This window comes from Spirosoma fluviale (genome assembly GCF_900230225.1).
Lineage (GTDB): Bacteria > Bacteroidota > Bacteroidia > Cytophagales > Spirosomataceae > Spirosoma > Spirosoma fluviale.
In genome coordinates, this window is record NZ_OCNH01000003.1 from 634,384 (window position 1) to 865,069 (window position 230,686).

The following is a 230,686-nucleotide window of genomic DNA, read 5'->3' on the forward strand; positions in this document are numbered from 1 at the left end:
CTACCAATGCTCCGTTTCAGATTGTAGTTGTCACCGACCCACATTGTGCACCCTGTCAAACGACACATCAATTTTTGGAGGAATTACAGACCCAGTATGCAGATAGTATTCGGCTGTCGTGCATTCTCCATACGCGGCATAAAAACCTGTTGGATGAACGAAATCAGGTAGCTATTTCGATTCTTGGTTTGCCCAGGACTTACGCCATGATGCCTTGGTCGGGGTAACAGAACCAGCCCAATTAGGAGAATTGGCTATTTGCAATAGTTCAGGGGCGATACCAGGCTGTAATTCGGGTTTTCTCTGAAGAGTTCCTGCAGCACGCCAACATGCGGTTGCCCAAAGATCAACAGCAGTTTTTTGCCCTGGTACTGACGCTGGCTGATCAGGGCGTTGCTGTAAATTTTCAGGTTTCGATTGTAGAACAGACTGATAAATTCGGCACCGATGTAGCGTTTATCAATATGGCTGACATTCATGGTGTTCGTTGCTGTTTTGGAAAACTCCCCATCAACTACCAGGGCCGGTAAGTTGTAAAACAGGCGATGCGTAAGCGTGATCATGTCTGGTTGATTGAGCTTACGGATGTACTCGTACACCGATAAGCTGTCTTGTTGAACCTGCTTTTTTAGCGGACGGGCAAGGCCCTGAAACTGTTGCAGCGCCTGCTTGTAAAGATCAATATTGGTTCCTTCGGTCAATAGCGACTGAGATGTTGCCTCGTAATGATCCACGCAATAAATACGTTTATGCTTCAGGCGTTTGGCCAGCGCAAAGCCAATCTGATAGGTCTCGCTACGTCCCGAAGGCAGGTCGTTTAGCGTCAATTTTCCCGCTAAATAAAGAGCATATAAACTGTCGATTTGCGGCTGTTCGCTGGGGTCGACTTCAACCATAATCATATCGGGGGCATACGACTGAAAACAGGTAGTAAGCTGGTTGATCTCCGCTTGTTTTTTTGCACTGTACACATCGGATTTGGGCTGTTGATTGTACAGTTGGCTAAGATGATCGAAGCCCACGAGCATGACCTGTACCGAAGGTCGGTTTTGGGAGTTTCCATTGATAACCAGCAAGCTAGATAGGATAAAGAGGAGAAACTTAGGGTACAAATGAGTCATATAGTGAGTAAGGTGCTAAGTCTGAGGAGAGGTCAACAGCGTACCTGGTCAGGTGGTAAGGCGAGTGATAATTGGTTATTAATGACTGTTTGGGCAGGAAAAGGGCGTCAAAAAAGAAACCCGAGTTTTATGCTCACATTGTCGGAGTGTTCCGACCGATCGTATCGGTCACCATTATAAACCGCCTGATTCAGTACGTACTGTGATAAATAACCAACGCTGAACACAAGTGCTGATTTTTCGGCAACGTAGGTACGAATGCCGATTGCCGGGTTTATGTATAAGTCTCCTTTATTACCGATGCGCTTATCAAGCAATAGTCCGTAGCCAATATCGCCCACCAGCATCAGGGCTGTTCGTCCACCGATGTAAGTTCGTAAGTCAGCGAAAATTGGCAGGAAATTAACAATATCAGTCGGGCCATTACTGAATCGTGTATACGAAACGCCCAGGCCTGCTGAGAAGTGATCGTTTGGTTTATAGCCATTGATCGTTGAGACAGTAATGGCTCCGGCACGTCCGTCAATGCTGGGTGCATAGCCAAATTCGCTGATGTTGACGTAGCCGGATGTTCGCCTGCCCGTGCTGAAGAAATTCTGGCCGCTGGTGTTAAGCGTCACAGCCAGGAAGAAAAGGAATAAGTAAGTTGTTTTCATAACGTTTTTCAACTGAACGACGAATGTAATCCGTTAGGCTAACACAAGAAGCCATAGTTACCCAATGGTCTCAAAAATACTTCCTGGCCATTGGAGCTATCATCTGATGCTACAAAATAAAAACGGGGTGCTACAAGTCTATACTGTAGCACCCCGCTTTTATCAAGACGGACTATCTCTATTTATAATACCGTAGCGGCTGCTTTAAGCCCCCGTCGCGCTTAAGATCCATTTCCATGGAGCCGACAAAAAAGTCGACCTCTACCTTAATGGGCACTTTATTGGCATCGTCCGAAACGAAGATACGGATGGATTCCTCTTCCTTAATAAGTTTATTCTGTGGTAGAACCGGATTCAGCTTAATGACATTGATCTTTCCCTGCTTCGTCTTGACAACGTCTTTGCCCCGGTAGCGTACCTTCATGTTGTAGATGGTATCGTCGTAGAAGGCGGGTACTTCAATAACCTGTCCACTACTCAGTTTACTAAAATCAATGGTGCGAAGGAAATAGTACCCGCTGATGAGGTCATGTACATTATCGGGTACTTTAAAAACGTCTTTCTCGGTGCGTTCTTCGGCTTTCACCGTGTTCGCTTCGTGGTTGAACGTGATGTTTTCTTCCTTCCGATAGCTGTTTTCCTGTAAGTTGGTATAGAATTTCTGTGGCAGAATGGCCGAGGTGTCGATGTACGACCGCCAGGTGTCGCGTATGCGCGTCACGAGGTCGAAGGCACCCAGTGTTCGGGCATCTACATTGACGCGGTAACAGGGGCGTTCGTTGACTTTGTAAAGCGTTGGGCTAACGTCCACCACGGCCTCCGCTGCGTTGATGAACCCATAGTGTACCCGATACTCCAGGTGTTCGCCCGGACCAAAACTGGTATTGTGTACGCGACGATAGGCATTCATAGCCACAAAGCCCGCGCTTAGAGCAGATAAAATACCGATGCTGATTACTAACTTCTTCATGCGAACAACCGCCCAACTGCCGGGCTTTGTTTATGATTATAACGATGGATAGGTTTGTTTCAGGTAAGCTAGATACCGTTTGAAATCCCCGCCAAACCGACTCTCAAATTCCTGCCGAAACCGATTCTGCTGTTTTCGATAGGTCAGATAACCAATGAAATACGCATTATTCGGTAAGTTTAGTTTTTCGGATGCCTGCTTTTTTACTGAGCGTACCCGTTTTTCCGTCCGTTGATCGCTGATCGTGTCCGACGAGACAACGATTTGCCGGATGGTTTGCCACTTCAACGAATCTTTGACTATCGTTGGCGTGGTTGGTTTAAAGGTTCTGTACAAACTGTCGAGCATTCGGGTGCCGTGCAATATATGTTCATCGTACTTGTCGTAAAACATTTTTGTGGCTAAATAGTCCCGGTAGGGTACAGAATTTACACCGTATTTCTGCCCCAGAAACCGCAACGCGCCGTATTCACCCACAAAATCAGCCAGGTTTTCGTTGTATTCAAGGCTGTTTTTGATAAATAAGGTGCCGTGTGTCAGTTCATGTATAATCAATTCGGCCAGGCTCCCAACGGGCCTATTCAGAAAGCTGGACAGGATCGGGTCATTTAAAAATCCTAATGTCGACCAGGCCGATACTTCACCGATACGCGTATCGAACCCCGCCCGTTGCAACTCCACTTTAACCGAATCAGCCCGGTCTTTCTCGAAAAAACCTTTGTACGAAAACGTACCGATTATGGGAAAATGCCACTGTTTTGCAATGAGTTGGTACGGTTCTGCAGCTGTAACTACCCACAGGATCGGCTTCCCCTTCTGATCGTAAAACGATTCGTAACTGCCCGATTTATCCAGCCCGAGCGAGTCGATGGCAAAACGCTTGATTTCTCGGATTAGTTTTATTTTTTGTTTTGTCGAATCAGGGTAAGCCGGGTCTGCTAGTACATCGGCTACGGGTTTGGTATTCCATAAAAGTTGCACCTGTCCCTTCGCCTGCATCCAGCCGTAGCTAACCAGCTCCCATTGCCAGACAACTACCACAAGCAGAACCCCTACAAAGACAAGAGCAATTTTTTTGATCATGGGTTGGAATAATTCAATACAAAAGTATAAAAAATGAGCCCATGCCATATAAAAAAACCTATAAGGTCTTTGAGACCTTATAGGTTTGACAGTTCACATGACTTTGAACAATAAGGTGTATTTAAGCAGAATAACCCCGTGTTTCGACTTCCTGAACCGTCTCTCCTGTCAGTTCGTCCAGAAACTGCGTGTGCGTCATGGGTTTTGAGAACATCGGGAAGTTTTTGGCGCAGGCAAAGGCCTGTTCCTCTTCGCTGAGGGTGGCCGTACAGTCGGTTAGGGTAATCACCTCGAACCCTTTCTCATAACCGGACCGCATGGTCGACTCCACGCAGCAGTTGGTCAGGAAGCCGCTCAGCGCGATGGTTTCAATGCCTTTACTGCGAAGGATAAAGTCGAGGTTCGTACTGGCGAAGGCGTCCAAACCGCGTTTGCCTTCCAGGATGATATCGCCGGGTTGAGGGGCCAGCGAGTCGATAATCTCAACACCCCATGAGCCTTTCCGAAACGATTGGCTATCGACTACGCCCTTTAAAATGCCGTACGGATGCTTCGTAATCTCGAAATAACCTTCCTGAAAGCTAATGGGCGAGTGGATAATGACCGCTCCGGCCTCGCGGGCTTTGGCAACCAGATCGAGGGTATTGTTCAGCATGTTCGATGAGTCCATAACTCCTTTCACGGCATCGTGCAGACTACCGCCCGGTGAGGTGAAATCGTTCTGATATTCAATCAGAACAACGGCTGTTTTTTGCGGATTCATAGCGTTTTTGGTTTAAGTTGATTACGTCCAAAAGCTCGGTAAGCCTGCCGTTTACTCCACTTACGTACCCACGGGCTTCAGCCCGTGTTTGTATTGAAGTAAAACACGGGCTGAAGCCCGTGGGTACGTAGATACGCTTTTACCAATTCCACACTACCACAATCCAAGTTTCGCCAAGGGCTGAATCGTGAAACTCGTGGATGTTCTCAAAGCCAACCCGGCTATGAGCTTTTAACGAACGGGCATTATTCGCCGAAATGTCCGTGATCAGCAGCCGGAAACGGTCGACGTACACATCCCGGTGATGCTGGTACATCCGGTCGAACACCCGCTGCCCCCGGTAGCCGTCGGCCACGCAAATCTGCCCCATGACGTAATATGGATATTCACTCAGGGGTTTGTGCTGATACGTGAGCGAGTTGATGAGGGCGAAAAGGGGGAGCAGTTCCGGAATGTCGCTGCCAAACTCGGGAAGCATCGTCAGGGCGTAACCGACGACCTTATCGCCGTCTTTGGCAATGATGCTGGGGGCCGCCTGATTCATGCGGGTCAGTACGGCCGGGTCATGCTCAACCGTGACAAATCCCTGATCGAGTTGCACGTCGATGGGTACATTTTTTCGAAGATTGGCCTGTTGCAGATCGAGGATACCCTGCACATCGGTGGCCGACTGAACGGTGGTGATGGTCAGCATGAAAGCGTCAGGAAATGGTTTTGCACGGTAATTTTGCCAGAAAAGCGGAGTCTATTTCGGCTCCGATTCCCGGCGCGTCGGGCAGTTCGATCTGGTAGCCGTTGTACGTGATACCGCCGTATACCGGATCGTCGGCATGTTCAAAACAGGCATCCAGGTCGTAGAAACGAATATTTTGGCGGGCCGTGGCAAAATGGGCGTTGGCCGTCAGCGCCAGCCTCGACTCCGACATACACCCAATCATACACGGAATTCCGGCGGCTTCGCCAATGGCGTTTATCTTGAGCGCGTCGAAAATGCCGCCACTTTTGGAGAGCTTGATATTGAAATAATCGACCGCTTCCTCCCGCACCAACCGGATGGCATCGACCGAGTCGAACAGGCTTTCGTCGGCCATGATGGGTACGGTCGTTTTCTGCCGAATCTGCCGCAATCCGGCAATGTCGTGCCGTTTGATGGGCTGCTCGCAATACTGCACGTTCCAGTCGCCGATGGCGCGTAACACGCCGGTCGCCGTTACCACATCCCAGCCCTGGTTGGCATCGGTACGGATGGGTATGGCATCGCCAATGGCGTCGCGGATGGCTTTTATACGGGCAATGTCGTCGCGGAGGTTGGTGCCCAATTTAACTTTAATGGCTTCCGCTCCCTTCTCCTGAATCCGTAGCGCATCTTCCACCATACGTTCCGGCGTGTTGATGTAGATGGTTTCGTCGGTTACGAGCGTCTTCCTGGAGCCCCCCAGAAACTGGTAGAGCGGCATCCGGGCCGTTTTGGCGGCAAGGTCATACAACGCCATGTCGAAGGCCGAGCGGGTGGTGGGGTGACCGGGCAGGTAGCGGGTAATGGCCGTCAGGCAACCCTCAATATCGAGCGGGTCACGCCCGATCAGGAGCCTGGCCATATCATCGGCAGCGGCCAGTGAAGACGCCTGCGTTTCGCCAACGATCATCCAGAAGGGAGAGCCTTCGCCCCAGCCCGTAATGCTTTCGTCGGTCTGTATCTCGACCAGAATATTCCGGGCGTTCTCGATGGTGCCGAGCGAGATGGCAATGGGTGCTTTAAGCGGAATGTCGTACTGGTAAAGGGAAATTTGGGTGATTTTCATTTAATGTCTGGGCCAAGCTCCAGCTTGGCCATATGAATTTTTATCATGGGCCAAGCTGGAGCTTGGCCCAGACATTATTTTGGAAACTGGCTCTTGTCCAGACCTGGCACGATCCGAAGCGCGTTTTTGTAATACACTTTTTTCAGGATTTCGTCCGGCAATCCCATGCCGTACATCCGCCAGAAAGCGTGGTACTTTTTGTGGTAGGGGAAATACTCGTCATCGCTTTCAAGAACGCGGAAATAGGTGGCGTATTCGGACGGTACCCAGCTGTCTTTCCCGAACAGAATCCGGTCCTGGTATTTCTCGAAGAATTTCCGGCTGGCGCGTGGCTGGCGGCCCAGTTCGGCAATGACGGCCCCAATCTCAACGTTCATATTCGGGAAAACCGTCATCAGGCTGTCGAGTTTGTTCAGGTCGTTAGGGTACCAGCCCATGTGAGCGGCAATAAAGGTGGTTTTGGGATGCTTCCGAAAGACATTATGCTGCTCGGCAATGAGCTGTTCCCAGGGGACGGGGTCGTTGGGTGACCGTCGACGACCGCCGTGTAATTTGAGTTCGAGCCAGCGTTCGTTGTAGCGGTCCATCGGGTCCCAGAACGACTTGGGGTCGGCGGTATGAATCAGCACGGGAACGCCCAGTTCGCCACATTTGGCCCAGATCGGGTCAAGTCGCGGATCATCGACTCGCACGCGTTGCCCTGATTCATCTTTGTTGTTGAGGCCCAGGTTCTTGAAGATCTTGAGGCCACGGGCACCTTTTTTTACGTCTTCTTCGAGTAATTTAACGGCATCTTCCGTCCAGCCTTTCCGGCCAATCTCGTCGAAGTTAAGGTTGGTGAACATCGCCAGTCGTTTGGGGGCCGCTTTGGCCGCATTCGCCATCGCATTATCGAAAAACTGCGTTCCCTGCGCCACGCTGCCCCAGCCCCGACCGCTGAGGTTGATCATGATGCCCATGTTGAGGCTGTCCATTTGGACCAGGAGTGGCTTCAGGTTCGCCTTGTCCATATCCCACTGGTGATTGTGGACATCGATAAACGGGTATTTCGAGCGGGTCAACTTATGCTCTGGCACTTTCAGGGTCGAAACGGGGTCATATTCTTCGAAGCCCAGCGGCAGGTCGGGTTGAGCTGGTTTGGACTGCCCATAGGCAACTAAGCCAGCCAACAGAAAGGCGGGAAGGTAAATCAATGACTTCATAGACGAATTGTCGTTGACAGGTTGTGATTAAAACTAATCCTTAAAGATAAGCGCCACACAATGAGCCGCAATACCTTCGCCCCGGCCAACAAAGCCAATGTGTTCGGAGGTGGTGGCTTTGATCGAAATATCTTCTTCGGGAATGGCCATTACCACCGCCAGGCAGGCTTTCATGGCGGGGATGTGTGGATTGAGCTTCGGCTCCTGCAACACCACTGTCACATCGACGTTGGAAATTTCGTAGCCTGCTTCCCGCACCATCCGCAGTACTTCGGCCAGCAGGAGTTTACTGTCGACGCCTTTCCAGCGCGGGTCTTTATCCGAAAAATGGTAGCCGATGTTTCGCATGTTGGCAGCACCCAGCAGGGCATCGCAGAGCACGTGGCATACCACATCGGCGTCGGAATGGCCCACCGGGCCGAATGTACTTGGAATCTGGATGCCACCCAGCCAAAAGACGCGGCCCTCTTCCAGCCGGTGTACGTCGTATCCCTGTCCTACTCGTATTTTCATGAAGTAAATCCGTTTTCGCGGAGGTAAGCTTCGACTTGAAGCAGAAATTCGGAAGCTATGTCAATAGCTTTGCGAGTATATTTTTCGAAATATCTTCATCTGGATCATACTCACCTGTTTGGCGTAACTCAAATAATTCGTTTAGGAATGTTGAGTCTTGTTTAACAAATGGGCCTTCCTTTACGAAGTGGGCGCTGAATAGCCCACGTGCGGCAGCATGCGATTTAGTTATGATACCTTTTGTGGCTAGTAAGGCGCGAACCGCATCAAAGTAAGCATAGTAAGCTCTGCCACAAGTACCCCGAAATTTCTCATTTTGGTAAAGAATAATTGCTTCTTCCGAACAATCTTGTGCAATCAGAATATAACTCCCAACTGTGCTCATATCGTTTTACCTTCCCGACGTACGTTATGATAGAAAAGCAGATCTGATGAGAGGTACTTTCTTATTGACGTCGGTTTGAAAGAAACAAATACATTGAATTTGTCTGTCAGATCGCTGGCCGTTCCTCCAAAAAACCAAATCTCCCTCCCCGCTTTCACCTCTTCGTCAGTCAGCACCACCATATAATCGACATCCGACTCGGGCTGGAAATCACCCCTGGAATATGACCCGAACAAAATCACCTGGGCAAGCCGCTCGCCGTACAGCTCGGTAAGTGCCTGCTTTACTTCCTGCGATAACGCCTGAAGCTCATCGGGAGAAAGTGCTTTGGGTTGATAGGTCGTTTCCATGATGATTTTTCGGCTTGATCAGGCTTCTGCCTGCCGGTAATAGAGTGTCGAACAGTTGTCTTTCCGGAGTACCTGACGGGCCATTTTCTGAATCGAATCCGGCGTGACGGCCTGAATCTGTTCGGCTTCCTGATTCACAAAATCCGGATCGCCCGCGTTGGCTGCGTAGGCGAGATTCATGGCGCGGTTCAGCAACTCAACTTCCGAGAAGGCGAGCGTCGCTTCAGCCTGATTTTTTACCTTCGCCAGTTCATCTGCCGGTACGGCCTGATCGATGAACTCCTGTACCACCGATTCCACGGCGGCATCGGCTTCTTCCAGCGAAACGCCTTTGTTAAGATTACCCTGAATAACCAGCAGGCCGGGGTCGACGGAAGCGGTAATATAAGCGTTGATGCTGCTGAATAGCGGATTCGTCCGGAGTAATTGCTGATACAGACGCGACGATTTGCTGCGGCCCAGAATATCGCCCATCAGATCGGCCGAATAGAAATCGGTGTCGAATCGGCCCGGCATGTGGTAGGCTTTATACAGGCCGTTCAGCGGTACTTTGGCCGATGTTTCCAGCTTGCGGGCCTCTGTTTGGGTTGGCTCTGCCGGAAGTTGACGAACATACGGATCACCAGCCTCAATAGAAGCGAACCACTTGGCGCACAACTGCTTCACCTGCTCAACGGTAACGTTGCCGGCTACGACCAGAATGGCGTTGTTGGGCAGATAATATTTGAAGAAAAATGATTTCACATCGTCCAGCGTAGCGTTTTCGATGTGACTGATATCCTTGCCAATGGTTGCCCAGCGGTAAGGGTGTTGCTGGTAGGCCAGCGGCCGGAGTTTCAGCCAGACATCGCCGTAGGGCTGGTTCAGATACCGCTGCTTGAACTCTTCGATGACCACTTTCTGCTGAACGTCCAACACCTGCGGGTCGAAGGAAAGGCCCAGCATCCGGTCCGATTCTAGCCAGAAGGCCGTTTCCAGATTAGCCGCCGGAAGGGTAATGTAATAGTTGGTAATGTCGGGGCTGGTGAACGCATTATTTTCGCCCCCCACTTTTTGCAGGGGTTCGTCGTAGCTGGGAATGTGCCGCGACCCACCAAACATCAGGTGTTCGAAGAGGTGCGCAAAGCCTGTTTTGGCTGGGTCTTCATCGCGGGAGCCTACATTATACAATATATTAACGGCCGCCATAGGGGTCGATTCGTCTTCATGAACGAATACCTGAAGGCCATTATCTAATACAAATTTTTCGTAATGAATCATCGAAAAGCGGTTCCTTGTAGTCTTATCTACGTACTACGTATTGAACAAAAGTAAGGTTCTGGGCGTATAGAATCAAACGACGTAATTTCATCAAACACTTTGTCCATTCTAAAAAATACGCTTCTCCTTTTAAGCAGTCTGGTCCTTTCCCTTACGGCTCCGGCGCAGGTGCTGACCGATCCGGCCATTCAGCAAACGGTTCAGAAAACGCTCGACAACATTTATAATCTCGATTTTGCCGAAGCGGATGTGCAGATCCGGCAACTCCAGAGTCGTTTTCCGCAGCACCCGATCGGGCCTATTTTGCGGGCTACCGAACTGGAGTTACGCTACCTGCCGATTTATGAAAACAAGGCGGCTTCGGCCCAGTTTACGCAGGCCGTCGATCAGGGGCTGGCGCTGGCAAAAAAAATGCTTGAGAAAGACGAGAACGACCCAGAAGGTGTGTTTTTCGCTCTGACGGCGCACAGCTACATGGCTTCACTTTATCACAATAAAAACGAATTGCTGAAAGCCGTCGGCGAGTCGAAAAAGGCGTATAACTACCTTCGGGATGGGTTTGTACTGATGAATAAGAATCCTGATTTCTACTTCACAACCGGGCTTTATAACTACTACATAGAACGCTACCCGATGGATCATTCCATTGTAAAGCCGTTTCTGGTTTTCTTTGAGTCCGGCGATATGGCGAAAGGATTACAACAGATGGATGTAGCTGCTAAAAAAGCGGTGTTCATGCGTCCGGTAGCCAATTACTATTTGGCGCATGTTTTATTGAAACATGAGATGAGCCCCGGTCGGGCGGTGGGTTATGCCAAATTCCTGGCCGATAAATACCCGAACAATCCCTTGTTTGGGATGCTTGGGGCCGAATCACTCCTGCTGGTGGGCCGATACGCCGAAGCTCGCCCGTATGTGCAGCGGTTAAAGCATTCACCAAATAAGCTGGTTCCCATGGCTGTCCATACCTTCACTGGAATGCTGGCTGAGTATGCGGATAAAAACGATAAAGAAGCGGCTGAAGCCTACGAAATGGCCCTTCGGCTGCCGTTCAACGAGCCGTACACCAAAGAGTACCATGCCTTTGCCTATGCCGGTCTGGCACGGATTGCCGCCCGCAGCAACGATAAGAACCGGGCTAGGATCTACTACCGGAAAGCACTTACCATAGCCCAGTACAAAGCCCTGATCCGCGAAGCGAAAGCGTACAAAGGATAGATTCAGGAGTTCATATCTGTACGGATTAAACCGGAAATCAAGCGATATAACATTACCGTAATGTAGCAGGTCCATCAGCTCAACAAAGTCTGGTGGACCTGTTCTTGTAATATGGGTATCGTATAGGGAGTTTCCTGCCTAAAAGTGCGTTTTCTGCTCATTAAGCGCCTTTTATGGGACGTATGTACTCAATAAAGGTATAAGTGTGACGATAGGTGAGTATTTTAAATTTTTTTTATGCTTATCCCCTAAGTTGAAAAAATTAATTAATAGAAGGATTTTTGCGCTCACATATTAACTACCAACACTATGACATTTTTTTACCCCTCTTCACCGCCCTCAACTACCAGATGGCGGTTTCTGTTGTGTTGTGTGCTGGCATTCAGCTCATTGATGACGTATGCCGAACGGCCTGCTCTGGCTATAAATGCCGGATTTTATGGTATAGATGAAAAACCGACGGCCGATATAACGATCAGCGGCCGAGTTACCGATGCCACTACCAACGAAGCCCTCGCGGGTTGTAATGTTGTGCTGAAAGGTACGCAGAAGGGCACAACCACAGATGCCAGCGGGAACTACAAAATCGTGGTGCCCGATGGTAATTCTATACTGGTATTCGGGTTTATCGGCTTCATTTCGCAGGATGTGCCGGTTGGTAATCAAACGGTTATCAATGTGTCGTTGAAAGCATCGGCTTCGGAGCTGTCGCAGGTTGTTGTTATCGGGTACGGTACCACCACCAAGAAAGACGTGACCGGATCGCTCAAAACAATTAAAAGTGCTGACTTTAACCGGGGCATCATCAACTCCCCCGAACAGCTTTTGCAGGGCAAAGTAGCCGGTGTAAACGTTACTTCGGCCAGTGGTGAGCCGGGTGGCGTGCAAAATATTACGGTACGTGGGCCGGGTGGCGTTCGGACAGGTAGTACCCCGCTCTTCGTACTGGACGGTATTGCTCTCGACAACTCAAGTACGGGTGGCGCTACAAATCCGCTTAACTTTCTGAATCCGCAGGACATCGAATCCATCGACGTGCTGAAAGATGCCTCTGCCACGGCTATCTACGGGGCGCGGGGTGCTAACGGTGTGATCCTGATCACCACCAAGAAAGGCAAAGCGGGTGCTACAAACCTCACTCTTTCGTCAAATATAGGCATCTCGAACATGGCCCGTCCTCTTCCGCTGTTCTCCGCTGATGAGTACAAAAAGCAGGTGGCGAGTATAGGGGGGGTGGTCGATGATCAGAAAGCCTCGACAGACTGGCAGCGCGAAATCAGCCGGACGGCTATTACGCAAAATCACAATTTATCGTTTGGCGGTGGCGCCGATCGACTGACGTATTATGGTTCGATTGGGGTGCAGGACCAGCAGGGTATCCTGAAGAACAGCAGCCTCAAACGGTATACCGCCCGTTTCAACGCGTCGCAGAAGTTTCTGGAAGACCGGCTGGTGCTGGATGTGAACATGACAGCCTCGCAAACGATCAACGAGCGCCCACCCATCGAGGGTATCATCGGAGCGGCCCTGTCGGCCAATCCAACGTATCCGTCTCGCGATGCCAACGGGAATCCGGCTCGCTATCAAGCGTTCACCAACCCATTGCTGGCGCTGGACCTGAATAAGGATGTAACAACCATCAACCGGGTTGTGGCTTCGGTATCGCCATCGTATAAGATCACCAAAGAGCTGGTGTACAAGCTGAATTTGGGTGTCGATAACTCCAGCTCCACCCGCGATCAGCAGTTGTAGGCCAGTACGGTACCCCAGCAGGATGGCCGTCTGGACGCTACCTATCTGAATAACCGGAACGTGCTGATCGAAAACTACTTTACGTTCACCAAAAACTGGACCGATCATAGCCTAACCGCTTTGCTGGGGCATTCGTATCAGAAATTTACGCTACAGGGCCGCAACTGGAGTATCAACAAATTCCCAATATCGCCTATTGAGCCCGCCAATAACCCCGGCCTGGGGCAAGACCTGACGCTGCAGAACAACCGGCCCGGCGGCTATGCAATTATCAATGAATTGCAGTCGTTCTTCTCGCGGGTCAATTACGCCTACAAAGATCGCTATCTGTTCACGGCTACGGTGCGGGCCGACGGTTCGAGTAAATTCGGTGCAAACAACAAATATGGTGTCTTCCCCTCGTTCTCGGGTGGATGGCGGCTGTCTGAGGAAGGGTTCCTCAAATCGGGGCCATTCTCTGATCTGAAACTGCGGGCAGGCTGGGGACAAACGGGTAATCAGGAAATCCCGTCGAAGATCACACAGGCCCTGTTTACGTCGAACGTATCGGCGTCAACCAGTTATCCGCTCGATGCGTCGACCAACTATCCGGCGGGTACCACCTACACTCGTCTGGCCAATCCGGACATTCAGTGGGAGGTGTCGACTCAAACCGATTTAGGGCTGGACTTTGGTTTGTTCCGGGGGGCGCTGACGGGTTCCGTCGATTACTTCCGCAAAGTATCCGGCAAGATTCTACTCGAAGTAATTCCATCCGATCCGATTCAGCCCGCTGCTACTTACTGGACCAACGTGCCGAATATGAGCATTACCAACCAGGGTCTTGAACTTGACCTGAACTACCGGTATACGGCCAACAGCGGGTTCCGGTTCGATATTGGAGGGAACATCACGTTCATTAAAAACGTGGTGAATAATTCGCCTTACACCGTCATCACGTCAGGATCAGCATCGGGACCTGGCTTAACATCGGCCACGGTAAACGGCTACGTGAACGGACAACCCATCGGAACATTCTTCCTGCGTGAGTATCAGGGTGTCGACGACAAAGGGGTGAACCGCTTCAGTGATATCGATGGTGATGGGATTGGCGGGACAGATAAAGACCGGATTGCGGCCGGAAGTGCCTTGCCAACCCGACAGTTTAACCTCAATTTCAGCACGGCTTACAAAGGGTTCGATCTGACGGCCAACTTTAACGGGGTATCGGGCAACAAACTCTACGACAACACGGCCAACGCTTTCTTCTATAAAGCACGGCTGGTAAAAGGGCTGAACGGCCCGGTCGAGGCAGTTGGTGAATCGAATGAGTCGATCAATAACCCGGCTCCCGTGTCAACACGCTTCCTGACCGACGGTGCTTTCTTCCGACTCAATAACCTGTCGTTGGGGTATAACCTGAGCCCCCGTACTATTGGAATGAACCGCTGGATCTCTAATATCCGGCTGTCGGTAACGGGTCAGAACCTGTTTGTTATCACGAAGTACAAGGGGTATGACCCCGAAGTAAACATCGACCGGACGGTTAATGGGATCTCGTCGTACGGGATCGACTACCTCAGCTATCCCAAGGCGCGTTCGTTTGTGTTTGGCTTAAATCTCACCTTTTAACATGTATCATTGATCAGTAGACGTCAGTAAGCTCTCTGATAAACAATGCATTATACTATGAAAAAGATATTTCTCAGCACGCTGGCCATCCTCAGCCTGCTTTTTCTGGATAGCTGTACGAACTTGGTCGAGCAGGTGCTGGACGAGTCGTCGGTTACCGGCCAGACCGACAAGCAACTTGCAGATGGTAACATTGCTCCGGTATATGCCCGTCTGGTTGACATTTTTAACCATACGAACTATTTTACCATTCAGGAAATTTCTACCGACGAAGCCATCCTGCCCTATCGGGGTGGTACTGACTGGGGCGATAACGGTATTTATACCGCCATGCACCAGCATACGCATACCAGCACAGATCCTAACCTGCGCAGTACCTGGTTGTTATTGACGCAGGAGGTATCAAGGGCGGTTTCGGCTATGAGTGCGCTGCCCACCGTGAATGACCCGAATGCCAAAACCTACCTGGCCGAAGCGCGGGGTATGCGGGCGTACTACAACATGGTACTGCTGGATTTGTTTGGCGTGGTATTCGTAAAAGAGGACCCACAGGGTATTTCGCAAGTGCTCAGGGGCGAACCGGCTTACGAGTATGTGAAAAACGAGTTTCTGGCCGTTGAACCCAATCTGCTGACTACGGTTGGCCCCGGACGCCTGACCAAAGGAGCTGTATGGGGTCTGCTGGCGCGGCTGTATCTGAATGCCGCGGTGTATCGCGACCGGTACGCAGCCAGCTTTAGCTTCAAATCAGAAGATATGGACAAGGTAGTCGAGTATACAGATAAGATCATTGCGTCAGGTCAGTACCAGTTGTCGAACGATTATTTCTCGATTTTTAACTCCGACAACCATGATAACAAAGAGTTGATTTTTGCGGTTGACCAACGCGCCGAACTGAACGGACACAACCGTCTGGCGTACTTCTCCCTGTCTGGCGACCAGTTTCCGCTGCCAGCATTCCCCGCTGCCAATGGTACCGATGGGCCAGCCATCACCCCTGATTTTTACCGCAGCTGGACATCGGCCTACGCTCCACTTGACCCGGCTGGTACAGACCCCCGCTTTTTCAAACAGAACTGGACTATTCCGGCCGATTCGTGCATCAGCGACGCTAATTTCAATTTCAATCGGGGTATTTTACGCGGACAACAGTATGGTTTGTTGCGGGTTAATGGTGCTTTCGTGCGTTGTGGTAGCAATTACAAAGTGGGTAAGCTCTTTAGCGTGACCCGTAACCGGCCCACGCTAGCCGTTGACTTTAGCGAGCAGGTTGATTTCTCGGTGGCGGGTAGTAATTACAACACCGGTTACCGGGTATTGAAGTACGAATTCAGCAAAAAATCGCAGTCGGGTAGGAATCTGGGCGATGCCGATATTTCCATTGTGCGTTTAGCCGATGTATATCTGATGCGGGCGGAGGCCAAACTTCGCAAAAGTAATGATGTCGCCAGTGCGCTGGCTGACGTAAATCTGGTGCGGGCATCGCGCAAATCCTCAACGCCTGCCCCCGCCCTGACGGCCATGAACCTCGATCTGCTGTTGCGTGAACGGGGCTTCGAGCTGTACTGGGAAATGGTGCGCCGGACCGATATGATCCGTTTCGGTAAATATGAAGGTAGCTGGACAGAAAAGACCAATACCGATAAGTTTAAGCGGGTGTTCCCCATTCCGCAAACCGCTATCGACGGAGCGTCTAACCTGCCCGGCTATCTAAAGCAGAACGAGAGCTATTAAGTATGAACCGCATGGATTTCCATGATCTGTGCAAAGGTTAGAGCCTTGCCGGCAATCCGGTTGAGTCAAGCGCAAGTAAAACAGGGTGGGTTACCCCAGAGGCCGCACAGAGCTGGAACGCTGCGACCCCTGGGGTAGCCCACCCTGTTCACTGAATGGCAAGCTACCAAATTAAGTTACGGTACTTGTTTCCTTTCTGGCCGTTGATCGTATCACCTCATCCATTCGCTTTAAGGCCACCGATTGGCCAATATATATGTGCCAAATAAAAACCAGATCGAATAACAGAGCTGTCAACCACCAGACATACAGGAAACCTGCGGCAGTTATGAGTAAAGGCCATATAACAGACTCGTCGTCAATAGACTCGTACGATTCAATATGCCCGTAAATCATTCCTACAATGGTTAATGTACCTAATACAATGAGAGGAATTACGCCGGTTGATGGCCATTTCTTGCTCACATAATAAACGATAGTAACCATTGTAGTAATGGCTATGACATGCACACTGCCCGTAGGAGTAATAAAGCCTAATGCATTATCAAGTATGTATTTAAGTTTCTTCTGTGGAAGGTCATCTTCAGGTACAACAAAAAGGAAAAGCATAGCACAAAAGAAATAAATACCCAATGCGCCTACTCGCCACATATTGATCCGCGTTAATCGGGGAATTCGGCTGGTAACAGTAACTCCGTATAGTAATAACGTGGCACCTAATACATTGTAAAAAATAAATCGTTCACCTCTACTGCCATAATGTGTTCGCTTGGGATCTATGTATTCAAACACTGCCCTGATGAGAAAATAGTCGACAGTAAACAAGATGAGTCCGATTCCCAAATAAGGCAGGATTCGACTCAACCATTTTGTCCATTTGATATCCTTTGGTGGCTTTGAAAATTTGGACAGAATGCCGTCGGATGTATTGCTACTCTTAGACGCATCCGGTTTATTAATTACGGATTCGATGAAATGTCCAAAAACAGCATTGTCGTCCCAGTAGTCAACGTGGGCTTTTCCTGGAAACGGATAACGTATGAAGCCAAAATCGTGTTCTTCTTTAAAATTAAATAGATGCTCAAACCCACGATGGTTGAGCCAATCACGGGTATCGTTAAGTTCAAATCCAATCGGGTCACCGCGGTCATAATAATTTCGCCATTCTATCTTCTTACTCAGGGTGATCTTCGGTGCAGGCATTTTTGACTCAAACAGTTCCGGCCAGAGAATCATGTGTTTATCTAATGGTGAACCTAAAGTCATAAAGCCACGAACATTATTGATCCAAGGTGATGAAGTAGGCTCGCGCAATGCTTGTAGCAACCCTAAAAAAGCGATAACGGTGCCTTCGCTATGGGCCACCAGATGAATATCCGATTTGGGGTAAGTCTCGTGAACACTTTTCATTACAGAAGAAAAAGTATCTAGAATTTTTTGCCGTTGTATGCTGAATTCAGCGACAAGCTGTACATCCCCCAGGTAATCATTAAGTAATTTTCCCAAGTCAAACGTAAATAGGCCGGCCTTTTCAGCTAAGAAACAAAGTCTTTCCAGCACAGCAATCGTTTGAATCATTTCACGAAAGATCAGTTTCAACAACGTAAAATCAGCTTCGTTGCAATGGGTCTTACAATCTTTTCCTGAATCTTTATCCTTCTCCTGTTTCCATCGCAACCGTAGTCGTTCCACGATGGTGTTCGCCCACCGCTTGGCTTCTTCCAGCGTGTATTGATCGGTAACAACATCTCGTGGTACTTTTGCCCCATAGACCTCAGCAAAAGCCATATGTTCAAACCGCTTGGCTGGATAAGGTGGCTGTACAGAAAAAGTTGAATGACCGGTGTGGAAACTTCCTAGAGGAATGGCTGTTGTTTCGCCAAAGACCTGACAAAACTGATTAACTACTGACTGAAGAGTGGCGAACGTGTGTTGATCACCGACACCATGAATGGTGACAATAACCTGTTTTACTTTATCATCCGGAACCGAAGTCCGGATAATTGTTCCGTCAGTCTGCACATCTACATGTTTAGGTGCATCTGCTCCTATCATCTGTATAGATTCATAATTGAACACGTCATCCATAGTCATTCTGACCGAAGGTTAGGTAAAGCCTTCGGCCTCTCGTCGAAACTAGTGGACATAATACTCTGCCGCAACGGGGATTTTCACGTATTTTTTAGCTGAAATACCTGATCTATAGATGATACGTGATTGTTGCGGTGATACTAATGCGTAGCTTCCTGGATGTTGGGCGGCTGGATGCTTTAGTAACCAACTTTCAAAACCTATCCAACAGTGCCCGCCCCCGTGTTTGGTGGCACTGGGTGAACGGTAACGTAACGAAAGACGGTATTTCATCAACCCCAGGCAACGTGAATCCGCTGAAATAAAGGCTCGTGCATACTGTAAATACAGTATTTTATGAGATTACTTAGTGAAACATCCCCTGATCCTGTTAAAATACCGTACACTTATGAAAAGACAGCCAATCAATTCTTTTTCAACTATGTTTTAACTTTTTTAAAAATTCTTTGAAAAAAATGAATTAAAAGAAGGGCTTTTTGACACTGGGAACTAGTAAAACGTAAAACCCGCGTTCAGGCTTCCCGACATTCGGGTAACTCATCAGGGCAGAACCATCCGGCAAAAAGTGACATTGAAAACAAAAGGAGCCAACCTGGTCATCAAATTCGACTAAGCCATTACCCTTACCGCAATGAACGTCTTCAAACAAACCAAACCATTGATGTCATTGCCCGATGCCGAACGCTGGGCCAATGATGCACAGGTATGGCAGGCCTTCAAGCAGGGAAACCGCGAAGCGTTTGAGTTTTTGTACCAGCAAAATATCCAGCATCTGATTCAGTACGGGTCTAAAATCACCAGCGACAGAAGCCTGATTCAGGATTGTATTCAGGATCTTTTTGTCGAGTTGTGGGACAGCCGGGAAAACGCCAGTCAGGTGGCGTCTGCCAAGCACTACTTACTAAAATCACTCCGCTACAAACTTATTCGGTATCTTCAGTACACGCCAACGGAGACACTGGAAGAAACCAAGTTTGTGACTGATTATGAAAATGGCGAAAGCCAGTTGCTTCAGCAGGAAACAGTACGCAGCCAGGGCCATCTGTTGGCCGCAGCCCTTAAACTGTTACCCAAACGACAGCAGGAAGCCATTCATTTGCGGTATTTTGAGGAACTCAGCAACGAAGAAGTGGCCCAGGTTATGGGCGTCAATTATCAGTCGGCCTGTAAGTTTATTTATACGGGACTTAAAACGTTACGCCATACCCTCCAATTGATTAGCTTGTTGCCACCTGTATGGAGCATTTATCAGTTTTTTAAAATTCTTTGAAAAAAATGGATTAAAAGAGGAGGTATTTAACACTGGGTAGCAGACAACACGCTCAACCATGTTAAGGGACTTCTCAAGCTACGAAATCGAGGACTTTGCCTTTGATGAAACGTTTCAGCACTGGGTGCTGGAGCCCGATTCGCCACATCGCGAATTCTGGGAAAAATACATTGCCAGCCATCCTCAGCAAACCGATAAACTGCTGGCTGCCAGGGCGCTGGTTGTTGAATTGAAAAACAACCCAGCTTCGGCTACCGACAACGACCTGGCTCCCGTTATCTGGCGAAACATTCAGGCTCGTATTATCCCCGTCCGACGAATAGGCTGGCAACCCTGGGGCCGTTGGCAAGTGGCGGCTTCGGTTAGCTTGTTGCTGTTGCTGGGTGCGGGCCTGTGGTGGCAATTCAATCAATCGACGACAAATCCATCCCTGGTTTTGTCAAAGTTTAGCACCAATGAACGGCTGCTCGAAGAAGTAAACCGCACAGAAAATACGATCCGGATTCATTTACACGATGGCACGGTGGTAAGCCTGGCCAAAGACAGCCGCCTGACCTACCCCCGAACGTTCGATGGTCGACAGCGGGTCGTTTATCTGAGTGGAGAAGCCTTTTTCGAGGTAACCAAAAACCCTGACCAGCCTTTTTTGGTGTATGCCAACGAAACGGTAACGAAGGTACTGGGAACAAGTTTTCGGATAAAAGCCTACGCCAATGCCCCTAAAGTGGTTGTTGCGGTTCGTACAGGTCGTGTTTCGGTATTTGCCCGGAACGATTTTGAATCCAGTCCGGCAACAACACAGCCCAACGGTGTCGTGCTTACCCCCAATCAGCAGGCCGTTTTCTCGCGGCAGGAAGCGCAGCTCCAGAAAACCCTGGTCGAACAACCCGTATTGCTTGCCACGCCCGCCGAACAACCGTCCTTCAACTTCGACAACACACCCATCGGTGCGGTGTTTGCCGTGCTGGAAAAAGCCTACGGGGTGGATATCGTCTATGATGAAACCCTGTTCGCCAGTCGAACCCTGACGGTGAGCCTGGAGGACGAGTCGTTGTACGAAAAACTGGATGTGATTTGTAAAACAGTGGGCGTTTCGTACCAGATCATTGATACACAGGTGATTATCGAACGCAAAAACAACGGTAATCCATAATTTTCAATGAACCCTATTACCCGGTAACCGCCAAAATAAAGGGTCGGCAATGTGTCCAGCATTACCGACCCCAACTTGACTTCCCAACGCATCCGTGAAAGCATGCAGGGAATTGTTTCGCTGATCCATTTTCCAATTAAACCCACAAAACGATTAAAAGTATGAAAAAACTTCGACCCCTGGTTCAGGTTACATTAATGACGATCAAATTCTCCTGCTTTCACCTATTCCTGGTCATGCTGACCGTCGGGATCAGCGACGCAAAAGAGAGCTATGCCCAGGAGTTGCTCAGTCGACCGGTATCGGTAGTGCTGCAAAACCAGGCTATCCAAACAGTACTGGGCCGGATTGAAAAAGCGGCTCGCGTTAAATTCAGCTACGAGCCCTCGCTCATGAACAGCAAAGAGAAAGTAACCCTCATTACCCATAATGAGCCGCTTTCTACGGTGCTGGACCGACTGCTGAAGCCACTCCAACTGAGCTACGATGTCTCGGGCAAATACATTATTCTGACCCCGACGCCCCGGTCGTATGAAGGTGGGGCCGAAAAAAAAACCGCCCCTGCCATTGATCTAACCGTGACGGGTAAGGTGTCCGACGAAAACGGCGCGGCTCTGCCAGGGGTTAGCGTGCTGGTAAAAGGGACACAAAAAGGAACGACTACCAACGCCGATGGGGCATTTTCGATTGCGGTGGCCGATGCGTCGTCGGTGTTAGTGTTTTCGTACGTGGGCTATCTGTCGCAGGAGGTAGCCGTTCGAACTGGCAGCGGCCAGGCGCGGTCGGTGGTCGATGTGCAACTTGTCTCGTCGGATAAATCACTGGAGGAAGTGGTGGTAATTGGCTACGGTTCGGTTAAAAAATCGGATATAACCGGGTCGGTGAGTAGTATCAAAACGGCCGATCTCAAAGGCGTTCAGCTTACGTCGATTGATCAGGCACTACAGGGCCGGGCCGCCGGTGTGCAGGTTACCAACGGTGATGCTACGCCAGGAGCCAGACCCAACATTCGCATTCGTGGAACTAACTCACTGGGAACCAGTAGCGAGCCGCTGTTTGTGGTCGATGGTTACCCCAGCAACGAAGACATCGCGTCGATCAACCCCAACGACGTGGAGTCTATCGAAGTATTGAAAGACGCATCGGCCACCGCCATTTATGGATCGCGGGGGGCCAACGGGGTTATCCTGATTACAACTAAACGCGGGAAAGCCGGTAAACTGTCGGTCGGCCTGGAGGTCTATCGGGGAGTTGCCTCCGTTACCAAAACGCTGGATGTGATGGACGCCCGTCAGTATGCCGAATACCGCAACGACGTGATCAAAAACGTGGGCGCACCAACGGCCAAACCCTTCGCTTCGCCCGCCACGCTGGACTATCTTTCCAACAACACCACCGATTGGCAGAAGGCCATGTTCCGGGAGGCCCCGGTCTCCAGTCTTCAACTCAACATGAGCGGGGGCGACGACAAAACTCGTTTTCTGCTAAGTGGGGAGTATTTCAAGCAGGAAGGCATAATCCCGAACACGGGCTTTAGCCGGGCAAACCTGCGTTTTAACTTTGACCGCCAGATTTCGACCAAATTGAAGTTTGGGCTGACTACCGTGCTGGGCCGTACCCTCGCCAACAACACCCGCGTAAACACCAATGGCGGTACGGCGGGGGGCGTGTTGCTGAACCTGCTCCGGTTCAACCCGGCGGTACCGGTGTATGATGCCAATGGGAATTATTCGTACAGCAACAACCTCATTAAAGATGCCAATTCCGACCCTGGCGCAGATGTCGATCAGTTGGGCAACCCAATTGCGTATGCCCAACGGGTGGTTGATGCTAACTACCTGAACCGGGGTCAGATCAGTATGTTTGGCGAGTACGACATTAGGCCGAACCTGAAACTCAAGCTCCTGTTAGGGGGCGAATACCTGAACAACTGGCAGAATTATTACGCGCCTTATGACCTGTTCGAGCAGGCGCAGAACATTGGTACGGCCTCGCGATTTAACCGGGTTCGCACCAACTGGCTCAACGAAAATACCCTGACCTATACCCAAGAGTTCGGTTCAAAGTTCTCGATAGCGGCCCTGGTTGGGTTTTCGTTTCAGCAATTCAATGATGAATCCAATACGGCTACAGCCACCAATTTTTTCACCAATGCCTTCACCTTCAATAACCTCGGCGCTGGCGGGGCGGCTACCGTAACCGCTACGGCGAGTCAGAATCAGTTGAACTCGTACTATACCCGCGTCAATGCCCGGCTTTTCGATAATCTGCTGGTAACAGGTACATTACGGGCCGATGGTTCCAGCAAATTCGGCGCAAACTACAAATACGGCTATTTCCCATCCGGGGCTGTTGCCTATAAACTGGCGGATCTGGCGTTTCTGAAGAACTCAAAAGTTATCAATGACTTAAAGATACGGGTTGGCTATGGCGTTACGGGGAACCAGGAAATCGACCCGTATTTATCGGTCTTTGGCTATGATCTCGCGGGTGCATTTAGTCCGGGCGTTCAGCCGGGGGGGCTGGTGTTTGGCACAACCCGGCAGGTAAGCGTAGCCGCCAGCCGCCCGGCCAACCCCGACCTCCGTTGGGAACAAACGGCCTCGGCCAATGCCGGGATCGACGTGGGTTTATGGGCGAACCGGTTAACCGTCACGCTTGATTATTACAAAAAACAAACCAAAGATCTGTTGTGGAGCGTGGCGCTACCCGCCACCACGGGGTTTAGTAATGCCTTCAAAAACCTGGGGTCAATCGAGAATGAAGGGATCGAACTGAGTTTGTCGGGTACACCAATTACTACCGGTGCGTTTCGGTGGAACTCAACACTGACGCTGGCTAAAAACAAGAACAACGTATTAAGCCTGGGAACAGAGCCGCAGCGATTGCTCGGCTCCGCGCTGTTTGAAGCCCTCATCACGCGTGACAACTTCATTATCCTAAAACCCGGCTATGAAATTGGGAAGTTTTATCTCTACGATTTTCAGGGTATCTGGCAGTCACAAAGCGAAATAGATGCGAGTACGCTTAGCACGGTCTATAAAAACAGCCTCAAGCCGGGCTATGCCAAATATCGCGATGTGAACGGCGACGGGACCATCAACGCCAACGATAAAACCATAACCGACGGGTCGGCATACCCCAAAATTGTGTTTGGTTTTTCCAATACATTCTCCTACAAAGGCTTCGAGCTAAATGCCTTTTTGCAGGGGCAGCAGGGTAATAAAATTCTGAACCTCAATAAATACTGGCTCGAATACCCCGTCACGTCCAATAAAAGCATCGAGGTGCTGAACCGCTGGAAAGGCGAAGGCACGAGCAATTCCCTTCCGGCCGCCGGGTTTGAAACCAGCCGGTTGCTGGCCCAGGACTTTCTGGAAGACGGGAGTTTTGTTCGCCTGAAATCGCTCTCACTATCCTATCAGCTGTCGGGCGGCAGCAAGCTGCTCCAGGGGCTTAAACTTAGCTCGGTACGGCTATACGTGACGGGAACCAACCTGTTTACACTGACTAACTACACGGGTTATGACCCGGAGGTGAATTCGTACCGGGGTAACCTGTTTGTGCAGGGGATAGACCAGGGCGCATACGCAGTGGCGAAGTCGTTTATTGTTGGGCTAAAAGTCGGGTTTTAATCTCTTCCACGCGAAAAAAAACGAAACTATGAAAGCGATTATAAAATTAATAGTTGTTGCCGTCGGCCTGTTTACGCTGGCTGGTTGTAAAGAGTTTTTAGTTGAAAAAACCTTTACCAATCTTAACCAGAATATCTACCCCAAATCGGAAGGCGATTTGCGGGTATTGTGTAACGGGCTGTACAACATGTTTGCCGTGAATGAGCATTATGGCCGGAGCTACCTGATTCTGTCCGATGTTTATTCGGACGAACTGACGACCATTGCGCTCAGCGGCCCGCGCTATGAAATACAAAACACGCTGATAACCCCGGCCAACACGGAACTGGCCATGGTATGGTCACGGAATTTTACCATTATTTCGAGGGCCAACGTAGTGGTGCAGCAGGCCCCGACGGCCCCACTGCCCGAGGCTAAAATTCAGCCGTTTGTGGCCGAAGCGCGGTTTATTCGGGCTCTTTGCTACTTTGAACTGGTCAAGTTTTTTGGCGACGTACCCCTGATCCAAAGTCAGCCAACCAACCTCGATTCATTGCTGGCGTTGAAACCGGTTAGGTCCCCCCAGAAAGATATTTACAAACTCATGGTGGACGATCTGAAATTTGCCGAAACGTACCTGCCCAAAGAAAGTGCCATTCCGGCCACCTATAAAGGATTAGCCAGCACTGGAGCAGCTTCGGCCCTACTGGCCAAAGTTTATTTGACCAGAGCGTACCTGCCGTTTGCAGAAGCAGCTGACTTTCAGGATGCGGCTGCCGCCTGTGCCAAAGTGATTAATTCGGGTTCCTACGACCTGTTTGCCAATTATGCCGATGTGTTCGACGTAACTAAAAAGAACGGCATTGAGCATATATTCTCTATTCAGTACGATCAGGCCCCAAACCGGTCGGGAGCGATGACGGCTTTTTTAACTCCCGTCCAGGTATATCCCCGGTCGTTTGGCGTATTCCCTGCCGAGCGGAAGTTTTATAATGACTTTCCGGCGACTGATGTGATTCGTAAAAAGTTTGTTTTTTATGACCAGGGCGTGGGCATTGGCGGGGCAAGCTACAATTTTCTCACCACGCCAACGTCTACCCCATTTTGCGCCAAGTACCGCGACGATGTATTAGCGGCTGCCTCCACCAACGACCGGTGTAATTACTTGATAGTGAGATTTGCCGATGTGCTGCTGATGCACTCCGAAGCCCTCAACCGCGTGAATGCGGCTGAGGCCAATAAGTACACAGGTATCAATCGGGTTCGGGCACGGGTAAAACTTCCTCCCCTTTCCGGGCTTGATCAGGCGGCTTTTGAAAACGCGGTGCTGGATGAACGCCATTGGGAGTTGTGTTTTGAAGGTAAACGCCGGGACGACATTATCCGAATGGGCAAATTTGTTTCGATCCTGACTGCTGCGGGCAATACCAATGTCAAGGAGTTTAACCGCTATTACCCCGTGCCACAGTCAGAAATTGACATCAACACCAACCTGAAGCAGAATACGGGGTATTGATCGACTCACGATTGCCTGGTAACCACCAGTTGATAGCAAGGTTTGGCTACCAGGCAATCGTGAATTAAGCTACTGGTATTAGTTGGTTCTAGCCGATCCTCAATACGTACAATTTAACACGCAACACCCCGAATCGCACAGCGGCTGTGATTCGGAAAGCACCTTACATCATCGTAATGAAAAGACAATTGATCGTCAGTATTAAGGCCGTTGCCGCTTTGTTTTTTATCTCTTTTTCCACGGTTTTTGGGCAATCCGTTCCTGAGCCCACGATCCGCTACCTGAACGAATTTACGTTCGGCGATACAGCTCGGCTAAAACTTACAGGTCCGGCACGGGTCATTAATGTGGAGGGCCGGAGGGGCTTGAATACGACGAGCATTCATAGCGTGTTGACCCTGAAAGCGCACAATATGAACCAAAAACGGGGCACGGTATCCATGTGGGTTATGTCGCTGGAAGAGTTGGGGACTTCGGGCTTAAAACCGACGATGGCTAAAAGTAACCCGTACTGGCAGATGTACCCGTTGCTTTCCGATAGTCCTGACCCGCAGGATGTTGTAAGGGCTAATTTTAAGCTGGTCTGGATGAATGCCTGGCATCCAAATCTAATCGCCCTTTTCGGGAAGGATAAACTATACGAAAATGCGTTCGACTTACCCCATAAAGCCCTGGTTGAGGTAAGCCATTTTGCCTTTAAAAAACACAAATGGTACAATTTTTCCCTTACCTGGGATTACGACAAAGATGAATATCGCCTGTATGTCAATGGCATTTCAATTGGTAAAGAAGATCAGTTTAAAAGGCAAAAATTTCATCGGGACTCGATCAACACATCCCTGTACCTGGGAAACCCGACGTTGTGTTATTCTGACATCAAGTTTTATTCGACAAGTCTCAACGAAAAAGAAGTATACGGCTTATTCAGAAAAGAAGTGACCCGCTTTGACGGGCCGCTGGAAGAGGAATTGCGGCACACGTACGCTGGAAAAAACAGCAAGCCCTTTCAGTGGAAACTAGACGCTAGCTGGAAGCCAAAACTAAGTTTAAGCCTTACCAAACCGGCTGATCTGGATAGTTTGCATGTGCAGGGAAAACCGGTTCAGGTGGCGATTACGAAGGAAGGTTTACTGATTGAAACCGTTGATCGGGAGATGAATGCGGCTGTACTCGATTCGCAGATGTACGTCTGGACTAAAAAACCTTTTGAAGGCAATCTGTACGTAGAATACGAGTATAAGACCCTCCGCTCCGGTGGCTTAAGTCTGCTCCTGACCCAGGCTTCGGGTATGAATCGGGAAGACTTTATGACCGATTATCCCTTACGAACGAGCGGGCGCATGACCATGATTTATGGCGAAGATGTGCGTAGTTACCACTGGGAATATTACCGGGAAATGGCCGATATGCGAAATGACCTGGACAACTCGGCCTTGATAAAACAACCGTGGAATTACCCGCTGGCGTTTGCCACCCGAAACGCTCCCGTCGCTAAAAACACCTGGCACAAACTGCAATTCCTACAGATCGGTAACAAACTGGTTGGCGCCATCGACGGGATCATCCTATTTGACTGTACCGACGACAGTTTCACGAACAATGGTCCCGTTTTGGACTTTGGTCGAATTGCGATTCGCTGCATGTTGCGCTCAAAAATGGTTTTCAGAAACCTGAACGTTTATACGAAAGAACGAATACAGACAGAACGACTACTGGAGGGTGAACGGATAAGAAAAACCAAAGACGGAGTACGGTTTAACCTAAACTGAGCAATCGCTTACGCCATCATTCAGACGTAAAAAAAGTAATGACCCAACGCCAATACATTCGCTTTCTCCAGCCCTCTTTTACCCTGTTAGTCAGTCTCCTGTATGCCTTGAGCCTGAGGGCTCAGCAAGCCCCGGTTCGCTACTGGAATCAGGATACGCAGCTGATTCCCTGGCGGATGCCGCTGCCCACAGATGCGAAACGAGTAAAACGGGTCGATCTGGACAAAGACGGCGACCCTGATCTGATTTACAGCTTTGTACGGGATAACGTACCCATCGTTTGGATTGACGACGACGATGACATGAAATCGACCGATCCGGAAGGCGATGCCGACAGCGATTGCCTCCTGATTGATCGAAATAAAGACGGCCTGTATGCCGGGCCCGGCGACTTTTCGATTGACTGGTGCGATGAAAATAAAGATGGCGTGGCGGATATTCAGGTCATCGTCAATAATGGCCGTGCTTCTGTCCGCAACTTCTTCGACTGGTCGGCCGAGATCATGTACATCATGGACGACGACAAAGACAACATCATGCACTTTGTGGATTGGAACACCATTTCCATGCTGGCCTGGGAACATAACGGACACGCCAATTTTTACGAAGACTACCACGGCAATACTTCGTTTATCAAAATGCACGCGTCTTCGTTTCGCATAAACGACTTGCGGTATAGCTGGGAGAACCCTTTCCTGTTTTACGACTCCGACGGGGATAACCTTTCTGAAATGGCGATCCGGTTTGTAAATACGCCGACGTTCCGAAGTAAAGGCAATACAAATCCGGCCTTTGCCAATATCGACACGGCCTACGATGTGCATTTCAACGGTAAAATGGATTACGTGGGCTTAACCTGGGATCTGGACAATGACAATTCGCCGGGAAATGAATTCGACTTCGATATGAGTATCTTGCTGAAAGGGGGAGGTTTTGATTATTTCAGTCAAAAACACCGGTTCAGCAGCCTCAAAGGATTGGGTAAACAAGCTGAATTCTTGTTTTATGACAAACGCTGGCGGCAGTTGGACGAACTGATTTATCCCGACCGGAAGCAAGCCTGGCCGTTGACGTTTGATAAGGGAAAGTGGACCGAATGCAGCCTCGTTTTTGACGAGGACGATGATTGCAACCGCTGGGAACGGGTCGAGTTTTACGAACCCAAAGACCTCTATAAGTTGGGGAGTGGCAATGGTGGTCTGGATAACAACGCGCAGGCCGATGCCGTGGGCGACCGGGGCGAATTTGATACTGATTTTTCGGGCAAAGGCCAGTTATACATCGGTGCATTTGATGGTAAAATTCATCTCGTCGGGGCCGAATGGGGCGCGTGGCGCATCGACCAAACGGCCTTCTCGTTTCAGGGCTACGGGGGCATTTACGACCGCTGGCGGGGCAAAGGCCGGATGCAAACCGAGCCCAAACAATTTGCCCTCATCAGCTATGCCGATACCGATCAGAATGGATTTGTCGACAAAATTCGGTACGATCTGGACGGGGATAAAGTATTTGAGGATAGTGTTTCGCTGAAAGAAATCGGGGTGAACGATGTGCAGGCTACCTTTTCTAGCAAGTCACAAACGATTCTAAAATCCCAGGAGCAGTTTAAAAAAATGGTCGACGCCAACTGGCTACGGGCAAAGCAAGCCATACAACTGGCCGAAAAAATAGGACTGCCTACGCATTGGTACAATTTTTACAAAAAGCCTGCTTCTCTGCATCAAAAATATGACTACGGCTTTTGGCTAAACTTCTACCTCTACCACGATTTGAGGGATCACTACAAATCCCAAAACAACGCAGCGCAGTTGAAAAAACTTGACAAAGCCTATTACTCCGGTAACTGGAGCCTGATGAATTGATGGAGCCATTTTGCCTTATTAACTACAAGTATTTGCCGGAAAGTTTATGAATATTTACGTTCTAAACCCCTCCAATCCGTGATTATCAAGTACGCGATTGTCGTTGTCTGTTCGCCGGGACGAAACTTCGTTACCCTGCTGCTTTATACCGAAGATATCTGGCAATATGCCTACCGGAGTTCCTACCGTCGACGCGGCCCGGTAAGCATGGCGGCTATCGGCGCTGTCGATTTGGAGCTTGGTTTGTTGTTCAGTCCCAGCCCGGATAGTAGTTTTCGGCACTCGGATAAAGACGAACAGGGGCTGGTTGACCTCTTCAAAGAGAACGGCATTCGTACATTTAAAATTGACCTCGTCCAGATTCCCGACAAAACCGCTGAAACCAACTTTCGCAAGTTTCACGATGCGGTCATGGCGGGTACCAACCATCAGGTAATTTTCAACATGGACGTATTCGCCACTACCATGATGGCTCAGCCACTGGCCAGCCTGCCTGCCGAAACGTTCCGGACAAATACCCTCATCCAGACCTCCCGGACGGTTCAGCAGCCACTCCACAGCGGTCAGATTGTCCCCATTGGCGACGAACCGAGCGGTAAAGGCTGGACGGGTTTTCAGTCGATCAGCACCAATACCGACAGCTTTTTGCTGGTGTTTCGGAAGGATTCACCGATTGGTGTGCAGGCCGTTCGCACCAGGTTACCGGCTGGCAAACGCATTAGGCTGCAACCCGTGGCCGGTGCCGGAAAAGCGACGGAGGTCGTCACCTGGGAGAATGGCAGCATAACGCTGCCATTGTCGACGCCAAACAGTTTTGGTCTCTTTAAATACAAAGTATTGCCCCAAACCCGATAAACGTCATGAAAACCATCAACCTGTTCTCGTGGTCCGTGCTGCTTGCCTGTCTGCTAACTGGCATCTCATTGATGTCGTGTTCAGATTCGGCAGAGGTGCCGCAGGAAATTCAGGCGCTGGCCGATAAGCTACCTGAATCGGTCGATTATAACCTGCACGTCAAGCCCATCATTTCGGATCGCTGTTTCAAATGCCACGGCCCCGACAAGAGCAAAATTGAAGCGGGGCTGCAACTGGCTAATTATGAGGGGGCTACCAAAACCCTGAAAAGCGGGGTGGCGGCTATCGTACCGGGAAATATTGGCAAAAGTGAGCTGATCAAACGCATTCTGAGCCACGACCCGGAAGACGTAATGCCCACGCCCAAATCGAACCTGACGCTCACCGACGAAGAAAAAGCGATCCTCGTGAAGTGGGTGCAGCAGGGTGCCGAGTACAAAGAACACTGGTCGCTGATGGCTATCAACAAGCCGGATGTGCCCCGCGTGGGCGCGAGCCTCTGGGCACGTTGGGGACTGGCCAGCGACGAACAGACGCGCTGGGTCAGGAACGATATTGACCGGTTTACGCTCGACAAAATGAACCAGCGCGGTCTGAAACCCTCGCCCGAAGCCGACAGAACGACGTTGCTCCGGCGGGTGTATATGGATTTGACCGGCCTGCCGCCCACGCCCGCCGAGGTCGAAACGTTTCGGAGCGATACCCGGCCCGATGCCTACGAACGAGTGGTCGACAAACTGCTGGCTTCGCCCCATTTTGGCGAACAACAGGCCGTTAGCTGGCTCGATCTGGCCCGTTTTGCCGATTCGCAGGGCTACCAGGACGATCCCATGCGCAATGCTTATCCGTACCGCGACTGGGTGATTCGGGCGTTCAACCAGAACAAGCCCTTCAACGAATTTGTGACCGAGCAACTGGCGGGTGATCTGCTGTCCGGCCCCGTTTCGCCCGCCGTTCATCGCGACCAGCTGGTGGCTACGTCGTTTAACCGGCAACACGCCCAAAGTGGCGAAAATGGTATTGTGCCCGAAGAGTACCGCATTGAATACGTTGCCGACCGCACGAATACCTTCGGCAAGGCTATGCTCGGCCTGACGTTTGAATGCGCCCGCTGCCACGACCACAAATACGACCCCATTCTGGCGAAGGATTATTATTCACTCTTCGCCTTTTTCAACCAGAACAAAGAAACCGGGCAAATCACACACAACGGTGAAGCCTGCCCCACCGTCATGCTGCCCTCCGCCGAGGTAGAAAAAACAGTCCGTTATATCCATACTCACCTTAAAACCCTTGAGCCGAAGCTTAACCCCAACAGCTACCGGCCTGCCTTTGCCCGCTGGGCTGCTAACCCAAAACCAGCCTCCACCCTGACAAAGGGGTTGCTGGTTCATCTGCCCTTCGAGCAGGAAGTCAACGAAGGCTATGCCAATGCGACCGGCCCCGCCTACGAAGCTTACGTTAGCGGGGATAAGGAACGGAAGCCAAAGCCGGTACCGGGCCAAACCGGGCAGGGGCTGCTGCTTCAGGGCGATTGCGGCATTGGCGTGGCACTGGCGGGTGTTGATCGGGTGGATGGCAAGCTACAGGAACCGGCCAAACGATTCGGCAAGGGCCTGAACTTCGAGCGCAACCAGCCATTTTCGGTCAGTATCTGGGCCAACGTGATGCAGGCCGGGGTGGAAGGGTCCATTTTCCACCGGTCGAATTACGAAAATGAAGGCTACCGGGGCTACGGCCTGCGGCTGAATGCCGACGGAACGCTGCGGGTGTTGCTCAGCTACGTATGGCCCGCTAACTGCATCGAACTGCGAACCCGTCAGAAACTACCGCTTCGGTCGTGGCAACACCTCACGCTGACCTACAACGGCAACGGCAAAGCCAATGGCGTCCGGCTGTTTATCAACGGCAGCCTGGCCCCCTGCGAACTCATCACCGACAACCTGACCAAAGGCCTGCTGCACGGACCTTTTAGTACCAATAAATCGGGGCAGTTACCGGCTTTCGAAATTGGCAATGAGCAGCGGGAGAAAACCCTGCGACAAGTCATTGTGGATGAACTGCGGATTTATAATCGCCAGCTATCGGCGCTGGAAGTGCAGTCCCTGCGGTTCTCCGGCGGAACCGGAACGTCGGACGCAGTAGCGGGGTTGCTGGCTGTTCCGGCGCAGCGTCGGTCGCCCGTGCAGCAACAGTTGCTGCTGGAACACTACCTGCTGACGAGCGATTCGACGGTGGCTCGCTACAACCGGCAACTGGCCGACTGGCGTGGCAAAGAGGTAACGCTGCTGACCGACGTGCCGGAGGTGATGACCATGCAGGAACTTCCCGTCAGCCAGAGCCGAAAAACATTTATACTCAAACGCGGGGTGTTCGATGCGCCCGGCGAACCCGTTACCGCCGAGACACCCATCAAGCTGGGCAAACTACCACCCGGCTATCCCCGTAACCGGCTGGGACTGGCCCGTTGGCTCCTCGACGAATCGAATCCGTTATTTGCGCGGGTGATGGCGAACCGGTTCTGGCAACAGTACTTTGGTAACGGGCTGGTAAAAACACAGGAAGATTTTGGCAGTCAGGGTGAACTGCCCTCGCATCCCGAATTACTGGACTGGCTGGCCGTTCAGTTGCGCGACGATGGCCGTTCGCCGTGGGATGTTAAAGCCTTCATCCGTCGGATGGTAACCTCGGCTACCTACCGGCAGTCGTCCATCGCCACCAAAGAGCAGATCGAAGCCGACCCCGACAATAAATGGCTGGCCCGTGGATCGAGTTACCGCTATGCCGCCGAACAGGTACGCGACAATGCACTGGCCGCCAGTGGGTTGCTGGTGCGTGACATTGGCGGCCCCAGCGTGTATCCCTACCAACCGGCGGGCATCTGGGAGGCACTCGCTACCCGAAACACCGTCAGCTATCGGCAAAACCACGGCGACAGTCTGTACCGGCGAAGCATGTACACGATCTGGAAACGAACGTCGCCCCCGCCCATGATGCTCAACTTCGACACCCCCGACCGGGCGTTGTGTACGGTGCGTCGGCAGAAAACGGCCACCCCCTTGCAGGCGCTGGTTACGCTGAACGATCCGCAGTTTGTGGAAGCCGCCCGCGTGCTGGCTCAGCGAACTCTGAAACGTACCCGGACGCTGAACCAGCGAATCGATTCCTTTTTTCTGGCGGCCCTCTCGCGGCAACCCCGGCCCACCGAACGGACCCTGCTTCAGGCGCTTTACCAGACAGAGTTAGCCGGTTTTGCGAAAGACAAAAAACGAGCTGACGCCCTGTTGAAAACCGGCGAATATCCCGCCGATCCGTCGCTGAACCCGGCTGAGCTGGCGGCTTATACGGTGGTGGCAACGACTATTCTAAATTACGACGAAGCTTTAGTAAAACGCTGACCAACAATGGAAACAGACGTAGAAAATCAGATTCATGACCTGTTCAGCCGCCGGAATTTTCTGGGTCAGGCTGGCCTGGGGGTTGGTGCTGCCGCGCTGGCATCGTTACTGCCCCGGCAGGCAATGGCTTCGGCCAACCAACCCCAAGGCACGGACGGTCCTCATTTTTCGCCCAAAATAAAGCGGGTCATCTACCTGTTTCAGAGTGGCGCGCCCTCTCAACTCGAAACGTTCGATTATAAGCCCAGACTGGAAGCCATGTGGGGCCAAAACCTACCCGAATCAGTCCGGAACGGACAACGGCTCACGGGCATGTCGGCGGGGCAAAGTTCATTTCCGCTGGCGGCCTCGCTCTTCAAATTCGCGCAGCATGGCCGGAGCCGGGCGTGGGTGAGTGAACTATTGCCGCACCACACCAAAATAGTGGATGACGTGACGTTCATCAAGTCGATGTACACGGAGCACATCAACCACGATCCGGCAGTGACGTTTATCCAGACGGGCAACCAGATTGGCGGACGGCCCTCGATGGGGTCGTGGATGAGCTACGGCCTGGGATCGGAGAACAAAAACATGCCTGCCTTTGTGGTGCTGCTCTCCAAAGGCCGCTCCGGCGATCAGCCGCTGTACGCCAAGCTGTGGAGCAATGGATTTTTGCCTTCCACGCATCAAGGCGTCATTTTCCGGTCGGGGCCAGATCCGATTTTCTACCTCAATAATCCGGCTGGAATTGACAAAACCTCGCGCCGGAATATGCTGAATACCCTGGCCAAAATGAGTCAGGATCAGTACAAGCACGTGCTCGACCCCGAAATCAACAACCGGGTGCAGCAGTACGAAATGGCTTATCGGATGCAGGCGTCGGTACCCGAAACCTTAGACATTGCCAGCGAACCCGATTACATATTCGATCTGTACGGCCCCGAAAGCCGCATTCCCGGCACGTTTGCGGCCAACTGCCTGCTGGCCCGAAAATTAGCCGAGAAAGACGTGCGGTTCATTCAGCTCTACCACCAGGGCTGGGATCAGCATTTTAACCTGCCTAAAGACATCAAGACCATGGCCTCGTCGGTGGATCAGGCATCGGCGGCCCTGATTCATGATTTGAAACAGCGCGGTTTGCTGGACGATACGCTGGTGATCTGGGGGGGCGAATTCGGGCGGACGAACTACTCGCAGGGCAAGCTGACGAAAGACAATTACGGCCGCGATCACCATCCCCGCTGCTTCACGGTCTGGCTGGCCGGGGGCGGCATTAAAAAAGGATTCACCCTGGGCCAGACTGACGAGTTCAGCTATAACATCACCAAAGATCCCGTTCATGTCCACGATTTGCAGGCGACCATTCTGCATTTGCTGGGCCTTGACCATGAGAAACTTACGTTCAAATTCCAGGGTCGCCGGTACCGCCTGACCGATGTAGCGGGCAAGGTTGTAAAACCAATTCTAGCGTAGCAGGCATCAGCCATACAGCGACGCCATGCCCGTGCAGAAAACTGATTTTCAATTGTAACCAACATGACTGTTCATTTCTACCTTCTGCTTTTTTCAATCCTGATGGCTTCGCCATTTTGCTGTGCTCAGTTAGCTACGACTACCGGTGAATTGATCTTTCAAACCGGGTTTGACGGCAATAGCCGCGTGGTGAAAGATGTTGGCAGCAATGACCACGGCGCGTTGCTGGAATACATCGACGGTATCGACACCGGTGTTTCACCCCCGGCAAACTGGCAAACGGACTGGCAACGCATCGTAAAAAACGGTCGGATGCAACTGCAATACACCGGTGGCGATTCGACCAAACGATTTGCCCGCGTGATAGCCGAGCCGGGCAATCCCGCAAATAAGGTGCTCCAGTTTTGGCTCGATGACTCGTGGCTGGCGTCTGAAGGCCAGAAAAAGGCGCGCATACAGGCCAATATATACGGCATTAAGAATGGCTACACCGAGTTTTATCAATCGGTTCGGGTGTTTTTGACGGCCGATTTCAATGCGCTGAAAACGTATCCGCATCCCATTAGCTGGTGTACCCTTTCCGAATTCTGGAACAACGAGTGGTGGGTAAAAGGCGAGCCGTATGGATTCCGGATTACGCTTGGTATTGGTAAGCCAAGTGCCGGAGAAAGCGAACTGAATTTTATACTGAACGCCGAAAATGCCGGGCAAAAAGAAGTATGGCACGCCGAGCCCACTACATCCAATGTGGCGGTGCCCATTGGAAAATGGTTTACGATGGAGTACTATTTTAAAGAAGGAAATCAGACCAACGGCCGGTTCTATCTGGCCATTACACCGGAGGGCCAGCCCCGGCAGGTGGTCTACGACATCACCAACTTCACGCACAACACCGCCGACCCGGCTCCCAGTGGATTGACCGGTTACAATCCGATGAAATTATACACCTCGAAGGAACTGATCAATCACGTAAAAGCGCAGGGGAAAACGCTGCAGATTTACTGGGATGATTTTAAGCTGTGGAAATACAAACGCCCAGGCACCTAAAAAACGAGACGACTATCCCGGCCTCTGCCACACAGCGGGGGCATCTGCACGTAAACCGAATAACTGTATCTGATCGCACAAGCCTGCCAGGAGCACCCGAAATTTTGCTTTATGTGGTTTGTGCTCGTGAGTCTGCAAAGCCGCGTCCAAATGGCAACGCCATACAAAACACAGCAACGACGTGTTTGAGAGCATTCGGTTTGACGAACCGGCGGCTTTGTTCGGATTGCCAACCCGGAAACACTATTCCGGCAAATCCGCCCGAAAAACATCACCATGCAGAGCAAACCGGTGCCTCATTAAAAACACCATCCGTGGCGTCACCTTCGATAAGGTATCACCCGAATGAATTACCACGTAGCCAGTAACCCAGTTGGTCTGAGCGCAAGCGGTCTGAATTAACGAAAATAGTAATCAAATGCACAGCAGTAATCGTAGAAAATGGTGCATTGAACTCCGTGTAGTTTAAATAGTCTCAGGTCGCCTTTATCCTTTTAATCTGATAAAACATTCAGCCTCCTGGTCTAATAATCAACCTCCAGGTTAAGCACCCTCCTTAGCTCGTGCAGGGCCGGGTTTTTCTCGGCGAGGTAATTGTATTTATCCTGCGAGCTGTAGATCATCTTCTTGACCTCCTGCACCGTAACCTGGTGTTCCAGTTGAATCTGACTGTTCTGGAGTTCACTGCGCAGATAGCCCAGCAGCTCCGGCTTTACTTCGGTCAGGTAGCCCACTTGCAGGGTGTTGTCGAGGGTTATGTGGATGGTTGTTCCCTCAAGAAGAATATCCCTATTGAGAATGAGCTGCTCCGAGGCCGAATCGTTCTGCTGTTGCCTTATTTTCGAGAAGGCACGCCATACCTCCTGTAAGTCTTCAAACGTAAACTGTTTATCCGGCCGGGTTGGAGCCGTCGAAATGACTTCTGCTACCGTATCGGCTAACGGCTGAATCGGCCCCGTTGTCAGCGGAACCGTCGATCGCAAACGGCTGGTAGCGGGGCGCTGGGGCGGAGCGATCTGTGGTTTTGCCCGAATCTCCGGCTTTAGTGATGTTGTTGACAGAGCCGCAGGCGAATCGATAACGCCAACGGGTCGGTCGGGCGTTGTAACCGGAGTTGCCACCGCGCCTGGTGAGGCTACCGCAGGCGTTGCAGCCAAATGGCCATTGCTAGTAGCCGCAACGGCATAACCGTTTGACTGAGGCTGTACATTCGTGTTGCTCCCGTTTGTGGGCTGATAGCCATTTACGGGTTCACTCGTTATGGGGTGACTTTCGACTAGTTGACCGCTAGTTGGCGCTTGCCGGGACTGGCTGAGCTGGTGTTCGCCGTTTTTTTTTTCGTCCCCCGGTTCCGGGGTAGTAAAGCGTTCGGTCGAGTGCGTACCGTTTTGCGGTAGGCTCAACTCGGGCATGGCGTCCCAGTTGAGCAGGTTACGCAGGTTGGCCAGCTTCATCAGCCAGAGCTCGGTGTGTAGCCGCTGGTCTTTGGCCTGTTTGTAATTCATATCGCACTGACCGCCTAAGCTGAGCGCCGACAGCAGGAACGACATCGGAGCCCGCATAGCCTGGTCGAGGTATTGCTTGCGAACGTTTTCCGTTACCTGCAACAGCTGCACCGTAGCGGCATCTTTGCAAACCAGCAAATCCCGAAAATGGCGGCAGAGACCCACAATAAACTGGTGCCCGTCAAATCCCTTTCGTAGAATTTCATCGACCGTGAGCAGGCTTTGCGGAAGCTTTCCCGCCAGCAACAGATCGGTCAGTTTGAAGTAATAATCGTAGTCGAGAATGTGCAGGTTGTCCAGCACTTCCTTGTATCGGATAATTCGATCGGCTGCGAAGGTCACGTTCAGGTCGAACATCGACAGGGCATCGCGCAGACCACCATCGGCTTTCTGGGCGATCAGGTCGAGGGCTTCCGTTTCGGCGGTAATGCCTTCTTTCCGGGCAATATCCGCCAGGTGGCTGGCAATGTGCTGCGGCTGAATCCGGTTGAAATCAAAAATCTGACAGCGCGACAGAATCGTTGGCAGGATTTTATGTTTTTCCGTTGTGGCCAGAATAAAAATGGCGTAGGACGGTGGCTCTTCCAGCGTTTTCAGAAAGGCGTTAAAAGCCGCCGACGAGAGCATGTGGACCTCGTCAATGATATAAATCTTGTACTTTCCCGACTGGGGCGGATAGCGAACCTGATCGATCAGGTTACGGATATCCTCAACCGAGTTATTGGAAGCAGCATCCAGTTCGTGGATGTTGAACGATGCATTTTGATTGAAACTCACGCACGATTCGCAGGCATCGCAGGCTTCACCTTCGGCAGTCAGGTTCTGGCAGTTGATCGTCTTGGCCAGAATCCGGGCACAGGTGGTTTTGCCGACACCCCGCGGGCCACAAAATAAAAACGCCGACGCTAAGTGATTGGTCTTGATCGCGTTCTTTAATGTGGTAGTAATGTGTTCCTGCCCAACGACCGTGTCGAAGGTAGCCGGGCGATACTTGCGGGCCGAGACCACGAAATTTTCCATACTCAAAGTTAGCAACGGTGGGGGTGAAAGGCAAATGGGATTTTGGTGGAGTGAGTGGAGGTACTTCACCAAAATCAAATCTCTTTCCCACAATGGGGGCATACTTTTCGCTGGGGGGGCTTATGTTCCCGGATGTGCTCATTAAATCCGGATACCAGAATACCGGTCGGCAAGGCAAACAGCCCGATACCCAAAATAGCGGTGATGCCACCGAGCAGTTTCCCCAGTGGAGTTATGGGATGAATATCGCCGTAGCCGACGGTTGCCATGGCCGAAACACCCCACCACATGGTGGCCGGAATGCTCGAAAACTTGTCGGGTTGAGCCGGATGCTCGACATAGTACATCACGCTCGATACAATTATTAATATGAAAATGACAAGCATGGTACTAAGAATCAGCTCTTCTTTCTTATCCGTTACTACACTCTGAATCATGCGGAAGGCGTGAGAATAGCGGGAGATACGAAAGAGTCGGAAAATACGGAACAGGCGGAAAATACGAACAATGGCCAGGTCAGTAGCAAAGAGCGTAAAGTAGAAGGGGAAAATGGCCAGGAAGTCGATCAGGGCACTGGTGGAGAAAATATACCGGATTCGCCCCCAGAACCAGTGTCTGTACTTTTCATTTTCAACGCATACCCAGATGCGCAGCACGTATTCGATGGTGAAAAAGCTTACTGAAAACAACTCGAAATCAGTAAATAAACGTGCGTATTGTCTGTTGTACTCCGGAACGGTGTTTAGAACAATGGCAATGGTATTGAGCGTAATAATCGTAATTAACAGCAGGTTGAAGGCCAGCTCTATACCCCGGCGTTTACCGGTCGTTGTTTCCAAAAGTCGGTATAATGATTTACGAAAGTGTAGCATGATAAGAACGGTCGGTCGATCTGCAAGCTACTAATCAAATACCGAATTTGTATTGCGTTCGATGCGAAGGCGTTACCTGGCTAAAGGTTGTATGTCGCTGTTAGACTGTTGTCTATAATACCGTATGGTAAAGAAAATAGTCACGGCTGCCACGGTGGCCAGCCCGCCCGCCAAAAGGCCGATGGTTGGCGCAGAGACATAATCCAGGGCATGGCCCGATAAGTAGGTACCAAGAATGTCGGACAGATTGACAAAGGCCATATACGTAGTAAACTGTGATCCCTCTACTCCTTTTCGGCAGATGGCCATCAGGACAGGCATGGCCGCAACGCTGATGATGGGGTCCATAAAGTACAACGCGACAAGACCCGTTTGGGCCACCTGCCGCTGAACCCAGTAGGCTGCCAAACCATTGAAGCTAATCAGATAAACAGCTACTACGGTCAGTACAATCACCAGTAACCGACGCGGACTGATTCGGTCGGCAATATAGCCACCCATCAACGCGGCCCCCGTAGCAACGAGCATACCATAGGTGCCGGTCAGTACAGATACGGACGTATCGGCCCAGCCGAGCACACGAATCAGCTGATAGCTATACGCCCTCGAAAACAGGCTTACACTGACATAAGCGGCAACGATAGCGCCGAATAAAAGCAGGCTGCGTTTCGAAAACAACCCTTTAAATAACTCCGTAAAGAGCCATTGAAAACTATGGTCCGGCTGTTTCGTTCGTTGGTTGGCGTTCGTTCGGGCGGTTGCGGATGAGCGCTTGAAGGAGGGTAACAGCCGGTCGCCGGGTTGTTCGCGAATAAAGAAGGTGATGGCCGTTAACGTCAGCAGGCAAAGAGATTGACTGAGGGCTGCGTTAAAGAACCCGTAATTGCGCAGTAATTGAGAAAATACGGCAGCGCCAACGCCAGTTCCGATCAGGAAGCCTGCCCGCATAAAGGCGTTGACTCGCCCGCGTTCATCTTCGGCAATGACCGTAATCGCCATGGCATCTACACTGGCATCCTGAACAGCGGCAAATATACTGTGCGTGAAGAAAAGCCAGGCCAGTGTGGTGATCTGAGTAACGGGGTTATGGACAAATAAAAGACTCAGCGACGCCAGAAATGCCAGAAACTGCGCCCCCACGACCCACGGTTTTCGGCGGCCCATGGAAGACCCCTGATAGCGGTCGATGAGTGGCCCCCATACGAACTGGAAAGCCCAGGGCAATCCGACAATGGCGGCAAATGAACCAATAACCGACGGCTTCAGACCTTCAGCAGTGAGGTAGTTGGCCAGGGCTGTCAGGGAAAAACCAGCCGGGATTCCCTGCATAACATACAGGTAAAAGAATACGGCATAGCGTAGCCACCGGCTCCGGCTCAGCGTGAGTGGATAAGAAGAAGTAGGGGAAGCCGTTAGCACAAGTCTGGTTAATCTATTTGTTGACAGATTAAACTATCAATACCTAAACATGTACGACTGAACGATTAATAAATATGTTTCGGGAATTCTCGAACTATCCTGCAAAAAAACCGTTATTTTATTGCAAGACCCGGATAATCTCTCTAACATTGTCCGCGTTTTGAGCGCAACAACCAATGGCAAAGCTCGTTTATCTACCGACTTTCTTCCATACTACGCCATTTCGGTTTAGGTCCGAAAGGACTATATCATTTTGTTTGCCTATGTGGTAAACTATTTCCGCCGTTTTTCTCGTTTTATTCATCTAAAATCAGCACGGATTACGCTGTCTCCGTTTTGCGGCTTTACAACCGCCCAATAAACGACAATGATCACACCCGAAATAGTTAACGATTTATATATCGTTCAAGTCGCGAATGAAAACCATTTGCGGTTAGCCGAAACCATCTGCCATGAAATGGAAGAGAGTGCAAAAGCCCGGGGCACCGGTATTGCCAAGCGCTCGCCCATTTATGTGATGGAAAAAATGCTGGAAGGCAAAGCCATTGTCGCCATGACGCTCTCCGGCGAGTGGGTTGGCTTCTGCTACATCGAAACCTGGGAGCACGGCAAATTTGTGGCTAACTCCGGCCTGATCGTGCACCCCGATTATCGTAAAAGCGGTATTGCCACGCGCATCAAAGCCAAGGCTTTTGAACTGTCGCGGGCGATGTTCCCAACGGCTAAGATCATTGGTATCACAACGAGTCTGGCGGTGATGAAGATCAACTCCGATCTTGGCTACCAGCCTGTAACACTCAGCGAACTACCCGGCGATGATGCCTTCTGGAAAGGGTGCCAGACCTGCACGAATTTCGATATCCTGACGCGTACCAACCGAAAGCATTGCCTCTGTACCGGTATGCAGTATGATCCGGAGGAACATAAGAAGGAGCAGAAAGACGAGAACTGGAATTTCCTGAAAGAATCGAAGTTATACGAACGCTGGATGCGTATTAAAAACCGTATTCTGATGCGCATTAGCCCGTCCGAACGATTGCGTGCACAGCGCAACCGTGAGCTGGAAACGGCCTGAGTCGTATTGGCACATTTATAGAAAAGCCCGGAATTGATTCCGGGCTTTTCTGTTTTTAAGTGCTTTCCCCACCTGCAAGTTCTCAGTTATAAGATGGTTGATCTCATGATAGGGCGTATTTTCAGAAGCGCCGGTCTGCTGATGATTGCCTTTATTACGACAAAAAGTAAATCTTAACAATTTGTTAACATTAGATTAATATTGGGATAAAAAATTATATTCTGTTATCAGGGCCACTTTTTCTTATTTATAATTAAAAACAGGTAGATAATTAATTAAATAAGAATAATGTTTGTTTTACGCTAAATTGGGTAAAGGTCTGGCTAAAAAATAGAGAGAGGGTAGTCCCTGTTTTGGTAATATTTACATAATATTAACGTAATATTGACATAACATTAGTCGCCAACAGCTCCGGGCTGCTTCAAGACGAGGGTATTTGTTCAATCATTTAATCACATTGAAGTCATGAAAAAGAATTTAGCTCTTCTCATGCTGGTAGGCTTCCTGGCAACGCAAGCCTACGCTGCGCCGATAAAAACAAGTAAACCCAAGGACGCCAAGGCAACCCTGGAGAATCAGTTGTCGAAATATGTCTCGTATCCCGATGCTCTCAAGCCAACACAACAGCCGGGTGTCGTTGTTATTCAGTTCAAGGTAAATGCTGCCAATGAGCTTTGCCAACTGGAGGTATTCAGTAAAAATGAACAACTTAATAATACCCTGATTCGCCAGCTAACCGGCAAAAAGATAAATGGATATGGTAACGACTCGGACGAGCTATATACGGTTCGGCTTCGTTTTCAGCCAGAGTAAGCACATCTCTTAATAAGTAGTCGGTCGTTGTCTGGAGTTACTATCCCTGACAACGACCGACTTTTTTGTGACTTAACTTTTTTGGTTCACGAGGGGTTAGCCAGTAAACAAACCCACCAAACCCCATGTCTGAACCGCTCTCGCTGGTCTGGCTCCGGCGCGATTTGCGTCTGCACGATAATGCCGCTTTATACCACGCCCTTAAAAGTGGCCGTCCCGTTGTTCCGGTTTTTATTTTCGACCGCGTTATTCTCGACGCCCTGGAAGACCGTCTCGACCGGCGGGTTGAGTTCCTGGTTCAGGAAGTGAACCGCCTGCATGATGAACTGGCAAAACTGGGATCGACGATCATTGTGCGCTACGGGAAGCCGGTGGATGTCTGGAAAGAGTTGATCGGGCAATATTCGATTGGCGATGTGTTTGCCAATCACGACTACGAAGTGTATGCTAAGGAGCGCGACAAGGCCGTAGGCGAACTGCTTTCCGAAAACGGCATCGGTTTTCATACCAGCAAAGACCAGACCATCTTTGAGCGCGACGAGGTACTTACCGGGAAAAACACATCCTACACCGTTTTTACGCCCTATAGCCGCAAATGGAAGAATACCCTGACGGATTTTTACCTGAAGGCATATCCTACCGAAAAATACGTGAAGCAGTTCTGGCAAACAGATCCGTTACCCGTCCCAACGCTGAACGACATGGACTTTCAGCCCGTGGGGGAGCCTTTTCCTGGTCGGACGGTAGCTGATGAACTGCTTGATTCGTATAACAAAACCCGTGACTTCCCGGCTTTTCCCCATAGTACCAGCCAACTAAGTATTCATCTGCGCTTTGGTACGGTCAGTATTCGCGAACTGGCCCGGCAGGCAAAGGAAGCCGATGATCAAACGTTTCTGAGCGAACTCTGCTGGCGGGACTTTTACTTTCAGGTACTCGACCATTTTCCGCACGTTGAACAATACTCCTTTCGGCGGGAGTACGACCAGATCGAGTGGCGTAATAACGAAGATGAGTTTGATAAATGGTGCCGGGGCGAAACGGGTTACCCGATTGTGGATGCCGGGATGCGGCAGCTAAATACCATCGGCTGGATGCACAACCGTGTTCGAATGATCACGGCTAGTTTTCTGTGTAAGCACCTGCTCATCGACTGGCGGTGGGGCGAGGCTTATTTCGGTAAAAAACTCCGCGATTATGACCTGTCTGCCAATAACGGTGGCTGGCAGTGGGCGGCTGGTTCGGGCACGGATGCGGCCCCTTATTTCCGGGTCTTCAACCCAACGGCCCAGGCCCAGCGGTTTGACCCGAAAGGCGTTTATATTCGTGAGTGGGTGCCCGAAGTCGATCAGTCATCATACCCAAGGCCCATGGTCGACCACGTCATGGCCCGGCAACGCGCTATCGATACGTATCGAAAAGCGTTGGCGAAAGTGAAGTAGGGGAGGGGCGCGGGTTTGGGGTTGCTGGCGCGGGTATTTACCCGTGCCGGTTATTTTGCAAGCCGGTCCGGCGTCCCGGTTCGCTTGCGTCAGTGAATACTGACTTAATAAAAGGCACGGGCCAATGCCCGCGCCAGCAACCCCAAACCCGCGCCAGCCCTAAATACCTATGCCGGCGAATGCTCGTATGGACAGGTTTTTGTAGATTACACCTCTTTTTCCTGAACTATTCCACGACTCAGCCTCATGAGGTTACGGCTACTCCTGTTCTATTTTTTTTGTCTTTCGGGGTTCTGCTCGTCCGTTATGGCCCAGCAGCGGCTTCGCCTGAGTGTTGTGGTGCGGGATGGCATCACTAAAAAGCCGCTTCCTGGTGCCAGCTTGTTGATTGCTGAGACAAAACTGGGCGGCCGAGCTGATAGTGCCGGTGTCATTTCAATAACCCATCCGCCGGGGGTTCTCACGGCTTATGTATCGGCAGTGGGCTATTTTCGCGGGCGTGAAACGGTCGTTCTGGATTTCAACAAACGCGTCGAATATTATCTCCAGCCCCGCTCTACGGATCTGGATGAGGTTGATGTACGTGCCATTCGCAAGGATAAAAACATTAAAGATGTACAGATGGGGCAGATTCAGCTGAGCATGCCCGAGCTGAAACGGATGCCGGTTGTCCTGGGTGAACCCGACATCCTGAAAGCTCTCGCCCTACAGGCGGGTGTCACCACGGCGGGCGAAGGAGCGGGCGGCTTCAACGTCCGGGGCGGGCGGGCCGACCAGAATCTGGTACTGGTCGATGGGGCTCCCTTGTTCAATACCTCGCACCTGCTCGGTTTCTATACGAACATCAACCCCGACATGGTGCAGGACGTGAGTCTCAACAAAGGTGCTTTTTCGGCTCAATACGGCGGGCGTGTGTCGTCTTTACTGTTAATGAGTACCCGTAACGGGAATAAAGACGGCTGGCGGGTATCGGGTGGGGTGAGTCCGGTGAGTATTCGGGCGGTGGTCGATGGACCAATTACAAAAAAACTAACCCTGCTCGCTGGTGGGCGTGTCGCTTTCCCAAACTACCTATTGCAAGCGTTTCCAACGGCAAGCGTCAAAAACAGCCGGGCTTTCTTTTACGATGGCAATCTTAAACTAACGTATACACCCAACGAACGGAATACCATTTCGTTGTCGGCCTATCGCAGCCAGGACCACTTCCGGTTTCCGGGCGATACGCTTTACGGCTGGCAGTCAAACGTGCTAACGGGTCGCTGGAGTTACCTCATTCGCCCCAACGTTCAGCTTAATCTGGCGGCTCTGTATAGTGGTTACCGGTTGAATGTCGATGGTGTCACACCGAATCTGGAGTTTCGTTTTACGTCGCATATCGAGCAGCGGGAGGGGAAAGCCGACGTATTTTATACGATCAACAAGGCCCATAAAGTACAGGTTGGGGTGAACGGTATTTTGTACGGTATTCAAACCGGTGCCATTCAGCCAGCGGGCGATCTATCGAGCATTAATCCGAAACAAATTAATCCCGAACGGGGGCGGGAACTCGGCGCCTATGTTAATACCGAGTGGGAGTTAATGCCCACTGTTACCCTAATGGCTGGGCTTCGTTATTCGGCCTTTGCATTGCTGGGACCACAAACCGTTTATGGCTACGCGGAGAATGTGCCGTCTTCGCCCGAAACCGTAACCGATTCGGCGCTGTACCGTTCGGGTCAGGTGGCGCAGACATATGGCGGTTTTGAACCCCGGCTGGCTCTGCGTGTACAACTGGCCAGGAATACGGCGCTTAAAGCCAGTGCCGGGCGAACGCGTCAGTATTTGAACCTTATCTCCAATACAACCGCCATTACACCCCTCGATTTCTGGAAGCTGAGCGACCGCTACCAGCCGCCCCAGATCGCCGATCAGGTATCGCTGGGGGTGTTTCAGAATTTGCTGGATAACGGACTTGAGTTGAGTGTAGAAGGATATTACAAACGCCTTCAGAACCAGATCGAATACCGCTACGGAGCTGATCTTATCCTGAATCCGAAACTCGAAACGGCCCTGGTTCAGGCAGCCGGTAAAGCCTACGGAGTTGAGTTTGGTTTGAGTAAGATCATGGGACGACTGACCGGCCAGCTTAATTATACCTACGCCCGTTCGCTGATTGCGGTGCAAACGTCCTTCGACGCCCTCCGGATCAATGGCGGTGCCTATTATCCGGCTTATATCGACCGCCCTCATACGGTCAATGTACAGGCCCGCTGGTCGATGCCGCACAACTGGTCGTTTTCGGGCAATTTCGTTTATTATACCGGCGTTCCCGCCACTTACCCCGACGGGCAGTACACCTACAATGGCGAGCCGGTTCAGGACTATTCGCGCCGGAATGCCGACCGCATTCCCGATTACCATCGGCTGGATGTTGCCTTCTCTAAAGATACCCGCTTCAATAAGGCGCAGAAACGGTACGGCATCTGGACGCTGGGTATTTACAACCTGTACGCACACAAGAATCCGTACTCCATTTATTTTACCCGGTTCAACCAGCGCACCGAGTCGTACCGGCTGTCGGTATTTGGTACCATGATTCCTTCCATAGCTTACAATTTCTTCTTCTAGCCATGCGTCAGTTTATCATTTATATACTTATTCTGACGGCGTTGGTAGCTTGTATCGATCAGGTTCAGCTACCCATTCGGACGGAGGTCCCGCGTTTGGTGGTCGAAGGTCAGATTACGAATGAAGCTCCCCCGTATACCGTTCGGCTAACCTATACGGGTAAGTATGGTGGCGAGGGTGGGCAGAATGTGAATGATCAATACGTGGCTGGTGCCCAACTTACACTTGCCGACGACCAGGGGCGTTCCACCCGTTTTGCATCGACCGGTTCGGGCATGTACCAAACGACCGATGCCACCTTTCGTGGGCAGGTTGGCCGCGCCTATACCCTAACGGTGACGCTGACCGATGGCAGACGCTATGTGACCAAAGCCGAACGAATGCCCGCCGTACCACAAATCGACAGTGTCTCGGCCAGGTTGGTCAAGACTGGAAATTTGGCCATTCCCTATGCATTTTCGTATGGCGCTAACACAACTGATCCGGCTGGTGAGCAGAATTATTACCGCTGGACGGCTTATGGCTACACTAACCGCCTGTCGGTAGGTGTACCTTGTAGTCTGGGGAGCCCCAATCTTTGCAATAATCGCTGCTGGACAATGGTGTCGACTAATGTTGTAAACGTGTTCAGTGATGAAGCCATCAACGGTAACCCGCTGCGGAACCGATTTGTCCTGCAAATACCGATTTATACAATCGCGCCCCAACTGGTTGACGTGCAGCAGTACGCCATCACGCAAGCGAATTACCAGTTCTGGAAACTTTATCAGCAGCAGAACGCCCGTACGGGGAGTATTTTTGATCCCTTACCAGCACCCGTTACCGGCAACCTCGTGAATGCCAGTGACGCGACCGATTTGGCAAGGGGGTATTTTTCGGTAACGTCGGTTACCCGTCGGCGACTTCGTCAGCAGGAGTACCCTGGTGTTGTTTTTTACCCGGCTTTGGTCAGTTTTATCAGTAGTCAGATAATCCCGCCCGGCGATTGCCGGGATACGTACGGTCGAAATACCCCCCTTCTGGAGCCGAGTGGCTGGTAATTACAGTTTCCACTGCACAACCCAGCCGGGCTTCACCACTTTAGGGCGCGGAATACCGGCCAACCCGGTTGTTGGGTTCAGGGCGATGAGCGTAAGTGGAATGGTTGTTTTTGTTTGGGCCGATATGGCTTTGGTAGCCCGGAAGAAAACGTTGCCATAGCTATCAATATCATCGATGATGGCGTAGAGCATATCTCCCGCTTTGAGGGTACTTTCTTCAATCTGGACCGTCTCGGTAAGCGCAAAAGACCAGCTTTGGCCAATTTTTAACTGACCTGCCTGTACCAGACGTGTCGCCACATCGCCCACAAAAACAGACGGGCTGCCGGAGGTGTTTTTAAGCAACTTATTCAACAGGCTGTCCATAACGACCACTTCGTGCCGGATCGTTGGTGTCTGACTGCCGAGCGAAGCATCCAGGCTGGGCATCGACTCAATTGGGATGCCACTCACTACCGGTTCCTGGTCCTGAAGCCAGCCCATCCGTCGGGCCTGTTCGCGCTCCTGTTCGTAGGCATTAACCCCCGACGCCAGCATCAGGCCTACCGCGTCTATACCATAGGATGGATTGGTAAATAGCTGTTTCATGGCCAGAATCCGGTACAGGTAGTAGCCAGTTTCGGGATTCATGGTCATGGTGTAATAGTCACGGTGGCCCACTTTGGTAATCTTGCGTTGAACCATGCCCACGCCCCCGTTGTAAGCAGCCGCCACGAGCGTCCATGAGCCTAGTTTACGGTACAGAAAGTTGAGGTATTTGCAGGCGGCCTCCGTCGACTTGAGCAGGTTAGTACGTTCATCATGACCGGGAGTGATGGATAGCCCCATATCCTGCGCGGTATCGTCCATGAACTGCCAGTACCCAACTGCTCCGGCCGATGATACGGCATTCGCCTGCCAGGCGCTTTCGATCAGAGGCAAGTACTTAAAATCATTGGGAATGTTATACTGCTCAAGAATGGGCTCAATGACGGAGAAAAAAGGAGCCGAACGGGCCTTCAGTGCGTTCAGGCGACGTGCGTAGCCCGAACTACTCGCCATGGCGAAGGCTAGCTTAGCCGAAACGGTACCCTGTTCGGTTGGGACAACTTCGCCACAGAAATGCAGGCGAGCCGGTCCGGTTAGGGAGCGTTTATGAGTAGAGGAAGAAAGATTGGGCTTGTTGCTTTTTGCCGAACTCGTCTTTTTTTGCGCCCAGGTGGGGCTGTTCAGTAGTGAGCCACTTAACAGCAGTACGACAATGCGTATAGTGGATAGAGCCAAAACAAACGACCAGTTGTTGAACGTCTAAATAACGGTGTTCTACCGCCCTTTAGTTCGTGGAAGATAACAGGATGACGTACCGGCTGTTAGAAAAACGGCATAGTTTTTGGCGTTAAAGCGCCTTCCAGGTTAGTATCCAGCCCGATTTTAACTGGGTAAGGTCGGATAAATTAATGCCAATTCGCCCGGTAGAAGCATCTACGGCTGATAAGGCGAGCGAATAGGTTTGTTTCTCGCTGGCTGAATAGAGCCGATCGGAGCGTAGATAAACCTTATTGGTTTTTGGATCGATATCCTCAATGATGGCGTATAAAATATCTCCTTCCTCTACTTCCTGACCGCCCGCGATGCCGTCGCGGGTGAGGTGAAAGACCCATATCTCACCTCGCTGTAAGCCAGACGGTTCGGTTAGCTTTGCCTTGATGCCGCCCCGAAAAACATCCGCTGCATTGGGGAGCGGAATATCCATCAATTGCCCTTTTACCCGATTCAGCTTATCGTCAATGGGCGTAGCCACAGCTACCTTCGTTGCTTCGTCCATGACAACCTGAGGGATCAATATTTCATCGTCATCGAACTGGTCATCTGACAACGACGGCAAAGGGCTGGTTAGGGTGGCCAGCATTTGCTCCGGAATGAGGTGCTGATAGGAGCGGCAGTTGGTGAATAACTCTTTGAAGGCCAGAATCCGATACAGGTATTTACCCGTTTCGGCGTTTAAGCGCAGGTAGTAGTAGTCCCGCTGCTGTTGTCGGCGAATGTTGTTCAAAAGAGCCCCTATCCCGTTATTGTAAGCGGCTGCCGCCAGCGTCCAGGAACCCAGTCGATTATACAGGTACCGCAAATACCGGCAGGCAGCATGAGTCGATTTAATGAGATGTTGCCGTTCGTCAACGCCCTTTTCGATCGTCAGGCCTAGTTCTCGGGCGGTGGCGGGCATAAATTGCCAATACCCAACAGCCCCTTTAGGCGACACGGCAAAACCCTGCAATGCACTTTCAACGAGCGGCAGGTATTTAAAGTCCAGGGGAATGTCGTGGGATGATAAAATGGGTTCAATAACCGGAAAGAAAACGGCTGCCCGTTTACGTATGCGTAAAAAAGCCTGATTTTGCGATGCGTTACGTGCCAGTGCTGAGACTAACCGCCGGGCGATAACTTCTTCATGTATGGGTACTGATTCCCCGCAAAAATAAACAGGAGGTAACATGGTTCGCAGTACCGGATCAAATGTTGGTGCAGCGTAGACAGAGACATCAACGGAGGCAGCAGTAGCCGGAGTGTATTTGGGCGTATAAGGCGATAAAACACTGGCCACAACCAGTGCAGTCGCTAGCAGAAGTGGGGCTAATAAGTTTATCAACGGTCAAGTATAGTTTTAGTCGATGGCGGATTGTTAGTATAGTCGATTTGTCGTAACCTATTTACGTCGAGTATTTAACCAATTTGGTAAGTTTGGTAACAATCAATAATTATGCCAACGACACGCTTATTTGTAGAGTTTTGTTTATTTTTTTTCGTACTGATTAGTTGGTTATTTACGGATCAGGCATAAAAAAAGCCGCTTGGAAAAGCGGCTTTCAGGTAATAGAAGTCGTGTAGATTATAACCAGTCCCAGAAATGCAACGGACGAATCCCTTCGCCTTTTTTCCATTCCAGGAAGCGCGGCCGACGGAACCGAAGCACCATCAGGCCCATCATTAACTTTTTAATGGGCAAATGGCTACCCTGTTTTTCAAGGTCAGTATTTGGAATGTTTTTTGCCGTTGCTGCCTGGGCAATAAGCTGTTGTGTATCCGATGGCGCCTGCGTTAGCGCCGTATTGGGGCGCGGACCCCAGGTGTTCATAAACTCTTCATCGACCAGTTCAATTGTTGGCGCATCTTTTACCTTTTTCGGCAACGCAAGTGGCTTATGCCAGCTTGGTAAGGGCTTAACAAGCTCGGCAATCGTTGCGCCACTAACCAGCAGCGCATACTGGCGGGGGTTGGTTAATAACTCCTTAAAGGCCAGAATCCGGAACAGGTAGTGACTCGTTTCCCGATGAAGCCGGAGCCGGAAGTAATTGGACTGGCCCTGCTGCTCCATCTTATTACGGACGTGGGTGATCCCACCGTTATAAGCAGCCGCAACCAGGGTCCAGGAGCCTAACTCCCGGTAAAGCTGGTGAAGGTGCCGACAAACGGCAACCGTTGCTTTCTGTAGATTGTAGCGCTCATCAACTGTACTGTTTACGGTTAACCCCAGTTCGCGGGCGGTTCCCGGCATCAACTGCCAATAGCCCGATGCGCCTTTGTAAGACACACTGCTGTTATCGAGGGCACTTTCGGCCAGCGGCATAAACCGGAAATCGCGGGGAATCTTGTATTTCCGAAGAATAGGGTCAATGATGGGGAAGAAGGTGGATGCTCTGGTTCGCAGGTCGATCAGAAAATCCTGTTGAGCACCGTACAGGCGAAGGGTTTGGAGCCACCGGCGCGATACGCGGGGCTCATCGACCGGCACTTCTTCTCCGCAGAAATAAATTGGAAATACACGTTTTGTCGAGTCAACGACGAGTAGTTCGGGGTTATTCAGGCCACTTGATGACAGCAGCGACCGGCTCGTGTCGGCTCCTAAATTTGGGAGCGCCGGAGCCGCCATACCGATACCCGGTTTTATGGCAGCCATGAGCAGTGAAAAACTTACCTCTTTTATCAAAATTACATTAGTTGTTGTGGCACATAGAGACACGAAAACCCGTACCTAAGTAACGGGTCTGTGCTGTTTTTATATACGAACTTAGCTGGTTTTTGGGTACTTACCAAATAATCGTCTAAGAATTATCCAAAGGCTCTGCTGAAAACAGGATTTTATTTCTATAAAAGCCCGGCAACCAGAGTTAATTTGCCATAATCATATCGACCTTCCAAATAGTCGAAAACGGGCTTTAAACGTCCTTCTTCCATGCCTACAGCCGCAATTGCCTTCTCTATTTCCCGCCGTTCGAAAGGGTCAATCAATGAGATTAAATCAATATCGTAGCCCGACTTTGCCAACTGCACCAAATGCCCTGCCACAGACCCCGTTGTAAGTTGCCGCTCGGCGGCAATCTCCTCTACCGTCAGGCCGTTGTTATACAGATCGAGGGTGATAAGCTGGGTCGATCCTTTGGGCTTCTGACCGGCCTCCACACGTCCGCGTACATACCCAACAATTTCCTCCAGAAAGCGCTTGCCGAAGAGTTGCTGTTTCCGTTCGCCAACCCCACTTACATTACGCAGGGCATCGGGAGTGGTAGGGCGCTGGCGGGCCATATCTTCGAGGGTGGTATCCGTGAAAATAACGTAAGCCGGTACATTCTGCTCGTCGGCGAGTTGCTTGCGAAGTACCCGAAGCCGTTCGAACAGATCGTCGCGCTGGGTTTCCGTCTTCGCCCGGCTTTTCTCAACCACCGGTTTGGGGGCATCATCCGGACGGACGAGGTCAATTTTCCGGCCTTTGTACAATACCTGATCGGCCAGGATGCCGCGCCGGAGGGCGTAATGCTGTTCGTAAGCAATCTCGATAACGCCAATGTTAATAAGCTGATGAATGTAACTTCGCCAGTCTTCGAACCGAATATCGCGGCCCGCCCCGTAGGTTTTTATCTGGTCGTACCCACCCTGCAATACTTGCTGGCTGCGGGAGCCGCGCAAAATGTCGATCAGCAGGTTCATAGGAACCCGCTCGCCCGTGCGGATAATGGCTGAGAGGGCTTTCTGCGCCAGAACGGTGCCATCGAAGGTAACGCGTGGGTCGCGGCAAACGTCGCAGTTGCCGCAGGGGTCGGGGAGTTCTTCCGAAAAGTAAGACAGCAGGATCTGTCGGCGGCAGGTGTGTGCGTCGGCGTACTGCTGCATCCGTTCCAGTTTGGCTAACTGCAAGCCGAGGTTGGCCGGGTTGTTTTCGGCCAGCATGTCTTTATAGGTCGCCACATCGGCAAAGCTGTAAAACAGGACCGTTTGCGCAGCCGCGCCATCCCGCCCCGCCCGGCCAATTTCCTGGTAAAAGCTCTCGATGTTCTTGGGCATGTTGTAGTGAATGACCCACCGCACGTTCGATTTGTCGATTCCCATCCCGAAGGCAATAGTGGCGCACATAATCCGAACATCGTCGCGCAGGAACGCTTCCTGCGTTTTGGAGCGATCTTCCGGGTCCATTTTAGCGTGGTAAAAAGCCGCGCTGAACCCTTTCTCCTGCAATTTGGCCGCCAACGATTCGGTCGACTTTCGACTCAGGCAGTAGATGATGCCCGAGGTATCGGGTTTCTGCTGAAGCAGCCGGATAATTTGCTGGATGCGGTTCTGGCCGGGCAGGACCTGCAAGCTCAGGTTTTTCCGGTTAAACGAGTCCACGAAAATAGCCGGGTCGTTCATGCCGAGCCGGGTAGCAATGTCCTGCCGGGTGAGTTTATCGGCCGTTGCCGTTAGGGCAATGGTTGGCACCGTTGGAAACTGCTCTTTCAGAACGTGCAGTTGGGTGTATTCCGGCCTGAAGTCGTGCCCCCATGAGGAAATGCAGTGCGCTTCATCAATGGCAAACAGCGAGAGATTGACTAAGCTCAGAAACTGAAAAAATGATTCGGTGAGCAACTTCTCCGGCGAAACGTACAGGAGCTTGAGTTTGCCGCTGATGCAGTCGGTTTCGATCCCCCGTTGTTCTTTGCTGGTTTGGGTACTGTTATAAAAGGCCGCCTGGATACCGTTCATGTGCAGCGCACCCACCTGATCTTTCATCAGGGCAATCAGGGGCGAAACCACCACCGTCAGACCCGGCAGCATCAGGGCCGGAATCTGGAAACAGACTGATTTTCCACCACCCGTTGGCATCAGCACCACCGTATCGCGACCGCTCAGAATAGACTGAATGATGGCTTCCTGCATGGGCCGGAAGCGGTCGTAACCATAATAGCGTTTGAGGTAATCGGTGGGTTGCTGGGTGTTTGATGTCGGAACGATCATTGATTTAATAGCGGACGATGACAGGTAAACCCACATCTAAAACTGACTACAGAAAAGTCTATCCTTTCTGGTGAATGGTTTACTAGCTGCTATGTCAAATTTAAGAAAAATTTAAGTCGTTTTTGCAGATAGATATGTGATTTTATGCGCCTTCCTCCGTCTAACCAGCGCTAAAGATGTATTCATTTATAAACTCTAATGCAATCACAATGAAAACTAAACTGATAACGCTGTGTCTGTCTTTAAGTATGCTTGTTGCGGTGAATGGTTTCGCGCAGGATAGTAAACCCGCAAAAACCAAGGCCAAAAAAGAAGTGAGTGGAGCCGATGCGTCGGCGAAAGCTGCGGCTAAAGCAGAAAAGAAAGCCGCCAAAGAGGCTGCCAAAGACGATCAGAAAGCGGCTAAGGAGACGGCCAAGGAAGCTAAAAAGGGAGCAAAGGCAGACGCCAGCACTGCCGATGCTGCAAAGCAGACCGCTGTAAACGACCGGATGGCAGCAGCTCGGGCGGCTAAAGCGGCTAAGAAAGCAGCGGCCGAAGCACCAGTCGCTACAGCTGCACCTGATAAAGTCGCTAAAAAGGCCGATAACTCGGGCCTGAAAGACGACAAGATGAGTAAGTCGGCAAAAGCAGCAACCGTAAAGGAAGAGAAAGCGACTCCGGCGGATTATAAAGCCCCGGTCGACCCGTCGCAGAAAGGCCCGAACGGAGAGAAAGTGATGACTGGCCCGCGGGGTGGCAAATATTACATCAACAAGAACGGAAACAAGACGTACCTGAGCAGCTTGAAATGATAGGGTTTTGGTAAGCAGTACAAAGGAGGGGCCAGGTTGCAAACAACCTGGCCCCTCCTTTGCTTGTATTGTAAAATGCCCTTTAGGCTTTGCGAATGGCAATTGTTGGTTATCTTACCCATAAATTAATCATGTGTATGCGCCAATTACTTCTTCTTCTGACTATACTGTTGCCCTTATGTTGCCAGTCTCAATCCAGCCAGACGATACGCATGTCCGGGCTCCAGCAACCCGTCGAAATCATCCGCGACCGCTGGGGCGTCAATCATATTTATGCCCAAAATGAACACGATCTGTTCTTTGCCCAGGGCTATTCGGCGGCTCAGGATCGATTGTTTCAACTGGAAATCTGGCGTCGGCAGGCGACCGGAACGGTGGCGGAACTGCTCGGCCCGCAGGAAGTGAAACGGGACATTGGTACTCGCCTGTTCCGGTACAAACCGAACGCAACCCCGGCCGATATAGATAAAGAACTGCTGCATTATCACCCGCATGGGCCGCTGATTGTAAAAGCGTTTGTGGCCGGGATCAACGCCTACGTTACCGAAATCCTGAAAACGCCCGAAAAGCTGCCGTTCGAGTTTCGGGTGCTTGATACGAAACCCGGTTTATGGACGCCCGAGGTAGTCATTAGCCGCCATCAGGGACTTATGTACAATGTGCGGGAGGAATTGAACTACGGTCGACTGGTCAAATTAATCGGTGCCGATAAGCTCCGCGAATTACAATGGTTTCATCCACAGCCTCCGGCTTCAACAACGAAATCGCCTACTCCGGACCTGACTCTTCACGTAAATGGCGACGAACTGTTTCAGCCGATTCTGGAGCTTTACGAAGCCTACCGTTTGCCGCTTAAATTTAATGGCCAGGCGACAAAAGCAGACGAAGATGAGGCAAGCCTGAACCGTGGCTTCGACGCCGATAAGCAATATGTTGGCTCCAATAACTGGGTTATTTCGGGTGATAAATCGGCCAGCGGGTACCCAATGCTTGCCAACGATCCGCACCGGGCACAGTCGACGCCCTCGCTACGGTACTGGGTTCATCTCGTTGCACCGGATTGGAATGTGGTGGGGGCTGGCGAACCCACGCTGCCGGGGGTATCAATCGGGCATAATGACTACGGCGCATGGGGCCTTACCATTTTTGAAACGGACAACGAAGATCTGTACGTCTACGAAACCAATCCCGCCAATCCAAACCAGTACCGCTACAAAGGGAAAGGGGCCACGTATCGCTGGCTGACGATGAAAACGATCACCGAAACTATACCCCTAAAAGGTGGCCAGCCCGTTACAGCTACCCTCAAGTATACCCTTCATGGTCCGGTAGTTTTCGAAGATGCGAAACACCACAAAGCGTATGCTGTTCGGTCTGGTGGTTTAGAAATCGGCTCTGCGCCCTATCTGGCCAGCCTGCGAATGAATCAGGCCCGCAACTGGACCGAGTTTCGGAAGGCTTGTCTATACAGTCGGGTACCGGGCGAAAACATGATCTGGGCCGATAAAACCGGTACCATTGGCTGGCAGTCGGTAGGGCTGGCACCTATTCGGAAGAACTTTACGGGGCTGGTGCCGGTGCCCGGCGATGGCCGGTTCGAGTGGAGCGGCTTTCTGCCCATCGACCAGTTGCCGAACAAACTAAACCCGCCCGAAGGTTACGTGGCTACGGCCAATAACAATTTGACCGCCACCAATTATCCCCATCGGGATGCCCTCGGCTGGACATGGTCGAGTCCTTCGCGGGCGCATCGGATTGAAGAAGTCCTGAACGATGGTACCCGGAAAACGCTCGTCGATTTTATGGCGTTACAGGCCGATTACCTGTCGATTCCGGCCCGGACGCTGGTGCCGTTACTGCAAAATCTGGCGTCGCCCAACGACCGCATCGAGCAAGCCCTGAGCTACCTGCGCCGGTGGGACTATAAATTGACGCCTAATTCCGTTGCTGCTTCGATTTATGTAGCCTGGGAAGGGCAACTGAAGCAAGCCGTTTATCAGGAAAAAGTACCTAAAGTAGCCCAGCCGTATTTTAAAAGCCTGCCAACCAAGCGCGTCTTTGATGCGTTACTCGTGCCAACCCCGGCTCGTGATAGTTTGCTGTTGGCTTGCCTGGGTCGGGCCGTAGATGAATTAAACGATCGGCTGGGAGCCGACATGGACGACTGGTCGTACGGGCAACGGAAAAATAAACACATTACGATTACGCATCCGATGAGTAATCTGGTCGATAAGGCCATGCGTCAGAAAATAAACTTTGGACCCGTAGCGCGGGGTGGTTATGCCGAAACGGTAAACGCCACGGGCAACGACCTGAACCAGACACACGGGGCCTCGTTCCGTATTTTGGTTGACACGGAGGATTGGGACAAAACGCTGGGCATCAATACTCCCGGTCAGTCGGGCAACCCTGAAAGTACACATTATGGCGATTTATTCCCGATTTGGGCCGAGAATAGCTATTTCCCGGTATTCTTCACCAGGGAGAAAATCAAGACCGTTGCCGAAGGAACGACGGTGCTGAAACCGTAAGTAGCGTGGCTGGGAAGCCGCGTAGCCGCAGGCTAACAGACAAATGATATTAGCCTGCGGCTACGCGGCTTCCCAGCCGCGCTACTCTTCCTTACATTTCGTACTTTTGTGGGTAATGGATATTCAGTCAACATTACAAGCCGACATTACACAGGCAATTGCCGAACTCTATCCGGGCAATTCCGGCGATGTACAACTTTCGCCGACAAAGAAAGAGTTTGAGGGGCAGTATACCTTCGTTACTTTTTCGTTAACTAAAGCACTCCGTCAGGCACCGGCACAAATCGGTCAGGCCATCGGTAACTGGCTGGACAGCAACAGTTCGGTTGTCAGTAAATTCAACGTCGTACAGGGGTTTTTGAACATTAGTGTTTCGGATGCTACCTGGGTTGAGGTGTTGAACGGTATGGTTACCAATGCTTCGTTTGGTACCCTGCCGTCGAAAGGGCAGTCGGTGATGGTCGAATTCTCGTCGCCAAATACCAACAAACCGCTGCACCTGGGCCACTTACGGAATAACTTTCTGGGCGATTCGGTGAGCCGGATTCTGGCCGCAAATGGCTACGACGTTGTTAAAACCTGTATTGTTAATGACCGGGGCGTGCATATCTGCAAATCCATGCTGGCCTACCGGATGTTTGGGGTCGATGCATCGGGCCAATGGGAAACACCAGAGTCGTCGGGTCTGAAAGGCGACCACCTGATCGGGAAATACTACGTGCTGTTCGACAAAGCCTACAAAGCGCAGGTGGAGGAGATGGTAGCGCAGGGAACGCCTAAAGAAGTAGCTGAAAAGACCGCACCACTCATGCAGGAAGTCCAGCAGATGCTGCGCCTTTGGGAGCAGGGCGACCCGGCAACCGTTGCCCTCTGGCAGCAGTTAAACAACTGGGTGTATGCCGGTTTCGATGTTACCTATAAAAGCATCGGCGTTAGCTTCGACAAGACCTATTACGAATCGAATACCTACTTGCTCGGCAAAGAGATTGTGGAGGAAGGAATCCAGAAAGGTGTCTTTTATCGTAAAGAGGATGGCTCCGTCTGGATTGACCTGACGGAAGAAGGGCTGGATCAGAAGCTTGTTCTCCGGGCGGATGGCACGTCGGTTTACATAACCCAGGACCTGGGCACTACCGATCTGAAGTTTCAGGATTTCGGCAGCGACCGACAGATATGGGTAGTTGGAAACGAGCAGGACTATCATTTTAACGTGCTGTTTGCCATTCTTCGCAAGTTGGGTCGGGCCTACGCCAATGGGCTGTATCACCTCTCGTATGGCATGGTCGACCTGCCAACGGGTAAGATGAAATCCCGTGAGGGCACCGTTGTCGATGCCGATGATCTGATTCAGGAAACAACGGATGCGGCTTCGAATGCGGCCGATGAAGCAGCTAAAGGCAAACTCGACGATTTTAGTGACGACGAGAAAAAGGCCTTGTTTCAAATGCTGGGTTTAGGCGCGCTGAAATACTACCTGCTAAAGGTCGACCCGCAGAAACGGATGCAGTTCAACCCGGAAGAGTCGGTTGATTTGCATGGCAATACAGGCCCTTATATTCAGTACGTTCACGCCCGGATTAGGTCTATTTTGCGGAAAGCTACCGAGACGGGTATGGCGCTGGACGGTTTGGTCACGACTACGGCGCTGGACGATGTTGAGCAACAACTGGTACTTTTGTTGAGCCAGTACCCACAACGAATTGCCGATGCCGGAGCGGACTACGCACCGTCTTACATTGCGCAGTATGCTTACGAACTGGCGAAAACATTCAACCAGTTTTATGATAAGCTGTCCATTTTGAAAGAAACAGATTCCGTAAAACTGCACAGCCGCCTTGTTTTGTCGAAACTGGTTGGTGAAACTATTCGTAAGGCAATGGGTTTATTGGGCATAGAAGTACCCGAGAAAATGTAGTTAGTCAGTTCTAATTCAGTACCTTTAAATCACTATTGCCAAATTCTACCAAAACGAAAAACTAACCATGAAAAAGAATTTAGTTTTTACCTTAATCGGCGTCGTCGTCATTGCAACCCTCACCAGCTTTATGTCATTCTCAACACTCGTCAAAGGTATTTTCAGCAACAAAAGTGAAGCCATTGCCGCTCCTGCCAATGCGGTTGCACCAGCTAAAAGTCTGTACGATTTTACTGTAAATTCACTGGATGGTAAGCCGGTAGCCCTGAAAGCTTACAAAGGCAAAAAGGTTGTTATCCTGAACGTAGCGTCGAAGTGCGGTTTCACACCACAGTATGCCGACTGGGAGAAATTCTATAAAGAACATGGCAGCAAGATTGTTGTGCTTGGCTTCCCTGCCAACAACTTTGGTAGCCAGGAGCCCGGTAGCAGCGAAGATATCGCTACCTTCTGCCAGAAAAACTACGGGGTAACGTTCCCTATGTTCGAGAAAGTATCGGTACTGGGCGACGACCAGGCTCCATTGTACAAGTGGCTGACCGACAAGTCGATGAACGGCTGGAATGAAAAAGCCCCAACCTGGAACTTCTGCAAATACGTGATCAACGAAAAAGGTGAACTGACGAACTTCTTTGCCTCGAAAGTGAAGCCAACCGACGACGAGTTTAAGAAAGCAGTAGGTATTTAATTAATTAGCGAATGAGCGAATGAGCGAATGAGTGAATAGTCTATTGAAACTATTCACTCATTCGCTCATTCGCTCATTCAGCATTTCACTATGAAAAGCTGGATTGCGGCTGCCCGGCCGCGTACATTACCGCTGGCTCTGGCCAGTATTATTCTCGGCAGTTTTCTGGCGTTCGCCAATCAGCATTTTGACTGGAAAATAGCCGTGCTGGCTGCTTTGACAACTATCTTTCTGCAAATCCTGTCCAACTTTGCTAATGACTACGGCGATGCGGTTTCGGGTAAAGACACCGAACTTCGGGTGGGTCCCCGCCGGGCCGTAGCGACCGGTGATATTACCAAAGAGGCCATGCTTCGGGGCATAATCCTCATGGCCGCGCTCTCCTTAGTTTGTGGGATTGGGTTGCTGATGGTGGCTTTTTATACCGTAGAACCCAAAATTTTCTGGTTTTTCTTTGTACTGGGGTTGCTCAGCATTGCGGCAGCCATTGGCTATACCAACGGCAAACGCCCGTACGGATACGCTGGTTTTGGAGATATTGCCGTGCTGATTTTCTTCGGCTGGGTGGGTGTTTTGGGTACGTATTTTCTGTATACCCTGTCTTTCAGTCCGTTGCTGTTACTTCCTGCCACGAGTGTTGGCCTGTTTGCCACGGGTGTACTGAACATCAATAATATCCGTGATATCGAAACCGACACCATGACAGGGAAACGTTCCATTCCGGCCCGACTCGGTCTGCCACGCGCTATCCGCTACCATTGGGGATTACTCATTGCCGGCATGGCCTGCGCCGTTGCTTACTCGTTTCTTACAGATTCGTCGGCGGTGGGATACCTTTACGTATTGGCCTTCCCGTTATTTTTTCTGAACGGTCGTGCCGTTGCCACGCACAACCGCCCCGTTGAGCTAAACGCCCGACTTGGGCAACTGGCACTAACCACCCTGCTATTCGTTATCCTGTTCGGGATAGGGCAGGTTCTGTAATACCGACCGTCCCGGTCGGGTGTAAAGAGTTTGTGTTACACCCGACCGGGACGGTCGGTATTACAGAAATTGGTCTACTGCTTCACTATTTTCCTGATAACCTTACTTTCTCCAGCCTGAATTGTCAGCAGGTACGTTCCTGTAGCAGCGGGCAGCTGAATGGATTCTGATAGGGACATAACCGGGCCAAACTGCTTCTGGAATACGGCACGGCCCTGTATATCGCGCAGTACTATACTCACTTCTTTCTTTTGCGTTGTCGACAATTGGACAAAAACCGCTTCATGGGCCGGATTGGGATAAACGCTTAGCTGTCCACCCGCAAACGTTTCTTCGGCCGTTGGTAGAAGTATCGTTACCGTAGCCTCTCCCGATGTGCTCCCAATGCCACAGCTATTCTCGACGCTTGCCACTGTATACAGGGTAGTTTTTTCGGGTTGTAGTGTCAGGATCGTGGGGTTGGCGCTGCCCGAAAACGGCGTACCATCCGACAGGCTACCCCGCCAGGGGCCATCGCCCGTAAAGGTGAGCGTTAAGGAAACCGGCTGTCCCTGCGCCAGGGTTGTGGAGCCGGATAACGTGGCCGTTGGTAGTGGTTTTATAGTGAAAGCATCGCTCGCAACAAGTTGAATATAAGGAATGCCACGGGGTCTTATCCGAAGCTTATACCCTGTTCCGGGCAATAGGGTAGCAGGCAGGGTTGCTTTCAGCGTTTCTAACGCACCTGAGCCAATGATTTGTTCGGGTATGAAACTGCCCGATGCATCCGAAAGGAGCACCTCGTACTGCCAGCCAGCGGCTTTGGTCGTATGCTCAAGCATAGCAGTGAGGGCAATGGTACTCCCGGCACATAAAGCAGTAACTCCGGCCACATTGGTTGTCAATTTCGGCTGTTGCTGTACGGAAATGGTAAACTGGTCGGTCAGGCATTGGCGACCGTCGGTTACGGCGATCGGAATAGTGCCCGATTGATCCGCTACGTACCGGATGCTCCGGCTGGTTTTGCCATCCGGCCATCGGTAATCACCCAGCCAGGATGCTGCCAACTGAAGTGTATCGCCGTATTCGGCTGTTAAAGAGGTTGTTGTGTTGACGTTTTTCATGATGGTAAACTTGTCCTGTACGGACCCATCTGCCATTATCAGCTGCGCATCCAGCCGGTTATCAGTTATATCCAGCAGCATGGAGCCGCCAAGCGTTGTGTTGTTAAAGACGGTAGCCGGATGCGGAAAGCCCGGAGACTGTCCGCCTACCTGTCCGCCCGATCCGTTTACGATATAGACCGTTCCCTGGCCTTTTGTGAGAATAGGGCAGGAGTTAGGCGAGCCATCATACCGCCCCGTTGTGGTCTCGGCGATGTTGACTGTCTTATCGAACGTATCAGCCAAACCCCGAAGGTCTTTAATCCGGTAGGTTCGTTCGTAACCGTGGCTATGGCCGTTCAGGACCAGGTCTACGCCGTATCGCTCCAGAATGGGGGTTAAATTCTCCCGTATAAGCTTCATGGATAGCTGCGTATCGGAGTTGTGCCCCCCTTTGCTGTAAGGCGGATGGTGGAAAATGACAATTGTCCACGGAAGTTTATTGGCGGCAAGGTCACGTTTTAACCATTGAACCTGGGCCGAGGTGGTGTCGTACAGACGAAATTGCCCATCTGGCCTGCCCTGCGAGTCGAGCGAAACGAGGTGGACATTGCCATAATCGGCTGAATAATAGGACTTGGAGCCGGAGGGAACCCCACCAGCCTCGCCTTTTTCCGGGAAAGCAAACAGCTTGTAGTAAGGAACGTTGAAGTTGGTTTCACTATCGGCGTAATCGTGATTGCCGGGCGTTATAAAGAGCGGTGTGTTGCGTAACGTTTGTGGGTAAACGGAAAAGACAAACTGCTGGTATTCGTCGTCAAATCCGAATGAATAAGCGTTATCGCCAAGCCAGAGCCAGAGGTCGGCCGGGCGGTTGGCGGTCGCCTTCTGGTAAGCCTGGTAGACGTTTCGCTGGTTTTCCGAACCGTTGCCAAAATCCCCTAATGCCCACAAGCGCACCGGTCTGGTATCACCGGTTGGTAAGGCTGTTTTTACGTAGTAATCCGGTCCGTTTGTTAGTTGAGTATCATCGAAGCCAACCGCATAGGCATAACGGGTAACAGGTTGAAGACCCGTGATTGTCAGGCTATGGTCAAGAACAGGTTGCGTCTCACGGACGGTTTCTGTCAATGATTCTGCTGATTTGCCAAACCAAACCCGACCTGTTGTTGGCAGATCGGTACGCCAGCGAACAATGACTGATGTGGGTGTAACGACTTGTAAATAAGGGCCTCGAACTAGTTTAGGTGTTTGTGCCAGAATAGGTTGACTAATAAACAAAGGAACACTTATAAGCAGGTAAAATCGTATGTTCATCGTTACGGTGGTCACTAAATCCACCGTAAAAGTACATTCGCTACTAAGAACATCCTACAATTGGGAAGACTTAACGGCAAGATAAGCTGTTACCTATTTGTTATTTGTCAGCGCCTGATGCATCCGAAGTAAATACCGTACTGGCCAATCGCTGTGATTATACGACTCCAGCTGATTTAGCTTGAAAAGCAATTGACGCTCAATTCGTCTTCGTTCCTCAGGAGGAAGGCTTTTGAGATTGGCAGGCAACTCGAGGAGCACCTGATTCAGTTGAACACAGGCGGTTACCGGTAAGGTAAAGTGGTTGGCGAGTCGTTCAACGTCCGACAGCTTCCATAAGTCGGGTTTTGAACGACGGTTTCGGATCGCATTCCCGCTTAGGCCCACGGCAATTCCTAATTGCTCATCATTGAGCGAACACTCACGCAGCCGCCACATAACGGCCTGATAGTTATTGATAAATGAGTGTAGTGTCGTGCGTAAATAATCAACCAAGGTAGTAGTAATTTAATGAACGCAGCAGGTACGGTGGCGCTGCCGAATCGGTCTTGTGAAAAGTGATATACAGCGTTTGTACAACATTCGTGCCGTTATAAAGTAGCTTGCGCTCATGGTTGGCAATCGATATCTGTTCGTTTTGGCGCTTGCCTGAAAGCAAAAAAGTCACCCCGTTTCCGGGATGACTTTTAAATAGGCCAGTAGCGTAATGACTGAGCTAGGCTTTGTCGACAAGAACGCGTAACTGAAACTCGTCCATCTCAATTTCGGCAACTGCGGGCGATCCGTTCAGGTCGCTCACCAGATCGAGCGAAACGGCCTGAACTTCCTGCCGGATGTAGTCGCTGTTGGTTTCAACGGCTTTGGCCAGCACATCGTGGTTGTTTTCCAGGATGATCCGGATTTTGTCGGTTACTGAGAAATCACGGTCTTTGCGCAGGTTCTGAATCCGGTTCACAAAGTCGCGGGCAATGCCTTCGCCACGCAGTTCGTCGCTCAGGGTTACGTCCAGCGCCACCGTGATCCCGTTTTCGCTGGCAACCAGCCAACCGGGGATATCCTCGGTGATGATCTCGACATCGGCCGGGGTGATCGACTGGTTGAGCGCCGGGATGATAAATTCTCCCGTTTGCTCCAGTCCCTTAAGATCCTCCGCGCTCATGGCCGTAATGGCGGCCGCCACGTCTTTCATCTGTTTACCGAATTTGGGGCCCAGGGCCTTAAAATTCGGCTTCACTTTCTTCTTGAGGATACCGCTGGCATCGTCCACAAACTCAACTGCCTTCACGTTCACCTCCGACATGATGATCGGGCTTACATGCTCGATCTGACGGCGGGTATCGGTGTTCAGCACAGGAACCAGCACGCGGCTCAACGGTTGCCGAACTTTCAGCTTGTGGCCTTTGCGCAGCGAGTGAACCAGCGACGAAACTTGTTGAGCCAGTTCCATCGAACGCTCCAGTTCGGCGTCGATCAACGTCTGGTCGCCCAGCGGGAAATCGGTCAGGTGGACGGAGACAGCACCTTCGTTTAGGTTGCGATAGAGCCAGTCGGCGTAGAACGGCGCAATGGGCGACATCAGTTGCGAGACCGTTGTCAAACATTCGTGCAGGGTTTCGTAAGCCGCCCGCTTGTCAGCCGTTAATTCCCCGTCGGGCGCGACCCCGGTCCAGAAGCGTCGGCGTGATAACCGAACGTACCAGTTAGACAATTGATCGTTTACGAAATCCTGTACCGCCCGACCGGCTTTGGTTGGGTTGTAGCTGTCGAATTGCTCCTCAACTTCCAGAATCAACGATTGCAGTTTGGATAGAATCCAGCGGTCGAGTTCCGGACGCTCGGCTACGGGCACGGTGCGTCCGCTAAACGAAAACTGGTCCAGATTCGCGTAGAGCGCGAAGAAGTTATAGGTGTTCGACAGGGTGCCGAACAGCTTCCGCTGCACCTCGCCAATGCCATCGGTATTGAATTTCAGGTTGTCCCAGGGCTCGGCGTTGGTGATCATGTACCAGCGCGTGGCATCGGCCCCGTACTTGTCGAGCGTCTCGAACGGGTTGACCGCGTTACCGAGTCGTTTCGACATTTTATTGCCGTTCTTATCCAGCACCAGCCCCGTTGAGACCACGTTTTTGAACGCGACCGAATCGAACAGCATACCGGCAATGGCGTGGAGCGTAAAGAACCAGCCCCGCGTTTGATCGACACCTTCGGAGATAAAATCAGCCGGAAATGATTTTTTGAATACGTCCTCGTTCTCGAACGGGTAATGCCATTGCGCGTACGGCATCGCGCCCGAATCGAACCAAACGTCGATCAGGTCCGATTCGCGTTGCATGAGCTGACCGCTTTGCGAAACGAAATAAATTTCGTCAACGTAAGGCCGGTGAAGGTCAAATTCGATCTCCGGGTTAAGCTGATGACCTACTAGTTTTGAGATAAACAACTGATTTTTTTCGCGCTGTTCATCCGAAAGTATGCCTGACTCAAGTGCTTTTGACGCTAAGTCGCCTAATTCCTTAATTGACCCCACACAAACCTCCTCGCCCGATTCGCTACGCCAGATTGGTAGAGGAGTTCCCCAGAAACGGCTGCGGCTGAGGTTCCAGTCGACGAGGTTTTCGAGCCAGTTGCCGAAGCGGCCGGTACCGGTGCTTTCGGGTTGCCAGTTGATGGTTTTGTTCAGTTCAACGAGCCGCTCTTTTTTCGCCGTTGTTCGGATAAACCAGCTATCGAGCGGGTAATACAGGATCGGTTTATCGGTGCGCCAGCAGTGCGGGTAGGGGTGTTCGTACTTCTCAACCCGGAAGGCTTTGTTCTCTTCTTTCAGCTTAATGGCGATGAGCACGTCGGTCGGTTTGAATTCCGGGTCTTCGCGCTCCTCATCGGAATAATATTCCTCTTTTACATACCGCCCGGCAAACTCACCGATCTCCTTCACAAAGAGGCCGTGTTTATCCACAATGGGGACATCTTTGCCGGTTTCGTCCTTCACCATGATGGGCGGAATGCCAGCCGCCTGTGCTACGCGGAAGTCATCGGCACCGAAGGTTGGCGAGGTATGTACGATACCCGTACCGTCTTCGGTCGTCACGAAGTCGCCCAGAATAACTCTGAAGGCCGGTGCGTTGGGTTGCACATAGGGCATCAACTGCTCATACTCGATGCCTTCCAGATGAGCGCCCTTGAACTCAGAAACGATGGTCCAGGGCACTATTTTATCGTTCGGCAAATAGACGTCGAAGGCGGGGCTGCTTATGCTGTCGACCTGTCCTTTTTCGCTGAGCCAGCGCCCGACCAGATTTTTGGCCAGCACCACATGCACCGGAATGTGCGTGTAGGGGTTGAACGTTTTCACCAGCACATAGTCGATGTTAGCACCAACGGTCAGGGCCGAGTTGGCGGGTAATGTCCAGGGCGTGGTGGTCCAGGCCAGGATATAGATGTCGGCATCGGCTGAATCGAAGAACAGAAAGCCCGATTTGCCGCTGGGTTTCACCTTGAACTGAGCCACGATGGTCGTGTCCCGAACGTCTTTGTAGGTACCGGGCATGTTCAACTCGTGGGAGCTGAGACCCGTACCTGCTTTGGGCGAATAGGGCTGAATGGTATAGCCTTTATAAAGCAGGTTCTGGTCGTACAGCTTTTTCAGCAGTGACCAAACCGACTCGATGTATTCGTTCTTGTAGGTGATGTACGGGTTTTCGAGGTCGACCCAGTAGCCCATTTTCTCGGTCAGGCTATTCCACTGGTCGGTGAAGCGCATGACCGTTTCGCGGCATTTACGGTTGTATTCCTCCACGCTGATACCGCCTTCCGATTCGGGTTTGCCGATATCATCTTTGGTGATACCCAGCTCTTTCTCGACCTGCAACTCAATAGGCAGGCCGTGGGTATCCCAGCCACCTTTCCGCTCGACCTGAAAGCCTTTGAGGGTTTTGTAGCGGCAAAAAATATCTTTGATCGACCGGGCCATCACGTGGTGAATACCTGGTGTTCCATTGGCCGAAGGCGGACCTTCATAAAACGTAAAGCTGGGTTTCCCCTCGCGGATGGAAACCGACTGTTCGAAAACCTGATTCTGGTTCCAGTATGTTAAAACCTCGGCTGCGATCTGCGCATAATCGAGGGACTCATATTGCTGATACGTCACGTCTGAGAGGATCAAACGCGCCAATTGGTCTGTTTGTAAAGACTAAGGCCACGGGCGCGGTTAAAAAATAAGTGCAAAGATAGGGAAATAGATGGCATAGGTTGTCTAAGCCGATGACCCAAAGACCTATTGTGGGAAAACAAAAAAGCGAACCGCTGTGGTTCGCTTTAGGGATATGGATAAACCAGAGCAAACCTTATGGGGTATGGATGCGGTTAATTTCGTCTATAATACTATTGACTTCGGCCAGAGGTAGTTCGGACGCTGTTGCAATAGTAGCGGCATCAAGGTTCAAATTCAGCATAGCCTTAATGAATTTGACTTTGTTCTGCCGTTCCTGTTGCTTTAGTAATTCTTCAGCCGCAGCCATTACCTGGCGACGCTCCAACTCGCGTCCTTCCCGTATTAACTCTTCGGTTGCAGCCATTACCTGGCGACGCTCCAACTCGCGTCCTTCCCGTATTAACTCTTCGGTTGCAGCCATTACCTGGCGACGCTCTAATTCGCGTCCTTCCCGTATTAACTCTTCAGCCGCAGCCATTACCTGACGACGCTCTAATTCGCGTCCTTCCCGTATCAATTCTTCGGCAACTGTCATGGCTTGCTGACGACCCTGTTCACGCCCTTCCTGTATCAATTCTTCGGCGACTGTCATGGTAGAAGATTCTGTTTTTGACGAAATACGGCTAAAGATACCGAATAGTTCAACTTTGGTCAAGTCGGCGGTGTACGACAGATAGAGGAAGCCTGTTCCAACAAATCGCTCACCGGCGGGCGTCTCTACCAAACGGCGAACAACGTCGGCAAAGGTGTCGAGTAACCGGGTTAGTTGACGTTTACGGCGGCTGTTTTGCAAAAGAATAGCTGTCAGTCGGGCATAGTCCGATTGTAACGTCGGCATGCGTTCGTCGGACAGCGTCGACAGGTCGATCAGCAGGTAGTCGAAGGCGGGCAGATACGCCAGCAGCGTTTCGTCGATGGGCGAGAAATAATCGGGCACACTGCGCCGTTTCCAGCGCCGATTGCCATGATAGACAATAACGGGAAGGACAGGCGTTAGCGGTTGCTTCTGTTTAAGCTGGCTCTCCCAAAGGTTAAGCAGGTAGCGGTTGATCTGAAAATGCGGATGCTCTTCGGTATAACTTTTGTGTTCCAGCAAGAGCACCAGTCGAATGGCCTTGCCGCCATACTGCACCGAGAAAACAAGGTCTGCGAAGTGTTCAGCCAAATGCTCATCCGTGAATGTATCGACCTCGCGGGTAAGCGTGGTGTAATCAATTCGTTCGCGGACGTCCTCTGGCGCAAAAACGTTCAAAAAATCAATCAGAATCTCGGGCTGCGAGAATGTCTCTTTAAAGAATCGATCGTGCGGGTTATCGGGTTGATGTGTGCCCAAAGCTGTACGTTATGGGCATAAGACGGACGTGCATAAGAATGGTTACGCCAGATGGTATAAATAGTAGGTAAACCGCCATGTATGTAGTAAAAATCAGCTGGCTCATTCTTACTGTATCATATAAAGAATCTGAACCCCTGCTGCTTATGGCATCCGATAAAAAATCGCTCGTCACCCGAAGGAAGTTTCTCGATCTGACGGCTAAAGGAACCCTGGCTTCTACGGCAATTATCAGCGGCTTCCCAACCATCGTTCCGGCTTCGGTATTCGGCAAAAATGCGCCCAGCAACCGAATTAACATAGGTGCCATTGGTACGGGCCGCATCTCACGCACACACGATATGCCGGGCGTGTGGCAGTACGATAACGCCCTGATCATGGCTGTTTGCGATCTGGACAGCAACCGCGCCGAAGCTGCCAAACAGCTCGTCAACGGCGTTTATGCCAAAAAAACGGGTAAAGATTACGACGGTGTTCGGGTGTATACCGACTACCGCGAACTGCTCCTGAACAAAGATATTGATGCCGTGCTGGTCAGCACACCCGACCACTGGCACGCACCTATCGTGATTGATGCCGTTCGCGCCAAAAAGGACGTGTACATGCAGAAACCCGCGTCGCTGACTATTGCCGAAGGGCGCATGATGGCCGATGCCGTCAAGAAATCGGGGCAGATCGTACAGGTGGGTAGCCAGCAGCGTTCGTCGGAACAGTTTCGCTATGCTGCCGAACTGGTCCGCAACGGGCGTATTGGCAAGCTGAAAACGGTGTATGTCGGTCTCCCCGGCGACCCGTCGGGCAACGACGAGCCGCAGATGCCCGTCCCCAAAAACCTGAACTACGACATGTGGCTGGGCACTACGCCAGAAGTTTATTACACCGAAAAACGGGTGCATCCACAGGCCGATTTCGACCGGCCGGGCTGGCTCCGTTGCGAGCAGTTTGGTGCCGGGATGATTACCGGCTGGGGCGCTCACCACATCGACTCCGCTCACTGGGCTATGAATACGGAATACACCGGCCCGGTCGAAATCTGGGGCAAGGCTGATTTTCCAAAACATGGCTTGTGGGATGTTCACGGCATCTTCCGCACCGAAGCCATGTATGAGAACGGTGTCCACATGATCGTGACGAACGAAATTGCTAATGGGGTACGGTTTGAAGGAACGGAAGGCTGGATTTTTGTATCGCGCGGTGATGCCGCCGTAACCGCCAGCGACCCGATTGCCAAACAAAATGCCGCCAAGAAACTCGACGCCAGCGACCCTAAACTCCTGACGTCGGTCATCGGGCCGAATGAAATACACCTGCCGGTCAGCAAAGAGCACCACGGCAACTGGCTGGAAAGTATCGTGAGCCGAAAAGAGCCGATTGCACCTACCGAGGTAGGCCACCGTTCCTGTTCGGCTTGTTTGCTGCACCATGCCGCCATGAAGCTAAACAGAAAGCTCTATTGGGACCCCAAAAAGGAGCAGTTTAAAAACGACCCCGAAGCCAACAAACTCCTGTCGCGCCCCCAGCGGGCACCGTATGCCATCAAGATGGTGGCGTCGGCGAAGTAGTTTTCTGTTTTTTGTCATCCCGTTTTTGTCATCCCGAGGCACGAGGGATCTTCGGTAGGAGTAAATAAAATTAGCCATCCTTCCGAAGATGCTTCCTGCGTCAGCATGACAAAAACGGGCGCATAACACCCCTGAAAAAACACAACATTTCCAAGTTTATACCAAGGTCAATGAAGTTAACCCCCACCATTAGTGGCCTCTTTCTGGCTGCTTTATTTGCTGCCTGTCAGTCATCCGAGAAAAGCGAGAAATCTATGGCTGATTTTCGATTGATTACCCTCGACCCCGGCCATTTTCACGCGGCACTGGTCCAGAAAACCATGTACGAAGGTGTCGACTCGACTGTGCATGTATACGCCCCCGATGCCCCCGATCTCCAGTTGCACCTCGACAAAATTGAGGGGTACAACACCCGCGCCGAGAACCCGACGCACTGGAAAGAAGATGTCTACAAAGGCGCTGATTTTCTGGACAAGATGTTGGCAGACAAACAAGGGAATGTTGTCGTGATGGCGGGGAACAACCGGCTGAAAACCGATTATATTCAGAAAACCATTGGGGCTGGTTTTAATGTGCTGGCCGATAAGCCCATGGTCATCAGCGCGGCCAATTTCGATAAGCTGAAAGAGTCATTTGCCACCGCCGAAAAAAACAAAGTGTTGCTCTACGACATCATGACCGAGCGCTACGAAATCTCGACCATGCTGCAGCGGGCGTTCTCTCGCCAGCCGGAGGTATTTGGCACGCTCGAAAAAGGTACGCCCGACAAACCCGCTGTTACGAAAGAAAGCGTTCACCATTTTTACAAGAATGTGTCGGGCAGCATACTTACCCGCCCGGCCTGGTTCATGGATGTGGCCCAGCAGGGCGAAGGCATCGTCGACGTGACCACGCACCTCGTGGATCTGGTGCAGTGGGAGTGCTTCCCCGAGCAGGTGATCGACTACCAGAAAGACATCAGCCTGACCTCGGCCCGGCGCTGGACTACCGACATGAGCCTGAGCCAGTTCAAGGCCATCACGAAGCAGAACGCATTTCCGGATTACCTCAAAAAAGACGTTATCAAAGACAGCATTTTGCGCGTTTACAGCAACGGCGAGATTAACTACCAATTGCGGGGTGTTCATGCGAAAGTGTCCGTAACCTGGGCCTACAAAGCCCCCGAAGGCGCGGGCGATACGCACTACTCGATTATGCGCGGCACCAAAGCCAACCTGATTATCCGGCAGGGAGCCGAGCAGAACTACAAACCTACGCTCTACATCGAACCCATTGCTGGTACGAAAGATACGGACGCGGCCCTGAAAGCGGCTTTGCCCAAAATACAACAGGAGTTTCCCGGTGTGGACGTGAAGAAAATAGCGTCGGGCTGGGAGGTTATCATTCCCGATAAGTACAAGGAAGGGCACGAAGCCCACTTTGGCCGGGTGGCGCAGAAGTACATCGACTACCTGAAAGCGGGTAAAATGCCCGCCTGGGAAGTCCCCAACATGATTGCCAAATACTACACAACCACACAGGCGCTGGAGCTGGCGAAGAAAAAATAATTGTCAATGAGTGAATGGTAGAATGAGCGAATGGATAGGTAACCCTTTTGATGAGAATTACCCTTATGTATTCACTCATTCTATCATTCACTCAATCACTCATTAAATATGGACTCAACACAAGGCGCGAATCGGCGCAACTTCATTAAGGAAACCATTGCTACGGCCGCTGGCCTGGTCGTATTGCCTTCCTTACCCATCGAAACGATTGGTGCCCCGGCCATTCTGCGTGCAGGCTCGCTGGGTAGCGACCGGATGCCGGTGGCGGCTTCGCGGATTCGCTTTGCCGTCATTGGCATTAACCACGGGCATATCAACAGCCAGGTCGACGCTGTGATCCGGGGCGGGGGCGAATTCGTTTCGTTTTACGCCAAAGAGCCGGACCTGTCGGCTCCGTTCGCCAAGCGATACCCGCAGGCCAAACAGGTTAAGTCAGACAGCGAGATTCTGGATGATAAATCCATTCAACTGGTGCTTACCTCCGGCATTCCCGAAGAACGGGCACCGCTGGGCGTTCGGGTCATGAAAGCCGGGAAGGATTTTATGACCGACAAACCGGGCATCACCACCCTGGAGCAACTCGCCGAAGTGCGCAAAGTACAGAAGGAGACCAAGCGGATTTACTCGATCATGTACAGCGAACGGCTCGAAAACAAGGCGACGGTGAAAGCCGGTGAACTAGTGAAAGCCGGGGCCATCGGCAATGTGATTCAGACCATCGGGCTGGGGCCGCACCGCATGAACCCCAAAACCCGCCCCGACTGGTTCTTTGACAAAAAGAAGTTTGGCGGCATCATCTGCGACATTGCCTCGCACCAGTTCGACCAGTTTCTATTCTTCACCAGCTCCAAAAAAGCGGATATTGTGGCCGCACAGGTAGGCAATGTCCACTTCCCGCAGTATCCGAAGTTTGAGGATTTCGGCGACGTGATGCTCCGGGGCGACGGCGGCATGGGTTACATCCGCGTCGACTGGTTCACGCCCGACGGTCTCAAAAGCTGGGGCGACGGCCGACTGACCATTCTGGGCACCGAGGGCTTTATGGAACTACGCAAGAACGTCGACCCCGCTGGACGCGACGGGGGTAATCATTTGATTATTACGGATAACAAGGAGTCCCGCTACATCGACTGCAGCAAAGAACCGCTGCTCTATGGCGAACAACTCGTCAACGACGTGATCAACCGCACCGAAACGGCCATGCCGCAGGAGCACTGCTTCCTGGCGATGGAACTGGCCCTGAAAGCGCAGAAACAGGCGCAGGTCGTGAATTTTAAGAAGTAAGGGTAACCAACCCCAAAGCAAAGCGTCAGACCACTCTTCCGGGAACGGTCTGACGCTTTGCTTTTGCTGGGCCAGCCTATTGCACGAATTCCTGATAGTAGCATAAAAGCTGAGTTTACAACTGTCTACCTCGCTATTGCCAAACGGATATTATTGGCATTGTTTCATTTTTCAGGCTGCTTTTTGTAATCTTTTATGATGAAGTAAATTGATAAAATGAAAGCAATTAGAAAAATTATGTCTAAAGCCGGCATTTTAAAGCTGGAAGTTTTAAAATCAAAATGTTTGATGAGTGTCGTTCCAAGTATAAACGCTACGACTATAAATGTAAAATTCACATTTTTTTTATTCTCCATTTCCTTAATGTTTTACTACAGCGTCAATTAAAAAACCTAATAAAATAGCTGTAAACGTAAACGTTGCAAACCCTAAAATGTAGGCAAAGAATGCTTTTATATAATTAAAGATTTTCTCTTTTCCGAAAAAATTTCCGATTGCCCAGGAGCAATAGCCAACGCCTACAATTCCACCAATACTCATTAAATTAATTTTTGTCAAACCTTGAAGTAATGAAAAAAGAGCGAAAATCAACATGCCTACTCCCATTACAAAGCAAAGTAAAATCAATAGTTCAAACATATTGTATGAACTATTTCTAAAAAATAATTTAAGCCAAAGCGTAATAAATAGGCCAATAATAATATTTGCATAGCCATAATGAGCTTGTATCCATTTGAAAATTCTTACTGGTGTTGTGGATTTTATCTCTTCTCCTTCAAATTTCACGTACCCTTCTTCAATATGAAAAAAACTGGTTATGAGTGAATAAATTAAGGAAGTTATAATAATGAAAATAATCGGCTTGATAAGTCTGCTTCTGTTTTCTGAAAAATAGTTTCTTATGTTTTGCCCTGGATTTACTACAAGTTCTCTAATTGTGTATAAAATACCCCGTTCAAAATGGAGTACGTGTTCAATTTCGTGAAGTATATAATGGCCGTCAATTCGTTTTAAGCTTGTCGGTTGTCCACAGTCTGGACAAAATCTAGAATTTACTTCAGCGTTACAGTTTTTACAGTTCATTTCATTTATAAATTATTTTGTCAGTTAGTTTAATTACAGTTGGTTCGGCAAAATTGCCAGTAACGTTTTTCTGCTTGGCGATTTGGTGAATGTTTAGCATAAAACGGGGTCGCCCGTGCGATTCAATGGTATTCCTACTGCTGAACCTTGCAAACATGTTTCATAGAAGCACTTCAGCCGATACATTACCAAACCGATGTTATTGGCTCGTTGTTTATGTTTTTTGTCCTCCCAATTTAATTTGTTCAAAGTCTTCATATTTAGTAAAATACTCAAGGCCTAATACTAATAGCATCGAGCTTAAAATATATACTTTCTGCATTATGACTGACAAACCCAAATAACCGAAACCAAAAAGAAAAAAGAAACAGTAATAAGTCAATAAGCAAATAATACAGCCGAATTTAAATAAAAGAAGTTTTGACTTTAGAATAAATACAGTAATAATAAATAAACCAGTTAAGGTTAAAATGATTGAAATTGTTCCTAGGTCATGCAAGGGTGTTGCGATCAAGAAAATAAATAGTATGTTGATAGCGCCTATAGTTTTTAAACTAGTACCCCATTGTCTTGACGGGATCTTTTTCGATATATTGATAAAAAAAATTCCATAACCAACCGAGTGGAACGCTATTCCAACAAGTGCCCAAATCCAACCAGGGTTATCTGAACCATTTATCGCTTTTGTTGCAAACAAATTGCTTAGGAAATTTTTTGACCAGTCAAACCCTATAGAATTTTTGTCAAGCAGTGAGCCGCCTGGATAGGCTAACGTTGCTATTACAATCAATATCAATGAAGTAGCCATGCATATCAGAACCGAATACTTCCTGATCATCTATTTACTATTCTGGTCAAAAATTAGGTATGTATAGTTGTAGCAAAGTCGTTTGCAATGACCGCTAACTCAGCAGTATCCTAAACTTTTGGTTCGCAGCGCAACATATAGTTTTTCTCCGAAATACCAAGAAATGAATCAAAACAATATTTACAACTATCTAGTTATCAATAAGATGGACGTATGGGCGCGTCCTTTAGCAATACAAAATGTGCATCTTAGGAGAAGCGTTAAGGGAGAAACATCGTGGTTGGTGAAGACACAGACCAGGGAAAGTGACGGCGGTATGGGTTACATCCGCGTCGACTGGTTCACCCCCGACGGCCTGAAAAGCTGGGGAGACGGCCGACTGACGATTCTGGGCACCGAGGGCTTTATGGAACTACGCAAGAACGTCGACCCCGCCGGTCGCGACGGCGGCAATCACCTGTTCATCACCGACAACAAGGAAACCCGCTATGTCGATTGCAGCAAAGAGCCGCTACTCTACGGCGAACAACTCGAAAACGATGTAATCAACCGCACCGAAATGGCCATGCCGCAGGAGCATTGCTTCCTGGCAATGGAACTGGCGCTGAAGGCTCAGAAACAGGCGCAGGTGGTGAATTTTAAGAAGTAGGGATTTACTATTCTAACGTGAATTCGGGATTAAACTTCCCGAATTTTGGCCCGTTAGGGCCTTCACAGCATAGCGTCGGTAGAAAAAACCGGTTTCAGCTAGAGGCATGTGCCGTCAGGTACATAACAGTTGTGTGCCTGACGGCACAACTAAAGATAAATCGAGATACTGCATTATAGCCCATGTTCGTCGTTTCCTAAAACGCTAAACCCTTGTAAGCCGCTGTTTTGTATCACTCGTTGCTGCCCAAAAAGTATATTGATTGCAATGGTAATTTATTTTTGTCCTCGTCAGTTAAAGAAGGATAAAATTCTTGCCAAAGCGATATAAATGTGTCAATGTCAATGAGCCTTAGGTGCCTATGGCTTTCTCTTGCTGAACGTTCAGATTCTGAAGTAAAATATCCTGACGTTACAAAAAGTCCGATGTCTCCATCTTTGTTAAGCAATCCTGTCAAACTACGAATATCGTCAACGGGGACAGAACTTTCTGGTTTGTGTTTAACTTGAACTTTTAGTCTCGGTGCTGTTGCTCCCAATGGGTCGCTATAGGCTACAATGTCTAATCCTCCGTCCTTTCCTTTTGGCGAAATGAATGGTGTATGGTACTTCATTGCTCTTAATAAAGCTGCAACAAGGTCTTGAAATTCGTATGGGTTTTTTGCCTTTATGAATTCTTTAATTCCTGAAATAGCTTGCTCTTCCACAATGTCAAGATTTGCTTTTTGTTCTTGACTTGGATTTTGTTCAATTTCTATAGCTGGTGGTGTTAGCTCTTTTGAGCTATCCGTTTTATTTTGCTTATTTTCTGCCGCCCATTGTCTATATACTTTAGTCGCACTATCCAATAATTTAATAGGTCCTAATGAAATCGCTTTATCACCTTCGTCGGTCAAATACCAAACGCCCTTATTCTTTCTTAAATATCCTGCTTTAATACAGTCAATCGTATAAAAGTGGAAAATGGATTCCCAACGGACATAACCTGTTTTTTCATAAATCTGTTTTTCCCAGTCCGTCAAATTAATTTTATTTCTTACCTTATTTATTACATCTCTTCCTGGCATTTGTCCACCTGCGGCTTTTAAAATTTCAAACGCAGCGAAAATTGACTTAGAGGCAGTTTGTTTTGATAGCGATTGTTGTTTAGTTTCTTTGTCCATAGTAGGATATTTCTGTAAAATAGTAGCTTTAAAGCTTTATGCCAGTTGGGTAACAGAACTCCATTCGCTCAGCTTTCGTAAATAAACATTTTGTGCAATTTTTTATTTCGAACCCCTTTAAACTTACGGTACAGCCTGTTCCACTTTTTTTGTAAAAGGTTCAGTTCTAATATTGTCATTATGAAAATTACCTCCCGCTACGTTGTCAATTATTTCAGCGGACTTGATAAATTTTTGTTTTGCAAGGTTTTCATCCCAAAGCACACTAAGTAAAGTGTCGCAGTAACGTCCCATTTCATGTGAATTAGCTCTTGGGAGGGGGGCGTTATTTACTAATAGACGGAATAAGTAAAGTATGTGATACCTCGCTGACTTCATTTTAGAGCTAATTGTTCCATTTCTAAAAAGATATTCAAGTTTATAATGAGCAAATGCAGCAACATAATACATCTCTAATTTATGGTCTTTATTAAATATCTCATCCCCGATTAATTTTAATAGCGCTTTGTAATTACGACTAGTCCTGTGAGGAAATCCTAAAAATAATGAAGCATATGCCTTGACGAGAATTGTCATATTAATGACCCTTACTTTCTCAACTTCTTCTTCTGAACTATATTGACGAGAACGTCTTTCATAAAATAATTTTTTGGCACCTTCAAATGTTGGAAAAAATGTTTCTAACTTCTTAGGGAAGTCAGCTAATGCAAATAATTGCTCTTCAGTTACCTCGGTTTGCCTATTTGTGGCCTTAATAATTGAATTTCTAATCTCTGAGTTATCTGTTGAAATTAATCGTATTGGAACAAGTATATCTGAGTTTAGATGTTGCTTGCTCTCGTGAAGCACAAAACTAGTTTGACACCCATTGACAATTTGATAATCTTCAACCACAAATTTATTGCCAGTTGGAATGATTCTTTTAGCAATTATAGTTACACCATTGTTTAATAATGGGAAATAAATTTTATTAGTTTTGTTTTCTAGAGTTTCTTTTATCTCTTTATTTACGGAATTCCATTCTTGCCAATGCCGTACGTTGTCATAAAACAAAGAAGTTATAACCTCTTCGTTGGTGTTCTCAATTAGTTTCATATATTCTAAAGAACTTATTAAGCCTAAATACGCTTGTTCGATGCCAGGTAATTCTGGAAGAACTGTTCTTTCAGGAAAATTAATTTCTGTTGAAATTGCATTTTTAGTTTCTCTAAATAATGTTTGAATTTTACTTGCATCTATGAATTCAAAATCAACTTTTCGAAATAAAGTTAAATCTTGTAAGTCCTTAATTACTGAATCTTTTCTAACTGTTAAATTAGTATCACCAATCCATTTTCCTGTAGTAGTATAATATAAATAACATTGAGGATTTCCCTTTTTGAATCTACTGCTCCTTGCAAAGATTTCATTAGTAATTTTAAACTTCTTCTTTACTTCGTTATTTTGAGGTAAAGAAGGAGTAGTTTTGAAAAAGTCATTAACTCCATAGGCAAATTGACCAACCTTTGCAGTTTCGAAATTACTAGATCGTTCAGCCTGATTAAAAATAAATGTTACATCAAGATAGCCGTTTGTCTCAGTCAAATCTTCGATTTCCTCTGGTTCAGCTATTAAACAACCATTTACTATAATTGAAATGCTATCGATGCCACAGTCATTTCCAGCACCTACATGTATATCATCTGATGAGAAACTTTCTGTAAAGTGTTTTGAGGTGACTATGTATCCAGTGAAATGTTCAAATGCGGTTTCTTCTGCTAATGATTCTAGCCCATTTTGATTAACGAACTCGTCTAAAAGAGATTTTGTAATTCTATCCATTATGCTGATTTAAAAATTTCGTACAACTCTTAAAAATATGAACAATTTGTCGTAACTACTGCATTTATCCTATTTATTCCAACGGGTAGGCAATTATGAGCTTTTAAAGTAATTACACATTTCATTTATTTGGTCAAATCGCTCCTAAATATACGGAATTTACCGCCTTACAATCTGCACAGCACACCCGCCCCCTTTGGCTAAATGAAGCCTCAATTTAGTTTTGGCGGTGACGGTTTTCTTTTCGATGACGTAGGCTTCCGGGTTGGTAGCCCAGTCGGCGGTGGGGGCGTCGCGGTAGAGGATGGCTTCGTAGGTTTTGCCGGGTTCCAGGAAACTTAAGTCCAGGGGCAAGTCGCGGCTGTTTTCGTCGGTGATGGCTCCCACGTACCAGTTGGCGGCTCCTTTTTCTTTGCGGGCAATCATGACGTAATCGGCGGGTTCGGCGGCTAGTATTTTGGTGTCATCCCAATCGACCGGCACGTCGCGGATAAACTGGAAGGCGTCCAGGTGTTTCACGTAGTTTTCGGGTAGGTCGGCCGCCATTTGCAGGGGGCTGTAGAGCGTGATGTAGAGCGCCAGTTGCTTCGCCAGCGTGGTCCGAACCACCGTTGTGCGGGTGCTGTCGAACTGGTTCAGCTTGAAGCGGAACAGGCCGGGCGTGAAATCCATCGGGCCACCCAGCATACGCGTAAAGGGCAGAATGGTTGTGTATTCGGGCGTGATGCCCAGCGTGGGCGCGTTATTGAATTCGCTCCCTCGGGCGGCTTCACTCGTCATCCAGTTGGGGTACGTCCGGTGGAGGCCCGTTGGGTGCGCCGACTCGTGCGAATCGACCATGATCTTGTACTGAGCCGCTTTCTGCGCCACCCGCTGGTAATGGTTAATCATCCACTGGCTGTCGTGGTGCTCGCCACGGGGAATAATCCGGCCCACGTAGCCCGTCTTCACGGTGTTGATGCCCTCTTTCACCATATACTGGAAAGCCGCATCCATCCGGCGTTCGTAGTTCGTGACGGAGCCGGAGGTTTCGTGGTGCATAATCAGCCGGACGCCTTTCTGCTGGGCGTAGGTCGTCAGGGAGTCGATGTTGTAATCGGGGTAGGGCGTTACAAAATCGAAAACATCCTCTTTCCAGTTGCCGAACCAGTCTTCCCAACCCTCGTTCCAGCCTTCCACCAGCACCCCGTTGAACCCATATTTGGCTGCAAAATCAATGTATTTCTTTACGTTTTGGGTGTTGGCCCCGTGTTTCCCTTCGGCCCTGGCCCAGTTCGCTTTGCCGATGTGCATCTCCCACCACATACCCACAAACTTCTGCGGTTTTATCCACGACGGGTCGGCAATGGTGGATGGTTCGTTGAGGTTCAGAATGAGTTTGGAGGCCAGTATGTCGGTGGCTTTGTCGCTGATGATGAGCGTGCGCCAGGGCGTTTGCGACGGTGTTTGTAGATACGCTTTGTTGCCAACTGCATCCGGTGTTAGTTGCGAGGTGAGCGTCAGGCTTTTCTTGTCCAGTTGCAGGTGCATGACCGGGTAGTTGAGCAAAGCCGCTTCGTACAGGCTCACATACAGGCCATCGCTGGTCTTGAACAACAGGGGCGTTTGTACGGCATTCGGCCCGATAATCGACTTTAGTGCAATGTCTTTTTCTTTATCGGCGGCCGCAATGGCGTCGACTTCGGTGAGTTTCGTCTTGTTATAAAAATATTCGTTCGAGTCGTAGTCGCCCGGCATCCAGAACGTCTGGTGGTCGGCGGGAAGTTTAAACCGGGTCTTCTCATCATCGACCACAAAATGGGTCAGCTTGGGCTGCTGCGGAAACTCATACCGGAAGCCAACGCCATCGTCGAACACCCGGAAGCGAATGCGCAGGGAAATGCCCGAGCCGGATTTATCCTGAAGGGCCAGGAGGAGTTCGTTGTAGTGATTGCGAATCTGACTGACTTCGCCCCAAACGGGTTTCCAGGTTTCATCGGTTTTTGAGGAGTCGACCCGGGTAATGGTAAAGCGAGTAAGCGATACGGCAGGTTTGCTCAGAACAAAGCCCAGCCCCGACGGTTCAATAACCGGTTTACCTTTGTAGCGAACCTGGTACATAACCTCGCCCGTCGGCGTGTTCTGTGCTGTCACGACGATGGAGCGGTTTGGCGAGCTGACCAAGATGGATTGTTGCGCCAGACTATTAATCCATATAAGGGTGAGTACCAGAGCGGACAGACATTTTTTTGTAAAAAAAAGCATGAGGAAATGGATTAGGTGCGTAGTTGGGTATAGTGTTTTTTTTGCGCCGTTGACACTAAATTAAGTCATTTTTTAGCACGTACCTACGGACTTTAGTCCGTATTCAAATGCACATAAATACGGACTAAAGTCCGTAGGTACGTGTTGGTACGTCACCATTACTGAAATCTTCATATCCATTGGCTACCATTTTACTTATTGACGACGAATCCCGACTGCGCCAGCTCCTCGCCCGGATTCTGCAACTCGAAGGCTATACCATTCTGGAGGCCGAAAACGCCCGCGCTGGCTTGAAAGTCCTCGAACGGGAAGAGGTGCAACTGGTTATCAGCGATGTAAAACTGCCCGATAAAAACGGCATCGAACTGTCGGCCCAGATCAAGGAACTCTACCCCGCTACCGAAGTCATTGTCCTGACCGCCTACGGCACGATCTCCGACGGGGTGACGGCCATTAAAAATGGGGCGTTCGATTACATCACGAAGGGCGATGATAACGACCGGATCATTCCGCTGGTGAGTCGGGCGGTGGAGAAGGCGAACCTACAGTTTCGGATTAAACAACTGGAGCAACAGGTCAGCCAGCGGTACGGTTTCGACCGGATCATCGGGCGCTCCCGGCCTATTCATCAGGCTATTGATCTGGCTCGTAAAGTCGCCGTGACGGACACGACCGTTTTGCTCACGGGCGAAACGGGCACGGGTAAAGAAGTCTTTTCGCAGGCGATACATCAGGCCAGTCCGCGCCGGACGGGGCCGTTCGTGGCGATCAACTGCGGGGCGTTGGGGAAAGATATTCTGGAAAGCGAGCTGTTCGGTCACCGGAGCGGGGCTTTCACCGGGGCCAACCGCGACCAGAAAGGGCTCTTCGCCGAAGCCAACAAGGGTACTATTTTCCTGGACGAAATCGGCGAAATGCCCCTCGACCTACAGGCGAAGCTCCTGCGCGTACTCGAAACGCACGAGTTTCTGCGCGTGGGCGACACCAAACCGACTAAAACCGATGTGCGGGTGATTGCTGCCACCAACCGGGGGCTGGAGCAGGAAGCCAGCGCGGGGCGATTCCGGCTGGATCTGTACTACCGACTGTCGGTGTTCCAGATCGAACTGCCCGCCCTCCGCGACCGGCGCGACGATATACCCGACCTCGCCACTCAGTTTGCCCAACAGGAAGCGGCCAAAATCGGCAAGCGCGACGTTCGGCTAAGTCCGGCCTTTGTGCAGAAGTTACAAAGTCATGGTTGGAAGGGCAACATCCGGGAGCTGAAGAACGTGATCGAGCGGGCGGTTATCCTGGCCGATTCCAGCAACGCCCCCCTCGAACTCACCCCCGATCTGTTGCCCTACGAGATGCAAACCGGCTCCCTCCCAAACGACGCCACGGCCCTCGATCTGGCTACCGTTGAGCAACAGCACATCCGCCGGGTACTTCAGCAGACCAACGGCAACAAAACCGAAACCGCCCGACTGCTGGGCATTGGGTTGACGACGCTTTACCGGAAGCTGGGGGAAGCAGGGGTTGGGGAGTGAGTGAAGTAGGTGATGCCGGGTTCTTAAACCCGACATCACGACTAAACCCCACCACTCACCCCACCAACCCCACCATTTCCCCATAAACCACGATCAAATCCGCATCCGTCGTCCGCCAGTTTACAAAAGCCGCCCGGATACCCGCCCGACCCTGGTAGACGGTCGGCGTCATGAAGACGAGCCCCGTTTCGTTCAAAGCTGTCAGGAAAGATTTTACCCGCTCGGGCTCAGCATTGGTCAACGAAAAACAGACCGTATTGAGCCTGACCGGAGCCAATAACTCAAAAGAGCCGCTCCCGGATAACATTGCGCCGAAGGTCTGCGCCAGCCGGATGTTGGTTTCCACGATGGTCTGATAGCCCTCTTTGCCGTACGCCATCAGGCTGAACCAGGCGGGTAAGGCCCGTAACCGCCGGGAGCTTTCCGGCACGAGCGTCTGGTAATTGATGTTCGTGAGCAGGTCGCCGAGGTAGGGGCTGTTGAGGGGTTGCAGGGTTTCGATGTGGAGTTTGCTGTGCTTCGTCTGCATTAAAAATATGGCACTGTCGTAGGGGACGTTCAGCCATTTGTGGCAGTCGATGGTGAGGCTGTCGGCCTGCTCCCAACCGGCTACCAAATGTTGATAAGCGGGTGAGCAGGCGGCAAATCCACCAAACGCACCGTCGACATGCCACCAGAAAGAGTACTTCTTTTTCAGTTCGGCGATGGCCACCATATCATCAAAATCGACTGTGTTGACGGTGCCCGCACTGGAGATCAGGATAGCCGGTTGCCCGTTGAGGGCCTGTAGTTTCGCTTCCAGATCACGAACGTCCATCGCTTCCCGATTCCCGTCGAGGTACTTGATTCGGGTAACGTTGTTCCGGCCAAAACCCAGCATCGCCAGCGACTTCACCGCCGACGCGTGCGGCTCGGCCGACAGAACCGTGATGCCCGGTACCATACCCTCATTGGCAATGTCGGCACCCAGTTGCTGACCCGCCCACTGCCGGGCCACGCTCAGGCAGGTGAAATTCGACATGGTCGCTCCGCTCACAAAACCACCCAGAAACGTGTCGGGGAGGTTGAACAGTTGCCGCAGGAACTGAATGGTTTCGAGTTCGATATTGGCCGAAATATCTCCCTGCCCGGCGGTGGCAAACGAACATTGGTCGAAGGCCGTGGCCAGCCAGTCGCCAACGATGGACGCCGGGGTGGTGCCGCCAATGACGTAGCCCCAGTAACGGGGCCCCGACGAGGCTACAATCACGTTTCGCAGGCGTTCGTTAAATTCGTCGAACGCACGCAGGGTACCCAGGCCCAGCTCCGGTAATTGATTCCGGGCAGGACTGGCATCGTAATTGCCTTTTGTTGGTAACGTACCGAGGGCGTTCAGGTGAGCCAAACTTTCGACTTTGGCCCGTTCGAGAAGGGCATCCAGGTTGGCCGCATCCTGTTGTAGCGGTGAGGTCATGTGTTTTAATGGAAATATAATGTAAATAAAGGTAAACTAGTGGCGCATTTAGGGGTTCTGTCAACGATTCGTCTACCCATAGTTCATGTCTTTATCCCATTCATCATTAAATAAAGTATCGCCACAGGGCCTGCTGGTGGCCATTGGCATTGTTTTCGGCGATATTGGAACGTCACCCCTCTACACACTAGCCGCCGTTATGCGGGGCAAAGAGCTGACCGAAACGCTGGTGCTGGGTACGCTGTCCTGCGTCATCTGGACGCTGACGCTGCAAACGACCATCAAGTATGTCATAATTACCCTCCGGGCCGACAACAAAGGGGAAGGGGGCATTTTCTCGCTGTACACCCTTGTCCGGCGGTTTACAGGCGGATGGTTGAAGTATCCAGCCATTATTGGCGGCTCATTTTTGCTCGCCGACGGCCTGATTACTCCACCCATTTCGGTGTCATCGGCCATTGAAGGGCTACTCATTTTTTACCCGCATCTCGATACTGTTCCCATCGTCATTGCCATTATAGTTGCTCTTTTTGTGAGCCAGCAATTTGGCACGCAGTTTCTGGGTAAACTATTCGGACCCATTATGCTGGTCTGGTTTACGTTTATCGGGGCTATCGGCTTCTGGGCACTTTTCGGGCATCTGGGCGTATTAAGAGCCCTGAATCCGGTCTGGGCGATGCGGCTGCTAACGGAGTATCCGGGCGGTTTCTGGCTGTTGGGGGGCGTGTTTCTCTGCACCACCGGAGCCGAAGCGCTGTACTCCGATATGGGCCACTGCGGACGGGGAAATATCCGCGTAAGCTGGGGCTACGTCAAGTTAATGCTACTGCTGTCCTATGCGGGTCAGTCGGCCTGGCTCATGCAGCACCTCGGCCAGCGGCTGAGCGAAACCAGTCCGTTTTATTCCATTGTTCCGGGCTGGCTCACGGTATTCAGCATTTGTCTGGCTACGCTGGCCACCATCATCGCCAGTCAGGCCCTCATCAGCGGGGCGTTTACGCTGGTGGGCGAAGCCATGCGGCTCAACTTCTGGCCGCGTCAGCGCGTCGTGTATCCGTCCACCGAACGTGGGCAGTTGTACGTTCCTTACATAAACTGGGGCCTGATGGTGGGTTGTATCCTGATCGTGCTGCACTTCCGGGAATCCAAAAATATGGAAGCGGCTTTCGGCCTGGCCGTTACGCTCACCATGCTCATGAGCACCGTGCTGATGAGCATGTTTCTTCGGATGAAACGGGTCAACCCCATCCTGATTGTGCTGATTACGGGCGTCTTTCTCACGGTGGAGACAACCTTTCTGATTGCCAATCTGATGAAGTTCGAGGAAGGTGGCTGGATATCGGTTACGCTGGGCTTATTGCTGATGGCACTGATGTATTTCTGGTATCGGGGTGAAGCCATCAAAGCGGAGTCGATTCGCTACGATTCCCTGCCCGACAACCTGCATCTGCTGAAACAGCTCAGCATCGACGAGTCGATTCCGAAATATGCCACGCATCTGGTGTACCTGACCACGGCCGAAGACACCCGGAAGATCGAGGCTGAAACGCTGTACTCTATTTTGAACCGCGCGCCCAAACGAGCCGACATTTACTGGCTCCTGCATATTTACGTAGAGGACGAGCCGTATGTGATGCGCTATAAAGTGGAAACGCTGGCCGAAGAGGATGTTTATTTCATTACGTTCTACCTGGGTTTCCGGGTGCAGCCACGCATCAATTTGCTGTTCCGGATGGTGGTGGAGGACATGGTGAAAAACAAGGAGATAACCCTCGAAACGCGCTACCGATCGCTGAACACCCACCGCGTGCCGGGCGACTTTCGGTTCGTGCTCTTCCGAACGTTCCTGTCGTACGAGAATGCCCTGTCCATCAGCGATAAACTGATTATGAACGTCTATTTCCTCATCAAGAACATTTCATTGCCTCCGCAGGCGGCTTATGGACTGGATACCAGCAACGTGGTCGTTGAAGATGTGCCCATCGTGCTGGCGCGTCCTGCCAATCTGCGCCTGACGCGCATACAGCCAAAAGAAGAACCGTATACAGGCTAACCCGTAGTTGACCGTACCAAATTGAAAAGCTGACCCTTCCAAAATGGAAGGGTCAGCTTTTTTTATGTACTACTGAAAAGTTAATTATTCAGTCTAACTCACTGAAAATCAGGTGACGATCTGACTTTCATGTGCTATATCATTTTTCTGGACTATTTCTTGGCATAGGCGTATCGACTGTTTAACATTTTACTCCAATTACTATGGTCACTGTCCTGCTTCTCGTCGTATCGGCTATTGCCTGCTTCGTTTTTTTCTACAAAGCCATCGAATGGTTCGAACGGATTTAAACCTCTCACCACCAATGCTCACTGGCTTATTCATCATCGCACTGCTGGTATTCGCGTACATGCTTTTTGTACTCATCAAACCAGAGAAATTTTAACCTGAACATGCTGCTATCGCGGCAACTACGCACGTACTAAAATGTCAACTGAATTAATCGGCGTTATTGGAATGTACGGACTGACCGTCCTGCTGGCTATCCCGCTGGGCAAGTACATTGCCAACGTTTTTAAACCGGAGTCGGCCAATGGCCCATTGGAACGGTTCATTTATCGCGTCGGGGGGATCGACTCTACCCGCGAGATGAATTGGAAAGAGAACCTCGTTGCGCTGGTGACCATCAACGCGGTCTGGTTTTTTCTGGCCTTTACGATCCTGCTTCTACAGGAAATGCTTCCGCTCAACCCCGACGGTAACCCGTCCATGACGCCCGATCTGGCGTTCAACACCGCCATTAGTTTCATGGTCAACTGCGACCTGCAACACTACTCCGGCGAATCGGGGCTGACGTATTTTTCGCAGCTGGGCGTCATCACATTTCTGATGTTTACGTCGGCCGCCACGGGGATAGCGTCGCTGCTGTTGATTGTCCGGTCGTTTCTGCCGAAAGCTGTCGATACGGTCGGTAATTTTTATGTCTTCTTTGTGAAGGCGATTACGCGGATACTACTGCCCCTGTCGTTCGTTGTCGCCCTGATCCTGGTCTTCAATGGGACGCCCACCAGCTTCGATGGGAAAGACACGATTGTGACCATGCAGGGCGATACGGTTGGTGTTTCGCGCGGACCGGCGGCTGGTATGATTGCCATCAAACACATAGGAACCAACGGTGGCGGCTGGTTTGGCGTCAACTCGGCCCACCCGCTTGAGAACCCCAACTATTTCACGAACATGGTTGAGATGGTGGCGCAGGTATTGCTACCCATTGCGATGCTGTTTGCACTGGGGTTCCTCATCAACCGTCGACGGTTTACGTGGGTGGTGTATGGCGTCATGACGCTGGGTATGCTGTGCCTGCTCATCCCAACCCTGGTGACCGAAGTTCACGGCAATCCGGCCATTGCACAGTTGGGCGTGAGTCAGCCAACCGGGGCAATGGAAGGCAAAGAAGTTCGGTTTGGGCCGCTGGCATCGGCCTACTGGAGCATTGTCACGACCATTATTTCGACAGGTTCGGTCAACTCCATGCACGATTCGTCGATGGCGCTGTCGGGCACGATGCAACTACTGGGCATGATGACCAACGCTTTCTACGGCGGCTGTGGCGTCGGTTTCCTGAACTACTATTATTACCTGATCATCGCGGTCTTTATTTCGGGCCTGATGGTGGGTCGAACGCCGGAGTTATTCGGGCGAAAGGTCGAAGCGAGGGAGATTAAGATTGCGTCCATTGTGGCTTTGCTGAGCACCTTGCTGGTGAAAGGCGGTACCGCACTGGCGGTGTGGTTCTTCGTTAAATACCCGGATGCGGCCTGGGCGGTGAAACCCTCGGCCTGGCTCAACAACCCCGGCAATCACGGTTTTACGGAGATATTGTACGAGTTCACGTCGGCCAATGCCAACAACGGGTCGGGTTTTGAGGGGCTGGGCGACAATAATTTCTTCTGGAATTACGCCACGGGCATCGTCCTGATTCTGGGCCGGTTCATCCCGATCATCGGTCCCGTTGCCATTGCCGGTTTACTGGCGCAGAAGAAGTACGTTCCGGAGTCGTCGGGTACGCTGCCAACGGATACGGGCACCTTTGGATTAATGACGTTCGCAGTCATTATGATCATCACGGCCCTGTCGTTCTTCCCCGCGCTGGCCCTGGGGCCACTGGCAGAGTACTTTAGTCTGAAGTAGTGGATTGATCTAGTTGACCGGCAATGAAGGAGAGGACTTTGTCGAGCGTCATAGGTTCGGAAGGGAGCACGTTATCTTCGAAACCAATGTGTTGGTGGTGTGGTGAGGTGTCGAACTGAGGAACCGGATGGGCATTGTCCCAGCGATGAATCAATTGATGTGTGGCGTTTTGCCACTGATAGGCGTAATCAATCCGGCCAGAAGCAAGAATGTAGTTTTCACGCACGTGTAAAACAGACTGATCTGAAAAGGTAAGCTGACCACGCACCTGCGTAACCTCTGGACGATAGGATGGTGTGAAGGACGTCGACGCAACAATTATATGGCGAAAGGAATACAGATCATGCGTCATATTGTAAGCTTGGTCAACCGTTTCTCAACGCCCCGTAATACGGTAAGTTCGGCTCGCCAGTCCATACTATCATCTTCACGTTCAATCAGCCCGAATTGGGTCAACTCATTGAAACGGTTGTAAAATTCTTCGTAGCCCATGCCATATTTTTTTTCGAACACAGATATGGCATCCGAACATACTTTAAGCTCTCGCAAAAGCTCCTCCCTTACTTTTTTAATAGCATAGTCGGTGCTGGAAGTGTAGCCCATCTCATGAAAGATGCTCTCAACTGAAATCTGGTCAACCGTCATAACAAAATTCATTTTTATCAAAGATACCAAAAATGGCAACCCAAAATTCATCCCCTGCCTTGTTCCAGCGCGAGCTCGTTGGTACGGCAATACGGGAGTCGTTTATCAAACTTAACCCGGCTGTTCTGGTCAAGAACCCGGTCATGTTCACCGTCGAAATCGGTACCGTTGTGATGGTACTGGTCACGGCGTACATCGCCATCACGGGCGATACGGCCCAGGGGTCACTGGGATACAATATCTCCATCACCTTTATTCTGCTGCTCACGATTCTGTTCGCCAACTTCGCCGAGGCCATTGCCGAAGCACGAGGAAAAGCCCAGGCCGAATCGCTCCGCAAAACACGGCAGGAAACACCCGCCAAAGTCATTCGGTCGGTTGGGAATATGTACCTCAATGAAGTAGAGATCATCTCTTCGGCACAACTCGTGAAAGGCGATGTGTTCCTCTGTGAACCGGGCGATATTATTCCGTCGGATGGCGAAATCATCGAAGGGCTGGCTACCATCGACGAGTCGGCCATTACGGGCGAATCGGCCCCGGTGATTCGGGAAGCGGGTGGCGATAAATCGTCGGTGACGGGTGGAACTAAGGTGCTGTCGGACCGCATCAAAGTCCAGGTAACCACCCAGCCGGGAGAGTCGTTTCTCGACAAAATGATTGCACTGGTTGAAGGCGCCACCCGCCAGAAAACGCCCAATGAAATTGCCCTGACGATTCTGCTGGCGGGCTTTACCCTGATCTTCATCATCGTCTGCGTCGCCCTGAAACCCTTCGCCGATTACGCGAACACGCCCATTACCATTGCGGCTCTGATCTCGCTGTTCGTTTGTCTGATTCCCACCACCATCGGCGGACTGCTGTCGGCCATCGGGATTGCCGGTATGGACCGCGCCTTGCGGGCCAATGTCATTGCCAAATCGGGCCGCGCGGTCGAAACGGCGGGCGATATTGACACGTTGCTGCTCGATAAAACCGGCACGATTACCATTGGCAACCGGAAAGCCACCCATTTCTACCCCGCGCCGGGTGTCTCGGAAGGGGATATGATTCGGGCCTCGGTACTGAGTTCGCTGGCCGACGAGACGCCTGAGGGGAAATCCATTGTTGAACTGGCCGGGAGCAACGTAACCAGTCGGTTATCGACGGACGGGGCTACGCTGATCAAATTCACGGCAGAAACCCGTTCATCGGGCATCGACTTGCCAACCGGTAAAAATGGCTCACCCATTCGGATTCGGAAAGGGGCGACGGACTCGATACGAAACATCGTCACGAAAGCCGGTAATCCCTTTCCAATCGAAACGGAAGAACAGTCGAAAAAAATAGCCGCCAACGGTGGTACGCCCCTGGTGGTTATCGAGAACGAGCAGGTGCGGGGCGTTGTCGAATTGCAGGACATTATCAAACCCGGCATCTCGGAACGCTTCGACCGGCTGCGCAAAATGGGCGTCAAAACCGTAATGGTAACGGGCGACAATCCCCTGACGGCCAAGTTTATCGCCGAAAAAGCGGGCGTGGATGACTACATCGCCGAAGCCAAACCGGAAGATAAAATGAACTACATCCGGCATGAGCAAAACGGCGGCAAACTGGTGGCGATGATGGGCGATGGGACCAACGATGCCCCCGCGCTGGCGCAGGCCGATGTGGGCGTTGCCATGAACTCCGGTACCCAGGCCGCCAAAGAAGCGGGCAACATGGTCGACCTCGACAACGACCCGACCAAACTGATCGAGGTAGTTGAAATCGGGAAGCAATTGCTCATTACGCGGGGGACGTTAACGACGTTCTCCATTGCCAACGACGTCGCCAAATACTTTGCTATCGTGCCCGCGCTGTTCGTGGTGTCGATTCCGGCTTTGCAGGCGATCAACATCATGCGGCTGCATAGCGCCGAGTCAGCGATTCTATCGGCGGTAATTTTCAACGCTGTCATTATCCCGATGCTGATTCCGCTGGCCCTGCGCGGGGTCGAATACAAGCCCATCGGCGCGTCGGCACTGCTCCGCCGAAACCTGTTCATCTACGGGTTGGGCGGGGTGGTGGCTCCGTTCATCGGGATTAAATTGATTGATCTGGTGGTGGGGTTATTCGTGTAGCGCCGGGCGTCCCGCCCGGTAGTTACAGCAAGTCAAACAAGTTTTTATTATAAACAGCCGGGCGGGACGCCCGGTACTACAATGAAAAATCATATTTCACCAGCCATTCGCCTGACGCTCGTTCTGCTGGTTATTTTATCCGTCGTTTATCCGCTGGTTATTGCCGGGGTTGCCAAACTGGCACCCGGTCAGGGAAAAGGTGAAACCGTTACCGTTAACGGGAAGGTCGTTGGTTATGCGCTGGTTGGCCAGGCGTTTACGGAAGATCGCTACTTCAATAGTCGTCCATCCGCCGTCGGGTACAAGGCTGATGGGTCGGGCGGGTCGAACAAAGGGCCGTCGAATCCGGATTATCTGAAAACGGTTCAGGCACGTATCGACACGTTTCTGGTGCATAATCCGGGCGTTAGTAAAGCGAATATTCCTGCCGAACTCGTCACGGCTTCCGGGTCGGGGCTGGATCCGGATCTATCGCCCGAAGCAGCAAAGATTCAGATAGCCCGGATTGCCAAAGCACGCGGTATCAGCGCCGAAAAGTTGAACCAACTTGTTGACGAACAGGCAAAAGACCCATTGCTGGGCTTGTTTGGCCCATCGACCGTAAATGTGCTGAAGCTAAATATTGCCCTTGATGAATTGAAGTGAATTATGGTACCGAACAGCTAGCCGGGTGGCCGCTGCCAGGCCGTTCGGTACAAGTTGAGTACAACAAAACAACCATGAAAAATAAAGCATACATTCTTTTCACAACAGCCTGTTCCGCACTGGTCATCCCATCGCTGGCGCAAACGGCGGCTGATTCCACCGTCAACGTAGCCTCATCACAAACAGGCTTAACGTTCACCGGCTACGTCGAAGCGTATTATACGCACGATTTTACGGCTCCGAAAACGAGTCAGGAGCGGCCGGGCTTTCTGTATAACCACAAACGCAACCGGGAGGTAAATGTTAATCTGGCTTTTCTGAAAGGAGCCTACACCAGCGAACGCGTCCGGGCGAATCTGGCCATTCAGGTGGGCACCTACGCGCAATACAACTATGCCGCCGAACAGCCTTTGCTCCGAAATGTGTTTGAAGCCAATGCGGGTGTGAAGTTGAGTAAAACCAAAGACCTGTGGCTCGATGCCGGTATTTTTACGTCGTACATCGGGTTTGAAAGTGCCATCTCGAAAGATTGCTGGACGCTGACGCGGAGCATCCTGGCCGAAAATTCGCCCTATTATTTATCCGGGGCCAAGCTGACGTATAACACCTCCAATGGCAAATGGACGTTGCTGGGCTCGGTCCTGAATGGCTGGCAACACATTGCCAGACTGCCGGGGTATTCGGGGCCATCACTCAGTACACAGGTGCAGTACAGACCCAATGCCAACCTAACGCTGAACTGGAGTACATTCATGGGCAGCGACCGGCCCGATTCGTTGAAGCAGACCCGGGTTTTCAATAATTTCTACGCCATCATCAACCCGAATCGTAAAGTCAGTGCTATTCTTGGCTTCGACATCGGGTCCGACCGGAAGCCGGTTGGTACGGGCGACCGTCGAATCGGTGCCGGTAGTTACGTCTGGTATTCGCCGGTAGCGATTGTCCGTTATGCCGTGAGCGATGCCGTAAAAGTGGCCGGACGGGTGGAATATTATGACGATAAGAATGGGGTTATCATTGCTACCGGAACGCCCAATGGTTTCAAAACCTGGGGCTATTCGCTTAATTTCGATTACTTCATTCTGCCCAACGCGCTTTTTCGAATAGAAGGAAAAATGTACGACAGCCGGGATGCCATTTTTGAAGGAAAATCGAACTTGAGTAAAACAAATGCATCGCTGACAACGAGCTTGGCGGTGAGTTTTTAAAATGTTATGACACAGATCGGACCGCCGAAGCGGATGCACAGAGAAACACGGAGATACACAGAGAAATATTCTTCATAAAATCTTTGTGTATCTCTGTGCTCCTCCGTGTATCCGCTTCGGCGGTCCGATCTGTGTCAAAAAAATAACAACATGAACCAGTCTGCCGAACATTTCCTGAACCTCCTCCGCCAGTCACGACGGGGGAAATTTAAGGTGTATATCGGGATGAGTGCGGGCGTAGGCAAATCATACCGCATGTTGCAGGAGGCCCATGCCCTGCTGAGGGCTGGTATCGACGTCAAAATCGGGTTCATCGAAACACACAACCGGGCCGAAACACAGGCGCTGGTGGATGGCTTGCCCATCATTCCCAGACGACGATTGTTTTACAAAGGACGCGAACTCGATGAACTGGATTTACAGGCGGTTATCAACCTGCACCCCGAACTGGTCATTGTCGACGAACTGGCGCATACGAACATTCCCGGCTCTAAAAACGAGAAACGCTGGCAGGATGTCGTTGAAATTCTGGACGCCGGTATCAACGTCATTAGTGCCGTCAATATTCAGCACATCGAGAGCTTGTATCAGGCCGTTCGTACTATTACAAGCATCGACGTAACCGAGCGGGTGCCGGATCGCATCCTGCAAATGGCCGACGAAGTGGTGAACATCGACCTCACCGCCGACGAGCTGATAACCCGGCTCAAAGACGGTAAGATTTACGACCAGGCGAAGGTGAACACCGCCCTGAATAATTTCTTTCAGCCGGAGCGGATTCTGCAACTGCGGGAGCTGGCCCTGCGCGAAGTGGCTACGGCTGTGGAGCGAAAGATCGAAACATCGCTGCCGACGAACAGCAAGGCCAAGCCGGAGCGATTTCTGGCGGCCATCAGTTCCAATCATGAGATTGCCCGGCACGTTATTCGCAAAACGGCACGGCTGGCGGCTTATTACAACTCCCGTTGGTTCGTGCTCTACGTGCAAACCCCCGCCGAAAGCTCCGACCGCATTAAGCTCGATGTGCAGCGCCATTTGATCAACAACCTCAAGCTGGCAACGGAACTGGGCGCGGAGGTTATTCAGGTAAAGAGCAACAACATTGTAAACAGCATTATGGACGAAGTAGAGAAGCGAAACGTGACAACGGTGTGCATCGGAAAGCCGCACCTTACCCTGATTCAGATCATTTTGCGCACCAGCGCGTTCAATCAACTGCTGACCAAACTGTCGGGGTCCCATACAGACCTGATTATTCTTTCCTAGCCATGACCATCAAAAGTAAAATAGCCTCTGCCCTGGCATTCATGTTCGTCGTTATTGTGGCGCTGGGTGGCCTGGGAATCTATTACCTGAACGAACTTTCCAGCGATTTGCAGGCAATTCTGAAGGATAATTACGTCTCGCTCGAATACGTCAGTAACATGCAGAAAGCGATGGCGATGATTACTGCCCCGGTCAGGAAAGACGCCGACAAAAAAGACTTGGTCGGGAAAGACCCCGATGGGATGGCCGATTTTGAACAAAACCTGAAGAAGCAGGAAGCTAGTGTTACCGAGATCGGCGAGCAGGACGTGACCAGCAACCTGCGCCGTGAGTTTAACCGACTAAAATCGAGCGACGCGCCCGACCTGATAGCGATTGCGCGTATCCGGGAGCAGCTCTTTTCCCTTGACGACCTCAATCGACAGGCCATCGTTCGCAAAAATGAGTTCGCCCAAAAAACGGCAAAAGATGCCCTGTTGTGGCTAGCCACGTTTGGGACAATGTTTTTCCTGATCTTGTTTTCGTTCATTGTCAATTTTCCCGGTTACGTTGCCAATCCCATTCGGGAGCTGACACGAGGTATCAAGCAGATTGCCAAACGAAACTTCGAGGAGCGACTGCATATTCATACGAATGATGAATTTGGCGAGTTGGCGCAGTCGTTTAATTCTATGGCGCAGAAACTCGATGAGTACGAACACTCCAATCTGGCGCGGGTGCTGTTCGAAAAGCGACGCATCGACACACTCATCCGCATCATGAGTGAAGGAATTGTGGGGATGGACGAAAACAAGCGTATTCTGTTTGCCAATCCGGTTGCCTGCCGGTTGCTGGGCGTCAACGAATCGCAGCTGCTGGGCCAGTACGCGCCCGACATAGCCGCGTCGAACGACCTGATGCGTACCCTGATTCAGGATGTTATGACCGGCAATGCCGAGCCGTCGGAACGGAGTGGCTTTCTGAAAATATATGATGCGGGCGTTAACGGAGATGAACCCGGCAAGGAAAGCTATTTCAACCGGCGTACGCACACGGTAGAGGTAACGCGCACGGGCGAAAGCCAGCCGGAACTGGCGGGTTACGTGATGGTTCTCGAAAATATCACGCCTTATAAGGAACTCGATCTGGCGAAAACCAACTTCATTGCCACTATTTCGCACGAACTGAAAACGCCCCTGTCGAGCAGTAAAATGAGCCTTAAATTGCTGGAAGATAATCGGATCGGTGCGTTGAACGACGAACAGAAATCGCTGGTGTCCAGCATTGGTGACGATATAAATCGGCTCCTTAACCTAACCGGCGAACTGCTCAACATGGCGCAGGTCGAGTCGGGGCAGATTCAGTTGAACATACAGCCCGTCGCCCCCGCCGACATTGTCACCTATGCGACCAACGCCCTGCGTGTAGCCGCCGAAAACAAACACATAACCCTGAACTTGAGCATCTCTCAAAAGCTACCGGCCGTACTGGCCGACCCGGATAAAGCCTCCTGGGTATTGGTCAACTTCCTCTCGAACGCTATCCGGCACAGCCCCGAAGACGGCGTTATTGACATGATTGCCCGGTCAGCTGGTTCATTTGTTGAGTTTCGGGTACGCGACCACGGTACGGGTATTCGGCCGGAGCACCAGAGCCGGGTATTTGATCGCTACTTTAAAGCCCCCGGCCTAAATGGGCAGTCTGCCGGAAACAAAACAACGGGAGGCACCGGTCTTGGTCTGGCCATTTCGAGCGAATTTATTCAGAGCATGAACGGCCAGATTGGTCTCGATACGACTGTAACGGACGGGGCTGCTTTCTTTTTTCGGCTTCCGGTTAGTCAGGAGTTAACAAATACGCGTAGATAAAGCGGGGGGAGTGCTTATAGATAGCAACTATCCCCGCTACTACCCCCAACTCCCTCTTGTTTTAGGAGGGGCCGGGCCGACGCTTCGGTTGGGGGTGGTAAGTTTGGACTTATCCAGAGCACACAGATGAATCGAATTAGTACGGTATGGATTGCAGGTTTACTGCTATGCCTGCTCAGCATAGGCAGTAGCTGGAGTCAGGATGTAAAGTGGAAAAAAGTGAAGGTGCTGGTGTACACCAAAAACGGCAAAGGGTATGTGCACGATAACATCCCCAATGCGGTGCAGTGCATTCAGAAGCTGGGTCAGCAAAACGGCTTCTCCGTCGATGTGTCTGAAGATCCCGTCGTCTTTACGGAAGACAACCTGAGAAACTACACCCTGCTGGTGTTTCCCAGCACCAACAACGACGTGTTCGACACCGACGCCCAGCGGCTGGCGTTCCGGCGGTACATCGAAGCGGGGGGCGGTTTTGTCGGGATTCACTCCGTAATGGGTACCGAGCGCAACTGGACCTGGTTCAAGCGCATGATTGGCGGCTCCTTCGCCTGGCATCCCAAATTCCAGAAGTTTACCGTTGAGGTGATCGACACGAAAAACGCATCCATGCAGGGACTGCCGAAAAAGTGGCAGCGGGAAGATGAGTTTTATTTTACCAAAGAGATGTCGCCCGGCCCAACGGTCATCATGGCGAACGATTTGACCACGCTGAACAACGACGAACCCGAGAAGGTGAAGATGTTTGGCGGGTCGTATACGCAGCTATATCCATCGGCCTGGTACTATAATTTCGATGGGGGCTATACCTGGTGTACGACCCTCGGCCACGCCAAAACCGACTACCTGACCGACGAAACCTTCATCAAACATATCTTTCAGGGCATCCGTTACGTAGCTGGTCAGGTGACCAAACTTGATTACAGTAAAGCCTACGCCGATTCGAGAGATACCCCAATTCGGTAAATTCAATTCGTTTCTCCATTACCTATTTTCTATGAACAATTACATCAGGTCCGGCTTTATAGTGGCAATTTCCCTTACGATGTCGGGAAGTTTATTTAGCCAGTCAACAACTATGACTACGACCGATTCTGAAACGCTTATTGCCCCAAACGCTGCGCTTCAAAAAATAGCCAGTCAGTTTAAATTTACGGAGGGACCAGCCGCTGATAAAAAAGGCGCAGTTTATTTTACTGACCAGCCAAATGATAAAATCTGGAAGTACGACGTTGATGGGCAGTTATCGCTGTTTATGGACAAGACGGGTCGTTCCAATGGCATGTATTTCGATAAAAAAGGGAATCTGATTACCTGCGCCGACGAAAAAAATGAACTCTGGTCCATCAGTCCCGATAAAAAAGTTACCGTCCTGTTTACCGATTTTCAAGGGCATAAACTCAACGGCCCTAATGATCTATGGATTGACCCCAAAGGCGGAATTTACTTTACAGACCCATACTACCAGCGCGATTACTGGGAACGTAAAAAGCCCGAGATCGACGGGCAGAAAGTATATTTTCTACCCAAAGGAATGAAGGAGGCCGTGGTCGTTGATGGCGATTTAAAGCAGCCCAACGGCATCATCGGTTCGCCCGACGGCAAGCATCTGTTCGTGGCTGATATTCGCGATAACAAGACCTATCGATACGAGATACAGCCCGATGGAAGCCTGAAAAACCGGGAATTGTATGTGAGTCAGGGATCGGACGGTATGACGCTGGATAATAAAGGAAACCTGTATCTGACGGGGAAAGGCGTAACCATATATGGCCCCGATCGGGTGAAGATTCAGAACATCCCGGTGCCATCCGGCTGGGTAGGTAATGTTTGTTTTGGCGGAAAAAACCGTGATATGTTATTCATCACCGCATCGGAGTCCATCTACACGCTTCAAATGAAGGTGAAAGCAGCGAAGTAAGCGAATGAAGGCTGGCATTCGCCCGTGCCAGCCTTCATTCGCGCCAGCTCACCCCGGTTCCCTTCTAATACAAACATCCACATAACCCTATTGCCGTACGAACGGTTATCTACCTGTATCCAACCGCCACGCTGTTGAAAAAGGTAGTGCCTGTTTTTCGGCTCTCAAGGCAAGCCTTTAGTGATCTACAGGCGAATGACCCCATCCGTATGGCTGCGGCAACGGCTTTCTTTGCCTTTTTTGCGCTGCCATCTATCGTCATACTCCTCAGTCGTGTGCTGGGTAGTCTGTTCAATGACCATTACCAGCGTATCAGCGGCCAGTTGTTCCATGAACTGGCCGAGTTATTTGGACCCCGAAGTGCCAACCAACTGGAAGATATCTCGCAACGTCTTCAACTGCCCAAACCTGATATTTCCTTCACGGCTCTGAGCATTCTACTGGTACTGGTGGCGTCAACAACCTTGTTCACCATCCTCAAAAACTCGCTCAATCAACTCTGGCGCGTTAAACGAAAAGCCGGGCGCAACGTACTGGGAGCCTTCACCGATAGGCTGGTGGCACTGGCTATTATTTTTGGTTCGGGGTTGCTGTTTAGCGGGTCGCTGGTGGTGGAACAGCTTATGAATCAGCTGAGTAACACGCTGTCGCTCTCGTCTCTGTCCTATTATCAGGGTCTAGCCAATCTTAGCCATCTGGTTGTTTCCATACTGGTCCGTACGGTTTGGTTTGCCATTCTTTTTAAATATCTGCCCGATGTAAACGTAGCCTGGCGAGTTGTCTGGCCGGGGGCGTTTTTTACCAGCGTACTCTTTAAAGTCGGGGAAGGGGTGCTCAAAAATTTGCTGATAAACAGCCAGGTCGGGGCTATGTATGGGCGGTCGGGGGCTATCATTCTTCTACTGCTATTTGTGTTTTACGCATCGCTGATGTTCTACTATGGCGCATCGTTTACCCGCCAGTACAGCGAATGGGCGCACTCAACGGCTCCGCCTACCCAAAGTGCCATTGCTTATACCATCACGGAGGTAGAGCCAGCTGAAAAGAAAGACAACTAGAAAGACATAAACAGCATACTTCGTATGGGCGTCTACATTGGTACTTCGGGTTGGAGTTACGATCACTGGCAGGGCGTGTTGTACCCGAATCCAACCCCCGTTGGCAAACGGCTGGACTATTACCTGCAGAAATTTCAGACGGTTGAACTGAACAGCAGCTTCTACCACTGGCCCAGACAGTCGACGTTTGCTAATTGGGAACAACGGTTGCCCGATGGCTTTCAGCTGACGGTCAAAGCGCCCCGTGGACTTACCCACGCCAAAAAACTGTATGCGCCCGAGGTATGGATGGAACGAATTAAAGCCTGCTGGCATGAGCTAAAACAAAAGCGGGCTATACTTCTTGTGCAACTGGCTCCCCAGCAGGCATGTGACTACGACCGATTAGCCTATTTTCTGGATCAGGTACCTTCCTGGATGCGCGTTTCTATTGAGTTCAGACACCCCAGCTGGAACAACGACGCTATTTTTACCCTTCTCGAACAACATCAGGTGGCTTACTGCATTATGAGCGGAGCCAACTTGCCGTGTATTCTGCACGTCACGGCTCCGTTCGTGTATGTACGTTTGCACGGCCCTGACCATCAGCATCTATACGGCGGCTCTTATTCAGACACCGACCTGCACTGGTGGGCCGGCCGAATCCGGGAATGGGCCGACATGGGCAGGGATGTGTTCGTTTATTTTAATAATGATGGCGGTGGCAATGCCGTGCGTAATGCCCGGACCTTGCAAGAGTTGGCCGGGTAAGGCGTATCTTCTGACGGGGCCATTTCAATTATAGAGTATGCCCTACGCCTGACTCGTCCTCCAGCTTTTCAGACGCATCTTTGATGGCTTCCTCAATAGAGTGCGACTGGCGTAAATCGGACGCTTTTTTGGTGATCTCGGCCATTGTCTGATAGTGTTGCTGCAAGACAGCCAACTCTTCTTCGGTGAGGTTCTCGACCGATACCAGCCGGTTGCTGGCCCCTTTCGTAGCGGCTATCAATTCGTTGAGTTTTAACTGAACAGACATCGACTCCTTGTTCTGCGCTTTCTGAATTAAAAACACCATTAGAAACGTAACGATGGTTGTGCCGGTATTAATAACGAGTTGCCAGCTTTCCGAGTAGCCGAAAATTGGCCCGCTTACGGCCCAGATAATAACCGTGGCCAGGGCCAGCAAAAAGGCAGCTGAGCTACCCGTTGCCTGAGCAACCGTCGATGCAAAACGTTCTAATAAGCCCTTGCTGGCAGTTTGTGATGCTTGAGTTTCCATAGTTGAGCGATCAGTTCGTGAACAGTAAATAGTACTGCATAAACGCCCATGGAAATACGTTTGTCTTTGTTTAATTGATTTTTAATCGAAATCTTAATTTTAAATATCTGATCGTCAGTTAGTTACTTGAGGTGCACGTAAGTTTCTGTACGACCGGGTCAGGAGCCAATTTAGTCCAGAGGTAGGGTGCCGGGAAGGCGCGAAAGGGCTACAGCCCAGAAGATTGCAAAAGGTGTGGATAGACGGGGCTTCGGTTTGTAAGCGTTGACAGGTTAAAATTAACGCTAATTTTGATTTTAACAATAACTTTATATATGTTAATAAATAGTTATAAAGTTACTTAATCAGTATTGCCAGGACCTGAAAAGCAGTAAGTAAACTGCGTTTTTAGATTGACAAGGGCTTACTGTCCAGTAAGTCACGCCTTTTAATCAAGTGTTTGTATGGCCTGATAGCTGATTGTATGTGGTTATCCGGCATAGATAAATGGGTCAGCCTTTTCTTTCACAAAACGAGTAAATTTATTAATTGGATAGATGCTTTTGTGTAGTACCGTTAGTTCGTTTCCCGCTTTTTAACCGTTTGTACAACTTTTCCATTCTCAACGAGACGGGTTCTTAACACAGTTTGCTTCGGAATACTGAGCAACAGCATAGGCTGAGCAGCCGACTGTAGGGGAGATTTGGTAACGGTTGTATCAACCATACGAATGTACCGCACGGTAAGGGTCGAGTCCTGTACAAATACTCGGCTAATCGAGAGTTTTGGTGGTGTTTTGGTAGGAGGCAGGGCAATACCGATCGCCATTTCCCGCTCGAAGTTAGGTGCATCTGCCTTGCGCTTTGGTGCGGTTGCCGCTTGCTGAAATACCTGCTTAAAGGTATCGTCCTGCTCGAAAACAAAAAGAGTAGGTTTTCCTTTGGTAACGGGGGCGTCGCTGTTTAGCAGATAACCGGTGAGTAGCCGGTATTTAAGATTGGTTTGAGCCAGAGCGAAGAGACTGGAATATAAACTGGCAATGGTAAACAAAAGGACGCGAAAAGAACGATTAAACGAAGAGAAAGAGAACATAATCTGACAAAAACAAAGTGATAATCCTTCTTTGGTAACGTCTGTCTCGCTTATTCTGTGTACATAGGGATAAAAAAATGACGGTTATTTAATTTATTTACTACCCAAAATTTGTCAGGTTATAACCACAAAAATCCTAAAAAACGCCTGGGCCTGTGGTGATAAGGCGTGAGTTTAAACTGGTTTCTGCGCGATCTGTACCGGTAGTAATGGTCCCCCACCCGGAGGGTTGTCATATCAGAAAGACGGGATGGGTCGAGGTCGTCTTCCAGGGTATGCAGACTTCCGTTCGTTTGGCTGGCAATGATGGAATACGCCGGTTGAAAAGCCTGAGTCGTGTCACCGCCGGTGGTACCGCACAGGATGACGTGTACCGGTTTTTTAACGGTCTTCAGCAGGTCCATATCTTTAACATCACTCAGATTATCAGCTACCAGAACCAGATGCCGGGCTTCGGGAAACGCCTTTTGAGCCGCCAGAAGTGCTTCGACCGTATTTTCTGCATCGTCATTATTGCGAACCGTGTTGCGGGCTGCTTCCAGAATAATCGGCAGCACACGGGCTGTGACGGGCTCCCGGCAGATGTACATTTTACCCGCGGGTCCGCCCGGATAGGTCTGTCGACCCAGGCTGTCGCAGTCGGTGAAAAACAGCATTCCCTTTATAGCCGGATGGCGGGCATTTTCAGCAAACCACGCAAACAACTGGGTTGTGTACGGGTACATGCTCGTAGTAAGGTCGCACACGATTACGGCATCCGGCCATTGACGGATGTTTCGGTCCAGGATTCGGTAAGACGTTGAGTCAGAACCAAAGTCTCCCGTTAGCATTTGACGGGTAATCGCCATTTCTTCGGGACTCAACGCAACCCGCCGGTGATGAACGAGGTTGGCTACTCCGCCGGGCAACGGTTTCAACGCCCTTATTGCCATCAGTTGAATGGGGAATTGTAACCGTGGCCGACTTTGCCTGGAAAACGTCGGACGGTTGGCAGAGTAGGCGCTGGTACGCCCCCGCTTACGGTTAACTGTTTCACGCCCGGATGATCGTAAACCGGGGCGTTCCGGATGCTTGTATGGCTCCGTCATAACGGATGCCTCAGGTTTTGTAATGGTTATAGTACGGTTGAAAGGCAGCATTTTTGGCCTATAAACCAGCCAACCCACAACCCACACCAGTAGTCCTGTGCAGCCAACGACGATACCCCGACGCCACCAGAGCCGACGCCGGATACGGCGCTGTACCTGCGCCCAGCCCGCCGGTTTCTCGTCGGGACGGTAGGCGTCCAGCGACCGCCGTACCCAGTCGTGCAGCGATTTATCGTCCGGTTCGCTCATGGTTGATGGTGGTTTGAGAGGCCAATGCCCGGCGTAATCGACGGTTGGCTTCGGTTAGGTGCGATCGGGAGGTACTTTCTGTGATGCCCAGTTGTTCGGCAATTTCCCGATGAGCGAATCCGTCCAGCACGTATAGGCTGAAGACCAGTCGGTAGGGGAGGGGTAGTTGCTGAAGCACGGTGATAATGTGTTCTGCCGACAGTTGGGCAAAAATAGCGTTGTCGTTCAGATACGGTTCCTCCAGCGTAGTTTCAACAACGTCAGTCGACACATTGAACGCCTGCTTTCGGCGCTTGCGGTAATAGTCGATGGCGGTATTGACTACAATTTTTCGCAACCAGGGCAGTACAGATTCTTCATTTTTCATGGCGTTCATGTTGCCAAAGGCTTTCAGAAAGCTGTCGTTAACCAGTTCGAGGGCGTCTTCCCGGTCACTCGCGTAGGCCAGCGCAACCGATAGGGCATAGCTGTGAAAACGTTCATAAAACGCCTGCATGGCTACCTCCCGACCCCGGCGGCAACCCCTAATAATATCGGCTACTGAATTGTCAGCCAAGAAAAGAGAGCAGTTGAGTATGAATTACTGGCAATTGGAATAAGTGTAGGTCTCGGTGGTTGTATAATCCTGTGGAACTGCGGCCGGGTTCGGGTGTTTTGCCGTGGTAACTGAATTGGTTACAAAGCCCTGGCTATTGGTCTGGCTAACCGAGTTTTGGGTAACGAATGTTTCTCTCGTTTTACTGATGCTATTCCAGTATGAATTAGTCGAGGTCGACAATACACCTGTCTGGCCAAATTCAGACGCAGGAACCGTTACGGGAAAACCCTTGAAGGCGGGCAACGAAGCGGTGGCTGGTTTGGCGTCGCTCCAGGTTTGGGTCGTCATAATCGTGAGCGTATCACTCACATAATCCGCTGCTTTCGTCTGGCGGTTCTGGCTGTCATATTCCCAGATCGTTTTGTAGTTGCCCGCAGTGCTGTAACTTGTCACAAGGCCATTGACGATGGTAAGTGGCCGATAATCCACCGCCCCGGACCGCTCAGCATAGTCGACCAACTGGTTCTGCTGATAGGTCCAGATGCGCAATGGTCCGGTTGGACTCCCTGGGATCTCGTTCGCGGTTGCCGGGTCGTAGGTATACGTGTTAAGTGCCGTTTTTTGGGTTAACTCCCCGGATGCGTTGTATTCATAGGATTCTGTCGTGTTTGTGGTCACTCCATAGGCACCAATGTTTTTAGTAACAGCGGTTGACAAGCGACCGTTTGCGTACGAATAGCTGGTGGTTATCGACACTGCCGCTGTGGTCGTTTTATTACCGGGAAGAATATCTGTTATCTGCTGCTGCGAGGTTGAGCCCGTTAAATACCCGGCTGCATCGTAGGTATAGGTAACCGTCGTTGTGCCGGTTTTGGTACCCACGGTTCCGCTAGTGGGTCGCTGATTGAGCGTGGTAACTACGCTTGTCAAATTACCCTGCGGATCATATTGGTAGTTGGTTTGCCGGGTTGAGTTAAGGCCTACAGCGGTTGTTATTGCCCTGTATTGCTCAATTCGGCAAGTGCCCTGGGCGGCAGGCGTCTGTTCCTGGCGGGTGCAACCACCCGTAAGCCAGCCAATGAGTACAAAGCCCGGCAGGGCATATCGGAGCGTAAAAAGCGTTTTCATGGAGCCAGAAAAGTTATCAGGTATCAGAAGAGTAATGTGGAGGAACCCACTACTGACCTGGACGACTAATTGGTAGAAAACGCTGGCAGGAATTGAAAATAATTTTAGTGTTGGCCCGTTTCAGGCCGCTTACGTACCAAATATACCTTTACACTGCTTAGTTCTGTTTGGCTTCCGGGCTCGCCGGATTCTGGATAGTCATGCCCGCTACGTTAAAACAGGAATTGAGGTTATCGCTCTTGCATTCGAAGAGGTCGAAGGATTCGACGCCCTTGTCCAGTCGCTCGAAGTACAGCACGAAAGGTACTTTCTCGTCATTCTTGATTTCCCGTGTTTCCGGCGACACGGGAATACCCTCCGTTTTGACCAGCGCGTAGGTTTTCTTACCGTCGGCGGAAGCCAGCAGGGCTTTCGGGTTGAAGGAAATGCTGCTGGTACCGAAGTAATTGTTGTTCCGGTCGTTGGGGTCCTTCCCGAAGGTCATGTACAGCACCGTGTAGCTGGCCGTGAGCCGGATGTCCGTCACGCGAATATCCGGGTCCTGCGAGTGGCCTAGTCCGCCCTCCGGGTCGGGGTAAAGGCGAGGCATACTCACCGCTACCGGATCGGTTGGCTGGTAGTACTCCGCACCATCGGCGGGTGCATTGATAGCGGCCGGCCGATGGCTGGTACAGGCTGAGGCCAACAGAAGGAGGGCGACGAGGGCTTTCATAAGGTTAAATTAAGTCCTTTCGTCCAAATAACCAATAACTTACCGCGTCTGTTTTTCGGGGATTTCGGCGGCCATTATTTCCCATATCCGGTCGTAAACATCCGTGGCCGTCAGCGACTCGCCCACGTTCTGGCTACTCACATAAACGGGGTGATACTCGCGGGGGGTATCGGTCCGTCCGTGCGAGCCTTTCACCAGGGTAGCATCCAGCGAAATCACGTTCATGAGGTAGCGGAAGCCCAGCAGTTTGCGGCCCAGTTTATACCCCGCCTTGAGCTTGATGAGCGGATTGGTCTGGTCCATGAACATTTCAACGGGGTCATAACCAGGTTTCTGGTGAATGGCCACCAGGCGGGCATAGTCCGGGGCGCGGGTATCGTCGAGCCAGTAATAGTACGTAAACCAGCTATCGGCATCGGCCACGACAACGAGATCGCCGGAGCGTTCGTGGTCGATGTGGTAATCTTTTTGCTGATCTTTATCCAGAACCAGTTCAACACCCGGTGTATTTTCCAGCAGCGTCCGCACTTGCTTAAAAACACTCGGGTCGTTGATGTACACATGCGCGATCTGATGGTCGGGGGTGGCGAAGGCGGGGGAGGCTCCGGCGTCGAACATCTCCAGCCCACGCTCTTCCCGGTAGCGAATCATGCCCGCTTCGCGCAGAATCCGGTTGATGTGAATCGGCTTGCTGACGTTCGTGATGCCGTATTCCGACAGCACAATGACTTCAGCTCCCTGCTTTTCGTAATACTGGATCAGGTCGCGGCAAACGTCGTCGATCTCGCGAAGGTCGTTACCTATTTTCGAGAAATCCTGTCCAAACTTCTGAAGGCAGTAATCCAGATGCGGCAGGTAGATCAAGGTCAGGGTCGGGTTGTGCCATTTATCGACCAGCATGGAGGCATCGGCAATCCATCGGCTGCTCTTAATGGTGGTGGCCGGTCCCCAAAACTGAAATAGGGGAAAAGTGCCGAGTTCTTTCTGGAGCCGGTCGCGGAGGTCGGCGGGCTGGGTATAGCAATCAGGAAGCTTCATGCCGTCTGACGGGTACTGTGGCCGGGGCGTGGCCGAGTAGTCGGCAGACGAGTACATGTTGTACCACCAGAACATTTTGGAGACCGTAAAGCTGGGGTCGATCTTTTTGGCCCGCTCCCAGATTTTTTCGCCCGCCACGAGTTTGTTGGACTGTTTCCAGAACTTCACTTCCGAATCGGTACGGTCGTACCAGCCATTGCCAACAATGCCCGTTTCGCTGGGCCATTTGCCCGTAACGTAGGTCGACTGCACCGACGTAGTGAGGGCGGGCAGCATAGGATCTATGGTAGCCTGGTGTTTACCGGCAAACCACTGTTTCAGAAAGGGCGTGTGCTCGCCAATGAGCGAATGCGACAGGCCAACAACGTCGAGTACTACGGTCTTTTTCATAATGATGAATGATGAATGATGAGTAATGAATAATGAGCTAGTAATAGCATTATTCATTACTCATCATTCATTGATTTAGACACCCACTTCATTTCTCGTTCAATGGAATCGATCAGGTCTTTCTTTAATTCGTCCGGCAGCACGCCCCAGGTATAGGTTTCCACTTCCATCTGGTTCGTAAAGCGTCGTTCGGCTTGTAGCTGAAGTACCTCCCGGATATCCTCCTGCGTGGACTGCAACACGCCATAGTCCGAGACGAACAGCGGAACGTGAAAGTGTGCCCGCCATTCGGCATGGGTATCATCGAGCGCGGCCAGGGCTTCGGGCAAATCCGGGAAGCGAAGCAACGCGCCGGATGTTGTTCGGGCTACCACCTGATGCAGATACGTTGGTTCGTTGAACTGCTCAAACGCTTGCCGAACCGCCTGTCGCCCCGCCGGATCAGCCGGGAATTCAGCTTTTAAAGCGGCACTAATCTGGATTTTACCGACGCGCAGACCATAATCTTTGAGTTTGTCGAGCACATCGGCAGCCCGTTCGTAGCCCACCGCAAAGTGGCAAACATCGTAGCATAACCGAACGTGTTCGCAGATGGTGGCTTCGGCTTCTTCATCGGTCAGGCCAAATTCGCTGCTGAACTGGTCGATGCCCATAGGCAGCAGATAGTCCGTAAACCAGCTGATGAACTCGTCGGATGTTTCGATAACGCCATCCGGTTCGGGCTCCAGATCGAGGTGCATGAGCCGGTCGGTTTGCTTCCGTAACCGAATCAGGTCCGCTACTACTTCGAGGACGTTCTGGGTCGTTTGAGAATAGATATAATCGCGGGCCGCCGGTTGGTCCCACTCGAACCAGTGCCGGTAGGAGAGGGGTGAAGTAGACACGCCCCCCTGAATGCCGTTGCCCAGCTCATCGACGGGCAACAGCACCGATAAAATCCGGAACAGCCGTTTGGTGTATTCGACCCGTGCCTCGGTAGTCCAGTCGGGTGTATGTACCTGATCTTTAACGACAGTGTCGTGAAAACCCCCGAACGGAAAGCCGTTCATGGTGAAGACGTAACAGTCGTTCTTGGCCAGCCAGTGCTGAAATTCGACCAGATTTTCGGGAATTTCCAGCTCTTCACTGGCTATGTTGGACAGCCGCAACCCGATGCCAAAGGGCGCATCGGGCGATAGCCGTTGTTTCAGTTCCGGCAGGGCTTGTTTCAGCGCAGCAAAGTGATCTGCCCAGGTTTCGCCCGCGTGAATATTGGTACAGTAACCCAGGTGTCCGAGGAGGGTTTTCATAAACAGTAGTAACCAAAAGCGGCCCGTTTTCAAAACAGGCCGCTCCCGGTCAACGATAAAACTAAACTGTGGTTGATAATTCGTGTTCGCGCAGGGTGGCAATAGCCCGCCGAATCCGGTCGGCATCCATTTCGTGCACTTCAACGCCAACACCAAGGCCCTTGAGCAGCATGATGGTCAGCTGACCGCCCAGATGCTCCCGGAACTCCGACAGCCCTTTCAGGACGCCCGCGCTGTTGTCGGCGTCGAGCATGGGCTGGTAGAGGGAGAAGCCAAGGGTGCGGAGCGTAGCCAGAATACGGTTCGTGTCGGCTTCCGTGAGCCAGCCGAGTTGTTGTGAATACAGGCTGTCCAGCGCAATGCCAATGGCAACGGCTTCGCCGTGACGCAGCTCGAAGTTGGTAAGCTGCTCCAGTTTGTGGGCGCTCCAGTGCCCGAAATCCAGAGGTCTCGACGAGCCCATTTCAAACGGATCGCCCCCGGCAATGTGTTGCAGGTGCATGTCGGCGCAGCGGTGAATGAGGTAGCTCATGGCCGTCATATCGCGGGCCGCCAGGGCTTCGGCGTTTGCTTCGATCCACTCGAAAAATGCCTTGTCTTTAATGAGCGCTACTTTAATGGCTTCGGAAATACCGGCCCGCCAGTCGCGGTCATCGAGAGTATACAGAAATTCGCTGTCGTTAAAGACCGCGACGGGTGGCACAAACGTGCCGAGGAAGTTCTTTTTGGCTTTGTAATTAACGCCGTTCTTCACGCCCACGCCCGAATCGTTCTGTGAAAGAACGGTGGTTGGAATACGAATATGGCGAATACCCCGGTGCGAGATGGCCGCAGCGTAGCCTACTAAATCGAGAACAGAGCCGCCCCCAATAGCCGCTACATACGAGTGGCGGTCAATGCCGTACGTATCAACCGCTTCAACGATTTTTTCGACCAGGTCAGGATCATTTTTTGCGGCTTCTCCCCCCGGAATTATCAGTAAGTCAGGGATAAGCTCGACAAGATCGATATGTTGGGAAAAGTAGGATTTGATCTGTACGGACAAATCAGGATGCGAGTCGATGACGCCTGAATCAACGACGAACAAGAGTTTTTTCTTTGTGTCACCGGTGGCTTGTTGCGTAAAAAAGTCGGTGAGTAATGAATTTGTACTCTCAAAAAGTTTTCCGGTAAAAAAGACGTTGTAAACGAATTTAACCGTGAAAGACTGCTGCAAATGACTCATCTCATTATGATGTAAAAACTCAAAATTACCCAAAAAACACCAGCATTGTCTAAAAAAGTCCCGCACTTTATATTCATTTATCAGGAGATTGGATGAGTTTGGTTAATTCGGCTGATTTAGTAGATTGTTGACCTTTTGCGGTTACAGAATTACACCTTGTAGCCGCAAAACCTTCTGCACCCGTTTATCTTTGCGGAATCATCTTTTTACAGCTTTCATATGTCTCGTATTGCTCTCATTACCGGCGCAACCTCTGGCATTGGCCGCGCCACGGCCAATGCATTTGCCGATCTGGAATACCGTCTCATTCTTTGCGGTCGTCGGCAGGACCGTCTGGCCGAGTTGGAGGAACAACTCGGCACCCAGACGTCTGTAATCACCCTTAGCTTCGATGTGCGCGACTGGACCGAAGTTAGCGACGCCATTAGCAGCCTGCCCGATGAGTGGAAAGCCATTGATATTCTGGTGAACAATGCCGGAAATGCCTTTGGTATGTCGCCGATTCAGGATGGCGACGTTGCCGACTGGGATCTGATGATCGACGGTAATGTGCAGGGGTTACTGTATGTGTCGAAGGCCGTGACGCCGGGCATGGTGGAACGCCAGCGCGGTCATATTGTCAACCTGAGTTCCATAGCGGGCAAGCAGACCTACGCCAATGGTGCCGTTTACTGCGCCAGCAAGGCCGCCGTTGAAGCCATCAGCACGGGCATGCGGCTGGACCTGACCCAGCATGGCATCAAAGTCACAAATATTGCGCCCGGTGCCGTTGAAACGGAGTTTTCAGTCGTTCGCTTTAAAGGCGATGCCGAACGGGCGGCTAAAGTGTACGAAGGCTTTGCACCCCTCACCGCCGACGATATTGCCGATACGATTGTGTACGCTGTAACAGCCCCGGCCAACGTCACCATCGCCGATATGACCATCCTGGCGTCCGCTCAGGCAGCCGCTACCACGATTCACCGGAAGTAAACAGTTTTTTCAAACCTATAAGGGTTCAAAAACCGTATAGGTTTGAAACGGCTCTACTATATGGCAAAGACTATTTTTATAACAGGCGCATCATCAGGCATCGGGAAGGCTACCGCTATCCTTTTTGCCAGACACGGCTGGAACGTTGCCGCGACCATGCGTAATTCGCAAGATGATACCGAACTGGCGCAGTATCCGTCCATTAAGGTGTATGCGCTGGATGTTACGCAGCCCGAGAGCGTTAGCCAGGCGGTGCAGCAGGCACTGGCCGACTGGAAACAGATCGACGTTTTGTTAAATAATGCGGGCTATGGTCTGGCTGGCCCGCTGGAAACGGCTTCTGAAGAGAAGATCATGGACCAGTTCAATACCAATGTGTTCGGGGTAATGCGGACGATCAAGGCATTGCTGCCCAATTTCCGGGAAGCGGGGGGCGGTACCATCATCAACGTCACGTCGATTGGCGGACTGGTTGGCCTGCCGTTCAACTCCATCTACCACGCCACCAAATTCGGGTTGGATGGCCTGTCTGAATCGCTGAATTACGAGCTGCGGCCCTTTGGTATTCGGGTGAAGATCGTGGCACCGGGCGGGGTCATCACCGACTTTGCCACCCGTTCGCTGAAACGGACAGTAGACGGCCCAAGCGTGTACGACGCCGGTCTGGAGAAAATATTTGCGGCATTTGGCAAGAATTCGGCCAATTACTCGACCGCTGAGCAGATCGCCGAGGTGATCTACCAGGCCGCCACCGACGATACCAACCAGATTCGCTACGTAGCCGGACAGGACGCGCAGGCTACCTACGGTGCCTGGAAAAGCATGAGCAACGAAGATTTCTTTACGATGATCAACCAGCGGTTTGGTCTGGGGGAGTAATTGATTAGAATGTCCTGAAAATCCGGGGAGCAAAGTCGTGCAGCAGATGACTTTGCTCCCCGGATTTTGTCGTTTAGGGAGCCGTCAATCAGTGATTCAGAATTAAAGTGTAGCTACCGTTTAATTTCTATGGCATGGTATGATATAATCTAGGTTTAATAAAATATTTTTTAGATTATTGATAGGGATATATACATTGCCTCGCATAAGGTATTCTAAACCACTGCCATGAAAAATCATTATTATTTACTCGTTTTGTTCGTCTGCTCTTTGTTCGCTTATGCCTGCAAAAAAGAAGATACTCAACCTCAGACAGTCGCTAACATCGTCACCAATGGGGATATGGAAGCGGCTCCCTATGCCGACTGGGGCTCTTATTTAGGCAGGGTATCGACAACTAGTCCCAACAAATACACCATCGAATACTCAACCGAGGCTGCTTCCTCGCCAACCCATTCCATTAAAGTTAGTTGCGATGCGGTGAAGAATGACACAACCTACCAGTATCTACAGCAGATTATTTATACATCCAATAAGCCTATTCCGGCGGGTGCCAAACTAACCCTGAGAGCTAAAATTAAGGTGGTCAATGTGCAGGGTAATGGAATATCGCTGGCAATGGGAGGGAATGAAGGTGCCAGTGGTAGGTATGCATCTGCGTTTTATACATCAACTGAAGGTAAAATAGCCATTACGGGTACGAATGACTTTAAAGAGTACGCCCTAACCTTTGATTCGTTTCCGGCTAAAGCCACCAGCATGTATGTACTGCTGGCTTACCTGCACAAAACTACCGGTACTGTTTATTTTGATGATGTGTCGCTTAGTATAAACTAACGAGAATAATCAACCTGATAACCCTGCTGGAACAATGATGGGCACTACCAAAACCAATAGTTATTATCTGTTTGTCTTCTTCTGTTTTGGTTGTCTGGCTTCCTGCCAGAAAGATCAGGACCCGGCGGCTACATCGGCAACGGCGCAGGCATATGTAGATAGAATTGTCGGTGAGATGCAGAAGTATTCTATCAATCGGAAAACCATTGACTGGTCTGTTTTTAAGCAGAAGGTAAATGATAAACTGGCTGGAAGTCAGTCGATTGCCGATACATACCCGGCAATCCAACTTGCCTTAACCTTGTTGGGAGACAATCATAGCTCGTATATGACTTCTACAGGAACCCTGCTTATTGGAGTGCGATCGATAAACTGCACGGATGGGAGACCAACGGATGTTCCGGCTACTTCTAAAATTGGGTATGTAAAAATTACCGGCTTTTCTGGTAGTGGGACAGAGGCAACCAATTTTGCCAAATCCATTCAAACTGCCATCAGACAGGCTGATTCGGATTCCATTCGGGGTTGGATTGTTGACCTTCGGGGTAATACGGGCGGCAATATGTGGCCTATGCTGGCGGGGGTTGGGCCAATTCTGGGTGATGGCATAGCCGGATATTTTATTGACCCGGATGGAATGACTACCTCCTGGTCATACCAAAAAGGAATAGCCATGATGGATCAGAAAGAAATGGTTAGCGTAGACGACCCCTATACCCTGCGCCGAGTGAATCCGAAAGTTGCTGTGTTGACAAATACAGTCACCGTCAGCTCAGGGGAAGTGATGGCTATCTCATTTAAAACCCGTCTCAATACCCGAAGTTTTGGTACACCCACCTGTGGCCTTTCTACGGCTAATTGGATGACAGTTCTTAGTGACGGGGGCATTCTGAATTTAACAAAATCTACGTTAGCCGATCGGACTAAAAAGTTGTATGGCAACCAGGTTCAGCCAGACGAAGTAGCTTATCCATCTACCGCCGTCGATAACGCCATCGCGTGGTTACTACAATAAGCATAGCTTATCGTTTTTTATACATTAATGGTAACTTATTGATAAAGGTCGCTCCATAACGCCTAAACCGCTTCAACTTGCTGTCCCGGCACCCTATATGTAAATGCTGGGCGAAGTCGTTTATGTGGGTAATGCAACTGTAAAGAAAAAACTGATCTTTTTTCAAAAGTTAGGTCGCCTGTTTCGTACTGGCCACTAAAGCCATCAACACCTCCGACTCCACCCGGTGTGTACCGTCGAAAGCGGTGATTTGCAGCGTTGGGGCGTCGGTTTTCAACCGACCGAGGTAGCCGTCGATATCGGTAATTTCCTGAATATATTCGTCCTGCCGACCGTAGACGTAGTGCATTTCGGTTGAGCCAAATCCTGAAGTATCCATTAGCTCCGCAAGGCCGTTAGGAAAATAACCCGCCCACATAATGAGTCGGTCCGCGTGAACGTGCCCGTTGTTCAGCCATCGACAGGCGGTAGCGGCTCCCTGCGAAAAACCGAAGAGGGTAATTTGTAAAGCCGCCTGGTTGGGTTCACGGCCCTCCAGAATTAGGTCGTAGAGAGAGTTCAGGTAGGTCACATAATCGCTGACTTCATGGTCGCGGTCTTCGCGGCTCATCCACGAAGCGCCAATGCGCTGGTAGCTGGTATCCAGATACATGCGGGAGAGTCCCTCCGGCACCACGATCAAGGTTTGCCCGTCGTCCAGGTCGCTGAACTTCCGACTGAAATACTGCGCCAGTTGCCCGAATCCGTGCAAACAGAACCAGATGTTTTTAGTCTGGTCGGTGAGGGTTCCCAGGGTGTAATACCGGGCGGTTCGCCGGACGGGCAAGTGGTGTTCCTGAAGCATAGCGGCTTATCGGTGAAATCGTGATTGCTGGCGGTCGTTCTTCCGCTGTTCGTAATGCTGTTTATCGGCAATGTAACAAAGGCGCTCGATCTGGGCGTGAACGACGCCATCGGCATCCACCCAGTCCAGCGTAAACGTCTGCTCTGTTTGTCCGTTCTCCGCTACCGCCTGCCGAATCGTGTCGAGCTGTTCATCGGTAATTTCGAAGCGGGCGTAGAGTGTCTGGCGGCCCGGCTTTCGAAACCGGATGCTGCCCGTTTTATCCCAAACCACGTATTGCTTCCCTAAAATGCGCAACAGCATGAGCATGTAAAACGGGTCGGCGGCAGCGAACATACTGCCGCCGAAAATGGTACCGACGTAGTTATAGGTCCACACGTTTCGGCGTAACCGCAGATGAACCTCCCGCGAATCGCCCGACCAGAATAGAATCTTTCCTCCTGTGCCAAAATACATTGGGTACCAGTTCATCAACTGACGAAAACGCCACATGTTGAACGACTCGGTCCGGCTGGTTTGCAGAAAAGCAGGTTTCATAAGTGGTGAGCGTAAAGTGAACGCGTTGAAAACAAGCTAATTAGTAGCCTGTTGTGACAAACTGCTGGCCTTTTTTGGTGGCCTGTGCTATCTGTCCGGCATGGTAAGAATTGTGGTGCATCAGGAACGTAAGCAGCTGCATACGCGAAACTTCACCAAAGGGCGATGGTACCATTTCGGCCCATTGTTCATCGCTCGTTTGCTGAATCTGTTCGGCAATCATGGCGAAACTATCGTCGTATAGCTGTAGAACGGCTGTCAGATCGAGCACTCGACCATCGTCCGAAACACCGCCCACAGCCTGTAAGGGAATGGTTACTTCCCGACCAAAGAGCATGAACGCAAATCGGTGCATGACTTCGGCGGTATGGAGGGCGATAAATCCGGCCGACGCTGTTTCGGGTGTTAGGCGGTAGCGGTAGTTGTCGGGCGTTAGTTTACGAACGGGACCAGCCGCCGATGCCTGATTGAACTGCCAAAGCTGGGAAAGGAGTTGTGTTGTCATGGGTGTATTGTAGTGGGTGTAGTAAGTGTAGTGCCGCCCGTCGATGCGTCGAACCGTCCCGGTCGGGCGTATGATAAGTGTTATCTACCCGACCGAGACGGTCGCCGGGCCGCCGAAGCGGCACTACTGTGTTCTATTGATTTGGTAAAAGTTTAGTGAATACATGGTCAGAAAAAACACGCAGGCCGTCGACAGCATCGGTACCCAGATCCGTGCGTACCTGTTCGTTGAGGGCTTTCCAGATTTTATGGCATCGTTTGGCCAGGAGCCTTCCCTCTTCCGTCAGATAAAGCCCGTTACGGAGGTTATCCGTCAGCCAGCCGTTCTTTTGGAGGAGCTGTACATCCCGGCTCATCGCCGATTTTTCAATCTGTAATCGTTTCGATAGCTCGGCCTGCCGAATGCCCGGCTGGGCGAACATGTGCATCAGCAGACCTGCCTGGGCAAAGGTGACTCCTTCGGCCGCGAAAGCCTCGTTATACCGCCCCGTCACGACCCGCGCCAGCATCCGTAACCGACCCGCAATGCAGTAACTATCAGGGCTTTTATCGGGCTGAGGGGGTTGTTCTGGATTCATGGGGTAAATATACAAGTCGAAGTTGTATATGCAACTTGTGTGCCTAAATAAATAACTCACCTGATTTATGTGAGCTATTTACTGATCCCGTAATATGTATTAAACATCCTGCGACGACACTGACTGAACGGAAGCCGTCTTGCTCAGTGCCACATCTTTAGGCGGGTTCTGGCTCCAGAAAGTGGCCAGTAGTGAGCCGGTCGTGTTCATGATGGGGCCGAAGAGGGCAGGAGCGAGGCCTACCGTGGCTACTTTACCCATTTGTACCGCAATTCCCGACGCTAATCCACCATTCTGTAAGCCTACTTCAATGGCCACGGTGCGGGAACTCTGCTCGTCAAGGCCAAACAAGCGGGCGCTCCAGTAGCCTAATGTAAAGCCCGTCAGGTTGTGGATCAATACGCATAGAGCCAGTGTCCAGCCTACTGTTAGCAGACTATCGCGACCGGCGGCTGTGATGATGGCAACAATCAGAACAATGCCACCCATCGAAATAAGCGGCATCACCCGGTTGAGCATAACAGCCGATTTATGGAAAATCCGGTTCAGCGCCAGGCCGACCAGCACGGGCAAAATGACGATCTGCATAATCTCGATCATCATTTTCCAGAAAGAAATTTCAATGAACTGTCCCGCCAGCAGGGTCATCAGCGCGGGCATCAGAAACGGGGCCAGAAGGGTAGACAGCGTCGTTACGGTAATAGACAGAGGAACGTTGGCCTTCGCAATAAAACACATGACGTTGGAAGCCAATCCGCTGGGCGAACAACCGATCAGCACAACACCAGCCGCTATCTCGGGCGGAAAACTGAACACATTGGCCAGCGTGTAACCCAGCAGGGGCATGATCAGAAAATGGCAGGTTACGCCAATAAACACTGCCTTTGGCTGCTTGATGACGCCCTCGAAATCCTTGATCGACATGGTGGTACCCATGCCCAGCATGATGATTTGCAGGAGGGGAACAATCAGTTTTTTCAGCGGGAAATCACCGACACTGGTGAAAGGCCCCGGAAAGATCAGTGCTGTGGTTACCGCCACAATGATCAGGGCCGTATAAATCAAATTGCTGTATGACGAGCGGTCATTGGTTTCAGCTTTCATTTTCTAAGGAAGACTAGTAAACGGAGAATGACACAGAGAACATGTGTAGAGGTAGAAAGCAATCCGTCGGCTAAACTTACCCGTTTCAGCCGCTCATACTTAAGACCCGAGAAAAACACCTGTCTATCCGCTGAATCTGAGATACTACCCTTGTAAGTAACTTAAATAGTGATTAGGCAAATAAAATTTGCTTGATGGTGTTCTTTGCGAAATTTTAAGTAAATGATAACTTTGTCCTTTGTCTTTTTTTAATGAGGCTTTACTACTTACTCAACTATGGAAAAACTGGTACGAATGTGTTTGGTGCTAACCTTCTTGCTCTGTTCGTCGCTCGCGATGGCGCAACAGATCGAAATAAGCGGTACCGTTACAACCGATGGAGAAGGCACCGCGCTGCCGGGAGTGAACGTGTCTGTGAAGGGCACAACGGTTGGCACGCTGACCAACGAAAATGGGCAGTACAGCATCCGGGCCACTCCCGGAAACTCAATCCTGGTGTTCAGCTACATCGGTTACGAAAGTCAGGAGGTGCCTGTAGGGAGCCGAACCAGCATCAGCGTGGCGCTGAAGGCGGACAACAAAATGCTCAACGAAGTGGTGGTGACGGCCCTGGGCATCAGCCGCGACAAAAAAGCCCTGGGCTATGCTACCCAGAGTGTCAACGCTGAGCAGATCGTACAGAACCGCCAGACCAATCTGGTCAACGCCCTACAGGGGAAAGTGGCCGGGGTCACCATTTCCAGCACCGGCGGGGCACCGGGGCAGGGCGCCCGGATTCTCATTCGGGGGATCAACTCCATCGACGCCAGCCGCGATAACCAACCGCTGTTCGTTGTCGACGGGGTTCTGTTCGACAATAGTACCTCGACCGGAACGAGTAATTCGGGGGCGGAGTTTCGGGGTTTGTCGAACCGGGCGGCCGATATCAACCCCGACGATGTAGAAACCATCAATATCCTGAAAGGTGGGGCAGCTACGGCGTTGTATGGGTTGCGGGGTGCCAATGGCGTGGTCGTTATCACCACCAAATCCGGCAAGGCCGGGGCATTACGGGCCAATTACAGCGGTACGTATGGGTTCGAGAATGTGAACAAATACCCCGAGGTGCAGGACAAATACACCATCGGCTACTCGGGCGTGTATAACCCGCAGGACTTTTTCCCCTCCTGGGGACCAACCGTGGCAGAAGCCATTAAAATCGACCCGACGCACCCGCAGAAGCTGTACAATCACTTCCGCGATGCGTTTTATACCGGAAAGCAGTTTCAGAACAACCTGTCTTTTTCGGGCGGTAACGACAAGATCACCTACCTGTCGTCCATCGGGCATGTGACGCAGGACGGCGTTATCCCGTTCACCAATTACAACAAACTGTCGGTTCGCCTGAACACCAATGTGAAGTTCAGCGACAAGTTCAGCACCAGCGCCAACCTGAATTTTATTAACTCGGGGGGCGACCGCTACAATGCCGACCGCTACAACGAAAGTCTCAGCTACTGGTCGCCCCGCTACGACGTTCGGGATTACCTCAACGCCGATGGTTCGTACAAGACGTACGGAAATGGCAACCCTATTTACGGGGCCATGACCAACAAACTGCGGGACAATGTGAACCGGCTGGTGGGCGGGTTGAACTTTACCTACAACCCCCTGTCGTGGCTGACGCTGAACTACCGCGCTGGTCTGGATACGTATTCCGAAGACCGCAAACGGACCGCGCCCGGTCCGGCGGGTATTGCCAACGAACGTATTTTTGAAGACAATGGCCTTGGGTTCGTGTACCAGTATAACACCAGCTTTCGCGCGATTACTTCGACGTTTGCGGCCAGCGCCAATACCAAATTGGGTTCGGACATCAACGCAACCCTGCGCGTGGGTCACGACTTATACGACCGCCGGATTCGCGGGTTCGGGGCAGAGGGTACGGAGTTAACTGTTTACAACTACTTCGATCTGCGCAATGCCAAAACGATCGTGCCTACGCAAAGCGCCGAAGACTACCGCCTGATGGGTATTTTCGGGGAGTTGACGATGGACTATAAAGATTACCTGTTTCTGACCCTGACGGGCCGGAATGACATTACATCTTCGCTCATGGCCCCCAACAACTCCTTCTTTTACCCGTCGGTGAGCCTTGGTTATCTGTTCTCGCAGCAGTTTCAGTTACCTCAGTTCATCAGCCTGGGGAAATTGAGGGCGTCGTACGCCAAAATCGGTAAAGATGCGTCTCCTTATTCGACCGTTACGGGCTATTCGTCGTACACCCAACTGCCCTCCGGCACAACGGGCTTCACGCGGGGGTCACTGCTCGGCGACCCTACGCTCCGGCCTGAGTTCACCGATACCTTTGAAGGTGGCCTGGAGATGAATTTCCTCAACAACCGTTTCGGGCTGGATTTTACGTATTACAACTCGATCAGTAAAGACCAGATCATTCGGGTCGACGTAACGTCGTCCACCGGCTACGTGAATGCGGCCATTAACTCCGGCTCCATGCGTAACCGGGGTATCGAATTGATTTTACGCGCTACCCCCGTCCGGACGGGCAAATTTAACTGGGATGTAAACTTCAACTTCTCGGCCAACCGCAACAAAATCCTGAGCATCCGCGAAGGGCTGACCGAAATCAACTATGCGTCGCAGTCGGGCTATGCCAACTCAACGGTAACCATGAAACTGGTGCCGGGCTATGCGTACGGTAACCTCTACGGACGAAGCTACAAACGGTATTTCGCTAACCCGACCGAAGAAACCGTTGAACTCGACCGGAGCCGCCCGGTGGTGATTGGTGCCAACGGATTCCCGGTTATCAACACGACACAGAAATTACTGGGTAACTCGCAGCCCAAATGGATTGGCGGGATCACCAACACCCTGCGGTACGGCGACTTCTCCCTGACGGCCCTGTTCGATGCCCGCGTTGGGCAGTATCGCTACAACCAGTTGGGTAACTTCTTCTCGGCTTTCGGCATCGCCAAATACACCGAAGACCGCAACGACACGAAAGTGTTCGAGGGCGTTCTGGCCGATGGCACCCCCAACACCAAAGCCGTGTGGCTGGGCCAGGGTAAAGGGCCGGACGGTGTCGATTACGGCAATGGGTTTTACCGGAATGTACACCGGGGCTCCTCGGAAAACTTCATTGAAGATGGCTCCTGGGTGCGGCTTCGGTCAGTGGGGCTGTCGTACAGTCTGCCCACCACGCTGCTGAAGAAATCGTTTGTGAAAAACGCCCGCCTTGGGGTAACGGGCAATAACGTGTGGCTGTGGACCAAATTCACGGGCTATGATCCCGAAACCAGTTCGACCAACAGCGGCAGTAACGTCGATGGCTTCACCGGCTTCACCTATCCGGCTGTGAGGAGCTTCCTGTTTACGCTCAATGTTGGTTTTTAAGTATCACTTTCTTTTCAGACGACTATGAAATTTTACCCGAACTATATGCGCTCGCTCCTGGCCCTGCTTCTGCTTTGGGGCCTGAGCAGTTGCAAAGATTATTTTGAACTGAACCAGAATCCAACGCTCATCGACAATCCGCCCCTGGCTTCGCTTCTATCAACAACGACCCAGAAAACGGCCCTGAACTCGCAACGGGTGGGGAACATTACGTCGTACTTTGTGCAGTACCTGGCCAGTCCGGGAGCTGGTGGGTCGACGGATACGTACCAGATCACGGATTATACCAGTGCCTGGGATGCCGTCTATTTCGGGATGGCCGACCTGTACGACCTGAAGCGGAAAGCACAGGAACAGGGGGCCTCGGACTATGTTGGCGTGGCCGACGTGATGCTGTCGTACCACCTGACGCTCATTGCCGATACGTTTGGTAGTGCGCCTTTCTCCGATGCGTTTACCGGAACAACCCTGACGCCGAAGTACGACACGGCCGAAACCCTGTACACCACGGCGCTCAACCTGCTGAACGAAGCCACTACGGAACTGGCCAAAACCGATTCGAAGGTGAAGTTAAGTGCCGCCAACGACCTGATTCACAAAGGCAGCACGGTAGCCTGGACAAAAACGGCCTATGCCCTCAAGGCTCGTATGCTCAACAAAGTCTCTAAAACAAGCACTTATAAACCCGCCGATGTGCTCGACGCGACAGCAAAGTCGTACACGGCCAATGCCGACGATGCCCAGATGTCGTCCTTTTTGCTCCGGAATCCCTGGGCGCAGGTGGCGCGTAACAATGCCGCGTTGCTACTTGATGGCTGGTTGTCTACCCAGTTTGTAAATCAGCTGAATGGTACGACTTACGGCGTTTTTGACCCGCGCATTGAGAAGATCACGGACAAGACCGTCAATAACGATTACAAGGGAACGGTAAACGGACAGGGCAATGTAGGGGGCAACAACACGACTAAAGACGAGTCGTACATTTCGCTCAACTCGCCCCTCACCGGCGATGCCTCGCCGTTGTTGATTGTGACGTTTGCGGAGATGAAATTCGTGGAAGCCGAAGCGGCTCTGGCAACTGGCGATAAGGCCCGCGCCTATGCCGCTTATCTGGCCGGTATCCGGGCCAATATGGACAAGTTTAGTGTAGCAACTGCGGCTCGGGATGCCTACATCGCCAGCCCGGTGGTCAGCGTGGGTGCGGATGCCCTTACCCGCGACCTTATTTTCAAGGAAAAATATGTAGCCACCTACCTGAACCCCGAAGCCTGGAACGATGCCCGCCGGTACAACTACCAGTACAAAGGATTCAAACTGCCGGTCAATGCCGCCCTGCCGACGTACATCCGCCGGGTAGCCTACCCGAATGGCGAAACGACCAAAAACGGGATCAACGTGCCCGCCGAGGTCGTGCTATCAGAACCGCTCTGGTGGGATAAGTAGTCGTTGTAGTGTCCGAGCCAGTGTAGTACCGAGCGTCGTTGTAATGCCGACGCTCGGTACTACACTGGCTCGGACACTACAATGTTGCCAGCACTCCTTCCTTCAGCGAGTACGTCGAGGTGCGTATCTGCGAAATTCCGTAGGTTTTCAGGACAAAGTCGATCAGGCAAACGGCCACCACAATCATATCGACGCGCAGTTCGATCATGCCGGGAAGCTGCATACGTTCTTCATGGTTGCGGGTGATGAGTAGCTCATAAGCGCGGTAAAATTCGGAAACGGGTAAGGTGAACGCGGCTTGCTGCGGGTCGGGCAGGTGGCCCTGTTCGTGCATGAACCACATATCGACCAGGGTGTCGAACGAGCCCGAGGAGCCGACGAGGACAGCAGGCTCGTACTGGTGAATGGCGTTGGCCAGCGGCAATAACTGTTCCTGAAAATAATCGTGTAGCCGACGGATGCTGCCGGGGCTGATAGGGTCTGTAGCCATGAACCGCTCGCGGAGCCGCTGCCCGCCAATCTCGAAACTCTGTTTCCAGAAGATACGCGATTGATTGCCCAGGATAAACTCGACACTACCCCCGCCAATGTCCATTACCAGGGCGGTGGTCTCGTCCAGCGCCCCGGCGGCCCGAACGCCTTTATAAATGTATTCGGCTTCCTGCTCTCCCGAAATGACCTGAATCGGAATGCCGGTTGCAGCCCGGACCCGGTCGATGAATTCCTGCTGGTTGCGGGCTACGCGAATGGCGCTGGTACCCGTGGCCATGACCTGATCGGGCGCTACGGCGTGTTGGTCGAGTACCTGTCGAAAATAGGAAAGTACGACCAGTGCCCGTTCGATGCCGGCCTCGGTGATGATTCCCTGGTTGATACCGGCTTGCCCGATTTTGGCGGGCCGACTTTCACGAAACAGCGTTGTATAGCCCGTATCGGTTTTTTCGGCGATGAGGAGATGAAATGTATTGGTACCTAAGTCGATAATGGCTTGCTTCATAGATGCAAAACTATTACCTTTGCCGTCCGGTTTTAGCTAAAACAGAAAATTTAGAACATGCTTATCATTAACGTAAAAGACAACGAGTCGATTGACAAGGCCCTGAAACGCTTCAAGAAGAAATTCGAGAAGACGGGTGTGTTGCGGCAGTTGCGGTCGCGGACGGCTTTCCAAAAACCGTCGGTAAAGCGTCGCACAGAAATTATCAAAGCCGCTTACAAAGAGCGGATGTACGGCAACCATACCGAACAATAGAATCGTTCGGTCACCAGTTTCGCTGGTGGTGTGAAGTTGGTCGTGGATGAATCGTTGATTGCGCAGTCAACGGTGCCGAATCGCCAGATAAGACACGCATAAGAGCAGCAGACAGAGATGTTTGCTGCTCTTATTTTGACCGCACGGGCGGCCCCGCGGGATTTTTTTGATTTGCCTGATTATCATGATTAATACATTTGATATTTGCGTGGCAGATTAATATTCACTGGATTCATCTAATTAAGATGACTAGATTTGGTAGGCCAAAATCATTGGAATCAAATGAATCAACCAAATCCCGGTTCTGACTTCCTCGCCCACATTCGTTACGAAAAACGCCTGAGCCATCACACCCTGACGGCGTACACCAATGATCTGGAGCAGTTTTGCACCTTTTTACTCGCCGAATGCAACATCGACCAGCCCGAACGGGCCGATTTCCGGCATGTGCGTTCCTGGATCGTGAGTTTAGTCGAGAGCGGGATGGATAAATCATCCGTGAACCGGAAAATAGCCACCCTCCGTAATTTCTTCGGGTTTCTGCTGCGTCGTAAAGTAATTGACTTCGACCCCATGTCGAAGATACAAGCGCTGAAAGCCAGCAAGCGACTGCCGCAATATGTTGAAGAAAAGCCGATGGAGATGCTGCTCGATGACATTGAGTTTCCGGATACCTTCGAAGGGGCTCGGGATAAGCTGGTGCTGGAACTTCTCTACGGAACCGGTATTCGCCTGAGCGAGCTGACCGGCCTGAAAACCACCGACGTCAATCTGTACGAGAAAACGATCATCGTCCTCGGCAAGCGCAATAAACACCGCATTGTGCCCTTAAATCAGCCTCTGTTCGAGCTGATTCAACAATACATTGTCCTTAAAGAAAAGGAATTTCACGGCCAGGCCGATGGTGTCAACTTGATTGTCAGCGATAAGGGAGTTGCTGCCTATCCGGTACTTATTCAGCGTATCGTAAAACGGCACCTGACGCTGGTTACCACCCTGGGTACCAAAAGCCCGCACGTCCTGCGCCATACATTCGCCACCCATCTGCTCAACCGGGGGGCTGATCTGAATGCCATTAAAGATTTACTCGGACACAGTAGTTTGGCTGCTACCCAGATCTACACGCATACCAGCCTGGATCAGCTAAAGAAAACGTACGACCAGGCCCATCCAAAAGCAAAAAAGTAAAGTCCGGTATTGCATCGGCTAATAAACACGGCTACTTAGGGTACATTCTAAGTAATTGGTCAATTTGCTGTTAGTAAAAGGGTATAAATACTTATAGTTTATTTAAAAAAAGTTTACTAAATCAAGTATATACATTAAATATCATAGTGAGATATAGGTAATTTTGTGATTACTTAGTTGAGTAATTGCTGATTTTTGTCTAGCTCAACGGGAGTTGTCGCTGGCCAATGGCCTCGCTGAAAACTGTCGTGCTGATTTGTTCCCTATTCCTGAATTATAAACTATGCAAGCAACCGCTGACCTGACCACTTGTGAAAAGGAACCTATTCAATGGCCGGGTTTTATTCAGTCACATGGGCTTTTGATAGCGGTTGATCCGGTTGAATTTACCATCTGGCAGGCTAGTGAAAATATAGAAGAACTGGCCGGACAGCCCGTGGCCAGTCTTATTGGGCAGTCTATCGCTACTATTCAACTCGGTGACCTGGCCGGCAGTCTGATCCATGACATGCTGGTCATCGCTATGCGCAGTGGTAGGCCGGAAGCCTTTAATCCGTATCCCGTCAAAATTCGGGGGCGCGACTGGCTAGCCATCATGCACCAGCAGGACGGAGCCCTTATTGTGGAGCTGGAGCCTACCAGCCAGCTTCACGGCGGGTTGGCAAAACCCCTCCATTCGTTGATCGCCCAGGCGATGAGCGACATTCAGCGCAGTAAAACCCTCAGTCAGTTGCTGGAGAAGACGGCGCAGCAGATAAAGCAAATTACCGGTTTTGACCGGGTAATGATCTATCGCTTTGGCGAGGACTGGCACGGTGAAGTAGTTGCCGAAGCGCGGGAAGAGCATCTGGTACCGTTTCTGGGGTTACACTACCCCGCTTCCGACATTCCCCGGCAGGCGCGGGAGCTTTATAAAGTCAACCTGGTTCGGGGTATTGCCGATGTGGAGGAACCCCGGGTGCCCATTTTACCCGTCAACTATGCGCAGCACAACCGCCCACTCGATCTCACCCATGCAACCTTGCGGTCTGTTTCGCCGGTGCATGTCGAGTATCTGTCGAATATGGGCGTTCGGGCGAGTATGAGCATTTCCTTACTCTACCGTTCCGAGCTGTGGGGCCTCATTGCCTGCCACCATTACAGTGGTCCCCGGTTTATTGACTACCCCGCCCGGCAGTCGATAAAACTCGTGAGCCAACTGTTGTCGACGGTTCTGGAAATACGGAAAGATGACGAGGAATCTGAAGTTTCGGACCGCTTACACGACAATGAGCTGGCTCTTTACCAGCAGATGATAGCCGATTGGGATGTTGTACAGGGACTAACCAAACACCCCATTACCATCCTGGATCTGAATGAAGCAACCGGGGCCGCTCTGTTATTTGAAGAAGAACTGCACCTGCTGGGAGATACCCCGGAGCCGAACGAAATCCTGACCCTGATCGACTGGCTCAAGAATACAACCCCCGAAAGTGTATTCCAAACGAACCAGCTCCCCAACCTGTACCCACCGGCCGAAGGGTTTCGTACCAAAGCCGCCGGGGTATTGATGGTGGTTCTGTCGCGACAGATGAACGAGTACCTGCTTTGGTTTAAACCCGAGCAGATTCAGGACGTTTCATGGGGGGGCAACCCCGATAAACCGGTTGAACAAACAGCTTCTGGTGAACTACGGCTCAGTCCACGTAAAAGTTTTGATAAATGGACTCAGATCGTTCGGAACAAATCCCAATCCTGGCAACAGGTTGAAGTCGCTCTGGCCCTGAAACTCCGAGAAGATCTTTTGCAGATCGTGGCCGGGAAAGCCAACCAGATTCGCGCGCTGAACGAACAGCTGCGGCTGGCCAATGAAGAACTGGAAGCATTCAGCTACACGGTTTCTCACGACCTGCGTTCGCCCCTCTCGTCTATTAAGCGATACACCGAGATATATAAGGAAGATTATGGCGATCTGATGGATGATAACGCAAAGGCGATCTTCGATAGAATCGTGAAAGCCAGCGACCGGATGAGTATGCTCATTCGCAACATCATGCAGTATTCGCAGGTAGGGAGTTCGGGATTGGCGCGACGACTGCTGCCCATGAAAGATATGCTCCTCCAACTGCGTGACGAGTTGCTGGCGGGCGAAACAACTCGCGATATTACCTTTCAGATCGAAGAAACCCCTGATCTGGAAGGAGACCAGACCATGGTGAATCAGGTTTTCAGCAACCTGCTTTCCAACGCCATCAAATATACCCGCTCAGTACCCGAGGCCCGAATAGTGATAAAGGGCAGTCAAAGCAACCAGGAAGTCATTTATGCCGTAACGGATAATGGGATTGGTATTGACATGAAACAGGCAGGTAAAGTATTTGAACTTTTTCAGCGGCTCGATTCGGCGGCAAGCTATGAAGGGTATGGGGTAGGCCTGGCTATTGTTAAGCGTATCCTGAGCCGGCACCAGGGCAAGGTCTGGTTTGAGAGTGTTCCTCATCAGGCTACAACTTTTTATGTATCTTTTCCCAGACGTATTTCCTGATTTTTTATGCCTGATATTCTTTACGTTGAAGATAACCCCGACGAAGCTGATATATTTAGACGACTTATTAGCCGGATGGAAAATCCGCCTAGTTTTTTGCTGTTAAGTAGTGGTAGTGAAGCGATTGACTACCTACTTCAGCAGGGAACTTACCAGGGGCAAAGTACGCCTTTGCCCCGTTTGGTATTGATTGATCTGAAGTTGCCGGGACATAATGGCTTTGAGGTTATTCAGCAGGTGCGGGCTACCAGTCGGACCTGCTACCTGCCCTTAGTCGTTTACAGCACCTCCGATAACCCAAAAGATATGCGTCGGGCGTATGACCTGGGCGCTAATGCCTATCTGATAAAGCCCGAAAGTTACCATCAGGTGAGCGAAATGATGCGCCTGGCTATCGACTTCTGGTTAACGCAGAGCCAGTACAGGCCATAACCGACCTGGTATATACACGTGTTTACAGGTGTTCGATTCAATTCTTAACTAGATAACGAAGGTATGTCTGTCACAAATCAATCGGCCACGGCTTTGTTGCAAAGCGTTCTACAGGCATCGCAGAATGGGGTGCTGGTTTACAAAGGCATTCATGATGCTACCGGAACGCTAACAGACTTGCAGTTGACGATGATAAACGCAGCCGCCGAGCGTAGCCTGGGCTGCTCGTCGGTAGAGGCTATTGGGCAACCGTTTAATCGTATCCATCCCTATTGGGTGGGAACGGATCTTGTGGATCGATACCAACACGTGATTTCGACGGGGCAACCGGCTCGTTTCGAGTTTACATTTAACCAGCCGGGTCAGGGGCTGCCTACCTGGTGGGACATATCGGCCGTACGGCTGGAAGAGAACTGTGTGGTGGTATCCTGCCAGGACATTACACAGAGCAAAGCCGATGCGAAGGCCAGCCGACTGAATAGCCTGTGGCAGAAAGCCTTTGATGTATCCGTGAATGGCATCACGGTCTTTGACGCTATATACGACGGGAAGGATGAGGTTGCCGACTTCGAGTTTGTCATGATCAACGACGCGGGTGTGCGCCTGGGTGGCTACAAACGCGAAGAACTGCTGGGCCGGACCTTGTGGGAAATTTATCCGGCTACGAAGATCAATGGCCTTTTTAATGAGTACGTGCAGGTCTGCAAAACAGGACAACCCATTGAAAAGGAACATTATTATCCCGAATATGACATCTGGCGGAAAGTGAAAATCGTTCCCCTACCCATGGGTGTCATGGTTAGCTATACGGACATCACCGCCATCAAAAAGCCCGAAGAGACCGTCCGTAAACAGGCTGAGTTGTTGAAACGTGTGCTGGAAGGTGTACCCGTGGGTATTGCGGTGCTGGACGTTATCCGCTCTGGTGAGAACCCTGTTAACCGCCCGCCCGACTTTCGAATCGGACTGATTAACTCGTTGCTGGCGGATATTCTGGGGCAATCGGAGGAGATCGTCGTTGGCAAAAAGCTGACGGATGTTTTTGTAGATGCCAACGCTTCGGGCTTACTCAGTCGTTGTATTACGGGCGTGGAAGAGGGCGTTGTTCAGGAGTTTGAATTGCCGTTTGCACTGGGTAAAAAGGCGGGCTGGTTTCGGGTATCGATGGCCCCCAAGGGTGAACAGCTAATTCTGGCTATGACCGAAGTTACCGAGATAAAACGGGCACAACTGGGGCATCATCGGCAGGTAGAATTGCTGAATTCAGTGCTGAATGGTTCTCAAAATTCAATTATTGCCCTGGAGTCTGTACGAGATACAACCGGCCGAATTGTTGATTTTCAGTACGTACTGCAAAATGATGCACACCGCAGGCGAACCGGGCGTTCAGATTATCAGCTGCTTGGGCGTACGATGCTCGAATTGTTTCCTCTATGCCACAATCTGTTCGACCAATATATCGAAGTCGTTCTTACCGGCCAGCCGTTTCGCACAGAAACCGAGTTTGACTACGGAGGGGGCACTGGTTGGTACGACGTATCGGCCGTGAAACGCGAGGATGGTATCGTTCTGACCATTCAGGATAAAAGTGCCCAGAAACTGGCTGAACGGCAACTTCATGATCAGGCACAGTTGCTGAAAACGATTAGCGATAACACCCCGGCGGGTTTGGTACTTTGGGAGCCCGTCCGGGAGGAGACGCCCGAGCGCAGGGTGATCGATTTCCGATACTGCATGACGAACCTCATGAATACCTACGTAACGGGGCACTCGGCAGAAACCCTGATCGGGCAGGATTTACTAACGATGTTTCCGCGCTTTCGGGGAACTGAGCTGGAACTCGCTCTTCGGGAAACCCTTGAGACCGGCCGTACGCAGCGCATGGTGTTCACCTATTACCGCGAAGACGCCGATGGCTGGTTCGATGCCCAGTTTATACGCATAGGCAACGGGCAGTCGACGGATAAGGTGCTGATGACGTACATGGATGTGACCGAAGCCCACCAGACTCAGCTGGTGCAACGGCAGCAGGCCGACCTGATGAAACTGGTTATCGATGCGCAACCGACAGGTATTGTTTTGTATGAACCGGTGCGGGAAAATACAACGGATGACAAGCCGGGTAAAATCGTCGATTTTACGTTTGTACTGGCCAACGAGACACAAAGGCAGCTCTTAGGCCGCTCGAACCAGGAGTTGATCGGTCACCGTATGAGGGAACTCTTTCCCAGTGAATCGGCTCAGGAGTTTTTTGAGTTCATGGTAGAAGTAGCCGAAACCGGACAGCCAAAAGAGTGGCTGTTACCTTATTTTAGTGACGGTGTCCGGGGCTGGTTTCAGTCGGCTCTAATTTCTCATGGTGATCAGGTTTTATTTACATTCCTGGATGTTACGGGCCTTAAACGGCAGCAGCAGGTTCTGGAAGTAACGAACCAGGAACTGCGCCGGAGTAATGAAAATCTTCAGAAATTTGCCTACGTGGCCAGTCATGATTTACAGGAGCCGCTGCGAAAAATTCAGTCGTTTGGCGATGTACTGGTCAGTACCTGCGGACCTGCGCTGGATGCGATTGGGCTGGATATGATTAACCGAATGCAGGGATCGGCTCGGCGAATGTCTGAATTGATCCGGCATCTGCTCACCTACTCGCGGTTGTCTACTCAACTGGTTGAAGTAAACCCGGTACCCTTAACTGACTTACTGACCAAAATCATCGACGATCTGGCCATACCGATACAGGAGTCGAATGCGACCATCGAATTCGGTAACTTGCCGGTCGTGTATGGCGATGAGGGGCAACTGCGTCAGTTATTCCAGAACCTGGTGTCAAATGCCGTTAAGTACCGGCTATCCGGTGTTGCTCCACGCGTGCAGATTGCCTGTCAGAAGGTCAGGTCAGCGGATCTGCCTGTATCTGCCGTGTTGACAACGGTGATCAGTTCCGAAACGGGCAATACCCCATACTATTACCAGATTAACGTAACCGATAATGGAATCGGATTCGATGAAAAATACCTGGATCGGATCTTTGAGGTTTTTCAACGGTTGCATGGCAAAAAAACGTATGAAGGTACCGGTATCGGGCTTGCTATCTGTCTGAAGGTCGTTCAAAACCATCAGGGTGCCTTAACGGCGACCAGCCGCCCCGGCAAAGGGGCCACTTTTAGCGTTTACCTTCCTGTTCCTGATGCGAATACTACCAACTAAAGATCAACCTGCTACCACTTTAATCCATACCCAACCCATGAATCAAATGGTACAGTTTTCGGACTCAAACTTACTCGACTGGCTGGAAGAACAAACCAATGAGCAGTTGGAAGATTCTCCCTTTGGCGTAGTTCGGATGAACCGCGAAGGAATCGTCGTTGCTTACTGCAAGTCAGAGTCCCATATCACCGGCATCTCAAAGGAGTATGCACTGGGTAAGTATTATTTTACCCAGATTGCCCCCTGCGCCAATAACCAGATGGTAGCCGCCAAATACGGACAACCAACGCTTGATGAAGAAATGGACTATATTCTCACCTATGTGAGTGCGCCAACCAAGGTTCGCCTGAGGCTGCTTAAGTCGCCCGAGAGCCGATATCAGTATTTTCTGGTTGATCGTAAGTAACGCATTGTACACCGTTTCCGGCTTTTATACCTATGATCTGGACACCCGATAACGTCCGGCGAATTATTCTCGACATGGCGGGTCGGATTCTGCAAAACCCGCATGCCGGATTGCCAACGGTCGTCTCGCCGGAACTGGATCTGTATCGGGATGTGGGTCTCGACTCCATCAGCCGAATGGAACTGGCCGGTTACCTCAACGAATTTTTCGGAATTTTCGATACCTCCGTTGAGAACTACCTGCTGGCCGGAACCACCCTCGACCATTGGGTGAACTGCATTCTGCGGGCCCGGTCGCAAGTTGACGACTACCTGACGTTTCGGACCTCCGGCACCAGTGGAGCCGCCCGGGCTGTTCGGCATTCAATGGCGTCGCTGCTGTTTGAAGCCCGCTTCCTCATGGAGTTGCTGCCTCGCCCGGACAGGGTGGTCAGTCTGGTACCGGCCAATCATATTTACGGGTTTATCTACACGGTGCTGCTTCCGGCGCTTTGGAATGTACCGTTGTGTTTGCTGGCTGATACGCCCGCAACGGCCATAACGGCCAATACACTGCTGGTAGGCACACCCTTTACCTGGGAATATACGTACCAGTCCCTGCTGGCAGGAAAATCGCTGCCCTGCCGGGGAGTATCATCAGCCGCTCCCATGCCGCCGGGTTTGTTTGATCAACTGATGAACGCCAGCGTGTTCATGACAGAAATCTACGGTTCATCCGAAACGGGAGGGCTTGGGTACCGGCATCGATTAGACGCACCATTTACCTTATTCCCCCATGTAACGCTGTTGGCTGGAGAACCCTTTACGATTTGCCGAACCGATACGGGTGCAACTTTCACCGTACCTGACCGGCTTGAGCGGGTGTCGGAAACCGAAATACGGGTGCTTGGTCGCCTGGATGATAGCGTATCGATCGCCGGCGTCAACGTATACCCGGCTGCCATCAGGCAGGTAATCAGTGAGTGCCCCCTGGTGGCTACCTGCGACATCTATGCCAAAGCCGACATGGGTGCTCACAAGCTATACGGAGCGGTTCAGCTTCGGACACTGAACGATGCAAACCGAAACGCCTTCCTGCACTGGGTCCGGCAGCACCTGAGCCCCCCCGAAATCCCGCAAAATCTGTATATCTACTAACACGAGTCGGGCTACCTCCAGCTATTTCACCACGTCGGGCAACGGTCGTCCGGTGAGTGGGTATTGAATCTACTGCCGGAAAAGAAAAGCTTCGTTGAGCTACCGACAAAAGGTGCTGATGGCGTTGTTATGGCCGACGCGGTTCTGGTCGTACCGAATTAAGTGGTTAATAGTTAATGAGTAGATTGATCTGAGGTTGACCATTAACTCAATGCTTCAGTGGGCCGGGCCGTTCGAGCAGCACCAGATCAAGTTGGCTGACTTTTGCGAAATTCGGCCCTCCGCTTGGTATCTGCGGGTACACGTGGTCCTGATAGGGATGCGCCGACCGGAAAAAATCCTCGAAAATGCCCGGTGTTAGCATACCCACAAAACGGGTGTAGTTTCGGCGGAGCTGATACGCATGAATAGCCCCCGCAGGCACGGCCACGTAATCGCCCGGATGAATATCGAGCAAGGATTTATTGAGCCACATGCTCATCATCCCGTCGACACAGCAAAACATTTCGGTATGCTCCCGGTGGTAGTGTTTGCCGATCATGTCCCCGGCGGGGCCTTCGGTCATGACCACCAGCAGTTTGCCGTTGGTGCTGGCGTTATCGCTCATGATGCTGAAAAGCTGATCGCCCAGCGTGTAGCGATCCCCTTCGCCAGCGGCCAGTACATAGGGCACCACGGTATTTGGGACAGTGGTATTCGTAACCGGCCCGAACGTCTGCCCGTCGAGAGGTTTTCCATCAAAAAGCACATCGGCCACCTCCTCTGCCGCTTTTAAACGTTCGGCATCCGGTTCGATGATGGCATCGCCGGGCTGAACATAGCCCGCGTAGGGCGTTCCAATCGCTTTGTACATCGCGCTCAGCAGAGGGCCGCTGCTGATCGAAATCAGTTGGGTGCGGTGCGAATTGGTGCGAAACGCATGGGAAACGGACGGCGGAATGCTGGCAAAATCCCCTTTCCCCAGCCGGTAGGTTTGCCCGTCGAGCCATAATTCGACTTCGCCATCGACGACGAAAAGAGCCTCATGGGTTGTATGGTGAACATGGGATGGCATAACCGCCCCTTTGCCGCCCGTTATGACGGTCCATTCATATAAATCGCCGGTATCGACTCCGCGAGCGGTCAGGTTTATCACCAGGCTACCCACCAGGTAACGCTCACCATCTCCGCTACGAATAAAATAAGGAATTTTCTGACCGGGTAATTCGCCTTTTGGCTCAATGGCCTGAACACCTTCCAGGCCACCCGGCATCTCGGCCCCTTTCTGTAACGTTTCGGTATCGGCTATGGATGAATGTTCCTGTGAAGAGGAGGGCTGATTCGTGTTTGTGGACGTTTCCATTAATGAATAGGGATTGGGCTTGATAAACTGCAAGGTTAGTGAAATGCCGGAATATTCCTGCGTTTTCGTTGGCCCGGATTTTACTATCGTATATCAGATATATGCCTCAATTAGCATGGCCCTTACAATAAGGTTGGTGTTTTTTGTCCTTTTTGAAAACAATAAAAATGCACAAAGTCTTGTTTTTAACGTGTTTTTAATCTCTTACGCTAACCCAATTAATTATTAAACTCGACCACTTATGAATCTCAAGTCAATTCAGTTCAGCCGCCGTGCGTCTGGTATTTTAGCCTCTCTTCTTGTCGGTTTTTCCCTGACACTTACGTCGTGTGATGACAACGAAAATCCAACGACAACACCGCCTGCGGGTTCGTCGACCATTACGGATCTGGTTGTTGCCGGAGACCAGTTCACGTTTCTTGAAGAGGCTGTTAAAAAGGCGGGTCTGACGACTACCTTATCGGGCACGGGGCCATTTACCGTCTTTGCCCCAACGGATGATGCGTTCCGGGCGGCCGGGTTTGCCGATGCCGCGGCCGTAGGCGCAGCTGCGGACACCACCCTGCGCCGGATATTGCTGTATCACGTAGTGGGTGGTTCCTATCCCGCATCAGCCATTCAGGCTGGTCAAACGGCTCTGCCTACGTCACTGAGTGTTAACGGCACAACGTATGTCACGAAGGCTACTTCCACCAGTGGAACCGGTGTGTCTGTGAATGGTGCGCGCGTCATTACGGCCGATGTACAGGCCACGAACGGTGTTGTTCATGCCATCGACCGGGTGCTGATGCCCCCAACCGGCAATGTGCTTCAGGTAGCCCAGGCCGACACATCCCTGAGTTTGCTGGGTGCGGCTGTAGCCCGTGGCGGTGCGGCTGTAGTGACTGCGCTGTCGGGTGCAACACCATTGACGGTCTTTGCACCAACGAATGCGGCCTTCCGGGCCACGCCTTATAACACGGTGGCGGCTATCAATGCAGCTCCGGTGGCAGCCCTGACGGCTATTTTAACGAACCACGTGGTCGTTAACCCCGGTCGTGCGTACTCGCCTACGATTGTTAGTGGTCCTATCACCACCTTCGGTACCGGCAGCGTAACGGCTACGGTGGGCACCGGTAATGCCCTGACGTTGCTGAGTCCGGGTAACGGTGGTCAGGCATCTACCGTATTGCAAAATACGACGGGTGTTCAGAACCGCGACATCACCGCAACCAACGGCGTTGTCCACAAAATTGACCGGGTATTGTTGCCGTAAATTGGTGGAGTAGTGGAGTAGTAGAGTAGTTCCGAAAAAGAGGTATAACCATAAAGACGAACCGTCTATGTGGTTATACCTCTTTTTGAATTTCTTCGAATCTAATCCATTGAAATCACTGATTGACTACGGAATGCCCGGTTGAATACGCTGACAAGTAGCAATGGAAACGGGTAAACTTTAGCTATCAGGTAAGCACAAACAAACCCCTGAACTACCCAAGCGTCATGCCGACTATCGACAGAAAAACCTTTCTCAACCAACTATCCCTGATGGCCGGTGCGTCTCTGCTAACGGGACCGGCTTTTGCCGCTGAAACGGCGCGGGCTAAATCAGCGGTCAAGCTAGGCTTCGTAACGTATTTATGGGGTAAAGACTGGGATTTGCCAACCCTCATTAAAAACTGCGCAGACACCAATATTCTCGGGGTCGAACTGCGCGTCGAACACGCCCACAACGTCATGCCCGAACTCAACGCGGCCCAACGCCGGGAGGTGAAAAAGCGGTTTGCCGATAGCCCGGTCAAACTCGTCGGGCTGGGTACCAACCAGCAGTTTGACTTTGTCGATCCGGCTAAGGTGAAAGCATCCATCGAACGTACCAAAGAGTTTATCCGCCTGAGCGCCGACGTGGGCGGGACGGGCGTAAAGGTGAAACCCAACGCCCTGCACAAAGAGGTACCTGTCGACAAAACCGTAACCCAGATCGGGGAATCCCTCAACGAACTCGCCCGGTACGCGGCCGATTTCGGGCAGCAGATTAGGCTGGAAGTTCACGGCGAAGAAACGCAGGAACTGCCCATGACCAAACGAATCATGGACGTAGCCACCCATCCCAACGCCACCATCTGCTGGAACTGTAACCCGCAGGATTTAAACGGCAAAGGTTTTCAGGCCAACTTCGACCTCGTCAAAGACCGCCTGGGGGCCACCTGCCACGTCCGCGAACTGGACCGGACGGATTATCCGTATCAGGACTTGCTGAACAATCTGGTAACTATGAATTACAAAGGCTGGGTCTTGCTCGAATGCCACACCAACCCGGCGGATAAAGTGGCGCAGATGAAAACCCAGCGGGTGGTTTTCGACCGAATGATTAAGAAGGGGTGAAGTGGGTATTTTCCAACTTTTTGGCCTCTCAAAGAGTATATCATCCAGCTAAGCGACCTCTCCATATAGCGACGTCCTGTCGAATGGTGGGAGGGAGGTGCCGGGAAATGCATGCGACAAAAAACTCTACTTTTACTAACGTTGACGCTGCTCGGTCTGGTTACCGTGAGGGCGCAAACCCTCGTCAGCGGGCGAATCCTTGATAAAATCACCAGCCAGCCCGTTCCGTTTGTGAGTGTGGCCCTGTATCGTCAGCCTGACTCAGTGGCGGTTGGAGGAGCGATCACCGACTCCACCGGTCTGTTTCGGATTGCGGATGCCAAAGCCGGTGTTTATACCCTGCGCACGTTTTTTGTCGGCTATAAACCCGCTTTAGTACCGATAACGGTTGTCAGAAATCAGCCCCTCGAACTGGGTGTGCTCGTGCTCGAAGGCGACTCGAAACTGCTCAACGAAGTTCGTGTAGCCGGTCAGCGAACCGATGTCGTCATGCAGGCCGACCGCCAGACGTACCGGGCGGCTCAGTTTCAATCCGCGGCCGGTGGTACGGCCACTGATGTTCTCCGCAATCTGCCCGGCCTGAGTATCAACGCAGAAGGCGATGTGAGTCTGCGGGGGGCCAATGGCTTTTTGGTTTTGCTGAATGGCAAGCCCGTTCAGGCCAATCTGGGAACGCTCCTCAACCAGATGCCCGCCAACAGCATCGAGTCGATCGAAGTGATCACCACACCCAATGCCCGTTACGACCCCGATGGCAAAGCGGGTATTATTGCCATTGTCACCAAGAAAGGTGTCGATAACGGCTGGTCGGCGCAGGTGAACGGCCTGATTGGTCTACCCAGCACCAACGCGTTTGACAATGCGTACAATCCCGTTCGTTACAGTCCCGATGTGACGCTCAACTACCGCTCGGACCGCTGGGACCTGACCCTAAGTTCGGCCTATATCCGCAACGACATCGCCGGACGGCGGGAGGGCGATGTAAGTACGACCATCGGTAATCGCTTTACCCGCTTCCCGTCTGTAGGCGAGCGGAGTTTCGATCGGTATACCTTCACCAATCGACTTGCCATCGCCTACGTCCCCAGCAAATCGACGACCTGGACGCTGGGCCTTTACCAGAGCCAGCGAACCGAAGACCGGCTGGCCGATATTTCCTACAACAACAGCACAACCGATCTGCTGACGGGTCAAATCGTTAATCGGCGGGCGTATTTCAACAGCAACCTCGTACGAAAAGGGGGGCGGTTCTATACCGCTAACCTCGATTATGCCCACACCTTTGCCAGTAAAGCCACCCTGAGCGCGGGTGCCTTATACGAGTATGACCTGATCGATGGCTTCACCAGCAACCGCAACGTCAACCGGAACAATTACCGCGATACGCTTCAGTACTCCTACTCGACCACCGATCGCCCATTCGAAACTTCCGGGCTAACATCGACGGAAGCGTACCCTTTTTAGGCGGCAAACTGGAAGGCGGGTATCAATACCGCTATCAGGACGATACGGGCGATTACCGGTACCGACAGCAGGATGGGAATGGGTTACCGTTGCCGGTGGTTCCGGCTTTTACCGGCACTACGGCCATCAACAGCCGCATTCATAGCTGGTACGGGCAGTTTGGCGCGGTAGCTCAAAAGCTGGAATACACCCTGGGATTACGCTATGAACATTCGGTGCGGGAGGTGTTGTCGCTTCCCCGTAACCAGACCTATTCGCTGACACTGGACAATCTGTTTCCGTCGTTCAACATGCTCTACAAACCCAAAGGCGGACTGGCGTTGCGGGCTGGTTTTAGTCGGCGGGTGCAGCGAAACAGCAACTTTGCCCTGAACCCGTTGCCCGAACGCGAACACTCCGAAACCCTCGAACAGGGCGACCTGAACCTGCTACCCGAATTCGTCAATCTGGGCGAGTTGGGTATAAGCAAGGATATGGGCCGGAGCACGCTGCTGGCTACGGTCTATTATCAGGGCGTTCAGAACACCATCAACCGGGTTAACCGGGTATTTGCCGATACCATCCTGAGCCGCATTTTTACGAATGCCGGTCTGACCCAGCGATTGGGTGTTGAGCTGGCAACGGACCTGAAACTTACAAAAAGCTGGAAGCTCTACGTGGGCGGAACGGTATATCGCTTCACGCAGGCCGGGCAGCTTTTCCAGAACGAGGTTATTTTCGACCGGGCGGCCTGGGTGTATTCGGTCAATGCCAATTCAACGGTGCAGATCAACCCAACGCTCTCCTGGCAAGCCAACGTAAATTACCTCTCCCGGCGTATTACTGCCCAGGGCGAGGACTCCCGCTTTCTGATCCCCAACATGTCGGTGAAAAAGAGTCTGATGAACAATCGCCTGACGATCATGGCCCAGTGGCAAAACATCGGGCTGGGTTTCCTGCCTACCAACGAACAGCGGATCACTACTACGGGCAAAGACTTTTATACGTCGACGAATTACATTCAGGAGAAAGATGTTTTTCTGATCAACCTGAGCTATTCGTTCCGGCAAGTCAGCAAACGGGCCAAACTGCCGGGCAATGAATTTGGCGATAAAGAGTTTTGATACGTAACGCGGGTTCCTACCCGCGTTACTTTCTGATGAAACGCGCGGCCTTTTATTGCCGTCTTGACTGATACGCACGCAGGATTTGCTCCCGGATTACCTCCGTTCGGCCGATCCGTTCGCTGGTTAACCGACTTTGGTCAATGTAACTTTTCAACCGCCCAACTGTAATGTGCAGCTCCTGAGCTGCTTCCCGAATCGTATAAAATAATGTCCCTTCGATTGATTTAGGCATACCTCAACGAAATTGATTATTCCACCCTGTCGGTATAGACAGGTAACCAACTAAGAGTTTGTTAAAGAAGATTGTTCTTATATGACCAACAAAGCCCATTCGAACCGGTTTATTAGGAACAGAGACTATTCGATAAAGGGTACATATGGCAGTTATAGGGGAATTGATCAAAAAAGCGATTGATGTATATGGGTTTGTTACCTCGGAGCCTGACCCGGCAAAAGCCCAGCGAGACGTATTACAAAACCTGCTGACGAAAGCCCGATTGACGGCTTTCGGGAAAAAGCATAACTTCACCGGGATACTCGACAGCCCCGACATCGTTGCGGCTTTTCAGGCGGCAGTGCCTGTTCATGATTACGATAAGCTGCATACTGACTGGTGGCATTACCTGCTCGAAGGCCACCAGAATGTGACCTGGCCCGGTGGACAAAGCTATTTTGCCCTGAGCAGCGGAACGACCAGCACCAGTAAAGCCATTCCGGTTACCGACGACATGATCGACTCCATCCGTAAGTCGGGCATCCAGCAGGTGATGAGCCTAAAAAACTTCGACCTCCCGTCCGATTTCTTCGAGAAGCAGATCATGATGCTGGGTAGTAGCGTGAACCTGATTCAGAAAGACGACCATCAGGAGGGCGAAATCAGCGGCATCAGCGCGGCCAATATTCCGGCCTGGTTCCGGGGGTATTACAGGCCGGGTATCGAAATTGCGTCGATCACAGACTGGGATGAAAAGGTACACCAAATCGCCAAAGAAGCGCCTGGCTGGGACATTGGCAGTCTGAGCGGTATCCCATCCTGGATCGAGATGATGCTCAAAGAGGTGATACGGTATAACCGGCTCAGTACCATTCACGACATATGGCCCAATCTGCACGTGTATACGTCGGGGGGCGTCGCGTTTGAACCGTACCGAAAAAGCCTCGAAACCTTACTGGCCAGGCCGCTCATCTACATCGACACGTACCTGACCTCAGAAGGGTATCTGGCCACGCAAAAACGGCCCGATACCTCGTCGATGGCGCTGATTCTGGACAATGGTATTTTCTTCGAGTTCGTCCCGTTTGTGGACGAGAACATGGACGAGGAAGGCCGCGTAAAACAGGATGCCACCGTCCTTTCGCTGGAACAGGCCGACGAAAACGTCGATTACGTGCTGCTGATTTCGACCGTTTCGGGCACCTGGCGCTACATGATCGGCGATACGGTGATGATTACGGATAAGCAACGGGCCGAAATAAAGATCACCGGCCGGACGAAGCATTTTCTGAACGTAGTGGGCGAACAGCTATCGGTTCACCAGATGAACAAGGCGATGCAAACCATGCAGAAACGCTACGACATGGAAATTAAAGAGTTCGTGGTGTCGGCCATTCGCAAGGAGGGGGAGTACATCAACAAATGGTACATCGGCTCCAACAAAGAGGTCGATGGTGCCGAAATGGCCGCTGCGCTGGATAGCGAACTGTGCGACAATAACAAAAACTACAAAGTGGCCCGGAGTAAATCGCTGAAGGGGGTAGAAGCGGAGGTGATTCCCATTGAGAAATTTTACCGCTGGAGCGAGGATTTCAAAAAGCTGGGCGGTCAGGCCAAGATTCCCCGCGTGATGAAGGAGGAGGATTTTCTGGAGTTCGAGGAGTATGTGAGCCGGGTGGCGGTGTAAAAAGAGGGTTATGTCGTGGTATCAGTCGGGGCGCCGACCGTCCGTGGCTGATACCACGACTTAGGTAATAAAAAGAGTAAAATTCCAACTAACTGGATAACCAATGCGTCTTGCTGCGCAAACAAAAAGCATGAAGAGGGAACTGGGTTTGTTACTTTTACTAGCGAGTCTTATTCTGTCCGGTAGCATTGACTGTCTGGCTCAAAGGACTTTTCAGCATGTGACGGACAGCTTAGTGACGGAAGGAATCATACGTAAAACGGGTCATTCACTTTATATCAAGCCAATTTTTGAGCAGTACCAACCTTTGATTACGGTAGTAGGAGATGGTTTCAGTGTTCCCAAAGGAGAGTTGACCCGGAAGCGGGGTGTTGGCATTCGAATGGGATATCGGGGGAAACGGTTTGAACTGGAAACCGGCTTGTCAACCATTAGACCAGCGGTCGGCTACAGGTATTTGCTGAATGGGCCTTATGCATATGGCCATACAACCCGAACCGTAAGTACGGACTTCTACCATATTCCTCTTCTGTTCCGGTATCGTCTCTGGCAGCCAGTGAGCAAGTTGTCGTTGCGAATTGGAACGGGGATCGCCTATAATGTTGACCTGGACAAACTTAAATTGGCGCCCATAAGTAATTCGGAAGAATCCAGTCTCGATGCAAACGGAAACAAGGTGGTGCTTGCCCGAACCAGAAGCCAGTATGAACGGAAGAAGTCGTTTTTTTCGGCTGAGGTAAATCTATCGACTCAATACCAATTTTCCCCTCATTTTAGCGCCAGTCTGGAAGTAAGACGACTCTTTAGTCCGAAAGATGTTGTCCGTATAACGGCGACTCAGCAGACATTCGATCCGCCTGCCTTTCGGGATATTGAGGCTAATGGCGGTGCTAACAGCCTTAATCTTAATTTGGGGATAGCCTATCATTTCAGAGTCAACAATCGCTACCGTCTTAATTGACAAGGTGAGGAATAGTAAGGACGCCATAGCCGTCCTTAAGACACAGATCAGAGAAGGGTAGAACCCCGCTATAATTCCCTCCGCTGCCAGTCCAGCTTTTCCTCTTCGAGCCGCTTCACCTGTTCCGTGATTTCTTCGGGCGAGACGTACAGGCGGGCGATTTTGTCTTTGTAGCTCTGCGGCAGTTCGGCGTGGTCCAGAATGAACCGCTTGGTTTCTACGAGGTACTTGCCCAATCCATGCCGAACGGCGTGTCCATCGGCAATGCGCTCCACTTTCTTTACGTAATCGGCGGAGAAGACGTAGCCCAGACCAAAGCCGACCATATCCAGATTGCTTCGGCTCTCGTAGTCCATAATATGTCCCAACTCGTGCCCGATCCAGCCAATCATGATAGCATTGGGGAGTTGGTGGATGGGGATGGCCGTGTGCGTCAGTTTGAACATCGAACTGATATTGATGCGGTAAGCCCTGGATTTCCGGCGGGCCAATATGGTGCTGAAAACCGGCTGAGCCTGCATCACCGACGATTTTATCGACTGTTTGAACATAAACTGAATGGGCGTTTCAACCAGTTCCGGGTAAAAAGACAGAGCTGTTAAAACGCTGTGCTCGATAATCGACGGTATCGTTTTGTTCGTTCGAAACCGGGCCAGTTCCGGCGTGATGTCGAACGGTTGCGCGTTAATTCCGGATGTCAGCATAAGAAAACAAGTTTAGCCTACCTATCTTCTTAACGCGCTGGAAGGGTATTGGTTTGAATGTAGTCCCGGGCCTGTAGTACCGACCGTCCCGGTCGGGTGTGAATGTAAATCACTATACACCCGACCGGGACGGTCGGCACTACAGGCCCGGGACTACTTCGTCCCAGACAGGGGCACCAGTTGCGCCGACAGGTTTGGCTTGGCCATGTCTTTGTCGAACGGGAAAATAGGGCGCTTGATGCGTTTGAAGGGTAGGCGGGCCAGATCCTGATTGACACCACCCGGTGTGAGCGCCATGATCCAGCCCTGCTGCATGGCGTAGAGTTCGGGTTCGAGGTAGCCGATCTTGACCACCACAATGTCGGCTTCGCGGGGTTTTAGACCCAACCGGGTGAAGTCGATCTCCTTGTGGTAAGGTTTTCGCTTCTGTGTAACGATCACGTGTACGCTGCCCACTTTTACCACCACTTCAACCTCCGCGTCCTTATCGCCTTTAACAATCGACTCGACGGTGCCTTTGAGCTTTACCGGTGGCGCAAACCGCGCATCGACCCGCGCACCGGCAACCCCATCCACCTGACCGCCCACGCCCACCGCCATGGCCTTCTTGACAAGTTCAGGGTCGGGGATGGATGCGTAAATTAACGATTGGCCGTCTGCCTTCTTAAACTCCGGCCGAGCCAATAGCTGCGTAAGGGTCCAGGTTACGTCGCCCGCGCCACCGGCCGTTGGGTTGTCGCCGGTATCGCTGATGAAAAAAGGGTGCTTTTTACTGGCGAACGCATCGGTCAGGCATTTTTCCAGTGTGCCGGTTGGGGCTACGAAGTCAAACTGATTACGCACGTTCCAGAAATCAAGGGCCAGTTTCTCGGCCGTTTCAGTCACTTTGGCCTTGTCATCGCCGGTTACCATCACAACGGCATGGTTGCGGGGTTCATCGGCCCAGGCGTAGCCAATCCAGATGGCCGCATCAACAATACCGTCCCGATGGTCGGCGAGGGGTTCAACCTGTTTGTAAAGGCTCTTGCCGGGCTCAATACGTGTGCTCGTTTTTTCGCCGGGGAGCAGAATGGGAACCGGAATCCAGGCTTTGTACGCCGGTTTGCCTTTGCCGCTCTTTATACGTTCGAGCAGGTTGATAACGGCCCGCTCTTTGGTCTGCATGGCATCTTCGTGCGGGGCCATGCGGTAGCAGGTAATCAAGTCGGAGTTTTGCGCCAGCCGCCACGACACGTTGCCGTGCAAATCCATGGATGTAGACACGAGAGTTTTGTAACCGATGACCTTCCGGATGCGGGCCAGGAAATCGCCTTCGGGATCGTCGAGCCCAACGACGCTCATGGCCCCGTGAATATCGAAATACAGCCCATCGTAGGGACCGTATTTCCTGAGCGAATCCAGCGTTTTGTTAACCAGCGACTCATACGCCTGCCGGGTAACGGCTCCACCCGGCAGCGATTTTCCGACGATGGTGGGGAGCCACATCGCCTGTTTGCGCAGGGGCGAAACGGGCATCATGAACGGGTAGGCGTTGAACACTTCCGGGCCGTACCGGGCATGAAAGGCTTCTTCCTGCGTCAGGGCTGGCGAGAACGTGCTGGATTCTATACCCAAACCCGCAATAGCAATTCTCGGTAAAGTCGTTGACGATGTAGTAGTGGTTGATTGGGCAATACCACAACTGAAGGTGAAAATCCAGGCTGCAATTCCTAAGACGATGTGTTTCATGCCCACAATTTAGCCCATTCGGAACAGCAGGCAAACAATTGGACGCATCCGCTTTTATAAATTTGTTCAGCACTAAGCCCGTGCGGGCTGTGCCAGACCCAATCGGCGGAGAGTTGTTTTCCGGTAAAGGGATAAAGCGGGTACAAGTGGGCAGGCAAGTGTTCACTGACTACTCCTGGGTTTACTCCATAAACGGAGCCGTTGTACACAGCAGCCGCACATCGCCCCGGATATCCATCAGAAAGCCGTGAACGTTAATGGCCAGGTCGTGTTGCAGGTCCGGCTCGTCAAGATTTTTCTGTGGCTTAGCCGTGTGTTTCTTTAAGTACTTCACCAATCTGTTGGAGAGCCGTTGCGCGTATCTTTTGTGGTCTTCAAATTCTTTATCGTAGCCGTGCTCTTCGTAATCGCCCAGGCCATCCTTCAAAAAAGCCTTATAGGCTCCGCAATTCCGGTGTTCCAGAATGTAAATGTCTTTGATATTATGCAGTTGAATAGCCAGATCAACGTGCTGAAGCAGACCGGTTTCCCAGCCTTTATAATCCTGGATATTTTTTAGCTCATCATCTGCATCGGCCGTACCGACCAAAGCGCCGATAGAAGCCCCCGCCATGATGTACTGATCGTAGCGGTTGATCAGGTTTTCGTGCTCCATAAAATGGATGATGTTGTCCAGCAGTCGCAAATCCATGCAACTAATAAGCAGTACGTTATGAAGCGGGACTTTGTAGCCAGTTGGGTAGTTTCGTGTCGGCATAGTATAAATATATAGTAAACATCTCGGCAAAATCGTGGGTTAAGCCAATGACTAAAAACTTCAACGAATGAAAACGATCACTTCTTTAGCTACTCTTCTTCTTGTCTGTGCTGTCCTGGAGGGCTGTACACCGAAGATGAACTTTGTAAATTCGACCATTGCCCCGGCGGCTACCGGAACAATAAATGTGAAGAAAGATAAAAACAAGAATTACAAGGTAACGGTAAATGTATCCAATCTGGCCGAATCCAACAAACTCACACCTGCTAAGGCAACGTATCTGGTCTGGATGGAAGGGGATGATAACTCAGTGAAAAAATTAGGCCAGATCGCCCCGCGCGGCAAAGCGCTAAGAGGGGAGTTGATTACAACCGCTATTAGTAAGCCGAAGGAAGTCTTCGTTACGGCAGAAGACAACCCGGAGATCGCGTATCCGGCCGGTGACGTTATCCTGACAACCCGCAAATAAGATCGGAGGGACCGTATCCTATTTATTTTTAACTAATCCCAATGCATCCCGTTGTGTGTAGGCTGGCAATTTGCCTGGCACACAATAGTGAAAAAAACACCAAATCCATCCGCATTAATTGTCGACAGAAATGGGATACTGATTGATAGTACCCCGATTCGTAAGCGGTCTCACGCCAGGTTTCTTCAGCGACAGGGCATCGAACTGACCGATGTCAACGCCTATTTATACCAACTCATGCCGCCTGGTACGCAGATCGTCCAGACGGCGTGAGTTGGTTTGTTTTTATACCGGGCGAAACTTTTCAATCCTTACCAGGCCTATTGCCGAGTTGTTCAGTCCACTTCTCCAATCTTGCTTTAATCTAATTCTGATGCTGATTCAGCATCAGAATCTGCGACGGGGTGCGTGTTGAAAATACCGTCGGTATCTGTCTCAATGCCGAAAAAAGCTCCACTCGACAGACCGCTGGTTTAGCCTGCCAACGATTATCCTATGAAAGTTTATGGCTTGGTAGTGAGCTATTTAAGCCGTGTAATTACTATGGCAATAGTTGATTGGCTCAGCGAAGCTTATCTGCTTTTTAGTCACAGACTAGTTTTCAATTAGCCAGACTAGAAAACAAAAAACTACCGAATAATATAAAGTTCTTCTTATCCTATAGACTTATTTTAGTTTGTTTTATAATTGATCAGTTTATCAAATTCACCAAGAACTATGGAACAATTGTACCGTAAATCCGCATCGAAGATGTGTCGTATTACCATTTGGATACTGCTTTTAAGTTTGTTGAGCAGTTCGGTCGGCTGGGCCCAGAGCGGGCCACCCGATCGGGACAAGTTTAAGAACAAGCAAAAACTAAAAAAGAAGGAACCTAAACTTCCTAAAGAGAAGCTGAAGGACAAAAAGAAGAAAAATGCAAAATTCAACTTCAAGGCAAGTGCGTTGAAAGGGGGTAAGTCGAAAGGTGGTCGCCTGGGGGCTATTTCCCTGAATAACCCAACTTCACTCCAGTTTGGCCCGGATGGACGACTGTATGTGTCTCAGCAGGATGGGATCATCAAGGCATTCACCATTGTGAAGAATGCCCCGAATGATTATTCCGTAGCGCAGATAGAGACGATAACGTTGATCAATCAGATTCCCAATCATAATGACGATGGCAGCCTGGCTCCTGAGGTAAACACCCGCCAGGTAACCAGCCTGCTTGTTACGGGAACTGCCGCCAGCCCGATCCTCTACGTCGGTTCGAGTGATAGCCGTATTGGCGGACCCGTTGGTGATTTAAACCTCGATACAAACTCCGGTATCATTTCCAAGCTGACAAAAACGGCAACCGGCTGGGATAAAATCGATCTGGTGCGGGGATTGCCGCGTTCAGAAGAAAATCACGCCAATAATGGCATGCAGCTGGATGGAACGAAACTCTATGTTGTAACCGGGGGTAATACTAACGCGGGCAGCCCATCCACAAACTTTGCCTACACTTCGGAGTATGCGCTCACTACGGCCGTACTGTCAATCGATCTGGCCGTAATCGAAGCCATGCCTACCCAGGGCAGTGGTGTGAATAAATACAAGTATGACCTGCCTACGCTCGATGACCCGACGCGGGCCGGCAATCCCGACGCGGGCGATCCCTTCGGTGGAAATGATGGGTTAAATCAGGCAAAAATAGACCCAACCGGCCCGGTGCGGGTGTTTGCAACGGGGTTCCGGAATGCCTATGATCTGGTGATAACCAAAACACCGGGTAAAGCCCGGCGCATGTTCGTGACTGATAACGGGGCCAATCAGGGGTGGGGAGGGCTACCCGCCAATGAGGGCGGTGGTAATGCTACCAACAACTACATTCAGGGCGAACCCGGTTCTACCAGCGGCACCTTAACGGATAACATCGTCAACAACCTCGACAACGTCCATTACATAGGTGACTTGAGCACGTACGTTCCTGGTAGCTTTTACGGCGGGCACCCGAACCCCGTTCGTGCCAATCCATCCGCTGCGGGATTGTATACAAATACGAGTGGCGTAGGCGTGTGGCGTACAAGCAAGACCGGTGCTAACCCCCTCCCTGCCGACTGGCCTCCGTTGCCACTCAGCATGGCCCACCCCATTGAAGGCGATTATCAGAATCCCGGCGAAACCGACAACGCGATCATGACGTTTCAAAGCTCGACCAATGGCATAGTCGAGTACACCAGTTCCGGATTTGGGGGAACACTGAAGGGACACTTGCTGGTGGCTTCTTTCGACGGCAGTATTCATAAGATCACACTCGATGATGCCGGTACCACCGTTACCAACACCCTGGGAAACAAACGGCTGAATCAGGATTTGCCCATTGCGTCAAACTTCGGGGCAGAACCGCTGGACCTGACCGCTCAGGGCGATAACGACATTTTTCCCGGCACAATATGGGCTGCCTGTTATGGAGGTAGCTCCATTTATGTCTTTGAACCGGAAGAAAGGACAGATTGTGATGCGGCCTACAGTACCACCCTGGACGACGATGGCGATGGCTTCAGTAATGCCGACGAGATCGATAATGGTAGCAACCCCTGCTCGCAGGCGAGTAGGCCCAAGGATTCTGACGGCGACGGACAGTCTGACTACAATGATCCTGATGATGATAACGACAGAGTGACTGATGATAACGACTTTTTTCCGCTGGATGCAGCGAACGGAAGAACGACGAATCTGCCGGTTACCTATGAATTGTTCAATAACGATCCTGGCCGGGGGTTATTTGGCGTGGGCTTTACGGGGTTGATGTTGTCCAAACAGCCTGGGTTTAACTACCTCGATATGTTTGATGAACAGAATCTGGTAGCGGGTGGGGCTGTAGGGGCCTTCTCTGTCGTGAGTGTTTCGCCCGGCGATCCGTACCGTACCCTGAACAATCTGGAAAACGGGTTTCAGTTTGGGGTAAACGTAAACAGCAGCACTGGGCCGTTCACCGTTAGAACCCGAATGCTGGGACCCTTCTTTAATGGAGCGGCCCCCCGCTATTACCAGTCGCAGGGGGTATATATTGGTAACGGCGATCAGGATAATTACCTTAAACTTGTGCTGGGTTCCGATGGTGGGCAGGGTGGACTCGAAATGCTGTATGAAAGCAATGGCGAGTTAATCAGTAACGGGTTTTATACCTTACCTGGTGGGTTACCCAATAGCACCATGGATCTATACCTGGCCGTTGACCCGGCAACGGGTATGGTGCAACCCAAATATTCGAAAGATGGTGGTCCTCTGGTTAATGTTGGCCCGCCCATTCAGCTAACGGGTGCTGTGCTCAACGCCGTGCAGGGTGCAGCGGCATTGGCGGTGGGTATACTCTCTACATCGCTCAACTCCACACCGTTTACGGCTACCTGGGATATGATCAGTGTAAAGTCCGATTCGCAGTTAGAGCCAGCGGTGGTGAGCTTTAGCCTGATGAATGCCAACACTGGTCAGCCAATCAAGCAGTTGACGCCCGGCGAGCAGCTGGATCTGGCTGCATTGCCCACCCGTAACCTGAGTATCCGGGCCAATGTCAATACCTCGGCTATCGGTTCGGTTGTCATGGAGTTAACGGGTAGCGAGGTTCGGACACAGATTGAGAACATCGTTCCGTATGCCTTGTTTGGCGATGACAATGGCACGTTTAACCCCTGGACGCCCACTGTGGGAAGCTACAATCTAACAGCTACGCCCCATACCGATGCGGGGGGAGCCGGTACCGCCGGGAATGCGCTATCCCTGAACTTTACAATTATCGATGGAGCGCCGATAACAGGTAGCTGGCAAACGCTGGTTCCCAATTCCGGTTCGCCAACGGCTCGCCACGAAGCGGCTTATGTACAGGCCGGAGACAGATTTTATCTGATGGGTGGCCGGGGTATCAAACCCGTACAGGTATACGAGCCCATTGGCAAGAACTGGACCAATGCGGTGGCTACGCCAATTGAACTGCACCATTTCCAGGCCGTAACGATGGAAGGGCTCGTGTACGTTGTGGGCGCTCTAACCGGAAGTTTCCCCGAAGAACCCTCCGTTTCGAACGTGTATATCTACAACCCGACAACAGATAAGTGGTTAGTGGGGCCGGAAATACCTCTCAGCCGACGTCGGGGTACGGCGGGTGCTGTGGTGTATAACAAGAAGATATACGTAGTTGGCGGAAATACCCGAGGGCATAACGCCGGGTATGTAAACTGGTTTGACGAATTCGACCCGGCCACCAATACTTGGAAAGTCATGCCCGATGCTCCGCATGCCCGTGATCACTTTCAGGCAGTTGTTATTGGTACTAAACTCTACGCAGCCGGTGGTCGGCGGAGCTCGCAGAATACCGGTCAGACGTTTATGCTGACGGTGCCCGAAGTGGATATTTATGACTTCACGACGGGTCAATGGTCGACCTCAACGAACCCCATCCCTACGCAGCGGGCCGGTACGACAACGGTTGCTCTGGGTGGTAACGTGGTCGTTATTGGTGGCGAAAGTGCCCAGGCAACGGCGCATAATGAAACGGAATCCTTCTCGCCAACGGCCAACAACTGGGTGAAGCTGGCTAACTTACAGCAGGGAAGGCACGGTACACAGGCGATTCTCAATAACCAGGCGATCTATATCGTAGCTGGTTCCGGTTCGCAGGGTGGCAACTTTGAACTTAGCTCGCAGGAGGTGTTCTACCAGTCGGGGCCAACCACGCCAACCGGTATTCAGCTAACACAGAGCCAACTGACATCCCCTACGTCTGGCGCTTTTGGTCAGGTAATCGTCAGTTCGACCCAAAGTACGTTAATTAAGTTGACCAACACCGTTGGTAATCAGGCTATACTGGTAACCGGCATCTCCTTGTCGGGTAGTAGCGATTTCACGTTCCAGACGCCTATTACGATGCCGTTCATTATACCGGTTGGTCAGAGCGTAGATGTAAAGGTCGACTTTAAGCCAACGTCCACCGGCGCCAAAAGTGCCAATTTAATTATTGCACATTCGGGTGCTGTGGGAAGCCTGTCAATTCCCCTAACGGGTGAAGGACTGAACAGCAGCCAGCAGGCGGTGACCAACTTCTCGCTTATAAATGCTGATACTGATCAGGTTATACGTGTGTTGGCCAATAATGACGTTATCAACTTACCCAGTCTGACTGTGCCAAGGGTTAATATCCGGGCCAACACAAACCCGGCCACGGTTGGTAGTGTACTGCTAACCCTGAGCGGAACGCAGAATCAGACCGTTTGGGAGAGTGTAGCACCGTATTCATTGTTTGGCGATAACAGCGGTGATTACAACCCCTGGACGCCCGCTGTGGGTAGCTATTCGTTGAACGCGACTCCCTACTCCGGTCCTAATGGATCTGGCGCTGCCGGTAACCCGTTGCGGATTAATTTCACGGTAACGAATAACGCAGGGGGAAAAGTAGCTGCGGAGACTATGCCGCTAACCGAACAGGGTAAGGGGTGGCGTTTCTTCCCCAACCCGTCATCGGGCGTTATCCGGATAGAGTTTGAGCCCAATCATGCGTTACCGTTCACGGTTGATATTACCGACATTATGGGCCGGTCGCTGATGCACGAACGTAAAGAAAGTCTGGACCCGGTAACGGTCAATCTGCATGATTTTCAGCCGGGTCTGTATATTGTTACTATCCGGTCTAAAACCGGTGTGGTAAGTCGTAAGCTGATTAAACAGTAGCGTTTAATCAGAAAAAAAAGCCGCCGGGGGTGTAACAGTTTCAATGTTATGCCCCCGGCGGCTTTTCTATTACAGCCCTTTGCCATGCGGAGCCCGGTTCCGGCTTCGGTAGATAGTGTCTATTATAATAGTAGATAAATCGGGCCGCTCCGGGAACCAGCATGTAACAAGACAGCGTATAGGGTATGAATGGGTATCAACATCAACTATAGAGGAGGTCGGCGGTGGGCCATGTCTCTGCTTATGCAGGTAATAAGCTGGCTGCTGGTTTTAGTGGGGACAACCGCCAGCACGGCACCCCCACGCACCCGAACGGTTCTGTTCGGGTATAAGGCGGTGATTGGCCAACTACCCGCCGGAACCCGGCAAGTTGATATCTGGATACCTGTGCCCCACAGCAACCCGTTTCAGCAAATTTCGGAATTGACCATCGTTTCGCCTTATCCGTATCAGGTTGACTCCGCGCAATACGGCAACCGAATGATGCACCTGCACCTGCAAAATTCGCCTGGAAAGGAGTTTCCCGGAAAGGAGTTCTCGGTTGATATGCAGTTTAAGGCTACCCGAAAGGAACACCTTCAGCCCCAGCGCCAAACGCGCAGTACCATCGAAAAACGGCCTGTTGACCCATATATGAACCGCTGGTTGCAGCCAGACCGCCTGGTACCCATCGATGGGGAAATTAAACGATGGGCAAAGGCCGTTGTCGATTCGGTGGGCGCTAAAACGGACCTCCAGCGGGCACGAGCCATCTACAATCACGTTATTGCCACCGTCAAGTACGATAAAACCGGTACCGGATGGGGGCGGGGCGACATCTACTACGCCTGCGATGCCCGCCGGGGTAACTGCACTGATTTTCATGCTATTTTTATCGGATACTGCCGGGCATTGGGGATACCTGCCCGCTTTGCCATCGGCTTTTCCTTGCCAACCGACCGGCCGGCCGGCCAGGTGAGCGGCTACCATTGCTGGGCCGAATTCTACAGTAAAGATCTGGGGTGGGTACCCATCGATGCATCGGAAGCCGCCAAGAACCCAACCCGGCGGGCTTATTTCTTCGGGGCTCATGATGAAAATCGGATCGAGTTTAGTCTGGGCCGTGATCTGGTACTTTACCCAAAACAGGAACAACCGCTAAACTATTTCATCTATCCTCTGGTAGTTGTTGACGGACAGTCTCTTACGGCTGTACCTCCTGTCATTACCTACCGAGACCTGGTTGATTAATCTGATGTATCGATACGTAACTCTGGTTGGTCTTTGGTATCGACTTTTGTTATCTATTGGTTGTTTTCGATTTGCCTGACTTATTTTTAATTTCCTTAATACATGAATATTTTTTCACTATGTTAACTTTGTGGACTTTATAGTAACAGAACACTAAGTAGACTATCCTGAATCGGGTCGTGGTATTGACGGGTTATACGTTTTGGGCATTTATCAGCAACCAGCATCTACAGGTTGCTGCACTCAACTTACTCTATAAAGAAGCACAATTTAGTAGTACGTGCTTAGCTAAGTCAACATCCATAAGAAGGTATTTTATTGGTACACTAAGTGGCCGATAGGGTTAATTGGTGTAAGCAAATATGGAAACGCATTTAGAGCTTTGGTTCGATACGTCTGTAGAGGGAGTCGCTTTTCTGAAGCCCGTTTACAGGGAATCGGAGTCGTCAATGACGTTTCATTGCCAACGGGTTAATAAAACACTGGCTCAACTGCTGGGCCGAACCGCCGATGAATTTATCGGGCAACTCATCGATTCGTTCATTCCCTGGATTCCTCAGGCTGAGTTGACTCGTCAACTGGTAACCGTCTTGCAGACTGGTGAGCCGCAGCAAGGGCAGTACTATTATCCGCAGGGCAATTGCTGGTTCTCGGTTAGCCTGACCCGCCTTGCCGATCTGGTCGTCATTCGTTTTCTGGCGGTGAGTGAACACCGGGAAGCAACCGGCCAGCCGCAACCGGAGCTTCGTTCCAAAAGGCGTGTAATGGGGGTGAATCGGCCACGAAAGACCCGATTAACCCGTTACCTCAGCGAACAGCAGCAACAGCGTCTGACCCTGCAACGCCTTTTTAAACGGATTCCCTGCGAAGAGGCCATACTCTTCCAGCTGGACCAGAGCGGGCAACTCTTTGACACGGAAGTCCACTACCGGCACGGTGTTCAACACGAGGGTCCGGCTATCTCTCTCCCCATCAGGTACCGGCACCACAGCTTACTGGCACAGGGGCAGGAGGTGCTCATTAATCAACTCGAAGAAGAAATGCCGGGCTTTCCGCCTGATGTTAACCCATACCGGCGGGGGCATCGCTCATTTCTGGGACTGCCTTTGCTGGTCGATGCGAAGTTGGTAGGTATCCTAGCTCTACTGGACCCTACCCCTAATTTCTTCACGCCGGATTATGTGCGGATCGGGCAGGAGGTAGCCAGCCAGCTAGCCAGCCTGTTTCTACGGCAAGCCATAAGCAAGCAGTCCGGAAACCTGAGTGAAAACAACCAGTTGTTGCAGGCCATTATCAACACCAGCCCGACCAGTTTATGTCTGTTAAGGCCTGTTTGGCAGGAGAAGACTATTACTGACTTTCGTGCCATTATCAGCAACGCACAGAGCGTCAATATAACGGGGTTAGATCAGGATACGCTGCTGACCAAGTCGCTGCTCACCCTGTTTCCTCACTTCCTGACGAATGGGGTCTTTGCTAAAATGGTCACCGTGGCGCTCACGGGTGAAACCCAGCGTTTTCAGCTAGCCGATAACCTGGCAACGGGACCATTCTGGGGCGATTTCTCATTGGTGCAGGTAGCCGGTGATGTGCTGTTCAGCGTCAATGACATCACGCGGTTAAAACAGGTTGAAGAGGAGCTTCGGACAGCCAATCTGGAACTGGAGCAGCGGGTAATCAGACGAACGGCCGAAGTACGGCAACTGGCTGCCTTGCAGGGGGCCATCCTGAAATACGTTGGGGTAGGCGTGGCGGCTACCGATACCAACGGAATTATTCAACTCATAAATCCGGCTCTGGAAGCCATGACCGGCTACCGGGCAGATGAACTGGTAGGCCAGCGTACGACCGGTTCTCTGCGGGAGCCGGTGTTGCATCAGCAACAGCTCGACCAGCTAAAGCGCGACCTGGCTGATGAGGCTGGCGAAGGTGAAGATATCGTAGCCCGTTATGTTGCCCAACATAATTTTCTTCGCCTTGAAAACACCCTCCTGACGAAAGATGGCCGTATGATTCCGGTTCTGTCGACGGTAAGTGGTCTTTATGACGAGCAGAACGTATTGATGGGCTATGTAGACATCAGTACAGACATATCGTATTTAAAAGCCATTGAAGAGGCTCTCATGCAGGCCAGCCAACGCAGTCAGCTGGCAACCAAAGCCGCCAAGCTAGGCGTTTGGGAGTGGAATCTGCTAACCCATGAGCTGATTCTTGATGAGAATTTTTATGCCCTCCTTAGTATTCCGCAACGTACAGCCCTCGCCCGCATCAGCGATGTAGAGCCGCTGTTGCATCCGGATGATCTGACCTTTTTTTCGGATAAAGTGCAGGCCATTATTCGCGAGCAACAGCCCTTCGAGGTCGAGTTTCGGACTATCTCGCCAATTGATGAATCCGTGCGTTACATGAAGATCGATGGGCTGGTTCTGCAAAACGAGAGTGGGCTAAGTCATCGAATGATTGGCGTTATTCGGGATCGAACGGCCAAGCGGCTGGCCAACCAGGCCCTTCGGGCTAGTGAACAACGGTATCGCTCCCTGGTCGACCACCTAAGCGATGTTGTCTTTCAGGCCGATTCGAAGGGGTTATGGACTTACCTAAACCCGGCCTGGGAGATTGTAACCGGCTTTTCCATTGAGGAGTCTTTGGGTCGTTTTTTCCTTGACTTTATTGTCACCGAGGATCACTCTAAGGTCAGAGCTATTTTTCCGCCCATTGAAGAAGGCCAGGAGGAGTCTGTGAGGCAGGTAATTCGCTATGTTTATAAGACAGGAGGCTATCGTTGGGTAGAAGCCTTTGCGCAGGTAAGCCGCAATCAACACCAGGAAATAACGGGCGTAACCGGAACATTGACGGATATTACGGAGCGAAAAATGGCCGAAGAAGCAATTCTGGAAAGCGAACAGCGTTTTCGGGAGATTGCCGAGAATGTCGACGAGATGTTCTGGATTCGGGATATTAATTCGCCCGTATTTCTCTACATGAACCCTGTCTTTGAAACGTATAGCGGTATACCTGTCGAGCAGTTATACGAGAATCCGCTCATTTTTGCCAATGTTATTGTAGAAGAAGACCGGCCTGCTATTGTGAATGCCTTCATGAGTAGTGAGCCGAAATCTACCTTTCAGTTCAGGTTTCACCACCCCGATGGCAGCATTCGCTGGCTCAATGCGCGGGTCTTCCTGATAAATGATAAGAATGGGGTTCCCACACGCCGATTAGGGGTGGCCACGGATGTGACGACGGCGATTGAGAAAGAGCAGATTTTAAAGGAGTCGCTGGCGAAGGAACGGGCGCTGAATGCGCTCAAATCGCAGTTTATTACAACAGCCTCCCACGAGTTTCGAACGCCCCTGGCGGCCATTATCTCCAGTGTCGAATTAATAAAATTTTATGCAGCACAGGAGAATAGGTCCGTAGCCAACGCCTTGATCGATAGGCATGTCGACTCGATTTCGAAGCAGGTGATGTCCCTCACCGACTTAATAGCCGATACGTTGGTCCTAAGCAGTCTGGAGGAAGGAAAAATACCGGTTCAACTGGAAGCGGCCGATATTGTAGACCTTACCGATACGCTGTTGGCGTTAAACTTCGGCAATCGGGAAGACAACCGGCAGGTGGCGCTGGAAGTGATTGGCTCGCCGGTACTGGTGAACATCGATAAAAAGCTGATGGCCCATGTATTAACAAATCTAGTATCCAACGCCTTTAAATTCTCTGCTACGAATCCCAGATTAACAATCCGGTTTGAGAAAGAAGCCGTATTTATTTCGGTCATTGATCAGGGAATCGGCATTCCCCGAAAAGATTTGCCCCATTTATTTGGTAAGTTTTTTAGAGCGAGTAATGCCGATCATATCAAAGGTACCGGTTTGGGCCTGTCCATCTGCCTGGAATATATCACTTTGCAAAACGGAAGTATTGATATTGCCAGTATTGAGGGGGCTGGAACAACATTCACCGTTATCCTGCCGAATATTGGCCTGTGACGAGCGTCGGCCATATTAAATGGAACAAAATGGTACCCAATTCAAAATTTTAAGGTACTTAATATTATCATTAGTTGTTTTTTTATATACTTGTTTTATTAATTTCACTAACTTTTCAAGATCAGTGGGAGGAGGTCAGCCAATAGCCTATCCTACTATTTCTGTATTCTTCTCCTGACATGAAAATAAAACAAGAACTATTCACAGGTAGCAATTGGAAAACACTCTCAGAAACTGACGGCTTTACCGCATCCGGGTCACAATTGGTACTGGCTTTTGGAGAGCGAACCTTACTCAGTCGTACCGATGTGTACGGGCAGCTTCGGGCTCAGTACCCATCCGCAGCTATTGTGATTAACTCCACTGCCGGCGAAATCTTCAACGATCATGTGTCTGACGATACCATTGTTGCTACGGCCATTGCTTTCGATAAAACCACTGTCCGGACGGTACAGATCGAGATAGAGAATTATCAGGAAAGCTACCGGGCAGGCCAGCAAATTGCGCAGGCACTGGATGATCCGGCGCTGGCCGCGCTGTTTATCGTATCGGATGGCAGTTGGGTGAATGGCAGTAAATTGATTGATGCACTCAATGACTCCCTCCATCGTGTTGTCCCCATTACCGGCGGGCTGGCCGGCGATGCCAATCGGTTCGAATCTACGCTGGTCGGGCTCAATGAGCAGCCAACAGCCGGTAAAGTTGTAGGCATTGGCTTTTACGGCGATAGTCTTTATGTTGGTACCAGTTCTATGGGTGGGTGGGATGTTTACGGACCCGAACGGGAGGTAACGCATTCGGAATACAATGTACTTTTTCAGATTGGCGACACCTCGGCGCTCGATTTGTACCGGGATTATCTGGGCAAATACGCCCAGGGGTTGCCCTCGGCGGCTTTGTTCTTTCCCTTGTCCATGCGCACCACCGCCGACTCTCCTCCCCTGGTACGCACCATTCTGACCATCGACGAAGCCGCCCGCAGCATGACCTTTGCCGGGGATATGCCCGAGAAAAGCCTTGTGCGGTTTATGACGGCCAACTTCGATCGGTTAATTGAAGCGGCTGCAACAGCTGCGCATACGGCCATGTCGACCCTCACCTTTGCGCCCGAACTGGCCATTCTGGTGAGTTGCGTGGGCAGAAAGCTGGTGCTGGGCCAGCGTATCGATGAAGAAGTAGAAGCCGTTCGCGATGTGTTTGGCGAGACTACCGTACTCAGCGGATTTTATTCGTATGGCGAAATTGCCCCGACTGCACCCGGTGCCAGGTGTGAACTCCACAACCAAACAATGACCATTACCGCCTTTTCAGAGCAATAAGCATGAATGAGAAACCGCTACATAAAGTACTGGCCAGGCAGCTAAAAAAATATTTACCCGAAGATAGCTTATCCAACACGCAAACCGACCTGTTTGTGCGGGCGGTAAACGAGTCGTATCATAACTTTGAACGAGATAAGGAGTTGTTCGAGCATTCGTCTTTCATGAATGAACAGGCGTATGCAGACCTTACCCATAAGCTGAAAGCCGAAATTGGGCAGCGTAAGCAATCGATCGAGAAACTGATCGATGCCATTGTAACCCTGGATGTGCCCACCGAAGAGGGAATGACGGATATTAATCCCGATAACCTGATCGAGTTGGTCGAGTTCCTGAAACAGCAGATTGAACGCCGGAAAACAATTGAAAACGAGCTGCGCCAGGCCAAAGAACTGGCCGAACAGGCTACCCTGGCCAAGTCCGACTTTTTGTCGACTATGAGTCACGAAATCCGTACACCCCTCAATGGCGTGATCGGATTTACCGACTTACTCCTGAAAACGAAAACGGACGAAACCCAGCGCCATTACCTGTCGCTGGTCAACCAGTCGGCTAATAGTCTGCTCGATATTATCAACGACATTCTCGACTTCTCCAAAATTGAAGCCGGAAAGCTGGAACTCGTTGTTGAGCAAACCGACCTGCTGGCCGTTGGCCGCCAGGTGGCCGACATGATTAAATTACCGGCTCACCAGAAGAAGCTGGAAATGTTGCTCAACATCGACCCGTCGATACCTCGTTTTGTGTGGGCCGACCAGATTCGGCTCCGTCAGATTTTGATCAATCTGCTGAGTAACGCCGTGAAGTTTACCCAGCAGGGAGAGATTGAGCTCAGCATAGAACGTATCCGGGACCACCTGGCAGATGGCTCAACCAGTCTCCGGTTTGCCGTGCGGGATACCGGTATTGGCATTGCCGAACGAAATCAGGAAAAGATTTTCGAAGCTTTTTCGCAGGAAGACTCCTCAACGACCCGCCGGTTTGGTGGAACCGGGCTGGGTCTGGCCATATCGAACAAGCTGCTGGGGCTGATGGGCAGCCAGCTTCAGCTAACGAGTGAACTGGGCAAGGGCAGCACGTTTTTCTTCACCATCCAGTTTAAATCGCTTCCTGGCGAAGTGAACCAGTGGACAAGGCTACAGTTGATTCAGCACGTGCTGATCGTAGATGATAACACCACGAACCGTCAGATTTTGCTGGCCATGCTGGATCTGGCAAGTATTCAGGTGTAGCAGGCGGCTAGCGGTCTGGAGGCACTGGAGCGGCTGAAGTCCGGTGAGAAGTACGACGCCGTGATTATGGATTACCATATGCCGCTGATTGACGGGCTAGCTACCATCCGACTGATTCGACACGATCTGAATCTGTCGGCCGATGAGTTGCCGATCATTCTTCTGCACAGTTCGTCGGAAGACGAAAAAGTAATGAATGTTTCCCGAGAGTTAGCGGTAGACCGGCGGTTGGTGAAACCCGTCACCGCCGACCAGCTGTTCGAAGCTCTGTCGTACCTTAAGCACCGGCCTGACGAGTCGTCGGTTATATCGACTCCATCCCCGCTTGCGGCCTCTGTGGATGTGGAGCCGGTAACGATTCTGCTGGTTGAGGATAACCAGGTAAACATGCTTCTGGCAAAGACCTTACTTAAACAGCGATTGGCAAATGTTCGGATTGTGGAAGTGGTTGACGGGCAGCAGGCCATCGATGCGTTTCAGACGGCACACCCTGATCTGATCCTGATGGATATTCAGATGCCTATTGTGAATGGATACGAAGCCACGCGAGCTATTCGTCGGCTCGAAACCGGCAAACGAACGCCAATCATTGCGTTGACGGCTGGCACTGTGCGGGGCGAACGGGAGAAATGCTTACTGGCCGGTCTGGATGACTATTTGAGTAAGCCCATTATTCCTAATGCACTAAATACCATACTCGATAAATGGCTGGGCCAGCAGGACGATATACTTCTGCCAGACGAAGAATCTGGCCTATCCAGACAGGGGCATTTTGACCGGCAGGGTTTGTTAGCCCGCATGAACCAGGATCAATTGCTGGTCGACATCCTGATTGAGGGTACTCTGGAATACCTGAGTGCGTTCCCGGCCCGCTTTGCGTCTATTCGTCAGGAGGGGGCCTTGTCGAAGCTGAAAGCACTGGCCCACCAGTTGAAAGGAACTGCCTTAACCGTTAACCTGCTTCGTCTCGCTGACCTGGCCGGAACTCTGGAACACACACGGCCTATCGACTCGGACGAACTGGCCGAACTTTGCACCGACATAGAAACGGAGGTCGAGTATGTTTATAACTTACTGAAAGCTGACTCGAAAAGCCGGCAATGATTGACGAGCAGGAGCCGCAAGGCAAACACCTGTTATGGATTGCCTTACCCCACTGATTAGACCAGTGGGGTTTTTACATTTTTAAGCAATACCACCTGCTATAAGCTACTCTAGTATGTATAATCTTGTTTAGTGATTGTTAATATTAATTAAATGTAATATACCTAATTGGCAGAGTATTAATTCCTAGTTAGTTGATTGGTTAGAAAAAGTTATTAATTTTGACTGCGCGAAAAATTACTCAAGCGCATCTGATTCTCCAGACTCGATAGCCCAAAAAAGTAATTTATCCACAATACAGATACATATCGCCATCCGAACGCTGGTAACCGCGTCCCGATTAATCAAGCCAGTATCACCTGCCAATAGCGTTGATTCTTCACAGACTATCTTTCCTGAAGCAGTAGTTTATGTTTGATAAATGAGTGAATAGCCTGAAGGAAACCCCTTACGGCTACCAGGTAATAAGTCTCCTCGGTTAGCATTGGGATGAATGAGTAAAAAAACGGTGTTACTAGCTGGTTAAGCTGACCTTACTTTTTATGGACATTCCTATACAGACTGTATACATAACAGGCCTTGCCCCATTGTCGTCTGCCCGGCGTAACTTGTTCTTTTTTACACCGGTATATAATGAACATGGAAAACTGGTTGATTTAGCATGCCATACCGCTACGCCATCAACCCCCGGAGGTGTCTGCCTAACCGACTGGATCTCCCCACTAGCCGGGACTATGCTCGATCCGTTATGGCCGTTGCTGGAGAGTGGTACCGTTTGCCGTCTGGCTTATAAACTGGTTTCAGGCAAGCCGTGCCTACTCCTCATTACACCAATGGATGGTGGATATCTGGTTGAATTACTGGCTGGTAAGCCGGTCGATGCCACCCCGGTTAACCTTGAACCGGCAAACGCGCCCGGTGAGACGTGTGAGTGGGCTTCTGCTCGCCCCCGGTCTTTCTTTGTATCGAAACAGGCCTCTTCATCCGATACGGTAAACCAATTACTGGAGGCCATCGTGGCTAATACGCCCGTTGGGCTGGCACTCTTACGGCCTGTTTGGCAGGAGGGGTATATAACAGACTTTAGCTACCTGTGGACCAATCCGGCTCATGCGGCTATGATTGGTTATAGTATTATCCAGTTGGCAGGTAAGCGCTTTAAAGCGTTACACCCTTCGGCCACCAATGCCGGTCTTTTTGACCGATTGGCCCATGTGGTGCAGACCGGAGAGACACTGCATTACCATAAGCAGGTTCAACATGACGGTATTAACCTGTGGGGAGAGTTTACGATCGTTCGGGTGGGCGAGCACGTGCTGTTTACCGTCATGGACATTTCGCCCCTGATGGAGACCAAAGAGCTACTGCGTCAAAAAAACGCTCAGTTGGAAAAAGGTATTGCCGAACAGACAAAACAGGTTCAGCAGCTGTCTACGCTGCAAAACGCCATTCTCAGGCATGCTGGTCAGGCAATTATCTCCACTGATCAGGCCGGTATTGTGCAAACGGTTAATCAGGCTACCGAAACGCTGCTGGGATTTCCGGCCAGTGAGCTTATGGGTAAGGTTGCCCGGTTAAAGGCTGAAATTACCCAAAGTTGGTATCCGGTCATTACCTTTTGCCCGTATGACGCTGACGAATCGTATAACTTCTTTTCGCAGCCTGTTGTGGTTGAGAAGGGATACGTACAGCAGGAATGCTTGCTGACGACCAGGAATGGTCGTCTGGTTCCGGTTCTGTTGACGGTTAGCCGCCTGGAGGATGAGGACGGATCAACCCTGGGTTACATGGGTGTTGCCACTGATATTTCGGCCCTGAAGCTGGCGGAAGCCAGACTGCGTCAGAAAAATCAGATACTGGATACCTTTTTCGCCGGTGCGCTCGATATGCACTGTATTGCTGATCGAAAGGGTTTTCTGCTGGAAGTGAACCACGCCTTTCAGGAGGTGATGGCGTATTCGGCCGGTGAACTCAGAACGCTGCCGCTTCTGCAACTGATTCATCCTGATGAACAGGCGTTTGTGGCTAAAGAAGTAGTCAAGAAGAGTCAGCAGCAACCGGTTCGCAATCAGATCAACCGGTGGCGTCGTAAAGATGGTACGTACCGGGTCATCGAATGGAGTGCCATTGGCATTGAGGGAATACTCTATGGTTCGGCCCGGGATATTACCGACCGGCAACTGGCTGAAGACCAATTGCACCAGCTGCATGAACGGCTGCAGCTAGCCACGCAGGCGGCCGGACAGGGCATCTGGGAAAATAATTTAACCACCGGTGCGGTTATCTGGGATGAGCGCCTGTGGGAGTTACACGGGTTGCCGCTACCCATTCGGCCGTTGACTTATGCGGACTTTTTAGCTAGCATACATCCGGAAGATTTACCCGCTTTCATGGCGAAAAGCCATGCCAAACTCGCCGGTAGTGGAGAGACTATTAATAGCGTGTACCGGATCATTCGTCCAGACGGAGTGGTGCGCTACCTGGAAACGAACGGCCGTATTATTCGCGATTCGGCGGGGAAGCCCATCCGACTCATTGGGGTTGCCTGGGACGTAACCCGGCGAAAATTGGACGAGGAAAGCCTGCGGACCAGCGAACAACGCTATCGCTCGCTGGTCGATCACCTGGATACAATTGTCTTTCAAACCAATGAAGCAGGGCGGTGGGTTTATCTAAATCCGGCCTGGGAGGTCGTCACGGGGTTCTCCGTCAAAGAATCGCTGGGGGGCTTTTTCCTGGATTCGATAGTACCCGAAGACCATGCTGAAACCCGCTTGATGTTCGAACAAATTAAAGCAGGCCATCGGACGATTGTCAGGCATGTCATTCGCTACGTTCATAAAGGGGGCGGGTTTCGCTGGGTCGATGTAAATGCTCAGATAGTATGGGGCGAAGGTCGTGTATGGATGGGGGTAACCGGAACATTGACGGATATTACGGAGCGAAAAATGGCCGAAGAAGCAATTCTGGAAAGCGAACAGCGTTTTCGGGAGATTGCCGAAAATGTCGACGAGGTCTTCTGTATACTGGACAGCGAACAGCCCCGGTTTCTGTACGTTAACCCCGCTTTCGAGAAGTTTACCGGTGTATCCTCCCGGGCTATTTATCAGGATTCCTCTTTGTTCTTACCGCGTATTATAAAAGAAGATCGAACCCTGATTCAAACGATCTTCAAAGACTCTGTTTCGGGTAGTGAGCTAACATTCCGGGCGCGCCATCAGGACGGTAGCCTGCGTTGGTTACACGCCAGGGTGTTTGGGGTGACCAATGAGGCAGGTGTACTTATTCGCCGTATCGGCGTTGCTACCGATATAACGACGGCCATTGAAAAAGAGCAAATTCTGGAAGCTTCCCTGCAGAACGAACGAACGTTGAATACGCTTAAATCGCAGTTTATCACAACCGCTTCGCATGAGTTCAGAACCCCCCTGATGGCCATCAGTTCAAGCACTGAGCTGGTAAGGCACTATGTAGCTGGCGAAGATATCCCGTTGGTCCTGCCACTTATAAACAAACATCTCGCAGCCATTCTAACAAAAGTGGCTTCGTTGAATGAGTTGATCAGCGATACCCTGACACTGAGCAAGATAGAGCAGGGGCGAATAGACGTACAACTCGCCTATACCGATTTGGAAGCGCTCTGTAAGGCATTGATCGCATCTACTTTTTCGGAGAACAAGGATAAACGGCATATCGATGTCCAGCTTATAGGAAAGGCTGTGGAAGTGCTGGTGGATAAAAAGCTGATGCATCATATCCTGACCAATTTATTGATGAATGCCATCAAGTTTTCCACGAAACATGTAGGGCTAACCCTCACCTATAGCTCGACAGATGTGAAAATAGCGGTGAGCGACCAGGGTATTGGGATACCTAAAGAAGACCTGCCCCATTTATTTGATAAATTTTTCAGAGCCGGTAATGCCGTTAGTTATCAGGGGAGCGGTCTTGGTTTGGCCATTTGCCAGGAGTATACAAACCTGATGAACGGCCAGATCGATGTACTTAGTAAGGAAGGAGCAGGGACAACCATTACCATTACAATTCCGTATGCGTAATAGTAATATCGGCTCCTACGGTTAGCTACCTGATTTATTTATAAACCAGTGTTTTTACTTCCTGAAAGTAACGTGTCGAGGCATTCCACAATGTAGGAGCCAGATAGAGCGAAGCGACTACCATACCGGCCAATACTGTTTCCAGCGGATAAAAATAATAGTTACCGAACAGGGGATACGCGCTGATACCATTAAGATAGGAATTTAACGGAGAAAGTAATAAAATCAGGAGGATATGAAACGCGAATACCTCTAGTGAATTCTTGCCAAGATAAGCTAATGGTTTATACTGAAACCAGGTAGGTTTTTTTACCATCACCCAGCGAATAAGAATAAATACAGCAGCAATGTTAATCAACCGCAATGGGCGAAGATATTTTTTGTCGGCCCAAAATTTTATGTCATAATCAGTGATTTCGATCACGTGAATTGATAATAGAATTTTAATTGCCAATAGAGAAATAGCGACAATCAATGCACCCCATACGATATATGTTTTGTCAAGTAAAGCTCCCAGCTTTTTATTGTAGGCCATGTTGCCCAAAACAAGACCCACAACGAAAATAATCTGCCAGGAAAGCATGTTGAAAAATCCCGGATTCACCCATCGGCTCCAACTGTATCGGTAATGATTGATCAAAAGTAATTCGAACGTTCCAATTAGATACACAATCGACGATATCAGTAGTACGATAAGATAGCCTTTAGGGTGCTTTTGCAAATGGACAATAATCCAGGGCACAAACAGCAAAAAGACGGCATACATGGGTAGAATATCCATGTTTTGTGGCTGGTAGAGGAAAACCAGTGCCAGTATAGAGGCTCCGATTGGGTTTGCCAGCATGGTACCGTAGTGCGGTTCCCAGTGGTTTCGAACGAAGCCCAATGTCAGGACAGCTAGTAACGTAATGAAGAATACACCTATATGAAACTTATAAATAAGCCATGACCGATTTATGGCCGCATTACGGATTTCATTTCCTCCCTTTTTTAAAAACTTATTTGTGTAAACCAGCCCCACCGTGAAACCTGAAAGATATACAAAACCTGATGCACCTTCCACCCAACCGATTGATTCTCTGGTAAAACGGATGATTATGTTATTTTCTGATATAAAGTGGTTAACCGTTATTAATATCAATAAAAAACCTCTAAAAAAATCGATCTGATTGTTTCGTTCCATGATGGTTTGTTACGGAGCAGTAAATAAGTTAATGCCAAGCTGGGATTCCAGCTAAAATTTAACGAAAAGAAAAGAGACGTATCACCAGGATCAAGTAATAGGCTGGTGTTCTATTTTTCAAGTCGGATGCCGCGCTTTATTGCAGACGACAAAACGATTAACGTTGAAGTTATAGTACTATCTACAGGTATTGGATAAAAGAAGACCGGACGCTCAACCCAATAAAATGAGCCAGGTTTACCTGTGTAAAATAGTTATATATCGTATGACTGTATACTTCACAAAAGTACCACAAAAAACTTAGTTTACACCCAAAGAGTGTGCTTTGTACTAGTAAAGAATGACTATAAACTAGACTGAATTTACTGGAAGGTATGTCGTGAAAATAGGGTAGCTACTGGTCTTATATACTGCCTGTCTGCCAGGAGTCATAACGTAAAATAAACGTATAACTTCCGGCAGACAGGCAGCATGATAATGAACTTTATTTCTTTGTGTATACTCGTACCCAATCCACCTGCATAATGCCCTCACCAGCATTGAGGGGGATCTGGCTGGCTGTTGGGGCGTAAAAGAAATCGCCACCTACAGCCTGATTCAACGTAAGTTTTTCAAGCTTTCCGGCAAGATTAGACACGTAGCCTCCGGTTTTGGTGTCAATCACCTTGCCATCGAGCATAAATGTAAGTGCCTTTCTGGTCCAGATAAGTTCATAGACGTGCCAGCAGTCGGTCAGGCTGGTTGACGTTGTCAGGAAGGTGCCCCCGTTTGTGACCAGATTCTGGTCGCCCTGAGTGCCATATACATAGTTTGTCTGATATTTGTTAGGCTCATTGCCGCGCGCTTCGAGAATGTCGATCTCACCATTAGTCGGCCAGTAGTCACCATAGGACCAGAAAGCAGGCCACATGCCATAGCCACTGGGTAGCTTTATGCGCGCTACCATCCGTACCTGACCATTAGGGCCAACAGGCGTAAACATAGGTTTCGACTCAATCCGGGCCGATGTGAAGTCGAAGTTTTTTAGCGTGTTATCGACATCCTGCCGGTATTTAGGCCCTGTTACCTGCTCCTTCACGGCTTTAATCTGGAGTAGGCTATTCGCCGTATTGTTGGGGTCCTGGGTAACGGTCAGGTTAGTAGGGCTGGCCGTATACATTTGTAGCTCCGTATTGAAAGACCCTCCAACCCAGACGTTCCAGTTGGTATTCGCCGGATTATTGGGACTCACGTTAAAGTTGTCTTCAAAAGTTTTTGTCCAGCCGGCAGCTGTCAGACTTGATTCAGTAGCGGCTGTGTAATCGTACCCGCATATACTCGTTACAGAAACCATATTATCGACAGTAGCCACAGCCGCTTTACGAGCACGAGCATTGGCTGAAGAACCCGTTGAACTTTGTTCAGGTTGTACGGATTCAGAATTTTGAGCACATCCGACAAACAACAAGGCAGATAGCGCACAGGATACCAACATAGGTACACAGTTGTAGTAAGGTAAAAATTTCATATTAGATCATATTAGATATTAAATCAGGTTAAAGAACTGAATTTTCTATTTCATAAACTATGACTAGTATTTATTAAGCGGATAACAAATACCATGTTTACCTATTTTTTGTTTAATGACGCATTAGTACTCTAAATCTAGTGTTTTAGTATAAATTAGATAAATAACATATGTGTACATCGACCAGTTTATTGGGGTCGTTTAGTAGCTATAGGGAAAGAGTTGATAATAAGTTATATAGATAGGTAAAGTGCCTGATGAGTTGTTTTTATTACACTTAATTTCTGATCTATTTTCTCGAATAAATACAATAAAGGCATGGAGCAGTACGTTCTGTACCGTTTAATAAAAGAAATTCATTAATAACAAAGAAACTTTCGACGTTTGGTAGTCTGGTAACATTTTATGGATGTTATATCACTTTTCCCTCCTTGGCGTATTCCCGCATGATGGCTTCTTCCAATCGCTTTCGATCAAGTTTGGGCGACTGATCAGCCAGTAGTTCAATGGCGCAGTAATGAGCCACATTGACAATGCTGGCACCCGTGAGTTCGTACCGGCTGGCCACCTGATGCCAGTCGATGTCGGCGGCAATTGGCATCTGCGTCGGGAAGGTACGCTGCCAGATGGCCTGCCGCTCTTCGGTACGGGGAATGGGGAAGTAAACAATGGTTTGAAAACGCCGGATAAAAGCGTCGTCGATATTGCCCCGCTGGTTGGTGGCCAGAATAACCAGCCCATTGTAACTTTCGATGCGCTGGAGCAGGTACGCCACCTCCTGATTGGCGTATTTGTCGTGCGCATCGCGGATGTCGGTTCGTTTGCCGAACAGGGCGTCGGCCTCATCGAAGAAAAGAATCCAGTTTTTGTGCTCCGCTTTGTCGAACAACCGCGACAGGTTTTTCTCGGTCTCGCCAATGTATTTGGACACCACCCGCGAGAGGTCGATTCGGAAAACATCCTTACCCGTTTGCTTGCCCAGCAGCGTAACCGTGAGGGTTTTGCCGGTGCCGGGAGGGCCGTAGAACAGGGCGCGGTAGCCGGGTTTGATTTTCTTTTTCATGCCCCACGTATGTTGTACAGTATGGGTATGGGTAATCCAGTGTTCAATTTCCTGAATCTGCCGTAAAGTCGTTGGGTGCAACACCAGATCGTCCCAGTCCATGCCGGTTTCGATATACTCGGCCGGAAACTCCATACTGAACTGCGGCCGGCTGCCGATGCCGGTGGTCAGTTGTTCAACAGCATCGGGGTCGAGCAGGAGTTGGCCGCTCATGAACGGTTCACCTGCCGGTACACTGTCGACCCGGAGGAGTCGTTTCCAGACAAAGTTGGGATCGTTGCTCAGCAGCCGCTGGATGGCGAGCCGTTTGGCGAGATCGTTACCCGCCAGAACGAACTGGGCGGTTTCGCCGGTGGGCAACATACCCCGGTGATTCTGACCTTTCACGCCCCCAAACTCGGGCAGGTCGCCCCCCTCGGGGTAGTGTTCGGCAATGATCTGGTTGAAGAAGTGGGGATGAACATGCGGGGCCAGCGCCAGCAGCAGCAGAATGTACTCGTCGAAGCCAGGCTGGTGCTGGTTGATAAACGCCGAAAAGGGCGAGTCGTCCTGATAATAAGCGGTGCCGCTAACGTCCTCTGCCTCTACCTTGCCCGAATGCACCTTTAGTCGGCTCACGATCACAGCGCGGAGGTAGGAGAATGCGGTAGTGAGGTTATCGGCGTTGGTCATGGGGTGGTGTCTGTGGGGATATACAGAGAACTATTATCTCGTGTATCGAGGTGGAGATATGGGCTACTGGCACGTTAAAAGATAATAGCCTGCGGTGAGCATTCTTTGCCGACTAGGCTACCTGAACATCTTCGGTGTTCTTTTTTTCCAGTAGTCGGTTCCTTTGATTAACGTGTTTTTAAACTTTATATCAGTAGAAAGAAAATGCTTTTCTCGTGCTTCCACAACTCCTCGGGTTGCCAGTAAAAATTCCAGGTAGGTTTCAAAATTCGATACTCGACTCTGGTCCCAAATGGAATTGGCTTCACTAAGTAAAATAACCTTTGGTTCATTCTGCCCGGGCTGAAAAACAAATGCCATATATGAGTCAAGACTAAACAGGTCAAGAGGCCTTAAAAGATCGATAAACTCCTTTCGTTTGAGTGTATGATTGTTAAACATTACGGTCGGGGGCTGGTCTTCGAAAGTGGGTTCCACACCCACCCAATTACATTTTTTGACTGACTCGTAAAGCGAAACTAAGTTGATCCGGGCGAAAGCTTGATTCTCTGATTCGGCAATGCTGATTTCGTAATCATTGCTCATCTTTTGTAAGCGCTTTGTTTTTTCTGCATCGAGGAATGGATCAATTCGCCACCGTAGATAGAGCCCGTCGGCCTCCCGGTAGAATTTCTTGATTGGGTCAGTAAGCGGTACTTTCAAGGCTTCTTCAACTTCTTTTACTTGTGTTTCAGAAATAGGAGGATTTGCCCGGTATTCCACAATTTCCAGGAAGTTATTCTTTTCAATTTCCCGCACCATAGACTCGAATCGATGTAGGTAAGTCATAACTGAGTGAGCGATTTAGTAACTCCTTCAGGCTGGCGTTTCCAGCCCTTTAAACCATGCATAAACAGCTAACTTTTGAGGTCCTTTGGCGTATGTTAACAAGATGCTTCGTAATGCAGCAGCATCGCCGGTTTCCTTATGCATACCTGCCTTCGCAGCGGATGTATCAATAACCACTTTTTCGATTTTAGTAGCGGGTGGTAATCCTCGTAAGGCCGGTCCCATTTCCAGAAATCCCATCGTTTTATTCATACTGCCGTCGGTAAGCGATATATTCGCCGAGGCATCCTTACCGCCTACTTGCAGATCAACCTGGTGATCAGGATCCAGATTAGCCAGCATAGCCATAGCCTGGGCCTGTTGGCCAGGATTAGTTATTTCGGCCAATATAAACAGTCGTACCTTTTCCTTGAATGCTTTTTCGGCTCCTTTTCGCAGGGTTTTGGTCGATCTTTTCCTACCAGTTTTTGGATCAACTGCTAGCGTAGCCAGCTTTCCGGCGTCAGCCGCTGCCTGAAGTGCATTGGCTTTATTCAAAAATTCATCCAATGGCCAGCTTGGGTCATAAATTAACTTAAGTCTAAGCTGACCGGCATACTGGTAAACTTTAGCCGGGTTTATTTCTGCTTTTACTTCAATTCCATTCGAACCATCTGTAACGTCTAACTTTTTGAATTTATACTTGGTTTTTAGTGGAGCAATATCAGTCTGTAGCTGCTCCTTGGTATGTTTAGCCTGCTTAGCATTGTTGACAGCAGTACCAACGGCGGCAAATGCTTCCGTGTAATCATCCTTGTCTTTCTTACCCCCCAGCTTCTTCAGCATATTCCCCAGCCACGCCACGATCTTGTCCAGTCCTTTGTCGATTGGCTGCCGGATTTTCTTGATTATTCCGACCAGCTTCTCCGGAATGTTGCCTAATCCGGCAAACTTGGCCAGGAAGGCAATAATAACGGTGAGCGTACTGGCCATCGTTTTCTCCACTTTTTTGGCCGCCCCCTCGACCTGCCCCGACGCAATGGCCGATATGGAGTCGATGAATGACGCTACCACGGCGGCAATCTGGTTGATCTTCTGTATGAAGAAGGTAACCGTGTTGTAAATGGCCAGAATTGCCTGGATAATGGCTCCCGCCGGGTTGATCATGCTCACCAGTTTTGCCACGGCGGCTTTCACTACCTCTGTGGTGATCATCTGCGTAACCTGCGAAATCATCTGATCTTTCAGCTCCGTCAGCTCGGTCTTGATCTGTTCCCAGGCCGCTGCCGGACCGTCTTTTACGAGCGTGACCAGTACACCCGCCGTTTTCTCAAGCCCAACCAGCACGGGTTCGGGAATGATCTTCACCAGCTTGCCCCGGATATTCTGCCACGTTAGCCCTAGCACCGACAACACCAGTTTCACAACCTCGATCAAACTGAACGACTTGGGAATGTACACGCCCGCTTCGCCCAGCGGTCCGGTAATCCATTTGATGAGGGCCGTTTTCAGGTGGTCGACAATGTTGGACGCAAAGAGCTGAAAGCCCATTTTGCCCGCCCGTACCAGGTTATTGACAAAGCCAATCGGGTTTTTCAGAATGGTGGTAAAGGCGGCCCGCGCCTTGGCGATGTACGGCATCACGCCGGGAGCCACCACTGAGAAGAGGATCTCCAGCAGGCTGATAACCTGGTTGAGCGCCCAGCTGAAAAACTCACCCGCAATGCTGGCAAACGAGCCGACAATTTTGGTGAACGCCCCAGCAACAGAAATGATGTCCTGAAAGGTAAGGGACGTCAGCGTGTCGATAATTCGGCGGGGAATGGTGCGGGCAAAGTTCAGCAAGCCGCCCAGTGCGCCCTGGAACCACGCCCAGGCACGGGCCACAGCATTGCCTTTCTTGATGTTTTCCCAGATTTCCTCCTGCCCGATCAGTTTCATGAACCCGCCAATGAGGGTATCGGCGGTGCGCGGAACGGCTTCACCCGTGATGGGGTCTACGCCAAGCAGGGCTTTGAGCAGGTCGTAGCCGCGTGTTCCCTCGGCCAAAGCCGCCAGGGGCTTCAAAATGGCATCTTTAACCATTTTGAGGATCTCGGAAACAACGCTGCCCGCAAAGGAAATGAGCCGCCCAATGGGGTCGGTGAAGATGCGCTTGGCCCGCTCCCAAACCCCGCCGAGATCAAAAATATCCGACCAGCTCAGCGAGTTGATGAAGCTTTTCAGCCCGGAGATGATCTCGCTGCCGATGTCGCCCAGGATGGCCAGCTTCTGCTCGATCCAGGCTCCCGCTTTGGCAAATACGCCGTGGTTGTCGAGGGCCTGCGTAATGAGGTGGCCACCCGGTACCAGTTCCACCAGTGCCCGCAGAATATTGGCCGCACTCCGGTCGGTAGACCGCATGTTGATGGGATTGAAACCCAGCACGATGGTCAGCATCCGGAAGCCGGGGATGTTATAGGCTTTATCCGCAAAATAATCCAGCGCATCCTGTACGCCCAGCCGCTGCACGGGTGGGGGAGTGGCCGTCGTGGCCACCTGCGGACTGCGTTGCACGGCATGGCCCTGCTGCACGGTATGGGTTAGCTCGTGGGCCAGCAGTTGTTTGCCTTCGCTGGTACCGGGCTGGTACTGATCGCGGGAGAAAAAAATGTGATTCTGGTAGGTGAAGGCCCGCGCACTAAGCTGGTTGCTCAACCCTGCCGATTCGGCATTGGTGTGAATACGGACATTGCTGAAATCGGCACCAAAGCGGGGTTCCATAAACGTTCGCACGTCGTTGGATAACGGTTGCCCACCGGAAGTTTGCTGCTGAATGGCCGTCTGGACGTCGGAGGTGACGGCTGGCGTACCATCGCCGGTTTTCTTTTCGCCCTTGTTACTCTCTTTTTTCTGGATTTTATCGTCCTGAGCCGGGGCCTTTTGAATCTTATCTTCTTCCTTTTTCTGAAGCTTTTCTTCCGGGGCGGGGGCCTTCTGGATTTTATCGTCTTTCAGCTCGGCCTTTTGAATTTTCTCTTCGGGAAGGGCAGCTTTCTGAAGCTTGTCGTCTTCTTTTTTCTGGAGCTTATCGTCGGTTTGCCGTTGCAGCTTCTCGTCTTTTCCGGTGATGGTGGGTGCCGACATGGGCGCGGGCATCCGCATTACTTTATCGGCCGTTTTGTCGGCTTCCTGTTCAAACGAGTCGCCGGGCTTATTCACCGTCAGTTTCATCTGAACGGCGGGCGCTGGAGTTTGCCGGGCGGGCTCAAAAAAATCACCACCACCCGCTTTGGCAAAAAAAGGCTGGCTGCTCGTCTGCGTAGCAGGCGATGGTGTGGTGGTGGTCGATTTTTCCGAACTCGTTTTCATCAATAAGTCAGATCATACGTTTAGCCGATACGTCAACGCCACGCTACATGAAGCAGCCGGTCCATCCAGGGGAGTTGCACCATGGATATGCCCCAGGGTAGCTGATCCAGTAAAATATCGTAAGGCTGCGATTCGACCTGGAGCAACCAGTCGCCATCCGGGCGGAGGGTGAGTTTGCCGGGACGGATGAGAAAGGTGCCGCGCAGGGCATCGGGCGAGGTATTGCGCAGGGCTTCCCAGTGGTGGACAACGGCTTCGAGGAGACCATCTGCTTCCTCCCGTTCATTTGGCGTTAAGATCACATCGGCCTCCACGGGCGTTTCGAACGGGACGTTACACAGCAGTTTGGGGAACAGCAGTTCATGCTCCGGCGCTACGAACTGGCCGGTGGTCAGAAAGTGCAGGAGACACAAGGCCCGCTCCGGTTTCTGCAATTGTCCATCGGCAGCGATGCCCAGGGCGGTAAAAAACTGTACCAGAAAAGGATGCAGCAAGATCAAACCGGCATTGTCGATGTACATGCCTTCGCGGGTTTCGAACGGCCGGGGTAGCGCCGGGGTGTAATTGACTATCTTCTGTATCGCTGTATGCTGTTCAGGGACCAAACCATCAAGATTTCGTTCGGTCGTGTTTGGTTCCGGCGGTCTGGTTGGGCGAGAGGTGGGTTGCGTTACACCCGGCCAGTACTGTTCCAGCACACGGGCCAGTTCGTCCGATGCCGACTCAGGCGTGGCCAGCCAGGTTTCCCGGACGAGCAGATACCCCGAAATGAGGGTATCTGCCGCGGCATGGGTAAAGGCCGTTTCCCAAAGCCCTCGTTCAAAAAGAGCCATGGTAGTGGGCCGGGGATACACTTCATTCAGCATGTTCAGCAGTGAGGTCGTGGTCGCTTCGCCTACCGGGGTAAGCCGGGCCAGTAATTCGGTCAAGAAAACATCCGAAAACTGCCGGGTAAGTCGCTGCCGAATGAAGACTGCGCTCAGAACCGACCGGACTGCCTGATTGAATAGGGACTGATTTGTCTCTGATTCCGGTTCGGTCTGCCAGGCGTCAAACAGGGTCTCTTCGAGCGTTTTGTCGGGCGGGAGCCGGAAAGACCAGGGCAGGGTACCGGTTGTTAGAAAATGAATGAACGCGTCAAAAACCGTTTGTCGGTTCGTTTTTCGGGCGACGACGCTCACTGGCTGTGCCTGTGTCTGTCCGGCTGGCGGAGTTTGTACCCGAAGAGCCTGTTCCAGCGCCTGTTCGACCAGCCCGGTTATGTCCTGTTCCAGTCGGTCGAGGTTCAGCGCACCGGCATCAATGTCGAGCCGGTCGATAATCAAATGCCCATCCAACGGCGCACAGCGGTCCAGCACCCGCTCAATGGCGGGAATCAGCCAGTGCTGGCACACATCCGAGAGCTGGCGCTGGAGGGCCATTCCATCGGATTCGGTGCCGTTCAGGTCGACGTGCAGATACTGTTGCCGGATGATGTGGGTCATGATAACTGGATCTGGCTATCGAGAATATTGAAACAGCCTTTGGTCGTAATGGCGGTCAGTCGAACGGGCAAGTCGGCTCGTCGCAACTGAATGCCATCAATTTTCTCGCCCAGGTAGACAGGCTCAGCGGCCAGGGGTACATCCCAAATCCAGCCCAGAATGTCACGAGGATCCATGTTGGCGACCTGACCCGCAAATGCGGCATTGATCAGCAATCGATTACTGGTAGCGCGTCTTCCGACAGTTCGGGATTCAAGAACGGGTTTGGGGCCGTCGCATTCGGGTTTATAGTCCGTTTTGAGACACTGGTTTCGTTCTGCGTAGTTGAAAGCAGGTATATGTGCTATTTTGTCCGTCTTCTGGTTCGTCAGAATCACCCCGTCGAAGGGAGCGCCCGTCACGTCAGGTTCGTTGGTGTAACGGATGTTCAGGTCATATTGCTGTTCGGAGATGTCTATTGAGTAATTGAACTCAAGCATAAACGTGTCGCATACGAAATGCTCGATCATCATCACTCCAAAAGGATCATCGGCAGATGGTTTGTAGGTGAGTACAAGCCGTCTTTTGCCCAACTCGCCGAGATCATTGGTCAATGTTTCATTGATGATGCTGTTCAGCTTTTTGATGATTCCGCCAATCGTATCCTGGAATTTTGTGTTCAGCGAATCGGCGGGTTGCTGAAGTAATTCCTTCGTATCCGGGAGTTCATAGCCTTTTCCATTAAACCGGAACTGAATGAGTGATTGCTGTTTGAAGTCGTTGTATCGGGGGAAATCGGTCACGGGTTGAACCCACAAGCGATACGCACTCCGCCGGGATTGCCCATCGCAGGGCAGATCACAGCAGGTGTGGTTTGTGGTCAGCTTGGCAGGCTCGCATTTGCTGGAATCCCTGACGACAACGGTAGTTTCCTGACCACTCGGAACCGGATCGGTAACGAAGACAAGATCATTGAATTCCAGTTCGTCGGTAGCGCGTTTGTAGAAGTAGGGCGGTGTGCCACCAGAAACACGCACGACAGCCCGGTAGGTCCCAGCCTCGCAGCGGTAGTCCGTTTCGCCCACAGACAGCGTCAGTACGGCCGGTACGTTGATGGTTTGCGGGGGAGCCGCTTCACCCACCGAATCGGTAACGAGCAGGGTGTGTGGCCCAACGGTCAGAGAGAAAGGATTCTTGACGGCCACGGCAGCCCCCTGGTCGATCTGCACCTGATACGGTTTTTTGCCCCCCGTCGGCGTAATCGTTACGGGCGCTACGTTATTGGGCGTCGTACAGGCTATCTCAACCGTAAAGGCGAGTGGCGGCAGGCACGATTTCTGAAGGACTTTTGTAGCCTCGCATCCCTGGCTATCCGTTATTTTGATCGTCGTCTCCACGTCGCCGGGCAGTACTTCGCTGGTGTACTGGTTGGTGTTGGTGATCGTGCCTTTTTCGGCTTTATATGGTGCTTTTCCGCCTTTTATGGTAAGCGTAGCCGTGTAGGTATTGCCTCCGGCAAGGCAGGTGTAGGTCGGCTCGTCGAGAACTAGTTGCTTTTCGATCTTGATCGTCTGCGGTTCCGATTCGGTCGTTTCGGCATCCTGAATGCTGATTTTTCGCGAGCCAACCGACAGCGACAAGACCCCATCGAGCGGTTTATACCCTTCGTCATCGACCTTAACGCTATACGGGGGCACGCCACCCTGTGGTTTCAGCGTTACCTCCGCCTTGTCGTTAGCTTTGGTACAACCCACCGTGTAGGTAAACGAGGGTTTAACTTTGGGAAGCACAAACTGCACCGGCGTACCGCCCCCGCTGAAGAGATAAGGCAGGTAGAAATCGGCGATGACGGTTCCATCCGCCAGCTCATTAACGGCCTGGTCGATGATCTTTTTGCCGGGATCTTCCTGACCTACCAGAATACCGGTAGATTGGGGCGGGATAATGCCAAACAGCGTACCCATTACAAACCGAACGTCTTCGTTATCCGTTAACGCCTGGTTTTTACTGATTCGTTTGAAGGCCTGTGCCAGCGGTTCATTCGTGGCCGGGTTGAAGGTCGCCGTTTCCTGAACATTGAAAACCGGAGTGAAAAACACAGGCTGGAGGAAATCCATCGTTACCGGAGCCGCCGTGCTGACCACGGGTTCCGGATCGTCGTGGTAGACGAGGATGAAGGTTCCGCCCAGCGGTACCCCGGCTTTGTGCTGAATACCGGGGTTGTTCTGTAAAAAATTACTTAAAAACTGCTTTTGTTTCAGTTCTTTCAGCCGCTTTTTGTATTCGTCGATGAGCGAGCGGATGGGCTCGAGTTTACAGGTAAACAGTATCTGGTCGAACTGGTCGATCAGGTCTTCTTTGGGCAGGAATTGCTCCAGGTTTTTGGGGACGTCACTGGCCTCCAGCGTACGGAAGTAACGGGCCAGCTCGATTAAATCCTGGTATTTGTTCTGGAAGTCGGTAAACTTGAGCTGGTCTAAACTTGCGGGCAGGATTTCGGCCAGTTTAGACAGGTAATAGACCGCCACAACGCGCGGCTGGAACTCCGGTGCTGGTGCCGTAGTACCGATAAAAAGGCCGCAATACACCGTCAGAATGGTACCGGCGTTGATGTTGTTCTGATCGACATCAATATACGGGATGGCTTGGAGCTGCGCCCGGTATTTCTCGTACCACGCCCCCAGCGAACCGGTTTTATAGCTGTAGTTAGGTGCGTATTGTTTGAGCAGGGGCAACTGGGGCTTTCCGCCGGGGTCCTTTCCATTTATCGGCTGATCGTAAAATGTACGGGCACCTTCGGCCAGCGACGACAGCAACTCCTCCCGGAAGGCATCGTATACGGCCTCCAGATCCTGAAAACGGGCTTTTTCTTTGGTCAGATCAACGGGCATGGTCTCGTCGAAAGCACCAGTACGCAGGGCAATCACGTCGATGGGAAGCCGGTACTGCGTTTTTAGGGACAAGAGCGTGGTTAGCACCGACTGGTAACTTTTGCCCAGATGCCCTTCGATCCGCAGGAAATTATACGGCTCCAGATCGTACCGCAGCGGGTTGGTCACAAAGGTCGGAGCCGCCGGTACGTATTCGGCAGCACGGTAACTGAGGTTCTGATTGGCGCGGTTTCGGCGGGTTTTTTCCGGATTCCAGAGCTGGAACAGGGGTGTAGTGCCCGTTTGCTGGTAATAATACGGAATGGCTTTCTCCGACAGCGGAGCATCCGACAACTTGCTGGGGGTAATCCTGATCTGGGTGTCGGTGGGCGAGCCGGTCGATAGAGCCGGTAAGGGCGGGGTAGGGGTGAACCGCTCGATCATGGTCGCCAGTCGACGGAACAGCAGCCGCAATTCCTGCTCCCGTTCTTCGCAGCCGCTTACCGCCGATGAGGATTTGAAGCCGTGCCGATAAACGCCCGCATTGGCCGCCGGGTACAGCAGTCCGACCATCAGATGCCGGGGAAACAGCCCTTCAGGCGGGCAGCAGGCGCACATAAGCTCCAGCCCTTTTCGGCAGAACTCATCGTATCCGCGAATCAGGTCGTCGAAGAAGTCGTAATAATATTGCAGGAAGCGCACCTGCCCGGTGCTGGCCGGTACCTGCTCCAAAAAGCCGAATTTGGCGTTGAAACCCACGGATGGGTCGGGAATAGTCTGCAATACCGGCTTGAAGGCCGTATAGGCGGCAGCGAGTGCCTTGCTGAAAGTAGTGACAATTTTATCCGTTTTAAAGACGGCCTGAAACGCAGCCAGTACGTCATTGGACGTTGCCGGACTGGTGTTGGGCACGTCGTAACGCGGCAACCGCAGGTCGGGCAGATTCAGGCGGGCCAGCAGGGCCGTTTCCAGTTCGGCGGCCGTAACGGTGGTGTTAAGTTGATTCTCCTTCGCAATGAGTTTGATCAAATACTTCTGCTGAATCAGCATCGGGCGCAGGCTGATGTTGATCTCGGCTCCTTTGTCGTCACAGTTATTGGGGCTGCAATTGCGCAGTTTGGCGTTTTTTAGCTCCAGAAAAAGCACCAGTGCCTTGTCTTTCAGGAAATTGGCGGGCGAGTCCAGCGGTTTTACATTGGGCTCGTCTTTCGGAAACAGCTCCCACACATCGTACTGGGTGTTGAGCGCCGGGTCGAGGTCGACGGGGTTCGTGTTTTTGAACAGCGGATACGCCAGGTCTTCGGTTACTTTTCGGTAGGAGACAAGCTCCAAATCCTGCTGCTGCACCATCAGGTATCCCGCCGAGGTAATGCCGCAGCCCTTCGACAGTCGGATGGTTTTCAACACCTCATCGTAGCTAAGGTCGAACCCGCATACGATACCAATGCCAATCAGGTTAGCCCGCGTGAGTCGTTCCTGTTCGTCTAAATAGATAAAGAGCTGGTTCAGGTGTTCGTTGGTAAGTACCTGATTCGCTTCAAATACCGGATATTTTTCTTGAGTCGCTTGCATAGCAAATAGCGGTTATAGCCATTTAGAGAAACAGGTTATTGTTTTTTGGTGGGGTAATTGCCGAGGGCGGTGCTGCCCAGCCGAACGGGGTTCTGGTCACTGCCATCGTCGCAGTCGTGCAGGGTGGCTCCCGGATACGTATTCCTGAGTTTACTGAGCCTATCCACCACCACCCGGAGCCGATAGGAGACCTCCACATAGGTCGCGTAACGCGCAGTTAGGAAGGCCTTTACCGTTTTCAGCGTATCGGCCGAAAAGGTGAAATTGGTGCAGAGCGTCAGCGGGGCAGGCTTGTCGGGGTCGAACTTGGTAAAGTCAAGGGCCTTAATATCGACGCCTGCTTTGACGTTAGCTTCCATCCAGGTATAGAAATTCATGCCGTAGGTGGTCAGAATAGCCGTGGCGCACTGGCACAGTTTCGCCTGTTGATCAGCCAGCGGAACCAGCGTTTTTTCGACGTTCGTGCTCAGGATGCCTTCCACCCGTTCCTGTAGCTGCTGCTCCGTCCAGTCGATGGCGGCATTGGCCTGTAGCCAGGCTTGCCAGGCATCCTCAAACCGTTCGAACTGCAAACCCGAAAAGGCGATTTGTACAAAGTGGGTCACCATAATGGACTGTACACTAACCCATAAGGCAGCATCGAGCACCGTGGTGCAGGAGACGTCGGCAGGCTTTAGCCGGGTAGAAAACTCTTTCTCCAGGGCCGTTTGCAGGGCATCAGGGTGGAAATACGTCAGGGTTTTGTCGGCATACCAGCTTTTGAACGCAAGACTGAATTTGGTGTACAGCGCCAGAGCACAGGTACAGGCTTCGTCCGGGCTGGGGCGCACATCGGTGGTGGTTTTGCCTTTTTCTTCGAGTAACTCTGCCAGTTGGGCAACAACCGGGTCGCAGGGGTTTTCGATAAACCCATCGTTGCTCACCCAGCAAATTTTGCCCAGCAGATGAGCGGGTGTTTCCTGCTGAATGGTGCGGTTGGCGAACCGGCGCATATCGAGGTTTTTGCTGAAGGGCGCCGTCCAGCCGGGCATCACGTAGGTGAGCCGGAAGGAGTAGGGGTCTTCGTCGCCACAGGTGCCGCAGTCACCATCGGCGCAGGCGGGGTACAGGGCATCGCCGGGGAACTTGGGGCGCAGCAGCAAATGCTCGACCACCAGCGCCCGTTCGTTGCTGCTCCAGCCCAGAAATTCATCGACGATGGCCTTCGCGTCGGTTTCGGTATCGAACAAAGTGGGGTAGGTACCGAGCAGATCGCCGTTATCGGCCCTGACGTTGAGCCGGAATTTCCCCTGTTCGGCTACAATCTCGTACGAATCGGGCTGGATCATCTGCTCCAGGATCTCCCCGATCTGTTCAAATGCCTTGTAACGGGCGGTTTCTTCGTCGGCCTCGCTCACCGCCACCGTCAACGTACCGGTGAGCCATACCGTTGCGGTTTCATCGACCGTATTCGTTTTATAGGGAGTATCGGTCAGCGTGTAGCTGGTAACGGTGTAGGGGCCTGACCCGCTGAGGTTGATTGTAAACGTTAAGTTGGGATAGCCCAAGAGCAGACTGATCCGACGTTTCAGCCCCGATGCGTTGGCCGGGTTGTTCTGGTTTTTCTGGTAATTGAACGCCTTCCCGCGGTCGTGGCTGATGGTCGGGTAGGCTTTCAGAAACGAGATTTTATCGTCGATCAGGCGTTTTTGGGCGATGTGCTGCCCTTCCAGCGTGGTGAGCATGAGCGCGTACTCGCTGAACTGCTCCCCAAACCGGGCCAGCAGGTGATCCAGAAACCGGTTGCGACGTTCCTCAAATTCGGGTCCCGACTCGACCAACTCCTGCAATACATCGGACGTTAAACTCGCGCTGACGATGTCTGTGTAACCCTCAATAGCCGTCTTGTCGAACAGTCGGCCATAATACGTTTTATTGATACTTGACTCAAGCGAAAACAGCTTCCCGGAATGCGCCACCTGCGAGAGCGTATTGCCCAGCAGTTGCTCAAAAACCATCAGATACGCTTTCAGTTGTTTGGCCTGTGCCCGGCGTTGGGGCGTAGCAGTCGAGGGTAGCCCTTCCGGCCCAATGCCGTACGTCATCGGGAAGCTGTACTGAACCGGGAAGTACGCTTCCGGATTGCGAAATTTCCCCACTGGCGCGGGCAGGTCGTTGGTGATTTTATCCGGCGTCGGCTTGATTTTTGGCCGTTCGGCTTCCCCCCGCAACTGCGTAAGCGTGTCCAGGGCTTCGTCCATGCGGGGCCGAAACGGCAGCCCATTTTTGTAGAACAGGAATTGCGACTGGTTGTAATACAGTCGGGGCTGGTGCAGGGTGCTCACCCAAAGCTGCCACTTGGCGCTAAACCGGTTGGGGTCAAAGATCAGACCCGTATCGGTTTGAACGGGGTCAGCCGCACCTTTTATGATATTTCCTTCCGCATCGTATTTGGAGAGCAGGAGTTCATTGACGGCAATGACGCCCTTAATGTCCATCAGCCGGTTGATGATGTCCGACGTACGCAGCACGGTTTTCAGGCCAGCCGCCTGTAACTCATCGGCCTTGATGAAGCCATTTTCGAGGGCTGGCCCGTTAAAAATACCCTCTACCGGCTGCTTGGCGTCGAGGAGTTCCTGTAAGCTGTAAAAGGGAACCGGCGGGTTGAAATAGCGGTCGATTTCGAACCAGATTTGCGCTTGAATACGCTCGATGTCGGCATCGGGAGCCACTTCCACGTCGGCACAAACAGCTACATCTTCCACGTCGACCACCTTGATCTGGCAGTAATCCTCATCCAGATTCCGGTAGTTGTGGAGCGTTGTTTTGGCGATAGCTATGGCTTCACCGGCTTTGCGCAGTTTCTGCCGATACCGCTGGATGCTCCCCAAAACAGAGGTCTCTTCGAGCATGTCGGTTAGCCTGAACTGGTCGGCCACAACGGGGTCGCCCGGCTGTTTTTTAACGATGGTCCGACCTTTAGCGTCCGTTCCGCCATACAGCCGGAGGGCCGCATTGGGAATGACGAGCGGGGCACCGGTGTCGAACGTAATTTCGAACGAGACGTAAAACACATCGCGCCAGTACCGTTGAAGGATAGCCGTTGTGGTAAATGTCGTTTCCGGTTTCGTGCGCGAAATTTTGAGCACCTTGATCTTGGTAATCTTTCGGGCAAACTCGTTTGTCGCGCTATCAAACTCCGTAAAGCGGGCGTAGGCCGATTGGTCGGCTAGTGCCAGTGCAGGAAAACGCAGTTCGAGTTTGAGGGAAACCGGCTTGCTGTCGGCATCGAACACCACCTGCGTCGTTTCGAGTTTGCGGTCGTTGAGGTCGCCCAGTTCGGGGTCGGCTTCCAGTTCGAGCAGCACTTCGTACAATCCCCTGGGGTCTACTTTTACGGGTTTCAGCAGCGAATTGGTTGGCTTTTTGTACGAAAGCATCAACTGACCGGCCTCACACCAGGCGTAATAATGCAGTTCGCAGGCGCACTCTTTACAGAATACCCACGCATTCCGGACCCGGTCGAGGTCGATCAGCAGACGGCGGAAATCGTCGGGGGTAACGGGGTTGACGGTCAGGATGTCACGCGCCGTAAAGAATGCCTGATCTGCATAGGGCCTAAGCGGTTTTGTGGGCATCGTTGCCGGAGGGGGCGATGCCAGCAGGTCTTTTATATCCCAGCCAATGCGGTAGGCCAGGTCGGTGAAGGCGTAGCAGAGGGCTTCGAGAATGGTGATGCCGGGGTCGTGGATGTTGTAATCCGTCCAGAGGTGGCTTCCCATCTGCTCGATAAAGCCAATCCCTTCCCGGCGGAGACGGTAGAAGTCTTCGGCGGCTTTCAGCACGGGCTGCTTGGGGATGGGAGCGAGTTTCTGAATCATGCTTCGCAGGGACATTGTTCGGCGGATGGGGCGTCCTCCGTTGGGTTGATGGCAGAAATGGTATGGAGTTTGGCCGGTACGGAGACCAGAATGGAGATAGCTTTCGACCCTTCTACTTCCTGCTTGTCCTCCGCTCCCGGCACATCGTTTATGTCGTGGAAGAGCTGGAAGTCAGTAACATAATCGACGTAGGGCTGTTCTTCCACGAAATTGATGAGTACCGATTTGTATATCTTGCCACCGAACGAAGGCCCTTCGCCCCCGGCAAACGCCCAGGGCGACAGAAAGCGGGTGATGGCTTCCTGTAATCGACCGATGTAGAACGTTTCGTCGTAGCCGTCAAAAAGTCGAACCCGGAAGCTGACCCGGACGCCTTCGAACTGCGGATTTTTGACGTGCAGCTTCACGAAACACGAAAGCCGGGCTTTCAAAAAAGCGTCGATTTCGGTCAGCAGCCCCAGACTGGTGTACGGCTTGAGCGGGTCGCGCTGGTTCTGAAATTGCTGATTCGGGATGGTGACAAGCGTGACGTGGCCGGGCGCCAGTTCTTTGTAAATACCCGGCTCGTAATGCGTGTGGTTCAGGCATTTCGCTTTGTAAATCTGCGGGAAGGCCTCCAGCACCAGCCGCTCGTAATCCCAGAGCGCGATGCCCCGGTCTTTGTGCCGCAGCCGTTCGCTGATCCGGTTATAAAATGATTCGGAGGTTTCCGGCCCCCGCCCGCCGAACGTCTCGAAAGGCTGCTCCACTTTTTTGACGGCGGAATCGGGCTGGTCGAGCTTGTTGATCGTACCGGCGGGGAGTACCGTGGCCGGAAACGCCGGGTCGTTGTCGCGGTCGGCAAACGTAACCCGTGCGGCCTGGGCGGCTACGGCCAATAGGCGGCAGGCTCCCTCGCTGGCATCGGCTACGGCTACCCGAATCCAGTGCCGCCCGGTAGGCAGAAGGGTATTCGTGGCGGTTGCCTCGGCGGGAATGGCCAGCGTAACGATGCCCGAGCGGGTGAAGTCGTTGGTAGTATCGCTCAGGGAGTCGGCGGGGAAATCGACCCAGTTGTTTTTGTACAGGTAACTCCAGTGGAGCTGCGTTTTTACCGAGTTCGGGTCGGCTGTGCCGTCGGCGACCTGGATCAACAGCGACAGGCTCCGGGGCGGCAGCAACCCGCTGAGGCCGATGTAAAATTCCGCTTCGTGCAACTGACTGACGCCCCCCCCGGCATGGCTGAACTGCGGGAGTAAGGTCGTCACTCCGTTGCCCGTTAGTTGCGGGTGCCGCTCGGCCATGCCGAAGGGCGACAGGTGGTAGAATTTAGCCCCGGATGCGTCTTTCGAACTGGTCGAGTTTAGCGGAATGGGCGCAGATGTGGCCGAATAGCCCAGATTGATGGCGGTAATTTCGGGGGCCTCCGGTACAGTGGGTAAGGCGGGTGTTTTTTCCTGGGCAAGTTCAGAAAAGTAAGTCGCCAGCGCCGTTTGCCAGGCCGCGTACCCAAAATCGCCGTTGGCCGAAATTTTAAGGAAACCCGTTACCGACGCATTCGTTAGAAAATCATTCGGACTGTAGTCTATCGGAGCTGCACCAGCGGTTGGAATAGTTAGAGCGGTTGTGCTGCCGTTTACGTAAATCGAACTGGCCAGGGTGCTCCAGACGGCTTTGCTGAGGTAAGCGGCCGATAAAGAAGGGGTGGCTTTAAACGTTCCCCGCCAGTTAAAGCTGATTTTGACACTGGCATTGGCTTTCTGGAAAATCTCTTTACTGCCGATGATAAACGCCGAGCCTGCCTTCGGGTTTGGCCCGAAGGGCTGAAACGGTTTCGAACTATCCACCGGGCCAAAGTCGCTGCTGACCGCCGGTGATTTTATGCCCGGCTTCGTAAGATTGCCGCTGCTATCGAGCCCGGCCGAGACCGAGATCGTGCAACTTTCAACCTGAGCCGCTTCCAGTTCGGCGTAATCATACAACTGATCGACCGCGTGGTCGAGCACCACCTTCATAATGGGGTGCCCGGTCTGGAAATCGCCCCCGTGCAGGCTGGCGACATACGGCAGAATGGCCGGGGCATCGGCTTCCAGTTCGATGAACAGGGTGGCCGTTTTGGTATTCGGTACCGTAAGGCTCGTTTTAACGGGGTGCCAGCCTTTTTCGGTTGTCAGATAGACTGTAACGGACGCATTGGCGCTGACGGTTTGGGTTAGCTGAACATTCAGGGTGATGCGCCGGTAGCCTTCCGTCAGATACAGGTAGTGGGAGGCCACTGCAAACCCCACCTCCGCTTTGGGCATTGGTATGCCGGTTAGTTTGCCGTCTTCGTAGGTTTTGTTGAAAAAAGGATGCCATGACCCATCCGCAGAGGTCAGTTTGGCCCCCTTCCCATCCTGCGAATTGGCGACTGGCGCGGCATAAAGTCGGCCAAGTTGCTTTGTGGCATTGCCCCCCTCGCCGGTAACGGCTTCGTCGTTGTGGCGGTACACGGTTTTGAGGTCGGTAATACGGGCGGCATTGGCCACAAGCGTCTGGTCATTCGCAAAAAAGACGTCTTTTTTCAACGCGTCCTTTCCGGCCTTGAGCAGTTCGCCTTCTGGCAACAGGTGCGATTCGACGTGTTTTGCCAGTTCCAGCAAAATGTGGGCGTGAGCGGGTTCGGCCGGTTTTTCGCGCAGCCGCAGAATATCGCGGTAGTAGAAATCGAGGTGGCGCGCGGTGAGCGTATTCGTCTCCTGCCTGACGTACTCCTGTAAACGCAGAAACGCCAGAAATAGGGCGTAGTGCGGGTCGTGGCTGTCCTGACTGGTGAGCGATGCTTCAAGAGCCGCTTTGGCATCGGCCACTACCCTGGCGTAGGCTTTCAGAAATTGGTCGAAAATGGACGTAAAAAGGGCGTGAGTAGCCAGGTGATTGGCTTTCTCAAAAACGCTGGTGCCTGTTCCATAAACCGACTTTTGCGCCGGAATGGCGTCCCGGTAGGTTTTCCAGTCGGCAGCCCCGTCCGTTATCCAGTCGGTCGACAGCCCGGTTTTGAAAATTGTACTGAAGATCAGCGTCGGGCCACCCAGCAGGGTAAAATCGGGCTGAACCTCTGCAATCAGATTTTTGGCGGGGTCAAGTTCTTCCTTCGAACCCGCTTTCAGGTTTGGTTTATAATAGGCAATCAACCGCCCGAATCCGGGAGCCAGCTGGCTTTTGATCAGGTTTTTTAGCGTGTTTTTAAGTGGCGTACCGGCGGGGAGTTCTTTGCTGAGGGTGTCCAGTTGGCGGGCCAGTGTACCCAGGTAGCTGAACAGATAGCCGAGGTGGTTTTTCAGTTCGGCTTCGTTGGCCTGATTGGCCCGGTCGTTCAAAAAAGCCGACGTTTCCTTGATGCGGGTTTTGTAGGTGTCCACGTCCTGCACGGCGGCAACGGCCAACTGAACGGAGATGTCCTTCGAAAAGAACGGCTGCCAGTTGTCGACTGGTTCGTTGTTGTCGTTATAGTAGTTCAGGTAGCGGGCATAAGCCTGGGCGAACACCATTCCGTGCGCGGGGGTGCGCTCGTTCACCGGCGCGTAGGCAGGATCGAGCGCGGAGCTGTAACGCTGTTTCCGGCTGGTTCCTTCGCGGACGAGTTTCAACGGATCGATGTTCTGGGTACAGTCCATATACTTTATGGCTTAGTTGCTGTCGGGCAACACGTTAAGCGTGGTGGTAAGGTTGATGTCGGTACCCTCCTGTTTGTAGAAGGGGAAAACAAAGTTGAATCGTGAGTTGGTGGCCCGCACCCGGTAGATGATCTCGATCAGCACCACCCCTTCCAGTTCGCGGTCGGTGTTCAGGGTCACTTTTTCCAGGTCGATACGCGGCTCGTAATACAGAATGGCCGATTCTATTTTGTCGGCCAAAAGGGTCTTTGTCGTCGTATCCAGATTCTCGAAAATCAGCTCTTCCATGTTGCAGCCGAAGTCGGGCAGCATCACCCGTTCTCCGGGCATGGTGGTCAGCAGGATTTCCAGGCTGGACGCGATGTCGTCTTCCTGCTCCCGCATCTCTACGCCATTGATTGCCAGGTTGAAGGTGGGTGGAAAGGACCAGCCGCGCCCAAGAAATGTCAGATTCATACGCTATGCCGTTGGTAATGAATTTAAGTACTAGTGCAATTGTTTTTCGGCATTTTACCCCACCCCAACCCCTCCCCTTGAAAAAAGGGGAGGGGCTAAAAAAGGACCGGCATAAGCCCCTCCCCTGGTTTTCAGGGGAGGGGTTGGGGTGGGGTAAAATGCCGCAGAATTTATGATCATCCACTTGATTTACCCGCCAATGAGTACCGTTGGGCAGCCGGGGGGCATTATGGCCCCGCCCGCTGCGGTCAGATCGCTGATGCGGGCGGCTGGCAACCCGCCAATAAATACCGTAGCCGACCCTTTGACGATCGCATCGACCCCGCAGGTGTCGCCCATGCGGGCGGCTGGCAGTTTCCCGATGAATACCGTCGGGGTGCCGGGCGGGATAATGGGCGTGGGTACGCCAACCGTGGCGGAACTGATGATAAGGTCGCTAACGCGTGCGGCAGGAAGCATGGTTAATGCGGTTTAAGTACGGTTAATTAATCTGCACCACGCCCCCCTGAATGACGGTGGTGCCGCCCCCTTTTACGGTGGTGCTGGCTCCGGACGAAAATTCGGCACTGCCGGTGCCCTGCGCTTTCAGGGCCGACTGGGCTTTGATGTCGATGTTCAGACCTTCAACGGTTATATCTTTGGTTACTTTCATGGTCATGTCTTTGCTGCTTTCAATGGAAATGCCCTTGTCGTTCATGATGATCTTGTTGCCGTTCTGATCGCTGAAGGTGATGCCCTTGTCGTCTTCCGAGAGGATGATCTTATTGCCGCCCGGCGTTTCGAACGCCATGATCTTCTTGTCATCGTCGAAGGTCATTTTCATCTTTTCCCGCGACACGTACCCTTTCTCATGGTTATCGTCGGACGGTGGTTTGGGGGCTGGTTTGTTGCTGCTGTGGCACATGCCCAGCACTACCGGATGGCGGGGGTCGTCGTGCAGAAACCCGATGATCACCTCGTCGCCAATTTCCGGGCGGAAGTAGGTGCCGCGCTCTTTGCCCGCATCGAGGGTGGCAATGCGTGCCCAGCTTCCTTCTTCCTGCGCACTGATGAGCGGCATACGTACTTTGATCCGGTCTTCGCCGTCGGGGTCGCCTTCCAGCTTCGTAACTACCCCGATTTGCAGGCCGCTTACGGCGGGTATCAGCCCCGCAGCGGGCAGTGGCCGCAGATTGTAGGTTTGGGCAAAGGGCTCCGGGCTGAGACCAAACTGCACGTCGGTTTCCCAGTTGCCGCCCGCAAACTGATGCCGTACCCCGGCCACGAGCACCTTGCCCTGGAGCCGGTCGCCGATGCCGCCGAGTTCGATGACTTTCCCCGGCAGCACCTCCGCCGATCCCTGAAACCGGGCGCGGCCCCGCACTTTGGCCAGCCGCTCGCGGAGGAGTCGGCCATCGGCCCAGGCCTGTAGTTCGGCCGTCGAGAGTTTACCACCATGCCGCAGCTCGTGTGCGCCACCGCCCAGCGTTTCCGACAGGGTTGCCGGGCTGAGGTTGCCGGTGTTAGTGGTGGTTGGTTCGGCAGCTTCGGCTTCGATAACTTCCTGATCGGTAGCGTTCCAGCTATGCGCTTTGATGCCGGGACTTTGCAGCCGGGCGTCGATTTCGGCGTCCAGTTCGAGAATGGTGGAGCCAAATGCTACGTTCAGGACGGCACTTTGCCCCATATCAGGTTTGATGATCTTCAGCTTGTCGTCTTCTACCATCACCAGCAGCCCGTTTGCTTCGGCCCGGCAGAGGGCAAAATCCCAGTCGGTAGCCTCGTACTGCACCACTTCCCGCAAAGTCGGCCGGGTGGCCGTTACGTCTTTGGCAAGCCCGTAACGCCCGATGATCTCCTCCAGAATGTCGCTGTCTTTCTTATCCTCGTAATAGCGATTTTTCAGCCCGGACGTCATTTTTACGGCTTCGTGCCGACATTCGACCAGCAGAAAACTGCCGCTCTTCCGAATCTTGATGCTGTATTTAATGACGATTCCTTTAAACACCGTCGATTCCTGCGAGCGGTAGCCGAGCTTGATTTCGATCTTTTTTCCCGGAACGAAATACGCTTCATTCCCCACCGCAAACTTTCCCGTCGACGCTTCGCCGTCCTGAATGTGCAGCGTGGCCCACGGAATCCGGTTCAGATCCCGCACCACCACAATCGAGTTGATATTGACCGTGCCGGGCAGTTCGGTACCGTCGATCAGCACCTTTGCCGTGCATACATCCGGAGTTGCCGGGGTTGGAATAGCCGATGCGTTGTTGACCACGTGTCGATTCAGTTAGTCGTTTTGTCAATGGGCGGAAACACGAGTTCGGTACCCGGAACCAGCCGCCGGAAATTGGTCAGGCCGTTGAGGGCCGCTATCTGCAAATAATAGCGGGTGTCGCCATAAATTCGCTGGCACATCAGCGGCAGCGTATCCCCGGCTTTCACCAGCCGAACGTGCGTCAGATCGGGTGAGCTTTTGTTTTCTTTGGCGGCTCGCTTCAGTTCTTCGATGCTGCTTTTGAACTTCACTTTGGCCACTGCCCGGATGGGGCTGCCATCGGGGTTGAACAGTTTGTAGGTGATGCTCAGCTCCGTGACGCGGCCTTTGAAAATGGAGTTTTCGCCCCAGACCAGCTTAAAATGACGCGGCTCGTGCGAATCGCCCTTGTATTCGATCAGGACCTGTTTGAACCGCTTGATGTCGTCGGCGATATTTTCGCGTGGTTTGCCATCAATGATGCCTGTATTGTCGAAGAGAAATTCAAAGGTGATCTCTTCCGGTTCGGTATACTCGTATTTCAGCTGTTTGCCACTCGTTCCCTGGCCCTGCCCCGACTCCGAAAACTTGAGCTTATAATCGAGCGTGTAGGTTTCCGGATTGATGAGCGCTTCGAAATAGGCTTCGTTTGCCTTCGCTTCGGCTTTGCCGCCGTTCTCGGCCTCTTTCGAGTCTTTGAAGCCCAGAATGAGCATTTTCTCCAGTTTTCCCGTTGCCATCAGCGTTCCAGTTTTCCCTGAAGAATTTGTAAGACCTGTTCGACACACTCCGCCACGAGGGCTTCTTTATCCGCCGAGCCGCCCCCGCCCGATGGTGGTGCCGATGGCGCTGGCGCACTTCCCCCGCCTGCCGGTGCATTGACCGTGACCCGGATGTGCAGTTCTCTGATTTCAATAGGCATCGTTGGGTGCTTGGTTATGAACTACTTAACGGTGAAATACTGGTACATCAGTTCGAGCGTTTCGACCACCAGGGTGTTGTCGTTGGCGTTCAGATCGGACACGGTCCACTTTTTGGGGATGGCGTGAACGACGTTCCAGGTGCGCAGCGGCTCACTTTTTTCATTCATCAGTATCACGCTGATGTCTTTTGCCGTGAACTCGCGGTCGCGGAAAGCCGCCAAAAACCACTCGGTCACGTCCGAATCGGTGAGCATACCGCGTTTCAGCACGAGGTCGGCGTATTTGGTTCGAACGGGGAGCTTGTGGGTGAAGCGGTTTTCGCCCCCTTCCTTGAACTCCTCCATGTCGTATTCGACCGATAACCCCGACACAGACTGAAACCGGATGTCGTTCTTATTCTTGACCGTACTGAATTCCACTTTGTAGTAGAAACCCCAGGGCGGATAGTAATCGACCATACTCCCGGCGGCTTATATTTTCATCAGTTTCAGCCCTTCGTGCGCAATCTCGATGGTTTCCACGGCAATCTCGTTGGCATCCGATTTAAGATCCGGGGCCGTTACTTTGATGGGAAAACAACGCGTTGCCGACCAGGCTGCCACCGGAACGTGCTTCTCATTCAGCAGGCGAATCACTACGTCGCGCCGACCATTGACCCGCTCGTTGGCAATCTCGTCGAGCCAGTTGTTGTAGTCGAAGTCGGCTTCGAATTTGCCGCGCTTCATGGTGATGTTGCTGAATTTGCGCATCCCCGGCATCTTGATTTTGTTGAAATCTTTGCTGTCGCTGTGCCGGTATTCGATGACCTCCACCTGCATATCGAGGCCGGTAACTTCGGTAAAACTGATTTTTGCACCACCCCAGTCGACCTGAAAGTGAAAACGGGGTAAAGGATATTCCTGTGCCATGTTGGTTTAGCCAGTAAAAGGTGAACGTATAGGTTGAATGACGAGCGGTTGCGAAAGCCACCCGTCAGGACTCGGCCATTTTGTGCGAGAATTTGAGGATGATGAACTCAGCGGGCCTGACGGCGGCCATGCCGATTTCAATAATCATGCGTCCTTCCAGAATGTCGAGCGGAGTCATGGTTTTGCCCAGGCCCACTGCCACGTAAAACGCGTGTTCGGGTTTGATGCCCTGCAAAGCGCCCTGCCGCCAGAGGGTATTCAGGAAGTTTTCGATCATGGCCTGCACTTTTACCCAGGTGTTGGCGTCGTTAGGCTCAAAGACGAACTGCTCGGTGGCCTTCTTGACCGACTCTTCCACGAAGTTGAAAAGCCGCCTTACGGGCACGTAGCGCCATTCGTTATCGTTACCGGCTAGGGTGCGGGCACCCCAAACCAGTGTGCCTTTGCCCGTAAACGTGCGGATGATGTTGATCGACTTGCCCGAGTTAACATCCACATTGTACTCGCCCTGCTGCTCCTGCGAAATCTTGACGCCGGGGCCAACGACCGCATTCAGGCTCACATTGGCGGGTGCTTTCCAGACGCCCCGATCGCGATCGGTGCTGGCGTAAACGCCCGCAATAGCTCCCGAGGGAGGTAGCAGGTTGAAGGCTTCGGTAGCTTTGGTGACCAGATCTTTATAGGTGCCAAAGGAGGCCGTCAGCGCATCGTTGAGGGTTTTTTCGTAGTTTTTCTGCGTCGTGATCACGAAACGGAAAAACGTAATAGCTTCATTGGCGGCAACTAAAACTGGACTCAGGGCCACGTTCCCTCTTTTTTTAGCCGTGTCAGCGGTCGCGTAATCAGCTATCACATCGGCGGGGTCGGCAGCGGTAAGCAAGGCCGCTCCATTGGCGAAGCCCAGTAACTTGGCGGCTTTATCCAGGTCGGCCCCGGTGGTGAGCACGTTTATCGCATCAGCAGCAGGGACAAGGCCACTCAGGTGTTTGTGATGATTGGCTACCAGGGTTAGCCCGGTCTTTGCTACGTAAGTGTCAATGTCGGTTCGCAGCTTAAACAGGATACCTGTGGCCGGTATGGGAGCTTCCTCATAACGATCCTGAATGCGGGCAAGTACTTTGACGGTAATGGCCGTAATAGCGCCTAGTTTAGCCTCTACATCCGCTTTGGTAGCATTGTCGGCCAGGGCTTTGTATTCGCCCAGCTTGGCCGTCTGGAAACTTTCAAGTGATACATCCGCCGAACCCGTGATGGCTGCTTCGAGAGGGGGGAGGGCATTTACAAACGTCTCGACCGTTTCCAGTTGAGCCATGAGCTTCAGGATGTCCGGATTGGTTGTCAGGCTGCTCAGTTGAACGGGATCATTGGTTACCGTTCGTTGCAGTTTGAGATTACGGCGCAGCAGCGTTCGGGGTAGGGTGGCTTGAATCCAGGGGCCGTAAGCCGCGCCGTATTTGAGGTAATTGATCCCGATTTTATCCCGGAAAGCCTTGACCGTTTCTGCAAAAGCATCTTTATCCGTTGACCGGGTCAGATCGCACAGGGTAACCCGATCCTTGAGTTTGTTGCACTGAATGAGAGCTTGTTTCTGGAATTCGTAGGGACCAGCCGCAACCGAAACAGAATCCGGCGATAGAATGATGGTTGGCTCATCCTCCTGCTCCAGGGCCAGCAATGCCGCTTTCAGGTCGGCAGAGTCTACGTCCGCCGGGTATTTTCCGGCCGAAATAATGTAACATTTGCCACCGCCATTGGCATAAAACAACCGTAGGCTATCGTATAAGTACAGTTTGGCATTGGTATCTGCCATCAAAAACTGGTTGTTGTTATCCAGCGTAACCGTTATATCCTGCGAAGGCCCCCCACCAAAGATGGCTTCGTACTCGGCAATGGATTCGATCCGTTTCGGCTTATTGAATAGCGATTCTCCGTTCTGTTCCGCCTTTTCGGTGTACCCGATAAAAGCGGGTATGGCGGTTTCTACAGCGGCTATTGAAGGCGGAAATTTGGGTATTTCCTCGACGTATACCCCCGGCGTGTTATACGGTGCTGCCATGATTTGTGTGTTACTTGTTAGGAATGAGACGGTTATTTTAGGATTTGCGAGAATAGACCCGTGATTTTTTCGGCATCATCAGGGTCAGCAGAAAGCTGTATGGAATCGGGTGAGGGTTTGAGTCTGGTGTTATTATCTTCGCTGAACAGGGTCAGCGGAAGTGGGTCCGGCTCCGTGGAGAGTAGGTCACCCGTGCGTTTGTCGATGTATTGCCAGATCGTAGACCGGTTTTTGAACCGAATCTCAAAAACGGGTGGAACCGCTTTGGGTAATCCATTCACAACACAACTGAAATCGGCGTCGCCGGGACGTTCGGCCGTGATGCGAACGAGGGTATATACGTTGTCGGGAATTTCGGCGGATAACTGGATACCGCGCAGCCCCGTCGGCGGAAATTCGCTTAGGGCTGGGGGGGCGTCGATGAGTGGTACATCGTCCTGATGCAAATAGACCGGCTGGGTGTTTGCCTGAGCCGCCAGTTGCTGGGTGGTAGCATCGGGCTGACTACTCGTCAGTTGCACGAGCTTTGCCCCCGACCGCGCCAGCGATTCCACTTTAGCATTTGCGCTGGCCGCCAGAGTAGGGATTTCTTTCGACAGAAATAGTGATTTAACCCCATTGATCGTCCGGGAAATGCCGGTGAGGTTCGACAGAACGGGTACGCCTGTTTTGTACCGATCATAGCCGTCGCTGGCCCGGTTGTAGTACTCCCGGATGGTTTGTCTGGACAGGGTCAGGGCCGTATACTGAAAGAAGGCAGGATCTTGTACGGTCAGGATCAGATCAAACCGGGTATCGGCGGGCACCGGTGTGCCATCGGGAACGGCGACGACGCAGCCGAGGGTCGTTGCCCGGTAGATACCGCCCAGCTTTTTCAGCGTCTTCTGGGTGGATTCGGTAGGGGTAAGGCTGATGAGCTGGCGCACATCGTAGGTCAGCAAACGCCGGACCTTCACGGCGTCATCCAGCAGGTCAAACAACGTAGAGCCGTTGTCCAGCCAGTAGTGGTGGAGTATCCGCAGCTCAAAAAGGCGCTTGTACCGGCTCGTTGTGCTCTCTGCCATGTTAGTTTACCGCCGGTTTTTTGTGGTAAAAATTACTGCTGATCTCTGTAATGACGCCACGCTCGGGCTGTCGGGACTTGAACTTCAGTTCGAGCATGCGGAAGATGTAGAGCGCAAACGGATATTGCTTGCCCCCCAACGTTCCCCAGAGGTGATTGACTTCTTCCATACTGGGTGAGTACAGTTCGATATTCATCTTGAAGGCCTCCAACTGATCGAGTTCGTTGACAATGGCCGTTGGTGGTGTCAGAGAGTCCGGATCGACCGAATCCTGGGTGAAGGCAAGTCGGTACTGAAAAAACTGAATACCGCGAGACAGCATCAGCATGGCAATCATATAGTCGGTGTGCGTAGCGGTAAGGAGTACCTTGAGATTCAGAAAAACAGGTGGGTTTTCATAGCTCACACTCAGGTTAGCATCGTGGCGGATGTAGTTTGGGAGATTTTTCAGCGTCTTCTCCTCCTGAATATTAACGACCGATAGAATAAGTCGGTTGCGGGGAACTCCGTTCGCTGCGTTACCTGACGCAAAGCCTTCTGCCAGATTGCCCAGTACAGCCCGGTTAGAGCTTGCATCAGCATTGGGTATGTCGTAGGTCATCAAATGCCTATTCAACTCATTCATGACAATGCTTAAGGCGTGGGCAATCATATCTCTTTACACTATATTATGATTGGTAATCATCTGGTTAATTAGGTCGTAATTTTGCTTACAGCAGTGAACATAATTCATGACTTTCCCTTTGAGTATAATCTTTGAGTAAACGGTCAGAAAGGTATTTAAGCAACTTTTAGTAGGATGTACCCGATACGTCTGCGGAAATGTTCTGTTTTTTTGGTTAAACAGGTTATTACCACTGGTAATCGTTGGTGACGAAGGTTTTTATAAATAATACTGAAGTAAACACAAGCGAAGGATTTAGATCCATGTTCAATTAATAAGATAAGCGGAAGGTATTAAGTATATCTACAGGGTATATGTGTTGTTTTTTTTGCGGGTAAGTATATCGTTTTATTTAATTTGGTTCTTTGTTTTTAATAAAAATTGGAATTGATTAAAGAAAATACCATCCAGCTACCAGACAGGCTGTTTTAGTTGCTACTTTTATAGTTGATTTAAAGCTTGCCATAAAAAGCGATTTACAAGCCCTATTTAGCTACGCATAGATTATTGACAGTGCCGCATAGCCAATAGTAGTACTGTCACCAGTTCAAACGTATTCTTGGGATCATATTGGCTGGCTTATTAAACTATTAACTATAATGGCTTACTCGACAACCCGGAGTTTATGGCCAATTGATCTAATCAACTTCAGGCAGTTATTGTTTTTGTTCTTTGTGCTGTTTCTGGGCACTTCTATCGCTGAAGCTGGCGTGCAGCCCCTTGCCCGGCGCGGTACGCTTGATCTGAGAAAAGTAGATCTCACCGACCAGACCATTGAATTGACCGGACAATGGAAATGGTACTGGCATCAGCTTCGTTCACCAAAACAGGCCGAATCGGCAGCGGAGTATATCGACTTCCCTCAACAGTGGTCTGCCAGTACCTGGCAACAGCAGGCTCTGCCACGGCAGGGTTTTGCTACCTATGGACTAATTATTTTATTGCCTGCCAGACACCGCCCACTTTCGTTAAAACTACCGGATCAAAATACCGCTTACCGGCTTTTTGTCAACGGTAAGGAGCTGGCTCACGATGGGAACCCGACTACGTCGGCCGCCACAACGATACCTCACTGGTCAACACAATTGGTTTCGTTACCTGTTTCGGGCGATACGCTTACTCTTCTTCTACAACTGGCTAATTACCAGCATGCTAAAGGGGGATCTACAAAAGCCATTACCATCGGTGAGTCAACGAAGATGGCTTCTGATCTGGCCATAGAGCAGGCTATGGCGGTGTTTATGACGGGTTTTGTCCTCATGAGCGGGTTGTTTTTCCTGGGCTTGTTTGCGTTTAGCTCAATGGATCGTCCCATGCTCTATTATGGCTTGTTCTGTCTGGCCTACAGCTACCGGTTAATGGGGACGGATTACTACATTCTCCATACGCTGTTTCCGCAAATACCCTGGTACATAAGTATCCGTTTAGAGTATGGGTCGCTGTATCTGGCAATAGGATTGTTTGTCCAGTACACCCAGTCGTTGTACCCCCGAGATACGCACCCCGTTATTATCAGAGCGATGGCGTGGCTCTGTTTTGCGTTTTTGGGAACGGTTCTGTTGCTGCCGCCCATGCTGTTTACCCACCTGATGGATGCGTTCCTGGGGTTGATGGTCGCTTATATCGGTTATGCCATCTATGTGTACTGGATGGCTTTTCGCCGGAAGCGGCCGGGGGCAACTTATTCGCTGATGAGTACGGGGTTGTTACTTACCGTTTTTACCCTAATCCTCATTCAGTATTTTGGCTTTGTGGCTCCCTTGCAGATAGAACTGTTTGCGGGCTATCTGGGCTTCTTTTTTCTACAGTCGCTGGTACTGGCCTTTCGGTTTACCTATGCACTCAACGAAGCGCGGTATACCGAAAAACAGTTCCTGGCCAATATGAGCCATGAGATTCGGACGCCCCTCAATGCCATCCTCGGCTTCTCGGAGATGCTCGAAGCGGCTCCCCTCGATAAGGAGCAGAAAGAATCGCTGCATTACATCCGTACGGCGGGCAAAAACCTGCTCACCATCGTCAATGATATTCTGGATATTGCTAAAATTGAAGCCGGTATGCTTCCGTTAGAGATCATTCCGTTCAGTCTGGGCTCGCTGGCCGATTCGATTCGAACCATGATTCTGCCGGTAGCCACAGAGAAAAATCTGTCACTTGTGGTCGAGATAGATCCAACCCTGCCAGCTATTGTTCTGGGCGACCCAACCCGGCTAACCCAGATCCTGCTCAATTTGCTTAGCAATGCAGTCAAATTTACCCAGCAGGGTAGTGTAATCGCCCGCATTGTCAACGTAGGCGAAACGGCTGACTCGATACGCGTACGTTTTTCGGTGCAGGACACGGGCATCGGCATGGCGCCGGAGGTGTTGCCGTATATTTTTGAGCGATTCCGTCAGGCCAATGATTTTACTACCCGGTACTACGGAGGAACGGGGCTGGGCCTGAGTATCGTCAAATCCCTTACGGAGATGCAGGGGGGCTGGGTCACCGTTTCGAGTACACTCGGTCAGGGTTCCTGTTTTACCCTTGAAATTCCTTACAAACCGACGGCTAACCCGCAGGAACCAACGGTTGACCTATCGGTCGAGCCCCAGCTGACGGCTACCCAGAATGTCCGTATCCTGGTGGTAGAAGATAACCTGATCAACCAAAAGCTGGCTCAGCAGGTGCTTAAACGATTGGGCTACACTAGTCAAATTGTTGAAAATGGGCAGGAGGCACTCGATCTGCTGAAGGTAACCAACTTCGATCTGATATTGATGGATATTCAGATGCCTATTATGGATGGTTATACCACCACCCGCTATATTCGGACTACCCTGCAAAGCTCGGTACCTATTATTGCCATGACCGCCCACGCCCTGGCCAGTGAACGTGAACAGTGCCTGCAGGCCGGTATGAACGACTTTATTCCTAAACCGTTTCAACTCGATGAATTGCAGCGAATCATGCGGAAATACACCCCCTCTACCCTGAAAGCGACACCGGCTGAACCAGATAAAACAGCGAAAAGGCCAGTTACAAGTTTCGCCCTTGAACCGCTATTGCTCTCAGTAGATAATGATTCGGCTTTCGCGGCTGAGGTATTAGACCTGTTTTTAAGTCAAACCAGCCAGGAACTGGGTCAGATTAAGCAGGCAATCGCGCAGAACGACAATGTCACGATTGCGCGTCTGGTCCATACCCAGAAGGTCCCCATTCGCACCTTTGGCTTAACACAGATCAGCCAGTTGATTGACACGTTCGAAGCCCAGCTCGCTGCGAATAACGACCCCGTTCAGATCAGTTCGCTAATAAAACAGTATGTGGCAGCGATCGAAGCCGAACTGCCAGCGATGCAGACGGCTTTATCGAATTTGCAGAAAGACAGTGTAACCGACTAAGGGTTTGCTGTAAAAGCATAGGGGCGGAGTTGATGTGGGGTAGCAGGGAAATACGAAATGTTGGGTTTATTACTAAAAGACAGGATGAATGAGCCACAAATGCCTGATTCACAACGAACAGGTCAACTTAAAGGCAAGCCATTATCGGGTATATGTATTCTGCTGGTGGAAGATTATCCACTTAATGTGCTTTTTGCCCGACGGCTTCTGGAAGGTTGGGGTGGCTCCGTTGATGTTGCCGGCAATGGGCAGGATGCGTTGAATATACTAGATCCCGCCAAGCATAAGCTGGTACTGATGGATTTGCAGATGCCCGTTATGGATGGCTACGAGTCGGCCCGGCGCATGCGGGAACGGGGCGAAACGATCCCCATTATTGCGCTTACGGCCGATACAAACCTGGCTATCGATCAGCATATACAAGACTACGGTCTGAATGGCGTTTTGACCAAGCCGCTTCAGTCCGAGCCGTTATTGAAAATCATCCTGGCATTGACTTAATGTTGCCTTATATCGCTAGTTGACTACCGTAAATAGTAAGGTTAAGTGTGGTGTAGTGTCTCTAAACCTACGGTGTATACACCTCTTTTTCTCGCAGAAAAGCCTTGTCAGGGCTATCTGGCTCAGGCCAGAGACAAAATAATCTCAAAAATCACACTCAGCCACATCTCGTCAAATCCTCTAGTCGTTAGCCAATGAAAAACCTCCAGCCACTCCGGATTAAAACCATCACGGACTATCACCAGCTCCGGGATTTGCCGAAGCCGGAGCATCCGTTAATCAGCGTTGTGAATTTTGAAGCGATTAAACGCATATCGTGCGATCAGTCGACCAGCATTATTCAGGATTTTTATACCATTGCGCTCAAGCGGAATTTCAACGGCAAGATGAAGTATGGCCAGCAGGAATACGATTTTGACGAAGGGCTGATGATCTTTATTTCGCCCGGACAGGTGTTTACCATCGAGGCCGATACGGCATTGACCCATACGGGCTGGCTGCTGCTGATCCACCCCGATTTTTTGTGGAATACGCCCTTAGCCAAAAAGATAAAGCAGTACGAATACTTCAGCTATGCCGTCCACGAAGCGCTGCATCTGTCGGAGAAAGAGGAAACCATTGTGACGGGTATTATCCAGAACCTGGATCAGGAATACCGCTCCAACATCGATACCTTCAGTCAGGATGTATTGATTGCTCAGCTTGAGCTGTTGCTGACCTATGCCGACCGGTTTCACCATCGGCAGTTTATCACCCGAAAGATCACCAACCACAAACTCCTCGATCGGTTGGAGAGCATTCTGACGGACTATTTCAACAGCGATGCCGTAGCCGAAAATGGACTGCCGACGGTGCAGTCCATTGCCGACGCCCTGAACGTATCGCCTAATTACCTGAGCGCCCTGCTGAAGATGCTGACAGGGCAAAGCACCCAGCAGCACATTCACGATAAATTGATCGAAAAAGCCAAAGAGAAGTTATCGACCACCGATTTAACCGTCAATGAGATTGCTTATGCCCTTGGGTTCGAGCATTCGCAGTCGTTCAGCAAGTTATTCAAAAGCAAAACCAACTTCTCCCCGCTGGAATTTCGGACTTCATTCAATTGAAAACTGAGCGTTGATGGAAGTGAGCAGGCCCTATCGAATGCCTCATGCCGACGCCCGCAACCGCCCCCATGTCATTACCGCAAGTAAGGCCAGACCCAACAGCAGCCAGGGTGCCCCATTCGCTACGTGTTCAATAAGCTCGGTGACCCCGTTCGCGTTGCCCGACACGCGCTCAATGACCCAGGCCAGGGCCGCTACTCCCGCCAAAACGGCCCCGGAAATTCGTACGGCCGAGTAGAGGGCAGTTTGACTCAACAAAATAAGCCAGGGAATGGTGAGGCCGATGACGACCAATTGCATGAGCTCGATGCCCAGGTTGAAACCCAGTATGCTCAGTGCCATTGGGACTGTATCAAGTTGCAGATTCGCCAGTATACTGGCAAAGGCCAGCCCATGAACCAGGCCGAAACCAGCCGCCACCCAAGGCTCGCGACCCGGAAACAGGGGCCGAAACGCATGGATGGCCGATACCAGAATAGATATGGCAATCAGTATTTCGACCGGCTGGGATGGTAACCGGAGCCAGCCTAACGACCCTAACAATAGCGTGAGGGAGTGACCAAGGGTAAAGGCCGTGACAATTGATACCAGTTGCTTTAGACTATAACGAACCCCGCCAAACCGGCCCCAGTCGAATCGTTGGCCCGATCCACCAGAAACCAGCAAGGGCGCGGGCAATAAAAGCACCAATAGAAACAGCAGGTGGTCGGTGCCGTCCGAAATGTGGCGCATCCCCAGCGTAATCATGGACTGAAACCCCATCCAGACACTACCCGATTCGAGGCTGATGGGCAAGGGGAGGATTCGGTTATTTACAATGTCCAGTTCGATAACGCCCACCTGGGCCGTTTGCTCATCGGCTACCTGCCCACGCGCCCAGTCCTGGCGAACCGATACCAGAATCTTGTGGGTCACTACCTGATGCAGCACGGCATCATAGTGAAAAACGAACCGCCGAACCGGCTCACCAACCGGGGGAGTCAGCCGAACCTGCGCTATCAATTCCCGATACACGCCGTTAATTGGGTTACGGGTTTCATGAACAGCCAGACCATCCACCGATACGATCCACGGACGATCGTCGGTGCTTTTTGGTCGGATATGCTGGAGTAAATAAGCCTTCAACTGAGGGCCAAGCCGGGCTACCAACCCGGCCGACGAATCGTTGACGGTATGGCCAAACGCGGCCTGTAGTTCGTTCAGCGGAATCTGCACCTCCGCGTCGATCCGGTCGGTGTGGATGTTGAGCAGGACTACCGAGTTAGGCATCGGGTGCGCGCTTGACGTGGTTGGTAAGCCTGAAACCAGTACGCTTAGGAGAAAAATCATCAGCCACCCGGAGGGACGGCTGATGAAATACGGTCGTTGTTTCACAAAAAGGTCGGTTAGGTTAGTTGCCACCATAATCGCTGGTGTGGTCGCGCCAGACCGAGTGCGGGTGTGGCGTGTTCCGGATGATAATACCCCCCTGCGATGAATACTCGATCCAGACGCCGGGCCCATCCAGCCGCACGTAGTCGTTCTGGGTCGACATGGTGCCGGTACCTGAGTAGGCTAGGTACGTATTATCCAGATCTGCCGTGTATTTAGCCAGCACCGCAGCCGCCGTCTCACTGTCCAGGTCGTTGACATACAGCTTAATGGTGTTCAGAACCAGCGCCTTCTTTGTGGCATCCAGATTGCCCACTTTCAGCCCCGATTTGGTAGCCGGGAATTGGGCGTCTTTGCCGGGACCGAGCAAAATATCTGTAAACGTGGTGGTTAGTTTGGCCGTTGCCTGTTCGCTGGTGCTTAGTGCGGCCAGCAGTGTAGCAAACGCCTGGCGCTCCTGCTCAACCGGCTGGTAGGTTCGGTTGTTTGCCGTTACGGCGGCCATCGGCTCTACCGCCCGGAACGAGGGGGTTACGCCGGTTGTTTTGCCGCCATTGTAGGTGTTGGCCAGCGTATAGTGGTGACCGCCAAACTGAAGCTCCCATAATCCGGTCGTGCTGGGCGTACCCAGAAAAGCCATGTAATAATTGCCTCGCCCATACTCCGACCCACCGCCATTGGTGGCCAGATAGTCATCGGCAACCAGATTGCCTTCCATCTCGTCGAAGCCCTCGTTATTGACGCTCTGCGCCAGCACCGCAGCGATCAACGCTCTGGCTGCCGTGAGCTGAGTTGCCGAGAGCGAACCCCAGCTGATGCCAACCCGGTTGCGATAAAGACCTTCCGGTAGGTTCGACCAGCGAACGGCGTTGGTTTTAGTATACGTCAACTGTACAGTAGCTAACTGCGTAGCGGTTAACGTGGCTTTGAAGGCTTCGGCGAGGCAAACGACCTGGGCGAGTCCCGTTGCCGATGAGCAGTTTGTGGTAACGGCAGTGCCTGAGCCCGGTGCGCCAACAGGCAAAGCAAGACTACAGCTTTGCCCACCAAAGGTAAACGGAAACGTAGCCGTACCGGCTCCGGAAGGCGTACCGCTGATGGCGAAGGTCAGGTTACCGGTGCCAGACGCCAACGTACCCGCTTGTAGCGTCGCGTTCAGTCCGGTAATGCCCGTTGAGGCAATGGCGCTACCGGCAGCATACGCAACGCCGTTGCCGCTGGTATAGGGTACTGTAGCGGTAGCTGTGTAAGCCGTGCCGCTGGCTGCTGTTGCTGAATACGCAGCCGATGCACAGGATAGAGTAGAAACCGTGGCCGACGATGGTGTTACGGTTGGTTCGTTTTTCTGGCATGCCAGAATTGTCAAAAGACTGATAAGCAGGATACTGACGAGGGCTGATAATGGAGTCCGCATGGTTTTATTATCATGGTATAGTTACTTAACAGTACGTCTGGGCTAACGTCTATGTTGCTCCCTGACTGGATACATATCGAACACAGTTGGCTACTTTTCTAACCTTTTCCTGATAGCGGGTCAGGTTGGTGTCAGGTAGGTACAAACCCGTTGGCTATACAGTGTACAAAAGTGAAGAACGATTCTGTGTTTTCAGGACGTAGACTAAATTAGTCCACCAGCCATAGTTTACCAATCTGGCATTTAGATATTAACTATCGATTAAATATTACCTTGTGGTTTGTTAAATATGATAAATGTATATTTGTAGAGGTATGCTGTATGATTTAAGTTAGTACATTTGTTAGTGTGTAACTAGTAGGAAATTGACTAAAGACAACTGCGCCATTTATATTCTTTAGTATTAGCCAGGTTATTACCCATTTCTACATTATTGCTATTTCCTGGCATTCTTGCCAAACGATTAAGATTATACGCATCGTTTTCCTGGTTCTGCCAGGACTCATTATTCGTCAATCTTTCAGAGTATTCGTTTACTGCTCAACTTATTCAACGAATCGGATTTCTTTCAGGTACTTACCGGGTCGCTGTGTGTTGTGTGGCCCACCTACCAGGCGAACAGGCTGCTGAATTACTGGCCGTAGCCGACGAACGTGAACTATTTGAGTAACCATGATTACGCTTCCAGAACCTTGGTTTGATACGCTGTCTTTGGGTATTGCTTACCTGAAGCCCGTACAAAATCAAGACCACCTATCCACCACTTTTCAATGCCAGCAGGTTAATACTACCCTGGCTCAGGTATTGAGTACCACCATCGATCAGCTTCTTGAGCAGCCCCTCGACCCGTTTGTGTTCTGGGTTCCTCAAAACGAGTGGAAAGAGCAGTTGCTGACTGTGTATCGAACCGGCGAGGCTCTAAAACAGTACGTGAAATTTCCCCATACAAACCGCTGGTTTCAGGCCTGCACAGTACGGGGGGATGATCAACTGGTATTTAGTCTACAGCCAGTGGTCAGTATGCCTGGTGAACAGTCTACTGATCTCCCCATCAGTACCCTTCAGGAAACCAATCAGTTGTTGCAGGCGGTTATCCAGACCAGTCCAACTGGTTTAGCCTTGCTGCGTCCCATCTGGCAGGCGGGTACCATCGTTGATTTTCGGTATGTACTCAACAATCCACAAAGTGCGGTCATTACCGGATTACCGCAGGAAACCATGTTGGGAAATCGGCTGTCGGTCCTGTTTCCGCATTTGCTGGCTAATGGTGTCTTTGACACGATGGTGCGTGTAGTCCTTACTGGTACAAGCCAGCGCTTCGAAATTCTGGATGAGCTACCCTCGGGTGCTTTCTGGGGGGATTTCACCCTCGTTCGGGTGGGTAGCGATGTGCTATTCAGTGTCCAGGATATCACTCACCTCAAGCAGATTGAAGAACAATTGCGTCAGGCTAACCGGGAGCTGGAGCAGCGCGTTGCCGAACGCACGTCTCAGGTACGTCAGTTATCGGCGTTCCAGCGCGCCATCCTGACTCATGCCGGTCTGGGTATTACAGCAACGGATACTAAAGGGATTATTCAATTGGTAAACCCGGCCATGGAAGCGCTGACGGGTTACGGGGCCGATGAGCTGATTGACAAAGTTACACCCGGATTTCTGCGTGATCCATCGGTTCATCAGCAGCAACTTGACCAACTGAAAGAGACCTTAAATGACCAATCGCTGGTGGGTGAAGACGTCGTTACAGCGTATGCGACCCAGCACAACTTTATACGTCGGGAAAATACGCTGCTCACCAAAGATGGCCGACGGATTCCGGTATTGGCCACCGTGAGTGGGCTGTATGACGATCAGGACGATCTGATGGGCTTTGTAGACATCGCTACAGACATTTCTCCCCTGAAAACGGTTGAAGCAGCCCTGATACAGGCTCAGCAGCGCAGCCAGTTAGCGATAAAAGCGGGTAAACTCGGTATCTGGGAATGGAATCTGGCTACCGATAACCTGGAACTGGAAGTCCATTTTTCTTCATATTTCAATACGCCCGAACAGGCTGGTTTTTACCGGATCGGGCAAGTGCTCCAGTTGACTCATCCCGCCGATCTACCGTATCTGAAGCAAGCCCTCCTGGAAATCAAACGGGGGAAACGGGTGCTTGATATAGAATTTCGCATCATTTTGCCAACCACACAGGCCATCCATTTTCTCAAGGTAGACGGCCTGCTTACGCACAGCGAAACGGGTTCTGTTCCGCAAGTGGTGGGTGTAGTGGCCGACCGAACGACGCTGCGCCAATCGCAGCTTGCCCTTGAGGAGAGTGAACATCGGTATCGTACGCTGGTCAATAGCATGAAAGAGGCCGTCTTTCAGACCGATACCGCCGGTTTATGGACGTATCTTAACCCCGCCTGGGAAACCATTACCGGCTTTAGCGTTCAGGAATCGCTGGGTAAGCTGTTTCTTGACTACGTGCTGGCCGAAGATCAGGAGCATAACCAGCAGCTTTTTGAGCCGATGATAACCCGACAGAAAGCGTACTGTCGGCATGAGGTTCGTTACATCCATAAATCGGGCGGGTATCGCTGGGTTGAGGTCTTTTCTCAGGTAACCCTCAATGAACAGGATGAACTAACCGGCACCACGGGTACATTAACCGACATCACCGACCGGAAACAGACTGAAGAGATATTACGCGACAGTGAGCAGCGTTTCCGCGAAATCGCCGAAAACGTCGATGAGTTGTACTGGATCAGGGACCTGCACTCGCCGAAGTTTCTGTATATGAACCCGTCTTTCGAGAAGTTCAGTGGCGTTAGCGTGGCTGAATTATACCAGAATCCCTTAATTTTTGCCGACTTCATTCATGAAGACGATCGGGCGGTTATACTGGCGGCCTTTATGAACAATGAGCCCGGAACGGACTTTCAGTTTCGGGTGCGCCATCTGAACGGAACTCTTCGCTGGCTAAGTGCCCGGGTATTTCTATTGACAGATGAAGCGGGCAGACCCATGCGCAGGTTAGGCGTAGCCAGTGACATCACGGCGGTCATCGAAAAAGAGCAGATTCTGGAAGAATCACTGGCTAAGGAACGGGCCTTGAATGTGTTAAAGTCGCAGTTTATTGCGACCGCTTCGCATCAGTTCCGGACGCCCCTGATGGCCATTAGTTCCAGTGTAGAGTTAATTCGCTATTATACCTCCCTGAGCACCGCACCTTCGTCTCCAGTCCTGATTAATAAACATGCGGATTCAATTTTGAGACAGGTTACTTCGTTAGATGAACTGATTGTCGATACCCTGACACTAAGTAAGATTGAGGAAGGTAAAGTAGCAACTGATCTGGAAGAAATCGATGTTGTTTCCCTTTGTCAGGAGCTGGTTGGTGCTACGTTTTCGGATCGGTCCGATGGCCGTCAGGTAGAATTGTCCTCTGTTGGTCTGCCCGTATCGATACAGTCCGATAAAACGTTACTGAGTCATGTACTGCTGAACTTACTCTCCAACGCGTTTAAGTATTCGACCTGGAATCCCCGTTTAACCATTCGTTTCTGTCACACCAACGTTACCCTGGCGATTCAGGATAAGGGGTTTGGTATTCCGGCGAAAGACCTGCCCTTTTTGTTTGGTAAGTTCTTCCGCGCCAGTAATGTTGGTCAGATCAAAGGGACCGGGCTGGGGCTGGCTATCTGCAAAGAATACGTCGATCTGCTTGGGGGGACAATTGACGTTGAGAGTACGGAAGGAGTAGGTACTACCTTTCTCATTACTTTGCGGGGGGGTAGTGAGCTTAATTAACCGGTTTATTGTTCAGGGTTTTACGGTGGAGCCTCGTACAATAAGCTCAGTCTTCAGAACTCTGGTTATGGGTTTCCAACTGGTCGTTTCCGAGTCAATCTGTTCCAGCAGTAACTGAGCCGCCACGCGCCCAATATCCCGCGTGGGCTGTGCAATGGTTGTGAGCCCCGGTTCGATCAACGATGAACCATAATCATTACTGAACCCAACGACCGCTATCTGGTCTGGTACCGAAAGCCCCTGTGCTTTAATGATCTTCAGGGCTTCGAGGGCGGTTGGGTCGTTGACGGCAAACAGGGCATCTGGCGGTTCGGGTAGGTCGAGCAGGTAATTCACGTAAATTTTGGCCCGATCCAGATTCAAATCATAGCTGATAATCAGGTCGTCGATAATGGGGAGATTGTGTTTCCGTAGGGCATCTTTATAACCCTCCAGCCGTTTGCGGCTGATGTAGAGCGACATGGGCCCGGCCAGATGAGCAATGCGTCGTTTACCAACCTGAATCAGGTGCTCCGTGGCCTTAAAGGCACCTTCGTAATCGTCGACAACGACTTTCGGTACGTCGATATCGTAGCAAATCCGGTTGAAAAATACCAGGGGAATCGCTTTCCGCTGAAACACCGCAAGGTGATCAAAATTCCTCGTTTCACGCGTCAGCGATACCAGCACGCCATCCACCCGATTGGCAAGCATTGCCCGGGCATTGGCCACTTCTGTTTCATAGCTCTCATTCGACTGGCAGATCAGGACCGTGTACCCGGCCTGGTCCGCAATTTCCTGCGCGCCCATAATAACAACGGGGAAAAAGGACGTCACGAACTCCGGTACGATTATGCCAATCGTTTTGCTCTGGCTCGATGATAGGTTGATGGCCAGCATGTTGCGCTGATAATCTAACGCTCTGGCGAGGGTTAGTACCGCCTGCCTGGTCTCTTCTTTTACCGATGCATGGCCGGTCAGTGCCCGCGAAACGGTTGACTTCGATAGGTTTAGCTGACGGGCAATATCAATAATGGTGACTTGATGACGCTTCATGAACGGGGTAAGGACGTTTGGTACTACACGAAGAACGATCACGCTGTTTCTACTTGCTCCACCTCCTCCGTTACAGGAGCGTTCGCGCATTCTGCTCCCGGCAGAAACCCACAGCCTATCGTGCAGCTGAAAGCAATGCTTCATATGGCCGGAAGTCAAGGTAATTTTAGTGTAGAAGCGGTTTAGCTGGTACTTTTTTGGTTTTTTGCAGGTAAACTACTCTTTCCCTTTTTTCTGATAGCGACTACGTATGTACTACAGACTGTTCCTGATACTCTTCAGCCTTTTTTTGGGGGGACCATTATATGCTCAGGAAGTTGAGCAATGGGGCCGCTTTGAGTTAATTCTTAGGGAGAAATCGCCTAAAAATGCGTTTACCAGGGTAACCCTAACCGCTGAGTTTTCGACCGGCGATACTACCTATGCTGTTTCGGGCTTCTATGATGGAAACGATACGTTTAAAATTCGGTTCATGCCCCAGAAAACTGGTAAATGGACCTACCGAACCACTAGCAGCATCGCCGGGCTGAACAATCGGAAAGGTACTTTTACGTGCGTCAAAGCCACGAAAGGTAATTTCGGAATTGTTCGCGTCAGCGACACCTATAATTTCAGTTATGCTAACGGGAAAGCCTATTACCCATTTGGCACAACGGCGTATGCCTGGACTCACATGGGAAAGGGGACGCAGGAAATTACCCTCAGCACATTAAAAAAATCTGGCTTCAACAAACTGCGCATGTGCGTATTCCCCAAAAATTACGAGCTGGTAAAAGAAGAACCGGAGCTATTTCCGTTTACCGTCAGGGAATTGAAAAAAGATGCTGCCGGAAAAGACCAGGTCGTTTGGGATTTCGACACGTTTAACCCGGCTTTTTTTCAGCATCTGGAGAAACGGGTCGATGACCTGGACAAATTGGGGATCGAAGCCGATTTGATTCTTTTTCATCCCTACGATAAAGGACGCTGGGGGTTCGATGCCATGCCGAATGAGGTGAACATACGGTACCTCAACTACCTGATTGCCCGATTGGCCTCGTACAAAAATGTTTGGTGGTCCGTTGCGAATGAGTGGGATTACGTAAAAAGTAAAACCGTAGAAGATTGGGACCTGCTGGCAAAAACCATTGCCCGGAATGACCCTTACGGGCACCTTTGTTCTATACATGGCGCTACGGCCACCTACTATGATTACCGAAATCCGGCGTTTACGCATGTGAGTATTCAGGATGAAACACCGGTTCAATCCCCAAATGCAGCCGCTATGCTCCGGCATATTTACCACAAACCGATTATTTCTGATGAGGTAGGCTATGAAGGGAATCTTAAGTCCCGCTGGGGCCGGTACAGCCCCGAAGAAATGACCTATCTGGTCTGGAATGGGGTCCTGGGCGGGACCTATGTTACTCATGGGGAATGTTACATGGTTAACCCATCCGACACGATTTTCTGGGCAAAAGGCGGGGAATTTAAAGGCACAAGCTGGAAACGAATCGCCTTCCTCAGAACTATTCTCGAAGCATTCCCAACTCCACTCCGCCTGTCGGATGTTAGCCGGGATAATGTAACCGCTACCGCCGGAGATGGGTACTATTTGGTTTATTTTGGAAAACATATGATGGAGAACTGGCTGTTTAACCTCCCTGCCAAAAATGATGTTTACAAGAAATTAACGGCAGGTGTCCGGTTTAAAGTCGAACTAATCGATACCTGGGATATGACTATCCAGACGCACCCACAACTTTTTGAAACAGCCAGCGAAAACGACTACCGACTTTTTGATAAAGAACTCAAAAAAGTGAAGCTTCCGCTTAAGCCGTACATGGCCCTGCGGATAACTGAAATAAAGTAACGAAATCGCGACTGACCACGGTGAAATCGTGCCATCCAATAAACGAAGGTTATCGATTTATAAACTCCAACCGGCACTAGCACAACGTATTGATTGGTATGCTCTTTTTGCAAAAATGCCACTGGTTAAGTAGATTCATGAAGGCGCTGCTACTAGCCGTCCGGTCTAAATTTACCCTTAGACTGGCCGGTTGTCTGTTGTTTTTGATGACTTCCCCATGTGCCGATACACAGGCTCAACTACCGTCCCAAACCGGGGCTATGCTTCCGCTGAGTGTTACCATTCTGTATTTCGATCAAAGCAGTCCTGCTCTACGGCCCGGTGTAAAAACAACTTTGGACTCCCTGGCTCAGCTACTCGTGCGACAACCGACGTTGGTAGCCACCGTGACCGGTTACACCGATAATGTGGGAAAGCGTGAATTAAACCTGGTTTTGGCTGAGTATCGGGCCAAAGGGGTGGCCGATTACCTGAAACAGCGCGGTGTAGACAAAGGCCGGATCGTTGTCAACTGGGAAGGGCCTGACATAAACGCATCAGGAGATCATTCGACCCCGGTAGCAACAATTGGTAGGCGAGTTGTTGTCCAGCTGTTGCCCCGGTAATTTTCGCCGGATTATCAGGAAGCCAGATGTTGGTTGTACCCAGCGTTGACCAGCGCTTCGTAAGCCGCCCAAACATCCGCCGGTATCTCCTGTGGAATCTGGAAGCCTTTGTCCGGGTAGATTTTGATCCGCTGCAAATCACCAACCATAATGCTTACTATATCATCGGGCGTTAATTCCGGATTTGAGTAATGACTTAAATAAGTGTCGAACGAATCCTGTGGAGAGGTAACGATTAGTTGTTTTTCGGGCCACACTTGTCTAAACGTTGCAAAACTCCGTCGTTCCATGTAGGGCTTTTGTACAACAATAAATGTCTCGGGGGCGAGGTTGCGCTCGGCCAGGAGTTGCCTTGTGAAGGATACGTTTTCGCCGGTATTGGCAGACCGATTCTCGATCAGTATGCGGTCGGCCGGGACGCCCATGTCTCGGGCAATCCGGGCAAACAAATCGGCTTCCGGCTCTGTCCAGATAAACCGGGTAATGACGCCCAACCCGCCCGAAAAAATCAAAAGTGGTGCCCAGCCTTCCAGAAACAACTCTGCTCCCCGTTCGGCAACTCGTGTGTCGTGGCTACAAAGCACGAGAATAGCATCTGCCTTCTCCAGTTGATGATTGGTGTGGTGGTAATCCCAAAGCTTTACCGCTAAGTCGCGTATGTAATCTGTCATCTGACGTTTAACGAACAACTCCTGTACAATCGATGCCGGTACCGTCCGGCCAGTACAGTAAACCCGATCTTAAAAGAGCGAATTTAGGGCTTCGAAGCGGTTATTGGGAAGGGACTATGAAAAAGTTAACTGGTAGTATCAGGGCCTTTCCTCCTGAAGTGGCCGTTTTAATGCCTGGACACTTCCTGTAACTTTTAAACAGCTACCAGGAAATGTAAGTTAATGGATTAATGTGTTGGGTAGATTCGTTGTAAAACAAAAAAGAGTTCTTCTAAGTAGAGGAACTCTTTCACCATAATATGATCTAATATGTTAACTAGTATTTAGCAAGAATGAGACCAGTTTTTTCTCAACGGGCCAAAATTGCAATCTACGCAGGCCAAAATTAATTAAAAAATAAGTTTATTGGGTCAATTAACTGATAATCAGTAGTATAATTTTCTTTGTTAACGGCAATAGTTGAGTTGGTAAGTTTTCCTGACGACTATTTACGAGGAATAATGTTCCATTTTATGGAAAATATGGCCAAAATATGGACTAAAACCATCTAAAAACAGGTGTTTTAGGCAACTAACCTGACTTGCGTAGAGGTAAAGTGGGCAGTCGGACCGTCAAAAACAGCCAAAAAATTCACAAATAGCATCCCGAAACCTTATTTTTAAGTTATTTGTCCAATATTGATTTCGCCGGTCGATTTGTTCACCAATGCTTATTTTCAAATGCTTAAGTAATTGTACGTATACCGTGGGGTATTTTTACTATTTATTAACTAACTGAAAGTCAGTTGGTTTTGTGCATATGTAATACGGTAAGGCTGGGGTATGCCAGTACATTGAGGCAGGTAAAACTATCTATTCTTTCTGAAACAATACCAGTAACTCACTTTGCATTGATTCAGGATTGTAGGACTGTTGATCGACTGATTCCAAATATTGGAAAGCCAGTGATGAGCTAAACCATAGACCAAACTAGTTAGCTCCACTACAAACCTAATGCAGCTGTTGGGGCGTCAATGGGATAAACCTTCATTACACAACAGAAGAATAAAGTGAAAAATAGAGCACTTCTCATTTCATACTGCACAATAAAGAAGCTTATGCTGCGTTTATAAACTGTTATGTAACTTTTGCCCCGGTAGTCATCTTCTACCGGGGCTTTTTTGTTGAATTTAACCAGGCATTAAATTGACTTAGTATGACACCGGAATCGAGCCTCACGCGATTTCTAGACGCCCAGGAGAACGACTATGCCCGAGCGCTGACGGAGATAAAGAACGGGCGAAAGCAAAGCCATTGGATGTGGTACATCTTCCCCCAGATTGCGGGCCTGGGTTTTAGTGAAACCGCGAAGTTTTACTCGATTCGGGATCTGGACGAGGCTCAACGCTACCTGTCTCACCCTGTTTTAGGGAGTCGGCTGCGGGAGATTTCGCAGGCGTTGCTGGCCATTGAAGGAAAAACTGCCCATCAGCTTCTGGGCAGTCCGGACGATGTGAAATTAAGCTCCAGTATGACGCTCTTCGGTGCATTGACTCCAACAGACCCGGTATTTCAGGCTGTTCTGGCCAAATACTATGCCGGTGCGCCCGATTCCCGAACCCTGGCTATTTTAGGGAATGGACGATAAGCCCAATAAAAGCCCAGGCAAAAGAGCGAAGAAACCGTATTGAGGTAGCATAAACCCGGCTGGCCGGGTAAATTATGCAGTAAATTCCCTTTATCCGGTATACTTGAAACCAGGCATTTCCTATGCAGTCCAACAGACGAACATTTATAAAAAGCTTGTCGGCCGCTTCGGCAGTAATCGCTACGGAGGCTGTGGCCAAACCGTTTGGTGCCCCGGCCTACATCCCGAATCTGATGAAAATCAGCCCGAACGACAAGATCCGCTTTGCCACCATTGGCATGGGAATTCAGGGCAATTACGACACGCAGGCTGCTTTACGCAACCCGGATGTCGAACTCGTGGCGGTTGCCGATTTATACGATGGTCGGCTGCAGCACGCCAAAACGGCCTACGGAAAGGACAAGGAACTGTTTGCCACCCGCGACCACCGCGAAATACTGGCCCGATCGGATATTGACGCCGTGCTTGTCGTGACGCCGGACCACTGGCACGATCACATCACCATTGCAGCGCTCAAAGCCGGTAAGCACGTCTACTGTGAGAAGCCGATGGTGCAGCACCTTAATGAAGGCAAAGCCGTAATTGATGCCTGGAAAAAGTCTGGTAAGACGATGCAGGTAGGTAGTCAGCGAATCAGCAGCGCGTCTTTCAAAGAGGCCAAGCGGCTGGTGGAAGCGGGCGAAATCGGGCAGATCAACTACATCGAATCCAACAACGACCGATTTAATGCCATTGGTGCCTGGCAGTACTCGATTCCACCCGATGCGTCGACGCAAACGCTGGACTGGGACCGGTTTCTGGGCGATGCACCCAAACGGCCTTTCGACGAAAAACGGTTCTTCCGCTGGAGAAACTACAAAGATTACGGTACGGGTGTCGCAGGCGATTTATTTATCCACCTGATAACAGGCGTTCACTTCGTAACCAACACGATGGGACCAACGCGCATCTATTCGTCGGGCAATCTGGCCTACTGGAAAGATGGCCGCGACGTTCCCGATATCATGGCGTGCATTATGGACTACCCTAAAACGGACCAGCACGAAGCGTTTCAGATGGTGCTGCGGGTCAACTTTGCCAATGCCGGAAAGATCAACGATGTAACCCGCATCATCGGCAATGAAGGACAGATCGAATTTTCGGAGAACAACCTGATTATGACCAAAAAGAAACTGCCAACGGCTCCCGGCTACGGCGGTTACGACAGTTTCTTTACGTTTACGGAACCCGTTCAGCAGGAGTTCGTGAAGCGGTACGACGCCATTTACCCGCCCGATACACGCAAGGCGGACCCGGTGAAAGAGATTCGGTTCGAAGCGCCTAAAAACGACGATGCCCACGCCAAACACTTCGGCGACTTTTTCGAGAACGTTCGTAAAGGCAGTCAGGGCACGGTCGAAGATCCCGTATTTGGTTTCCGCGCTGCCGCTCCGGTACTGGCCTGTAACGAAAGTTTCTTTGAGCAAAAAGTAGTGCATTGGGATCCTGTTACTATGACGCAGAAAAACCCCACAAGCAGCGCACCGACTCCCAAAAAGAAGACAATAGCGTCGGGCAGGACATCGGCTAAGAAAGCGTAAGTCGTCTTGATAAATTGCTGTAAGAGAGTATATTAAAACGGTAAAGGGTGGCCTTACAGGCCACCCTTTACCGTTTTTTCTACCGGGCTTGTCGGGTGGTCCGTAGTTGCTGCATAGCCTGTCGCAACAGTTGCCGGGCTGTTTCGACGGGCAGGTTGAGCGTTCGGGCGGCTTCTTCGGGTGTGCAATTTTTGAAGAGAACCGAATGCAGTAGTTGGGTAAGTTTCGGATTCGTGGAGTCTGTTGGTAAGGCGACGGATGCTTTAGGCAAGCTTGTCGGAAGCGGGACAACTTGGCCGGTCGGTGTCAGCTGAACGACCCGCGTTGGCGCCTGTTTTTGCTCGCTAAGCGCATCCAGTGCTGTACACCGTGCTATGGCCAGCAACCAGGTGAAAAAGGGTTGTTTTTCGGAGCGGTAGGTATTTATTTCTAAACGGACTCTAGTAAACGTTGTTGCCAGTAGTTCGATGGCCAACTCCTTATCTGACACAATCCGGGTAATGACGCCAAGTAAAATAGCGGCATATCGATCATACAGGTCAGAGAAATCGAGCGGGGTGTCATCATACCTGCCTGCTAATTGGGGCTCCTTAAGTAGTGGTATTTCGCGAGCCATAGGCAGGTATAAATAGTGAGCGTTTGGTGATAGGGGTACTTGACGGGCAACCCGTCAAGTACCGTACCCTCAGTGATATAAGGCTAATCGTTAACAGTATGTCAATTATTTAGTTTTATAAATTTTTTATTCGGTAGATAGTGTCCTGAATAGGGAAGGTATCGAAAGGAATGGCCGTTGTGTTGGTTCTTGTTACCTTTGGGTATCGATTTAACTAAGTTTATGAAATACAAGAAGCACGTTTTCATCTGCAACAATCAAAAAGCCGCCCCCAAGAAGTCATGCGGTGAAGCACACGGCAATGAACTGGTCGACGCCTTCAAAGCGGCTCTCGCGGAGCGTGGTCTGTTAAAAGAAATGCGCGCCCAGCGCACAGGTTGTCTGGATGCCTGCGCGTTCGGCCCAACGCTGGTTGTTTATCCTGAAGGCACGTATTACGGTAACGTTCAACTTTCTGACGTTGCTGAAATTGTTGATAGCCATTTGGTCAACGATCAACCCGTAGAGCGGCTCAAGCTGGATTTTTAGTAACTACACAACTGGCGCAGGCAACAACCTGCGCCAGCCTGTTTCTTATGTACAAGCACCTTTTTTTTGACCTGGATCATACACTTTGGGACTTCGATCGTAATTCGGCCGAGTGCATCGTTGAACTATATGACACGTTTCAACTTGCCAACCTGGGCATTGAATCCGCAGCCGAGTTTAGTCGACATTTTATTGCGATAAACCGGCAGTTGTGGTCCGACTTCGACAAGAATCTCATTGAGCACACCTACATTCGCAAACACCGGTTCCCGTTGGTATTTCGGGCGATGGGCGTCGATGAGTCGGCTGTTCATGCCGATTTAAATGTAGAGTACCTGAAGTTGTTGCCTCGCAAACCGCATTTGCTGGAGTCGGCGAAAGAGTTACTGGATTACCTCAATGGACGGTATACGATGCACATCATTACCAATGGATTTGCCGAAATCCAGGCGGTAAAGATGGATAGTGCCGAGATCGCGCATTATTTCACGCATGTGATCACGAGTGAGAACGCGAATGCAAAAAAGCCGAATCCGCTGGTGTTTCAATACGCTATGGAAATTAGCGGTACCAACGCATCTGAGAGCCTGATGATTGGAGATAACTACGAAGCTGATATTTTAGGGGCAAAAGGCGTTGGTTTAGACACTGTTTTTTACAACCCCCAAGGGCAGCAGGTCAACGATCCGCCTACTTACGATATTCGTCACTGGAAAGAACTAATGGCCATCTTATAAGTAAACGTCATGCAACTCACAAACTCAACCGCCATCGTAACCGGAGGAGCTTCGGGGCTGGGCGAGGCCACCGCCCGATTGCTGGCTGCCAATGGCGCCAATGTGGTTATTCTGGATTTGAACGAGGCTCGCGGGCAGGCGCTGGCGGAGGAATTGGGCAAAGCCACCCGGTTCCATAAAACTAATGTGACCGACGAAACGGATGTGCAATCTGCCATTAATCTGGCCATCGAAACCTTTGGTGGGCTGCATATCAATGTCAACTGCGCCGGTGTGGCCGAAGCTCGTAAAACGGTAGGTAAAGTTGACGGTGTGTACGGTGCTCATTCGCTGTCTGCCTTCCAGAAAGTCATTTCCATCAACCTGATCGGTACGTTCAACGTAATTCGGCTGGCGGCTTTAGCTATGGAGACGACCGAACCCAACGCAGAAGGCGAGCGGGGCGTCATTATCAATACGGCGTCTGTAGCGGCCTACGACGGTCAAATCGGGCAGGCGGCTTATTCTGCTTCAAAAGGAGGGATTGTTGGCATGACCCTGCCCATTGCCCGCGACCTGTCGCGCTCCGGCATCCGGGTCATGACCATTGCACCGGGGTTATTCGAGACGCCGTTGCTGGCCAGCTTACCCGAAGAAGCCCGGCTGTCGCTGGGTCATCAGGTGCCGTTTCCGTCACGGCTCGGTCGGCCGGGCGAGTACGCAATGCTGGCGAAAAGTATTATTGAAAACCCCATGCTCAACGGTGAAGTAATCCGGTTGGATGGGGCTATTCGAATGGGGCCTAGGTAGTTATTGGTTAGTAGTTATTGCTGTAATGGTTAACCAATAACCAAATAACCACTCACTGCGCTTCGGGGTTTGTTCCGGCGGCATACCAGAGAGCGGCTACCGCTTTCTGCTGTTTCATTCGTAACTCTTCAAGCTTGATTTCCAGGTCGATCAGCTTCGATTCCCGGCTATTGACCAGAAACAATGAACTCTCACCAATCTCGAATTTCTGTTGTTCTGCACTGAGTAAAATCCGCTGGTTCCTGACGGTCTGCTGCTGTACATCGATCTGGCGCTCCAGTGCCTTGAGTTCATTCCAGGCTGCCTGAACATCATTGCTAATGGCTCGGCCTGTTTGTTGCCGTTCCAGGGTAACCTGCTGGTTTTTGATCTGAATTTGCCGAAGCTTGCCCCGCTCTTTTCGTAGAAAAAGAGGAAAGGTCAAGTCCACGCCAATCTTATGGTTATCAGCCCGAAAGGCGTAATAGCTCGCCCAGTCGTAACCTACACCGGCTGCGGGCGTCCGGCTCAGCAAATTAGCGTTTAACACCAGCTGTGGTTGCAGTAACGACCGCTGAAACCGCTCGTCCAGCGCCAACTGCTGCCCTTTTACCGTTAATTTCAGTAACTCCGGGTGCTGGTCGGCGGCTTTGCCCAGCAACGCCTGTAATGTGGCTTCATCGAGCCGGTCGTTGGGTATCGGCTGGGGAGCCACGTTGGGCAGTAGATCAACCGGCTGGGGCGTGCCGCCATCAGCACTGTTCCATAAAAAGACGCTCAGCCGCAATCGGGCATTTTGAAGATTGACTTCCGCCTGCTGGAACTGCACCAGCCGGTCCTGAGCCGTAATAAGTGCTTCGGTGGTGTCAATAGCAGCTGCATCGCCCAGCAACGACCGCTGTTGTATAGCCCTAAAGCGGGTATCGGCTACCTGATACCCGTTCTGGATCAGCCGGTATTGCTGATACGCCATGTACCATTCCCAATAGGTCTTTGCCGCATCGAACAGGGTTTTGTTAATGAGTTTAAGACGTTCGGCGTCGGCCAGATTAACGGCCAGTCTGGCCTGCCGCAGGGCAGTGCGTCGGGCGTCGATGATCAGTCCCTGACCAATGGGAACGCGTACCCCTACGGCCGCCAGTCCCGATGACGGTACCCGCTCTTCGGGGTTAATGTACTGCCCCATATTTCGATCGTAGGTCAGCTTGAGGTCTATACCAGCGGGTAGTACCGGCACCGTCAGTCCCGACTGCCATTTATCGTAATATAAATCCTGACCAAACTCTTTTCGGTCATAGACTGAAAAGAGTTTGGGGTCAAATGCTCCTCGGGCCTGCATGATTTCCTGCTGGGCTTCGCTGTTCAGCAAGGCTGCCTGTCGAACAATTGGGTGATGGCTAAAAACGACCCGGTAAAAATCGGCAGCTGTAAACAAGGTTGTGTCAGAGGAGGATGTGCCCGCTGGCTGTGCTTTAGCGATCGAAATCAACTGACTACTGATCAACAGACTTAAACCGAATATAATCGTCTTCATTTTTTGCTCTCTTCTTTGGGCTCCTCTTTCAAACTGGGCGGGAAACCGTTCAACTGCCGCCATAATTCATACCAGATCGGTACGTCGTCGAGCATTACCCAGCCATAAACGCCCGAGCCCACCCGGAGTTGTTGTGGCCAGGGCTGGTCTCCTTTCTCGACTTTGGGTTTCACTAAAAGCCGATACTTGCCATTTACACTATTGACCGCATCAATAACGGCTACTTCACCCCCAAACGTACCAACAGCTACTGAAGGCCAGCCCGAAAACTGAATGGCAGGCCAGCCATCGAACTGGAGCCGTACCGTGCGGCCCCGCTGAATCAGCGGTACATCCATTGGTCGAACATACAACTCAATGGCTACCAGTGGTTTGGCGGGTTGTAACGTGGCGATCGACTCACCTTCCTTGATCATCTCTCCGATACCCGCTTTGAGGGAACGTACCACAAAACCATCCTGCGGGGCACGAACGACATAGAGACCGCGCCGAACGTCGACACTGCTGATCTTATTCTGTAGCTTGGATATCTCACCTTCCGCTTCGGCCTGGTAGGAGACCGCTGAACTGCGATCCGACATTGTTTTGGCTATTTTCTCCTGATAATCGGCCTGGATCGTATTCAGATCGAGCCGGGAGTTAATGAGTTCCTGCCGGGACACATTCAGTTTATTTTCCTGGGCAATCACTTTGGCATAATCTTCCTGCACCTTTAGCCGCCGGGTTTCCAGATCGGTCAGTGAAAAGAGACCATTTTTGTACCCTTTCTCGAAGCGATCGAGCCGGTCGAGGGCAATCTGGTAATTCTTCTGAACGGCAATCAGGTCGGTACTGTCGCTAATGACTTTAAATTGACTCTGCCGCACTTTGTTGCGGGCCGAAGCCAGTTTCACCTGTAAACCCGTTTGCAGAGCCGCCAGTTGCCCATCCAGAGCCGAGATTTTAGCGCCTGTCGCCGTCAGGCTGCCTTGCTTGGCGTCCAGCTGTTCATCCAGTCGCTGGGGCAGATTGGGGTCAAAGTACTCGTCTTTTATTTCGGAAATAACCAGCAACGTATCCCCTTTCCGGACGGCCTGCCCTTCCTGAATCTTCCAGCGCTCAATTCGGCCGGCGATGGCATTTTGCACCGTTTGAGGCCGGTCCTGCGGGGTGAGTGCGGTTACACTGCCCTCTCCGTTAATGTTCTGTTGCCAGGGTAAAAACAGCACCGCCAGACTGACGAACAAAATGATGATCATCCAGCGACCGAGCCGTCGACCGGCATCGGGCTGGGGCAGGGTATGCAGGGTTTTGAGCGGGTAGTGATTAAACAGCTGTTCGTCAACCCGCTGATTGGATATGTTAAGCATGGGTTTCTGTATCTGTTTCTAAAGGTAAATCGGTAACGGTTGCAATTTTCTCAACGGCGGTCAGCATATCGAATACGGTATCAATGCCCGAAATTAATTTCTCGACAGAGCTGGTAATCAGGACGATGACGAGTTCTGCGGCTACAAACTGACCCAGCGACATTTCGCGGCTCACCACCAGGGTTGTCCCCAGAATAAGCAGTCCCCCTGTCACGACGGTCTTGAAGGCGACGGCACTGTAGAAAAATCGTTTCAGCACCTTGAAATGCGCCGACCGATAAGCTACGTAATTGGCTACCAGGTCGTCCATACGGTCAATCGGTTCCATCGTATCTTCCTGATGGCGTATCAGGGGCAGGTCACGGGCCAGGTCTTCGAGCCAGGCCACCACCTTATATTTATACTTCGATTCGTTGAGGCTGGTGCGTAAGCCGGGCGGTCCATAAATCCAGCTGATGCTGACAATGGTCACCAGCGTAAACAAACCGAAAGCGAGAAAGACGGGGTGGTAAAACGAGAGCAGGATAATGCCAAACAGAATCTGTACCGCAGCGGCCGTCAGGTCGATGAGCAATTTAGGAAGGCCTTTCTGGATGGTGAGTACATCGAAGAAGCGGTTCATCAGTTCAGGAGCGTAATAAGCCGACAGAGCTTTAGGGTCGATGCGGGGCAGTCGGTAAGTAAATTCAAAGGCGGCTTTGGCAAAAATGCGTTGTTGCAGCACTTCGACCAGCGTCATTTGACCAACCAGCAATAGGCCCGTAATCAGAACCCCCACGACTACCAGGCCGATTAGCACGTATACCGAACTAAAGACAAGTCCACCGGAAACCAGGTTGAAAACTGCCTGAATACCAAGTGGCAAAGACAAACTGATCACACCGGTTACAAGGGCATACAGATAAATGTAGCCAATATCTTTTTTCTCCGTGCCCAATAGTCTAAATAGCCGTTGTAGGGGTGAAGGCTGGGCCTGAGAATAAGTGCTTAAAGCCATATTAAAATTGTTTAATCTCTTGATAGTAATACTATCAGTCTTGCAAACATAACTTTTATGTGTGAAAGTTCGTTTCTTTGCCTACCGTTTTTTATGTCGACGGTGCTTACGTTCGATAAATGGAATACACTGTACTGGTGCGGATGAACGAGAAGTTATTTCTACGTGATCCGGAAAGCTCAGAGTTGGGTCGCCGAATTGTTCGGCAAGGTATCCTTTTGATGGCAGATATTGGCTTTGAAGAAATGACATTTCGCAAGCTGGCTGATCGCATTAGCACAAAAGAAGCCAGTATCTATCGTTATTTTGAAAACAAGCATCGGTTGCTGGTCTACGTTGTTGCCTGGTATTGGCAATGGCTGGAATACCAGCTTGTTTTTCAGACCAATAATATATCCGATCCCAGGGAAAAGCTGGAGCGTGTTCTGAAGTTGCTGTTACTCAAAGATGTCAGTTCATTTGGTTCACAAACCATTACTGACGAGCTGGACATCGTTGCGCTGCACGGTATCGTTATTCGTGAAGCCAGCAAAGCATACCTGACACGACATATTACGGAAGACAATCGCCAGCAGCTCTTTAAACCGTACAAAGACCTGTGCAGCCGCATTGCCGGTATTATTCTGGAGTATCGTCCTGATTATCCGTTTGCCCGTTCGCGTGCCAGTTCAATCATTGAAACAGCACATTATCAGGCATTTTTTATGCAGAATTTGCCATCGTTAACTGATTTTGGCTCGCAGCCCAATGAAACGCCCACGTCTGAAAGTAATGAGCGTCTACTGCGATTTCTGCACCACCTGCTCTTTTCCTCGCTGGAGACGGATCGGTTCTAATCCATTCAGATTCCATCCCATCGGTACAGATACGTATAGGGTAAGGCTATAAAAAAATCACCGGCTTTCGAAACTCGAAGTGCCGGTGAAGAATACTACCAACCTAATTTCTAAAAATTGATTAGAAGGAGCAATATAAGAATGAATAAATAGAATCTATAAATATTTATAAAATACCGCAACTTAGTTAAAATTATTTCACTACTCATAAAGCGTACACTTATACGCTCATGATACCCTGCCCGGGGTTGTCAAGTCTGGATAAATCCAATGATTACCCCTTGCCGGTAAAACTGCTCCCGTTGATCGATATCCCGACCCCTGGGTGTTCAATTCGGTTTCCATATGAAGTGTAATTTATTTACTAAACTATAATTCAGCGAATATTATGTTTAATTATATTTATTATAAAAAATTTTATTCTATATGTGTGCTATTTGGTAAAATATAATAATTTATAATTGTCTTTTAATGTATACTGTGGTTTCCCTTCTACAAACTCCCTATCACTAATTGCATGAAAGAACGATTATTTGCACTTCTCTTCTTACTCCCTTTCCTTTCTTTTGCCCAGCAACGCGTAGTGCGTGGTAAGGTAAGCGATGCGAATGGGAAAGAATCCCTACCGGGCACAACCGTGACGGTGAAAGGTGGTACTGCGGGTACAGTAACCGACGCGCAGGGAACGTATCAGCTAACGATTCCTGATAAATCAGCGACGCTGGTGTTTTCTTCGGTCGGGTTTCAGCTTCAGGAGGTTGCTGTTGGTAATCAGCAGGTTATCGATGTGGCACTCATTGCCGATACCAAGCAGCTCAGCGAGGTGGTTGTTACGGCAGCGGGTATCAAACGGGATAAAAACGCCCTTGGTTATTCGGTATCAACGCTGGATGCCAACAAACTGGCCCAGCGATCGGAGCCGGACCCGCTCCGGGCACTTACTGGTAAAGTGGCAGGTGTTAACGTACAGGGGTCGGGTGGTGCCGCCGGTGGTGCTACAAATATCACTATTCGGGGAAACTCCTCGCTGGGTAATAACAACCAGCCGTTGTTCGTAGTCGATGGGGTTCCCTTCGATAATTCCAGTTTTGGTGGTACAGATGGTACGGTGGGTGGGTCTACCGTTACCAACCGGGCCTTTGACCTGGATCCGAACAATATCCTGACTATGACGGTGTTGAAAGGAGCGGCTGCGGCTGCTCTTTACGGTTCCAGAGCCGCTAACGGAGCTATTATCGTAACGACAAAAGCCGGTAAAAGCACCAGCCGCAAAGGGCTTGAAATTACGTACAGCACAGGTTACTCGACAGAAACGGTAGCCGGTTTGCCGGATTATCAAACCAAGTACGGACAGGGCACGAACTTCGACTACCGGAGTGGCGTATTCGGCTCGTGGGGGCCTCCTTACGCGGGCTACACCAGCCTGATTCCCACCCGGGCGACCATTCCGCACCCGCTCACGACGAATAATCGCTACCCATCAACGGTATTTCCGCAGTTTTATCAGGCCGATGGCACAACGCCCATTCAGGTGCCTTATCAGTCGTATTCGCAGGGTAACGCCAAAAACTTCTTTCGGACCGGTAACGTCTTCGAAAACGCCCTCTCGGTATCGACGGGTGGTTCAAAGGGAAATTTTACGGTGGGCCTTTCCCGAACGGGCAATCAGGGGGTAGTACCTGAGAACCAGATCACCCGTACCGGCGTAAATATTGGTGGTAACGCGCAACTGGACAACAAATTCTACGTAAGCGGTGCCCTGAACTACGTCAATACCGAACAGGTATCTCCGCAGGTGACGGCGGCCAATGGCAGCGGTAGTTCCATCATGGATATTTTGATGTTCGTGCCGACCAGCTTCGATCTGACGGGTTACCCAAACACCAACCCGTTGAATGGGAATAATGTGTACGACCGCGTTGGGACCGATAACCCCTACTGGTCGGTGAAGAACAGCCCGACTACCAGTAAGGTTGACCGGTATTACGGAAACGTCGTAATCGGTGTTGATCCGTTGCCGTGGCTCAATGTACAGAACACCGTTGGGTTCAACGCGTACACCGACCGGCGGGTGGTTGTCAATGGAAAAGGCGGGGACTACTTCCCCAACGGCAACATCACGAACGACAATATCTATCGGCAGGAACTGGACAACACCCTGCTCGTAACGGCTACGAAACCCCTTTCGGAAAACATTGGTCTGAAGGTTATTCTGGGCAACAACGTTAACCAGCGCGTTACCGAGCGGCAGGTTGTGTTTGGCGACGGGATTATTTTCCGGGGCATCAACTCGCTCAACAACACCAGCGTAACCATTCCCCGCGTGCTGCCTAACAACCGGAATAACTTCAAGCAGCGGTACTTTGCATTCTTCACGGATATATCGCTGGACTACAAAAACTTCGCGTTTTTGAATCTGGTGGCCCGTAACGATGTGTCGTCTACGTTGCCCGCCAGCAACCGAAGTTATTTATACGGAGGGGCCAGTGCTTCCCTGATTTTTACTGAAGCGTTGAAGATTCCCAAAAACGTGCTTTCGTTTGGTAAACTTCGGGCGGGTTACACACGGGTAGGTAACGAAGCCACACCTTACCAGACGCAAACGGTGTACATCGCCAACCCCGTTCTGGGCGTGGGGTCGGGCACGGGGTCTATTTCATCGCCGTTCAGCGGCCAAAGCACATTGTCTGAATCAGATTTACTGGCTAACTCCGAGCTGAAGCCCGAGTTCATTACCGAGCTTGAGGTGGGTACGGAGTTACAGTTTTTCAACAACCGGATTGGCCTGGATATTACGTACTACAACAAGATCAGTACGTCGCAGATTTTTACGGTCAATGCTACACCCTCCTCGGGTTATACGCAGCGGGTAATCAACCTGGGGCGCTCATCTAACGAAGGTATCGAAATTGGTCTGACGGCCACACCCGTAAAACTCAAGAACGGGTTTAGCTGGGATATTTCGTCGGCCTTTACCATGAACCGCAACATTGTACTGGACATAGGCGCCCTGAAAGAACTTCCGTACGGCGGTTTCTCGGACCTGGGTAGTGTACACATTGCCGGTCAGCCCTATGGGCAGATTCGCGGTTCGACCTATGCGCGTGACGAAGTAGGGAATATTCTGGTCAACCCCAACACGGGGAAGCCTATTCTGAGTGGTAAAACAGCGGCTATCGGTAACCCGAACCCGGACTTTATTCTGGGTGTAACCAACACCTTTAGCTACAAAGGGCTTACCCTGAGCGCGTTGTTCGACTGGAAGAAAGGGGGCGACATGTACTCCTTCACGGCTTACGAACTGCTGAGCCGGGGTGCTACCCGAGACACCGAAGAGCGGGAGGCCATTCTGGTTGGCCCCGGCGTACTGGGCGATGTAAACACCCTGAAACCCCTGCTGGATGGTGAAGGCAAAAAGATACCGAACAACATTGGTATTGCCGTTGCCGATTACTACTTCACCGGCGGCTTTGGTCCGGGTGGTGCGGGCGAAACCAATATCTTCGACGCTACCGTTTTCCGGCTTCGCGAGGTGTCGCTGGGGTATCAGTTTCCGAAGAAATGGCTGGCAAAAACACCTTTTGGCGGGGCGTTTCTATCCGTTAGCGGGCGCAACCTGTGGTATCTGGCTCCCAACTTTCCCAAGTACCTGAATTTCGACCCCGAAGTTAGCTCACTGGGTGCCGGTAATTCGCAGGGTTTCGATTTCATCGGTATACCCACCACCCGCCGTCTGGGTGTCAATCTGCGCTTCAGCTTCTGATTTTATTCATCAATCCCATTCGAATACAAACTATGCGATTTATAGTTTTCATACGACGTCTTTCTTTGGTGGGCCTGTTGTTTATCAGCTGGTCGTGCAACAAATTCGTTGACATCAATGCCGATCCCAACAACCCGGTCACCCCGGTTCTGGAGCTACTCCTGCCCGCTACTCAGGTATCGATGGCGGGTAGTTTGCGGGATGTAAACCAGGGCACATCCATTGTGATGCAGCACTTATATTCGAGTACCACCAGCCGGAATTTTCAGGATGGTACCGATTACCAGCAATCGTGGAATGCGCTATATACTCAAGCCCTGAATGATCTTGAAATTATCATTCGGGAGGGGACCCGCCTGCAACGCTGGGATTATGTAGCCATTGCCAAACTGCAAAAGGCGTATATCTACAGTCTGATGGTGGATATGTGGGGTGATATCCCCTACACGGATGCCGCGAAAGGGAACACCATTTCCGACCCGGCTTTTGAGAGTGGTGCCACTATTTACGACAAACTTTTCGTCCTGATCGACGAAGGTCTGGCCGATGCCGCCAAAGGGAACTTCGCCATCCAGCCAACCACCGCCGACATTATCTACAGAGGTGATAAAGCGGCCTGGATACGCATGGGTAACTCATTGAAGCTAAAGCTGTTCAATCAGATTCGGCTCGTGCAACCCGATAAGGCGAAGGCGGGAATAGCGGCTTTACTAAGCAGCAACGCGCCCCTCATTACGACCAATGCGCAGGATTTCGCCTTTCGATTCGGAACGACGGAAACCCCGGCCAACCGCCATCCCTGGCACCGGGCCGAATACCAGGCAGGCAAGAGCTACTACATGAGCCAGGGATTCATTGAGCGGCTGTTCAGCACCGACGATCCCCGGCTTCGGTACTACTTCTACCGGCAGACCTCCAACTATACGGTAGGCTTTACCCCAACGGGCAACGGGTATTTTGGCCGCTATACCGGCGATGCCACGGCGTCGCCCAACGACAATGCGCTGAAAGCAACCGTGGGTGTGTATCCGGCGGGTGGTCTGTACGATAACGCTCCGATCAATAATATTCCGGCCACGAGTGTGTTCGTCAGTAATTCGGGCGCAACGTCGGCACCAAAGGTTGTCACGAACCTGGATGGTTCGGGCGCGGGTGTTTTTCCGTTCATTACCAATGCCATGGTGAAGTTCATCCTGGCCGAAGCAGCCCTGACGATGGGCACGACCGGTGATCCGAAACAGTTGTTTCAGGATGGCATTACGGCTCATCTCAACAGCGTCAATACGATTTCGACCACATCGGGGAATTCGGCACCTGTTTTGCCTGCGGCTACCCTTACGGCTTTTGTGGCCAATCGGACGGCTCAATACGATGCCGCCGATGCGGCCGGAAAGCTGAGCGCGGTCATGACGCAGAAATACATTGCCCTCTACGGAAATGGCATGGAAGCGTATAATGATTATCGGCGGACTGGATTACCGGTATTACCGGCTCCCATTGCGCCACTGAACGTGTTCCCGCTCCGGCTGACCTATTCCATCACAGAGCTGTCGACGAACGCAACTATTTCTGATAAAGCCGATCAGCTTCAAACCGCTCAGCAAACAACCCCTGTTTTCTGGGACAAGTAAACCGACGCAACCATGAAAAAGATCATATTCTATTTTTCGCTCCTTCTGCTGGTCGCCCTGGATTCCTGTAAGACAGAAGAGTATGTTTGGGAAAACTGGGCGTATACCGCCGTTCCGCTGGTAGCCGTCAATACCGGCAAGTCGGCCCTGCCCACTATTGCTACATCCAACACGTCCTTTTTTGACCTGGGCGCGGCCGATCCTGGGAGCCAGGTGTTTGAGTACACGCTGACCTGGGAAGGTTTTGGAAAAGCGGAGGTGAAGTCAATTGACGTGTACCTGGGCTTTGTGAAAGCACCCGCTACCGGTAACCCGGCCTACCCAATCGTGGTGTCGCAGCCGGGTGGACTTTATCCCAGCGTTACGCAGTTTCCATTACCGAGCCGCGTAGGAACGAACGATAAATTGTACGAAACGGTAACGCAGTTCCCTAAAACGTTCACCGTAACGGCGGCCCAAATGGCGGCCTTCACTAAAACGACCCTGACGACTGTTGCCCAGAATGATTACTTCATTTTCAAGTTCATTCTGAATCTGGCCGATGGGCGTCAGATTGCCGGCTATCAGGAAAATGTGTGCGACGAAGCCCGTGGCGAAGTCGGCGATTGTCGCGTTGGCGTTCGCTTCCGCAGGAAGTAGTGGAGTGGGTGGAGTGGTAAAGTGAGTGGAGTAGCCAAGTACTGGTCTACTATTCCACTCACTTTCACCTACTCCACTACTCCACCAATTAACTACTCTACTAATAACTAATACCCTAACCTAATGCGTTTTTTATCCAGCACACTCTTTCTTGCCCTGTTGCTAAGTCTGACGACAGCGAGGGCACAAACGATTCCGTCGCCAAAAGAGCATTTTGGCTTCAACATCGGCGATAATTATCAGCTCGCTACCTACACGCAAACTGAGGCTTATTTCAAAAAGGTAGCCGCTGCATCGGACCGCGCCAAGCTCGTCGATATTGGGATGACCGAAGAAGGTCGCCACCAGTATATGCTGATCGTGTCGTCGCCGGAGAACCTCAAGAAGTTGAACCGCTATCAGGAAATCTCCCGGAAGCTGGCGCGGGCCGAGAACCTCACCGACCAGCAGGCCCATGCGCTGGCCGATGAAGGCAAGGCGATTGTCTGGATCGATGGCGGTATCCACGCCACCGAAACGGTGGGCACACACCAGCTCATCGAAACGATCTGGCAGCTGGTAAGCCGGAAAGACCCCGAAACAATGCGTATTCTGGATAAGGACGTTATTCTGCTCACCCACGCCAATCCCGATGGGCAGGAGCTGGTAACGAACTGGTACATGCGCGAAGCCACCCCCGAAAAGCGTTCGCTGGATAACGTTCCCCGTTTGTATCAGAAATACATCGGGCACGACAACAACCGCGATTTCTTCATGCTAAACATGAAGGAAACCCAGAATATTGCCCGCCAGCTGTTCGTCGACTGGATTCCGCAGATCATGTACAACCACCACCAGCGCGGCCCGGCGGGTTCGGTACTGGCGGGTCCACCGTACCGCGATCCGTTCAACTACGTGTTCGATCCCATGATGGTAACGGGTATCGACGCGCTGGGTGCCGCCATGATCAACCGGCTGAACTCGGAAAACAAACCGGGCTTCACCCGCCTGGGCGGCTCCGTTTTCTCGACCTGGTATAACGGCGGGCTGCGTACCACCACGCACTTCCATAACATGATCGGCCTGCTCACCGAAATCATCGGCGGCCCAACGCCGGAAGACGTACCCCTGGTGCCCAAACGCCTAATCCCAAACGGAAACACGCCCTTCCCGGTCACTCCGCAAAAGTGGTACTTCAAGCAGTCAATCGACTATTCAATATCGTTGAACTATTCCGTACTCGACTATGCTGCCCGTCAGTCAGATCAGTTGTTGTACAATATCTACCGCATGGGTAAAAACTCCATCGAGCGGGGCAGCAGCGATTACTGGGCGCTCTCGCCGAAGCGGATCGACGCCATTGAAGAGGCTTACAATAAAGATCCCAAAAAGGTGGTTCCACCGTCCAGCGCGGCTCTGGCGCAGTACGGTATGATTCCGAGAGGAGGGGGGATGCCCATGAAGTATTATGATACCATCATGAAAGCGCCCGTTCTACGCGATCCTCGTGGGTATATCATTCCTAAGAATCAGCCGGATTTCGCTACGGCGGTTAAGTTCATCAACGCCCTGGTCCGCACCGGTATTCAGATTCAGGAGGCAACGGCCGATTTTACCGTAGCGGGCAAAAAGTACCCGGCGGGTTCCTACGTCGTGAAAACCGATCAGGCGTTTCGGCCGCACCTGCTGGATATGTTTGAGCCACAGGATCACCCCAACGATTTTCAGTATCCGGGTGGCCCGCCGGTTCGTCCCTACGATGCGGCTGGCTGGACATTGGCTTACCTGATGAATGTTAAATTCGACCGCATTCTGGATGGGTTCGATGGGCCTTTCAAGAAGTTGCCGTATGGCGAACTACAGTCGCCGGAAGGGGCTATTGCGGGGGCATCGGGTGCCGGTTATGTATTGAGTGCCAAATCGAACAACTCCTTCATTGCGGTCAATGACCTGCTGGCTTCGGGCGTTGAGGTGTATCGGCTTCCGAACGGCGTTGGCGAGAAATCCACCGCTGAGGCTGGTGCCTTTTACGTCCCCGCATCGGCAAAGGCCAAATCACTGCTCGACAAATCGGCGAAAGATCTTGGCATCCTGGTAACGGGTCTGGCAAAGCGCCCGGCCGGGTCGATGACCAAAGTGACCCCTATGCGTATTGCCCTTTGGGATACTTACGGTGGCTCGATGCCGTCGGGCTGGGTTCGCTGGATGATGGAGCAGTACCATTTCCCGATGAAAGTGGTCTATCCGAATGACATCGACGCCGGTGATTTAAAGAAGAAATACGATGTGATCGTTTTCGTTACCCGCGCCATTCCGCCCGTTGGCGGTAAGGAAGAAGATATTTTCAGCCTGATGGGTTCCGAAGCGAAAGTGGAAAATACCCCTGCCGAATTCCGTCCGTGGTTGGGTAAGATCACGGCGACCAAGTCGGTGCCTCAGTTGAAAGCCTTCCTGGAAGCGGGCGGAACAGTGGTAACGATTGGCAGCAGCACTAATCTGGCGTATCACCTGGGCTTACCGGTAAAAAACGCCCTGACGGAAATGACGGCGAATGGTACCGAGCGGCCTCTGCCCGGAGAGAAATACTACATTCCCGGTAGTGTGTTGCGCGTGAATCTGGATTCGACTCAGCATGCTACCTGGGGCATGTCGAACCAGAGCGATGTGTATTTCGATGCCAGCCCGGTATTTAAAATTGCGCCCGATGCCATTGCCAAAGGGCTGGTGAAACCACTGGCCTGGTTCGACAGCAGCAAGCCGCTCCGTAGTGGCTGGGCGTGGGGACAGTCGTATTTACAGGGTGGCGTAGCGGCTTTCGAAGCACCCGTTGGTGCCGGTAAGCTGTACGCCTTTGGGCCTGAGATCACCTTCCGGGCGCAATCGCACGGCACGTTCAAACTCCTGTTCAATCAGCTGTATAGCACCGGGTCCGGCAACCCGTCGAGCGTGGCTCCGGTAGCTGGACAGGAATAAGGAATTCAGTACATTTACAGCCCGAATGGCTCTGTGTGGTATCGCGTTTACGCGCCCGCATAGAGCCATTCGGGCTTAACAACCTCTGCTACTTTATGGAAATCGGTAATTTGTTTGCCTCCATTCCCAGTTCATTACCCGAGGAAATGTTCGATGAAATCCTGACGGGCAATGGATTTAAGCTGGAACGTATTGTCTCGAAAGGGCATGCCTCCCCCGAAGGGTTCTGGTACGATCAGGAACAGCATGAATGGGTGCTGCTGGTGAAGGGAGCGGCCATGCTTCAGATCGACGGCATCGACCAACCCGTTGAACTGCTGCCGGGGATGCACATCAACATACCCGCTCACCTGAAGCACCGGGTAGCCTGGACGAAAGAAGACGAAGAGACGATCTGGCTGGCTGTTTTTTACTGAAAATGGTGTAATTAAGACATTCGGGTACTTCCTGAGCAGACTAATTGTAAACCCATGCTAACACAAACATCCAAAAAAGTACTTATTTCGGGCGCTAGCATTGCGGGCCCCACACTGGCCTACTGGCTGGCCCACTACGGCTTCAGCGTGACCATCGTGGAGCGGGCTCCGGCCTTGCGGCTGGGTGGTCAGAACATCGACGTCAACGGCCCGGCCCAACTGGTAGCCCGTAAAATGGGCATCGAAGATGCCATCCGGGCCGCCAACACGGGAGAACTGGGCCTCCAGTTCATTGGGCAAAAGGGGCAGGTGGCGGCTGCATTCCCCAAAGAAAACTCCTTCAGTGGTACTCAGGAACTGGAGATCATTCGGGGCGATTTGGTGAGCATCCTCTACGAGCGCACCAAACAGCATGTAACCTACTGGTTTGGGGATTCGATCACATCCCTGGAGCAGCAGCCCGACCTGGTAAACGTTACCTTCGCCAGTGGAAAAACAGACGCCTTTCAATTGGTGATTGCCGCCGACGGGGTCCGCTCGCGAACCCGCCAACTGGTGTTTGGCGAGGAGCCTCGCTTCGAGTACTTGGGTCTTTATACGGCTTACCTGACCATACCCCGCCTGCAAACTGATAACGACTGGTGGCGTTGGTACACCGCCGTTGACCGCCGAATTGTGATGCTACGACCCGATAAACAGGGCATGATGCGGGCGTCGGTGGCGTTTATAGCCGATGAGCAGGCGTATGAAAAGCTTTCCGGGACTGAACAGAAACGGGTGCTCAAAGAGAAGCTGGCGGGGGCGGGTTGGGAAACCGAGCGGATCGTCAAGGCCCTGGATGAAGTGTCTGAGGTGTATTTTGACAAGGTGGGGCAGGTCAAAGCCCCCCGCTGGTTTGACGGAAGGGTCGGGATGATTGGTGATGCGGCCTATTGTCCCACCCCGTTGACGGGCAAAGGCACGACCCTGGCAATGGTGGGGGCTTACCTGCTGGCGGGTGAGCTGGCCAGTCACCCGGATCATCAGGCGGCTTTCGTAGCTTATGAGCAGCGCATGCGACCCTACGTGGAGGAGGTGCAGAAATTGCCGCCTGGCGTCCCCTGGCTTGTGTATCCTAAGACCGCGCTGGGCGTGTCCGTACTGAATACGTTAGCTGGTACCTTTGCCAGTCAGCCGATTCAGAGATTGGTGCGCCTGTTTAGTCCCGATAAATCTTCCCACGCGGATCAGGAAGACGGTATTGTTCTGCCCGATTATCGGTAATCGTTCGGGTGGGGCTCGGCGTCTAAGTAAGATAGTGCAGATAGTAAGGCTCGATTTGGCAGATCGAGCCTTTTTGATGAGTTGCCTGTTTAGTCTGGCGCATCGTCCGGGATCAGCGGGTATAGTTACTGTTAGATAACTCATCCAACAGCAGATGGGGCAGATCGTCGCTGCCATCGTCATACAACGTCAATAAGGGTACGGCCGGTGTATAGGCCTGCAAACGGCTGGTACTGATGCTATGCCCTGCGGATAAACTGGCCAGTTCGGTGCGTCGGGGTATCGTTATCAATAAATCGACCTGGTGGTCAACCAGGTACGCATCGATTCCTTCTTTGGCACTGTCGGCCGATAAGCGAGCGATGGTTGGTCTGATAGGATCCAAAAAATGCCGGATATGCGCTTCCTGCTC

167 protein-coding genes and 2 pseudogenes (2 of these 169 running past the window's edge) are annotated in these 230,686 nt (G+C 51.3%); 88 read left to right on the forward strand and 81 right to left on the reverse strand.

Going from position 1 to position 230,686, the window contains the following annotated elements; genetic code table 11:
- Positions 1-227, forward strand: partial view of a thioredoxin domain-containing protein gene (locus tag CRO74_RS18795; protein WP_097127840.1) — the 3' portion only. It extends 112 nt beyond the left edge of the window; only the last 227 of its 339 coding nucleotides appear in the window; the start codon falls outside the window, past its left edge; the stop codon is at positions 225-227.
- Positions 228-254: 27 nt separating this feature from the next.
- Here the strand turns inward: CRO74_RS18795 and CRO74_RS18800 are convergent, their stop codons facing one another.
- From CRO74_RS18800 to CRO74_RS18855, 12 genes are all read right to left on the reverse strand, one after another.
- Positions 255-1,121 carry a DUF5694 domain-containing protein gene (locus CRO74_RS18800; protein ID WP_097127842.1) on the reverse strand — a complete coding sequence of 289 codons (867 nt, stop codon included), beginning with the start codon at positions 1,119-1,121 and terminating at the stop codon, positions 255-257.
- A 107-nt stretch (positions 1,122-1,228) separates the two neighbouring features.
- Entirely contained in the window at positions 1,229-1,777 is a 549-nt protein-coding gene (locus CRO74_RS18805; protein ID WP_097127844.1) for a hypothetical protein, read from the reverse strand.
- 178 nt (positions 1,778-1,955) lie between these two features.
- Positions 1,956-2,747, reverse strand: a complete 792-nt coding sequence (locus tag CRO74_RS18810; protein ID WP_097127846.1) for a DUF3108 domain-containing protein — start codon at positions 2,745-2,747, stop codon at positions 1,956-1,958.
- A 36-nt stretch (positions 2,748-2,783) separates the two neighbouring features.
- On the reverse strand, positions 2,784-3,830 hold the full coding sequence (locus tag CRO74_RS18815; RefSeq protein WP_097127847.1) for an aminopeptidase: 1,047 nt from the start codon (positions 3,828-3,830) through the stop codon (positions 2,784-2,786).
- A 121-nt stretch (positions 3,831-3,951) separates the two neighbouring features.
- Positions 3,952-4,593: a cysteine hydrolase family protein gene (locus tag CRO74_RS18820; RefSeq protein ID WP_097127849.1), complete on the reverse strand. Its 642-nt coding sequence runs from the start codon at positions 4,591-4,593 to the stop codon at positions 3,952-3,954.
- Between the two features lie 139 nt (positions 4,594-4,732).
- Complete coding sequence (locus CRO74_RS18825; RefSeq protein WP_097127851.1) at positions 4,733-5,287, reverse strand: GNAT family N-acetyltransferase; 555 nt, start codon at positions 5,285-5,287, stop codon at positions 4,733-4,735.
- A 7-nt stretch (positions 5,288-5,294) separates the two neighbouring features.
- Entirely contained in the window at positions 5,295-6,395 is a 1,101-nt protein-coding gene (locus tag CRO74_RS18830; RefSeq protein WP_097127852.1) for a mandelate racemase/muconate lactonizing enzyme family protein, read from the reverse strand.
- Positions 6,396-6,469: 74 nt separating this feature from the next.
- On the reverse strand, positions 6,470-7,597 hold the full coding sequence (locus tag CRO74_RS18835) for an amidohydrolase family protein (RefSeq protein WP_097127854.1): 1,128 nt from the start codon (positions 7,595-7,597) through the stop codon (positions 6,470-6,472).
- A gap of 33 nt (positions 7,598-7,630) precedes the next feature.
- On the reverse strand, positions 7,631-8,110 hold the full coding sequence (gene ispF, locus CRO74_RS18840; protein WP_097127857.1) for a 2-C-methyl-D-erythritol 2,4-cyclodiphosphate synthase: 480 nt from the start codon (positions 8,108-8,110) through the stop codon (positions 7,631-7,633).
- Between the two features lie 55 nt (positions 8,111-8,165).
- Complete coding sequence (locus CRO74_RS18845) at positions 8,166-8,495, reverse strand: HEPN domain-containing protein (protein WP_097127858.1); 330 nt, start codon at positions 8,493-8,495, stop codon at positions 8,166-8,168.
- Complete coding sequence (locus tag CRO74_RS18850; protein WP_097127860.1) at positions 8,492-8,845, reverse strand: nucleotidyltransferase domain-containing protein; 354 nt, start codon at positions 8,843-8,845, stop codon at positions 8,492-8,494. The genes CRO74_RS18845 and CRO74_RS18850 overlap by 4 nt, the downstream gene beginning before the upstream one ends.
- 18 nt (positions 8,846-8,863) lie before the next feature.
- A complete protein-coding gene (locus CRO74_RS18855) occupies positions 8,864-10,105 on the reverse strand; it encodes a M16 family metallopeptidase (RefSeq protein WP_097127861.1) in 1,242 nt (413 codons plus the stop codon).
- Between the two features lie 99 nt (positions 10,106-10,204).
- Here CRO74_RS18855 and CRO74_RS18860 point away from each other — a divergent pair, with 99 nt between their 5' ends.
- The 3 genes and pseudogenes from CRO74_RS18860 to CRO74_RS18870 all read left to right on the forward strand — a co-directional run bounded on the left by CRO74_RS18860 (position 10,205) and on the right by CRO74_RS18870 (position 16,420).
- A complete protein-coding gene (locus tag CRO74_RS18860) occupies positions 10,205-11,323 on the forward strand; it encodes a tetratricopeptide repeat protein (RefSeq protein ID WP_097127863.1) in 1,119 nt (372 codons plus the stop codon).
- Between the two features lie 393 nt (positions 11,324-11,716).
- A pseudogene (locus CRO74_RS18865) lies at positions 11,717-14,686 on the forward strand (SusC/RagA family TonB-linked outer membrane protein).
- 57 nt (positions 14,687-14,743) lie between these two features.
- Complete coding sequence (locus CRO74_RS18870; RefSeq protein WP_097127865.1) at positions 14,744-16,420, forward strand: RagB/SusD family nutrient uptake outer membrane protein; 1,677 nt, start codon at positions 14,744-14,746, stop codon at positions 16,418-16,420.
- A gap of 171 nt (positions 16,421-16,591) precedes the next feature.
- On the opposite strand, the gene CRO74_RS18875 is transcribed toward CRO74_RS18870, so the two are convergent.
- Positions 16,592-18,508 carry a hypothetical protein gene (locus CRO74_RS18875; RefSeq protein WP_144035947.1) on the reverse strand — a complete coding sequence of 639 codons (1,917 nt, stop codon included), beginning with the start codon at positions 18,506-18,508 and terminating at the stop codon, positions 16,592-16,594.
- 146 nt (positions 18,509-18,654) lie between these two features.
- On the opposite strand from CRO74_RS18875, the gene CRO74_RS31335 reads away from it, so the two are divergent.
- The 11 genes from CRO74_RS31335 to CRO74_RS18925 all read left to right on the forward strand — a co-directional run bounded on the left by CRO74_RS31335 (position 18,655) and on the right by CRO74_RS18925 (position 36,450).
- Positions 18,655-18,816 (forward strand): glycosyl hydrolase, encoded by a 162-nt coding sequence (locus tag CRO74_RS31335; RefSeq protein WP_144035948.1) that lies wholly within the window; start codon positions 18,655-18,657, stop codon positions 18,814-18,816.
- A gap of 326 nt (positions 18,817-19,142) precedes the next feature.
- Positions 19,143-19,781 carry an RNA polymerase sigma factor gene (locus CRO74_RS18880; RefSeq protein ID WP_097127869.1) on the forward strand — a complete coding sequence of 213 codons (639 nt, stop codon included), beginning with the start codon at positions 19,143-19,145 and terminating at the stop codon, positions 19,779-19,781.
- Between the two features lie 58 nt (positions 19,782-19,839).
- Complete coding sequence (locus tag CRO74_RS18885) at positions 19,840-20,934, forward strand: FecR family protein (RefSeq protein WP_097127870.1); 1,095 nt, start codon at positions 19,840-19,842, stop codon at positions 20,932-20,934.
- A 161-nt stretch (positions 20,935-21,095) separates the two neighbouring features.
- Positions 21,096-24,569, forward strand: a complete 3,474-nt coding sequence (locus CRO74_RS18890) for a TonB-dependent receptor (protein ID WP_097127872.1) — start codon at positions 21,096-21,098, stop codon at positions 24,567-24,569.
- A gap of 28 nt (positions 24,570-24,597) precedes the next feature.
- Positions 24,598-26,064, forward strand: a complete 1,467-nt coding sequence (locus CRO74_RS18895; protein ID WP_097127874.1) for a RagB/SusD family nutrient uptake outer membrane protein — start codon at positions 24,598-24,600, stop codon at positions 26,062-26,064.
- Between the two features lie 176 nt (positions 26,065-26,240).
- The gene (locus tag CRO74_RS18900) at positions 26,241-27,833 is read left to right on the forward strand and encodes a DUF1961 family protein (protein WP_144035949.1); all 1,593 of its coding nucleotides are present in this window, start codon (positions 26,241-26,243) and stop codon (positions 27,831-27,833) included.
- A 38-nt stretch (positions 27,834-27,871) separates the two neighbouring features.
- Complete coding sequence (locus CRO74_RS18905; protein ID WP_097127877.1) at positions 27,872-29,695, forward strand: hypothetical protein; 1,824 nt, start codon at positions 27,872-27,874, stop codon at positions 29,693-29,695.
- 78 nt (positions 29,696-29,773) lie between these two features.
- Positions 29,774-30,550, forward strand: coding sequence for a hypothetical protein (locus CRO74_RS31830; RefSeq protein ID WP_218840227.1), 777 nt, complete (start codon positions 29,774-29,776; stop codon positions 30,548-30,550).
- Positions 30,551-30,555: 5 nt separating this feature from the next.
- On the forward strand, positions 30,556-33,948 hold the full coding sequence (locus tag CRO74_RS18915; RefSeq protein ID WP_097127879.1) for a DUF1553 domain-containing protein: 3,393 nt from the start codon (positions 30,556-30,558) through the stop codon (positions 33,946-33,948).
- Positions 33,949-33,954: 6 nt separating this feature from the next.
- Positions 33,955-35,403: a DUF1501 domain-containing protein gene (locus tag CRO74_RS18920; RefSeq protein WP_097127881.1), complete on the forward strand. Its 1,449-nt coding sequence runs from the start codon at positions 33,955-33,957 to the stop codon at positions 35,401-35,403.
- A gap of 63 nt (positions 35,404-35,466) precedes the next feature.
- A complete protein-coding gene (locus CRO74_RS18925) occupies positions 35,467-36,450 on the forward strand; it encodes a hypothetical protein (protein ID WP_097127883.1) in 984 nt (327 codons plus the stop codon).
- A 524-nt stretch (positions 36,451-36,974) separates the two neighbouring features.
- Here the strand turns inward: CRO74_RS18925 and CRO74_RS18930 are convergent.
- From CRO74_RS18930 to CRO74_RS18940, 3 genes are all read right to left on the reverse strand, one after another.
- Positions 36,975-38,975, reverse strand: coding sequence for a DNA polymerase III subunit gamma/tau (locus CRO74_RS18930; protein ID WP_097127885.1), 2,001 nt, complete (start codon positions 38,973-38,975; stop codon positions 36,975-36,977).
- A 74-nt stretch (positions 38,976-39,049) separates the two neighbouring features.
- Positions 39,050-39,847, reverse strand: coding sequence for an ion transporter (locus CRO74_RS18935; RefSeq protein ID WP_097127886.1), 798 nt, complete (start codon positions 39,845-39,847; stop codon positions 39,050-39,052).
- Positions 39,848-39,919: 72 nt separating this feature from the next.
- A complete protein-coding gene (locus CRO74_RS18940; RefSeq protein ID WP_097127888.1) occupies positions 39,920-41,266 on the reverse strand; it encodes an MFS transporter in 1,347 nt (448 codons plus the stop codon).
- Positions 41,267-41,633: 367 nt separating this feature from the next.
- Here CRO74_RS18940 and CRO74_RS18945 point away from each other — a divergent pair, with 367 nt between their 5' ends.
- The 5 genes from CRO74_RS18945 to CRO74_RS18965 all read left to right on the forward strand — a co-directional run bounded on the left by CRO74_RS18945 (position 41,634) and on the right by CRO74_RS18965 (position 48,243).
- On the forward strand, positions 41,634-42,341 hold the full coding sequence (locus tag CRO74_RS18945) for a GNAT family N-acetyltransferase (RefSeq protein WP_097127890.1): 708 nt from the start codon (positions 41,634-41,636) through the stop codon (positions 42,339-42,341).
- Positions 42,342-42,806: 465 nt separating this feature from the next.
- Positions 42,807-43,154 carry a hypothetical protein gene (locus CRO74_RS18950; RefSeq protein WP_097127892.1) on the forward strand — a complete coding sequence of 116 codons (348 nt, stop codon included), beginning with the start codon at positions 42,807-42,809 and terminating at the stop codon, positions 43,152-43,154.
- Between the two features lie 125 nt (positions 43,155-43,279).
- Positions 43,280-44,596, forward strand: coding sequence for a cryptochrome/photolyase family protein (locus CRO74_RS18955; RefSeq protein ID WP_097127893.1), 1,317 nt, complete (start codon positions 43,280-43,282; stop codon positions 44,594-44,596).
- 246 nt (positions 44,597-44,842) lie between these two features.
- Positions 44,843-47,203 carry a TonB-dependent receptor gene (locus CRO74_RS18960; RefSeq protein WP_245877908.1) on the forward strand — a complete coding sequence of 787 codons (2,361 nt, stop codon included), beginning with the start codon at positions 44,843-44,845 and terminating at the stop codon, positions 47,201-47,203.
- Between the two features lie 2 nt (positions 47,204-47,205).
- Positions 47,206-48,243 (forward strand): DUF4249 domain-containing protein, encoded by a 1,038-nt coding sequence (locus CRO74_RS18965; protein ID WP_097127895.1) that lies wholly within the window; start codon positions 47,206-47,208, stop codon positions 48,241-48,243.
- On the opposite strand, the gene CRO74_RS18970 is transcribed toward CRO74_RS18965, so the two are convergent.
- From CRO74_RS18970 to recQ, 4 genes are all read right to left on the reverse strand, one after another.
- On the reverse strand, positions 48,244-49,506 hold the full coding sequence (locus CRO74_RS18970) for a lytic transglycosylase domain-containing protein (protein WP_245877909.1): 1,263 nt from the start codon (positions 49,504-49,506) through the stop codon (positions 48,244-48,246).
- A 112-nt stretch (positions 49,507-49,618) separates the two neighbouring features.
- Positions 49,619-50,866, reverse strand: coding sequence for a lytic transglycosylase domain-containing protein (locus CRO74_RS18975; protein ID WP_179830261.1), 1,248 nt, complete (start codon positions 50,864-50,866; stop codon positions 49,619-49,621).
- Positions 50,867-51,109: 243 nt separating this feature from the next.
- Positions 51,110-52,177 (reverse strand): lytic transglycosylase domain-containing protein, encoded by a 1,068-nt coding sequence (locus CRO74_RS18980; RefSeq protein WP_097127898.1) that lies wholly within the window; start codon positions 52,175-52,177, stop codon positions 51,110-51,112.
- Between the two features lie 188 nt (positions 52,178-52,365).
- A complete protein-coding gene (recQ, locus tag CRO74_RS18985) occupies positions 52,366-54,489 on the reverse strand; it encodes a DNA helicase RecQ (protein WP_097127899.1) in 2,124 nt (707 codons plus the stop codon).
- Positions 54,490-54,698: 209 nt separating this feature from the next.
- Here recQ and CRO74_RS18990 point away from each other — a divergent pair, with 209 nt between their 5' ends.
- From CRO74_RS18990 to CRO74_RS19010, 5 genes are all read left to right on the forward strand, one after another.
- The gene (locus CRO74_RS18990) at positions 54,699-55,283 is read left to right on the forward strand and encodes a hypothetical protein (protein WP_097127901.1); all 585 of its coding nucleotides are present in this window, start codon (positions 54,699-54,701) and stop codon (positions 55,281-55,283) included.
- A 137-nt stretch (positions 55,284-55,420) separates the two neighbouring features.
- A complete protein-coding gene (locus CRO74_RS18995; protein ID WP_097127903.1) occupies positions 55,421-57,814 on the forward strand; it encodes a penicillin acylase family protein in 2,394 nt (797 codons plus the stop codon).
- 115 nt (positions 57,815-57,929) lie between these two features.
- Entirely contained in the window at positions 57,930-59,729 is a 1,800-nt protein-coding gene (gene argS / locus CRO74_RS19000; protein WP_097127905.1) for an arginine--tRNA ligase, read from the forward strand.
- 67 nt (positions 59,730-59,796) lie between these two features.
- Entirely contained in the window at positions 59,797-60,417 is a 621-nt protein-coding gene (locus CRO74_RS19005; RefSeq protein WP_097127907.1) for a glutathione peroxidase, read from the forward strand.
- A gap of 90 nt (positions 60,418-60,507) precedes the next feature.
- Positions 60,508-61,401: a 1,4-dihydroxy-2-naphthoate polyprenyltransferase gene (locus tag CRO74_RS19010; protein WP_097127908.1), complete on the forward strand. Its 894-nt coding sequence runs from the start codon at positions 60,508-60,510 to the stop codon at positions 61,399-61,401.
- 74 nt (positions 61,402-61,475) lie between these two features.
- Here CRO74_RS19010 and CRO74_RS19015 read toward each other — a convergent pair whose 3' ends face one another.
- The 4 genes from CRO74_RS19015 to CRO74_RS19030 all read right to left on the reverse strand — a co-directional run bounded on the left by CRO74_RS19015 (position 61,476) and on the right by CRO74_RS19030 (position 69,343).
- Positions 61,476-63,800, reverse strand: a complete 2,325-nt coding sequence (locus CRO74_RS19015) for a T9SS type A sorting domain-containing protein (protein ID WP_097127910.1) — start codon at positions 63,798-63,800, stop codon at positions 61,476-61,478.
- A gap of 93 nt (positions 63,801-63,893) precedes the next feature.
- On the reverse strand, positions 63,894-64,295 hold the full coding sequence (locus CRO74_RS19020; RefSeq protein ID WP_245877910.1) for a hypothetical protein: 402 nt from the start codon (positions 64,293-64,295) through the stop codon (positions 63,894-63,896).
- A 220-nt stretch (positions 64,296-64,515) separates the two neighbouring features.
- Entirely contained in the window at positions 64,516-67,962 is a 3,447-nt protein-coding gene (gene ileS, locus CRO74_RS19025; protein WP_097127913.1) for an isoleucine--tRNA ligase, read from the reverse strand.
- Between the two features lie 181 nt (positions 67,963-68,143).
- Entirely contained in the window at positions 68,144-69,343 is a 1,200-nt protein-coding gene (locus CRO74_RS19030; RefSeq protein WP_097127915.1) for an Rpn family recombination-promoting nuclease/putative transposase, read from the reverse strand.
- A gap of 146 nt (positions 69,344-69,489) precedes the next feature.
- On the opposite strand from CRO74_RS19030, the gene CRO74_RS19035 reads away from it, so the two are divergent.
- From CRO74_RS19035 to CRO74_RS19045, 3 genes are all read left to right on the forward strand, one after another.
- Positions 69,490-70,905, forward strand: coding sequence for a Gfo/Idh/MocA family protein (locus CRO74_RS19035; RefSeq protein ID WP_097128685.1), 1,416 nt, complete (start codon positions 69,490-69,492; stop codon positions 70,903-70,905).
- A gap of 170 nt (positions 70,906-71,075) precedes the next feature.
- A complete protein-coding gene (locus CRO74_RS19040) occupies positions 71,076-72,452 on the forward strand; it encodes a putative oxidoreductase C-terminal domain-containing protein (protein ID WP_097127916.1) in 1,377 nt (458 codons plus the stop codon).
- A gap of 108 nt (positions 72,453-72,560) precedes the next feature.
- Positions 72,561-73,736 (forward strand): Gfo/Idh/MocA family protein, encoded by a 1,176-nt coding sequence (locus CRO74_RS19045; RefSeq protein WP_097127918.1) that lies wholly within the window; start codon positions 72,561-72,563, stop codon positions 73,734-73,736.
- Between the two features lie 360 nt (positions 73,737-74,096).
- Here CRO74_RS19045 and CRO74_RS19055 read toward each other — a convergent pair whose 3' ends face one another.
- Complete coding sequence (locus tag CRO74_RS19055) at positions 74,097-74,819, reverse strand: DUF3667 domain-containing protein (RefSeq protein ID WP_097127922.1); 723 nt, start codon at positions 74,817-74,819, stop codon at positions 74,097-74,099.
- A gap of 214 nt (positions 74,820-75,033) precedes the next feature.
- Positions 75,034-75,627: a hypothetical protein gene (locus tag CRO74_RS19060; RefSeq protein ID WP_245877911.1), complete on the reverse strand. Its 594-nt coding sequence runs from the start codon at positions 75,625-75,627 to the stop codon at positions 75,034-75,036.
- Between the two features lie 307 nt (positions 75,628-75,934).
- Between CRO74_RS19060 and CRO74_RS19065 the strand changes: the two are divergent.
- Positions 75,935-76,276, forward strand: a pseudogene (locus CRO74_RS19065) (Gfo/Idh/MocA family protein); the annotation flags it as partial.
- Positions 76,277-76,508: 232 nt separating this feature from the next.
- On the opposite strand, the gene CRO74_RS19070 reads toward CRO74_RS19065, so the two are convergent.
- From CRO74_RS19070 to CRO74_RS19080, 3 genes are all read right to left on the reverse strand, one after another.
- Positions 76,509-77,438, reverse strand: coding sequence for a restriction endonuclease (locus CRO74_RS19070; RefSeq protein ID WP_097127924.1), 930 nt, complete (start codon positions 77,436-77,438; stop codon positions 76,509-76,511).
- Between the two features lie 123 nt (positions 77,439-77,561).
- Positions 77,562-79,259, reverse strand: a complete 1,698-nt coding sequence (locus CRO74_RS19075) for an AIPR family protein (RefSeq protein ID WP_097127926.1) — start codon at positions 79,257-79,259, stop codon at positions 77,562-77,564.
- A gap of 159 nt (positions 79,260-79,418) precedes the next feature.
- Positions 79,419-81,503: a glycoside hydrolase family 97 protein gene (locus tag CRO74_RS19080; protein ID WP_097127927.1), complete on the reverse strand. Its 2,085-nt coding sequence runs from the start codon at positions 81,501-81,503 to the stop codon at positions 79,419-79,421.
- A gap of 179 nt (positions 81,504-81,682) precedes the next feature.
- Here CRO74_RS19080 and CRO74_RS19085 point away from each other — a divergent pair, with 179 nt between their 5' ends.
- Complete coding sequence (locus tag CRO74_RS19085) at positions 81,683-83,032, forward strand: sigma-54-dependent transcriptional regulator (RefSeq protein WP_097127929.1); 1,350 nt, start codon at positions 81,683-81,685, stop codon at positions 83,030-83,032.
- Between the two features lie 55 nt (positions 83,033-83,087).
- Here the strand turns inward: CRO74_RS19085 and CRO74_RS19090 are convergent, their stop codons facing one another.
- Positions 83,088-84,485: a pyridoxal phosphate-dependent decarboxylase family protein gene (locus CRO74_RS19090; protein WP_097127930.1), complete on the reverse strand. Its 1,398-nt coding sequence runs from the start codon at positions 84,483-84,485 to the stop codon at positions 83,088-83,090.
- An 85-nt stretch (positions 84,486-84,570) separates the two neighbouring features.
- On the opposite strand from CRO74_RS19090, the gene CRO74_RS19095 reads away from it, so the two are divergent.
- The 3 genes from CRO74_RS19095 (at position 84,571) to kdpA (ending at position 88,668) form a co-directional block, all read left to right on the forward strand.
- A complete protein-coding gene (locus tag CRO74_RS19095) occupies positions 84,571-86,538 on the forward strand; it encodes a KUP/HAK/KT family potassium transporter (RefSeq protein ID WP_097127931.1) in 1,968 nt (655 codons plus the stop codon).
- A 304-nt stretch (positions 86,539-86,842) separates the two neighbouring features.
- Positions 86,843-86,923, forward strand: coding sequence for a potassium-transporting ATPase subunit F (locus CRO74_RS19100; protein ID WP_101749431.1), 81 nt, complete (start codon positions 86,843-86,845; stop codon positions 86,921-86,923).
- A gap of 41 nt (positions 86,924-86,964) precedes the next feature.
- Positions 86,965-88,668: a potassium-transporting ATPase subunit KdpA gene (gene kdpA / locus CRO74_RS19105; protein ID WP_097127933.1), complete on the forward strand. Its 1,704-nt coding sequence runs from the start codon at positions 86,965-86,967 to the stop codon at positions 88,666-88,668.
- Here the strand turns inward: kdpA and CRO74_RS19110 are convergent.
- The gene (locus CRO74_RS19110) at positions 88,655-89,020 is read right to left on the reverse strand and encodes a toxin-antitoxin system TumE family protein (protein ID WP_097127934.1); all 366 of its coding nucleotides are present in this window, start codon (positions 89,018-89,020) and stop codon (positions 88,655-88,657) included. The two genes, kdpA and CRO74_RS19110, sit on opposite strands and share 14 nt — an antisense overlap.
- The gene (locus tag CRO74_RS19115) at positions 89,017-89,325 is read right to left on the reverse strand and encodes a hypothetical protein (protein ID WP_097127936.1); all 309 of its coding nucleotides are present in this window, start codon (positions 89,323-89,325) and stop codon (positions 89,017-89,019) included. The genes CRO74_RS19110 and CRO74_RS19115 overlap by 4 nt, the downstream gene beginning before the upstream one ends.
- A 20-nt stretch (positions 89,326-89,345) precedes the next feature.
- Here CRO74_RS19115 and kdpB point away from each other — a divergent pair, with 20 nt between their 5' ends.
- From kdpB to CRO74_RS19160, 9 genes are all read left to right on the forward strand, one after another.
- On the forward strand, positions 89,346-91,415 hold the full coding sequence (gene kdpB / locus CRO74_RS19120) for a potassium-transporting ATPase subunit KdpB (protein WP_097127938.1): 2,070 nt from the start codon (positions 89,346-89,348) through the stop codon (positions 91,413-91,415).
- Between the two features lie 81 nt (positions 91,416-91,496).
- Complete coding sequence (locus CRO74_RS19125) at positions 91,497-92,060, forward strand: K(+)-transporting ATPase subunit C (protein ID WP_097127939.1); 564 nt, start codon at positions 91,497-91,499, stop codon at positions 92,058-92,060.
- A 74-nt stretch (positions 92,061-92,134) separates the two neighbouring features.
- Positions 92,135-93,268, forward strand: coding sequence for a porin (locus CRO74_RS19130; RefSeq protein WP_097128688.1), 1,134 nt, complete (start codon positions 92,135-92,137; stop codon positions 93,266-93,268).
- A 150-nt stretch (positions 93,269-93,418) separates the two neighbouring features.
- The gene (locus CRO74_RS19135) at positions 93,419-94,534 is read left to right on the forward strand and encodes a sensor protein KdpD (RefSeq protein ID WP_097127941.1); all 1,116 of its coding nucleotides are present in this window, start codon (positions 93,419-93,421) and stop codon (positions 94,532-94,534) included.
- Positions 94,535-94,536: 2 nt separating this feature from the next.
- Positions 94,537-96,381, forward strand: a complete 1,845-nt coding sequence (locus CRO74_RS19140) for an ATP-binding protein (RefSeq protein WP_097127942.1) — start codon at positions 94,537-94,539, stop codon at positions 96,379-96,381.
- Positions 96,382-96,507: 126 nt separating this feature from the next.
- Positions 96,508-97,344: a ThuA domain-containing protein gene (locus tag CRO74_RS19145; RefSeq protein WP_097127944.1), complete on the forward strand. Its 837-nt coding sequence runs from the start codon at positions 96,508-96,510 to the stop codon at positions 97,342-97,344.
- Positions 97,345-97,456: 112 nt separating this feature from the next.
- The gene (locus CRO74_RS19150) at positions 97,457-98,299 is read left to right on the forward strand and encodes an SMP-30/gluconolactonase/LRE family protein (RefSeq protein ID WP_394341895.1); all 843 of its coding nucleotides are present in this window, start codon (positions 97,457-97,459) and stop codon (positions 98,297-98,299) included.
- 134 nt (positions 98,300-98,433) lie between these two features.
- Complete coding sequence (locus CRO74_RS19155) at positions 98,434-99,357, forward strand: YihY/virulence factor BrkB family protein (protein WP_097127948.1); 924 nt, start codon at positions 98,434-98,436, stop codon at positions 99,355-99,357.
- A 24-nt stretch (positions 99,358-99,381) separates the two neighbouring features.
- On the forward strand, positions 99,382-100,107 hold the full coding sequence (locus CRO74_RS19160) for a DUF72 domain-containing protein (protein ID WP_097127950.1): 726 nt from the start codon (positions 99,382-99,384) through the stop codon (positions 100,105-100,107).
- Between the two features lie 28 nt (positions 100,108-100,135).
- On the opposite strand, the gene CRO74_RS19165 is transcribed toward CRO74_RS19160, so the two are convergent.
- From CRO74_RS19165 to CRO74_RS19205, 9 genes are all read right to left on the reverse strand, one after another.
- Positions 100,136-100,618: a low affinity iron permease family protein gene (locus tag CRO74_RS19165; protein ID WP_097127952.1), complete on the reverse strand. Its 483-nt coding sequence runs from the start codon at positions 100,616-100,618 to the stop codon at positions 100,136-100,138.
- A 555-nt stretch (positions 100,619-101,173) separates the two neighbouring features.
- Positions 101,174-101,689, reverse strand: coding sequence for a hypothetical protein (locus CRO74_RS19170; protein WP_097127954.1), 516 nt, complete (start codon positions 101,687-101,689; stop codon positions 101,174-101,176).
- Between the two features lie 119 nt (positions 101,690-101,808).
- On the reverse strand, positions 101,809-103,026 hold the full coding sequence (locus CRO74_RS19175; protein ID WP_097127956.1) for a hypothetical protein: 1,218 nt from the start codon (positions 103,024-103,026) through the stop codon (positions 101,809-101,811).
- Positions 103,007-103,582, reverse strand: a complete 576-nt coding sequence (locus CRO74_RS19180) for an RNA polymerase sigma factor (RefSeq protein ID WP_097127958.1) — start codon at positions 103,580-103,582, stop codon at positions 103,007-103,009. The genes CRO74_RS19175 and CRO74_RS19180 overlap by 20 nt, the downstream gene beginning before the upstream one ends.
- Before the next feature lie 24 nt (positions 103,583-103,606).
- Positions 103,607-104,692, reverse strand: a complete 1,086-nt coding sequence (locus CRO74_RS19185; RefSeq protein ID WP_097127960.1) for a hypothetical protein — start codon at positions 104,690-104,692, stop codon at positions 103,607-103,609.
- A gap of 157 nt (positions 104,693-104,849) precedes the next feature.
- Positions 104,850-105,404 (reverse strand): hypothetical protein, encoded by a 555-nt coding sequence (locus tag CRO74_RS19190; protein ID WP_097127961.1) that lies wholly within the window; start codon positions 105,402-105,404, stop codon positions 104,850-104,852.
- A 39-nt stretch (positions 105,405-105,443) separates the two neighbouring features.
- The gene (locus CRO74_RS19195; RefSeq protein WP_097128689.1) at positions 105,444-106,832 is read right to left on the reverse strand and encodes an alkaline phosphatase family protein; all 1,389 of its coding nucleotides are present in this window, start codon (positions 106,830-106,832) and stop codon (positions 105,444-105,446) included.
- Positions 106,833-106,888: 56 nt separating this feature from the next.
- Entirely contained in the window at positions 106,889-108,121 is a 1,233-nt protein-coding gene (gene eboE, locus CRO74_RS19200; RefSeq protein WP_097127963.1) for a metabolite traffic protein EboE, read from the reverse strand.
- Positions 108,122-108,182: 61 nt separating this feature from the next.
- On the reverse strand, positions 108,183-109,346 hold the full coding sequence (locus CRO74_RS19205) for a 3-dehydroquinate synthase (protein ID WP_097127965.1): 1,164 nt from the start codon (positions 109,344-109,346) through the stop codon (positions 108,183-108,185).
- 219 nt (positions 109,347-109,565) lie between these two features.
- Here CRO74_RS19205 and CRO74_RS19210 point away from each other — a divergent pair, with 219 nt between their 5' ends.
- The 4 genes from CRO74_RS19210 (at position 109,566) to CRO74_RS19225 (ending at position 113,049) form a co-directional block, all read left to right on the forward strand.
- A complete protein-coding gene (locus CRO74_RS19210) occupies positions 109,566-110,318 on the forward strand; it encodes an SDR family NAD(P)-dependent oxidoreductase (RefSeq protein WP_097127966.1) in 753 nt (250 codons plus the stop codon).
- Between the two features lie 60 nt (positions 110,319-110,378).
- A complete protein-coding gene (locus tag CRO74_RS19215; protein WP_097127968.1) occupies positions 110,379-111,197 on the forward strand; it encodes an SDR family oxidoreductase in 819 nt (272 codons plus the stop codon).
- Between the two features lie 228 nt (positions 111,198-111,425).
- Positions 111,426-112,034 carry a hypothetical protein gene (locus CRO74_RS19220; RefSeq protein ID WP_097127970.1) on the forward strand — a complete coding sequence of 203 codons (609 nt, stop codon included), beginning with the start codon at positions 111,426-111,428 and terminating at the stop codon, positions 112,032-112,034.
- Positions 112,035-112,068: 34 nt separating this feature from the next.
- Complete coding sequence (locus tag CRO74_RS19225) at positions 112,069-113,049, forward strand: S41 family peptidase (protein ID WP_218840228.1); 981 nt, start codon at positions 112,069-112,071, stop codon at positions 113,047-113,049.
- Positions 113,050-113,218: 169 nt separating this feature from the next.
- Here CRO74_RS19225 and CRO74_RS19230 read toward each other — a convergent pair whose 3' ends face one another.
- The 5 genes from CRO74_RS19230 to CRO74_RS19250 form a co-directional block, all read right to left on the reverse strand.
- Positions 113,219-113,893: an alpha/beta hydrolase gene (locus CRO74_RS19230; RefSeq protein WP_097127972.1), complete on the reverse strand. Its 675-nt coding sequence runs from the start codon at positions 113,891-113,893 to the stop codon at positions 113,219-113,221.
- Positions 113,894-113,899: 6 nt separating this feature from the next.
- The gene (locus CRO74_RS19235) at positions 113,900-114,430 is read right to left on the reverse strand and encodes a DUF4442 domain-containing protein (RefSeq protein ID WP_097127974.1); all 531 of its coding nucleotides are present in this window, start codon (positions 114,428-114,430) and stop codon (positions 113,900-113,902) included.
- A 40-nt stretch (positions 114,431-114,470) separates the two neighbouring features.
- Positions 114,471-114,935, reverse strand: coding sequence for a DinB family protein (locus CRO74_RS19240; protein ID WP_097127975.1), 465 nt, complete (start codon positions 114,933-114,935; stop codon positions 114,471-114,473).
- Positions 114,936-115,068: 133 nt separating this feature from the next.
- Positions 115,069-115,512, reverse strand: coding sequence for a MarR family winged helix-turn-helix transcriptional regulator (locus CRO74_RS19245; RefSeq protein WP_097127977.1), 444 nt, complete (start codon positions 115,510-115,512; stop codon positions 115,069-115,071).
- 99 nt (positions 115,513-115,611) lie between these two features.
- On the reverse strand, positions 115,612-116,616 hold the full coding sequence (locus CRO74_RS19250) for a bile acid:sodium symporter family protein (RefSeq protein ID WP_097127979.1): 1,005 nt from the start codon (positions 116,614-116,616) through the stop codon (positions 115,612-115,614).
- 276 nt (positions 116,617-116,892) lie between these two features.
- Here CRO74_RS19250 and CRO74_RS19255 point away from each other — a divergent pair, with 276 nt between their 5' ends.
- Both CRO74_RS19255 and CRO74_RS19260 read left to right on the forward strand, forming a co-directional pair.
- Positions 116,893-120,012: a SusC/RagA family TonB-linked outer membrane protein gene (locus CRO74_RS19255; RefSeq protein ID WP_097127981.1), complete on the forward strand. Its 3,120-nt coding sequence runs from the start codon at positions 116,893-116,895 to the stop codon at positions 120,010-120,012.
- A 24-nt stretch (positions 120,013-120,036) separates the two neighbouring features.
- A complete protein-coding gene (locus CRO74_RS19260) occupies positions 120,037-121,455 on the forward strand; it encodes a SusD/RagB family nutrient-binding outer membrane lipoprotein (protein ID WP_097127982.1) in 1,419 nt (472 codons plus the stop codon).
- A gap of 76 nt (positions 121,456-121,531) precedes the next feature.
- On the opposite strand, the gene CRO74_RS19265 is transcribed toward CRO74_RS19260, so the two are convergent.
- A complete protein-coding gene (locus tag CRO74_RS19265) occupies positions 121,532-122,452 on the reverse strand; it encodes a Ppx/GppA phosphatase family protein (protein WP_097127984.1) in 921 nt (306 codons plus the stop codon).
- Positions 122,453-122,509: 57 nt separating this feature from the next.
- On the opposite strand from CRO74_RS19265, the gene rpsU reads away from it, so the two are divergent.
- From rpsU to CRO74_RS19300, 7 genes are all read left to right on the forward strand, one after another.
- Complete coding sequence (gene rpsU / locus CRO74_RS19270; protein ID WP_012924721.1) at positions 122,510-122,707, forward strand: 30S ribosomal protein S21; 198 nt, start codon at positions 122,510-122,512, stop codon at positions 122,705-122,707.
- A 282-nt stretch (positions 122,708-122,989) separates the two neighbouring features.
- Positions 122,990-123,895, forward strand: a complete 906-nt coding sequence (locus CRO74_RS19275) for a tyrosine-type recombinase/integrase (RefSeq protein ID WP_097127985.1) — start codon at positions 122,990-122,992, stop codon at positions 123,893-123,895.
- A 283-nt stretch (positions 123,896-124,178) separates the two neighbouring features.
- Complete coding sequence (locus CRO74_RS19280) at positions 124,179-126,419, forward strand: ATP-binding protein (protein ID WP_097127987.1); 2,241 nt, start codon at positions 124,179-124,181, stop codon at positions 126,417-126,419.
- Positions 126,420-126,425: 6 nt separating this feature from the next.
- A complete protein-coding gene (locus tag CRO74_RS19285; RefSeq protein ID WP_097127988.1) occupies positions 126,426-126,851 on the forward strand; it encodes a response regulator in 426 nt (141 codons plus the stop codon).
- Between the two features lie 63 nt (positions 126,852-126,914).
- Entirely contained in the window at positions 126,915-130,058 is a 3,144-nt protein-coding gene (locus CRO74_RS19290; RefSeq protein WP_097127990.1) for a PAS domain-containing protein, read from the forward strand.
- Positions 130,059-130,095: 37 nt separating this feature from the next.
- Complete coding sequence (locus CRO74_RS19295; RefSeq protein ID WP_097127991.1) at positions 130,096-130,464, forward strand: photoactive yellow protein; 369 nt, start codon at positions 130,096-130,098, stop codon at positions 130,462-130,464.
- A 32-nt stretch (positions 130,465-130,496) separates the two neighbouring features.
- Complete coding sequence (locus CRO74_RS19300; protein ID WP_097127993.1) at positions 130,497-131,600, forward strand: AMP-binding protein; 1,104 nt, start codon at positions 130,497-130,499, stop codon at positions 131,598-131,600.
- Positions 131,601-131,808: 208 nt separating this feature from the next.
- On the opposite strand, the gene CRO74_RS19305 is transcribed toward CRO74_RS19300, so the two are convergent.
- Entirely contained in the window at positions 131,809-132,942 is a 1,134-nt protein-coding gene (locus CRO74_RS19305; protein WP_097127995.1) for a quercetin 2,3-dioxygenase, read from the reverse strand.
- Between the two features lie 241 nt (positions 132,943-133,183).
- Here CRO74_RS19305 and CRO74_RS19315 point away from each other — a divergent pair, with 241 nt between their 5' ends.
- From CRO74_RS19315 to CRO74_RS32065, 4 genes are all read left to right on the forward strand, one after another.
- On the forward strand, positions 133,184-134,197 hold the full coding sequence (locus CRO74_RS19315) for a fasciclin domain-containing protein (protein ID WP_097127998.1): 1,014 nt from the start codon (positions 133,184-133,186) through the stop codon (positions 134,195-134,197).
- A 227-nt stretch (positions 134,198-134,424) separates the two neighbouring features.
- Positions 134,425-135,306 (forward strand): sugar phosphate isomerase/epimerase family protein, encoded by an 882-nt coding sequence (locus CRO74_RS19320; RefSeq protein ID WP_097128000.1) that lies wholly within the window; start codon positions 134,425-134,427, stop codon positions 135,304-135,306.
- Positions 135,307-135,417: 111 nt separating this feature from the next.
- Complete coding sequence (locus CRO74_RS32060) at positions 135,418-136,770, forward strand: TonB-dependent receptor (protein WP_245877912.1); 1,353 nt, start codon at positions 135,418-135,420, stop codon at positions 136,768-136,770.
- An 8-nt stretch (positions 136,771-136,778) separates the two neighbouring features.
- Positions 136,779-137,873: an outer membrane beta-barrel family protein gene (locus CRO74_RS32065; RefSeq protein WP_245877936.1), complete on the forward strand. Its 1,095-nt coding sequence runs from the start codon at positions 136,779-136,781 to the stop codon at positions 137,871-137,873.
- Between the two features lie 52 nt (positions 137,874-137,925).
- On the opposite strand, the gene CRO74_RS19330 is transcribed toward CRO74_RS32065, so the two are convergent.
- The gene (locus CRO74_RS19330; protein ID WP_097128001.1) at positions 137,926-138,108 is read right to left on the reverse strand and encodes a helix-turn-helix domain-containing protein; all 183 of its coding nucleotides are present in this window, start codon (positions 138,106-138,108) and stop codon (positions 137,926-137,928) included.
- A 145-nt stretch (positions 138,109-138,253) separates the two neighbouring features.
- On the opposite strand from CRO74_RS19330, the gene CRO74_RS19335 reads away from it, so the two are divergent.
- Positions 138,254-139,777 carry a GH3 family acyl-acid amido synthetase gene (locus CRO74_RS19335; RefSeq protein WP_097128003.1) on the forward strand — a complete coding sequence of 508 codons (1,524 nt, stop codon included), beginning with the start codon at positions 138,254-138,256 and terminating at the stop codon, positions 139,775-139,777.
- A 130-nt stretch (positions 139,778-139,907) separates the two neighbouring features.
- Positions 139,908-140,738 (forward strand): hypothetical protein, encoded by an 831-nt coding sequence (locus CRO74_RS19340; protein WP_144035951.1) that lies wholly within the window; start codon positions 139,908-139,910, stop codon positions 140,736-140,738.
- Between the two features lie 68 nt (positions 140,739-140,806).
- On the opposite strand, the gene CRO74_RS19345 is transcribed toward CRO74_RS19340, so the two are convergent.
- The 3 genes from CRO74_RS19345 to CRO74_RS19355 form a co-directional block, all read right to left on the reverse strand.
- The gene (locus CRO74_RS19345) at positions 140,807-141,442 is read right to left on the reverse strand and encodes a hypothetical protein (RefSeq protein ID WP_097128006.1); all 636 of its coding nucleotides are present in this window, start codon (positions 141,440-141,442) and stop codon (positions 140,807-140,809) included.
- Between the two features lie 153 nt (positions 141,443-141,595).
- On the reverse strand, positions 141,596-143,170 hold the full coding sequence (locus CRO74_RS19350) for a M81 family metallopeptidase (protein WP_097128008.1): 1,575 nt from the start codon (positions 143,168-143,170) through the stop codon (positions 141,596-141,598).
- A gap of 181 nt (positions 143,171-143,351) precedes the next feature.
- Positions 143,352-143,927: a carbonic anhydrase gene (locus CRO74_RS19355; RefSeq protein ID WP_097128009.1), complete on the reverse strand. Its 576-nt coding sequence runs from the start codon at positions 143,925-143,927 to the stop codon at positions 143,352-143,354.
- A 67-nt stretch (positions 143,928-143,994) separates the two neighbouring features.
- Between CRO74_RS19355 and CRO74_RS19360 the strand changes: the two genes are divergently transcribed.
- The 9 genes from CRO74_RS19360 (at position 143,995) to CRO74_RS19395 (ending at position 163,016) form a co-directional block, all read left to right on the forward strand.
- Complete coding sequence (locus CRO74_RS19360; RefSeq protein ID WP_097128011.1) at positions 143,995-144,396, forward strand: hypothetical protein; 402 nt, start codon at positions 143,995-143,997, stop codon at positions 144,394-144,396.
- Positions 144,397-144,483: 87 nt separating this feature from the next.
- A complete protein-coding gene (locus CRO74_RS31345) occupies positions 144,484-144,669 on the forward strand; it encodes a hypothetical protein (RefSeq protein ID WP_144035952.1) in 186 nt (61 codons plus the stop codon).
- A gap of 444 nt (positions 144,670-145,113) precedes the next feature.
- Complete coding sequence (locus tag CRO74_RS19365) at positions 145,114-150,084, forward strand: Kelch repeat-containing protein (RefSeq protein ID WP_097128013.1); 4,971 nt, start codon at positions 145,114-145,116, stop codon at positions 150,082-150,084.
- Between the two features lie 189 nt (positions 150,085-150,273).
- Complete coding sequence (locus tag CRO74_RS19370) at positions 150,274-151,314, forward strand: transglutaminase-like domain-containing protein (protein WP_245877913.1); 1,041 nt, start codon at positions 150,274-150,276, stop codon at positions 151,312-151,314.
- Positions 151,315-151,676: 362 nt separating this feature from the next.
- The gene (locus CRO74_RS19375; RefSeq protein ID WP_097128016.1) at positions 151,677-155,303 is read left to right on the forward strand and encodes a PAS domain S-box protein; all 3,627 of its coding nucleotides are present in this window, start codon (positions 151,677-151,679) and stop codon (positions 155,301-155,303) included.
- A 179-nt stretch (positions 155,304-155,482) separates the two neighbouring features.
- Positions 155,483-156,622, forward strand: coding sequence for an FIST signal transduction protein (locus CRO74_RS19380; protein WP_097128018.1), 1,140 nt, complete (start codon positions 155,483-155,485; stop codon positions 156,620-156,622).
- A gap of 2 nt (positions 156,623-156,624) precedes the next feature.
- Positions 156,625-157,854, forward strand: a complete 1,230-nt coding sequence (locus tag CRO74_RS19385) for an ATP-binding protein (protein ID WP_097128020.1) — start codon at positions 156,625-156,627, stop codon at positions 157,852-157,854.
- Positions 157,855-157,869: 15 nt separating this feature from the next.
- Complete coding sequence (locus CRO74_RS19390; protein WP_262508239.1) at positions 157,870-158,958, forward strand: response regulator; 1,089 nt, start codon at positions 157,870-157,872, stop codon at positions 158,956-158,958.
- Positions 158,959-159,692: 734 nt separating this feature from the next.
- Positions 159,693-163,016, forward strand: a complete 3,324-nt coding sequence (locus CRO74_RS19395) for a PAS domain S-box protein (RefSeq protein ID WP_179830249.1) — start codon at positions 159,693-159,695, stop codon at positions 163,014-163,016.
- Between the two features lie 34 nt (positions 163,017-163,050).
- On the opposite strand, the gene opgC is transcribed toward CRO74_RS19395, so the two are convergent.
- The 19 genes from opgC to CRO74_RS19490 all read right to left on the reverse strand — a co-directional run bounded on the left by opgC (position 163,051) and on the right by CRO74_RS19490 (position 193,264).
- Positions 163,051-164,199: an OpgC domain-containing protein gene (gene opgC, locus CRO74_RS19400; RefSeq protein WP_097128025.1), complete on the reverse strand. Its 1,149-nt coding sequence runs from the start codon at positions 164,197-164,199 to the stop codon at positions 163,051-163,053.
- 484 nt (positions 164,200-164,683) lie between these two features.
- Entirely contained in the window at positions 164,684-165,673 is a 990-nt protein-coding gene (locus CRO74_RS19405; protein WP_245877914.1) for a glycoside hydrolase family 16 protein, read from the reverse strand.
- Between the two features lie 445 nt (positions 165,674-166,118).
- A complete protein-coding gene (locus CRO74_RS19410; protein ID WP_097128029.1) occupies positions 166,119-167,441 on the reverse strand; it encodes an ATP-binding protein in 1,323 nt (440 codons plus the stop codon).
- A gap of 117 nt (positions 167,442-167,558) precedes the next feature.
- On the reverse strand, positions 167,559-168,269 hold the full coding sequence (locus CRO74_RS19415) for an SMI1/KNR4 family protein (protein WP_144035954.1): 711 nt from the start codon (positions 168,267-168,269) through the stop codon (positions 167,559-167,561).
- A gap of 27 nt (positions 168,270-168,296) precedes the next feature.
- Positions 168,297-171,599, reverse strand: a complete 3,303-nt coding sequence (locus tag CRO74_RS19420) for an eCIS core domain-containing protein (protein ID WP_097128032.1) — start codon at positions 171,597-171,599, stop codon at positions 168,297-168,299.
- 32 nt (positions 171,600-171,631) lie between these two features.
- Complete coding sequence (locus tag CRO74_RS19425) at positions 171,632-173,083, reverse strand: contractile injection system tape measure protein (protein WP_097128033.1); 1,452 nt, start codon at positions 173,081-173,083, stop codon at positions 171,632-171,634.
- Positions 173,080-177,504, reverse strand: coding sequence for a hypothetical protein (locus tag CRO74_RS19430; protein ID WP_097128035.1), 4,425 nt, complete (start codon positions 177,502-177,504; stop codon positions 173,080-173,082). Before CRO74_RS19430 ends, CRO74_RS19425 begins: the two co-directional genes overlap by 4 nt.
- 35 nt (positions 177,505-177,539) lie before the next feature.
- Positions 177,540-181,379, reverse strand: coding sequence for a baseplate wedge protein (locus CRO74_RS19435; protein ID WP_218840229.1), 3,840 nt, complete (start codon positions 181,377-181,379; stop codon positions 177,540-177,542).
- Positions 181,361-184,999 carry a baseplate J/gp47 family protein gene (locus CRO74_RS19440; protein ID WP_097128037.1) on the reverse strand — a complete coding sequence of 1,213 codons (3,639 nt, stop codon included), beginning with the start codon at positions 184,997-184,999 and terminating at the stop codon, positions 181,361-181,363. Before CRO74_RS19440 ends, CRO74_RS19435 begins: the two co-directional genes overlap by 19 nt.
- Before the next feature lie 12 nt (positions 185,000-185,011).
- On the reverse strand, positions 185,012-185,455 hold the full coding sequence (locus CRO74_RS19445) for a gp25 family contractile injection system sheath assembly initiator (protein WP_097128039.1): 444 nt from the start codon (positions 185,453-185,455) through the stop codon (positions 185,012-185,014).
- Between the two features lie 189 nt (positions 185,456-185,644).
- Positions 185,645-185,914: a PAAR domain-containing contractile injection system baseplate protein gene (locus CRO74_RS19450; RefSeq protein ID WP_097128040.1), complete on the reverse strand. Its 270-nt coding sequence runs from the start codon at positions 185,912-185,914 to the stop codon at positions 185,645-185,647.
- Positions 185,915-185,936: 22 nt separating this feature from the next.
- A complete protein-coding gene (gene vgrG, locus CRO74_RS19455; RefSeq protein WP_097128042.1) occupies positions 185,937-187,709 on the reverse strand; it encodes a type VI secretion system tip protein VgrG in 1,773 nt (590 codons plus the stop codon).
- A gap of 8 nt (positions 187,710-187,717) precedes the next feature.
- Positions 187,718-188,428, reverse strand: a complete 711-nt coding sequence (locus CRO74_RS19460) for a CIS tube protein (RefSeq protein ID WP_179830250.1) — start codon at positions 188,426-188,428, stop codon at positions 187,718-187,720.
- Positions 188,428-188,610: a DUF5908 family protein gene (locus CRO74_RS19465; protein WP_097128044.1), complete on the reverse strand. Its 183-nt coding sequence runs from the start codon at positions 188,608-188,610 to the stop codon at positions 188,428-188,430. Before CRO74_RS19465 ends, CRO74_RS19460 begins: the two co-directional genes overlap by 1 nt.
- Positions 188,611-188,631: 21 nt before the next feature.
- Positions 188,632-189,069 (reverse strand): phage tail protein, encoded by a 438-nt coding sequence (locus tag CRO74_RS19470; protein WP_097128046.1) that lies wholly within the window; start codon positions 189,067-189,069, stop codon positions 188,632-188,634.
- A gap of 12 nt (positions 189,070-189,081) precedes the next feature.
- On the reverse strand, positions 189,082-189,519 hold the full coding sequence (locus CRO74_RS19475; RefSeq protein WP_097128048.1) for a phage tail protein: 438 nt from the start codon (positions 189,517-189,519) through the stop codon (positions 189,082-189,084).
- A gap of 64 nt (positions 189,520-189,583) precedes the next feature.
- Entirely contained in the window at positions 189,584-191,575 is a 1,992-nt protein-coding gene (locus tag CRO74_RS32070; protein ID WP_097128050.1) for a phage tail sheath family protein, read from the reverse strand.
- A 32-nt stretch (positions 191,576-191,607) separates the two neighbouring features.
- Positions 191,608-192,639 carry a hypothetical protein gene (locus CRO74_RS19485; protein WP_097128052.1) on the reverse strand — a complete coding sequence of 344 codons (1,032 nt, stop codon included), beginning with the start codon at positions 192,637-192,639 and terminating at the stop codon, positions 191,608-191,610.
- A 1-nt stretch (position 192,640) separates the two neighbouring features.
- Entirely contained in the window at positions 192,641-193,264 is a 624-nt protein-coding gene (locus CRO74_RS19490; RefSeq protein ID WP_218840230.1) for a contractile injection system cap protein, read from the reverse strand.
- Positions 193,265-193,902: 638 nt separating this feature from the next.
- Here CRO74_RS19490 and CRO74_RS19495 point away from each other — a divergent pair.
- The 3 genes from CRO74_RS19495 to CRO74_RS19505 all read left to right on the forward strand — a co-directional run bounded on the left by CRO74_RS19495 (position 193,903) and on the right by CRO74_RS19505 (position 198,296).
- On the forward strand, positions 193,903-196,686 hold the full coding sequence (locus tag CRO74_RS19495) for a response regulator (protein WP_097128057.1): 2,784 nt from the start codon (positions 193,903-193,905) through the stop codon (positions 196,684-196,686).
- Between the two features lie 84 nt (positions 196,687-196,770).
- Positions 196,771-197,187 carry a response regulator gene (locus CRO74_RS19500; RefSeq protein WP_179830251.1) on the forward strand — a complete coding sequence of 139 codons (417 nt, stop codon included), beginning with the start codon at positions 196,771-196,773 and terminating at the stop codon, positions 197,185-197,187.
- Between the two features lie 194 nt (positions 197,188-197,381).
- Positions 197,382-198,296, forward strand: a complete 915-nt coding sequence (locus tag CRO74_RS19505; protein ID WP_097128061.1) for a helix-turn-helix domain-containing protein — start codon at positions 197,382-197,384, stop codon at positions 198,294-198,296.
- A 42-nt stretch (positions 198,297-198,338) separates the two neighbouring features.
- Here CRO74_RS19505 and CRO74_RS19510 read toward each other — a convergent pair whose 3' ends face one another.
- The 3 genes from CRO74_RS19510 to CRO74_RS32240 all read right to left on the reverse strand — a co-directional run bounded on the left by CRO74_RS19510 (position 198,339) and on the right by CRO74_RS32240 (position 201,755).
- Entirely contained in the window at positions 198,339-199,670 is a 1,332-nt protein-coding gene (locus CRO74_RS19510; RefSeq protein ID WP_317042401.1) for a HupE/UreJ family protein, read from the reverse strand.
- A gap of 16 nt (positions 199,671-199,686) precedes the next feature.
- Positions 199,687-201,081 (reverse strand): DUF3500 domain-containing protein, encoded by a 1,395-nt coding sequence (locus CRO74_RS19515; RefSeq protein WP_097128063.1) that lies wholly within the window; start codon positions 201,079-201,081, stop codon positions 199,687-199,689.
- A gap of 545 nt (positions 201,082-201,626) precedes the next feature.
- Complete coding sequence (locus tag CRO74_RS32240; RefSeq protein WP_262508234.1) at positions 201,627-201,755, reverse strand: hypothetical protein; 129 nt, start codon at positions 201,753-201,755, stop codon at positions 201,627-201,629.
- On the opposite strand from CRO74_RS32240, the gene CRO74_RS19520 reads away from it, so the two are divergent.
- Positions 201,754-204,876 carry a sensor histidine kinase gene (locus tag CRO74_RS19520; RefSeq protein WP_097128064.1) on the forward strand — a complete coding sequence of 1,041 codons (3,123 nt, stop codon included), beginning with the start codon at positions 201,754-201,756 and terminating at the stop codon, positions 204,874-204,876. The two genes, CRO74_RS32240 and CRO74_RS19520, sit on opposite strands and share 2 nt — an antisense overlap.
- 12 nt (positions 204,877-204,888) lie before the next feature.
- On the opposite strand, the gene CRO74_RS19525 is transcribed toward CRO74_RS19520, so the two are convergent.
- Positions 204,889-205,911, reverse strand: coding sequence for a LacI family DNA-binding transcriptional regulator (locus CRO74_RS19525; protein ID WP_097128066.1), 1,023 nt, complete (start codon positions 205,909-205,911; stop codon positions 204,889-204,891).
- 250 nt (positions 205,912-206,161) lie between these two features.
- Between CRO74_RS19525 and CRO74_RS19530 the strand changes: the two genes are divergently transcribed.
- Together CRO74_RS19530 and CRO74_RS19535 are read left to right on the forward strand one after the other, a co-directional pair.
- Positions 206,162-207,763 carry a DUF5060 domain-containing protein gene (locus tag CRO74_RS19530; protein WP_097128068.1) on the forward strand — a complete coding sequence of 534 codons (1,602 nt, stop codon included), beginning with the start codon at positions 206,162-206,164 and terminating at the stop codon, positions 207,761-207,763.
- Positions 207,764-207,969: 206 nt separating this feature from the next.
- A complete protein-coding gene (locus CRO74_RS19535) occupies positions 207,970-208,368 on the forward strand; it encodes an OmpA family protein (RefSeq protein ID WP_179830252.1) in 399 nt (132 codons plus the stop codon).
- A gap of 14 nt (positions 208,369-208,382) precedes the next feature.
- Here CRO74_RS19535 and CRO74_RS19540 read toward each other — a convergent pair whose 3' ends face one another.
- Positions 208,383-209,039: a YdcF family protein gene (locus CRO74_RS19540; RefSeq protein WP_097128071.1), complete on the reverse strand. Its 657-nt coding sequence runs from the start codon at positions 209,037-209,039 to the stop codon at positions 208,383-208,385.
- A 1,194-nt stretch (positions 209,040-210,233) separates the two neighbouring features.
- Here CRO74_RS19540 and CRO74_RS19545 point away from each other — a divergent pair.
- Both CRO74_RS19545 and CRO74_RS19550 read left to right on the forward strand, forming a co-directional pair.
- Positions 210,234-210,665, forward strand: a complete 432-nt coding sequence (locus CRO74_RS19545; RefSeq protein ID WP_097128072.1) for a DUF1810 domain-containing protein — start codon at positions 210,234-210,236, stop codon at positions 210,663-210,665.
- Positions 210,666-210,787: 122 nt separating this feature from the next.
- Positions 210,788-212,245 (forward strand): Gfo/Idh/MocA family protein, encoded by a 1,458-nt coding sequence (locus tag CRO74_RS19550; RefSeq protein WP_097128074.1) that lies wholly within the window; start codon positions 210,788-210,790, stop codon positions 212,243-212,245.
- Between the two features lie 79 nt (positions 212,246-212,324).
- Here the strand turns inward: CRO74_RS19550 and CRO74_RS19555 are convergent, their stop codons facing one another.
- A complete protein-coding gene (locus CRO74_RS19555) occupies positions 212,325-212,861 on the reverse strand; it encodes an RNA polymerase sigma factor (RefSeq protein ID WP_097128076.1) in 537 nt (178 codons plus the stop codon).
- Between the two features lie 222 nt (positions 212,862-213,083).
- On the opposite strand from CRO74_RS19555, the gene CRO74_RS19560 reads away from it, so the two are divergent.
- Genes CRO74_RS19560 through CRO74_RS19570 form a run of 3 tightly spaced genes read left to right on the forward strand, consistent with a single transcriptional unit; the run spans position 213,084 to position 214,915 of the window.
- Positions 213,084-213,389: a (2Fe-2S) ferredoxin domain-containing protein gene (locus tag CRO74_RS19560; protein ID WP_097128077.1), complete on the forward strand. Its 306-nt coding sequence runs from the start codon at positions 213,084-213,086 to the stop codon at positions 213,387-213,389.
- A gap of 47 nt (positions 213,390-213,436) precedes the next feature.
- The gene (locus CRO74_RS19565; protein WP_097128079.1) at positions 213,437-214,126 is read left to right on the forward strand and encodes a YjjG family noncanonical pyrimidine nucleotidase; all 690 of its coding nucleotides are present in this window, start codon (positions 213,437-213,439) and stop codon (positions 214,124-214,126) included.
- 9 nt (positions 214,127-214,135) lie between these two features.
- Entirely contained in the window at positions 214,136-214,915 is a 780-nt protein-coding gene (locus tag CRO74_RS19570; protein WP_097128080.1) for a 3-hydroxyacyl-CoA dehydrogenase, read from the forward strand.
- A 52-nt stretch (positions 214,916-214,967) separates the two neighbouring features.
- Here CRO74_RS19570 and CRO74_RS19575 read toward each other — a convergent pair whose 3' ends face one another.
- Genes CRO74_RS19575 through CRO74_RS19585 form a run of 3 tightly spaced genes read right to left on the reverse strand, consistent with a single transcriptional unit; the run spans position 214,968 to position 218,774 of the window.
- On the reverse strand, positions 214,968-216,428 hold the full coding sequence (locus CRO74_RS19575; RefSeq protein WP_097128082.1) for a TolC family protein: 1,461 nt from the start codon (positions 216,426-216,428) through the stop codon (positions 214,968-214,970).
- The gene (locus tag CRO74_RS19580) at positions 216,425-217,777 is read right to left on the reverse strand and encodes an HlyD family secretion protein (protein WP_097128084.1); all 1,353 of its coding nucleotides are present in this window, start codon (positions 217,775-217,777) and stop codon (positions 216,425-216,427) included. Before CRO74_RS19580 ends, CRO74_RS19575 begins: the two co-directional genes overlap by 4 nt.
- Complete coding sequence (locus CRO74_RS19585) at positions 217,770-218,774, reverse strand: ABC transporter transmembrane domain-containing protein (RefSeq protein ID WP_097128085.1); 1,005 nt, start codon at positions 218,772-218,774, stop codon at positions 217,770-217,772. The genes CRO74_RS19580 and CRO74_RS19585 overlap by 8 nt, the downstream gene beginning before the upstream one ends.
- Positions 218,775-218,893: 119 nt before the next feature.
- On the opposite strand from CRO74_RS19585, the gene CRO74_RS19590 reads away from it, so the two are divergent.
- The 7 genes from CRO74_RS19590 (at position 218,894) to CRO74_RS19620 (ending at position 230,274) form a co-directional block, all read left to right on the forward strand.
- A complete protein-coding gene (locus tag CRO74_RS19590) occupies positions 218,894-219,610 on the forward strand; it encodes a TetR/AcrR family transcriptional regulator (protein ID WP_097128087.1) in 717 nt (238 codons plus the stop codon).
- A gap of 517 nt (positions 219,611-220,127) precedes the next feature.
- Positions 220,128-223,373 (forward strand): SusC/RagA family TonB-linked outer membrane protein, encoded by a 3,246-nt coding sequence (locus CRO74_RS19595; RefSeq protein ID WP_097128088.1) that lies wholly within the window; start codon positions 220,128-220,130, stop codon positions 223,371-223,373.
- 32 nt (positions 223,374-223,405) lie between these two features.
- Positions 223,406-225,004 (forward strand): SusD/RagB family nutrient-binding outer membrane lipoprotein, encoded by a 1,599-nt coding sequence (locus tag CRO74_RS19600; RefSeq protein WP_097128090.1) that lies wholly within the window; start codon positions 223,406-223,408, stop codon positions 225,002-225,004.
- 12 nt (positions 225,005-225,016) lie between these two features.
- Positions 225,017-225,643: a hypothetical protein gene (locus tag CRO74_RS19605; RefSeq protein WP_097128091.1), complete on the forward strand. Its 627-nt coding sequence runs from the start codon at positions 225,017-225,019 to the stop codon at positions 225,641-225,643.
- 123 nt (positions 225,644-225,766) lie between these two features.
- Positions 225,767-228,595 (forward strand): M14 family metallopeptidase, encoded by a 2,829-nt coding sequence (locus CRO74_RS19610; RefSeq protein ID WP_097128093.1) that lies wholly within the window; start codon positions 225,767-225,769, stop codon positions 228,593-228,595.
- Between the two features lie 95 nt (positions 228,596-228,690).
- Entirely contained in the window at positions 228,691-229,011 is a 321-nt protein-coding gene (locus tag CRO74_RS19615) for a cupin domain-containing protein (RefSeq protein WP_097128095.1), read from the forward strand.
- Between the two features lie 54 nt (positions 229,012-229,065).
- Positions 229,066-230,274, forward strand: a complete 1,209-nt coding sequence (locus tag CRO74_RS19620; RefSeq protein ID WP_097128097.1) for an FAD-dependent monooxygenase — start codon at positions 229,066-229,068, stop codon at positions 230,272-230,274.
- Positions 230,275-230,386: 112 nt separating this feature from the next.
- Here the strand turns inward: CRO74_RS19620 and CRO74_RS19625 are convergent, their stop codons facing one another.
- Positions 230,387-230,686 carry the 3' portion of a universal stress protein gene (locus CRO74_RS19625; protein ID WP_097128099.1) on the reverse strand. It continues 582 nt past the right edge of the window, so 300 of the gene's 882 nt are visible here — the last part of the coding sequence; the start codon falls outside the window, past its right edge; it ends in the stop codon at positions 230,387-230,389.

Bases quoted from the DNA above. Each gene is read 5' to 3' on its own strand.
- CRO74_RS18800 (WP_097127842.1), bottom strand. From the start codon at position 1,121: ATGACTCATTTGTACCCTAAGTTTCTCCTCTTTATCCTATCTAGCTTG.
- CRO74_RS18805 (WP_097127844.1), bottom strand. From the start codon at position 1,777: ATGAAAACAACTTACTTATTCCTTTTCTTCCTGGCTGTGACGCTTAAC.
- CRO74_RS18810 (WP_097127846.1), bottom strand. From the start codon at position 2,747: ATGAAGAAGTTAGTAATCAGCATCGGTATTTTATCTGCTCTAAGCGCG.
- CRO74_RS18815 (WP_097127847.1), bottom strand. From the start codon at position 3,830: ATGATCAAAAAAATTGCTCTTGTCTTTGTAGGGGTTCTGCTTGTGGTA.
- CRO74_RS18820 (WP_097127849.1), bottom strand. From the start codon at position 4,593: ATGAATCCGCAAAAAACAGCCGTTGTTCTGATTGAATATCAGAACGAT.
- CRO74_RS18825 (WP_097127851.1), bottom strand. From the start codon at position 5,287: ATGCTGACCATCACCACCGTTCAGTCGGCCACCGATGTGCAGGGTATC.
- CRO74_RS18830 (WP_097127852.1), bottom strand. From the start codon at position 6,395: ATGAAAATCACCCAAATTTCCCTTTACCAGTACGACATTCCGCTTAAA.
- CRO74_RS18835 (WP_097127854.1), bottom strand. From the start codon at position 7,597: ATGAAGTCATTGATTTACCTTCCCGCCTTTCTGTTGGCTGGCTTAGTT.
- ispF (WP_097127857.1), bottom strand. From the start codon at position 8,110: ATGAAAATACGAGTAGGACAGGGATACGACGTACACCGGCTGGAAGAG.
- CRO74_RS18845 (WP_097127858.1), bottom strand. From the start codon at position 8,495: ATGAGCACAGTTGGGAGTTATATTCTGATTGCACAAGATTGTTCGGAA.
- CRO74_RS18850 (WP_097127860.1), bottom strand. From the start codon at position 8,845: ATGGAAACGACCTATCAACCCAAAGCACTTTCTCCCGATGAGCTTCAG.
- CRO74_RS18855 (WP_097127861.1), bottom strand. From the start codon at position 10,105: ATGATTCATTACGAAAAATTTGTATTAGATAATGGCCTTCAGGTATTC.
- CRO74_RS18870 (WP_097127865.1), top strand. From the start codon at position 14,744: ATGAAAAAGATATTTCTCAGCACGCTGGCCATCCTCAGCCTGCTTTTT.
- CRO74_RS18875 (WP_144035947.1), bottom strand. From the start codon at position 18,508: ATGGATGACGTGTTCAATTATGAATCTATACAGATGATAGGAGCAGAT.
- CRO74_RS31335 (WP_144035948.1), top strand. From the start codon at position 18,655: ATGCGTAGCTTCCTGGATGTTGGGCGGCTGGATGCTTTAGTAACCAAC.
- CRO74_RS18880 (WP_097127869.1), top strand. From the start codon at position 19,143: ATGAACGTCTTCAAACAAACCAAACCATTGATGTCATTGCCCGATGCC.
- CRO74_RS18885 (WP_097127870.1), top strand. From the start codon at position 19,840: ATGTTAAGGGACTTCTCAAGCTACGAAATCGAGGACTTTGCCTTTGAT.
- CRO74_RS18890 (WP_097127872.1), top strand. From the start codon at position 21,096: ATGAAAAAACTTCGACCCCTGGTTCAGGTTACATTAATGACGATCAAA.
- CRO74_RS18895 (WP_097127874.1), top strand. From the start codon at position 24,598: ATGAAAGCGATTATAAAATTAATAGTTGTTGCCGTCGGCCTGTTTACG.
- CRO74_RS18900 (WP_144035949.1), top strand. From the start codon at position 26,241: ATGAAAAGACAATTGATCGTCAGTATTAAGGCCGTTGCCGCTTTGTTT.
- CRO74_RS18905 (WP_097127877.1), top strand. From the start codon at position 27,872: ATGACCCAACGCCAATACATTCGCTTTCTCCAGCCCTCTTTTACCCTG.
- CRO74_RS18915 (WP_097127879.1), top strand. From the start codon at position 30,556: ATGAAAACCATCAACCTGTTCTCGTGGTCCGTGCTGCTTGCCTGTCTG.
- CRO74_RS18920 (WP_097127881.1), top strand. From the start codon at position 33,955: ATGGAAACAGACGTAGAAAATCAGATTCATGACCTGTTCAGCCGCCGG.
- CRO74_RS18925 (WP_097127883.1), top strand. From the start codon at position 35,467: ATGACTGTTCATTTCTACCTTCTGCTTTTTTCAATCCTGATGGCTTCG.
- CRO74_RS18930 (WP_097127885.1), bottom strand. From the start codon at position 38,975: ATGGAAAATTTCGTGGTCTCGGCCCGCAAGTATCGCCCGGCTACCTTC.
- CRO74_RS18935 (WP_097127886.1), bottom strand. From the start codon at position 39,847: ATGCTACACTTTCGTAAATCATTATACCGACTTTTGGAAACAACGACC.
- CRO74_RS18945 (WP_097127890.1), top strand. From the start codon at position 41,634: ATGATCACACCCGAAATAGTTAACGATTTATATATCGTTCAAGTCGCG.
- CRO74_RS18950 (WP_097127892.1), top strand. From the start codon at position 42,807: ATGAAAAAGAATTTAGCTCTTCTCATGCTGGTAGGCTTCCTGGCAACG.
- CRO74_RS18955 (WP_097127893.1), top strand. From the start codon at position 43,280: ATGTCTGAACCGCTCTCGCTGGTCTGGCTCCGGCGCGATTTGCGTCTG.
- CRO74_RS18960 (WP_245877908.1), top strand. From the start codon at position 44,843: ATGAGGTTACGGCTACTCCTGTTCTATTTTTTTTGTCTTTCGGGGTTC.
- CRO74_RS18965 (WP_097127895.1), top strand. From the start codon at position 47,206: ATGCGTCAGTTTATCATTTATATACTTATTCTGACGGCGTTGGTAGCT.
- CRO74_RS18980 (WP_097127898.1), bottom strand. From the start codon at position 52,177: ATGGCTGCCATAAAACCGGGTATCGGTATGGCGGCTCCGGCGCTCCCA.
- recQ (WP_097127899.1), bottom strand. From the start codon at position 54,489: ATGATCGTTCCGACATCAAACACCCAGCAACCCACCGATTACCTCAAA.
- CRO74_RS18990 (WP_097127901.1), top strand. From the start codon at position 54,699: ATGAAAACTAAACTGATAACGCTGTGTCTGTCTTTAAGTATGCTTGTT.
- CRO74_RS18995 (WP_097127903.1), top strand. From the start codon at position 55,421: ATGCGCCAATTACTTCTTCTTCTGACTATACTGTTGCCCTTATGTTGC.
- argS (WP_097127905.1), top strand. From the start codon at position 57,930: ATGGATATTCAGTCAACATTACAAGCCGACATTACACAGGCAATTGCC.
- CRO74_RS19005 (WP_097127907.1), top strand. From the start codon at position 59,797: ATGAAAAAGAATTTAGTTTTTACCTTAATCGGCGTCGTCGTCATTGCA.
- CRO74_RS19010 (WP_097127908.1), top strand. From the start codon at position 60,508: ATGAAAAGCTGGATTGCGGCTGCCCGGCCGCGTACATTACCGCTGGCT.
- CRO74_RS19015 (WP_097127910.1), bottom strand. From the start codon at position 63,800: ATGAACATACGATTTTACCTGCTTATAAGTGTTCCTTTGTTTATTAGT.
- CRO74_RS19035 (WP_097128685.1), top strand. From the start codon at position 69,490: ATGGCATCCGATAAAAAATCGCTCGTCACCCGAAGGAAGTTTCTCGAT.
- CRO74_RS19040 (WP_097127916.1), top strand. From the start codon at position 71,076: ATGAAGTTAACCCCCACCATTAGTGGCCTCTTTCTGGCTGCTTTATTT.
- CRO74_RS19045 (WP_097127918.1), top strand. From the start codon at position 72,561: ATGGACTCAACACAAGGCGCGAATCGGCGCAACTTCATTAAGGAAACC.
- CRO74_RS19055 (WP_097127922.1), bottom strand. From the start codon at position 74,819: ATGAACTGTAAAAACTGTAACGCTGAAGTAAATTCTAGATTTTGTCCA.
- CRO74_RS19060 (WP_245877911.1), bottom strand. From the start codon at position 75,627: ATGGCTACTTCATTGATATTGATTGTAATAGCAACGTTAGCCTATCCA.
- CRO74_RS19070 (WP_097127924.1), bottom strand. From the start codon at position 77,438: ATGGACAAAGAAACTAAACAACAATCGCTATCAAAACAAACTGCCTCT.
- CRO74_RS19075 (WP_097127926.1), bottom strand. From the start codon at position 79,259: ATGGATAGAATTACAAAATCTCTTTTAGACGAGTTCGTTAATCAAAAT.
- CRO74_RS19080 (WP_097127927.1), bottom strand. From the start codon at position 81,503: ATGCTTTTTTTTACAAAAAAATGTCTGTCCGCTCTGGTACTCACCCTT.
- CRO74_RS19090 (WP_097127930.1), bottom strand. From the start codon at position 84,485: ATGACCTCACCGCTACAACAGGATGCGGCCAACCTGGATGCCCTTCTC.
- CRO74_RS19095 (WP_097127931.1), top strand. From the start codon at position 84,571: ATGTCTTTATCCCATTCATCATTAAATAAAGTATCGCCACAGGGCCTG.
- CRO74_RS19100 (WP_101749431.1), top strand. From the start codon at position 86,843: ATGCTCACTGGCTTATTCATCATCGCACTGCTGGTATTCGCGTACATG.
- kdpA (WP_097127933.1), top strand. From the start codon at position 86,965: ATGTCAACTGAATTAATCGGCGTTATTGGAATGTACGGACTGACCGTC.
- CRO74_RS19110 (WP_097127934.1), bottom strand. From the start codon at position 89,020: ATGACGCATGATCTGTATTCCTTTCGCCATATAATTGTTGCGTCGACG.
- CRO74_RS19115 (WP_097127936.1), bottom strand. From the start codon at position 89,325: ATGAATTTTGTTATGACGGTTGACCAGATTTCAGTTGAGAGCATCTTT.
- kdpB (WP_097127938.1), top strand. From the start codon at position 89,346: ATGGCAACCCAAAATTCATCCCCTGCCTTGTTCCAGCGCGAGCTCGTT.
- CRO74_RS19125 (WP_097127939.1), top strand. From the start codon at position 91,497: ATGAAAAATCATATTTCACCAGCCATTCGCCTGACGCTCGTTCTGCTG.
- CRO74_RS19130 (WP_097128688.1), top strand. From the start codon at position 92,135: ATGAAAAATAAAGCATACATTCTTTTCACAACAGCCTGTTCCGCACTG.
- CRO74_RS19135 (WP_097127941.1), top strand. From the start codon at position 93,419: ATGAACCAGTCTGCCGAACATTTCCTGAACCTCCTCCGCCAGTCACGA.
- CRO74_RS19140 (WP_097127942.1), top strand. From the start codon at position 94,537: ATGACCATCAAAAGTAAAATAGCCTCTGCCCTGGCATTCATGTTCGTC.
- CRO74_RS19145 (WP_097127944.1), top strand. From the start codon at position 96,508: ATGAATCGAATTAGTACGGTATGGATTGCAGGTTTACTGCTATGCCTG.
- CRO74_RS19150 (WP_394341895.1), top strand. From the start codon at position 97,457: ATGACTACGACCGATTCTGAAACGCTTATTGCCCCAAACGCTGCGCTT.
- CRO74_RS19160 (WP_097127950.1), top strand. From the start codon at position 99,382: ATGGGCGTCTACATTGGTACTTCGGGTTGGAGTTACGATCACTGGCAG.
- CRO74_RS19165 (WP_097127952.1), bottom strand. From the start codon at position 100,618: ATGGAAACTCAAGCATCACAAACTGCCAGCAAGGGCTTATTAGAACGT.
- CRO74_RS19170 (WP_097127954.1), bottom strand. From the start codon at position 101,689: ATGTTCTCTTTCTCTTCGTTTAATCGTTCTTTTCGCGTCCTTTTGTTT.
- CRO74_RS19175 (WP_097127956.1), bottom strand. From the start codon at position 103,026: ATGAGCGAACCGGACGATAAATCGCTGCACGACTGGGTACGGCGGTCG.
- CRO74_RS19185 (WP_097127960.1), bottom strand. From the start codon at position 104,692: ATGAAAACGCTTTTTACGCTCCGATATGCCCTGCCGGGCTTTGTACTC.
- CRO74_RS19190 (WP_097127961.1), bottom strand. From the start codon at position 105,404: ATGAAAGCCCTCGTCGCCCTCCTTCTGTTGGCCTCAGCCTGTACCAGC.
- CRO74_RS19195 (WP_097128689.1), bottom strand. From the start codon at position 106,832: ATGAAAAAGACCGTAGTACTCGACGTTGTTGGCCTGTCGCATTCGCTC.
- eboE (WP_097127963.1), bottom strand. From the start codon at position 108,121: ATGAAAACCCTCCTCGGACACCTGGGTTACTGTACCAATATTCACGCG.
- CRO74_RS19205 (WP_097127965.1), bottom strand. From the start codon at position 109,346: ATGAGTCATTTGCAGCAGTCTTTCACGGTTAAATTCGTTTACAACGTC.
- CRO74_RS19210 (WP_097127966.1), top strand. From the start codon at position 109,566: ATGTCTCGTATTGCTCTCATTACCGGCGCAACCTCTGGCATTGGCCGC.
- CRO74_RS19215 (WP_097127968.1), top strand. From the start codon at position 110,379: ATGGCAAAGACTATTTTTATAACAGGCGCATCATCAGGCATCGGGAAG.
- CRO74_RS19220 (WP_097127970.1), top strand. From the start codon at position 111,426: ATGAAAAATCATTATTATTTACTCGTTTTGTTCGTCTGCTCTTTGTTC.
- CRO74_RS19225 (WP_218840228.1), top strand. From the start codon at position 112,069: ATGATGGGCACTACCAAAACCAATAGTTATTATCTGTTTGTCTTCTTC.
- CRO74_RS19230 (WP_097127972.1), bottom strand. From the start codon at position 113,893: ATGCTTCAGGAACACCACTTGCCCGTCCGGCGAACCGCCCGGTATTAC.
- CRO74_RS19235 (WP_097127974.1), bottom strand. From the start codon at position 114,430: ATGAAACCTGCTTTTCTGCAAACCAGCCGGACCGAGTCGTTCAACATG.
- CRO74_RS19240 (WP_097127975.1), bottom strand. From the start codon at position 114,935: ATGACAACACAACTCCTTTCCCAGCTTTGGCAGTTCAATCAGGCATCG.
- CRO74_RS19245 (WP_097127977.1), bottom strand. From the start codon at position 115,512: ATGAATCCAGAACAACCCCCTCAGCCCGATAAAAGCCCTGATAGTTAC.
- CRO74_RS19250 (WP_097127979.1), bottom strand. From the start codon at position 116,616: ATGAAAGCTGAAACCAATGACCGCTCGTCATACAGCAATTTGATTTAT.
- CRO74_RS19255 (WP_097127981.1), top strand. From the start codon at position 116,893: ATGGAAAAACTGGTACGAATGTGTTTGGTGCTAACCTTCTTGCTCTGT.
- CRO74_RS19260 (WP_097127982.1), top strand. From the start codon at position 120,037: ATGAAATTTTACCCGAACTATATGCGCTCGCTCCTGGCCCTGCTTCTG.
- CRO74_RS19265 (WP_097127984.1), bottom strand. From the start codon at position 122,452: ATGAAGCAAGCCATTATCGACTTAGGTACCAATACATTTCATCTCCTC.
- rpsU (WP_012924721.1), top strand. From the start codon at position 122,510: ATGCTTATCATTAACGTAAAAGACAACGAGTCGATTGACAAGGCCCTG.
- CRO74_RS19275 (WP_097127985.1), top strand. From the start codon at position 122,990: ATGAATCAACCAAATCCCGGTTCTGACTTCCTCGCCCACATTCGTTAC.
- CRO74_RS19280 (WP_097127987.1), top strand. From the start codon at position 124,179: ATGCAAGCAACCGCTGACCTGACCACTTGTGAAAAGGAACCTATTCAA.
- CRO74_RS19285 (WP_097127988.1), top strand. From the start codon at position 126,426: ATGCCTGATATTCTTTACGTTGAAGATAACCCCGACGAAGCTGATATA.
- CRO74_RS19290 (WP_097127990.1), top strand. From the start codon at position 126,915: ATGTCTGTCACAAATCAATCGGCCACGGCTTTGTTGCAAAGCGTTCTA.
- CRO74_RS19295 (WP_097127991.1), top strand. From the start codon at position 130,096: ATGAATCAAATGGTACAGTTTTCGGACTCAAACTTACTCGACTGGCTG.
- CRO74_RS19300 (WP_097127993.1), top strand. From the start codon at position 130,497: ATGATCTGGACACCCGATAACGTCCGGCGAATTATTCTCGACATGGCG.
- CRO74_RS19305 (WP_097127995.1), bottom strand. From the start codon at position 132,942: ATGGAAACGTCCACAAACACGAATCAGCCCTCCTCTTCACAGGAACAT.
- CRO74_RS19315 (WP_097127998.1), top strand. From the start codon at position 133,184: ATGAATCTCAAGTCAATTCAGTTCAGCCGCCGTGCGTCTGGTATTTTA.
- CRO74_RS19320 (WP_097128000.1), top strand. From the start codon at position 134,425: ATGCCGACTATCGACAGAAAAACCTTTCTCAACCAACTATCCCTGATG.
- CRO74_RS32060 (WP_245877912.1), top strand. From the start codon at position 135,418: ATGCGACAAAAAACTCTACTTTTACTAACGTTGACGCTGCTCGGTCTG.
- CRO74_RS19330 (WP_097128001.1), bottom strand. From the start codon at position 138,108: ATGCCTAAATCAATCGAAGGGACATTATTTTATACGATTCGGGAAGCA.
- CRO74_RS19335 (WP_097128003.1), top strand. From the start codon at position 138,254: ATGGCAGTTATAGGGGAATTGATCAAAAAAGCGATTGATGTATATGGG.
- CRO74_RS19340 (WP_144035951.1), top strand. From the start codon at position 139,908: ATGAAGAGGGAACTGGGTTTGTTACTTTTACTAGCGAGTCTTATTCTG.
- CRO74_RS19345 (WP_097128006.1), bottom strand. From the start codon at position 141,442: ATGCTGACATCCGGAATTAACGCGCAACCGTTCGACATCACGCCGGAA.
- CRO74_RS19350 (WP_097128008.1), bottom strand. From the start codon at position 143,170: ATGAAACACATCGTCTTAGGAATTGCAGCCTGGATTTTCACCTTCAGT.
- CRO74_RS19355 (WP_097128009.1), bottom strand. From the start codon at position 143,927: ATGCCGACACGAAACTACCCAACTGGCTACAAAGTCCCGCTTCATAAC.
- CRO74_RS19360 (WP_097128011.1), top strand. From the start codon at position 143,995: ATGAAAACGATCACTTCTTTAGCTACTCTTCTTCTTGTCTGTGCTGTC.
- CRO74_RS19365 (WP_097128013.1), top strand. From the start codon at position 145,114: ATGGAACAATTGTACCGTAAATCCGCATCGAAGATGTGTCGTATTACC.
- CRO74_RS19370 (WP_245877913.1), top strand. From the start codon at position 150,274: ATGGGTATCAACATCAACTATAGAGGAGGTCGGCGGTGGGCCATGTCT.
- CRO74_RS19375 (WP_097128016.1), top strand. From the start codon at position 151,677: ATGGAAACGCATTTAGAGCTTTGGTTCGATACGTCTGTAGAGGGAGTC.
- CRO74_RS19380 (WP_097128018.1), top strand. From the start codon at position 155,483: ATGAAAATAAAACAAGAACTATTCACAGGTAGCAATTGGAAAACACTC.
- CRO74_RS19385 (WP_097128020.1), top strand. From the start codon at position 156,625: ATGAATGAGAAACCGCTACATAAAGTACTGGCCAGGCAGCTAAAAAAA.
- CRO74_RS19395 (WP_179830249.1), top strand. From the start codon at position 159,693: ATGCTCGATCCGTTATGGCCGTTGCTGGAGAGTGGTACCGTTTGCCGT.
- opgC (WP_097128025.1), bottom strand. From the start codon at position 164,199: ATGGAACGAAACAATCAGATCGATTTTTTTAGAGGTTTTTTATTGATA.
- CRO74_RS19405 (WP_245877914.1), bottom strand. From the start codon at position 165,673: ATGTTGGTATCCTGTGCGCTATCTGCCTTGTTGTTTGTCGGATGTGCT.
- CRO74_RS19410 (WP_097128029.1), bottom strand. From the start codon at position 167,441: ATGACCAACGCCGATAACCTCACTACCGCATTCTCCTACCTCCGCGCT.
- CRO74_RS19415 (WP_144035954.1), bottom strand. From the start codon at position 168,269: ATGACTTACCTACATCGATTCGAGTCTATGGTGCGGGAAATTGAAAAG.
- CRO74_RS19420 (WP_097128032.1), bottom strand. From the start codon at position 171,599: ATGAAAACGAGTTCGGAAAAATCGACCACCACCACACCATCGCCTGCT.
- CRO74_RS19425 (WP_097128033.1), bottom strand. From the start codon at position 173,083: ATGACCCACATCATCCGGCAACAGTATCTGCACGTCGACCTGAACGGC.
- CRO74_RS19430 (WP_097128035.1), bottom strand. From the start codon at position 177,504: ATGCAAGCGACTCAAGAAAAATATCCGGTATTTGAAGCGAATCAGGTA.
- CRO74_RS19435 (WP_218840229.1), bottom strand. From the start codon at position 181,379: ATGTCCCTGCGAAGCATGATTCAGAAACTCGCTCCCATCCCCAAGCAG.
- CRO74_RS19440 (WP_097128037.1), bottom strand. From the start codon at position 184,999: ATGGACTGTACCCAGAACATCGATCCGTTGAAACTCGTCCGCGAAGGA.
- CRO74_RS19445 (WP_097128039.1), bottom strand. From the start codon at position 185,455: ATGAATCTGACATTTCTTGGGCGCGGCTGGTCCTTTCCACCCACCTTC.
- CRO74_RS19450 (WP_097128040.1), bottom strand. From the start codon at position 185,914: ATGCTTCCTGCCGCACGCGTTAGCGACCTTATCATCAGTTCCGCCACG.
- CRO74_RS19460 (WP_179830250.1), bottom strand. From the start codon at position 188,428: ATGGCAACGGGAAAACTGGAGAAAATGCTCATTCTGGGCTTCAAAGAC.
- CRO74_RS19465 (WP_097128044.1), bottom strand. From the start codon at position 188,610: ATGCCTATTGAAATCAGAGAACTGCACATCCGGGTCACGGTCAATGCA.
- CRO74_RS19470 (WP_097128046.1), bottom strand. From the start codon at position 189,069: ATGGTCGATTACTATCCGCCCTGGGGTTTCTACTACAAAGTGGAATTC.
- CRO74_RS19475 (WP_097128048.1), bottom strand. From the start codon at position 189,519: ATGGCACAGGAATATCCTTTACCCCGTTTTCACTTTCAGGTCGACTGG.
- CRO74_RS32070 (WP_097128050.1), bottom strand. From the start codon at position 191,575: ATGGCAGCACCGTATAACACGCCGGGGGTATACGTCGAGGAAATACCC.
- CRO74_RS19485 (WP_097128052.1), bottom strand. From the start codon at position 192,639: ATGGCAGAGAGCACAACGAGCCGGTACAAGCGCCTTTTTGAGCTGCGG.
- CRO74_RS19490 (WP_218840230.1), bottom strand. From the start codon at position 193,264: ATGAATGAGTTGAATAGGCATTTGATGACCTACGACATACCCAATGCT.
- CRO74_RS19495 (WP_097128057.1), top strand. From the start codon at position 193,903: ATGGCTTACTCGACAACCCGGAGTTTATGGCCAATTGATCTAATCAAC.
- CRO74_RS19500 (WP_179830251.1), top strand. From the start codon at position 196,771: ATGAATGAGCCACAAATGCCTGATTCACAACGAACAGGTCAACTTAAA.
- CRO74_RS19505 (WP_097128061.1), top strand. From the start codon at position 197,382: ATGAAAAACCTCCAGCCACTCCGGATTAAAACCATCACGGACTATCAC.
- CRO74_RS19515 (WP_097128063.1), bottom strand. From the start codon at position 201,081: ATGCGGACTCCATTATCAGCCCTCGTCAGTATCCTGCTTATCAGTCTT.
- CRO74_RS19520 (WP_097128064.1), top strand. From the start codon at position 201,754: ATGATTACGCTTCCAGAACCTTGGTTTGATACGCTGTCTTTGGGTATT.
- CRO74_RS32240 (WP_262508234.1), bottom strand. From the start codon at position 201,755: ATGGTTACTCAAATAGTTCACGTTCGTCGGCTACGGCCAGTAATTCAG.
- CRO74_RS19525 (WP_097128066.1), bottom strand. From the start codon at position 205,911: ATGAAGCGTCATCAAGTCACCATTATTGATATTGCCCGTCAGCTAAAC.
- CRO74_RS19530 (WP_097128068.1), top strand. From the start codon at position 206,162: ATGTACTACAGACTGTTCCTGATACTCTTCAGCCTTTTTTTGGGGGGA.
- CRO74_RS19535 (WP_179830252.1), top strand. From the start codon at position 207,970: ATGACTTCCCCATGTGCCGATACACAGGCTCAACTACCGTCCCAAACC.
- CRO74_RS19540 (WP_097128071.1), bottom strand. From the start codon at position 209,039: ATGACAGATTACATACGCGACTTAGCGGTAAAGCTTTGGGATTACCAC.
- CRO74_RS19545 (WP_097128072.1), top strand. From the start codon at position 210,234: ATGACACCGGAATCGAGCCTCACGCGATTTCTAGACGCCCAGGAGAAC.
- CRO74_RS19550 (WP_097128074.1), top strand. From the start codon at position 210,788: ATGCAGTCCAACAGACGAACATTTATAAAAAGCTTGTCGGCCGCTTCG.
- CRO74_RS19555 (WP_097128076.1), bottom strand. From the start codon at position 212,861: ATGGCTCGCGAAATACCACTACTTAAGGAGCCCCAATTAGCAGGCAGG.
- CRO74_RS19560 (WP_097128077.1), top strand. From the start codon at position 213,084: ATGAAATACAAGAAGCACGTTTTCATCTGCAACAATCAAAAAGCCGCC.
- CRO74_RS19565 (WP_097128079.1), top strand. From the start codon at position 213,437: ATGTACAAGCACCTTTTTTTTGACCTGGATCATACACTTTGGGACTTC.
- CRO74_RS19570 (WP_097128080.1), top strand. From the start codon at position 214,136: ATGCAACTCACAAACTCAACCGCCATCGTAACCGGAGGAGCTTCGGGG.
- CRO74_RS19575 (WP_097128082.1), bottom strand. From the start codon at position 216,428: ATGAAGACGATTATATTCGGTTTAAGTCTGTTGATCAGTAGTCAGTTG.
- CRO74_RS19580 (WP_097128084.1), bottom strand. From the start codon at position 217,777: ATGCTTAACATATCCAATCAGCGGGTTGACGAACAGCTGTTTAATCAC.
- CRO74_RS19585 (WP_097128085.1), bottom strand. From the start codon at position 218,774: ATGGCTTTAAGCACTTATTCTCAGGCCCAGCCTTCACCCCTACAACGG.
- CRO74_RS19590 (WP_097128087.1), top strand. From the start codon at position 218,894: ATGGAATACACTGTACTGGTGCGGATGAACGAGAAGTTATTTCTACGT.
- CRO74_RS19595 (WP_097128088.1), top strand. From the start codon at position 220,128: ATGAAAGAACGATTATTTGCACTTCTCTTCTTACTCCCTTTCCTTTCT.
- CRO74_RS19600 (WP_097128090.1), top strand. From the start codon at position 223,406: ATGCGATTTATAGTTTTCATACGACGTCTTTCTTTGGTGGGCCTGTTG.
- CRO74_RS19605 (WP_097128091.1), top strand. From the start codon at position 225,017: ATGAAAAAGATCATATTCTATTTTTCGCTCCTTCTGCTGGTCGCCCTG.
- CRO74_RS19610 (WP_097128093.1), top strand. From the start codon at position 225,767: ATGCGTTTTTTATCCAGCACACTCTTTCTTGCCCTGTTGCTAAGTCTG.
- CRO74_RS19615 (WP_097128095.1), top strand. From the start codon at position 228,691: ATGGAAATCGGTAATTTGTTTGCCTCCATTCCCAGTTCATTACCCGAG.
- CRO74_RS19620 (WP_097128097.1), top strand. From the start codon at position 229,066: ATGCTAACACAAACATCCAAAAAAGTACTTATTTCGGGCGCTAGCATT.